Below are 220,000 nucleotides of genomic sequence, written 5' to 3'. Positions count from 1 at the left end.
TCGCGACGCTGTTCTTGCGTTCTGGCCAGTTTGGACATCACAAGAAGGCGGCGTACACGATATGACTCAACGCGATGGCGACAGGAGCCGCTTCGTTACGCTCGCATCCGAGATCGTCTCGGCCTATGTGAGCAACAACCACGTGCAGAGCGCGGATCTGCCGAAACTGCTCAGCGACATCCACGGCGCGATCCAGGGCGTCCACACCGGCGGCGCGGCCGTCGCGGCCCCCACCAAGGCGACCACGCAGGAGATCCGGCGTTCGGTGACGCCCGACTTCCTGATCTCGTTCGAGGACGGGAAGCCCTACAAGACCCTGCGCCGCCATCTCACCCTGCGCGGCCTGACCCCGGAAGCCTATCGCGCCAAGTGGGGCCTCGATGCCGATTACCCGATGACCGCCCAGAGCTATTCCGCGCAGCGCTCGCAGCTCGCCCGCTCGCTCGGCCTCGGCCAGCAGCGCCGGAAATCCGCCGCGCCGCCATCCCAGCCCGAGCCGGTCGCGCAGGCCCCCGAACAGCCGAAGAAGCGCACCGTGCGCCGCAAGGAAGACGCCTGAACGGCCCTGACGGCCGGGGCCGCCCGGCTCTTCCGGCGACGGCGTCGCGGGCCTGCCGCAATCGGCTCCGATAGCGTAAGGCCGCACGGTGCGCCGCCGCCGATCCGGACGGCGCGCCCGACCTGCCGCCGGAGCCCTGCATGCTGATCCGCCCCGTCCTGCCCGCCCTCGTCGCAACCCTGCTGGCCGCCGGCCCCGCCGGGGCGCAGATGGCCCGCACGGAGGCTCCTGCCGCCTCCAAGGAGGGGACGGCCAAGGTGGTGCCCCTCAGCCGGAGCGACGTCCAGCTGTCCTTCGCCCCGGTGGTGAAGCGGGCCGCACCCTCGGTGGTCAACGTCTACGCCTCCCATGTCGAGAAGCGTTCCACCGCGCGCGCCAGCGCCATGGACGAGTTCATGCGCCGCTTCTTCGGCGAGCCGGAGGGCGGCCGCGGCCCCCGGGGCGACCGGGCCCAGCGGTCGCTCGGCTCCGGCGTGCTGGTCGATGCCGACGGCCTCGTGATCACCAACAACCACGTCATCGACAACATGAACGAGGTCCGCATCGCGCTCTCCGACCGCCGGGAGTTCGAGGCGACGATCGTGATGCGCGACACCCGCACCGATCTGGCGGTGCTCAAGCTCAAGGAAGCCCCGAAGGGCCTGGTGCCGATGCCGTTCGGCGATGCCGACGCCCTGGAGGTCGGCGACTTCGTGATGGCGATCGGCAACCCGTTCGGGGTCGGCCAGACCGTGACGCAGGGCATCGTGTCGGCGCTGGCGCGGACCCAGGTCGGCTCGGCGGACTACCAGTACTTCATCCAGACCGACGCCGCGATCAATCCGGGCAATTCGGGCGGCGCCCTGGTCGACCTGCGCGGCCAGCTGGTCGGCATCAACACGGCGATCTACTCGCAATCCGGCGGCAGCCACGGCATCGGCTTCGCGATCCCGGTGGGCATGGTCAAGGCGGTGGTCGACGCGGCCCGCGACGGCGCGAGCGTGGTGCGCCGGCCCTGGCTCGGCGCGCGCATCCAGAGCGTGACCCCCGACATCGCCGACAGCATGGGCCTCGACCATCCGACCGGCGTCCTGGTGGCGAGCCTGCAGCCCAAGAGCCCCGCGGACGAGGCCGGCCTGAAGCGCGGCGACCTGATCCTGACCATCGACGGCCAGGAGGTCGCCGACCCGGAGGCGTTCGGCTATCGCTTCGCCCTCAAGGGTGTCCAGGGCCAGACCCGCTTCGGGATCCTGCGCGGCACGGCCCGCCAGACGGTCGCGGTCAAGCTCGCCCCCGCCCCGGAGACGCGCCCCCGCGACGTGCTCAAGGTGAAGACCCGCTCGCCGTTCCAGGGCGCGAGCCTGGTCAACACCTCGCCGGCGGTGGCCGAGGAGCTGCAGGTCGACTTCCCGGCCGAGGGCGTGGCCGTGCAGGCGGTGGACGAGACCTCCATCGCCAGCCGGCTCGGGCTGCAGAAGGGCGACATCATCGTGGCGGTCAACGGCGTGCCGGTGGCGACCACCAAGGACCTGGACCGGGTCACCCGCAACACCCTCAATTCCTGGGAGGTGGTGATCAACCGCAACGGCGAGATCATGACCTCGGTGTTCGGGGGCTGAGCCGGACGGCGCGCATCCGGCCGATGGCCGTGGGCAAGGCCCGGCTCCCGGGTTGCGCCCCCGCCCGCGCCCGGTGTTGATGCGCGGATGTCCGACCTGTTCGCCTCCGCCGAACCCCCAGCGGCCCCGGATTCCGGCCACGCCCCCGTCGCGGAGGCCAGCCGCCCGCTCGCGGACCGGCTGCGCCCGCAGAGTCTCGCGGAGGTGGTCGGCCAGGAGCACCTGACCGGGGAGGGCGGGGCGCTCACCCGCCTGCTGCGGGGACGCAGCCTCGGATCGCTGATCTTCTGGGGACCGCCCGGCACCGGCAAGACCACGGTGGCACGGCTGCTGGCCCAGGGCACCGACCTGCATTTCGAGCAGATCTCGGCGATCTTCTCGGGCGTGCCCGACCTGCGCAAGGTGTTCGAGGCCGCGCGCAAGCGCCGGGCGACCGGGCAGGCGACCCTGCTGTTCGTCGACGAGATCCACCGGTTCAACCGGGCGCAGCTCGACGCCTTCCTGCCGGTGATGGAGGACGGCACGGTCACGCTGGTCGGCGCCACCACGGAGAACCCGTCGTTCGAGCTGAACGCCGCGCTCCTGTCCCGCGCCCGGGTGCTGCTGTTCCGGGCGCTCGACCCGGGCGCCATCGCACGGCTGCTGGTCCGGGCCGAGGCCCTGACCGGCCAGGCCCTGCCGCTCACCGAGGAGGCCCGCGGCGTGCTGGTCCGGATGGCCGACGGCGACGGCCGCGCGGCGCTGACCCTGGCGGAAGAAGTCTGGCGCTCGGCCAGCCCGGGGGAGACCCTCGACGCGGACGCGTTGCAAGACATCGTGCAGCGGCGGGCGCCGATCTACGACAAGGCCCAGGAGGGCCATTACAACCTGATCTCGGCCCTGCATAAGACCGTGCGCGGCTCCGATCCGGACGCGGCGCTCTACTATCTGTGCCGGATGCTCGATGCCGGCGAGGACCGGCTGTTCATCGCCCGCCGGCTCGTGCGCATGGCGGTGGAGGATATCGGGCTCGCCGACCCGCAGGCCTTGGTCGTGGCCAACGCCGCCAAGGACGCGTTCGACTTCCTCGGCAGCCCCGAGGGCGAGCTGGCCCTGGCGCAGGCCGCGATCTACCTGGCCTGCGCGCCGAAATCGAACGCGGTCTATACCGCCTACAAGGCTGCGACGCGGCTCGCCAAGGAGGCCGGCTCCCTGGCGCCGCCCCGCACCATCCTCAACGCGCCGACCAAGCTGATGAAGCGCATCGGCTACGGCGAGGGCTACCGCTACGACCACGATGAGCCCGACGCCTTCTCGGGCCAGGATTACTGGCCCGACGCGCTCGGCCGCCAGCACCTCTATGCACCCACCGAGCGCGGCTACGAGACCCGCTTGGCCGAGCGCCTCGCCCGCTGGGAGGCCCTGCGCCAGGCACGACGCGGGGAGGAATAGGGCGGACCTGCGCGGGACATGGCCTGCGCGCCGTCCCTTGCCCGGGTGCGTGGAGCGTCAGCGGAATGCGCCTCGCGATCCCGCACAAGACGCAGCGAAGCGTCCGCCTGCGCCGCCGCGATGCCATCCTGTGCCGCTGCGCCGCGCTCTGCGTGCGGGATCCCGGACCCGGTTCCGCTTCGCTCGCCTGTCCGGGAAAGGGGCGCGCATCGTCCATCGTGATATGCCCGGCGGCCATCGACACCGCCTGAAACCGGGTCCGCGTCAGAGGTCCAGCGGCGCGTTGTCGATGACCTCCTTCATCACGAAGAAGGTGCGGGTCTGGCGCACCCCGGGCAGGCCGATCAGCGTGGCGCTGTGGAGCCGGTTGAAGTCGGCCATGTCGGAGACGCGGATCTTCAGGATGTAGTCGAAATCGCCGGCCACGAGGTGACAGTCGAGCAGCACCGGGATCGCCCGTACCGCGGCCTCGAACTCGGAGAAGCTCTCGGGGGTCGAGCGGTCGAGCACGACGCCGACGAAGACCAGGGTGCCGCGGCCGACCCGGGCCGGATCGACCAGCGCCCGGACCGCCCGCACGAATCCGTCCGTGAACAGGCGCTGGATCCGGCGATGGCAGGTCGCCGCGCTGGTGCCGGAGCGCTCGGCGATCTCGGCATTGGCCATGCGCCCGTCCGCCTGCAGCAGGCGCAGGATTTTGAGGTCGATCCGATCGAGCCCTGCGGACATGGCGATTTCTTTCATCTTTTGGCTGCATTTCGGATGATTTCTCATCCGTTGCGGCAATCGATGCAAGCGCGTGGCTATCGGCGGCCCGAGATCGAGAGCACCTTTCAGGCGATCCGGGTTAGTTTTCCGCCGTACCCCGAAGGCGGCCGCGCCGGGTGGACAACGATCCCGGCGGCCGGAAGACCCGGAGAGTCCCGATGCTGCAACAGTTCGAGCGCTACCCCCTGACCTTCGGCCCGACGCCGATCGAGCCGCTCAAGCGGCTCTCGGCCCATCTGGGGGATGCGGTCGAGATCTACGCCAAGCGTGAGGATTGCAATTCGGGCCTGGCCTACGGCGGCAACAAGCTGCGCAAGCTCGAATACATCGTGCCGGACGCGATCAAGAGCGGGGCCGATACCCTGGTCTCGATCGGCGGCGTCCAGTCGAACCACACCCGCATGGTCGCGGCGGTGGCCGCCAAGATCGGCATGAAGTGCCGGCTGATCCAGGAGGCCTGGGTGCCCCACGAGGATGCCGTCTACGACCGCGTCGGCAACATCCTCCTGTCGCGGATCATGGGCGCCCAGACGCAGCTCGTGGATGACGGCTTCGACATCGGCATCCGCGACAGCTGGAAGCGCGCGCTCGCCGAGGTCGAGGCCGAGGGCGGCAAGCCCTACGCGATCCCGGCCGGCGCCTCGGTGCACAAGTACGGCGGGCTCGGCTATGTCGGCTTCGCCGAGGAGGTTCGGGCCCAGGAGGCCGAGATGGGCCTGCGCTTCGACTACGTGGTGGTCTGCACGGTGACCGGCTCGACCCATGCCGGCATGGTGGTGGGCTTCGCGGCCGACGGGCGCGCCCGCAACGTCATCGGCATCGACGCCTCCTGCACCCCGGCCCAGACCAAGGCCCAGGTGCTCGACATCGCCCAGAACACCGCCGCCCTGATCGGCGCGGGCGACATCGTCGCCGACGACGTGGTGCTCAACGAGGATTACGCCTACCCGGTCTACGGCGTGCCCTCGCAGGAGACCGTCGAGGCGATCCGCCTCTCGGCCCGGCTCGAGGGGATGATCACCGACCCGGTCTACGAGGGCAAATCCATGCAGGGCATGGTCGACCTCGTGAAGAAGGGCTTCTTCCCGAAGGGCGCGAAGATCCTCTACGCCCATCTCGGCGGCGCGCCGGCGCTGAACGGCTACAGCTACACGTTCCGCAACGGCTGAGCCCGGCAGCGGCCGAACCGCCTCACCCATCGGCCTCCCGCATCCCAAGGCGCCCGGCGATCGATGGTCGCCGGGCCTCGAAGGAGCCCTCCAGGACGCGCGCGGCTCACTGGACGGTTCCGCTACGCTGCACCACCTCAGGATGAGGTTCGGCTTGGGAGCCGCGACTCCCGCGCCCAGCCCCCTATATGGCAGCGCCGGACCCGCATCGAAGAGAGCCTGGATGATCGCACCGGCACGCGCGCTGCTCCTCGGGCTTCTCGTCGTCCTCGGAGGCCCCGGGGCGCGGGCCGCCTCGGGACCGGCCGTGGAGGCCGAGAACGGCATGGTGGTGTCGTCCCAGCGCCTGGCCTCTCAGGTCGGCGCCGACATCCTGAAGGCCGGCGGCAACGCCGTCGATGCCGCGGTGGCCGTGGCCTATGCCGAGGCGGTGGTGAACCCGTGCTGCGGCAATATCGGCGGCGGCGGCTTCCTGGTCCTGCACCGGGCCGACGGACAGAGCCGCTTCATCAATTTCCGCGAGAAGGCGCCCGCGGCGGCCAGCCGCGACATGTATCTCGACACCCACGGCAGCGTCGTGAAGGGCGCGAGCCTGCGCGGCTGGAAGGCGGCGGGCGTGCCCGGCACCGTGCTCGGCCTGAACACTGCGCTCGCGGAATACGGCACCCTGTCGCTGGCCAAGGTGATGGCCCCGGCGGTGGCGCTGGCCCGGGACGGCTTCGTGCTCACCCGGGGCGACACCGACATCCTGGATTTCGGCGCGAAGCTGTTTGCCGGGCAGGCCAACGTCGCCCGCGTCTTCCTGCGCCCGGACGGCACGTCCTGGCGGCCCGGCGACCGGATGGTCCAGGCCGGCCTCGCCCGCACCCTCCAGGCCATCGCCGAGGGCGGCTCGGACGCGTTCTACACGGGCGAGATCCCCCGCCAGGTCGAGGCGGCGTCCCGGGCCGGGGGCGGCCTGCTGACGGCTTCGGACTTCGCCGCCTACACGGTGACCGAATCCGAGCCGCTGACCTGCCGCTACCGGGGCGCCACCATCCTGTCGGCGCCCCCGCCCTCGTCCGGCGGCACGACGCTGTGCGAGGTCCTGAACGTCCTCGACGGCTACGACCTGCGGGCGGCCGGCTTCAATTCCGCCCGGACCGTGCACCTGATGGTCGAGGCGATGCGGCGCGCCTATGCCGACCGCAACGTCCTGCTGGGCGACCCGGATTTCGGGCCCAACCCGGTGGCGCAGCTGCTGTCGCGGACCTACGCGGACAAACTCCGGGCCACGATCCGGCCGGACCGTGCGACCCCGTCCGCCGAGATCCGCCCGGCCCCCGAAAGCCTCCCGCAGGAGAAGCCCGAGACCACCCACATCTCGGTGATGGACAAGGCCGGCAACGCGGTCTCGCTGACCTACACGATCAACGGCTATTTCGGCGCCGGGGTGATGGCCGGGGAGACCGGGTTCTTCCTCAACGACGAGATGGACGACTTCACGGTCAAGCCCGGGGTGCCGAACCTGTTCGGCCTGGTCCAGGGCGCCCGGAACGCGATCGAGCCCGGCAAGCGCCCGCTCTCGTCGATGGCGCCGACCATCGTGCTGCGGGACGGCAAGGTCGCCCTGGTGGCGGGCTCGCCCGGGGGCTCCCGGATCATCACGATCAACGCCCAGACGCTGATCAACGTGCTCGATTTCGGCATGGAGCCGCAGGAGGCGGTGGACGCCCCGCGCATCCATCACCAATGGCTGCCCGACACGGTCTATGCCGAGCCGTTCGCGCTCTCGGCGGACACGCAAGGCATCCTACGGGGCATGGGCCACACGATCGTCGAGCAGAGACCCTGGGGCGCGCAGGAGCTGATCGCGGTCCGCGCCGCCGTGCCGGAGCCCACCGACGCGGCCTCCTCGGGCAACGACGCGACCCGCACCGAGCGCATGCGCCCAGGCTTGCTCTACGGCGCCAACGACAACCGGAGGCCGGCCGGCGCCGCGATCGGCGAGTAACGGGTTCCCAAGGGCGGGCCCTTCGGCGGCGCTTCGGAGGCGGAGCCCCCGAGGTACCGGGATTTCAGCCCCGGTCCGCGGCTTCCCGGGCCACTTCCCGGAAGCCGATGTCGCGGCGGCAGAACCCTTCCGGCCAGTCGATCCGGGCCACCGCCGCGTAGGCGCGGTCCTGGGCGTCGGTGACGCTGTCGCCGACGGCCGTGACCGCCAGCACCCGGCCACCGTCGGCGAGCAGCTGGCCGCCCTCGTCGCGGGTGCCGGCCTGGAACACGAAGACGCCGTCGCCCTCGGCCCCGTCGACGCCCCGGATCACCGAGCCCCGCACCACGGCCCCCGGATACCCGGCGGCCGCCATCACCACGGTGAGCGCGGCCCGGTGGGCGTCGAATTCCAGCGTGACCCCGGAGAGGTCGCCCTCGCTGGCCGAGAGCAAAGCCGGCACGAGGTCGGAGGCGAGGCGCGGCATCAGCACCTGCGCCTCGGGATCGCCGAAGCGGGTGTTGTACTCGATCAGCTTGGGGCCGTCCGCGGTGAGCATCAGGCCGGCGTAGAGAATGCCCGTGAACGGGCAGCCGCGCGCCCGCATGCCGGCCAACGTCGGCAGGATGATCTCGGCCATGACCCGGGCCTCGATCTCCGGGGTCACGACCCGGGCCGGGGAATAGGCGCCCATGCCGCCGGTGTTGGGGCCGCGGTCGCCGTCGAACACGCGCTTGTGGTCCTGCGCGGTGCCGAGCGGGATCGCCCGGGTGCCGTCGCACAGCGCGAAGAAGCTCGCCTCCTCGCCGAACAGGCATTCCTCGACCACCACCTCGGCGCCGGGATCCTCGAACAGCGACGCCAGCGCGTCCTCGGCCTGGTCCAGCGTCTCGGCGACGGTGACGCCCTTGCCGGCCGCGAGGCCGTCGGCCTTCACGACGATCGGGACGCCCTCCCGGCGGACATAGGCGAGCGCCGGCTCCAGGGCGGTGAAGCGCGCGAAGGCGGCGGTCGGGATCCCGCAGGCGGCGCAGAGGTCCTTGGTGAAGCCCTTGGAGCCCTCGAGCCGCGCCGCGTCGCGGGTCGGCCCGAAGGTGCGAATCCCCGCGATCTTCAGGTCGTCGACCAGACCGGCGACCAGCGGCGCCTCGGGCCCGACCACCACGAGGCCGATCGACTCGGCGGCGCAGAAGGCCGCCACCGCGGCGTGGTCGGTGACCTTGAGGTCGGGCAGGTTGGTGCCGTGGCGGGCGGTGCCGGGATTGCCCGGGGCCGTGAACAGGCGGGTACAGAGCGGGCTCTTGGCCAAGCGCCAGGCCAGCGCGTGCTCGCGTCCCCCCGAGCCGATCAGCAGAATGTTCATGCGCGCGCCACCATGGGCCCTGCTTCTGGGCCAAGCGTGCGGACGGGAAAAGGTTTTTTTCGGGCTGTCCCCGCTATGCCCGGACCCGGGACGGTCAGCAGCCGATGCACACGCTGGTGTTGACCCCGCCCCGGGGCGCCCGCGCGATCCCATGCCGGCCGACCCGGCGCCCGCCGTAGACCCCGTAATACGGCCCGTGGGGCTGGTACTGGACGTTGCGCTGGAACTGCTGGTTCAACGTGTTGTAGTCGGAAACCCGCTGCTGGTTGAGGGTGCGGATCTGGCTCTGCAGGGCGAACGAGGAATTGGCCGCGTTCGGGTCGTTCGGCTGGACCTGCGCCCAGGCGGCGCCCGCCGGGAGGGCGAGTGCCAGGGCGAGGAACGCGCGGGCGAGGGCGCGCATCGGTTTCTCCGTGATCAGGCTTGAATACTGTCCATTCCATCGACGCATCGAGGCTCGATCAAGTTCCAAGCGTTATGGTGACGCGCTCGCGGACGCCGAACCGGCCTCCACTTCGTCAGCGAGCGCTCCGGCAACGTCAACCCGGCACGACCGGCGTCTTGGTCTGCGGCAGGGCGTCGAGCTGCTTGGGATCCAGCCCGGTATGGGCCTGCACCAGGGGATGCGGGGTCAGCGCGAGCCACTGGTTCAGCGAGATGTCGGCGTAGCGCGGGCTCTTGAACATCTCCAGGAAGGTCAGCGTCGTGTCGCCGGTATTCTCGATGTAATGGCCCATGGCGAAGGGCACGTAGCCGACGTCGCCGGCCTGGTAGTCGAAGGTGCGGGCCTTCGATTCCGAGCCGAACACCGTCATCCGGCCCTTGCCCGAGAGGTAGTATTGCCACTCGTCGCTGTTGGGGTGCCAGTGCAGCTCGCGCAGGCCCCCGGGCTCGACCTCGACCAGCGCCGCCGCGATCGTCACCGAGGCCGGGAACACCGTGGAATCGGTGATGCGCACGCGCCCGCTCTTGGTGCGGATCGGCTCCTGCGCCAGCATCCGGTGGCTGAACTTCTTTGGGATCTGGCCGGCCCCCCCCATCAGGTCGGCCGCGAGCGGGCCGGGGGTCGGCCCGGGGAAGATGTAGAGCTCCTTGTCGGGGATTTTGGCCAGTGCGCTCTCGGGCACCCCGAGATTCTTGGCCAGGATGTCCTTGGGGGTGTGGGCCAGCCAGTCGGTCAGCAGGAAGGTCGAATCCTCCGAGAAGCCGCCGTCGTCGAACACCAGCAGGAACTCGCAGCCGTCGACCCCGTCGGCCGCGAGCCCCTGGATCGAGTGCGGGATGCCGCCCGGGAAGTACCAGAGGTCGCCCTCGCCGACATCGTCCGCGAAGGTGCGCCCGTCCTGGTCGATCGCGGTGATCCGGGCCTTGCCCTTGATCATGTAGGACCACTCGGCTTCCTTGTGCCAGTGCATCTCGCGGACCACGCCGGCCTTGAGCCGCATGTTGACCCCGGCCATGGCCTTGGAGACCGGCAGTTCGCGCACAGTGGTCTGGCGCGCCCAGCCGCCTTCCTCCAGCCGCATGTGGCTGTCGGTGAACGACCATTTCAGGTTCGGCATCGTGCCGTGGTCGGTGGCCGGCGGCGCCTGGGTGAACGGCTCCTCGGCGGCGCGGGGCCCGTTGGACGGGCCCAGGATGTCGGCGCCCTTGGTGCCCCGCTGCGGCGGAGGGGCGGCGAGGGGCGCGGCGGCGGGCTGCGCCAGGGCGGGGGACGCCATCATTGCACCGCCCGCGGCGGCAATCATGGAGCGCCGGGAGATCTCGGTCATCGCGTGTCGGCCTGTTGGAGCGCGCCGCCGAAGAGGGGGACCGGTCCGGCGGCGGCGCGTCTGGGAGCAGGGGTCGGAATCCAGCCCCGTCGCGAGGGTAACCGGCCGCGGCATCGGAGGATCCAGCACAGGATCGTGCGCTGCGGCATCTCGCCCGGACCCCGGGCCTGGTCTATGACTTGAATACACTCTTGAACGTGTCCCGGTTGGCGGACGCCGGCCGCAGGCCGGATCGCCCCTGCCAGGCGGACGTTCGGCGCGACCCGAGGACCAGATGGCGGACCGGGACAGTTCAGCCGCGCGCGCATCAGCTGCGCCGGATGCGGCCGGCGGCCCCGCGCGGCGCGGCCGCCTGTGGGTCGGCCTGCTGGCGCTGGCGGCCGTCGGGCTCCTGGGCTACCGCCACTGGCCGGACCCGTCCCGGGCATCGAGCCCGCCGCAGGCGGCCAAGAAGCTCCAGACCGTGCGGGTGGCCATGGCCCGGCAGGCCTCCGACACGCTCAGCCTGACCCAGACCGGCACCACCCAGGCCTTCGACACGGCGAGCCTCTATCCGCGGGCGACCGGCTACATCGTCGAGCGCAAGGTCGATATCGGCTCGCACGTGAAGAAGGGCGACCTGCTGTTCCGGATCAGCGCGCCCGACCTCGACCAGCAGCTCGTCCAGGCGCAATCGCAGGTGCTGCAATTGCAGGCGGCGCTGATCCAGGCGCGCGCCATGGTCGACCAGGCCGAGGCCAACCGCCACCTCGCGGACGTGACCAACCGGCGGACCTCGACGCTGGCCGGCAGCGGCACCGAGACCCGGCAGAACGCCGACACTGCGCAGGCCGGGGTGCTGGCGCAGGGCGCCAACGTCGACGCGGTCAAGGCGGCCGTGAAGGTCGCGGAGGCCAACATCGCCGCCCAGGAGGCCCAGGTCGCCCGGCTCAAGGTCCTGACCGGCTTCGAGCAGATCCGCGCGCCCTTCGACGGGGTCGTGACCACCCGCAACACCGATGTCGGCGACGCGGTCACGGCGGACACCAACACGGGCGCGCCGCTGCTGACGCTGGCCCGGGACGACGTGCTGCGCATGGCGGTGAACGTGCCGCTGTACGCGGCCGACGGAATCCGCGACGGCCTGGAGGCCAAGGCCGAGGTGGCGCAGCGCCCCGGACAGGTCTTCCCCGGCCGGGTCTCGCGCTCGTCCACGACCCTGCTCCACGCCTCGCGCACCCTGGTGACGCAGGTCGACATCCCCAACCCGGACCGGGTCCTGCAGGCCGGCCTCTACATCACCCTCACCCTGGCGATCCCCCGGGTGTCCCCGGCGGTGTCGGTCCCGAACGACGCCCTGATCTTCGATCAGGACGGCACCCGGGTGGCGGTGGTGGAGGCCGGCGCAGAGAGTGGTCATGTGGTGCGGATGCGCCCGGTGACGATCTTCCGTCAGACCGGGACGGTGCTGGAGCTGCGCACCGGCCTGACCGGCGGCGAGCGGGTCGTGGTCGGGCCGCCGGCGTCGCTGCGCGACGGCGACCCGGTCGCCCTGCGGCCGGAGGGCAAGACTGAGACGTGAAGACTGGGACGTGAGGGCTCGGACGTGAGGGCCGCCCCCGGCCCGTCGATCCGCACAGCCTGAAACCAACCAGCTGCATCGGCGCCCGGAGGCCGAGCCGAACAAGCGCCCGTTCTCCACCGACCCGGACTCGAAGCCCGGCAACGAGAAGCTCGGCGGCTCCTACGCAGTGTCGATCGCCCACATGCGCTCGGCGCTCGGCGTGCCCTGCAACGCGCCGCCCTGGGGCGTGCGGGTCGGGGTGAACCTCGCGGACGGCACCACCGCGTGGAGGCACCGCAGCGGTACCGCGGCTGGCCAGAAGATCGCCGGCATCACGTTCCCGATCCGGTTCGAGATGGGCATGCTGGCCCATGGCGGCACCCTGACCACGGCCGGCGGGGTCGCCATCGCGGGCGCCGCCCTGGACGACCTGATCCGCGGCTACGACATGCAGAAAGGAGAGACCCTCTGGTCCATGACGCTGCCGGCGGGCGGGCAGGCGACCCCGATGACCTACCGGGGCAACGGCCGGCAATACGTCGTGATCGCCGCCGGCGGCCACGGCTCCCTCGGCACCACGCCGGGCGACTAGGTCATCGCCTACCGGCTCGACTGAGCGCCCGAACGGGGTTTCCAAAGGGCTCCGCGCTCTGGCGGGTCGCCAGGGCGGAGCCCTGACCGATCACAGACCTTGGGACTCCATAAGCTTCGCCCGCGGATCCGTGCGGGCGAGGCGGGCCAGCAGGTACTCGACCTCGGCCTTGGCCTGCGGGGTGAGCGCCTGGGACGGCTTGCGCTGGGCGTCGGACGAGAAGATCCCCCGGCGCTGGAACACGTATTTGCGCACCGCGAGCCCGAGCGGGCCCTGCTGCTGCTCGTAGCGCAGGTAGGGCAGGTGGGCGTCGAACAGGTCGTGGGCGGCGTCGCGCTCCCCCGCCCGGCCGAGGCGGACCACGTCGACCAGCATCTCCGGGAAGGCGTAGCCCGTGTTGGCGCCGTCGGCGCCGCGCTCGGTCTCGAAATCCAGGAACAGGCCGCCATTGCCGACCAGGATCGCGATGTGGCGCATCGAGCCGTCCGCCTCGAAGCCCCGCAGGGTCGAGATCTTTTCCAGCCCCGGCCAGTCCTCGTGCTTGAGCATCACGCAGGAGGGGCTCTCGGACACGATCCGGCGGATCACGCCGGGCGTCATCTGCACCGAGAAGGTGAGGGGATAGTCTTGAAGCACGAAGGGGACGTCCGAGCCGATCGCCTCGACGGCGTTGCGGTAATAGCCGACCACTTGGTCGTCGGTGCGCAGGGTATTCGGCGGTGCGATCATCACGCCGGCCGCGCCCATCTCCATCACCTCGCGAGCGAGTGCCCGCATGGCCGCGAAGCCCGGCGCCGTCACGCCGACGATCACCGGAAGGCGGGTGCGCCCGAGGACCTGTCTCGCGACGGCGAGCCCTTCGCCATGGTCGAGCTTGCCGGCCTCGCCAAGCTGGCCCAGGATCGTCAGGCCGTCGACACCCGCACCGCCGAAGAAGTCGATCATCCGGTCGAGGGAGACCGCGTCGATCCGGCCATCCGGGTGGAACGGCGTCGGGGCGATCGGCACGACGCCGCGGAGATCGCTGGTGAGGGGCATGCCGGTTCTGTCCTCCGTCGCGCGGCTCGAGGGGCGGCCGTGCGGGGAAGATCATAGAGCATCGTCCCGAAAGGTGGTCCCCGGCTTTGCCAAAAAGATCCGGTCCTGTCAGGGACGGGCCTCCGCCGGCCGGCCTGCTGCCGTTCCGGGCGGGGGCGGGCGGGCCCGGCCGGGGCGCCCAGCCAGGGCCACCGAGCCCTGCCGCTGGGCGATGAAGACGATGAGCAGCAGGCCGATGGCGATCTTGGTCAACCAGCTCGACAGTGTGTCGTCGAAGGTGATGACGGTCTGAACCAGGCCGCCGATCATCACGCCCAGGAACGTGCCCGGGATGCCGCCCTCTCCGCGGGTGAGCAGCGTGCCGCCGATCACCACGGCGGCGATGGCGTCGAGAGCGACGCCCACCGCCGCGAGCGGGGTTTCCGAGGTGCGCATCACCGGGAACCCGATGCGTGAATTGGCAGGCCCCGGGAGAGGTGGCGCCTCCAACCTGTGCGGTCCCTCAGTCGGGGAGCGGCCCGTCAAACACCAAAAAACCCCGCCCGATCGGGCAGGGTTCTCATCGTTCGAGCCGGCGGAAGCGCGAGAGCCGGACGGAACACACCGTCCGGCCCGGACGGATCAGCCCAGGAGCTTGTCCAGGGTGATCGGCATCTCGCGCACCCGCACGCCGGTGGCGTGCCAGACCGCGTTGGCGATGGCGCCGACGGTGCCGGTGATGCCGATCTCGCCGACGCCCTTCACGCCGAGCGCGTTCACGATCGCATCGTCCTCGTGGACCAGGATCGCCTCCATGGCCGGGATGTCGGCGTTCACCGGCAGGTGGTACTCGGCTAGGTTGTCGTTGAGGAAGCGGCCGGTACGCGGGTCCATCTCGGCCCGCTCGTGCAGGGCGAAGGACAGGCCCCAGATCATCCCGCCGTAATACTGGCTTTGGACCAGCCGCGGGTTGATCACCCGGCCGGCCGCGAAGGCGCCGACCAGCCGGCTGACCCGGATCTGGCCGAGATCGGGATCGACCCGCACCTCGGCGAAGACCGCGCCGTGGGCGTGCATCGCGTAGGATTTCTGCGCGGCCGGGTCGGCCCCGGCCTTGCCCTGGCCCTCGATGCTGGCCCGCCCGGCCCGCTTCAGGATGTCGGCGAAGGATTCGCTCCGGCTCGGGTCGTCCTGCCGGGTCAGGCGCCCGCCCGCCGCGGTGACCCCGGCATTGCCGGCGCCGTAGAGCGGGGAGGCAGGGTCGTCGGTGGCGAGCTTGGCCAGCTGGGCGATCACGTCCTGGGATGCGGCGTGGATCGCGTTGCCGGCGGTGGCGGTGTGGCCGGAGCCGCCCGCAATGCCGGCATTCGGGAGGTCGGAAGACCCCATCCGGAAGGTGAGGGCCTCCATGCCGATCCCGAGCCCGTCGGCGGCGATCTGGGCGAGCGCGGTCCAGGCGCCCTGGCCCATGTCGATCGCCCCGAGTTCCACCGTGCCGGTGCCGTCGGCGCGGATCTCGGCCCGGGCCATGCCCTCGAAGATCAGGGCCGGGAAGGTGGCGGTGCCCATGCCGATGCCGACCAGGAAGCCGTCCTTGTCCCGGGTCTGGCGGGGCTGGAGCGGGCGTCCGGCCCAGCCGAACGCCTCGGCGCCGCGCTGGTAACACGCACGCAGGGCCTTGGACGAGAACGGCTTGCCGGTGATCGGCTCGACCTCGGCGTAGTTGGCGAGCCGGAACTCCAGCGGGTCCATGCCGAGTTCGTGGGCCATCTCGTCGAGCGCGCTCTCGAGGGCGACGCTGCCGGTGGCCTCGCCGGGGGCGCGCATGAACAGGGGCGTGCCGGTATCGAGCCGTACCGCCTCGTGCCGGATCGCGATGGCCGGGCTGGCGTAGAGGGTGCTGGTCGCCCGGCCGGCCGGCTCGAAGAAGTCGTCGAAGCTCGAGGAGGCGGTCAGGATGTGGTGGTCGAGCGCCGTGAGCTTGCCGGCCGCGTCGGTGCCGAGCCGGAGCGTCTGCCGGGTCGGGCCGCGATGGCCCATCGGGCCGTACATCTGGGAGCGGGTCGGCACGAGCTTGACCGGCCGCCCGACCATCCGGGCCGCCATGCAGGCCAGCACCTGCGGCCCCGAAGGCACGCCCTTCGAGCCGAAGCCGCCGCCGAGATAGGGACTCTCGATGTGGATGTCGTCGGGCTTGATCCCGAACAGCCCGGCGAGCCGTCCCTGCGAGATCGCCAGCCCCTGGGTCGGCATGTGCAGGGTCAGCCGATCGCCGTCCCACTGGGCCAGGGCCGCGTGCGGCTCCATGGCGTTGTGGTACTGGGCCGGGGTCTCGTAGGTGGCCGCGATGGTGCGCGAGGCGGATGCCAGGCCCGCCTCGACGTCGCCGTCGCTCTCAGACGGAGGCGCGCCGACGCCCACCGAATCCGGGGTGAACACGTCGCCGGAATCGAGGCCGATGCGCGGCGTCTCGGTCGCGTAGGTCGGCGCCAGCAACCGCGCGCCCTCGGTGGCGGCCTCGAGGGTCTCGGCGATCACCACGGCGATCGGCTGGTTGGCGTAGCGGACCCGGTCGTTCTGCAGCAGGTCGAGGCGGAAGATGAACGGTCCGGCCTTGGCGTCCGGGTCCTGGGCGAGGTGTGGGGCGTTCTCCGGGGTCATCACCGCGACGACGCCCGGATGGGCCTCGGCGGCCGCCCGGTTCAGGCCGGTGACCCGGCCCTTGGCGATCCGGGCGACGCAGAGCGCCGCGTGCAGCGTGCCGGGGGGCAGGTTGTCGGCGGAGAACCGGGCCTGGCCGGTCACCTTGAGGGGCCCGTCCCGCCGGGTCAGCGGCTGGCCGATGCTGGAGCCGTGGCGGGTGCCGGCGGCGGAGTTCTGGGGTGTTGCGGTCGCGGTCATGCGGTCTGTCCTCAGACGATGCCGAACGGGGAGGCGGGGAGCGCCGGGATCCGGGCAGGCGTCCCGGCGGCCGCGAGGGTCAGCGCCCGCACCGCGACGCGGCGGGCGAGTTCGATCTTGAAGGCGTTGGCCTCGCCGGTGGGCTTGGCGCCGTCGAGGGCCAGGGCGGCGGCCCTGGCGTAGGCCTCGGGGGAGGGCGCCTGGCCGGCGAGCGCCGCCTCGGCCGCCTCCACCCGCCAGGGCTTGAGCGCCAGCCCGCCGAAGGCGAGCCGGGCCTGGCCGATCTTTTCGCCGTCGAGCGTGAGGGCGGCGGCGGCCGAGACCACCGCGAACGCGTAGGAGGTGCGGTCGCGGACCTTGAGGTAGCGGGCGTGACCCTGGAACGCCGCCGCCTCGGGCGGCAGCCGCACGGCGGTGATCAGCTCGGCCGGGCGGAGCGCCGTCTCGTGCTCCGGATGGTCGCCGGGGAGAGTGTGGAACGCGGTCAGCGGCACCTCCCGGGCGCCGTCCGGCCCGGCGATCTCGACGACCGCATCGAGGGCAGCGAGCGGCACGCAGAAATCGGACGGGTTGGTGGCGATGCACTGCTCGCTCCAGCCCTGGACGGCGTGGATCCGGGTGGCGTGCCCCAGCGCGGCGCAGCCGGAGCCGGGCTCGCGCTTGTTGCAGTTGGAGACCGCGTCGGTGAAGAACGGGCAGCGGGTGCGCTGCATGAGGTTGCCGCCCACCGTGGCGGCGTTGCGCAGCTGTGCCGAGGCGCCGGCCAGTAGGGCCTCGGCCACCATCGGGTAGGTCTTCTCGACCATCGCGTCGTAGGCGAGGTCGCTGTTGCGCACGAGCGCCCCGATACGGGTGCCGCCGTCATTCAGACGCTCGATGCTGGAGAGGCCTGGCAGCCGGGTGATGTCGACGATCCGGGCGGGGGCGGTGACGCCGCCCTTCATCAGGTCGACCAGGTTGGTGCCGGCGGCGAGATAGGCGGTGTCGGGAACCTGCCCGGCCGCGACGGCCTCCGGCAGGCTCGCAGGGCGGATGTAGTCGAAGATCCTCACGCCGCGTCCTCCCGATGCTCGACCTGTCCGGTGAGGCGCGACGCCTCCTGCACCGCGTCGAGGATGCCGGCATAGGCGCCGCAGCGGCAGAGGTTGCCGCTCATGCCCTCGCGGATGCGCTCGGGATCGATGCCGGCCTGGCCCTCGCGGATCAGCCCGACCGCGCTCATGATCTGGCCCGGGGTGCAGAAGCCGCACTGGAACCCGTCATGCGCGATGAAGGCGGCCTGGACCGGGTGCAGCCGGTCGCCCTCGGCCAGACCCTCGATGGTCAGGATCTCGGCGCCGTCGAGGCTCGCGGCGAGGGTGAGGCAGGCATTGATCCGCCGCCCGTCCACCAGCACCGTGCAGGCGCCGCACTGGCCGCGGTCGCAGCCCTTCTTGGCGCCGGTCAGGCCGAGCCGCTCGCGCAGGAGGTCGAGGAGAGTGACGCGCGGATCGTCGAGGGCGATCTCGCGGGCTTGCCCGTTCAGGGTAAGCCGGAGGGGAATATTCATGCTGGGTCCCGGCTGGCAAAGGCTGGAACCGTTACAGATAGCCGGGACCCCGCCACCGGCGAGGCCCGGAGCGGGGATCATGTGCGCCATCTCACACCGCGGGGTGCTGCGCGGATCGGCTTACTTGACCTTAACCTCGGAGACGGACTTCAGAACCGTCTTGCCCTTGGTGGTCTCGATCTCCACGGCGGGCTCGTCCTTCGAGGCCTCGCGCTTGACCGTGTTGCCCTTGATCGTCTTCTCGACGTCCTTGGTGTGGACCTTGGTCACCTCGCCTTCGACGGTGCCCTTGCCCCATTTGTAGGTCACGTCGTCCCCGGCCTTCACGTCCGCCTTGCTCATCCGCGCGCTCCATCGTCTGGTGCGGGAGAAGGCCGCCGGGGGCGGGGGCGTTCCCGGGCTTCCACGGCCGGGATGCCGCAGCCGAGCGATCCGAGGCCGAGGCGCGGCCTCAGCGCCCGACTGCCCCGCGCAAAGCCGCGACCATCGCTTCCACGGTCGCCTGGGCGGTGTCGCCGAGGTCGATGTCGGTCTCGCCGACGGTGACGAGGCCGCGCTCCTCCAGCTCCCTCACGCCCGCCGGGTCGGCCTCGTGGCCGGCGCCGTCCTTGCGGATGACCGAGGTGACCCGCTCGCCGCTGACCAGGCGGTGATAGGCCGCGAAGGCGAAGATCGAGAGCGCCTTGTCGGAGAGTCCGTTCACATCGTCGGCCATCGTGCCATCCTTCGAGACGGGTGGGACTGATGGAACGCCGCCCGGCGCCGGCGGGGTCCGGGGGCGAGCAAGGGTGCGACGATCGGGTGCGACGATCGGGTGCGACGACGGCGCCACCGGCGGAGCGTGGCCGGACCGACAAGCCGGCTTAGCCCCGGGACACGCTTCCTGCTACTCTGCCGCCCTCATGACGACGACAGGCGACCAGACCGAAGTGGAACTCAGCCCCGACGCGCAGGCGGATCCTGCCGCGCCCGGCCTCACGCCCCCCGATCTCGGCTACCGCCTGCGCCAGCAGGTGATCCTGTCCGAGTTCGGGGTCGAGGCCCTGCGCGGCACCGATGTCGACCACCTGCTGCAGCGGGCCGCGGACCTGTGCGCCCAGGGGATGGGCGCGGAGTTCTGCAAGGCGCTGGAATACCGCCGCGGCGAGGACGCGCTCCTGGTGCGCGCCGGCGTCGGCTGGGGGCCGGACGTGATCGGGCAGGCCCGGGTCGGGGCCGACCTCGCCTCCCCGGCGGGCTTCGCCCTCAAGACCGGCCGGCCGGTGATCTCGAACCACCTCGCCGAGGAGACCCGGTTCCGCACGCCCCAGCTGATGGCCGACCACGGCATCCGCCGGGCGATCAACGTGCTGATCGAGAACCGGGACGGGGCCTTCGGGGTGCTGGAGGTAGACGACACCCGCGAGGGCATGTTCGAGGAATCCGACATCGCCTTCATGCAGGGCTTCGCCAACCTGCTCGGCGGCGCGATCGAGCGCCAGCGCACCGAGAGCCTGCTGCGCGCCGCGCTCGCCCGGCAGGACCTGCTCGCCCGCGAGATGAGCCACCGGGTCAAGAACAGCCTCGCCATCGTGGCGAGCCTGCTCGCCCTCCAGGCCCGCGCCGCCGAGGCCGAGCCCGCCGTGCACGCGGCCCTGTCGGACGCGCGCAGCCGCGTCGAGGCCATCGCGGGCGTCCACGACCAGCTCTGGCGGCAAGGAGACAGGACCGGCGACAAGATCGGGGACGGGGACGGGGAGGGCGTGCCCGGCGAGCTCGACCTCGCGCCTTTCCTGGAGAAGCTGGTGGCCAACCTCGACAGCGGCGCCCCGGGCCAGACCCTCACCTGCACGGCGGCGCAGCAGCGGATCTCGGCCGACCGGGCGATCCCGATCGGGCTCCTGGTCAACGAGCTCGTCACCAACGCGCTGAAATACGCCTACCCGCCCCAGACCCATCCGAAGGGCGGCGCGATCCGGGTCCGCACCGAGCGCGCGCTCGACGCCCTCGTGGTCGAGGTCGCCGACGACGGGGTCGGCCTGCCGGCGGATTTCGAGATCGGGCGCAGCTCGAAGAGCCTCGGCATGCGGGTGGTCGGCAGCCTGACCCGGCAGCTCGGCGGCACGCTCACGGTGCCGCAGACGGGGCAGGGCGCCTGCTTCCGGCTCGAAGTGCCCCTGACGGCCTGAACCGCCCGCCCCGGCGGCAGCCCTGAAGTTCAGGTAGATTCGGACGAAGAAACCGGGCAAAAGTGGCAATCACCGCCGGGGCACCCCCAGAGCGGCGTTTGCGGGAGGGGGCGGGATGCGACGGCGGCGCGTGCTGCCGGCAGGGCTGGCCCTGGCGGGAATCCTCGTCCTTGCCGGTGCCCTGGCCGGTATCCTTGCCGCCCTCGCCCTCGCCGGGCCGGACCTGCGCGCCCGGGGCCTGCGCGCGCTCGCTCCGCTGGCCGAACTCTCCAGGAGCATCCTGCCGGACGCGCCCGCCGCCGCGCCGGAGCCGAAGGCTGAGGCTGCGCGGGTCGCCGTGGAGGACGGGCGCACGATCGTGCGGCTCACCCCGGAGGAGCGCGCCCGGATCGGGCTGGAGACCGCCATCCTGCCGGCCAAACCCCACCGCCAGGAGCTCACCGCCTATGGCAGCGTCCTCGACCTCGCCCGGGTGACGGAGCTGACCAACGCGTATGCCGGCGCGATGGCCGCGCTCCAGACCGCCCGGGCCCGGGCCGAGGTCTCGGCCAGCGCCGCGCGGCGGGCCCGCAGCCTCGGCCCCGCCACCATGGCGGCCGCCCAGATCGAGACCGTCGAGGCCACCGTGCTGACCGACCGGGCCGCCGTCACGGCCGCCGAATCGCAGCTGCGCACCCTGGCGGCCACCGCCCAGCAGGAATGGGGGCCGGTGCTCGGCCGGGGCATCGTCGAGCGGGCGCCGCTGGTCACCCGCCTGATCGAGCGCGCCGACTTCCTGATGCAGGTGACCCTGCCGCCGGGCGAGGCCCTGAACCCGGCCCCGGACTCGGCCTTCGCGGAGGTGCCGCCGCAGAGCGTCCGGGTGCCCCTGCGCCTGGTCTCCCCGGCGACCCGCACCGATCCGCGGATCCAGGGCCAGAGCTTCTTCTACCTCGTCTCCGGGGAGGGCGGCCTCTTGCCGGGCATGAGCACGATGGCGTTCCTGCCCGCCGCCCGCTCGGCCACCGGGGTGCTGGTCCCGGAGGACGCGGTGGTGCACGGGGAGGGGGGAACCTGGGTCTACCGGGGCGTGCCACAGGGCGGATTCGTCCGCCACCCGGTCCGGGCCGACGCGCCGCTCTCGGCCGATTCCTTCGTGGTCGAGGACCTGCCGGACGGCAGCGAGATCGTGCTCAGGGGCGGCCAGGCGCTGCTCTCCGAGGAGATGAAGGGCCAGATCCGGGTCTCCGGCGACGACGATGATTGAGCGTCTCACGGGCGGCCCCCAGGCCGGGCTGGTCGGGTTCTCGGTGCGGCGCCCGCGCGTGGTGCTGGCCCTGGCCTGCGCGCTCCTGGCGTTCGGGCTCTACGCCCTGCGCAGCGCCCGCTACGACGTGTTCCCGGAATTCGCGCCGCCCACCGTGACGATCCAGACCGAGGCGCCCGGCCTCGATCCGGAGCAGGTCGAGGTCCTGGTCACCCAGGCGATCGAGGGGGCGGTGGGCGGCCTGCCCGGGCTGGAGACCCTGCGCTCCTCCTCGATCCAGGGCCTGTCGGTGATCAGCGCCGCGTTCCGGGCCGGCAGCGACGTCGACCGGGTGCGCCAGCGGGTCAACGAACGGCTGGCGGCCCTGGCCGGCCGGCTGCCCCAGGGCGTCATGGCGCCCGCCATGACGGCGCTGACCTCCTCCACCTCGACGGTGCTGCTGATCGGGCTGACCTCGGACAGCCGCAGCGCCATGGACCTGCGCACGCTCGCCGACTGGACGGTGCGGCTGCGCCTCCAGGCGGTGCCGGGCATCGCGCAGGTCTCGGTCTATGGCGGCGCCGTGCGTTCGCTCCAGGTGCAGGTCCGCCCCGACGACCTGATCCGCTACCGGGTCGGGCTCAACGACGTGCTGGCGGCCGCCCGAAAGGCCACGGGGGTGCGGGGCGCCGGCTTCGTGGACACGCCCAGCCAGCGGGTGGTCCTGCGCACCGAGGGGCAGTCGCTCACCCCGGAGGCGCTGGGGCGCACCGTGCTGGTCAACGAGGGCGGGGCGAGCGTGGTCCTGGCCGACGTCGCCACCGTCCTGGCGGCCCCCGAGCCGGCGATCGGCGCCGCCCTGGTCGACGGCAAGCCCGGCGTGCTGCTGATGGTCGGCGCCCAGGTCGGCGTCGACACCAGGACGGTCACCGGCCGCCTCGAGGCGGCCCTGGCGGAGCTGCGGCCGGCTCTGGCCCGGGCCGGAATCGGCCTGCATGCGGACCTGTTCCGGCCGGCGAACTTCGTCGACGTCGCCAACGGCAACGTCCTCCAGGCCCTGCTGCTGGGCGGCGCCCTGGTGGTCGTCGTCCTGCTGGTCTTCCTGGCGGACTGGCGCACGGCCCTGATCAGCGCGGCCGCGATCCCACTCTCGCTGATCGCCGCGGCGCTCGCCCTCCAGGCCTGGGGCGAGAGCCTCAACACCATGACGCTCGGCGGGCTGGCGCTCGCCATCGGCGAGGTGGTGGACGACGCGGTGATCGGCGTCGAGAACGTCGCCCGGCGCCTGCGCGAGAGCCGGGCGAAGGGCCGGGCAGAGGGCTGGGAAGCCGGCGCGGCCCGGGTGGTGTTCGACGCCATCCTGGAGGTGCGCGGCGCGGTCGCGTACGCGACCCTGGCGGTGCTGCTGATGTTCCTGCCGGTGCTGGCGCTCACCGGCGTCGCCGGCCGCCTGTTCGGCCCCCTGGCGCTCGCCTACATCGCCGCCGTGCTGGCCTCGCTGCTGGTGGCGCTGACGGTGACCCCCGCCCTCGCCCTGCTTCTGCTCGCCGGGCCCGGGGCGACCGCGGCCGCCGACCCGCCGGTGGTGCGCCTCTGCCGGGGGGCCTACCGGGGGCTGCTCGCCGGGATCGGGCGGGTGCCGCGCACCGCGATCGCCCTGAGCGCGCTCGCGGTGCTGGCCGGTTTGGCCCTGGTGCCCCGCCTCGGCGCCAGCTTCCTGCCCGACCTGAAGGAGGGCCACCTGATCCTGCACATGGCGGCGGCCCCCGGCACCGCCCTGCAGGAATCCCAGCGGCTGGGCGGCCTGATCACCGCGGGCCTCAAGGGCATCCCGGGGGTCCGGACCGTGGCGGCGCAGATCGGCCGGGCCGAGGCCGGGCAGGACACGGCCGGCACCCATTACAGCGAGATCCATATCGACCTCGAGCCCGGCCTCGACGGCGCGGCCCAGCGGGCCACGGAAGCCGGGATCCGCGCCCTCACGGCCGGCTTCCCGGGCGCGGCCTTCTCACTCAAGACCTTCCTGACCGAGCGGATCGAGGAGACGGTCTCGGGCCACACCGCGCCCGTGGTGGTCAACCTCGTCGGCGACGACCTGCCCCGGATCGAGGCCGCCGCCCGGGCGGTGGCGCGCGAACTCGCCGAGGTGCGGGGGGCCCGGGACGTGCAGCTCGCCGCCCCGGCCGGGCTGCCGCAGGTGACCGCCTCCTTGCGTCCCGCGGACTTGCGCCACTGGGGCCTCGACGCGATCGAGGTGCTGGAGGCGGTGCGCACCGCCTACCAGGGCGACACGGTCGGCCAGACCTATGTCGGCAACGCGGTGTTCAACGTGCTGGTGATCCTCGACGCCCGGTCCCGCGGCCGGCTCAGCGCGCTGGGCGACCTGCCCCTGCGCAATCCGGGCGGGCGCTACGTCCGGCTGTCCCAGGTCGCCGACATCTACGAGAGCACCGGCCGCTACCAGGTCCAGCACCAGGGCGCCCAGCGGGTCCAGACCGTGACGGCGGGCGTCGAGGGCCGGGACGTGGCCGGCTTCGTGGCGGCGGCGCGCGCCAAGATCGCCCGGTCGGTGCGCCTGCCGGAGGGCGTCTACGTCGCCTTCGCGGGGGCCGCGGAGGCGCAGGCGCAGGCCCGCACCGACCTCCTCGCCCATGCCGCGCTCGCCGGATTCGGGATCGTGCTGCTGCTCGCCGTGGTGACCGGGTCGGGGGCCAACCTGCTGCTGGTGCTGGTGACCCTGCCCTTCGCGGGTCTCGGTGGGGTGGCCGCGATCGTGCTCACCGGGGGCGTGCTGTCCCTGGGCTCGATCGTCGGCTTCGTCACCCTGTCGGGCATCAGCCTGCGCAACAGCGTGATGATGATCGCCCATTACGAGCAGCTGGTGCAGGCGGGCCGCCCCTGGGACCGGGCCACCGCCGTGGAGGGCGCCGCCGACCGGATGGTGCCGATCCTGATGACCTCCCTGGTCACCGGCCTCGGCCTGCTGCCGCTGGCGCTGGGGGCGGGCGAGCCCGGCCGGGAGATCGAGGGCCCGATGGCGCTGGTGATCCTGGGCGGCCTCGTCACCGCAACGCTGCTCACCCTGGCAATCCTGCCCGAGCTCGCCCTGCGCTTCGCCCGGTTCCGGGCTCCGGGGCCGGGGAGGGGGCTGGACGCGGAGGCCGCCTGAGGCGGGCCCGAGCCTGCGGCGTCGGACCGGTCCGCGGCGGTGCAGCAATCCGGGCGCCGACGCGTTCCCGCTCAGGCGCGGCAGGCGCAGGATCGGCAGGGACGATGGCACAGATGAAACCGCGCGTGGCCCTCGGGCTCCAGGGTGGCGGCTCCTACGGGGCCTACGGCTGGGGCGTGATCGACCGGCTGCTGGAGGAGCATATCGAGATCGTCGCGGTCAGCGGCGCCAGCGCGGGCGCGCTGAACGGCGCCGCCCTGGCGGCGGGCTTGGCCACCGGCGGCGACGAGGGCGGCCGGGAGGCCCTGGAGCGGCTGTGGCGGGCGACCGCCGAGCGCTCGCCCCTGCGCGGCTTCGAAGGGTTCGGCACCACGTTCGAGCCGTACGTGGCCCCCTTCCTGGACCCGTTCGTCGCCCGGTCCCTGGCGCTGTTCCGCGAGGCCTCGGCCTACGTCTCGCCGTTCCTGCCGACGTTACGCGACATGCACCTGTTCCAGGCGGTGGTGCGGGCCAGCATCGACCTCGAGACGGTGGCCCGGCAGGAGCGGGTGCCGCTCTACGTCTCGGCCACCGACATCCTGACCGGGGCGGCGCGTCTGTTCACCGGCCCCGAGGTCACCCTGAAGGCCCTGATGGCGTCCTCGTGCCTGCCGGAACTGTTCGCCCCGGTGGAGATCGACGGCCGGCGCTACTGGGACGGGGGCTACGCCGCCAACCCGGCCCTGGAGCCGCTGGTGTTCAACGGCCACGGCGCCACCGACCTGATCGTCCTGCAGCTGACGCCGTTCGTGACCGACGCGATCGGCCTGCTGCCCTCCGAGGTCGCCGGGCGGGTCAGCGACATCAGCTTCAACGCCTGCCTGATGCGCGACCTGAAGGCGCTGACCGAATTGCAGCGCTACGCCCGGGAGACGGACACCCAGGATGCCCGGATGCGGGCGGTGGCCGACATCAACATCCACCTGCTCCAGGCGCCCTGCGAGCTGGCCGGGGGCGAGATCAGCAAGCTCGACACCCGCTGGTCGACGATCGGCGCCCTGCGCGACCTCGGCCGCGCCACCGCCGAGCGCTGGCTGGCCGAGAGCGGCCACGCGATCGGCACCGATTCGAGCCTGCAGACCCTGGAGGCCGCGATCGCGCCCTGAGGCCGGGGAGGGGACCTCGCGGCCCCGGCGGGCGGGTCCCCCTCCTCCCGGGCCGGCCGTGCCGGTCGCGCCCCGCCCCCATGCGCGGGCGGGGCTGGACAAACCCGGGCGGAGGCCGCGATCTGTCCCGGCAGGGCGCGGCGGGATCAGAGCGGACGACAGTGACCGGGATCAGGAACGCGGTGGCCGCGAGGCTTTCGGAGCGGCTCCACGGGTTTCGCAGCCTGGGCGGCAATTGCGAGTTCGGCTTCGTGCAGCGCTACGGCGGGGTCGAGCCGTCGGGCCTGCTGCGCTTCGCCTACACGCCGATGGAGGACCTGATCCGCGGCCTGCGCTGCGGATTTGCGGATTTCGGCGCGCCGGGGGACCTGCGCATCGCCATCAGCGACGGCGGCACCTATTACTGCCACAGCGTGGCCTACAACATCTGGTCGAACACCGGCCATCCCGCCGGCTCGATCGACCCGGACGTGCTGGTGGAGCGCGAATACGGCCGGCTCGCCCACCTGAAGCGCAAGATGCTGGACGAGCTCGCCGACGGATCGAAGATCCTGGTCCGCAAGGTCGACCGCGACGCCCCGGATTCCGACTTCGAGCGCCTGGCCGAGGCGGTCTGGGCGCACGGCCCCTCGACGCTGCTGCGCGTCGTCGAGGCCGGGCCGGATCGGGTCGGGTCGGACTGGCGCCCGGAGCCGGCCCGGCGGGTCGCCGACCGGGTGATCGCCGGGCAGGTGCGCCGCTTCGCCCCCACCGCGCAAGCCTGGGAGATCGATCTCGAGCCCTGGCTCCACCTGATCGACAGCGCCTACGCGCTCGAGCACGGCGCGCCGCCGACCACGTTCGAGGCGGGCGCCTTCGGGGCGGCCCTGACCCTGCCGGGCGGCCTGCGCCGGCATGCCGGGCGGCACGCCGCGACGGCGCTCAGCGCCTACACGCGGGCGGTCGAACCGTCCGGCCTCGGCACCGACCGGGCCTACGTGTTCTCGACCTGGGTGTGGATCCCGGAGGCGTTCGCCGGCGAACGGGTCTTCGCGGTCGCCGGCCACGGGCGCCTGGGCTGGCGCGACGCCGACCTGTCGCGGCGGGACTGCTGGCAGCGGGTCTGGGCGGGCGGGCGGATGCGCCCGGGCGTCGCCCGCGAGCCCGTGGGGCTCGGCATGATCGGCACGCGGCGGGACCGGTTCTGGTCGTTCGGCGCGCGCTTCCACGAGGGACCGATCCCGGAGGCGGCGGCCGCACCCACGTTCCGGATGCCGCCGCCCCGGTTCCCGGGCCGGACGCTCCTCGGCTGGCTGCGGTCCCGACTGCCGTGACGCCGCGCGGTTTATCTTTTGACGATCCGTCTCAGTCGATCCGCTTCGCGGCCGGATCACCGCTCGACCGTGCCGGACGCCCAGACATTGGATCCGGCGAAGACAAGTCTTCGCTGATTGATGATTAAAATCTGCATTTGTTAATACAAAACAACAGTGTTTACATTCGCGACGGCCGATACTCTTCCGCGCAGATTGACTTTCCCCTCCCGCGCCCGCCTATCCTGAATCCATCACGTCGAGCCGCCGGCCGTGCCGTGGGGGGCCTATGCAGAGAGTTGCGCGCGCGCGTTCGACCGGGCGTTCCGGGCATTCCGGGAACGCCCGGTATCCGGCAGGCGGGCGCCTGTGGGTTCCACGGCGGTGCGGCACGGATGCGCCGGCCTGCCCGGCCCTGCCGCGGACGCGTGGCGCCTCGTGAGCGAGCCCAGAACGAGCCGCACCGCGAGCGTCGGCACGAACGTCGGTACCAGCGTCAGCATCGTGACGCAGACGACGGTCAAGCCGGAGAGCGCCGACGCCTTCGCGCAATGGCAGGGCGACACCAGCGCGGTGATCGCCCGGTTTCCCGGCTTCATCGAGCAGCGGCTGATGCCGCCGCGCCCGCCGCTTCAGGTCGACTGGGTGATCCTGCAGCGGTTCGCCAGCCTGGATCACGCCCGGGCCTGGCTGGTCTCGTCCGAGCGGCAATCCCGCATCTCCGGCGCCGCCGCGATGCTGGTGGGGCGCGACGACGTCCACATCGTCACCGACGACGCCAGCGCCGCCCGGACCGCCCCGGTCTCGGCCGTGATCAGCACGCGCGTGAAGCCCGGGATGGAGGCGCAATACCTCCGGTGGGAGCAGAAGGTCGCCGCCGCCCAGTCCAGGGCGACCGGCCTGCAGGGCTACCGCTTCGAGCCCGCGGTGCCGGGGGTGCAGGAGGATTACGTCGCGATCCTGCGCTTCGACAGCGACGCCAACCTGCAAGCCTGGCTCGGCTCCCCCGAGCGCCAAGCGCTGATCGAGGAAGCCGCGCCGCTGACGGCGGAATTCCACACCCGCATGGTGCATAGCGGCTTCGAGCAATGGTTCCGCGACGTCGCGCCGGAGGGCGCCCCCGCGCCCGCGGCGTGGAAGATGAACATGATCGTCCTGCTGACGCTCTATCCCACGGTCTTCCTGTGGGGCCTGCTGGTCGGCACGCCGCTGCTCACCCAGACCCTGGGCATCGACTTCCCGGTGGCGCTGTTCATCGGGAACGTCTTCAGCGTGCTCCTGACGTCGCGCCTGGTGCCGTGGACCGCCGAGCACCTCCGCTGGTGGCTGGCACCGGCCCCTGAGAAACGCCGGCGCGCGGACCGTCTCGGCGCCGGACTGCTGGTCGCCGCCTACGCGGTCATGATCCTGGTGTTCTGGAAGCTGTTGTGACGGCCCCTCCGGGGCGGCGACCGAGGCGGTTTTTCTTGACCGTGCGTCTCACGCGTCCGGGCGGACCCGACCTCCGCCGCCCGGCCCCGGCCTACAGAAGCAAGTCTTTCCCGTATCGGACAAGGTATCGCGCTGAAGAAGACTACGACGATTCGTAAATGCGCGACCGGTTTCCGCGTGACACACATTCCCGGCGCGGCGGCCGATCCGTGTTGACGCGGATCTGACATCCATGCTTCCTGTTTTCATCTGCCGATTATCGTCAGACCATTCGGCCCGATGGAGATTCGTGACGATCGAGACACGTCTTTCGCCACCGGGATTGATGGACGATGCGTGATGACGGTCCACGACATCGGATCCGCCGATGCGCGCCACGCCATCATCCGCCGCTGTATTCGGAATGTCGCCCTGGCATGGTAGCGACGGCACGGACCATTCAGCGGTTGTTTAGATTATATGATTGTGTGTTTGGTTTAGTCATTGACCGGTAAGGTGTGATTATTACACCGGACACTGATCGATACGTCCAGGAACCTTGAGGAGCGAGACAATGGCTGACAGGCACGAAGAGTTCATGGCCCGCGCGATCGCGCTCTCGGAGAAGACCTCGCTGGTCGACAGCGCCGGCGGCGTGTTCGGCTGCGTGATCGTGCAGGACGGCGAGATCATCGCGGAAGGCGCCAACCGCGTCGTCGCGGAGAACGATCCGACCTGGCACGCCGAGGTCGAGGCGATCCGCAAGGCCTGCACGACGCAGAAGAGCTTCAAGCTCCGCAACGCCACCCTCTACACGAGCGCCGAGCCCTGCCCGATGTGCCTGGCGGCCGCCTACTGGGCCGGCGTCAAGAACATCTACTACGCCGCCCAGGTCGAGGACGCGCTCACGTATGGCGGGTTCGACGACAGCATGATCTACGCCGAGTTCAAGAAGGACGTCGGCGACCGCGCGATCCCGGCCAAGCAGATCATGCGGGCCGAGGCCGTCGAGGTCTGGAAGAAGTACGCCGAGAAGGAAGACCGGGTGCCGTACTGAGCTTGCGACAGGGCTGGGGGGCGTGATCGTGCCCGACCGAAACCATTCCTCGCGCCGGGTGCGGTCATGACCCTCGACAGCCTGAGACGATCCTGCCGCGGTTCCGTGATCGCGGCGGGCGATCCGCAGTTCCGGGAGGCGGCCCACGCGAACCTCTGGAACCGGCTGATCCCGGACCGCGCCCCGGATGTCGTGGTGCGGGTGGCCGACGAGGACGACGTCGTCGCGGCCGTGACCTTCGCGCGGGCGAACGGGCTGAAGGTGGTCGTCCGGGGCGGCGGCCACAATTGGTGCCAGCCGACCCTGCGGTCCGGCGGCCTGCTGATCGATCTCCAGGATCTCACGGGCTTCGTCTCGATCGACGCCGCGCAGCGCAGGGCGGTGATCCGGCCGATCGTCAGCAACCGCGACATCCAGCGGGCGCTCAACCCGCTGGGGCTCGCCTTCCCCACCGGCCATTGCCCGCAGGTCAAGGCGAGCGGCTACTTCCTGGGCGGCGGCATGGCCTGGAACCCCACGGTCTGGGGGCTGGGCGCCGAGAGCCTGGAGGCCATCGAGCTGGTCACCGCGCAGGGCGAACGCATCCGCGCCAGCGAGACCGAGAACCCGGATTTCTTCTGGGCCGCCCGCGGCGCCGGCCCGGGCTTTTTCGGCGTCGTCACGCGGTACCACCTCAAGCTTCACGCGCTGCCGCACGCGATCCACGGCAGCACCCATTACTACCGTCTCGCGGAGGCCCCCGCGGTCGGCCGCTGGCTCGGCGCGATCGCCCGGGACGTGTCGCCCAGCGTCGAGCTCAGCCAGTTCCTCGTCCAGGCGCCGCCGGCGCTGCGCGCGGCGGCCGCCGACGACGACGGCTGGCTGTGCATGGTGACCGGGACGGCGTTCGAGGACACGCCGGAGGCGGCCGGGCGCGCCCTGGAGCCCCTGGACCGCGCGCCGGTGGCGCCGCTCGCGGCGGAGCGCGCCGTGCCGCTCACCTTCGAGCAGCTCTTCGACATGTCCGGCGCGCTGTGGCCGGACGGGCTCCGGTCCCGGGTCGAGGCGACGTATTCGAATCACAGCCCCGGGGACCTGATCGAAGCCGTCCTGCCGCTGTTGCCGGCGGCGCCGTCGAGCACGAGCGTGTTCCTGCTCACGATCTTCTGCGGCCCCGATGTCCCGGCCGCGCAGAAGGACATGGCCTGCTCGATGTCCTCGGCGGTCTATGGCGGCCCGTGGACGATGTGGCACGAGGCGGCCGACGACCGGACCAACACGGACTGGCACCGGGCCATGGTCGGGGCTCTGAGGCCGCTCACGGTCGGCTGCTACCTGGGCGAGAGCAACACGATCGAGAATCCCGATAGCGTCGCGCGCGCCTTCACGCCCGAGAAATGGCAGCGGCTCTGCGCCCTGCGCAGCCGGCACGACCCCGAGCGGGTCTTCTTCGACTATTATGACGGGTTCGACGCGGCGCCAGCCGGTTGACGGTCCGCGCGCCCGCACCGTCATGGGCGGGGCAGGGGGCAGAGAGAAAGAGAGGGGACGGGGCAGGCACCGGGCGAGGCAGGGCAGGGGCGTGAGACCGGCGAACACTGCCCGTCCGCCCTGTGAGGCCGTCCCGCCTCGCCCGCCCCGGCGCAGGTCGTGCCGGCCACCCGGACCGATCGTCCGCCCCTCCATCCGAGGCCCCCATCCCGGGCCTCCATCCCGATGCACCGGCCTCCACCCGTCAGGACGATGCTCGAACCCGAGCGGGGCCCGGCCCTTGTCGGATTGCTGACGCAGCCGCGGGGAGGGGCGTCCGGCCGGAATGCGGGCCGCCCTCGCCCGGACGGGCCGTTCCGCGCTGATGCGGCCGCGCGGGTCTCCGGCACGACGACACGTGCCGGGCCGCTTCATCCAGGCGGCGGCTTCGCCGCGGCGCCGGTGCCACCGGAGCGGCACACGGTCGGCGGCCTCAGAGGCCCGGCGGGGCCCCGCGTGGCGCCCAACCCCGTCGGCTCAGAGACCGCCAGATCGAGGACGCGCGTCCCAGGACGGCCAAGGCCAACGACCAAGACCAAACTGCCAAAACCAACTCGCGAGGCGCGCTCACAAGGCCGGCAGCCGGCACGGTTCAGGGGCCGTCACCGTGATGGTGAGGCCCAGGCTCGGACTGGATCGGCCCCACCCGGAGCAGCCCCGGCAGCCCCATCCAGAGTTCGCATAAGATATATTATGGAACTAACAGCGTCGGTACGGTCGGGTGAGGGGGTCTGGCATGCCAGATGGCCGGGCCAGCGGCCGGCTGAGCACGCCTCGATCGCCGGCTCCGTCCTCTCGGCACCGACGGCGGCCGGCCCAGCGGCCGGGAGCGCGGCTGACCGGCGTCGGATCGGCGAGATCCGGGTGAGGGCGGTCCGGGGAACCTGCATGAAGCGCCCTCCCCGCGCCCGCGCCTTGCCCTTGCCCTTGCCTTGCCCTTGCCCTTGCCGCGGCGTCACGCGGCGCGCCCGGCGAGCCGGCTCTGGTCGGCGAAGATCCGGCCGTCCTGGGCGCGGCACTCGATCTGGTCCGACAGCCGGCCCGGCCGGATCCGGATCGCCGCCGGCCGGGCCAGGGCCTCGGCCCGCTCCAGGAAGCCGGCGGCATCCATCGGCGCGTCGCGACCGCCGCCGAGCCCGCGCCACCACAGCACCGCCTTCTCCCGCTCGTAGCCGCTGCGCCCGGGCCGCAGACGCACCCGCCAGTCGGCCGCGGCACCGCCGTCCCGCCAGCCGAGCACGAGATCGAGCCCGTCCGGGGCCGCCTCCAGGGTCAGGTCCGTCACCGGATGCCACGGCGCATCCGCCTCCGGGGCAGGGCCGGCGGGCTCCGAGGCCGGCACGATCCCGGCCGACAGGATCGGCAATTCGTCCTCGGCCGCGGCGTCGTGCAGGGCGGCCGGGTCGGCCTCGTCCTCCGGCTCGGTCCAGCAGGCCTCGCACGTGGAGGCGTTCAGGGCGATCAGGGCGCCGCAGCCGGGGCAGGGTTTTGCACGCAGCCCCCCTGCCCCGCCGAGCACCTGGGCGGCGCTGAGGGCCGTCACGGAATCCACCGGCCCGTGCATCCGCACCAGTCCGGCATAGTCGAGGATCAGCGCGTCGGCCTTGCCGGGGGCGCGGCGCAGCGCCCGGCCGACCTGCTGCACGTAGAGGCCGGTGCTGCGGGTCGGGCGCAGCAGCGCCACGAGGTCGACCTCCGGGGCGTTGAAGCCGGTGCCGAGCACGCCCACCGAGGTCAGGCAGCGGATCTTGCCCGCCCGGAACGCCGCCACGATCCGGTCGCGCTCCCGGCGGGGGGTCTCCCCCGAGACCGTCTCGCAGGAATACCCCTCGGCCCGCACCGCGTCGCGCACGGCGTCCGCGTGGGCGAGGCCGGCGCAGAAGGCGAGCCAGGCCCGGCGCCCGCTCCCGTATTCCGCCAGCTCCGCCACGGCGGCCCGGGTGATCCAGTCGCGGTTGACCGCCGCCTCCAGCTCGGCCGGGATGTAGTCGCCCCCGCGCCGGCCGACCCCGGAGACGTCGAGCTGGGTGAGCGTCGCCTTGGACACGAGCGGCGCCAGGAAGCCCCGGCGGATCAGGTCGCCGGTATCGGCCTCGTAGGCGATCCCGGAAAACAGGCGGCCCTCCCCTGCGTCGAGGCGGCCGGAATCGAGCCGGTAGGGGGTCGCGGTGAAGCCCGCCACCCGCATCCCGGGGGCGAGCGCCTGCAGCCCGGCCAGGAACCGGCCGTAGCGGGTGTGGGCGGCCCGCGGGATCAGGTGCGCCTCGTCGACGATCACGAGGTCGCGCGGGCCCACCGCGTCGAGCCGGTCCGCCACGGACTGGATGCCGCAGACCAGGACCTGCGCGCCGGCCTCCCGGCGCCCGAGCCCGGCGGAGAAGATGCCGGCCGGCGCCTCCGGCCAGTAGCGGGTCAACTCCAAAAAGTTCTGGGCCACGAGCTCGCGGCTGTGGGTGACGATCGCCACCCGGGCGAGGGGGTTTTGTGTGACCGCCTCCCGGGCGAGGGCGGCGATGACCAGGGCCTTGCCGGCCCCGGTGGGCAGCACGACCAGATGGCCGGGCGCCGCCGCGTCGCCCCCTCCCCGCCCCCAGGCGGCCGCGAGCGCGTCGAGGCTGGCGCGCTGGTAGTCCCGCAAGCGCAGCATGGCGGCGGGTCTAGCCGGGTCGGGCCGTCTTGTCCGTGGCGGCGGGGTCACGCAAGGGGGTCGGCGTTCTCGCGGGGCGTGTTCGACCCGGGTCCTCCCATCCTCCCCCTCATCCTGAGGCGGCGAAGCGAAGCGGAGACCTCGAAGGAGGGCTCCAGCCAGCCGCGCGATCCCTGGAGGGTTCCTTCGAGGCCGCTGCGCGGCACCTCAGGATGACGGACGGAATTGGGATATTCGCGCGCAGCGCAGCACCGGGGCCGGGGCCGGGGCGCGCAGCCTCTCTCGCTCAGAGCCGTCGTAACAAATAAATATCCATGATCCAGCCGTGCCGCGCCCGGGCCTGCGCGCGGACCCGCCGGATCTCGGCGCCGACCGTGCCGAGGCGGCCGGAGACCAGGATCTCGTCCGGGCTGCCGAGATAGGCGCCCCAGTAGATCGTCAACTCCGGGTCGAGGCCGGCGAAGCTCGGATCGCCGTCGAGCATCACCACGACGCTGTCGGCCCCGTCATCCGCCCCTCCGGGCCAGCCCGCCGCGAGGCGGCGCCCGGTGGTGATCAGCACCGGGCCGCCGATGGCGTTGAGCGGCACGCCGTGGCGGGCGGCCAGGACCTGAACGCTCGAGAGACCGGGGATCACGGCGCAGCGCAGGGCGAGGCGCCCGCGCGCCGCGATGCGGTCGAGGATCCGCAGGGTGCTGTCGTAGAGGGCCGGATCGCCCCAGACCAGGATCGCCCCGATCTGCCCGGATTCGAGCTCCGCCGCGAACGCCGCCTCCAGCCGCTCGGCCCGGGCCGCGTGCCAGGCCTCGACCGTGGCGCCGTAATCGGCCGGGCGGCGCTCCCGGGGCGGATCCTCGACGGTGACGACCCGGTGGGGTCTTGAGATGTGGGCGGCGCAGATCCGCTTGCGGATCTCCACCAGGTCGGCGGTCTCGGCGCGCTTGTCGAGCACGAACACTGCATCGACATCGGAGAGTGCCCGCACCGCCTGGAGGGTCAGGTGCTCGGGATCGCCCGTGCCGATGCCGATGACCCGGATCTGCCTGTCCTGCATGCTGCGCTGTCCTCCGCCGGGGCGGGGGAGGGCCGGCGTCGGCGTCCCCTACCCGCGCCCGCCCGCTTTGGCGAGGATCGCCCGGGCGATGGTCAGGTCCTGGAGGGCGATGCCGGAGGAATCGAACACCGTGATCGCCTCGGGGTCGGTCCGGGCCCCCTGCCCGCTCCCCAGCACGGCGCCGATCGCCCGCAGTTCCGCCGCCGCGGGGGCGTGCTGGAACTCGCCGATGATGCGCGACTGCTCGGGCAGGTCGCAATAGAGGGCCGCCCGCTCGAGCAGGGCCGGGGGCAGCTCCTGCTTGCCCTTGGCATCCGCCCCCATGGCGGCGACATGGGTGCCGGGGCGGACCCAATCGGCCTCGAACAGAGGCGCCCGGGCTGGCGTCGCCGTGACGATCACGTCGGCGGCCCGGCAGGCCTCCTGCGCCGAGGCCGCCCGCACCTCGACCGCGGCCCCCTGCCCCCGCAGGCGCTCGGCAAACCCCGCGACCTTGTCGTGATCCCGCGCCACCACCAGCACGGTCCGGATCGGCAGGATCCGGGCCAAGGCCGCGCATTCGAATTCCGCCTGGTTGCCGGCCCCGAACACGGCGAGCACCGCCGAATCCGGCCGGGCCAGGACGCTGGCCGCCACCGCGTCGGCGGCGGCGGTGCGGTAGGCGTTGACGCGGCCGGCCTCGATCACCGTGTCGACCCGGCCGACATCCTGGTCGAACAGCAGGATCACCGAATTGTGCCGCGGCAGGCCTCGGTCCGGGTTGCCCGGCCAGAACGAGCCGACCTTCAGGCCGGCATAGTCGGCGGTCGACCCCGACTTGATCGAGAACCGGTTGGCCGGCTCCGAGCCGTGCCCCAGCACCGCCGGGAACAGGGTGGTGCCGGGCGCGACCGCGGCGATCAGCGCCTCCCGGGCCGCCTCGAACGCCAGGGCGTGATCGACCAGGGCGGCGGATTCCTCTTCCGAGATGAAGCGCATGACGTGAAGACCTCCAAAGTCATGGTTTCAAAAGGTCTGCGACCTTTTGCGGGTGCAGGGCAGCGCCCTGCTGTGATGAATCAGGGCTCCGCCCTGCACCCGCCAAAGGGCTCGCCCTTTGGGAACCCGTTACGGCACAGCCCCCGTCACAACGTCATGCCGCGGGCGGTGACCGGCCAGACCGCCTCGACCCGCCCGTCCCGCACCCCGACATACCAGTCGTAGACGTTGACGGTCGGGTCGCAATGGCCCGGAATCAGCTTCAGGCGGTCGTTGAGCTTGAGCACGTTGCCCGGATCGCTGATCACCCCGTGCTCGTCCGAGCACTTGACGTATTCCACGTCGGTCCGGCCGAACACCAGGGGCAGGCCGCTGTCGATGCTCTGGGCCTTCAGGCCGGCGTCGCAGATCGCGACATCGGCCTTGGCCTTGCTCATGATCGAGGTGACGATGAACAGGCTGTTCTCGAAGTCGCCGATCGGCTGGCCGCTCGCGTCCTTCACCCGCTGGTAGTCGGCGTCCATGAAGACGTAGGAGCCGCATTGCAGCTCGTTGTAGACGCCGCTGCCGCCCTCCAGGGCGAAGCTGCCGGTGCCCGCCCCCGCCACGATGTCGCAGGCGAGCCCCTCGGCCTTCAGCAGGTCGACGGTGCGCTTCGTGTCGTCGATCGCCGTCTGGATCAGGGCCTTGCGCTCGTCGTAGTCGCGCACGTGCTGCGCCCGGCCCTGATAGGCCTGCAGCCCGGCGAAGGTCAGCCCGGGCGCGGCGGCGATTTTCTTCGCGATCGCCACCGCGGGCTCGCCGGGGGCGACGCCGCAGCGGCCGGCGCCGACATCGATCTCCACCAGGGCCTCGAGGGTGACGCCGTATTTCACGGCGGCCGCCGACAGGTCATCGACATTGCCGGGGTCGTCGACGCAGACCAGCACCCGCGCCCGCTTCGCGAGGGCGGCCAGGCGCTCGATCTTCTGGGGCGCCACGACCTGGTTCGACACCAGCACGTCGCGGATGCCGGCGCTCACCAGGGCCTCGGCCTCGCTGACCTTCTGGCAGCAGACCCCGCAGGCCCCGCCCCGCTCGATCTGCACGGTCGCGATGTCGGAGGACTTGTGCGTCTTGGCGTGGGCGCGGTGGCGCAGGCCGTTCTCCTTCATGAAGCGGCCGAGCTTGTCGACGTTGCGCTCGAAGGCGTCGAGATCGACCATCAGGCAGGGGGTGTCGATCGCATCCACCGGCATGCCGACGCGGGCGGGAATATTGTTGCGCATGGGTTTTTCCTCCTGGTCGTCGCGTGTTTATGGCGTCGTGGTCACGTCAGCGGCTCACGGGGCGAGACCCAAAAGCTCGGCGATGCGCGGCGTCGCCTTGATGCCGGTGCCGGTGAGCACCGCCACGACGGTCTCGTCGGGCCCGATCGCGCCGCTGGCGGTCAGGTCGGTCAGCGCCGCCGCCGCCATCGCGCAGGTCGGCTCGACGTAGAGGCCGGACCGGGCGAGCTCCATCAGCGCCGCCTCGATCGCCGGCTCGGACACCGCCACGGTGCCGCCGCCGGACCGGCGGAGCGCCGCCAGCACCGCCCGGCCGCGCACCGGCTGGGCGATGGAGGCGCCCTCGGCCAGAGTCGGGCCCGGGGTCACCGGCACGAAATCCTCGGCCTCGGCCTGGAAGCCGGCATGCAGGGGCGCGCACCGGGCCGGCTGCACCGCGTAGAGGCGGGGCAGCCGGGCGATGGCGCCCCGGCGCAGCAGCTCCGAGAAGCCGATGTCGCAGCCAAGCACGTTGCTGCCCGCCCCGCACGGGATGATCACCGCGTCGGGGGCGGAAAAACCCAGATCCTCCCACAGCTCGTAGGCCAGCGTCTTGGTGCCCTGGAGGAAATGCGCCTGCCAGTTGTGGCTGGCGTAGAAGATCGTGTCGGCCTGCCGGATGGCCGCGTCCGCGGTGTCCTGGCGGGTGCCGGGGATCAGCTCGACCTCGGCGCCGGCGGCGCGCATCTGCACGGTCTTGGCCGGCGAGGTCGAGGCCGGGACCAGGATCTTGGCCCGCATCCCGGCCGCGGCCGCGTAGGTCGCCACCGCGGCGCCGCCGTTGCCGGACGAATCCTCCAGCACCGCGTCGATGCCCTGCTGGCGCAGGATCGACAGCATCACGGAGGCGCCGCGATCCTTGAAGCTGCCCGAGGGGGCGAACCATTCGAGCTTGAAATGGGCGTGCCGCCCCCGCCAGGGCCGGCGCACCAGCGGCGTGCAGCCCTCGCCCAGCGAGACCGGATCCTTGACCGCCACCGGCAGCGCCGCACCGTACCGCCAGAGCGAGCGCTGGCCGGTGTCGATCTGCCCCCGGTCGATCCCGGGCAGCGGCGAGATCATCAGCGGACCGCCCGAATCGCCGCGCCAGCGCGGGACCTCGATCGGATAGGAGGCCCCGGTGGCGGGGTCGATATAGGCAGGCGGCATATCGGGAGCAGGCATGCGCATCACGGCTCGGGGATCCGGGGCGGCTCTGGTAGTGTATACATAATAATCCGGCTTGGCACGTCGGCCGTGGGACGTCCGGGATCCTGACGGGTGCGGCGCGGAGCCCCCACCCCCATCGGGGCTCCGCCCTGATCACCCGCCAGAGGGCTGGCCCTTTGGGAGCCCCGGACCTCGACGCCGCATCAGGCGGCGAGCGGCAGGCCCGCGGCCTCCGGAGCGTGCTCGGCGGCCACGGCCTCGGCGACGAGTTCGGCGGTGGCGCCCGAGAGGGTCCAGCCGAGATGGCCGTGGCCGGTGTTGTAGAACACGCCGGGCCGGCGGCCGCGCCCGACCTTGGGCAGCATGTTCGGCAGCATCGGCCGCAGGCCGCTCCAGGCCACCACCCGGTCGGTGTCGACCAGCGGGAACTGCTCCCGGGTCCAGTCGATCAGCGGCTGCACCCGGTCGTGCCGGATGTCGCGGTTGAAGCCGTTGAACTCGGCGGTGCCGGCGACCCGCAGGCGCTCGTCGCCGAGCCGGCTGGTGACGATCTTGGCCGCCTCGTCGAGGATGCTGACCTCCGGGGCCGCAGCTTGCGCCTCCGGGGTCAGCAGGTTCACGGTGATCGAGTAGCCCTTCACCGGGTAGACGTTGACCCGGTCGCCGAGCATCGCGGCGAAGCGCCGGCTGGCGCAGCCCGCGCAGATCACCACCGCGTCGGCGCGCAGGGCCTGCGGGGCGCCGGCCGGGCGGTCCGCCAGCTGATCGGTTCTGCGCCAGCCGATGGCGTAGCCCCCCGCCCCGGCCGCGATCGTCTCGACGCTGGCGTCGTGGACGAAGCGGACGCCCCTGCGGGCGCAGGCGGCCGCCAGGCCCCGGGTGAACTTGTGGATGTCGCCGGTGGCGTCCGAGGGCGTGAAGAAGCCGCCCGCGTAGGATCCGGCGAGCGTCGGCTCGATCGCCCGGATCTCCTCCGGGGTCACGGCGTCGCGCTCGAGCCCGCCCTCCCGCAGCAGGGCGTTGACGGCGTGCGCCTTCTCGAAGCTCGCCCGGTCCCGGTAGAAATGCAGGATGCCGCGGGTTTTGAGGTCGAAGTCGATGCCCTCGGCCTCGGCCATGGCGAACAGGGCGGTGCGCGCCTTGAGCGCCAGCCGCACGGTCTCCACGGTGTTCTGCCGGTAATGGGCGATCTCGCGCATGAACTCCGCCATCCAGGACAGCTTGTGCCAGGACGGGGCCGGGTTCATCAGCAGCGGCGCGTCGCGGCGCATCATCCACTGGACGCCATGGAGCACGGTGGAGAGCTTGTTCCAGACCTCGGCGTTGCAGGCCGAGAGCTGGCCGCCGTTGGCGAAGGAGGTCTCCATGGCGGCGTAGCGCTGCCGGTCGAGGACGGTGACGTCGTAGCCGCGCCGGGCGAGCGCGTAGGCGGTGGTCACGCCGGTGATGCCGGCGCCGATGATGGCGATGTGGGTCATGATGGGGTCTCCGGGACGTGCGGACGCGATGAGGCCTTCCCTCGCGGGTCGGCCGGTTTTCGCGCCCCATCTGTCCCGGTGCCTGAGAGTTTGATCCGGCCGGCCCTGGCGAGGCTGGCGCGGACGTCCCCTTCGGCGGGTGCCCACGGACCGAAACGATCCGCTGCACCGCTCTCCAGATCGCCCTGACGACACGGTTCCGGTGCCTGAGAGTTTCCGGGGCGGTTGCTCCGTCGGCGCCGGGCCCCCCTCTGGTGGGTGAATCCCGGTCTCTCCCGCATCGTCGCGATGGGCTGAGGATTCGTTACCCCGATTCGCCGGCCCGGGTGAAGGCCGGCGCAATCGCCCGGACGGACAGCGCGGCCGCGCTGTCACCCGGCGGGAGCGAACCCGGCGCTGGCCGGTTGACCGCTCGAAACGTGGGGAGACGCCCGATGCTGACCAGGACCGCGATCTACGAGGGCACGGTGCGCGACGGCCAGGACGATGCGTTCTTCCGCCGGGTCCGGGACGAGCTGGAGCCGTTCTGGCGGCGCTTCCCGGGGGTCACAGCGGTGCGGGTGCAGCGCCTGGTCTCCAAGGATGCCGACGCGCGGCCGATCGCCATGATCCTGGAGATGGATTTTCCCGATCAGGCGGCGCTCGACGCCTGCCTGGCCTCGTCGATCCGGCCGGAATCCCACGCCGCCACCGAGGCGGTGATGCAGATGTTCGACGGCCGGTTCTATCACCTCGTGAGCGAGGCCCGCAGCCTCGACGTGGCGGGATAGGGCGCGCGACGGCCGGGTCCGGGGTGCCCCGCGGCAGCGCGGGGGCACCCCGGTCGCGGGCCGCTCAGCCCGGATCGCGCGTGAAGGCGTCGAAGGCCCGGGCGCTGTAGACCAACGCCGCGCCGGCATTCAGCGCGACGGCGACGCCCAGCGCCTCGACCATCTCCTCCTGGGTCGCGCCGGCCTTCCGGGCGGCGTCGGTGTGGAAGGCGATGCAGCCGTCGCACCGGGTCGTCACCGCCACCGCGAGGGCGATGAGCTCCCGGGTCTTGGCGTCGAGCTGCGGCACCTTCGGCTGGGCCGAGGCCAGCTTATCGTGGGCGTGCAGCAGGTCCGGGCTGATCTGGCCCATCTGACCCAGCGTGGCCATCAGCTCGCCCCGGTAACCGTTCCAATTCTCCATCTCGGCGTTCCTCCGAACGCGGCTCTCTCGGGAGCCGTTGCCGCAGCGGCACCGCCCGTGCCACCTACCAACTAGTAGGTATTCAAGAAACGCCGGGATGGCAATTCGAGTCCCCGCCCTCGGAAAACCCGGAAGCGCGGAAAACCCGGAAGCGCGGAAAACCTGGCAGCGCAGCTTGGATCGGGGGTCCCCGCGTGCATTTTCCTCACGCGACGCGCGCGCTTTTCAGGGATTGTCCGGCCCGGATCCCGGGGCTACCCCCGGCGCGACGGCGAGGGCGGTCGCCGGAGGCAGGCGCCCGGCCGGACCGGGCCCGGCGGCGATCGGAACAGGACAGGCGCCATGACTGACCAAGTCACCGACCAAGCCACCAGCCGGGCCACCATCCGGTCCGGCCAGTGCCATTGCGGCACGGTGCGCTTCCGGGCGACCCTCGGCGACGGATTCGATTCGATCCGCCGCTGCACCTGCTCCTACTGCCGGATGCGCGGCGCCGTCGTCGCCATGGCGGAGGCCGGCGGGGTCGAGATCCTGGCGGGCGCGGAGGCTCTGACCCGCTACCGCTTCCACACCGGGACGGCGGAGCACTTCTTCTGCTCCCGCTGCGGGATCTACACCCACCACCAGCGGCGCTCGAACCAAAACCTCTACGCCGTGAACGTGGCCTGCCTCGACGGGGTCAGCCCGTTCGACTTCCCCGCGGTGCCGGTCATGGACGGGGTCAACCACACCAGCGACACCGGCCAGCCGACCCGCCGGGCCGGCACGCTGCGGTTCATCCCGGCGGCGTAAAGGGCTCCCGCGCGGCCGGCAGCCCGGCCGCGCGGGCGTCGATCGCCAGCCACAGCGGCAATTCCGCGAGGCCGAGCCCGGCCCAGGCGGCGGCCGCGCAGGATCCCGATGCAGTCATGCGCCGCCAGCGCGCCGAAATCCTCCGGAGGCCCCTGCCCTGCCCCTGGCCCTAGCTCTGGCCCTAGCTCTGGCCCTAGCTCTGGCCCTAGCTCTGGCCCTAGCTCTGGCCCTGGCTCTGGCCCTGGCTCTGGCCCCCTGGCCCTGGCGGCACGCTCCAGGGCAGCCCGCGCGCTCCCCGGAAGGCCGGCTCGCGGCCTCGGTTGAGCCGAAACGGCTCGAGACGAGAATGAGATCTGTAATTAAAAAAATAGATCGAATTTAAACCATGCTTTCAAGCATAACGATCGGCAAATAGAGATTAAAACATACATCAATGCCTTTTTTCCGGGCCTCACCCAAGAGGGGAGACCCTTATCGAAGACAGGCGGCACGATGGCACGATGGATCCCCGGGGCGGCGGTGTTCGGCCTGCTGTGCCTGATGATCATCCCGGCCCCCGGGATCTGGGGCGTCGTGATCGGCGCCGTCTGCGTGCTCGCGATCATCGGCAGCCTGTCCCTGCTCCTGCTGGACCGGCTCGCCACCGGCATCCTCGTCTGGCGGGCGCACCGGCAGTCCAAGCGCCAGGGCCGGGTGCGGGGCCGGGTGGTGCATGCCGGCTCCGGGATGTCCCGGAAGGTCTGACGGGGCTGGATTCCGGCGGGCAGCGATGCGAGGTCTGCGTGGCATGACCAGATGCGTCGCCACGAACCGGGACGGTCCGATGAAGCTCCTCTACTCCCCCGCCTCCCCGTATGCCCGCAAGGTGCTGGTGCTGGCCCACGAGACCGGGCTGATCGACAGGATCGCCGTCACCGTCGCCGGAGCCTCCCCGACCGGTCCCTCCCCCGAGGTCGCCGCCCACAACCCGCTCGGCAAGATCCCGGCCCTCGTCCTGGAGGACGGCACCGTCCTCTACGACAGCCGGGTGATCTGCGAGTATCTCGACGGCCTGTCGGCCGGTCCGCGCCTGTTCCCCGAGGGTCCGGCGCGCTGGGACGCGCTCACCCGGCAGGCGCTCGCCGACGGCCTGCTCGATGCCGCCCTGCTCACCCGCTACGAGCGGGTCCTGCGCCCGGAGGCGCAGCGCTGGGCGGCCTGGGACGCCGGGCAGGTGGCCAAGATCACGGCTGCGCTGGACCGGTTCGAGACCCTGGTCGCCGACATGCCGGCGCTCGATATCGGCACGGTCGCACTGGCCTGCGCGGTCGGCTACCTCGACCTGCGCTTCCCCGACCTCGCCTGGCGCGACGGCCGCCCCGCCACCGCCGCCTGGTCCGCGGTGTTCGAGGGCCGGCCCTCGATGGTCGCCACCGTACCGCAGGGCTGACGTCTCGGGGCTGCGCGCCCCAGTACCCCACCAAAGGGCCGTGGGTCCTTTGGGATCCCGGATCTTATGGCCGGGCCTGGACCGCGTAGGGGTGCGACGAGGCGAGCGGGTCGGCGAAGAAATCCTGGACCGTCCCGGCGCCCGTCCCGAAGGTGATCAGCAAAAAACCTCCGGCCAGCGCAAAATTCTTCAAGAAGTCCCAGAACAACGCGCGGCCCTCGCCGCCTGCCCAGAAGTCGCCGGGCGCCCAGAACTGTTTCCACAGCAGCGCGGTGACGCCGCAATAGCCGGCGAGCACGAAGGCCGCCGCCCGGTCGGCGGTGCCGGTCAGGACGCACAGCGACATCCCGATCTCGACGCAGAGCCCGATCAGGATCAGCAGGGTCGCCGGCCCGGTGGCATGCACCGCCTGCCGGGCCTGGCCGACCGCGCCCTTGAAGTTGAGAATCTTGTCGAGGGCGCTGAACGGCAGGAACAGCAGCACCAAGAGCAGGCGGACGCCGAACGCGATCGCGACGCTGAGGCTGGCCATGCGCTTCTCGCCGATTCCCGATCCGGCCTCGCGGCCCGCCGCCCATCCAAACCGCGAGCGGCGCAAAGGTTTCTCGTTCGTGGCGGGCGTTTCTTCGCAGGATGCCACGCGGGGTGGCCGGACCGCCGCAGACGTCGTGGACCCTTCGTAGACGACGCGCGTCGAAGGCCGCGCCAGACGTCGAAGCCTCTCAGACCCGGCAGTCCCGGATCAGCCGCCGGACGAAGTCCGCGCAGGCCGCGAGCTCGTCCCGGGTCACGTATTCGTCGGCCTTGTGGGCCCGGCCGATCGATCCCGGGCCGATCACCACCGCCGGCACGCCGCCCAGCCGCTCGAACAGCCCGCCCTCCGTGCCGTAGGAGACCTTGCCGTGCCCGTTGCGCCCGGCCAGCCGCTTGGCGCGCGTCACGATCTCCGCCTCCGGGTCGGTGTCGAGGCCGGGATAGTCGATCAGCGGCTCGACATCGACGCCGCAGGCCGGGTCCGTCTCCCGCATCAGCGGCGCCAGGGTGTCGGTGGCGTAGGCGATCGCGGCCGCCGCCAGCGCCCCGGCATCGTCGGCCCCGATCGCCCGGTACTCGAACTCCACGCTGCAGCTGTCGGGCACGATGTTGAGCGCCGAGCCACCCCGGACCACGCTCGACAGGCCGGTGGTGTGGGGCACGTCGTAGAGCGGATCGCGGGCGCCGTCCCGGGCGATCGCCTCCGCGGACAGCCGGACATGCTCGATGAAGCGAGCGGCGTATTCCACCGCGTTGACGCCCGCCGGCGCCAGGGCCGAGTGGCTGGCCTTGCCCCGAAAGGTGAGGCGGGAGGCGGACTTGCCCTTGTGCCCGACCACCACGTCCATGCCGGTGGGCTCGCCGACGAAGCAGCCCAGCGGGCGCGGTCCCCGCTCCAGCATCCGGGCGATCAGCGGGCGCACCCCGAGGCAGCCGACCTCCTCGTCGTACGAGATCGCGAGGTGGAGCGGGGTCGCGAGCTCCGCCGCCGCCATCTCGGGCAGCAGCGCGAGGCAGACCGCGAGAAACCCCTTCATGTCGGAGGTACCGCGCCCGTAGAGTCGGCCCGCCTCCTCCCGCAGGACGAACGGGTCCGACGACCAGGGCTGGCCCTCGACCGGCACCACGTCGCTGTGGCCGGAGAGCACGTAGCCCGGTCGCGTCTCGAACGGGCCGACGCTCACGAGCAGGGCCGCCTTCGCCCCGGTGGCGTTGGGCACGCGCGCGACCGCGGCGCCGTGGTGGCGGCAATAGCCTTCCGCCCAGTCGATCAGCGGCAGGTTCGAGCGGGCGCTCACCGTGTCGAAGGCCACGAGGGTCTTGAGCAGCGCGACCGGATCCTGCGCGGGGGCGTTCTGGGCGGGGATCGGCATCGGGCGGCTCGCATCGTCTCGGGTGAGGGCATCCTAAAGGGTTTTCGCGGATTCCGGACCCGCGAAAACCGCCCTGCCCCCGGGATCGTCCCGGAACCGGAGGCCCGGAGCGGCGTAGGCGGCGGAGACAGCGCCGTCGCGCTCCGCACAGCCCGAGCCCACACCATGCGCCCCGCGCCCGCCCCGATCCGCGCGGCCCTGCTGCCGGCGGCGCTGCTTCTGACGATCGCCCCGGCCGAGGCCCGCCCGCGGCCGAGGGAACCGCACCACCGGGCGGCGTCCGATCTGCGGGCGGCGTCCGACATGGACATGACGCTGGCCCGCATGGCCGCGCGCGACCGGCTCCGGGGCTGGCGGGTCTGGCAGCAACCGCGCCCCCCGGGGCGTGCCCTGCCCCCGGCCAGCCGGGAGCGGGTCGCGGCCCCACCGTTCACCGGCTGGGGCTACGGCGGTACGATCCCGGGGGCCGGGCCCGGTTTCTAGAACCAATCCTGGCTTCGACGCGCGCTGACGCCGAACCGCCGCCCCCGCCCCTCCACGGGGTGCCGCCGAGAAGACCGCTTGCGAGGATCCGCGATGCCCGCCATCACCCGCCCCGCCGCCCGGCTCACCCACGCGGCGGCCCTCATCGCGCTCCAGGCGGCCGTCGCCCACGCGGAGGCGATCGGGGTGCCGGAGGTCGTTGCCGTGGTCGATGCCGACGGCAACCTGCTCGCCTTCCTGCGCATGGACGGCGCCAAGCTGCTGTCCCGGGAGAGCGCGCTGGCCAAGGCGGTCACCGCCGCCTCGAACGGTGCGCCCACCGGCGGGCTCGCCGCCGACCTCGCCGTGACGGTCGGCCTCGCCACCGGCGGGCGGCTGACCAACCTGCCCGGCGGCCTGCCGATCGTGATCGACGGCGCCTGCCTGGGCGGCATCGGGGTCGGGTCCGGCGCCAGCGACCAGGACGTGGCGGTGGCCCGCGCCGCCCTGCGGGCGATCGGCGCGCAGGATCACGGCACCGCTCCCGGCACTACTCCCTGAACCCGGCCTCGACCCGGGTCGGGCGGGCTGGCATGGTGTGGCAGGAGGTTGGGAGACAACCCACGATGGCTCTGACGTTCCGCCTGGACGATCCGACCCAAGCCGACCCGCGCCGCCGCTGGGCCGAGCTCGACCGGGACGCGCGCAGCGCCTGCTACGACAACACCCGCGCGGTCGCCGACAGCGCCGCCCAGGTGGCCGCCCGCGACGCCGCCTCGGCCGCCTACCGGGCCAGGCATCCGGCCGGCCTCGACATCCCGTACGGAACCGGCCCCCGCAACGCCCTCGACCTCTACCCGGCCCGCGACGCCTCGGCGCCCGGCCTGGTCTTCCTCCACGGCGGCTACTGGCAGCGGGGTGCCCGCGAGCTGTTCGCCTGCTTCGCCGAGGGGCCGAACGCCGCCGGCTGGTCGGTGGCGATGGTCGGCTATACCCTCGCCCCGGAGGCGAGCCTGACCCGGATCGCGGACGAGATCGGCGCGGCGCTGGACTGGATCGGCGCGCACGGCCCCGCGCATGGGATCGGCGGCCCCCTGGTCCTGGCGGGCTGGTCGGCGGGCGGGCTGCTGACCGCACTCCAGCTCGGTCATCCGGCGATCGCCGCGGGGCTCGCGATCTCGGGGGTCTACGACCTCGCGCCGATCCGCCAGACCACCCTCGACGACAAGCTCAACCTCACGGAGGCGGAAGTCGAGGCGTTGTCGCCCCTGCGCCGTCCGGTGGTGGGCAAGCCGCTCTGCCTCGCCTACGGAAGCCGCGAGCTGCCGGCCCTGATCCACGACGCCCGCAACCTGCACGCCCTGCGGGCCGCGGCCCACGCGCCGGGTCCCCTGCTGCCGGTGCCGGGCGCCGAGCATTTCTCGGTTCTGGGCGAGCTGCGCCGGCCGGACGGGATCCTGGTGCGGGCCGCGCACGCGCTGCTCGGGGGCTGAGGCTCGGCGACGGGGCGTCGCGTGCGGTCGCGTGCGGTCGCGAACGAAAGGCTGCGGTGCACGGATGCATCGCCGCAACATGCAGTTGCACGAACCGCGGCTCAGGTCGCGATACGGTCTTGCTGAGCCCTCCCGCGCGTGCTGAGACGGGCGGGCACGGACGCGACCCGCCTCGACCCGGGGGGACCGACCGGGCCGGGGGAAGCGGATGCGAGCGGTCGCCCGGTCGGGCCCTGCAGCGGCGTCGGGATCGCAAGCCAGTCCCGGAGGCTTGGCCGATTCCGGCCGCCGGACACCCAAGGTGCCGCGGCTGCGTCTCGCGCTGGCCCTGGGCTTCGGGACGCTCGGGTTCCTCGCCGCCCTGGCGCTGGCCATCCTGGTGAGCCGCGAGGCGACGCGCCGGCTGGAGGCCGAGGTCGGCGGCCAGCTCGCCGAGATCGCCGGACAGATGGCGCGCAGCCTCGATCTCGGCATGTTCGAGCGCTGGCGCGACATCCAGATCGCGGCCACCTCAGACAGCCTGCGCGATCCCGGGGCCGGGACCGACGCCAAGCGCGCCGTGATGCGGCGCCTCCAGGAGACCTACCCGGCCTACTCGATCATCGGGCTGATCGACCCGGACGGGCGGGTCGCAGTCACCAGCATCGGCGCGCTGGAGGGGGCGGACGTCTCCGGCCGCACCTATTTCCAGGCGGCCCGCGAGCGGCCGTTCGTGGGGGACGTGCACCCGGCCAAGCTTCTGCAGGCCGTGCTGGCGCCGGCGGTTCACGGGCCGGCCATCCACGAGCCGCCATTCCACGAGCCTCTTCGCCTCCTCGACCTCGCCGCCCCGGTCAGGGACCCGGACGGGCGCCTCCTCGGGGTGCTGGCCGCGCATCTCGACTGGGTCTGGGCGCGCGATATGGCGCGCAGTCTCGAAGGCTCGCTCCGGAGCCATCGCGGCGGCGCCGAGATCCTGATCCTGTCCCACGACGGCACCGTGCTGCTCGGACCGCCGCCCCTCCAGGGCAACCGCCTGCCCGAGACCGTGCTGTCCGGCGGGCGCGCCCTCGACCCGCAGGGCACGAGCCGGGTCGGACCCTGGCCCGACGCCGCCGCCGGGTATCTCAGCGCGAGCGCGCGCACGAACGGCGAGCGCGATTATCCCGGCCTCGGCTGGCGGGTCGTGGTGCGCCAGAGCGCGGACCGGGCCCTGGCCTCGGTGGCGGCCCTGCGCTGGAACATCCTGGCCGCGGGCAGTGCCGTGGCGCTCGCCGCGGCCGTCCTCGCGTGGCTGCTCGCCGGCCTGATCGCCCGGCCGCTGCGGGATCTGGCCGCGGCCGCCGGGGCGCTGGGTCGCGACGGGCCCCTGCCGCCGCTGCCCCGGGCGATCGTGCGCGAGGGCGCGATGATCGCGGACGCCCTCACCGGGGCGGCGGACGAGCTCGCCCGGCGCGGGGAGGCCCAGCGCCTCCTGATCGACGAGTTGAACCACCGGGTGAAGAACACCCTGGCCACCGTGCAGTCGATGGCGGCGCAGAGCCTGAAGGATCTCGGCGACGGGGCGGCGGCGGGGCGCGAGGCCTTCGAGGCCCGGCTGCTCAGCCTGTCCCGCGCCCACGACGTCCTGACCCGCGAGAGCTGGCTGAGCGCCGACCTGCGCGGGATCGCCGGCCAGGCCCTGCGTCCCTTCCAGGGGCCCGAGGCAGGGCGCATCGCCCTGGCCGGACCGGACCTGCGGCTGCCGCCCGAGATGGCGCTCGCGCTCACGATGATCCTGCACGAGGTGTGCACCAACGCGGTCAAGTACGGCGCCCTCTCGGTCCCGGCCGGGCGGGCGTCCTTGGGTTGGACCCTGGAGGCCGGCCCCGGCGGCCGGACCCTGCGGATCGCCTGGCGCGAGCGCGGGGGCCCGCCGGTCGCCGCCCCGTCGCGGCGCGGCTTCGGCACCCGCCTGCTGGAGCGCGGCCTCGCCGGCCGCGACAGCGCCGCCCTGGCGTACGAGCCGGACGGCCTCGTCTACACCGCGACGGCGCCGCTGCCCGCCGGATTCCGGCCGGAATCCGGGTCCCCGCGGGATGACGACGGACCGGCCGTCGATATCCGGCACGGCGCGGGCTGATCCGGTCCCGCCGGGGCGCGCCCGCTCCCCACCTCCGGCCGTCGATCGCGGCCGACCTGCCGGGTTGCCACCGGTCCGATGGAGCGGTCGGTGCCGTTTAATCCATGGCCTCAACGACGCTTTATCGACGCCGTGCGATCCCGCACCAAGTATATCGCTGAAACGGATTAAATTTTACATTGATCGACTGTGTTCAACCGCACATCTACTTTGTTCGACTGCGGCTATGTTCGAGGCATCGGCTCAGGACGCGGTGTCCCGGCCAGCACGACGAGCACAGGCGGAGCCTCCCATGACGCGGAACCGAACACAGCGTTTCCTGGCCCTCGGCCTCCTGGCCGGTGCCCTTGCGCTGCCGATGGCGGCCCAGGCCGGCGAGGGCGGCAGCGGCAGCCGGCAGGTCGCCGGCGGCGGCCACATGAGTTCCTATGTCAGCGATCCGTCCCACGATCCGCGTTCGCTGCATTCGCAGCGCCTGGGCAGCGGCCAGCTCCTCGGCGCCCCGATGATGCATGACCGGGGCACCGCCACGGTCTCGCGTGGCAGCGTGGTCGATCCGCACTGGGCGTCCGGCCATGTGGAACGCCGCACCCGGCGCTGAGCAGGCCCCCGGGCCGCCCGGACCCCGGTCGGGCGGCCACCTTGCGATCTCCCCGTATCCGATCGGACGCCGCGCCGGGACGGTGCAGCGCCCAAGCTCCCGGGCGCCGATCCCTGTCCGAACCTCGTCCCGGCCCGATCTCCCAGACCCGATCTCTTAGACCCGATCTCCCAGCCCGCCCCAGCCGCAGAGTTCCCGCACGTGAACAGCATCATCCAGGGCATCGCCAGCTTCCAGGGCAGCGTCTTCCCCGGCCAGCGCCAGATGTACCAGCAGCTCGTGCGCGACGGTCAGCACCCGAGCGCGCTGATCATCGCCTGCGCGGATTCCCGGGTCTCGCCCGAGCACATCACCCAGGCGGGGCCGGGCGACTTGTTCGTCTGCCGCAACGCCGGCAACATCGTGCCCCCGGCCTCCGACGTGATCGGCGGCGTCTCCTCGGCGATCGAGTACGCCGTGGTCGCCCTGGGGGTGCGCGACATCGTGATCTGCGGCCATTCCGATTGCGGCGCCATGAGCGGCCTGATGAGGCCGGAGCTCCTGAAGAAGATGCCCAGCGTCGCGGCCTGGCTGCGCCACGCCGAAGCGGCCGAGCGCATCGTCTGCGAGGCCTATCCCGAGGGCATGGACCCGCAGGAGCGTCACCGGGCGCTCGCCCTGGAGAACGTGGTGGTGCAGCTCGCCAACCTGCGCACCCATCCGAGCGTCGCCGCCGGCCTGGCCAAGGGCCGCTTGCGCCTGCACGGCTGGTTCTTCGAGATCGAATCCGGCGCGCTGCTGGCCTATGACGGCACCACCGGGCGGTTCCGGCCGATCGCGGAGGCGGACATGCCGGTGGCCCAGGCTCCCGCTTCGGCCTCCGCCCTGGCCGGCGACCGGGTGCAGGCGGCGTGAGCGGCGTGTCGCTCGCCGGCCTGCGCGACCGGCTCGGGCCGGGCAGCGCGGTCCGGACCAGCCTGGCGCGCGACCTGCCCGCCTCGTTCGTGGTGTTCCTGGTGGCGCTGCCCCTGTGCATGGGCATCGCCATCGCGTCCGGGGTGCCGCCCGAGCGCGGCCTGATCACCGGTCTCGTCGGCGGCATCGCAGTCGGGCTGATCGCCGGCTCGCCGCTCCAGGTCAGCGGGCCGGCGGCGGGGCTCGCCGTGATCGTCTACGGGTTCGTGCAGGCGCACGGGCTCGATGCCCTGGGCCCCGTCCTGGTGGTGGCCGGCCTGGTCCAGCTCGCCGCCGGCGCCCTGCGGATCGGCGGCTGGTTCCGGGCGATCTCGCCGGCCGTGGTGCACGGCATGCTGGCCGGCATCGGCATCCTGATCGTGCTCGCCCAGGTCCACGTCCTGACCGACGCCATGCCCCAGGCGAGCGGCCTCGACAACCTCGTGGCGATCCCGGCCGCGTTCTTCGACTTCGTCACCGGGGCCGGCGACCGTCCCGGCGCGGTGCTGGTCGGGAGCGCGACCATCGCGGCGATGATCGCCTGGGAGCGGCTGCGCCCGAAGCGGCTCCGGCTGCTGCCGGGGGCGCTGATCGGGGTGCTGGCGGGCAGCCTGGTGGCCGGGCTCGGCGGCCTCGCGGTCAAGCGCGTCGTGGTGCCGGACGGGATCTTCTCCGGCCTCGCCCTGCCGAATCCGGAGGCCTGGGCGCGGCTTGCCGAGGCCGAGATCGTCATGATGGCACTGGTCATCGCGGTCATCGCCAGCGCCGAAAGCCTGCTCTCGGCCGCCGCCGTCGACCGCATGCATCACGGCCCCGGACCCGGTTCGACCGGGAACTGGGCGCGCAGGGCATCGGCAACCTGATCTGCGGGCTCCTGGGCGCCCTGCCGATGACCGGGGTGATCGTGCGCTCCTCCGCCAACGTGCAGGCCGGGGCGGTCACCCGGGCCGCCACGGTGATGCACGGGCTCTGGATCCTGGCCTTCCTGGTCGCCCTGCCCTGGCTGCTGGCGCTGGTGCCCACCGCGAGCCTCGCCGGCATCCTGGTGGTCACCGGCTGGCGGCTGGCGAGCCCGGTCCACGGCCTGCACCTGCGGGCCCGCTACGGCTGGACCACCGCGGCGATCTGGTTCGCCACGATGGCAACCGTGGTGGCGGTGGACCTGCTGAGCGGGGTGCTCACCGGGCTGGCCCTGAGCCTCGCGCAGACCCTGCCGAGCCTGCGCAAGGGGCGGCTGCGGATCGAGCACGCCGCGGCCCCGGAGGTCCCGGGCGTGCCGGAGCTGCGGCTGTCCGGGGCGGCGACCTTCCTGCAGCTGCCGACCCTGACGGCGGCGCTGGAGCGCACCCCCGTGGGCGGCGAGGTCCACCTCGCCACCGGGGACCTCGCGGCGATCGACCATACCTGCCTGGAGATGATCGGCGACTGGGCGAGCCGGCGCATGGCCGCCGGAACCCGCGTCGCGGTGGTCGGCGGATCGGGCCTCCCGCACGACCGCCTCGCCGCCGCGGTCGCCGCCCCCGCGCAGTGACCGTGCGGTGACCCGCAAAGCGACAAGCAGCCCTCGCCGCACGGCGCGACGGGGGCTGCGTCTCGGCGTATCGGCGAAGGAATGGCGGCCGACCCGTGATCGCCGGCCGGGTCGATGATTGTGCTGGCCCGCACCGGACCTCCGATCCGCAATCTTCGCCTTCGGTTAAGACTGAATCTTCGCGCCCTCTTAAGACGCCATCGCCACACTCGCCCCGCCACCCGCTGTCCGGGATCCGCCGGACGCGCGTCCTCGGCAGGGAGCGTCGCCGATGTTCAGGTTCCTCGCGGTCCCGGTCGCCTGCCTGGCCCTGGCCGGAGCCGCCGCCGCGCAGGACCAGGCCGTCGTGGCCGGAGCGATGCCGATGCCGGCGAGCCCCGCTCCGGAGGTTCGGCTCCCGGACCCCGGGGCCCGCCTCGACAGCCTCGCGCTCCGTCACCCGGAGCCCGAGGCCGCCCAGACCACGGCCTCCCTGAAGAGCCCGGCCGACCTGCCCCGGGAGGCGCTCGGACCCGCTCCCAGGCCCGCCCCCAGGCCCTGGTGCGCGCAGGAGCGGCGCGTCGGCACAGGGGCCGGATTCTGCCTGATCAACTAGAGCCGTTCCCGATGCGACGCGCTCGCCGCCGCCGAACCGGTATCCCCTTCGGCGGCGCGCGCTCGCGGTCCGGGACCCGGCGGCGTGCTCAGGGGGCAGCGGCGGCCGGGAGCGGATCCGGAAGACCCGCGTCCCCCTGCGGGGCGCAGTCGAGGGACGCGACCAGCAGCACCAGGAATGCCGCCACGATCGCCGCGGCGGCGAGTACCCGCGTGAGGATCTCCGCGTGCCCGCGGGCGGCATGGATCACCGCACAGCCCAGCGCGAAGGCACAGGCCTGAGCGGCCGGTGTCACCAGCGCCATCGTCATCGGGCCGCCTCCCGGAGGGCGGAGCGGGATCGCGCGGCGCTGGGCATCCTTCACGACCTCCAAGCCGGCCCGCACCGGAGCCGCCCGTCCGGTAAGCCCGGCCCGCACCGGCTCGGGTGCGGGCCGGGACCCTACGCGCGGACGGTGCGCCGGCGCCTCCCCCATATGGGTCGAATACCGGCTGCAACCGGGTCCGGCGCGCCGCTCCGAAGGGGCGGTGTCACGCCATCGTGACCGGCCGCGGATCGCTCGATCGGTTGGCGATCCGGGACCGCCGCGGCCTCACGCGTCCGGATCGTAGCCCCGGACGGGCCGCGCCATCCCGGCGCCGGCCTCCAGCCCGGCCAGGGCATAGGTGGCCTCGGCGACCCGGAGCAGGGGACCTCCGGGGCCGGACCGCTTCCACAGGCGGGTGTTGAGGGCCGCCACCGGATCGCGCCCCGGCAGGGTGAAGCCGCGGGCCAGGAGGATCTCCAGGATCTCGCCCGCGTGCAGCGGCCGGCCGGCCGCCAGGATCGCCCCGCAGGCCGCCTCCACCAGCGCCCGGCCGTAGCGGCGGGCGCCGGCGGCATCCTCCGTGAAGGCGATCGCAAGCGGGATTCCGTTCGGCCCGGCTTCCGGCTCCAGGCGCTGCGGCTCCAGGCTCTGCAGCTCCCGGCGCTGCGGCACGGCCTGCAGCCCGACCGGACCGGCCTCCGCATCCTCGAGATCGGTCCAGGCCGGGCGGGCAGACGGCTGCGCGATGTCCGAGCGGCCGGTCTCGGCAGCGGCGGCGCGGGCGGCCGGCGCTTGCCGGAGCGGCGGCTGGACGGCGCGATCCGGCCCGTCCCCCCGCCCCGGATCGGCGACGGCCGGGCCACCCTGCGCACCGCTCAGGCGCCGGCCGAGTTCCAGGTAGAGGACGAGGTCGGCGATCTCCCGGTCGATCGCCTCGCGCTGCCGCCGCAATGCGGAGAGCCGGGCCTCGATATCCTGTTCCGACAGACCCATCCGATGTTCCCTTCACCCGAACGGAACGTCTAGCTCATTCCGTTCGCAGAGGGAACATTCTTTCCGAACCGCCGCGCCGCGATGCATTCCCACCAATGGGACAAAGGGAACAAAGGGAACGGATCACATTCCCTTCTGGCGTCCCTTCATTCCCTTCGCGGAGGCGGGGCGCGGCGGCACCAGCAGCGCGCTCGGGTCGGCCGGGTGCAGGGTCAGGCCGCCATCGTCGAGCACGAGCGGCAGGCGCGGAAACACCTCGCGCAGATGTGCCAGATCGGCCTTGAAGGCCTGCCGGAAACTGCGGATCGAGGCGTTCTCGGCGCCGAACTGCGCGTGCAGGTTGTTCCAGGTCAGCCGCAGCGGGCGCTGCAGGGACCGCAGCCGGTAGCCGGTCCAGAACAGCAGGTCGAGCTTGCGCGCCGAGCCCGAGAAGGCCCGCGCCGCTCGCACATCCACGGGCAGCGCGTGCTTGATCAGCGTCTCGTAGAATTCCAGATCGAAGCGGACCGTCCGCCCCGCCTCCTCGTCGCCCTCGCCGGCGCGCGGACGCCACAATTCGAGGCTGCGGAACGGCGGCACGTTGAGGGTTGTGGCGCTGTCGCGCCCATCCCAGAGGCCGATCTGCATGGTGCAGGCGGCCAGCCGATTCAGCTGCTCCTTGAACTGCCGGATGGTGCCGCGCTCGCCGCCCGTGACGGCAAACCCCATCTCGCGCATGAAGCCCGAGAGCGTCTCGGCGACCTTCACGGTCGGGCTGCGCTGGCGCACCGCCTCGGTGCAGAGGTGCAGCAGCACCAGCCTGGCCTTCGGACCGTAGGGCAGCCCCTGCGGCGCGAAGGCGCCGGTCTCCGGATCCTTGATCCGCCCGGCCATCAGGCTGAGCGAGTTGCGCCCGTAGGTGCGGGAGAATTCGCGCACGGGACCGGGGTCGCGATAGGGCAGGCCGCAGAGCGCCAGCACCGAGTGGATGTGCTGCAGGCTCGACGGCAGGGCCGGCTCGTTCTCGATCACCAGGCGGACCGCGTCGCGTCGGCGCTGGTCGCGCGATAGCTGGGCCCGGCGGAGTTCCTGCTCCCCGAGAACGGCGGCCTGCGCGTCGCGCTCGCGCTGGCGATGCAGCACGTGCTCGACGATCTGGGCGAACAGGAAGCCGCCGCGCGCCGCCTCGATCTCGGCCCGCAGATCCGCGTCGTGGATCCCTGCGATTTTCTCCTCGATGCCCATCGTCCCTCAGCCCGAGCCGCACGCCGACACGTCCCTCCCGGAAGGCGGAGGGGCGGCCCGATCCTGCCATGCCACGATTCGACGGCCGGGGCTCCGGTCCGGTCCGGCTTGTCCCGGCAATCCACGGTTCCCCGGGGTTCTCGCGCGGGGTTGCGGCGCAGAGTTGCATACGGACGGATCGGGGACATCGGCCCACGCAGAGTTCGATACGCCCGGGTCCCGGCCGTCTATCCCCGCATTCCACCGTTCCGGGCCGGAATCCGCGCCGAATCCGATACGGAACCGCGCAGAATCCAATGCACCCCCCGGCTGGATCCGCGCAGACTCCGATACGAGGTCGCGCAGAGTCGCATGCGCATCCGCGCAGAGTCGGATACGAAAAGCAGGCTCAACCCTCTGACGAAGATCATGAATTCGGCACCCCATATAGTCTTCCGAACTGACTCTCTGAAAGATTCCATCTTGATAATCTTCCTACTTAACGCGGCGCTCGTTCGGTCTGAAGAACACACTCGGTTCCGTCGACATACACATGGTTTGAAGGGAATATCCCGGATCCATCCACAGATCGGGGCGCCCGGGGAGAAGTTGGCATTCAGGGAATCCGGGTCCGGGGCGCCCCGGACCCGATGTTTCCGACGGCGTCGGGTTGACGTGGGCTGTGCCGCCCGGTTTCTCGGACCGACCCATTCTGGAAAGGCCGTCCCGATGCTCCCCTCCCCGATCGCGTTCCGATGACCGGCCGCCGCAACGACGGCCGCCCGGGCGGCCCGCCCCGGTCCGGGTTTCGGCCCGGCTTCCGGTCCGGCGGGCGTCCCGGCGGATCCGGGCCGCGGCCCGAGTCCAGGGGACCCGATGGCGCCGCGGTGCTGTACGGCTGGCACCCGGTGGTCCAGGCGCTGGGCAACGCGGAACGCGGCCTGCACCGGCTGCTCGCCACCGAGAACGCGGCGGCCCGGCTGACCGAGGAATTCGGCGATGCCCTGCGCATCGCCCCCGAACTGGTCCGACCGAGCGAGATCGGCCGCCTGCTCGGGCCGGACGCGGTCCACCAGGGCCTGTATCTCGAGGCCGAGCCCCTGCCCGCCCCGGGGCTCGACGACCTGCCGGCCGACGCCCTGCTGCTGGCCCTCGACCAGATCACCGACCCGCACAATGTCGGGGCGATCGTCCGCACGGCCGCGGCCTTCGGGGTCGCCGGCATCGTCACGACGGTGCGGCACGCGCCGGGCGCCACCGGGGTCCTGGCGAAATCCGCTTCGGGTGGGCTGGAGCACGTGCCCTTCGTCACCGTCCGCAACCTGGCCGAGGCGCTGATCGAGCTGGGCGAGCGCGGCTACACGCGGATCGGCCTCGATTCCGACGCGCCCGCGAGCCTGGACACCCTCACCGTCGCCCGTCCGCTGGTGATCGTCCTCGGAGCGGAGGGGAAGGGCCTGCGCGAGCGGACCCGGACCTGCTGCGATATCCTGGCCCGGATCCCGTTCTCGGGGGCGATCCGCAGCCTCAACGTCTCGAACGCGGCTGCGATCACGCTCTACGCCCTGGGCCGGCCGCCGGCCTGAAGGACCGCCGGATACGGCGCGGAAACAAAAATTCGCCCGCCCGATTCCGGGGATGACCTAGGCAAGTCCAGCACCCTGCCGTAGACGTCGGCAGTAGAGGGGGGCGTGGGCTGGTAGGCGTGCGCTGAATGCTGGACGATGCTTTGACGTATGGCGGTGGGGCCTTCAGCCTGATCGCCGTCGGCGTGTGGCTGTGGCTCGCCCGGCGGGCCTTCCCGAACTTCGAATCCTTCGTGAAGGGGTTCGACGACGAGCTGCGCCTGGGCGCGAGCCCGGAGGAACGGGCCCGCACCGCCCGCTGGCACCAGGTCCGCCAGGCTGCCGTGGCCCTGACCGCAGTCGGGGCGCTGTGCCTGTGGATCGGACTGGCGATCCCCGACTGAGCGGACACGATCCGGGATTCGCAAGGTCCTCTTGGATTCGCCAAGCCGGTTGGATTTGCAAGGCCGTCGACCTCTCGCGGGTGCGGGCGGGGCCCGCTCTCCTCAGGGGTTGCGCCCCGGAACCCCGCCGAAGGGTTGAGCCCTTCGGAACCCCGACGGGCCGCTTTACGGCTCGGCCCGGAATCCGGCGAGCGGGGCGGTGAGGGTGCAGACCAGCCCGTCGCGGTGATAGTCGAGCGCGGCCCGGCCGCCGACCGCCCCGGCGAGCCCCCGCTCGATCAGCCGCGAGCCGAAGCCCCGGCGCGTCGGCGGCGCCACCGGCGGGCCGCCGCTCTCGCGCCAGACCAGGGTGAAGACCGGGTCCCCGGCCGCGTCGGGGGCCGTGTCCCATCCGACGTCGACCCGGCCCGTCTGCGTCGAGAGCGCGCCGTACTTCGCCGCGTTGGTGGCGAGTTCGTGCAGCATCAGGGCCAGCGACAGGGCGGCCGCCGGCCCGATCAGGAGATCGGGGCCGGCGAAGCCGAACCGGCCGGGATCGTCCTGGTGCAGCGCCAGGCTGCCGGTCACCACCGCGGCGACGCTGGCGGCCTCGGGGCGGCCGGCGAGATGGCCGGCCAGCAGGATGTCGTGGGCCTTGCCCAGGGCGACCAGGCGCGCCGCCAGGGCCTCGCGGGCCGTGTCGATGTCGGGGGCGTTGCGCAGGGTCTGGGCGGCGATCGCCTGCACCAGCGCCAGGGTGTTCTTCAGCCGGTGCGACAGCTCGCTGTTGAGCAGGTTCTGGTCCGCCTCGGCGCGCTTGCGCGCCTCGATGTCGGAGACCGCCACCACGGCGCCCACGACTTTGCCGGCCGGGTCCCGGATCGCCTCGCCCGCGATGGCGATCCAGCGGCGCGTCCCGTCGGGCTGCTGGTAGCGGACCTCCAGCTCGGCCCGGGCCGCCTCGCCCGCGCAGATCCGGGCGAGCGGGAATTCCTCCGGCGCCACCGGTCTGTCGTCGGCGTGGTAGGCGACGTAGGCGCCGTACGCCGCACTGTCCGGCGCATAGACCGTGTCGTGGCCCAGCACCTCCCGGATGCGCCGGTTGCCCATGACGATGCGGCCGGAGGGCGCCTCGGCGAGCAGGATCCCGACCGGGACCGTATCCATCACGGTGGCGAGCCGGGCCTCGGCCGCGCCGACCTCCCGGGTCTCGGTGAGGCTCGCCGCGACCGTGCCGGCGATCAGCTGCACGACCGCCAGGTCATCCGGTGTGAAGGCATCCGGTGTGAAGGCATCCGGTGTGAAGGCATCCTGCGTGAAGGCGTCGGCCCGGGCGGCGCGCAGCTCGAGGATCCCCGACGCCGCGCCGCCGAGCTGCACGGGAACCGTGAGGGCGGCGTGCATGCCGGGTGCCGGCGGCAGGTCCGCCGGCGGCAGCTCCGCCGTCCGCAGGTCTGCCATCCGGTCTGAGCCGGGGGTCGCCGCACGGGCCGGCAGCGCCGGCTCGGCCGACCCGCCGGCGAGCGGCCGGCGCAGGCCGACCTGGTGGGCGAGGCTACCGGCCGCCGAGCGGTAGACCAGATCGGACCCCTCGCGCAGGGCGGCGGCCCCACCCTCGGCCTCCGGCACGGCTGCCAGGGCGGCAGCCACCAGGAGATCCAGGATCGCCCCGCGGTCGCCGGCACCCGGCAAGGCCGCCACCAGATCCGCCACCACGGCCCGCTGGGCCAGCAGGCGGTCGCGTGCCGCCCGGGTCTGGCGCAGCTCCAGCCGGGTCGCGGCCAGCTGCGCCAGGGTGGCCAGGTCCTCGGCCGCCTCGGGATCGAGACCCCCGGGCCGGGGGGCTGTGTCGAGCACGCAGAGGGTGCCGAGGCGCCGGCCCGCCGGGGATTCCAGCGCGGCGCCTGCGAAAAAACCCAGCGCCGGTCCGGCCGCGCGGCGCGGGTCGGCGCGGGCCGGCGCATCCGCCGTCAGGTCGGGAATGACCAGAACGCCCGGGCCGTCGGGGATACGCGCGAGGATACCGGCGAGCGCGTCTGTGGGCGCAAGGATGCCTGTGGGCGCAAGGCTGCCTGGGGGCGAAAGGATGCCGGCCCCGAACCCGTCCGCGGCCTCGGACCGGGGCCGGTCCCCGGTGTCGAGGCTGAGCAGAGCCATCGGGGCCCCGCAGGCCCGGCGGGCCATGCGGAGAAGGTCCTCGAAGCCCGGTTCCGGCGCGGGATCGGGGACGGCGCCGGCCACGGCCGCGCGGCAGTACGGGTCCCGGGTGTCGGACCTGGTGTCGGACATGGCGGCGTGCGCGGCGGCGTTATCGATGGGCGCGGATACTGCCGCCTCCGGGGCAACGATGGCGGCAGCAAGGCTGACCGCAAGAAAATCGTGACCGGGATCGTTATCGCGCACGTCGAGTGCGGGTTTTCGCGCTGAGGCGCGCGCGAAAACCCGATGGCTCGTCTTGAATACCGGGTCCGAGATCGGGCCATCGGCGGGTGCGGGGGTGCGGGTGCGGGTCGTCTCGGCTCCGGTCAGCCGGACACCGCCACGGCGTGCGCTGCGATCGCGCCCGCCGTGGTGATCCAGACCCGGTCCCGATGGGCCGCGATATGGGCGAGCGCCGCCCGCAGCGGTCGCAGCCGGTGGGGCTGGCCGACGATGTAGGGATGGAGCGCGATGCCCATCACCAGCGGCGCCGCGGCGGATTGCTCCAGCATCTCGTCGAAGGCGTCGACGAGCGCGTCGGCGAAGTGGCGGCCCGTCTCCTTGCGGGCGACGATCGCCGGGATGTCGTTCAGCTCCTGGGGATACGGAATGGCCAGGATCCGGCCGCCGCCCCGGGTCGCCATCCAGGTCGGCTGGTCGTCGTGGCACCAGTCGAGCAGGTAGCGGTAGCCGGCCTCGGCGAGCAGGTCCGGCGTCACCCGCGACTGCGAGATCCAGGGGCCGAGCCAGCCGGCCGGCGCCCGGCCCTCCGCCCGGGTCAGGATCGCGGTGGCCTCCGCGATCAGGGCGCCCTCCTCCGCTTCGGACAGGGTGCCCTGCCGCTCGGCATTGGTGCGGCCGTGCCCGACGATCTCGTCGCCGCGCGCCCGGAACGCCTCGATCAGGCCCGGGCAATCCCGGTAGAGCCGGCTGTTGACCAGCACGCTCGCGGGCAGGCCGAGGCCGTCGAGGGTGTCCCGCAGCCGCCAGGCCCCGACCCGGTTGCCCCAGTCGCGCCAGCCGTAATTGAGCACGTCCGGCTGCGGCCCGCCCGGGGCGAGCTCGGCCCCGAGCCCCGCCCCGAAATCGAAGGTCTCGAGGTTGAGCCCGACATAGACCGCGAGCCGCCGGCCCCCGGGCCAATCGTAGACCGGCCGGTCCGGGAGGGCGCTGTAGCGGTAGCGGCCGTGCTGCGCGGCCGAGGGAGCATCATCCATCGCGGGTCCAGTGTCCGGGGGCGCCCGGGCAGATAGGCCGGATCCGATCCGGCGCCATGCCTGTCCGGCGCCATGCCTGTCCGGCGCCATGCCTGTCCGCCGTCATGCCTGTTCCGGCAGGCGGGCCTGCTGTACCGGGGTCGGCACGGGACCGCGCGGCGGTCCGGGTGTCGAGAAAGGATCCACCGTGCCGCTTGCCGCCACAGCTCGGGAGGACGGGCGTCCGGTCGTCTCGGACATCGCCGCGCGCCTCGAACGGCTGCCGATGTCGCGCTACCAGCGAAAGATCTTCGCGATCATCGCCTCCGCGTGGCTGGTCGACCAGATCGACGTGGCGCTCCTGACCTTCCTGCTCGGCTCGATCGTGGTGGCTTTCGGGCTGAGCCCCACGGAGGCCGGCCAGCTCGCCGCCATGACCTTCGCGGGCCAGCTCGTCGGCAACATCGTCGCCGGCACCGCCTCCGACCGGTTCGGCCGCAAGGCGGTGTTCCAGGTGACCATGGTGGTCTGGGGCCTCGCGAGCCTCGCGGCGGCGGCCGCCTGGAGCCTGCCCGTGCTGATGGCCTGCCGGTTCCTGATCGGGGTGGGCGTCGGCGGCGAGGCGCCGGTGGCGCAGGCGATGGTCTCCGAGATCGTCCCGGCCCCCGTGCGCGGCAAGTACATCGCGATCCTGGAGGGGTTCTGGGCGGTGGGCTACGTCCTGTCCGGGGCGATCAGCTTCTTCGTGCTGCCCTATCTCGGCTGGCGCTGGGCCTTCGTGGTGGTCGGCCTGCTGTCGCTGGTGGTGCTCGCGGTGCGCCGCTCCATGCCCGAATCGCCCCGCTGGCTCGCCGAAACGGGCCGGCACGCGGAAGCCGACGCCGTGATGACCACGATGGAGCGCGCGGTCGAGCGCGCCACCGGCCGGCCCCTGCCCCCAATCACCCCGCAGGTCGCCGCCGCGGTGGCGGAGACGGTCGCCGATCGGATTCCCGGGCCCCGGCTGAGCGCGGTGGCGACCCTGTTCGCGCCGGCCTACCGGCTGCGCACCGTGATGGCCTTCGGGTTGTGGTTCTTCGCGCTGATCGGCTTCTTCGGGCTCAATTCCTGGATCGCGGTGCTGCTCAAGGAGCGCGGCTTCTCGATCGTCGGCTCGGTGGGCTTCGTGACCCTGATCACCCTGGGCGGCATCCCGGGCTTCGCCGCGGCGGCCGTGCTGCTCGAGCGGATCGGCCGCAAGCCGACCACGGCCCTGTTCCTGATCTGCGCGGCGGCCGCGGCCTGGCTGTACGGCAATGCCGGCGGCGAGCCCGTGCTGACCGTCGCCGGCGTCACGGTGACCTGGCTGTTCGTCGCGGGCTTCGTGATGCAGTTCTTCATGTTCGGCATGTGGAGCTGCCTCTACGCCTACACGCCGGAGCTGTACCCGACCCGCGCCCGGGCCACCGGGGCCGGCTTCGCCTCGGCCTTCGGGCGGATCGGCGCCATCCTGGGGCCGATGATCGTGCCGGTGCTGGTGCGCGATTACGGCCCGGCCACCGCGTTCCAGGTCGGCGCGGGCGGTTTCCTGATCGCCGCCCTCCTGGTGCTCACCCTCGGGGTCGAGACCCGCGGCAAGGTGCTGGAGGCGGTCTCGCATTGACGAGACCCGCCTGCCAGGGACGAGATCGGGTTTCCAAAGGGCTCAGCCCTTTGGCGGGGTTCAGGGGCGGAGCCCTTGAGCGCACGGCCCGAGGCCCGATAGCAGGGCTCCGCCCTGCACCCGCACAAGGTCTCGACCTTGTGGATCCCGTCACAACCATGGAGTCCCAAAACAATGCCCGTCGTGGACATGCGCAGCCGGCCGACCTTCCTGCACACGTTCTTCGGCGCCGAGCCCGACACGCCGGAATTCGGCGTCGCCCGCTGGCTGAACGCCCGGGTCGGCAGCCGCGAGGTCGAGCACTTCACCCGCGGCGCCACGATCGAGGGCTTCCGCGCCGAGATGGACGGGGCCGGGATCGACGTCGCCGTGATGGTCGCCCGGTCGGTCCCGGGGGTCCGGGTCTCGAACGACGCCCTCGCGCAGGCCGCCGGGCACGATCCGAAGCGGCTGATCGGCATCGCCTCGGTGGATCCGGTCAAGCTCGGCCGCAAGGCCGCGGTGGCGGAGGCCAAGCGCGCCGTGACCGAGCTCGGCTTCAAGGGGATCAACCTCGATGCCGGCTTCTACCGCGAGGGCATGCGGGCCGACGACGAGCGCCTGATGCCGCTCTACGAGCTGTGCGAGACGCTGGCGGTCCCGGCTTTCGTCATGTCCGGCCCGACCACGCCGGACCTGCGCCTCAACGACCCGCTGGCGGTGGACCGGGTCGCCCGGACCTTCCCGAAGCTGCCGATCGTGTGCTGCCACGGGTTCTACCCGCACGTGGCCGAGATGGTGACCGTGGCCTTCCGCAACGAGAACGTCTTCGTCTCCCCGGACATGTACACGTTCGCGCCCGGCGGCGGCCTCTACGTGGAGGCGGCGAACGGCTTCATGAAGGACCAGTTCCTGTTCGGCTCCTCGTTCCCGTTCCGGGCGATGGGCCAGGGCGTCGCGGATTTCCGCGCGCTCGGCCTGTCGGAGGACGCCCTGGACGCCGCCCTCTGGCGCAACGCCAACCGCCTGCTCGGGCTCGGCCTGGCCGAGGCTTAGTCCCGGGTTTCCAAAGGGCTCAGCCCTTTGGCGGGGTTCAGGGGCGGAGCCCTTGAAAACAGCGGGCTCCGCCCGCACCCGCAAAAGGTCTCGGACCTATTGAATCCGGGACTTTGCCGTCAGGCGGCCCGGACGTTGGCCAAAAAATCGCCGACGGCGCCGCGCAGGGCGCTGGCCTGCCGGGCCAGGTCGCTGGCGGCGTCGAGCACCTGGGACGAGCTGTGGCTGGCCGTGCCGGCCGCCTCGCCCACGCCGGCGATGGTGCCCGAGACCGCGCGGGTATCCTGCGAGGTCTGGCCGGTGGTGCGGGCGATCTCGGCGGTGGCCGCGCCCTGCTGCTCGACCATGGCGGCGATCTCGGCCCCGATCCGGGCGAGGGTGCGGATCACCTCGGTGATGCCGCCGATCGAGCGGACGGAGGCCTCGGTGGAGCCGGTGATCTCGGCGACCTTGGCGGCGATCTCCTCGGTCGCCCGGGCGGTCTGGCCGGCGAGGTTCTTGACCTCGGCGGCCACCACCGCGAAGCCCCGGCCCGCCTCGCCGGCTCGGGCCGCCTCGATGGTGGCGTTGAGGGCGAGCAGGTTGGTCTGGCCGGCGATGTCCGAGATCATCGCGACGATCTCCCCGATGCTCCCGGCGGCCTGGGCGAGGCGGCGGACCTCTCCGGCCATGCCGTCCGCGTCCCGGGTCGCCGAGGCCGCGAGGTCGGCCGAGGCTCCGACCTGCACGCCGATCTCCCGGACCGAGGCCGTGAGCTCCTCGGTGGCCGCCGCCACGGTGTCGGCCGAGCGGGCGGCCGAATCCGCGGCGCCGGCCACCGCCCGGCTGAGGTCGGTGGTGTCCTGCGCGGCCCGGGCCATGCCGTGGGCGGAGGCCTCCAGCTGCTCGGCGGCGGCCGAGACCGCCGCGACGATGCCTCCGACCTGCCCCTCGAAGCTGTCGGCGAGGCTCAGGGCGGCGGCGCGCTGCGCGGCAGCATTCTCGGCGGCGAGGCGCTGCTGCGCGGCCCGGGCGAGCCGGCGCTCGGCGACGCTGTCGCGGAACGTCACCGCGGCGTCGGCGATCGCCCGCACCTCGCGCGGGCCCCCCGCCGGGATGGCCAGGTCGGCGCCCGGCCCGTCGTGTCCCTCGCCCCGCCCGATCGCCGTCAGCACCCGGGCCATCCGGACCAGGGGCCGCGCGATGGCCGTGCCGAGCCAGAACGCGAAGCCGACCGAGAGCGCGAACAGGGCGAGCCCGCCCGCGATCCAGACCGTCAGCATCCGGTCGGCCCGGGCCCGCACCGCGCCGGCGGCGGCCACCAGGTCGGCGGTCAGCCGGTCCTCGACGCCTTTGAGGGCGTCGATGCGCTGGGTGGCGAGCCGGAACCAGGCCGGCGCGTCGCGGAAGGCGAGGGTCGTGCCCGGCATCGTCTCCTGCGCGGCGCTGCGCAGGCGTGCCACCTCCCGCGCCGGCTCGGTCGCCTCCGCGGCGTCCAGCAGCGCGGCCTGACCCTCGACGGCCCCGGCCCGGAACAGGGCGCCGTAGGTCGCCTGATCGGCCGAGAGCGTGGTGAGCCGGCGCGCGGCGGGGAGGTCCAGGCTGCCGGAGGCGAACACCGCCGAGGCGGCGGCCCGCTCCTGGCCGGCGGCCTCCTTCAGCGCCAGGAACGCCGCGTAGGCGTTGGCCCGGGCCGCGATGCCGGCCTCGTCGATCACGCCGCCCATCGCCCGGACCACGCCCAGCCCCTCGCCGATCAGGCCGGTGTAGAAGCCCGTCGCCTGCGGCGCGGTGAGGCCCAGGGCATCGACCGCCCGGCGCTGGGCCGCGAGCCCGGTGAGCCCCTGCGCGAAGCCCTCGGCGCGTGCCGCGAAGGCGGGGCCGAAGCCGGTCGCGGCCGCCATCGCGTCGGGGAGCCCGGCCAAAGCCGCGTCGGTGCGGCTGCGCTGGGCCGCGAGTTCCGGCCCGAACTGCGCCCCCCTGGCGCCCAGGAACAGGCTGGAGGCGCCGCGCTCGCGCTGGGCCTCGTGGACGAAGGCGCTGATCCGCGAGGCGAGGCCGACGAGGGTCTCGACCCGGTCCATCTCGGCCCGCCGCGCCCATTGGTCGGACACCGCCCACCCGGCCGCCCCCGCGAAGGCAAGGCAGGGCGCGAGCGCCACCGCGAGGATGCGCGCGCGGAGTGAGGAGAGGACGGCCATCGGAACCCGGAATCCTGCAACGTTCGCCGGAATCATCCGGGACGGTTATAAAAACACCGTTAGGGTGGAGGGGTTTGGCCCGGCCTGCAATGCACAATCAGGCGGCAGTCCCGACGGTCGGTGCCGCCTCGGCAAGCCGTTCGGCCTCAAGCCGTTCGGCCTCAAGCCGTTCGGGATCATGCAAATCGGCCTCATGCAAATCGGCATGCAGGTCGCCCCAGACCTTGAGCGCGTGGATGACCGGCTCCAGGGTCCGCCCCCGCTCGGTCAGACTGTACTCCACCTTCGGGGGCACCTCGGCGTAGACCTTCCGGGCGATCAGGCCGTCCGCCTCCATCTCGCGCAGCTGGTTCGTGAGCATGCGCTGCGTCACGCTCGCCAGCCGCCGGCGGATCTCGTTGAAGCGCAGGGTCCCCTCTAGCAGGTGGTAGAGGATCACGCCCTTCCACTTGCCGTCGATGAGCCGGAGGGTGGCCTCGACGGCGCAGCCGGGGCTGCAGTTGCCGCTATGGTGTCGGGTGCGGGGCATGGCGGGATCCCAAGGCGATCGTCGGGCGGTATCATTCTCGGCACTATCGGCGTTTTATGTGCGTACTTGCGCGCCGTGAAGGCGGACGGCATCTCCGTGCGGGTCAGTCGGAGGAGATTGCGATGCGCGCCGTCGGGTACAGAAAATCCCTGCCGATCACCGAGGCCGAGGCCCTGGTCGATTGCGACCTGCCCCGGCCCGATCCCGGCCCCCGCGACCTGCTGGTGAAGGTCGAGGCGGTCTCGGTGAACCCGGTCGACACCAAGGTCCGGGTGCGGGCCGAGCCCGAGGCCGGCGGGGTCAAGGTCCTGGGCTGGGACGCCGCCGGCACCGTTCTCGCCACGGGTGCCGAGGCCGAGGGCTTCTCGGTCGGAGACGCGGTGTTCTACGCGGGCGACCTCACCCGGCCGGGGACCAACGCCGAATTCCATTGCGTCGACGCGCGCATCGTCGGGCACAAGCCCGCCGGCCTCGACTGGGCGCAGGCCGCCGCCCTGCCGCTCACCGCGATCACCGCCTGGGAGGCCCTGTTCGACCGGCTCGACGCCAAGAAACCGGTGCCGGGCGCCGCCCCGGCGATCCTGATCGTCGGCGGGGCGGGCGGCGTCGGCTCGGTGGCGATCCAGCTCGCCCGGCAGCTCACCGACCTCACCGTGATCGCCACCGCGTCCCGGCCGGAGACGGCGGCCTGGTGCCGGGATCTCGGCGCCCACCACGTGGTCGATCATGCCAAGCCGCTCTCCGCCGAGGTGGCGGCCCTGGGCCTCGGCGCGCCGGGCCTCGTGTTCTCGACCACCAACACCGACGCGCATCTCGCCGAGATCGCGACGCTGATCGCCCCGCAGGGCCGGTTCGCCCTGATCGACGATCCCGCGCAGCTCGACGTGGCGCTGCTCAAGCGCAAGAGCCTGTCGCTGCACTGGGAGTTCATGTTCACCCGCTCGATGTTCGGCACCTCCGATATCGCCGCCCAGGGCGCGCTCCTCGACGAGGTCGCCCGGCTGGTGGATGCGGGGCGCCTGCGCACGACCCTGGGCGAGCATTACGGGCGGATCGACGCCCGGAACCTGCGGCGGGCGCACGCGCTGATCGAGAGCGGGCGCGCCAAGGGCAAGATCGTGCTCGAAGGTTTTGCGTCGTGAGGCGGGCGCCATGACCGGGACGGGCACCGGAATCTTCGACGTGGCGGCGCTCGCGGCGGCGCTGCCCGACAGCGCGCGGACGCTCCTGGTCGACACCTACCTGACCGACCGGGCGGCGGCGAGCGCCCGGGTGTTCCGGGTCTACCGCCCGACCCCGCCGCACTATCACGCCACCTGCGACGAGTACCTGTACTGCCTGTCGGGACGCGGCACAGTCTGGCTGGGTGACCCCGCGAACCTCACACCGTTCGGCCCCGGCCAGCTCTTGTTCTTCGAGACGGGCACGGTGCACGCGATGCCGGAGATCGCCCCGGGCGAGCCGGTGACGTTCCTGTCGATCGACACCCCGCGGCGGGCCCCCACCGACATCATCTTCGTGAACCCCGAGGACGGCACCCCCGCCACCTTCATGGCGCGCAACGCCGACGCGTGAAGTCCCGGATCCAAAAGGTCCCGGACCTTTTGCGGGTGCAGGGCAGCGCCCTGCTGTCGGGGCCTGCCCCGACACCCCGCCAAAGGGCCGCAGGCCCTTTGGAAATCCCGTCTTTTCGGCCGCGAAACGACAGGCTTCCGGCGAGCGGTTGCCGGCGTACGCGTTTCGTTCTAGCAATGGCGTTGCATGTCGGGCCTGCGTCCCGCCGGCCTCACCTTGCCGTCGACCGCTCCGGGCTCGACATGAGCGGGTGCGGCGGCTGACCCGCGCGCAAAGCCAGCCCCGACCGCGTCGACGCCTCGAAAGACCGCCGCCCTCATGGCCAAAGCCCAAGCCGGAACCCGAGTCGGACCCCGCGTCGGCGCCAGCAAAGCCGCCCCCAAACCGTCTCCCGTGAAGGCGTCGTCCGCCAAAGCGCCGGCCGAGGCGGTTCCGGCCGAGCCTGAGCGGACGAACAAGCCCGCGCGTACGAAGAAGGCCGAGGCCCCCGCCCCCGTCCGCCCGGGCAGCAGCCGGAGCGCGGCCGCGGAGGCCGCCGTCGACGCCAAGCTGGAGGCCCTGTTCGACGCCGCGCCGCCGAGCGCCGCCGACCGGCGGGTGATCACGGTCCGGGGCGCCCGGGAGCACAACCTCAAGAACGTCGACCTGACGATCCCCCGGGACAAGCTCGTGGTGTTCACCGGGCTGTCGGGCTCGGGCAAGTCGTCGCTCGCCTTCGACACGATCTACGCCGAGGGGCAGCGCCGCTACGTCGAATCGCTCTCGGCCTATGCCCGCCAGTTCCTGGAGATGATGTCCAAGCCCGATGTCGACCAGATCGACGGGCTGTCGCCGGCGATCTCCATCGAGCAGAAGACCACCTCCAAGAACCCCCGGTCCACCGTCGGGACGGTGACCGAGATCTACGACTACATGCGCCTGCTCTGGGCGCGGGTCGGCATCCCCTACTCCCCGGCCACCGGCCTGCCGATCGAGAGCCAGACCGTCCAGCAGATGGTCGACCGGGTGCTGGAGCTGCCGGAGAAGAGCCGGCTGTACCTGCTCGCCCCGGTGGTCCGCGGCCGGAAGGGCGAGTACCGCAAGGAAATCGCCGAGTACCAAAAGAAAGGGTTTCAGCGGCTGCGGGTCGACGGCGAATATTACGCGATCGACGACGCGCCCAAGCTCGACAAGAAGTTCAAGCACGACATCGACGTGGTCGTCGACCGGATCGTGGTGCGGCCCGACATCGCCGCGCGGCTGGCGGATTCGTTCGAGACCGCGCTGGAACTCGCCGACGGCATCAGCGAGATCGTGTTCGCCGACGCGCCGGAGGGCGAGGAGCCCCGGACGATCACGTTCTCGTCGCGTTTCGCCTGTCCCGTCTCGGGCTTCACCATCGCGGAGATCGAGCCGCGGCTGTTCTCGTTCAACAACCCGTTCGGCGCCTGCCCGACCTGCGGCGGCATCGGCCACGAGATGCGGATCGACCCCGAACTGGTGATCTCGGACCCTGCGCTCAGCTTGAAGCGCGGCGCGGTCGGCCCCTGGGCGAAATCGACCTCGCCCTATTACGGCCAGACGCTGGACGCGCTGGCGGAGCATTACGGCTTCAAGACGAGCGTGGCCTGGCAGAGCCTGCCGGAGGCGGCCCGCGCCGTCGTTCTGTACGGCTCCGGCAAGCAGGCGATCCGCTTCGCCTACGACGACGGCCTGCGCAAGTATGCGGTCAACAAGCCGTTCGAGGGCGTGATCCCGAACCTGGAGCGCCGCTACAAGGAGAGCGAGTCCGACGCGGTGCGGGAGGAAATCGGCCGGTTCATGAGCGAGACGCCCTGCGCGTCCTGCGGCGGCAAGCGGCTGAAGCCCGAGGCGCTGGCCGTGAAGGTCGCCATGGCCGATATCGGCGACGTGACGGCGCTGTCCGTTTCGGAAGCCCATCGCTGGTTCTCCGAATTGCCGGAGAAGCTGACGGCCAAGCAAAACGAGATCGCGGTCAGAATTCTCAAAGAAATCCGCGACCGGCTCAGCTTCCTGGTGGATGTCGGCCTCGAATACCTGACGCTGGCCCGCGGCTCCGGCTCCCTGTCGGGGGGCGAAAGCCAGCGCATCCGGCTGGCCTCGCAGATCGGCTCCGGGCTCACCGGCGTGCTCTACGTGCTGGACGAGCCCTCGATCGGCCTGCACCAGCGCGACAACGAGCGGCTGCTCGGCACGCTCAAGCGCCTGCGCGACCTCGGCAACTCGGTGATCGTGGTCGAGCACGACGAGGACGCGATCCTGCAGGCCGACTACGTGGTCGATGTCGGCCCGGGTGCGGGCATCCATGGCGGCGAGATCATCGCCCAGGGCACCCCCGCCGAGGTGCTGGCCAACCCGGCCTCGCTCACGGCCAAGTACCTCACCGGCGCGATGGCGGTCCGCACCCCGGCCGCGCGGCGCAAGAGCCGGAAGGGCAAGCTCGGGGTGTTCGGCGCCCGGGGCAACAACCTCAAGGACGTGGATATCGAGGTGCCGCTCGGCACCTTCACGTGCATCACCGGCGTCTCGGGCGGCGGCAAGTCCACCCTGGTGATCGACACCCTGTACAAGGCCGTCGCAAAGAAGCTGAACGGGGCGCTGGAGCACCCGGCCCCGTACGACAGACTCGAGGGGCTGGAGCATCTCGACAAGGTCATCGACATCGACCAGTCGCCGATCGGCCGGACGCCGCGCTCGAACCCCGCCACCTATATCGGCGCCTTCACGCCGATCCGCGACTGGTTCGCGGGCCTGCCCGAGGCCAAGGCCCGGGGCTACCAGCCGGGGCGCTTCTCGTTCAACGTGAAGGGCGGGCGCTGCGAGGCCTGCTCGGGCGACGGCGTCATCAAGATCGAGATGCACTTCCTGCCGGACGTCTACGTCACCTGCGACGTGTGCAAGGGCAAGCGCTACGACCGCGAGACCCTGGAGGTGAAGTACCGCGGCAAGTCCATCGCCGACGTGCTCGATTCCACCGTCGAGGAGGCGGCCGAGCTGTTCAAGGCGGTGCCGGCGATCCGCGAGAAGCTCGAGACCCTGAAGCGGGTCGGCCTGCACTACGTCCATGTCGGCCAGCAGGCCACCACCCTGTCGGGGGGCGAGGCGCAACGGGTGAAGCTGTCCAAGGAGCTGTCGAAGCGTGCCACGGGCCGCACGCTCTACATCCTCGACGAGCCGACCACCGGGCTGCACTTCCACGACGTGGCCAAGCTCATGGAGGTGCTCCACGAGCTGGTGGACCAGGGCAACACGGTGGTGGTGATCGAGCACAATCTCGAAGTGATCAAGACCGCCGACTGGGTGATCGACATGGGGCCCGAGGGCGGGGACGGCGGTGGCCGGGTGGTGGCGCTCGGCACCCCGGAGGAGATCGCCCGCTCGAAGGCGAGCCATACCGGCCGGTTCCTGCGCGAGGTGCTGGCCCGTCGCCCGGCCCCGCAATCCGGCCGCCGCACCGCCGCCGAATAGGCGCCGGCCGGGCTCGAGGCGGCAGATTCTGCCCGGTGCGGCCCGAAAATCCGCTCGGGACCGCCTCAGCGCCCCGTGATTCGGTCGGCTCCCGCCCGTCTTCGGCCGGGGATCGGCCGTCCGGAGCGGGGTTTCCGGGTTCGGCGCCCGGCTGGGACGAATGCCCGTTCACCCACCCCTGCTTGCCGGATTCTCCCGCCAAAGTGCCGGGAGGTCCCGGGCAACAGCTTGACCATTCAACGATATTTTGCCGGCCGCCCGCCCGCTATTCAATCCTGGGGACTGTGTTGCATCGCCGCAAAAATGCGTCTTTTGCGCAACGGTTCGGCCGGTTTTGCCGCTTCGACCGGCATTCCACTGTCATTCCGCAGGTCTCTGTAGAATAGTCATTGGCGTTGAGACGGGCGGGCTCCGTGGGGGCGCTCGGCACACCGGAAGTCGGCAGCCGCCAATGGCGAGCAGACCGGCAGGGTAGTGCCGAATGCGGGACGGAAGCCTTGAGACCTTGGGAAGGACAGAAACAATGATGAAGAACTGGCTCGCGGCCGGCGCGGTCGCGCTCACGGTCGGCATGACCTCGACGATCGCTCAGGCGCAGACCACGACGGTTCCGGGCGAGCAGGTCGGCCTCGCCATCGGCGCGCCGCTGCCCGAGGGTATCTACGCGATCAACACCTTCACGTTCCGCCGCACCGATGGCCGGAACGATCCCGATACCGCCGTCAACGTCCCGGTGCTGGTCTGGTCGACCCCGCTTGTGCCGTTCGGCGGCCGCATCGAGCTGCTCGTCGCCCCCCCGACCGTGTTCGCCTTCACCCGCAACCCGGCTGGCGTGCGCAACAAGGACATCTCGATCAACGTCGGCACCTTCGTCGGCGGCATCTGGGCGTTCGACCTCGGCAACAACTTCGGCGTCAGCTTGCTCGGCGGCGCGTACCTGAACGACCTCAACGGTGATCGCGGCTCGATCATCACCGCCAACGGCACGACCGCCACCCCGGTGCTGCCGCAGCTCTCCTCGAACACCTACCGCTTCGGCGTGGCCGGCAGCTACACCGGCGACGGCTGGAACATCACCGGCAACCTGACCGCCAACATCTACGATTCGCCCGGCCGCTTCGGTGGTCCGGTCGGCGCGGCGCTCGGCCCGTTCTACCTGTCCAACGCCCTGAACTTCGACCTCACCGCGACCAAGAAGTTCGGCAACTTCGAGATCGGTCCGGTCGCCTACGGCACCTACAACTTCGACATCGGCCAGTTCAGCGCGGCCGCCAACAACCGCGGCCGGTTCGCCGTCGGCGGCCTGATCGGCTACGACTTCAAGGTCTTCACCGTGCAGGCCTACGTCGCCCGCGACGTGGTCACCGGCGCGCAGATCGCCGCGACGCCGTTCAGCCGCGCCCGCAGCGACTACTCGACGGACGGCTGGCTGCGCCTGATCGTGCCGCTGTACTCGCCGGCCCCGGTCTCGCCGGTCCCGACCGCCCTGGTCCGCAAGTACTGATCGACAAGTACTGATCGACAAGTACTGATCGAACCGAGATCCGGGTTCCCACCGCGCAGGCGGTGGGGAGCCCGGATCTCCGCCATCCCGTCCGCCAGGACGGCGAACCGCCCGGCCACCGCCGGGCGGTTTTTTCATGCCCGGCCGGACCATGCCCCTGGACCCGGGCGGATATTCAGATCCTGCGAAACCTTTCCGCCCGAGGACCCGTAAGCGGCGACGTAATCCCGGTCCTCGCTCGATCCCGGGATACCTCAGGGAAGGAAACACCAGGATGCTCAACGTTATCGGAGGCCGGCGCGCGGCCCGGGCGGTCGCCCTCGCTCTGACCCTCGGCCTCGGTGCGACCGGCGCGGCCTACGCCAAGAACCCGATGGTCGGCGGCGCGCCGATGTATGCCAGCAAGACGATCGTCGAGAACGCGGTCAACTCCAAGGACCACACCACCCTGGTCGCCGCCGTGAAGGCCGCCGGCCTCGTCGAGACGCTGAGCGGCCCCGGCCCGTTCACGGTGTTCGCGCCCACGAACGCCGCCTTCGCCAAGCTGCCGCCGGGCACCGTCGAGAGCCTGGTGCAGCCCCAGAACAAGCCCACGCTGACCAAGATCCTGACCTACCACGTCGTCCCGGGCGTCTACACCGCGCAGGACCTGGTGGCTTTGGTCAAGAAGGGCGGCGGCCAGGGCCAGCTCACCACGGTCGAGGGCGAGCCGCTCGCCGTGGCTGTGCAGGGCAAGAAGGTCCTGATCACCGACGTGAAGGGCAACACCGCCACGGTGACGATCCCGAACGTGATGCAGTCGAACGGCGTGATCCACGTGATCAACGCCGTGCTGACCCCCTGATCCGGATTCCGTGATCCGACCCACCCGCGGCGCCGCTCCGGCGCTGCGGGTTCCTCACTGTTGCTACTCGGCGATCAGCTTGCCGGTATAGACCACCGGTCCCGTGGGCTGGCCGCTCGGCGAGCCGCCCGGAGGCTCCACGGAGACCGCCAGCACCCCGTCCGGCGCGGCGCCCTGCGGCAGGGTCACCCGGGTCGCACCGCCCCCGACGAGGCCGAGCGGCTTCGGGCCCTCGGCGCCGACATACCACAGCTCCAAGCTCCGGCCCGCGGGCGCCTCGGCCCCGACCGGCCGGACCTGGGCGGTGCCGGTGCGGGTGTCGACGCGCACGATCAGCGCCGGGAGCGCGCCGCCGCCCTGCACCACCGCGAGGTAGCGGCCGCCCTCCGGCTCCGGCCGCAGGCCCACCGCCACGAACAGCGCCAGCCCGGCCGCCAGCAGCCCGGCCCCCGCGGTGGCGATGCGCCAGCGCCGGACCTGCCGCCGCAGATGGGCGAGGGGATCGCGCAGACGGGGATCTTGAGTGACGGGATCGCCGGCGAGGGGATTGCCCCCCTGCGGAGCGGTCGATCCGCCGGGCCCAACCGGGAGCGCGCGCAGCAGCGCCGCCCGCACCCGCGGCGACGGCATCACCGGCGGGATGGCACCGAGCAGGGGCGAGAATCGCCGCTCCCAGGCCTGCACCCGGGCGACAGCGGCGGTATCGGTGGCGAGCGCGAGCGCCATCGCGGCCCGCTCTTCGCGGTCGAGGGTGCCGATCACGTACTCGGCCGCGCGCAGGTCCGGATCCGAGCCGGGATCCGCGGTCAGGTCGCCTGGCCCGCCGGTCACGTGACCGCCTCCAGGCAGGTCTTCAGCGATGCGAGCGCCCGGTGCAGCCAGGTCTTGATCGTGTTGACCGGCCGGTCGTAGCGCTCGGCCAGCTCGTCGCGGGAGCGGCCCTCGCAATAGGCCAGCACCACGCAATCCCGGTGCGCCGGCTCCAGCCGGCCGAGGCAGGCCCCGAGCGCGTCCCGGTCCAGGAACGCCGCGGCGTCGTCGTGCGGGTCCATCAACCGCGCCACCCAATCCTCTCCGTCATCCCGCACCGGTCCCTGAACCTCGGCGGCCCCCTTCCGGCGCAGGCCGTCGATCGCCCGGTTCCGGGCGATCGTGCACAGCCATGCGAGCGGGCGTCCGGCCTCGGGGTCGTAGCTCCCGGCCGCCTGCCAGATCCGCAGATACGCGTCTTGCAGGACGTCCTCGGCGAGCGACCGATCGCGTTGGATACGCAGGATCACGCCGAAGAGTTTCGGGCTGGTCAGGTCGTAGAGTTCGGCCAGGGCGGCCGCCTCGCCGCGCCCGATCTCGAACAGCAGCCGGCGCAGCCGCGCATCGTCGGCGCCATGAAGGCCCGGCGGCACCCGGTCCTGAGTCGCCCCCGCGGCAAAGATCGGTCCGGCCAAGATCCGTTCCTGCGTCCGCGCGCCGTTCCCCTGCCGGTCGCGCTCCCGTAAGATAGCTCTAAGCGCCCCCGCGTGTCCTGTCACATCGCCGGCCCGCACCGGATCGCGGACGTGTCGTCGGCTGCCGATCCGCGCGCGGCGCCGCGCCACGGGTGTCGCAGGCCGTGGCGACAGCCTATCTTAGTCTGATTTCGCGCATCCGGCGGTGCCGGAGCAGAGCGAACGAGTCGAAGGAATCTCATGGCGACGCAGGGCGAGTGGAAGATCCCCGCGCAGGCCCAGCCCAGGCCTGCGGATTACGGCTACGATCTCGATCGGGCGCTCTCGTCGGTGCTCGCCCTCTCGGCGCGGGTGCCCGAGAGCGCCTTCACGGCCGAGACCCTCGGCACCGAGCGCGCCGGCAACGGCGTGGTGATCCGGGAAGACGGGCTGGTGCTCACGGTCGGCTACCTCGTCACGGAGGCGGAGAGCGTCTGGCTCACCACCCGGGAGGGCCGCTCCGTGCAGGGCCACGTGCTCGGCTTCGATGCCGCCACCGGCTTCGGCCTGGTCCAGGCCCTGGGCGATCTCGGCGTCCCGGCCCTGCCGCTCGGCCAGTCGGCCGGCCTGAAGACCGGCGACCGGGCCGTGGTGGCGGGGGCGGGCGGGCGCCAGCGCTGCGTCGCCGTCGAGGTCGTCGCCCGGCAGGAATTCGCCGGGTACTGGGAGTATGTCCTCGACGAGGCCCTGTTCACCGCCCCGGCCCACCCCCATTGGGGCGGCACCGCGCTGATCGGCGCGCAGGGCGAGCTGCTCGGCATCGGCTCCCTGCAATTGCAGCAGGGCGGCAGCAGCAATGCCCGCCCGATCAACATGGTGGTGCCGATCGACCTGCTGCCGCCGATCCTCGACGACCTGGCCACGCGCGGGCGCGCCAACCGGCCGCCGCGGCCCTGGCTCGGCCTCTACGCCACCGAGAGCGAGGAGGGCATCGTGGTCATGGGCCTCGCCGACGGCGGCCCGGCCGAGACCGGAGGCCTGCGCGGCGGCGACGTGATCGAGGCGGTGGCCGGCGAGCCGATCCCGGACCTCGCCGCCCTGTTCCGCAGCATCTGGGCGCTGGGCGAGGCCGGCGTCCGCGTCCCGCTCACCGTGCGCCGCGACGGGCGCAGCGTGAAGCTCGCCCTGGTCTCGGCCGACCGGGAGCGGTTCCTGCGCACGCCCTCGCTGCACTGAAGGCGCGGTGCGGGAAACCGTCTCCGCCGGGGCCGCGTTTCCCGGGCGCGGAGCCTGCACCGGATACAACCACAGGCTCAGCATCCGTTCAGGCGGCGCGGCCGAGTCTCCCCCGACCGGCACCGATCCGCCGGACGTTTCGAGGAGATCTGTCATGGCGATTCTGAGCGCATCGCGCGCGAAGGCACTCGTTGTGGCCGCCGCGATCGCCGGCGGCCTCGGGCTCGCGGGCTCCGCCCAGGCGGCGGGCGGCTGCGGCCCGGGCTTCCACCCGAATCCCTGGGGCCTCTGCCGCCCGAACTGGGGTCCCCGCCCCTATTACGGGCGCCGGCCGGTCTATTATGGCGGCTACGTCCGCCCGCGTCCCTTCTACCGCCCCTATGGCCGCCCGTTCTACCGGCCCAACGGCTTCTACGGCCCGCGCCCGTTCTACTGAGCGCCGCCTCCGTTTTGCGCTGCGAAGGGCGCCCCGCCGGCCGGCGGGGCGCCCTTCGCGCGTTCAGACCGGGTCTCCGCATGCGCACAAAGAATGACCAGCCGGGAAGGTTGCCGGTTTCTTAATCCGCGTATGCGGCCCACGCAGACCAGATCCTTGGCCTTTCGACTCCTGCTGCGCCGCGGGAGGTTTATATGTGCGTTGCACCAACAAGAGGCAGCGATGCGCAACGGCGCGCCACTCACTGCCCGAACAGAGGTCAATACACTCCATGTCCGCCGCTCGTAGCGTCCTGGGTCGCGTCCGCGCCTATCTCCGGTACCGCGACACCGTCTCCCAGCTGTCCCGCCTCTCGGATCGCGACCTTGCCGATCTCGGCATCAACCGTAGCGAGATCCACGGCATCGCCCGCGTCTGATCTCCTGAACCATCGCGATTCGATTCAAAGGACCGCCGCCCGTTGATCCGGGCGACGGTCCTTCGCTATTCTGGGATATGACACAGACCCTACACATCGTCGGCGGCGGCCTGGCGGGATCCGAGGCGGCCTGGCAGGTGGCCGAGGCCGGCCATCGCGCCGTGATCCACGAGATGCGGCCGGTCCGCGGCACCGAGGCCCACCAGACCGACGGCCTGGCCGAGCTCGTCTGCTCGAACTCGTTCCGGTCGGACGACCCGGAGAGCAACGCCGTCGGGCTGCTCCATCAGGAGATGCGCTCCTTGAGCTCGCTGATCATGCGGGCGGCCGACGCGAACCAGGTGCCGGCAGGGGGCGCCCTGGCGGTGGATCGCGAAGGCTTCTCCGCCACGGTGACCCGGGCCCTCGAGGAGCATCCCAACGTCACGATCGCGCGCGGCGAGGTCGAGGGCCTGCCGCCGGAGGAGTGGGGGCCCTGCATCGTCGCCACCGGCCCGCTGACCGCCCCGGCGCTGGCCGAGGGCATCCGGGCGCTCACCGGCGCCGAGTCGCTCGCCTTCTTCGACGCCATCGCGCCGATCGTGCACCGCGACTCGATCGACATGGACGTGGCGTGGTTCCAGTCCCGCTACGACAAGCCCGGTCCCGGCGGCACCGGGGCCGACTATCTCAACTGCCCGATGGACCGGGCGCAGTACGACGCCTTCGTGGCCGCCCTGGTGGCGGGGGACAAGATCGGGTTCCAGCAGTGGGAGGGGACGCCGTATTTCGACGGCTGCCTGCCGATCGAGGTGATGGCCGAGCGCGGCCCCGAGACCCTGCGGCACGGCCCGATGAAGCCCGTGGGGCTCACCAACCCGCGCGACCCGCAGGTCAAGGCCTGCGCGATCGTGCAGCTGCGCCAGGACAACGCGCTGGGCACCCTCTACAACATGGTCGGCTTCCAGACGAAGCTGACCTATGCCGAGCAGGTCCGGATCTTCCGCACGATTCCCGGCCTGGAGCGGGCCGAGTTCGCCCGGCTCGGCGGCCTGCACCGCAACACCTATCTCGACAGTCCGCGCCTCTTGGACGCCACCCTCCGGCTGAAGGCCCGGCCGGCCTTGCGCTTCGCCGGCCAGATCACCGGCTGCGAGGGCTATGTCGAGAGTGCCTCGGTCGGGCTGATGGCGGGGCGCTTCGCGGTGGCCGAGGCGGCGGGCCGGCCGCTCAGCCCCCTGCCCCAGACCACGGCGCTCGGCGCCCTCATCGCCCACATCACCGGCGGCCATGTCGGGGCCGACGGCGAGGCCAACGCGCCGCGCTCGTTCCAGCCGATGAACGTCAATTTCGGCCTGTTCCCGCCGCTCGCCCAGGCCCCCCGCAACGAGACCGGCCGCCGCCTGCGCGGCCCGGAGAAAGCCGTGCTGAAGAAGCGGGCGCTCACCGACCGCGCCCGGGCCGACCTCGCCGCCTGGATGGCCGGCGCCCCCGTGGCGGATTGGCGGCTGGCGGCGGCCGAGTAGCGCGGCACGTCATGGTTTCGAAAGGTCTGTGACCTTTCGCGGGTGCAGGGCAGAGCCCTGCTGTCGGGCTCCGCCCCGACACCCCGCCAAAGGGCTTGCCCTTTGGAAACCCACAGGCGCGCATGGCGCTTGCACCGCCCGTGCGTTCAGCCCCGGGGACCGCATGACCGAGATCGATACCGATACTTTCCTGGCCGACCTCTACGCCCTGCGCGCGATCGGCCGGTTCCGCACCGGCGTCCACCGGCCGACCTTCTCGCCCCAGGACATGGACTCGCGCCGCTGGCTGATGGCCCGTCTGGAGGCCTGCGGGCTGGAGGCGTCGATCGACGGGATCGGCAACGTGCTCGGGCGCCATCGCGGGCCCGGACCCCACCTCCTGGTCGGCAGCCACATCGAGACCCAGAACGAGGCCGGTTGGCTCGACGGGGCGCTGGGCGTGGTCGCCGGGTTGGCCCTGGCCCGGGCCGGGCTGCCCGTCGACGTCGTCGCCTTCGCGGACGAGGAGGGGCACTTCTCCGGCGGCTTCCTGGGCAGCCGCTCGGCGATCGGCGACCTCACCGAGGCCGAGATCGACGCCGCCTACAACCGCACCGACGGCACGCCGCTCCGCGCGGCCCTCGAAGCCGCCGGGCTCGCCGGATTGCCGCGGCTGCGGATCGACCCGGCCCGCTACCGGGGCTTCCTGGAACTGCATATCGAGCAGGGGACGCAGCTCGAATCCGCCGGCCTGCATCTCGGCGTGGTCAGCGGCATCGTGGCGATCTGGCAATTCCGGATCGTGTTCGAAGGCAACCAGGACCATGCCGGCGGCACCACCATGGCCGAGCGCCGGGATGCGGGGCTCTCGGCGATACGCCTGCTCGCGGCGATCGACCGGGAATTCCCGAAACTCTGCGGCCCGCGCAGCACCTGGACCACGGGGCGGATCACCCTGGATCCCGGCGGCTACAGCATCATCCCGGGCCGGGCCGAGGTGGCTTTCCAGTTCCGCGACGTATCGATCCCGGTGCTGGAGCGGATGGAAGCCTGCCTCGAGGCACTGGTGCGCGAATCCAACCGGCGCGAGCGCTGCCCCGCCACGCTCACGGTCCTGTCCAAGGCCGTTCCCGCCCCCTGCGACCCGGGCCTGATGCGGGCCCTCTCCGAGGCTGCCGAGCAGGTCTGTCCCGGCCACTGGCAGGTGATGCCCTCGGGCGCCGGCCACGACGCCCAGAACATCGCCCGGATCCTCCCGGCCGCGATGCTGTTCGTCCCATCGATCGGCGGCATCAGCCATCATTGGGCGGAGGATACCAGCGACGCGGACCTGGCCTTTGGCGTGCGCGCGCTCGGCGCGGCGGCGGCGCGGGTGCTGGCGGGGTGAGGCTGCTGTCGCGCAGGACGGCGACAAGCGCCGCGTCCTCGTCGGGCGCTTGTGGCGGAGCGAGGGCCGGCCAGCGTCGGCCCTCCACCATCGAAGCAACGCTCCCCGCGCCCAACCGTTGACCCGCATCGATGCCGGAGGGCGGCCATGCGGATTCGCAAGGAAGCGACCTATGACGGGGTGTGGACCGTGTTCGTCGGCGACGGGCTCTGCTTCAGCGACCTGAGCGAGCCGGCCGCCGACGCGCTGGTGGCGGCGTTCGCGCAGCGGTTCGCCGACGCGGAAGCGTGAGCCTCAGGCGCCCGGGATCAGCGACTGGATCGGGATCAGGTCCGGGCGGTATTCCTGCATCCCGCCGGCGATCCGTTCTTCCACGGCGTCGAGGAATTTCTCGGGGTCGGTGATCGAGCACTGGCGCAGGTCCCAGAAGGCGTAGCGCCACCAGCGCACCGCCAGGTAGCGCTCGATCAGCGCGTCGGGGAAGCGCATCTTCACCACCCGGGCCGGGCTGCCGGCCACGATCGCGTAGGGCGGCACGTCCTTGGTCACCACCGCCATGGCGCCGATGATCGCCCCGTCGCCGATGGTGATGTCGGGCATCAGGAAGGCGCCGTGGCCGATATAGACGTCGTTGCCGATGCGCACGCGCTTGGGCCACAGGTAGGGCCCGCAGATCTCGTAATCCTCGGCGCGCGGATCGTGGTGGTCGAACACCGCCGAATGGTGCGTGTAGAACAGCGGCGAGGTCGAGCCGCAATGCACCGGGTGGCTGCCGCGCCCGACCTGGACGCTCTCGCCGATCGAGCAGTAGCGGGCGATGTCGGCGCCGAAATAGTAGCCGCTCACCGCGTACGAGAACGCCCCCATGGTGAGGCAGTAATCGATCCCCATCCACTTGATGCTGCACGGCGGCTCGAAGGTGCAATCCTCCGGCAGGCCGAACGGAGCCGGATGCAGCACCGAGATGCCGCGCCGCAGCATCTCCTGCTTCATGTCCTCGTTGACGGAGATCATGCGGCGTCCTCGTCGAGTGGGTTTTGCGCCCCGGCCGGATTCAGGTCCAGGACGTAGTAGTCGCGCATCAGGTCGTCGTATTCGGCCGCCTGGATCGGCACCGAGAGCTCTCCGCCGGGGGAGACGTCGATCGCCAGCAGCCGGTCGTTGAAGGCGCCCGGATCGTTGGCCAAGGCGTAGGGCAGGCCATGGCCGTTCGGGTAGGCGCGCAGCCGGTCGCCCTGGGCGCCGAGGTCGAAGGCCGCCACCGGCAGGCCGGTCCGCAGCCCGAGCGTCAGGGCGTACGAGTAGGTCTCCGGCCAGATCGCCGGCAGCAGGATCAGGTCGGCGGAAACCCGCCCGACGAGATCCAGCGCCTCGGCGTCGCCGGCATAGCGGCCGGTCTGGGTCACCCCGGCCCGCTCCAGGCCGCCCGTGAGCGCGGGATCGGTGTAGCCCACGATCGCGAAGCGCAGCGGCAGCTTCCGGTCCTGCGCGTCGGTCGCCAGCGCCTGGAGGAACAGGCCGCCCTTGGTGGCGCTGATCGCGCCGAGCACCGCGACCCGGCGCACGCGGCCCGGCCGGCGCAGGGTGGTGGAGCGCACGCTGCGGTCGTGCTCGACATGCGGCCGCACCGTGATCGCCAGATCCGGATACACCGCCCCGATCCGCCCCGCCGTGTCGGCCGACGGCGCGAACACCCGCGCCGCCCCGGCCAGGAACCGTCCGAACGCGGCCCGGCGCTCCTCAGGATCCGGCTCCTCGTAGCCGTCCGCGTCCGAGGCCAGGCAGTCCCGGCACACGGGCACCGGCGCCAGCCCGCAATAGCGCCCGTCCGGCATCACCAGGTGGTTGCGGTGGCAGACCGGCGAGAAGTCGTGCAGCGTCCAGGCGTAGGGCCGCCCCGAGCCGGCGACCAGATCCATCAGCGCGCGCGCCGCGTTCCAGCGCAGGCCCGCCAGCGAGTGCACGTGGATCAAGAGCGGCGCCAGCTGGTCGATGAACGCGGAGACCGCCTCGGCGTCGCGGGGCAGGTACAGACTATCCAGGCTCGGCAGGTACACGAACTCCCGGCTGCGGTACGAGACGTTGACCTGGATGTTGCGGGCCCGGTCGACCGAGAGCAGCACCACGGCGGTGCCCTCGGCTTTCAGCCGGGCGATCATGTCGTCGATGTGCCGCTGGATGCCGCCACCCCAGCTGTGGGTCACGAACAGCACCGCCCGGCCGCGGAAGTGCCGGGCGAGCCGGTACAGGTCGAGCCGCGCCCGGCCGCGCCGGCCCGGATCGGCCTGGACGAACTGGCCGACCAGCGCCGGGTAGTCCGGGTGCTTGGCGAGCAAGGCCGCCTGGCCCTGGTCGTACTCGCCGCCCGGATCGAGCCCGAACGAGATCTGCCCGGCATGGTAGACGTACACGTCCTCGGCCAGCAGGTTCGAGAACCCCGCCTTGCGGGCGCGCATGCACCAGTCGTTCTCCTCGCCGTAGCCCTTGCCGAAGGCGACCGCATCGAGGGTGCCGACGGCATCGAGCGCGGCGGCGGTCATATACATGCAGAAGCCGACCCCGGTGGGCACCTCGACCGAGCGGCCGCGGTTGAGCGCCTTGGCGGCCTGGTCGAGGTCGGGCCGGGGGATCTCCAGCGCCATGGCGTTGTTGGCGTTGAACTTCGGGTAGCTGCAGATCGTGGCGTTGCTGGACAGGGGCGTGACGCTGCCGACCGGCGGGCGGCCCTCCGTCTCGGCGGCCTCGGCGTGGGCGACGAGCCGGTCGAGCCAGTCGCCGAACACCTCGGCATCGGAGTTGAGCAGGACCGCGGCGCGGCCCTGGCGCAGGGACAGGCCGCGGTTGACCGAGCGGACGAAGCCGAGGTTGTCTGGGTTTTCGACGAGGTGGAACAGGCCGCGGCCGGCGAGGTCCTTCAGGTCTGCGGTCAGCTGCGGGTCGGGGGACCGGTCGTTGACCGCGAGCAGGGTGAAGGGTGTGTTCTGCGGGGCGGACAGGCAGGCGTAGATGGCGCGCAGGGTCTCGCCGCGGCCCTTGTAGACCGGCATGATCACGACGACCCGGGCCTGGGCGAGGGTGAGCGCGCGGGGCAGGCCGTCCCAGTCCCGCGGCTCGGGCGCCTCCATGGCCGGCCAGGTGCCGAGATCCTCCGGGCCGCCCATCAGCCCGGCAGCCCGGCCGGTGCGGACGTAGTGCAGGAACGGCGGTTCGCCCGGCGCGAACAGGTGGCCGTAGGTCTCCGCGTAGAAGGCGATCGAGAAGGCCTTGCTGGGGTCGCGGCCCTCGTGCTGGCCGTAGGCGACGAAATGGGCGAGTGGGCCGCCCGCCGCGCCGGCGACATCGGGATTGCGCTTCGCGTAGAACGCGGCGTCGAAGAAGGGCTCGATCAGCCGGGCCTGTTCCGCCAGGGCGTCCGCCTCGGAGGGCGCCGGGCCGTAATGCGGATCGAATGTCCCGGCCGCGATGTCGACGCCGTGCAGCAGCGCCGTGGCGAGGTGGTGGACGAGGGGCGCGATCCCGGTCTCCCGCACCCAGGGATGCGCGTCGAGATAGGCCTGGCCGTTGAAGTCGGCGCGCGGGTTGCGGCCGTCCCGCCAGCCGGCGTCGCAATAATCGCGGACCGCGTCGGCGTCCTCCGCCAGGCCGTAGCGCTGCCGGTAGAAGGCATGGTCGAAATGGAGCGCCGCCAGCCCGGCCTGCAGGTCCAGGGACGCCCTCCGGTCCAGGGACGCCGGCCGGTCCAGGGGCTTCCGGCTGACCGCGCCGAGCCAGAGCGTGTCCTCCGCGGGCGGACGCGCCGGGCGCAGGCCGCAGACGCGCAGCAGCGCGTCGAGCGTCGACCGGCCCGGGCCGGGATCGCGCAGCTCCCGCCAGCCGCTTGTGGCGAAGTGGAGGTAGGGGCCGGCCTCCCCCACATCCGCGTAGGTCGCCCGGTACCAGGCCTCGTCCACGGCCGGGACGTTCAACCTGTCCGGGCCCGCGAACGGCTTTTTCCCCGCGAGCCGGGTCTCGGCCACGTACCGGAAGAACGGGTCGCCGATCACTGCCCGGCTGCCGGCGCGCGCCTGCACGAAGCCGGCCGGGTCGAAATCCTGGCGCGGGCTGCGCAGCGCACGCCAGCCGCCGGCCACGTAGGCCCGCATCAGCTCCGCGTCGGAGGCCTCCTCCGGCTCGTCCAGCCCTTGGCGAAAAAAGGCGGCGTCGAAGTAGGGCGCGAGCGCCTCGGCCTGAAGCGCGAAAAGATCCTTGGGCTCGGGCCGGGCCGGGCCGCCGTGCAGGACGTAGTGCACCAGCGGGTTCTGGGTCACGTAGGAGATGTTTCGGGTCAGGCAGTAGGCCAGGGTGTCGAAATGCGGCGACGGCTCGCGGCCCTCGCGCCAGCCGGACGCCATGTAGTGGCCGGCCGGATCGACGCCGGCGGCCTGCAGGTCGGGGTTGTTGGCGAGGTAGAACGCGCTGTCCACGAGGCGGCGGGCCAGGCGCTCGGCCTGCCCGGTGTCGGGCCTGGGCAGGGCGCCGCCTTTAGCGCGCTGCGCCGTCACCCAGTGCAGGAACGGGTTGATGCCGGCGGCGGCCAGATACGGCCGCGCGGCGAGGTAGTCGTCGGTCGAGAAGTCGGGCCGCGGATCCCGGCCCGCGCGCCAGCCGACCGTGAAGTAGTCGCGCACGGGATCGACCGTGATGCCGTACCAGCTCGCGTAGAAGCCCGTATCGACATGCGGCTCCAGCGCCGCGACCAGGCGCGTCTCGAGGGTGTCGCCGACTCCGGCCTCGGCGTCGGCCCAGCGGGCCTGCAGCGCGCCGGGCCGGCCCAGCGGGTCGCTGATCTGGCGCCAGCCGAGGCGCAGGACGCGCGCGGACTCCGTGACGCCGCGCGCGACCGGCCGGCCGAGGCGGCGCTTGAACCGCCCGAGGGTCGGGGGCAAACCGAGGCGCATCTCAGGGCTCTGCGGGGGTATGATCGCCGCGCGCCGTCACGAGGCGCGGCATCCGTCGGCCGCCTTCGGGGTCGACGCGGTCGAGGCGCTGGTCTCGGATCGGATCATGGTCGGCAGCGTCGGGGGCGTGCGAGGCGCGGAGGCGGGCCGCGTATTCTTCGCCCGTCGAACTAACGGAACCGGCCGAGTCCGTAAACCATGGGCCGGCCCGTCCTCGGCCTGCGCGGCCGCGTGATCCGGCCTGGCCGCTTGTCGGGGACCGGGGTCCGCGATATCGAAGCGGCCCTTGATCCAACGCGCTCGCTGATGCCGTACCGGTCTCCACGTCGGCGGCGCGCGCTCTCTCGAGACCGGATCGACGCCATGCGCCGCCTCGCCGGCTTTCCAGTCCGGCCCCCCCGCTCGATCGATGCCGACCCGCGGGGCCCTCGACGCCGGGCAGACCTTCGCAGTGGAGTGGGCGTGCGCGGCCGGAGTTCGGCCCGTGCCTGATCCAGGACTGGACCGCCTCGCGCTCGGCATCACCCTGTTCCGGCCGAGCCGGGACCAGGTGGACCGGGTGCTGGCGCACGCCGCGTCGGGATCCACCCGGGTGATCGCCTTCGACGATGGCGGCCTGGCGGATGCGGACGCGGAGCGCCTGGCCCGGGCCGGCGTCGCCGTGCTGTCGGCGGGGCGCAATGTCGGTATCGCCGAGGCGCTCAACCGGATCGCCGCATCGGCCCGGGCGGGCGGCGCCGAGGCCCTGCTGCTGCTCGACCAGGATGCCGAGCCGCCCGCCGGGCTGGCCGCGGCGCTGCTCGCCGCCCGCGACCGGCTCCGGGAGGCCGCGATTCCGGTCGCCGTCGTGGGGCCGGCCCCCGCGCCGGCCGCCGGCCACAAGGCGCCGTCCTACCCGGCCCGCCCCGGCGCGCCGGCCTGCGGCGCCCTCCCTCCAGCCTGCGGCGCCCTCGCTCCGGTGCAGTTCCTGGCGACCTCCGGCTCGCTCATCGACCTCGACGCCCTCGCCCGGGTCGGGCCGTTCCGCGCCGACTTCTTCATCGACGGCGTCGAGCTGGAATGGTGCTTTCGCGCCTGGAGCCTGGGCTGGGGCTGCTACCTCGCCCGGGACGTCGCGATCCCCCACCGGGTCGGCGGCGGGGTGATCCGCGGCCTCGGGATCGCGATGCCGCGCCAGCCCCTGTTCCGGATGGCGACCTACCTGCGCAACGCGGTCTATGCCTGGCGCCTGCCGCACGTGCCCCTGCGCTGGAAGCTCGCGCAGGCCGCCTACCTGCCGCTCCAGGCCGGGCTGTATTGGGCGGATTCGGGCTGGCGGCCCGCCGTGCTGCTGCGGCTGCTCGGAGCCGCCCGCGACGGCGCCCTCGGGCGTCTCGGGCCCCCGCGGGATCGCGTATGACACAGCGCCCGATCCTCGACGTGGTGATCGTCAACTGGAACGGCGGCGCCCTGCTCGGCGCCTGCCTGGCGAGCCTTGCGGCCGTCCAGGAGGCCGCCGCCGTGCAGGTCATCGTGGTGGACAACGCCTCCCGGGACGGCTCGGTGGACGACCTGCCCGCCCTGCCCCGCCCGCTCCGGCTGATCCGCAACGCCGAGAATCGCGGCTTCGGCCGGGCCTGCGACCAGGGCGCCGCCGCCGGGGAGGCCCCCGCGATCCTGTTCCTCAACCCGGACACGCAGGTCGCCCCCGACGCGCTCCGGGTGGCCCTGGACGCCCTGTCGGCCGACCCGCGCACCGGGATCGTCGGCGCCCGGCTGGTCGATCCGGACGGCCGGACCGCGCGCTCCTGCGCCCGGGCGCCCACGGGTCTCGGCCTGCTCGGCCGCGCCCTCGCACTCGACCGGCTGGGACTCGTGCGGCCGCATTTTCTGGTCGAATGGGACCATGCCGACGACCGCGCCGTCGGGCAGGTGATGGGTGCGTTCCTGATGATCCGCCGGGACCTGTTCGCGGCGCTCGGCGGCTTCGACCCCCGCTTCTTCGTCTACTGGGAGGATGCCGACCTCTGCACCCGCGCCCGCGCCGCCGGCTTCGCGGTGCGGCACGTGGCCGGTGCGGTCGCCCACCATGTCGGCCAGGGCACGACCCGGCAGGTGCGGGCCCGCCGGCTGTTCTACGTCCTGCGCAGCCAGATCCTGTATGCGCACAAGCATCACGGCCGTGTCGCGGCCCTCGCCCTCACGCTGGCGAGTTTTGGCGCGCAGGTGCCGCTGCGGCTTCTCCTGGCTCTTGCCCGCCGCTCGCCGCAAGAGGCCGCGGAGGTGCTGCGCGCGGCCGGACTTTTGGCCGCCGCCCTGCCCGGCCTCGCGCCGCAGCTTCTTCGGGGTCGTTGATCAGCGGCCGATATGGGCCACCGAGGCGATCTCCACGAGGGCGTCGGGTTTCACCAGGCCGCACTGGATGCAGTAGCGCGCCGGCTTCTCGCCCGGGAAATACGCCGCGTAGACCGCGTTGATCGCCGCGTAATCGGCCCAGTCCTTGAGGAAGACGTGGTTGAAGGTCACGTCGTCCATCGTGCCGCCCGCGGCCTCGACCACGCCCTTGATCGTTTCCAGCACGTGCCGGGCCTGGGCGCCCGCGTCGCCGACATGGACGACGTTGGCGTCGGCATCGAGCGGCAGCGTGCCCGAGACGTACAGCACCCCGTCGGCCAGGGTGCCGGGCACGTAGGGGGCGAGCGGCTTGCCCGACCCCGGCGGGATGACGACCTGCTTCGGCATTGTTTCGGGACTTTCGCGGTGCGGGTTCGGGGATTGCGGGCGGTCTATTCGGCGGCGGCGCGTGTCTGCGCGCTCAGCGCCGTCTCGAACGAAGCCACGTCCGAGACCCATCCGAAGAAGGTCTCGATGTTGGCGAGCGCCCCCTCGTGCAGGCTCCGCGGGCCTGCCTGGTGGGTGGCGTCGGCGAGCACAATTCCAAAATACTCCCGGTGGTAGCCGTCCCGCAGGGTCGACTCGACGCAGACATTGGTGGCGATGCCGGTGAAGACCAGCGTGTTCACCCCCCGGGCCCGCAGCATGCTGTCGAGCGGCGTGTTGTAGAAGCCGCTGTAGCGCGGCTTGCCCAGCACGATGTCGCCGGGCTCCGGCTTCAGGGCATCGACCAGGGCGTAGTCCCACGAGCCCTTGGCCAGGAGCTGCGCGTTCATCTCGGGCCGCCGCCGCATGGTCTTGAGGGCGTTGGACTTGTGCCAGTTCGGCGAGCCCGGGCCGCCGGCCTCGACATAGTCCGGGTCCCAGCCGTTCTGGAACCACAGGATCCGGATGCCCGCCGCCCGGGCGGCGGCCACCGCCCGGGCGATCCGGGCGATGACCGGGCCGGTGCCCGACACGTCGAAGCCCGCGAGGTCGAGATAGCCGCCCGGGCTCGCGTAGGCGTTCTGCACGTCCACGACGATCAGCGCGGTCGCGGCCGGGTCGAAGGCGATCGGCTCGGGCCGGGCCGGCAGGATCACGCCGCCGTGGCGGCCCTGGGGATCGTGGAATCCGGCTTGCAAATCCATCACGCCACTTCTCTCGTCACGCCACGTCTCGGAGCGGTGCCGGCACCACGTGCCGGCGGGACCGCATCAGCGGCTGGATCCGGGTCCCGAACGCGTCGAGGCCGGTCAGGAAGTCGTCGAACACCAGCAGCACGCCCTCGACGCCGTCGATCGTCATGATCGTGTCCAGCATCGCGGCCACCTGGGCGTAGCTGCCCACCAGGGTGCCCATGTTGAGGTTCACCGCGGAGGTCGGGTCGGCGAGCTGGCGGACGTTCGTGTCGCTGCCGGATTTGGTGTCGGCCGCGCCCTGGAGGCCGAGCCAGGCGATCGCCTCGGTATCGGCGCCGGCCTTGTAATGCGCCCAGGTCGCCATCGCGGCGGCGTCGGTCTCGTCGGCGATGATCATGAACAGCGCGTAGGCGGTCACGCGCCGCCCGGTCCTGGCGCTGGCCTCGGCCAGCCGCTCCACCACGGGGGCGAACGCGGTGGGCGTGTTGAGGCCTTTCCCCAAGCAGAAATTGTAGTCGGCGTAGCGGGCCGTGAAATCCAGGCCGGCCCCGCTCTGGCCGGCGCAGATGATCTTCATCGGCGCCTGCGGGCGGGGGCTCAGGCGGCAATCGTTCATCTGGAAATACGTGCCCTTGAGGTCGCTGGCACCCGTCTCCCACAGCTCGCGCAGAACCTGAGCATACTCTGCCAAGTAGTCGTATCGTTTCGCGAAATACGCCTCGCCGGGCCACAGGCCCATCTGGTCGTATTCCGGCTTCTGCCAGCCGGTGACGAGGTTCAGGCCGAAGCGGCCGTCCGAGATCGAATCGATCGTCGCGGCCATGCGGGCGGTGATCGCCGGCGGCATGCACAGGGTCGCCGCGGTGGCGAACAGCTTGATCCGGGTGGTGATCGCGGCCAGCCCCGCCATCAGGGTGAACGACTCGAGGTTGTGGTCCCAGAACTCGGTCTTGCCGCCGAAGCCGCGCAGCTTGATCATCGACAGGGCGAAATCCAGGCCGTGCGCCTCCGCCTTGAGGGTGACCTGCTTGTTGAGCGCGAAGCTCGGCCGGTATTGCGGGGCGTTCTCCGACAGCAGCCAGCCGTTGTTGCCGATCGGGATGAACACCCCGACGCTCATCGGGGCGACGTCCCCGGCCGGCACGGTGTCGGGAAGGGGCACGGTGTCTGGAAGGGGCACGGGAACGGTCTCGGCGTCCACCTGGCTCTGCACCATCGCCCTCTCCTTCGCTCGGCCGAGCCCCGCAGGGCTTGAGTCGGTCGAGCGGACGCTCGCAAAACCTGGGCACAGAAGCAAACCCGTGCGCCGGGATGAGGCGGAAAATGCCTCTCTTTCCAGCGGCTTGCACAACCAGCGCGCGATATCTGCACATCCTGCGCGCGCGGTGCTTGCCGACCGCCGCGGCCCGTCTAGATGTTCTGTCGGCTCAGGGGTCTCGTGGGAGGCGCCCGATCGGAGTGACCGTCGATGCGCGCGTGGCTCGCCCTCCTGCTGCTCCCCCTCCTGGTGCTCCCCGGCGTCGCGGGGCCGGCGGCGGCCGATGACGGCGCCCGGACGGAGGCGCGGGCGGTGATCACCCGGCAGGTCGAGGCGCTCGGGCGCGACGACGCGCCGACCGCCTACGCCCAGGCGGCCCCGGCGATCCGGGAGATGTTCCCGAACGCCGACCTGTTCATCGGCATGGTGCGCAACCAGTACCGCCCGGTCTACCGCCACCGCAGCTTCGTGTTCGGCGAGGGCCGGGACACCGGGGAGGCGGGCGTGGTGCAGTCGGTGGCGATCCAGGACGAGTACGGCGTCGACTGGACCGCCGAGTACAGCCTCGCCCGGGACGCCGATGGGACGTGGCGCATCACCGGCTGCCGCCTGATCAAGGCGCCGGGCACAAGTGCCTGACGGGCTTCTGGCGGGCGCCCGGACCCGCGCCCGCGCGTCCGCCGACCTTTACGCGGCCAGCGCCACGGCCTTCCGGATCGTCCCGTCGAGCGCGACGTGGACCGTGTGGCGCACGCCGTCCTTTGCGCCCTGCAGCTCGAAATGCCTGGGCTTCCGCGCCGGCGACCGCGTAGCCCGCGGCCTCCGCGGCCCGGACCGCCAGGGCGGGATCGGCCACCGGATGGCCGTGACCCTCCGTCTTGGCGGCGCCCGTCTTGCGGGCGTCCTTCTTGGAGGCGTCCTTTTCGGGCCAGTCGATCGTGCGGGTCGAGCCGTCCGCAAGCGTAAGGCGGGTGACCTTGATCTCGGAGGGCTTGCGCGTGCCCCGCAGCGAGACCCGGTCGCCGGCCGCCAGGACGATCCCGGCGGCGCCCTTCGGGCCGAGATCCGCCAGGATCCGCCCCCCGGCCCCGTCGAGGGCGAAGCGGTGCCCGAACACCGCCCAGACGGTGCCGGCGGCGTCGAACGGTTCGGTCTGCGTATCGGTCATGGCGTTGATCCTGTTCCTGTTTCCGTGTCGGGGTGGGGGCGGGGGTGGTTCTTGCCCCGCCCCCCGGGTGGGGCCTACCGGGCGTCGCCGGGGCGCAGCGTCGCGAGTTTGTCGAGCAGCTGCAGGGTGATGTCGGCGCAGGCCTTCATCGATTCCTCGTCGGCGCATTTCACGTCGATCCGGGCATCGCCGCGCTCGACCTGGAAGTACGCGCCCTTCGGCGGGGGCGGGGGCGGGGGCGGGGGCGGCCCGTCGGGCCCGGGGCCGCGCTGCGGGCCGCCGGGCGGCGGGGGCGCTCCGTCCGGGCCCGGACCGCGCCGGGGACCGCCCGGCGGCGGGGGCGGCGGAGCGCCCGCCTCCGGGCCCGGCCGCGGGCCGCCGGGGGGCGGGGTCTGCGCGATCGCGGCGGTGCCGAGCAGCAGCGCGGCGCCGCCTGCCAGGATGAGGGGGCGAACGACGAGGGGGCGAAGGATGAGGGGGAGAATCATGTCGGCTCTCTCTGAGGAAGCACCCCGCGGGCGGGGTCGGGCCGCCCCGGCGGCGGCGGCCGGTCGAACCGGGGTGCCGCGGGGGTGATCCGGTTCCTAGGAGCGGCCGCGCAACCGGTCCTGAACCGGCCCGTTCAGGCCCGGTTAAACCGCGCCGGCCCGCCGCGACCGCCCGGACTTTCGACAGGTCCGCCCGCATCGTGTAGAGGGGGCGCCTTCCTCCCGGAGGCCCCTGTGCTCCACGTCTCGACCCGCGGCGAGGCCGCGCCGCTCTCGTTCTCGGATGCCCTCCTCGCTGGCCTCGCCCGCGACGGCGGCCTCTACGTGCCGCAGACCTGGCCGCAGATCGGCCGGGCGGAGATCGCCGGCTTCGCCGGCAAGCCCTACGCGGAGGCCGCCAAGCGCGTGCTGCGCCCGCTGATCGATGGCGAGATCGAAGACACCGATCTCGACCGGATGATCGACGAATCCTACGCCACCTTCCGGCACCCGGCGGTCTGCCCGCTGACCCAGCTCGACGACAACCTGTTCCTGCTGGAGCTCTTCCACGGGCCGACGCTGGCCTTCAAGGACGTGGCGATGCAGCTGCTCGGGCGGCTGATGGACCACGTGCTCACCAAGCGCGACACCCGCGCCACCATCGTGGGCGCGACCTCGGGGGATACCGGCTCGGCCGCCGTCGAGGCGTTCGGGGGCCTCGACCGGGTCGACATCTTCATCCTCTACCCGCACGGGCGCGTGTCGGAGGTCCAGCGGCGGCAGATGACCTCGGTGCCGGCCCAGAACGTCCACGCGCTCGCCGTGGACGGCACCTTCGACGATTGCCAGAACCTGGTCAAAGCCCTGTTCCAGCACGCGGATTTCGCCGATTCGGTGCGCCTGTCCGGGGTCAACTCGATCAACTGGGCCCGGGTCGCGGCGCAGGCGGTGTACTACTTCACCAGCGCGGTGGCGCTCGGCGCCCCCCACCGGCCGGTCTCCTTCGCGGTGCCGACCGGCAATTTCGGCGACGTGCTCGCCGGCTGGGTCGCCAAGCGGATGGGGCTGCCGATCGAGCGGCTGATGATCGGCACCAACGCCAACGACATCCTGGTGCGCACCCTGGAGCACGGCGCCTACGCGCTGCGCGGCGTCGTGCCCACGACCTCGCCCTCCATGGACATCCAGATCTCGTCCAACTTCGAGCGGCTGCTGTTCGAGGCGCTCGGCCGCGACGCCTCGGCGCTGTCGCGGCTGATGTCCGGGCTGAAGCAGTCCGGCGGCTTTTCCTTGAGCCCGGAGATCCTGGCCTCAATCCGCTCCGAGTTCGACGCCGTCGCGGTGCCGGAGCCCTACGTGATGGAAGAGATCGCCCTGACCCAGGCCGCCACCGGGATCGTGCTCGATCCCCATAGCGCCATCGGGGTGCGCGCCGGCCGCCGGCTCCTGGAGCGGGATCCCGCGACCCCCGTCGTCGCCCTGGCCACGGCGCACCCCGCGAAATTCCCCGACGCGGTCGCCAAGGCCACCGGCGGCCTGCGCCCGCCCCTGCCGCCGCACCTCGCCGACCTCATGGACCGGCCCGAGCGCATGACCCCGGTGGCCAACGATCAGGCCGCCGTGGAGCGGCTGATCCGCGCGCGCGCCCGCATCACGAAGGGTGCCTGAGCCCGCGATGAACCAGCATTTCTCCACGCACGCCGCCTCCCCGTCCCTGCGCACCACGCGGCTCGCCAACGGCGTCACGGTGGTGACCGAGCCGATGCCCGGGGTGGCGACCGCCAGCGTCGGCGTCTGGGTCGGGGCCGGCTCGCGCAACGAGCGCGCCGACGAGGCCGGGCTGTCGCACCTCATCGAGCACATGGCGTTCAAGGGGACGCGCACGCGCTCGGCCCAGAGGATCGCCGAGGAGATCGAGAATGTCGGCGGCGAGATCAACGCCGCCACCTCCACGGAGGGGACGAGCTACACCGCCCGGGTGCTCGGCGAGGATGCCGGCCTCGCCCTCGACGTGATCGGCGACATCCTCACCGATTCGGTGTTCGATGCCGGCGAGCTCGCCCGCGAGAAGGGCGTGATCCTGCAGGAATACGCCGCCGTCGAGGACACCCCGGACGACGTGGTCTACGACGCCTTCACGGAGGCCGCCTTCCCGGACCAGCCGGTCGGACGGCCGATCCTCGGGCGCCCCGAGACGATCCGGAGCTTCGACGAGGCCGGCATCCGCGCCTACCTCGCCCGGGAATACACGCCGGACCGGATCGTCGTGGCCGGGGCCGGCGCGGTCACCCACGAGGCGATCGTCGAGGCGGCCGAGCGCCATTTCGGCGCCCTGCCGGCCAAGGCGGCGCCCGCGGCGGTGCCGGGGCTCTACGGCGGCGGCGAGCGGCGGATGCCGCGCAAGCTCGAACAGGCCAACGTCGTGATCGGCTTGCCCGGCCTGTCGTTCCGGGACGACGGCTACTACGCGCTGCACATGTTCGCGCAGGTGCTCGGCGGCGGCCTGACCTCGCGGCTGTGGCAGGAGGTGCGCGAGACCCGCGGCCTCGCCTACGAGATCCAGGCCTTCCACTGGCCGTTCTCCGATTGCGGCCTGTTCGGCATCGGCGCCGGGACCGCGGGGGCGGACCTGCCCGAGCTCGTCGACGTGACGCTGGCGGCCACGGCCCGGGCCGCCCGGGACCTCGCCGAGCCCGAGATCGCCCGTGCCAAGGCGCAGCTGAAGGTGTCGCTGCTCTCGGCGCTGGAGACGCCGGGCGGCCGCATCGAGCGCAACGCCCGCCAGATCCTGGCCTGGGGCCGGGTGATCCCGGCCGGCGAGGTGATCGACAAGGTCGACGCCGTCACGGTGGCGGACGTGCGGGCCGCCGCGGCCGCGATGCTTGAGGGCGCCCCGACGCTCGCGGCGATCGGCCCGATCCGCAAGCTGCCCGCCCTCGACCGGATCGCCGCCGCGCTTCGGGGGGCTTGAGCCTCCGTTGGGGCGCCCGACCGCGCGCGCCAGCCACGGTGAGGGTTAAGACACTCCGAGCCGGACAGGCTCTGAGACGCCCTGTTCGGGCCCCGCAACGACGCCCCCTGCCCCGCCCAACTTGATTTGGCCGCAAAGGGGCGCGATCCGCGGAGTCCGGATCCGGACCGGGGCGGCTGCCCCGGGGCCGGGGCCTTCCTTTCGATCGCGGCCGCCCGGGTGGCCGATGCCGAAGCTCGCACGGCCGGAACTCAAGACACCCTTGCGCATCCTCGCCCTCCTCCTGACCCTGGTCGGCGGCCTCGTCGGTGCCCTCTCGCTGTGTGGGCCGGCTCAAGCCGTCGAGGCGGTGCGCGTCACCCTCGACGCGCCGGTGATCGACCTGACCACCGCGATCGAGCGCTACCGCTCGGACGGCGACCTGATCCAGATCTCCACGGCGCCCGGCAAGGACGGCATCGTCCGCCGCATCGTCGTGAAGGCGCGGGACGCCGGCGCCCGGCCGGACTGGATCGTGTTCGCCCTCACCAACGACACCGACGAGCAGATCGACCGCATCCTGGTGGCGCCGCATTTCCGGCTGGTGGATTCCGGGGTGATCTGGCCCGATCTCGGCGGCTCGCGGATCGCCGCCATCACGGCGAGCCAGGGCATCCGCCCGGAGCGCGACGAGAACCCCGAGGCCGACCAGTTCACGATCACGCTGGATCCCGGCACCACGGTCACCTACGTCGCCGAGCTGCGCGGCCCCAACGTGCCCCAGCTGCACCTGTGGGATCAGGACGCCTACCGCCGCAAGACCGCCGGGCTGACCCTGTACAAGGGCATCATCATCGGCATCAGCGGGTTGCTGGCGCTGTTCCTGACCATCGTGTTCGTGGTCAAGGGTGCGATCATCTTCCCGGCCGCCGCGGCCCTGGCCTGGTCGGTGCTGGCCTATGCGTGCATCGATTTCGGCTTCCTGCAGCGGGTGTTCCCCGTCACCGAATTGGCCGAGCGGGTCTACCGGGCCTCCGCCGAGGCGGTGCTCGGGGCGACGCTGCTGGTGTTCCTGTTCGCCTACCTGAACCTCGCCCGCTGGCACGTGCGCTACAGTCACGTGGCGTTCTTCTGGCTGGCCTTCCTGGCGGGCCTCGTCGGGCTGGCGGTGTTCGACCCGCCGGTGGCGGCGGGGGTGGCGCGCATCTCCATCGCCGCGGTGGCGGGGATCGGCCTGCTGCTGATCGTCTACCTCGCCGCCCATAACGGCTACGACCGGGCGATCCTGCTGGTGCCGACCTGGCTGCTGCTGGTGGTCTGGGTGACGGCGGCGGGCTTCGCGGTCACCGGCCAGATCGGCAGCGACCTGGTGCAGCCGGCGCTGATCGGCGGCCTGGTGCTGATCGTGATGCTGATCGGCTTCACGGTGCTGCAGCACGCCTTCGCGGGGGGCGGCCTCAGCCATGCCCTCGTGTCGGACACCGAGCGGCGGGCGCTGGCGCTCACCGGCGCGGGCGACGTGGTGTTCGACTGGGACGTGCCGGCCGACCGGGTCTTCGCCGGCCCCGAGATCGAGGCGCAGCTCGGCCTGCCCCGGGGCACCCTGGAGGGCCCGGCGACGAACTGGCTCGGCACGCTCCACCCGTTCGACGTGGAGCGCTACTCGGCGGCCCTCGACACGGTGATCGAGGAGCGGCGCGGGCGCATCGTCCACGATTTCCGCCTGCGCTCGGCCGCCGGCACCTATTTCTGGTACCGGCTGAAGGCGCGGCCGGTGATCGGCGCCGACGGCGAGGTGATCCGCGTGGTCGGCACCATCGCGGACGTCACCGAGATCAAGACCGCCGAGGAGCGCCTGCTCCACGACGCGGTGCACGACAGCCTGACCGGCCTGCCCAACCGCGAGCTGTTCGGCGACCGCCTGGACGCGGCTCTGGCCTTCGCCGGCCAGGACCAGCGGCTCAAGCCGACCGTGATCGTGCTGGATGTCGACCGGTTCAAGGGCATCAACGACGCGATCGGCCTGTCGGCGGGCGATTCGATCCTGCTGACCCTGTCCCGCCGGCTCGGCCGCCTGCTGCGGCCGCAGGACAGCCTGGCCCGGATCACCAGCGACGAATTCGCCGTGATCCTGCTGTCCGAGCGCGACCCCGACCGGATCCTGGCGTTTGCCGAGATGATCCGCCGGGCGATCGCCACGCCGATCACCTATGCCGACCGGGAGATCTTCCTCACCGTCTCGATCGGGCTCGCGCTCTACGAGGCGGGGGCGAACCTGAAGCGCGACGAGGTGTTCAAGAGCGCCGAGATCGCCATGATCCAGGCCAAGCGCAACGGCGGCGACCGCATCGAGGTGTTCCGCGCCCATATGCGCACCGACCGCTCCGACCGGCTGATGCTGGAGAGCGACCTGCGCAAGGCGATCGAGCGCAACGAGCTGCGGGTGCTGTTCCTGCCGGTGGTCCGCCTCGAGGACCGCACCGTGGCGGGGTTCGAGACCGTGCTGCGCTGGGACCACCCGAAGCTCGGCCGCATCCCGGCCTCGACCTTCATGCCGCTCGCCGAGGAGAGCGGCTTCGTCGTCAACCTCGGCATCTTCGCCCTGGAGCGCACCGCCCTGGAACTCGCCGCCTGGCAGCGTTCCCTCGAGGTCGAGCCGCCGATCTTCGCGGCCTGCAACCTGTCGTCGCGCCAGCTCCTGCGCCACGACCTCCTGCACGACGTAAAAACCGTGCTGGCCCGCTCCGGGGCGCTGCCCGGCTCGCTCAAGCTGGAATTCAGCGAGAGCCTGGTGATGGAGAACCCGGAATACGCCGCCCAGATGCTGGCCCGCATCCACGACCTCGGGGCCGGCCTGTGCCTGTCGGATTTCGGCACCGGCTACTCGGCCCTGTCCTACCTCCAGCGCTTCCCGTTCGACACGATCAAGGTCGACGCGACCTTCGTGCGCCAGATCGGCACCGGCCAGACCGCGATCCTGCGCTCGATCGTCCGGATGGCGAGCGAACTGAACCTCGCCATCGTGGCGGAGGGCTGCGAATCGGAGAGCGACGCGCAGGCGCTGGCCGGGCTCGGCTGCGAATACGCCCTCGGGCCGGCCTTCGGCGAGCCGATGACCATGCTGCAGGCCCGCCAGATCGTCGGAGCCGCCCCCGAGGCGGCCTGATCTTGGTTCTGGCCGACCGAATCAGGTATACTGCCGACCAGCGATGAAGGCGGTGGCAGGGGATGCGATGACGCCCGAACAGGTCAGGCTCGTCCAGGACAGCTTCGCGAAGGTGCGGCCGATCGCCGGGACGGCGGCCGACCTGTTCTACGGGCGCCTGTTCGAGATCGCCCCGGAGGTCCGCCCGCTCTTCCCCGACGACATGGCCGAGCAGAAGAAGAAGCTGATGGCCATGCTGGGCCTGGCGGTGGCCCATCTCGGCCACCCGGAGACCGTGGCCCCGGCGATCCGGGATCTCGGGCGCAAGCACGTGGCCTACGGCACCCAGGCCGCCCACTACGCCCCGGTCGGCGCCGCGCTGCTGTGGACCCTGGAGCAGGGCCTCGGCCCGGACTTCACCCCGGAGGTCCGCGCGGCCTGGACCGAGACCTACACGCTGGTGGCCGGGTTGATGACGGGAGCGGCGGCGGAGGCCGCCTGAACCCCTTCGGAAGTCGACGATCGGTTTAAGTCCCCCTTAACCATGTCCGCGCAAGCTCCTGTTGATGGAATGGCGCTCCGGCGCGCGTGGAGGGGATGGGCGGATGGCCGAGGCGGCGAGGCGTTACCAGCAGGCGGGCAGCTCGGATCTCGTGCGTCGCCTGATCGCCCGGCCGGTCCGGCTGGAGCAGCAGGCCCGCACCCGGCTGCCGGTCCCCGGCCAGGCTCTGCCCGGCCAAGCTGTGCAGGATCCGCGCGTCTCCGGCGCCGCCCTGGACGACCTGTCCGAGGATTTCGACGAGGCCGACGAGATCGCCCGGCTCGAGACCGAGCTGCAGGTGATGAAGGCGGTGCTCCGGGCCCAGCGGCAGGAGGTCGAGGCCCTCCGGGCGCAGCGCCAGCTCCTGACCGAATCGGCGGCCAGCGACGACGTGCGGGCGACCCGCGAGCGCTGGGCGTCCCTGGTGGACACCCTGCTGATCCGCGCCCGGTGATCCCTCTCCAGACCAAGCGGGGTACGGCCATGGGCGCGCGCTGCTCGCTCGTCGTCAACGGCCGGTCGGTGCGCGTCTCGACCGGCGACACGCCGCTGGAGGCGGCGCTCGCCGAGGGCATGATCGCGCCCGTGCAGGCGCAGCTCGCCAGCCAGGTCGCCGGCCAGGGCAGCGCCGCGCCGTCGAGCCGTCGGCCCCCGGCCCGCCGGGCCCGGGCCGAGGCCCTGCGGCCGAGCCTGCCCGGCGCCCCGATCCTGGGCCAGGAGGAGGCCCCGCCCCCGGCCGTCGCCATCCGCAAGGGCACCGTCTCGCAGATCCGGCGGCTCTGCCCCGGCATCGTCGAGGTCGTGGCGACCCTGACCCGGCGCCCGAACCTCGAGCCCGGCCACCAGGCGCTCGTCACCTTCGCGGGCCTGCCTGCCCTGACCCTGTCCCCGACCCTGCGGATCGACGGCTCGGCCGAGATCAACGAGGCGGTGTTCCACATCCCCCGCGACCCCGAGGGCGGCCCGGTCGACGCGATCCGGCTCGACCAGCCCGTGCGCCTGAAGGGCCCCGTCGGCCGCGGCCAGTACCGGCCCGGCGGCGGGCGCCTCGTGCTGGTGGCGGCGGGAGCCGGCTTCGGCCCGATCTGGGCGATCGCCCGGGCGGCCCGCTACGTCGAGCCCGCCCGCGAGATGGCGCTGGCGGTCGGCGCCCGGGACGCCCTCGACCTCTACATGCGCGAGAGCCTGGACTGGCTGCGCTGCACCGGCGTCGGCCGGATCGTGCTCTGCGCCGACCGCGGCGGCCAGCGGCCGCCGGACGTGCGCTCCGGCCCGCTCACCGCCCACCTGCCGAGCCTGCGCGCCACCGACGTCGTCCACGTGGCCGGCGACATCGCCACCGTCGGCGCCGTGCAGGTGCTCGCCGCCGCGGTGGGCGCGCGCTGCTACCCGATCGTGCTCGACTGACCACGGCGCCCGTCCGCGGACCGCGCCCGGACCATCAGGGCTCCGCCCCGATACCCCGCCAAAGGGCCGGGCGCCCTTTGGGATTTCGTCCCTTCCCGTGAGTCGGTCTGCGTCGATGCTCCGCGTGCTCTGCCTCGGCTACAGCGTCACGGAGCTGGCGGGCTATGTCGAGCACGCCAACGCCCTGGCCGCGGCCGAGGGGCGGCCGGTCACCTTCCTGCGCAGCGGCTGGGGCGGCCACTCGCTGCCCTCGATCGCCGCCCTGATCGACGAGATCCTCGACGCCTGTCCCTGCGACCACGTCCTGCTGGAGCTGTTCACCGGCAACGTCCGCTACTTCGACGGCGCGACAATGCGGGCCTACCTGGACGACATCCTGGCGGCGACCGCCCGGCGGGGCCTGCCGGTGGCCTTCCTCAACCTCCACCAGGGCGGGGTCGATTACGCGGCCGAGCCCGTCGCCGCCCTGCTCGCGGAGTACCGCGCCCTCTACGGCATCGTCTACCTCGACATCGCCGCCCCGGTGGCCGCCGCGGGGGCGGGCGACATCACCTACCTGCTGAAGGACGGGACCCATCTCGCCCCGGCCGGGGCCGAACTCTACGGCATCCTGGTCTACGCCTTCATGCGGGCGCCGCCCCCCGGCCGCGCCTATGTCGACCGGCTCCGGCGATTGCCGGTCCGGTTCGAATCCCTGCCGCTGCGCACCCTCCCCGGCCTGGAATGCGGGTTCGAACTGCGCCGCAACGGCATCCCGCTGCACTTCCTGGAGATTCCCGAGGGCGCGAGCGTCGAGATCCCGCTCGGGCGGCCGCGTCGCGTGATCGGCGCCCTGGTGACCTACGGCCCGCGGGCCGGCACGCTGACGGTCCAGGATCCGGCGACCGGGCGGTCACGCGCGATCACCGCCTACGACGAATTCTCCTATTACACGCGCTCCATGTTCCGGAGCTTCGTGTTCCCGGCCGTCCGGACCCTGAGGATCACGCAGGGGGCCGCGCTGCCCGACATCGCCCTGCGCAAGGGCGAGCCGGACCGGGGGCCGCGTCTCGGCCGGGTGTCGCACGTCTTCGTCCGGCGCCGGCTCGGCCTCGCCGAGCGCGTGGCGCTGATCCGTCACCGGCTTCTACGCAACCTGCGCCGGCTCAGGGGTTTCCCAAGGGCCTGAGGCCCTTGGGCGGGGTGTCGGGGCGGAGCCCGACACCAGGGCGCCGCCCTGGACCCGCGAAAGGTCCGAGACCTTTCGAAACCAGGACTTCCTTTCGAAACCAGGACTTCCTTTCGAAACCGGGACGTCCTTCAGCCCAGGCGGACGCGCCAGATCTCGTCCGCGTATTCACGCATCGAGCGGTCCGAGGAGAACCACGCCATCCGGGCGGTGTTGCGGATCGCCTTGGCCCACCAGCCGCGCGGGTCGCGCCAGGCGGCGTCGATGGAGCGCTGCACCCGCCAGTAATCGTCGAAGTCGGCGGTGAGCAGGTACTGGTCGCGCTGGCGCAGGTCGTCGGTGAGCGGCCGGAACCGGCCCGGCTCCTCCGGCGAGAACCGCCCGGAGGCGATCATGTCCAGCGCCGCCGCCAGCCGGGGCGAGGCCTGGATCGCCGTCGCGGCGTAGCCCGGCTCGGCCTCGCGCGCCTGCACCCCGGCGGCGTCGAGGCCGAAGATGAAGATGTTGTCCGCCCCGACATGGTCGCGGATCTCGATGTTGGCGCCGTCCAGCGTGCCCACCGTGAGCGCGCCGTTGAGGGCGAACTTCATGTTGCCGGTGCCCGAGGCCTCCATGCCGGCGGTGGAGATCTGCTCCGACAGGTCGGCGCCCGGGATGATCGTCTCGGCGAGGCTCACCGAGTAGTTCGGCAGGAACACCACCTTCAGCCGGCCCGCGACCTCCGGATCGTCGTTCACCGCCTTGGCCACGTCGCAGGCGAGCTTGATGATCAGCTTGGCCCGGACGTAGCTCGGCGCGGCCTTGCCGGCGAAGATCTTCACCCGGGGCGTCCAGTCCCGGTGCGGGTCGGCCTTGATCGCCTGGTAGAGCGCCACCGTCTCGACGACGTTGAGGAGCTGGCGCTTGTACTCGTGGATGCGCTTGACCTGGATGTCGAACAGCGCGTCCGGATCGATGTCGATGCCGGTGCGCTCGGCCACGACCTTGGCCAGCGCCACCTTGCGCTGCCGGCGCACGGCGGCGTAGCGCGCCACGAAGGCCGGATCCTCGGCATGGGCCTCCAGGCCCCGGAGCAGCTCGGGATCGTCGAGGACGCCCGCGCCCACCGTCTCCACGGCGAGCCGGGTGAGGCCCGGATTGGCGTTGTGGAGCCAGCGCCGGAAGGTGATGCCGTTGGTCTTGTTGACGATCTTGTCCGGATCCAGCGCGTGGAGCGGCGCGAACACCGTGGACCGCATCAGGTCGGTGTGCAGCGCCGAGACGCCGTTGACCCGCCGGGCGCCGTGGAAGGCGAGGTGCCCCATCCGGACCCGCCGGCCATGCGCCTCGTCGATCAGCGAGATCGAGGCCAGGTAGGCGGCGTCCTGGTGGGCGGCGTCCTGGCGGCCGTGCTTGGCCTGCTCTTCGAGATGCATCCAGTTGATCAGGTAGATGATCTGCATGTGGCGCGGCAGCAGCCGCTCCATCAGCTCCACCGGCCAGGTCTCCAGCGCCTCGGGCAGCAGGGTGTGGTTGGTGTAGTTCAGCGTGTGGGTGGTGACGTGCCACGCATCCTCCCAGGAGAGGTCGTGGTCCTCCATCAGGATGCGCATCAGCTCCGGCACCGCGATGGCCGGGTGGGTGTCGTTGAGCTGGATCGCGGCGTGGTCCGACAGGGACCGCACGTCGCCGCGCTCCATGACGTGGCGGGCGATGAGATCCTGGAGCGAGGCCGAGGTGAAGAAGTATTCCTGGCGCAGGCGCAGTTCCTGCCCGTCGGCCGAGGAATCGCTCGGATAGAGCACCCGGGAGATCGCCTCCGCCCGCATGCGGGCCGCGACGGCGCCGACATGGTCGCCATCGTTGAAGCGGCCGAGGTCGACCGGCTCGCCGGCCTCCGCCTTCCACAGGCGCAGCCGGTTGACGTGGCGCCCGCGCCAGCCGACCACCGGGATGTCGTGGGCGACCGCCCGCACGGTCTCGGCCGGCTGCCAGTGGCGGCGGATCACGCCCTCGCCGGGCGAGGACAGCGTGACGGTGCCGCCGAAGCCGATCGTGTAGGTCGCGTCGGGCCGGACGAACTCCCAGGGATTGCCCTCGGCCAGCCAGGTCTCCGGCGCCTCGCGCTGCCAGCCGTCCTCGAAGGACTGGCGGAACAGGCCGTGATCGTACCGGATGCCGTAGCCGATCGCCGGGATGCCGATGCTGGCCATGCTGTCCATGAAGCAGGCGGCCAGCCGCCCGAGGCCGCCATTGCCGAGCGCCGCGTCGGGCTCCGCATCCTGCACGGCGTCGAGATCGACCCCGAGTTCCCGCAGCGCCGCCCGGGTCGTGTCGGTGAGGCCGAGGTTGTTCATGGCGTCCGACATCAGCCGGCCGATCAGGAATTCGAGCGAGAGATAGTAGACCCGCTTGTTCGGCACGGCCTTCTCGGAGGCCATGCAGGCCGCCACGACGCGCTCGCGCAGGGCCATCGCGGTGGCCACGAACCAGTCGCGCGGGCGGGCGGATTCGGGGGTCCGGCCGAGCGCGAAGGTCAGCTTGGCGCGGATCGATTCCCGCAGGTCGACCACGGCGTCACCGGTCTGCGACAGGAGCGGCGCGGTCCAGGCGGCCACCGGCAGCTCGGCCGCGGCGTCGTCGCGCAGGGCGTCCCGCTGGGCGGGCGGAGTGAGAACGTCGTTCAGCACGTGCGGGTCCCCCAAAGTCAGCGCCCCGGATTCTAGCGCCAGGGCTATCGTGGGCGGATTATCTCTTTTGATGGATTGCCGCCGCGTGAACGGGCGGGCGATCCGTGCCCCGAAGCCGCGACTGTGCGACCGGCTTCCAGGCGAAGTCGTGGCGGTGCCGCCCCGAACGGGGCACGCGACGGCGCGGCCGGAGATATGGCGCGACTACGTGACATTCTAGACACAACGGCCGGCACCGCCAACCCGCGACGCGCGCATCTGAGCCGTCGCCAGCGCGCGGCTCAGCGGTTAACCCTGGGCCGGGGATTCGCGAGGCGCAGCATGACCGAGACCGTCTGGTGGAAGCGCGGGACCGTCTACCAGGTCTATCCGCGCTCGTTCCAGGATACGAACGGCGACGGGGTCGGCGACCTGGCGGGGATCACGGCGCGGCTCGACTACCTCGCCTGGCTCGGGGTGGACGCGGTGTGGATCTCGCCGGTCTACCCCTCGCCCATGGCGGATTTCGGCTACGACGTCGCCGATTACTGCGGCATCGACCCGTTGTTCGGCACGCTGGCCGATTTCGACGCGCTCATCGCCGAGGCCCATCGGCGCAAGCTGAAGGTGATCCTGGACTTCGTGCCCAACCACTCGTCGATCGCGCATCCGTGGTTCGCGGAGAGCCGGTCGTCGCGCTCCAGCCCGCAGCGGGACTGGTACATCTGGCGCGACCCGGCCCCGGGGGGCGGTCCGCCGAACAACTGGGTGTCGAATTTCGGAGGCCCGGCCTGGACGCTGGATGCGGCCACCGGCCAGTACTACTACCACGCCTTCCTGGCCGAGCAGCCGGACCTGAACTGGCGCAACCCCGCCGTCCGGGCGGCGATGCACGACGCGCTCCGGTTCTGGCTGGACCGCGGGGTCGACGGGTTCCGGGTCGACGTGATCTGGCACCTGATGAAGGACGCCGGATTCCGCGACAACCCGGCCAATCCCGACTACGCGCCGGGCACGCCCGAGATCAACCGCTTCACCCAGGTCTATTCCGCCGACCGCCCGGAGGTGTTCGACGTCATCGCCGGGATGCGGGCGGTGCTGCGCCGGTACGGCGAGCGGGTGCTGATCGGCGAGATCTACCTGCCGATCGAGCGGCTGGTGGCCTATTACGGCCCCGACCTCACCGGCGCCGACCTGCCCTTCAACTTCCAGCTGATCCAGACCCCGTGGCGGGCCGACGCGGTCGCCGACCTCGTGGCCCAGTACGAGGCGGCTCTGCCCGAGGGCGGCTGGCCGAACTGGGTGCTGGGCAACCACGACCAGCCGCGGATCGCCGCCCGGGTGGGCGAGGCCCAGGCTCGCATCGCCGCGATGCTGCTGCTGACGTTGCGCGGCACCCCGACCCTCTATTACGGCGACGAGATCGGGCTCGGCCGCGTCGCGATCCCGCCGGGGCGCGCCCGGGACCCCTGGGAGCGCAACGAGCCCGGCCACGGCCGCGACCCGGAGCGGACCCCGATGCAATGGGACGAGGCCCCGCAGGCCGGCTTCTCGGTCGGGGAGCCGTGGCTGCCGCTCTCGGAGGATTGGGCCACCCGCAACGTCGAGGCCCAGCGCTCGGATCCCGGCTCGATGCTGACCCTGCACCGGCGGCTCCTGGCGCTGCGGCGCGACCACCCGGCGCTCTGCGTGGGCGACTACCGGGGCCTGCCGGTCGAGGCCGAGGCCGTGTTCGCCTACGAGCGCTGCGCCGACGGCACGTGCCTGCGCGTGATCCTGAACTTCGGCGGCGATCCGCACAGCCTGTCCCTGCCCGAGGGCGACTGGACGGTGCTGCTCTCGACGCTTCCCGGCCGGGCGGGGGCGAGCGTCGGCGCGCCCCTGGCGCTCGGGCCTGCCGAGGGGGTGATCCTGCGCCGCACCTGAGCCCGCCCCTGCCATCTCTTGTCGCAGTGCAGCACGGACATCGCGCCATGGCGAAATCTGTAACCGAAGCTTAAGGCTGACACTGGCCTAAATTGTGCGTCGCAGCGGAACGGGTGCGACGGAGGAGCATTGGACATGGTTGAGGCCGTGACAGCCGCGTCTGCCCGATCCTCTGCCAGGCCGGGGCACCCTGCCCGGCCCGGAGCGATGCCCATGCACGACGCGCGTCGCGGCGGTTTCTGCGCGGATGAAGCCTTCGGCGAAGGCGGCGGTGCCGCAGCGCAGTTCACCAACCCGGCCTGGCCGGCCTCGCTGCGCCGCCGCATCCTGTACGCCACCCCGGAGATGGCCGACTTCGTGAAGACCGGCGGCCTCGGCGAGGTCTCGGCCGCCCTGCCCCGGGCCCTGGTGCCGCATTACGACATCCGCGTCCTGATCCCCGGCTACCGCCAGGTCCGGGCCGCGTTCCCCGACATCCCGGTGGTCGCCCGGCTCGAGGGCTTCGCGGGCGTACCCCCCTGCGACCTCGGCCTGGTCGAGGCCGCCGACGGCCTGCGCATCTACGTCCTGCTGGCCCCCGACCTGTACGAGCGCGACGGCACGCCCTACGGCGACGCGAACGGCGATTTCGGCGACAACGACCTGCGCTTCGCCCGCCTGAGCCTCGCGGCCGCGGAGATCGCCGCCGGCGCCGATTCGGACTGGGCCGCCGACCTGCTGCACCTCAACGACTGGCAGGCGGCCCTCGCCCCGGCCTACCTGGCCTGGCGCGGCCGGCGCATCCCGAGCGTGCTGACGATCCACAACCTCGCCTATCAGGGGCTGTTCCCCCGCGACAGCCTGGGCCGCCTCGGCGTGCCGGATTCGGCGTTCCAGGTCGACGGCGCGGAGTTCTACGGCCAGCTGTCGTTCCTCAAGGCCGGCATCTTCTACGCCTCGCAGGTCACCACGGTGAGCGAGACCTACGCTCGGGAGATCCAGACGCCCGAGATGGGCTGCGGGCTCGACGGGCTGCTGCGCACCCGCGCCGGGCAGGGGCGGCTGGCCGGGATCCTCAACGGCATCGACGAGACCTGGGATCCGAGCACCGACCCGCACCTCGCCACCCGGTTCGAGGTCGACGACTGGAAGGGCAAGCGCGCCAACGCCGAGGCGGTGCGCCAGCAATTCGGCCTCGCGGTCTCCCGCGGGCCACTCTTCGCCATCGTGTCGCGCCTGGTGCACCAGAAGGGCATCGACTTGAGCCTGCAGGCGGCGGAGGCGATCGTGGCCGAGGGCGGACAGCTCGTGGTGATCGGCCAGGGCGAGGGCCGGTTCGAGCAGGCCCTGCGCGGCCTGTCGAAGCGCCACCCGGACGCGGTCGGCGTGCATGTCGGCTTCGAGGAGGCCCAGGCACGGCGGATGTTCGCCGGCAGCGACTTCCTGCTGATGCCCTCGCGGTTCGAGCCGTGCGGGCTGGCCCAGATGTACGCCCAGCGCTTCGGCTCGCTGCCGATCGTGCACCGCACCGGGGGCCTCGCCGACACGGTGGAGGACGGGGTGACCGGCTTCACCTTCGCGGAGGCCTCGGCCCCGGCGTTCGGGTCGGCGGTCCGCCGGGCGTTCGAGGCGTTCGGCCAGAAGAAGCGCCTCAACGCCATGCGCCGGCGCGCCATGGCCGCCCGGTTCGGCTGGGACCAGGCCGCCGACAGCTACGCCGGCCTCTACGCCCGCGCCATGGGCAACAGCCCGGCGCTGCGCTGGCGCGCCGCGTAGGGCTGGCGCTTCGGCAGGCTCTGAATCTGTTCGCGGCGCGGCAGGATATCATCCAGTCCGGATCTGACACGCGTCCTCCCTCCCCCCTTCGCGGGGGAGGGTGGGCCGGCCGTCAGGCCGGGTCGGGAGAGGGGCAGCGCGACGGTTCAGGATCTCACGCCTGTCGCGCGCTTTCCGGAAACGGCGCTCCCCTTTCCCGACCCTTGCTGACGCAGGGGCCACCCTCCCCCGCAGAGGGGGGAGGGATTTACGTCACCGCTCCAGCAAAAAAATCATCGTCGCCAGCGGCGGCAGGGTCAGCGACAGGAACTGCGCCTGGCCGTGGGCCGCCTCCGCGTCGGTGTGGCGGCCGCCGTTGTTGCCGAGGTTCGAGCCGCCGTAGACCCCCGCGTCCGAGTTGAACGCCTCGCGGTAAAAACCCGCCTCCGGCACGCCGACCCGGTAGCCCTCCCGGGGAATCGGAGTGAAGTTCGACACCACGATCGCGACCTCGCCCGGCTTGGCGCCCTTGCGGGCCCAGGCGATGACGCTGTTGTCCTGGTCGTCGGCCACCAGCCACTGGAACCCGGTCGCCTCGACGTCCCGGGTGTGGAGGGCCGGGGTCGAGACGTAGAGCCGGTTGAGGTCCCGCACCACGTCCTTGACGCCCTTGTGCAGGGGATCGTCGAGCAGGTGCCAGTCCAAGCTGATGTCGTGGTTCCACTCCCGCTCCTGGCCGAACTCGCCGCCCATGAACAGCAGCTTCTTGCCGGGATGCCCCCACATGAAGCCGAAATAGGCGCGCAGGTTTGCGAATTTCTGCCAGCGGTCGCCCGGCATCTTGCCGAGCAGCGAGCCCTTCCCGTGCACGACCTCGTCGTGGGAGAGCGGCAGGATGAAGTTCTCCGAGAAGGCGTAGAGCAGCCCGAAGGTCAGGTTGTGGTGGTGGTAGCGGCGGTGGATCGGATCCTCCGACACGTATTTCAACGTGTCGTGCATCCAGCCCATGTTCCACTTGAAGCCGAAGCCGAGGCCGCCCGTGTAGGTCGGGTGCGAGACCCCCGGCCAGGAGGTCGATTCCTCCGCCACCGTGATGGTGCCGGGGGCGTGGCTGTAGGTCGCCTCGTTGGTCTTGCGCAGGAAGTCGATGGCGTCGAGGTTCTCGTTGCCGCCGTAGCGGTTCGGGATCCACTCGCCCTGCCGGCGCGAATAGTCGAGGTAGAGCATCGAGGCCACGGCATCCACCCGCAGGCCGTCGAGGTGGTAGTGCTCCAGCCAGAACCGGGCGTTGGCGGCCAGGAAGGTCGCGACCTCGGTCCGGCCGAAATTGTAGATGTAGGTGCCCCAATCCTGGTGGAAACCCTGGCGCGGGTCGGCGTGCTCGTAGAGGTGCGTGCCGTCGAACAAGCCGAGCCCGTGCGCGTCCAGCGGGAAGTGGCCGGGCACCCAGTCGAGCATCACGCCGATGCCGGCCTCGTGGGCGGTGTCCACGAAGGCCGCGAAATCCTCGGGCGTGCCGAAGCGGCTGGTCGGGGCGAACAGCGAGACCGGCTGGTAGCCCCAGGAACCGTCGAACGGGAACTCGGTGATCGGCAGCATCTCGATATGGGTGAAGCCCATATCCTTGACGTAGGGGATCAGCCGTTCGCCCAGCTCCTTGTAGGTGAGGTAGCGGTTGCCCTCCTCGGGCACCCGCGCCCAGGAGCCGAGATGGACCTCGTAGATCGAGATCGCGGTGTGGCGCGGATCCTTGGCGCCGCGGGTCGTCATCCAGCCGGCATCGCGCCAGTCGAACTCCCCCGTCCCGTGGGTGACCGAGGCCGTCTCCGGCGGGTGCTGTGCCGCGAAGGCGACCGGGTCGGCCTTGAGCGGGATCAGGGCGCCGTCGGGGCCGCGGATCTCGAACTTGTAGCGCTCACCGGCCTTGAGGCCGGGCACGAACACCTCCCAGATCCCGCCTTCCTGCCACAGGCGCATCGGGTGGCGCCGCCCGTCCCACTCGTTGAAGTCGCCGACGACGCTGACCTTGCGGGCGTTGGGCGCCCACACGGCGAAGCGGAAGCCGTCGATGCCGTCGAGCTGCCCCGACTGGGCGCCGAGCATCCGGTAGACCAGGTTGGTGCCGACCTCGCGCAGGGTCGCGACGTCGTAGGGCTCGATCGAGGAGCCGAAGCCGTAGGGGTCGAAGCGGCGCCGCTTGGTCCCGTCCCAGAACTCGACCTCGATCTCGTAGAGCGGCCGGCTCTCGCCCTCGATCCGGGCGACGTAGAACCCGTCCGGATGCCGCTTCTCGAACGGCACGGTGCGCGCGCTCGTCACCAGGGCGGCGGACCGCGCCTCGGGCAGGACGGCGCGGACCTCCCAGGCGTTCGGGCCGACCCGGTGGGGGCCGAGCACCGAGAACGGGTCGCCGTGGTTGGCGGACATCAGCGCGGCGATCGCGTCCGGATGGACGCCCGGATGGGAGCCCGCCGGCGCCGAGGCGGCTCCGGAGTTCGGGACGTCCGCGTTCCGCGCGCCCGCCGCTTCCGGGTCGTTCCGCGGTGCGAAGGTCTCGTCGATCGCCGTCATTCAGTTTCTCCGGGCTCGCGGCCGTCCGTGTCCAGAATGGTGAGAACCCCTCGGGCGGGGATTTCGATCCAGTCCGGCCGGTTGTTGGCCTCGTAATCGACTTCGTAGAGGGCCTTGGTCAGCAGGCAGAGGCGCAGCAGCCGCGTCCGGGTGGCCGGGTCGGTCACGGCCGCCCGCGTCCCCGCCGCGGCCGCGTCGTAGCCGGCCAGGAAGGCCGCCTCGATCATGCCGCGCCACGCCTTGGCCGCGTCCCGCGCCCGCTCCTCGGAATCGCCGAACCGGACGGTGATCTCGCGGATCACGGTCTCGGCCCCGTACGCGAAGGAGCGCATCAGGCCGGCGACGTCGCGCAGCGGCATCGACTTCGCCCGCCGCTCGTCGGCCGGGCGGGAGGGCTCGCCCTCGAAGTCGACGATGATCAGGTCGCTCTCGGAAACCAGCACCTGACCCAGGTGATAGTCGCCGTGGATGCGGATCTTGTGGGCCCCGCGCGGCGCCTCGGTGGACAGCGCCTCGATCAGCGCCTCGACCTCGGCCCGCCGCTGACCCAGCTCCGCGCAGGCGGGCTTGCCGGCATCGAGGCCGCGCTCGACCAGGCCCTTGAGCGCCCGGAAGGCCCGATCGGCCTGGTGGCGCGCGTCCCGGACGAGCACCGCCAGGTCGTCCTCGGCGAACGGCTCGGCCGCGAAGGCCGGGTCGTCGGTCTCGATCGCGAAGGCGGCGTGCATCTCGGCGGTGCGCCGGCCGAGCAGGTCGGCCCAGGGCCGGTGGGCCTGGAACGCCTCCTCGGGGCTGGCGGCCTCGCTCTCGGGGGTGAGCACGACGGTCTCGAAGTCCCGGCGCAGGCCCTCCAGCATCAGCGTCCAGGCGTCGCCCTGGTTCATGACGAACTTCTGCAGGACCGCCAGCGCCGTCCGGGTGCCGTCCTCGGCCACGTGCTCGAGCGTGCCGAGCAGCGCGGGCGTGTTGGAGAAGCCCGCCTGCTCGGTGAGGAAGCGCCCGACCTCGATCTCGGGATGCATCCCCGGCTGCAGGCGGCGCAGCAGCTTGAGCATCATCTTCGAGCCGATGGCGATCGAGGTGTTGCTCTGCTCCGCCGACAGCCGGCGGATGTCGGCCACGTCCACGGTGACGTCCGGATCGAAGGCCGACGTGGTGGAAAAGACCAGCCGCCCGCTCTCGGTCGGGATCTCGGTGCCCTGGCGCATGTCGTCGATCAGGCAGGCCGCGAAGTCGTTGGAGCCGGCCGCCCCGTAGAGCAGCCCGGTCCGCGGCCCGCGGCGCACCCGCGCCACCGCGAAGGGCAGCAGCGTCTCGTCCTCGCGGCCCTCCTCCACGCCGACCGGCATGAAGTATTCGTGGCTCTCGCCGTTGGCGAGCTGCACCTGCAGCCGCGGCAGCAGGAACCGGGCGCTGCCGTCCACGTCCTTGAGGGCGGCGAAGTCGACCACCTTCACGGACCGGATCCGCGAGCCCTTGGCGCCGAACCAGCGCCGGCTCAGCAGGAACGGCGGCACCACGGTGCGCTCGAAGGCGACGCGCTCACGGCCGGACATCAGGCTCTCGATGCCGCCGGTGAGCACCAGGGTGAACAGCTCCGGGGGCTCCTGCTGCGGGCCGATCGCGCCCGAGCGGGCGGCGCTCAACGAGAACCAGTAGAAGCCGTAGGACGGCAGGGTCAGCAGGTAGGGCAGGTCTCCGATCGGCGGGAACTCGGTGCCGCCGGTGAGCTCGATCGGCACCGCGGTACGCAGCTCCGACAGGTCGAGCTGCACCGCCTGCGGGGCCCGCGACAGGTTGGCGACGCACAGGATCCGCTCGTCCTCGTGCTCGCGGATCCAGGCCAGGACCTTGCGGTTCGAGGGATAGAGGAACTGGATCGTGCCGCGGCCCAGCGCGACGCTGTTGTTGCGGATGGCGATCATCCGCCGGGTCCAGTTCAGCAGGCTGGTCTGCGACTGGGTCTGCGCCTCGACGTTGATCGCGTCGAAGCCGTAGATCGGGTCCTGGATCGCCGGCAGGAACAGCCGCTGCGGGTTCGCCTTGGAGAAGCCGCCGTTGCGGTCCGGGGACCATTGCATCGGCGTGCGGACGCCGTCGCGGTCGCCCAGATAGATGTTGTCGCCCATGCCGATCTCGTCGCCGTAGTAGAGCACCGGCGTGCCGGGCATCGACAGGACGAGGGACTTCATCAGTTCGATCTTGCGCCGGTCGTTCTCCAGCAGCGGCGCGAGGCGGCGGCGGATGCCGAGGTTGATCCGGGCGCGCCGCTCGGCGGCGTAGAACGACCAGAGGTAGTCACGCTCCTCGGCGGTCACCATCTCGAGCGTCAGCTCGTCGTGATTCCGCAGGAAGATCGCCCACTGGCACCCCTCGGGGATCTCCGGGGTCTGGCGCATGATGTCGGTGATCGGATGCCGGTCCTCCCGGGCGATCGCCATGTACATCCGCGGCATCAGCGGGAAGTGGAACGCCATGTGGCATTCGTCGCCGTCGCCGAAATACTGGGCGGTCTCCTCGGGCCACTGGTTGGCCTCGGCCAGCAGCATCCGGTCGGGATAGCTGACATCGAGGGCGGCCCGGATCGCCTTGATGACGTCGTGCGTTTCGGACAGGTTTTCGCAGTTCGTGCCGTCGCGCTCGATCAGGTAGGGGATCGCGTCCAGCCGCAGGCCGTCGACGCCCATGTCGAGCCAGTAGCGCATCGTCGCGATGACGGCTTCCAGCACCTTCGGGTTGTCGAAGTTCAGGTCCGGCTGGTGGCTGTAGAACCGGTGCCAGAAATACTGCTTGGCGACCGGGTCCCAGGTCCAGTTCGAGGACTCGGTGTCGAGGAAGATGATCCGCGTGTCCTTGTACGGCGCGTCGGTGTCCGACCAGACGTAGAAGTCGCGCTCGGGCGAGCCGGGGGGCGCCTCGCGGGCCGCCTGGAACCAGGGGTGCTGGTCGCTGGTGTGGTTGATCACGAGCTCGGTGATCACCCGCAGGCCGCGCTCGTGCGCCGCCGCCACGAAGGCCCTGAAGTCCTCCATGGTCCCGTAGGACGGGTTGATGCCCTCGTAATCGGCGATGTCGTAGCCGTCGTCGCGCAGCGGCGAGGGATAGAACGGCATCAGCCAGATCGCCGTGACCCCGAGGTCACGGACATAGTCGAGCCGCCGGGTCAGCCCCTCGAAATCACCGATCCCGTCGTCGTTCGAGTCGAAGAACGACTTGACGTGGATCTGGTAGATGATGGCGTCACGGTACCATTGCGGGTCGCTGCGATCGATCATCGCGTCGCTGCCTCATCGGTCGAAGGTCAAGGGGACCGGCGGTCGGGACCGGCCGGGGCGCGGGCGGTCGGCCGCGCGGCGCAATGGTCGGCGGCGGGCAGGCCCGTCGCCGGTGTCAGACGTGAGGGTGAGGTGCCACGGGTGGCCTCAGCCCGCAACCCGCCGCGGCGCCCGGAGACGCCAGATGACGCAGGATCGCTCGGCCGGATCGAGCGCGATGCGGTGGGTCTTGCCCCGCAACTCGAACCTGTAGCCCTGGATCAGGTCCTCAACCTCCACGGCGCCGTCATCCGGCAGGCCGAACAGCCAGAGCGGCACCTCGTAGGTGCATTCCTGGCGGTTCTTGGGATCGAGGTTGACCATCGTGAACACGCAATTGTCACGCTCCGGCGTCGCCTTGGCGTAGGCGATGATCTGGTCGTTGGAGGCGCCGGTGAAGACCACGTTGCGGAAATCCCAGAGGGCGGGGTTCTCGCGCCGGATCTTGTTCAGCGTGACGATGTGCTCGCGGATGTTGCCGGGCCGGTCGTAGTCCCAGGCCTTCAGCTCGTACTTCTCCGAGTTCAGGTATTCTTCCTTGCCCGGGTAGGGCGCGGCCTCGCACAGCTCGAAGCCGTTGTAGATGCCGTAGACCGACGACAGGGTGGCGGCCAGCGTCCCCCGGATCACGAAGCCCGCCCGGCCGCTGGTCTGGAGGTAGTGCGGGTTGATGTCAGGCGTGTTGGCGAAGAAGTTCGGGCGGTAGTACTCGCCCATCTCGCCGGCCAGCTCCAGGGCGTATGCGGTGAGCTCCTGCTTCGTGTTGCGCCACGTGAAGTAGGTGTAGCTCTGCTGGTAGCCCGCCTTGGCGAGCTTCTTCATCATCTTCGGCCGGGTGAAGGCCTCGGCCAGGAACAGAGCGTCGGGATAGCGGCCGTTGACCTCGGCGATCACCCATTCCCAGAACGGGATCGGCTTGGTGTGCGGGTTGTCGACCCGGAAGATGCGCACGCCCCGGGCGCACCACCCGAGCAGGATGTCGCGCAGCTCGATCCACAGCGAGGGCAGGGCGCCCCCGTAGAAGTGGACGTTCGAGATGTCCTCGTACTTCTTGGGCGGGTTCTCGGCGAATTTCAGCGTCCCGTCGGGGCGCCACTCGAACCATTCGGGATGGTCCTTGATCCAGGGATGGTCGGGCGAGCACTGGATCGCGAAGTCGAGGGCGATCTCCATGCCGAAGGCGTGGCTTTCCGCCACCAGCCGCTCGAAATCCTCCAGCGTGCCGAGGTCGGGGTGCACGGCCTCGTGGCCGCCCTCCTCCGCGCCCACCGCGTAGACCGAGCCGACATCGCCCGGCAGGGCCTTGAGGGTGTTGTTCTTGCCCTTGCGGTTGGTCCGGCCCACCGGGTGGATCGGCGTGAAGTAGAGCACGTCGAAGCCCAGCTCGCGGATCTCGGGCAGCCGCCGGATCACGTCGTCGAAGGTGCCGTGGCGGTTCACGTCCATCGATTGCGAGCGCGGAAAGATCTCGTACCAGGCGGAGAACCGGGCCGCGAGCCGGTCGGCGATCACCGGCAGGACCACCGGATAGCGGCTGAGATTCACCCGCTCGGCGTTCCGGCGGACCAGGCTCGCGGCCTCGGGTTGCAGGATCCGCTCGAGCTGGGCGGCCGAGCCGGTCTCCTCGGCGGCGAGCGCCGCGACCAGGGCGGCGAGCCGCTCCGCGTCGCGCCCGGCGCCGCGGCCGCGGGCCAGGGAGGCGGCGCTCTCGACCAGGGTCACGCCCTCGATCGTCTCCAGGCGGACATCGACGCCGGCGGCGCGCTTCTTCAGGGTGTCGCGCACCCAGGACGAGAACGGGTCGCGCCACGCGATCAGGGTGAATTCGTAGCGGGCGTTGCGCTCCAGGGGGAATTGCCCGGCCCAGCGGTCGTTGTCGACGAAGACCATCGGGTCCTCGCGCCACGCCTCGGTGCCGGCGACCCGCGACAGGATCGCGGCGTCGAGGATCTCGTGGCCGTCGGTGAAGATGTCGGCCTCGACCCGCAGGGATTCGCCGACGACGCGCTTCACCGCCGAACGGCCGCCGTCGAGCTCCGGGCTCACCGCCTCGATCACCACCCGGCCCTCGCCGGTCGGCGTGTCGCGCTCGGGCAGCTGGGCGACCTGGGCGGGCCCGGCGCTGAGGATGCGCAACTCGCCCGGGAGCAGGTCGATGGCGCTGCCGGGATGGAACGCGATCGGCTCGGCCTCGGGGGTCCGGTCGACGAAGGCGCCGAGCATCCCGCCGGTGCGGGCGATGAGGGTGCCGGCATCCACCGGCACCGGCCTGTCCGACGGGTTGTAGAGCACGATCACGGCGTTCTGCGCCGAGGCCGGATGGCCGGTGTCGAAGCGGGCGAGCGCCACGAGGTCGCTGTCGGGGGCCGAGATGCGCATCTGCGCGCCCTCGACGTTGGCGGCCGGCAGTTCAGCCCGCAGGGCGTTGATCGCCCGGATCGAGGCGGAGATGTCGAGGCCGGTGTCGGTCTCGCGGTCGCGCGGGGTGGTCTCGACCACGTGCAGCGCCCGGCGGTAGCCCCACTCGTAGCCGATCGGCATCAGCACGCCGGCCGAGAAGAAAGCAGCCAGCGCGTAGCGGGTGCGCAGGTGCCGCGCCACCGCCTCGGGGCCGCCGCCGGCCTCGGCGGCCAGCCGCTTCATGTCGTGGTTTTCCGGAAAGGCGATCGAGGGCGCCAGCACCCGCAGGCGCTCGTACTGCTCCAGCGCCCAGGGCTTCTGGAGGTCCCACCAGGCGAAGGAGTTGAACAGGTAGTCGAAGCCGGCGCCGGCCGTGGCGCGCGCCTCCTCGAAGGTGCAGCCCAGGGTCTCGGCGGCGAACAGGCAGGCGGGGTCGCGGCCCTTGGCCTCCCCGATCAGGACGCGCCAGGTCTCGGGCGGGACCTTGTAGGCGGCATCGCACCGGAAGCCCGCGACGCCGAGCGCCTGGAGCCGGGCCACGTAGGCGCCCCAGATCCGGGTCAGCTCGTCCCGGGCGGCGGGCGTGTGATAGTCGAGTTCGGCGAGATCGCCCCAGACCGTGCGGATCGTGGGATCGTCCGGGTCGACGGCGCCCGGATGCATGATCGAGCCGTCGGGCTCCTTCATGAACAGGTCGGGCCGCTCCACGGCCAGCCGGGCGTTGTCGGCGGTGTGGTTGATCACGAGGTCGGTCATCACCGACAGGCCCGCGGCCTGCGCGGCGGCGCAGAACCGGCCGATCTGCGCGTCGTCGGGCGTGCCGTCCTGGTCACGGAACCGCTCGTCGAGCCGCTCGGGATCGGCCACCGCGTAGAGGCTCCGCGAGCCGCCGGTCTGGTGGAACGGGTTGAGGTAGATCCAGTCGAAGCCGAGCGCCGCGATCCGGGGCAGCTCGGCCGCCCAGTCGGAGACGCGCCCGACCAGCAGCGGGAACAGGTTGTAGATCCGCGGCCCCGCGGCGCGAGGCGCCGGGGATGCGGGCAGGACGGCCTCGGCCCCGGTCGTCGCGGCGGCGGCTTTGGTCGGTGCGTTCATGCTGGTCTCTGGCTCCTGGTCCATGTCTCGTAACGCCCGAACCGCGCGGGCGTGCCTTGCCCGGGACGGCGCGAATGGTCAGGTCCGCGCGACCCGTCTCTCAGCAGATTCGCATGACAGGTCCGCGAGGGGCCTGCCGATCGTGTTCTTCGTAGCAGCAGCGGACCTGCGCATCCTCCCTCCCCCCTTTGCGGGGGAGGGTGGCCCTCGAAGGGGGTCGGGCCGGGACGAAGTCCCGCAAGAGGGGAGCGACGGTGCAGAAACAAGCTTTGCCCGTCCTGCCGGTCGCGTCATGTCCTGAACCCGGGCTCCCCTCTCCCGACCCGGCCTGACGGCCGGCCCACCCGCCCCCGCAGAGGGGGCGGGAGATCCGCCGATCCGGCCGCGTCCCTCACGGCTCCCGCCGCAGGACCGCGTAGGGCAGGTCGCGCAGGAGCTGGCCGAGATCGGCCCCCTCCCCTCCGGTCTCCACGATCCGCCCCGAGACGAGGTCGCGCCATATCGTGCCCGCCCCGAGATCGACCCGGGTGCCGGCGAACGCCTCGCCCGACCAGACCGCCTCGCCGACGATGCCGGCGAACAGGCGCGGCACCGCCACGAACAGGTCGCCGCCCTCCTCGCCCGGGTCGGTCCGCCGGTAGGCGATCACGTGGGCCGCCCGGTCGCCCCTGGCCTCGACCGGCTCGTAGGCCGCGCTGGCGTAGAAGGCCGGCCGCTCGGCCCGCTCGGCGAGCAGGCGCGCCAGGGTCGCCTGCTTGACCCGCCCGTCCGGCCAGTGCGGCAGCAGGTCGGCCGGTGCGCCGCCCTGCTCGAGCATGCGCTCGAGGGCCGGGTAATCCACCGGGCGGCGGTTGTCGGGATCGACGAACGAAAAGTCCCAGACCTCCGTGCCCTGGTAGGTGTCGGGCAGCCCCGGCAGGGTGCATTTCAGGACCGTCCGGCCGAGGCCGGCCAGCATGCCAAGATGGGCGAGCCGCCGGGCGAAGGGGCGCAGCTCGCGCAGGAAGTCCGAGCCCGGGGCGATCAGCGCCGAGAACAGCTTCTTGACCGCGCCCTCGTAGACCTCGTCGACGTTGACCCAGCTCGACCGGCGCTTGCCCTCCCGCATGGCCTTCTCGCCGTAGGCGATCAGACGGTCGCGGAAGTCCGCGATCGCCGCCGTCTCGTCCCGCTCCAGCAGTTCCAGCGGCCAGGCGCCGAGGATCGCCTGGAAGAACATCCACTGGTCGTTGGCATCCGGGGCCGGCTCGCCGTCGATCCGGGCGAGGTGCGGCCCGGCGGTGCGCTGCCACAGGTCCCAGGCGCCGGCCCAGCCCTCCGGGATCTCGGAGAGCGCGAGCATCCGGGTCCGGGCATCCTCGCCGCGCTTGGTGTCGTGGGTCGCCGTGGTGATCATGGCGTTCGGCCAGTCGCGGGCGCGGGCGATCTGGAGGTCGTGGAAATGCTCGGCGTCGATGCCGTACTCGCCCGGATCGCCGCCGACCTCGTTGAGGCCGAGCAGGCAGGCGTACCGGTAGAACAGCGTGTCCTCCAGGCTCTTGGCCATGACCGGGCCGGTGAGCTGCTGGAACCGCCGGCGGAAGCGCAGCGCCACCCGCGGGTCCGGGCGGCCAGGCCCCGTGGTCTCGATCCGCCCGAGCAGCACGTCGGCGGCGAAATCGTGCACCGAGCGGTCCGGCAGGCTCGACCAGCGCTTGGCCTTGGCGACCGCGCCCTCGATCAGCCGCACGTCCTGGGGCTCGACCTCGCCCTCCTCCAGCTCCGGCGGCAGGTAGCTGCGATAGGTCGGGAAGCGGGCGATGATCTCGATCAGCGCCCGGCGCAGGGCGTTGACGGTGAAGTCGCGGGTGCGCCGGTCGGCATCGGCCACCTCCTTGAGATCGGAGGTCAGCACTTCCAGCTCGCTGGCGAAGCTGATCTCCAGGATCTCGGCCTTGGCGGCGCGGAGCTGGAACCCGTAGGGCTCGTCGAAGCCCGAGGCCCATTCGTACAGGCGCCGGACCTTCCCCTGCCGCTCCTTGTCCACCAGGATGCCGTCGAGCTGGTTGAGCACGTCGTAGCCCGTGGTCCCGGCCACCGGCCAGGGCCGCAGCCGCTCGCCGGGCTCCAGGATCTTCTCCACCACCACGTAGAAGCCCGGGCCGACGGCGGCCTGGAGCGCGCGGGCGTAGCCCAGCGGGTCGGCGAGCCCGTCGATGTGGTCGATGCGCAACCCGTCGATCCGGCCCTCGCGGATGTGCCGGAACACGGTCTCGTGCGAGCGGTGGAAGATGTCGGACAACTCCACCCGCAGGCCCGCCAGCGAGTTCACGTCGAAGAACCGCCGGTAGTTGATGTCGCTCGAGGCCACCCGCCAATGGGCCAGCCGGTAGGCCTGGGCCTCCAGGAGCCGGTGCAGCGGCCCGAAGCTGTCGGGGCGGCCCTTGAAGCCGTTGAGCAGCGCCAGGGTGCTGGCGGTGGCCTCCTGGATCAGGGGCGAGACGCCGTAGATCTCGGCGAGCCGGCGCTTGAGCCCCTCGGCCTCCTCCGGGAAGCCCGTCCGGCGGGTCTCGTCGGTGTCGATCGCCATGGCGCGCAGGCGCTCGGAGATGGCGAGCAGCTCCGCGGTGGTGTCGTCGTCCACCGCGCCGATGGCGGCGATCACCCGGTTGAGGATGGTCGGATAGCTCAAGGGGCGGATCGGCAGCTGGTGCTCGTAGTGCCAGACGCTGAAGGCGCCGGCCTCGGGATCGAACTTCAGCTCCAGCGTGCCCTGCTCCAGGGCCTCGCCGTAGCGCTCGCCCAGGAACGGGATCACCAGGTTGCGGCCGGCGCCGAGGCGCTGCCAGTCGATGTCGAACGCGTCCGCGAAGGGCGACAGGGAGCCCCATTCGAGCACCGAGAGCCACCACGGGTTGTCGGAGCCGCCGACGCCCATGTGGTTCGGGACGATGTCCAGCAGCAGCTTCAGCCCGTGCCCGTGCAGGGTCTCGGAGAGCCGGACGAAATCCGCCTCGCCGCCGAGTTCCGGGTTGATCGCGCCGTGATCGACGATGTCGTAGCCGTGGGTCGAGCCGGGCCGCGCCTTCTGCAGCGGCGAGGCGTAGACGTGGCTGATCCCGAGCTTCTTGAGATACGGGACGATCCGCTCCGCGTCCGCGAAGGTGAAGTCCTTGTGGAACTGCAGCCGGTAGGTCGATTGCGGCGGCGGCACGGCCAGCCGGGCGGAGCCCGAGCGCGGGCCCCGGGACTCGGCCGAGAGCGAGGCCGCCAGCTTGGCGAGCGGTCCCCCGGGGGCGGCGATGTCCACGAGGTCCCGGTCGAGCTTGCGCCGCCAGTTCGGATAGCCCTCGGTGGAGCCCGGCACGTTGGCCTGGGCCAGTTCCGAGACCACGTCCTCGTACTGCACGGCGGTCAGCATCGAGGGGGCGCGGGCGAGGTAGCGGGCGGCGGCCTCGAACGGCGCGGCCTCGGGGGGCTCGGCCGTCGGCAGGAGCTGCTCCCCGGCCAGCGCCTCGGTGAGGCGGCGGCGCTCGACCACCCGCTCGCCGCGCTCGGCCTCGGCGCGATCCTGATCGTACAGGCCCAGAGACTGGCGGGTGTCGGTGTCGACCCCGCGCCACCAGCCGACGAAGGTCGGCAGGTCGTGGGTGGTGATGGCGGTGAGTGCGTCGCGCGGGTAGGCGGACGGGGCCTTGAACCGGCCGTCCCCTTCCCGCTCGAAGGCCAGGATCCGGTAGCTGAGCACGCCGGCCCGCATCAGGGCGTCGGAGAAACCCTCGGGCGCGGTGCCGAGATCCTCGGCGATGACCAGGCACTTGTTGCGGTGGCTCTCCAGCCGCAGCACCGCCAGCATCGGCTCGAACGGCATCGCCACGTAGGCGCCGGCATGGGCGCCGGCCCCCAGCGGGATCAGGAACAGCCGGGCGAGCTGGAAGGCGTGGTCGATCCGGATCGCGCCGGCATGGCGCATGTTGGCCTGGACCAGGGCCCGGAACGCCGCGAGGCCGTCCCGCTCCATCTCCAGCGGGTCGAAGGCGGGCAGGCCCCAGTTCTGGCCCTTGGGGGCGAGCAGGTCCGGGGGCGCGCCGATCGAGACTCGGTCGGCGAAGCGCTCGGGATGGGACCAGATCTCGGAGCCGCCCCGGTCGGCGCCCACCGCGAGGTCGCGATAGAGCCCGACCCGCATGCCGGCCGTGAGCGCCGTCGCGGAGGCCGCCGCGAGCTGGCGGTCGGCGAGGTATTGCAGCCACGCGTGGTAGCCCACCGCCTCGGCCTTCTCGGCCGCGAAGGCCACCACCGCCTCGGTGCCGGCGCGGCGGTACTCCTCCGGCCAGTCGCCCAGCCAATGGGCGCCCTGCTGCCGGAAATGCTCGGACAGGGCCTCGAACACCGCGTGGGCGGCGAGGTCGACGCCGCCCTCCTGGCGGAAGCGCTCGAAGTCCGCGTCGGTGCCGGCCCGGGCCGGGGATTCGAGCCAGAGGGCGCGCAGCACCGGGTCGAGCACGTCGGCCACGCCCTGGTGATCGACGAGCGCGGCCTCGCGCAGGGCCGTGATCGCGTCGGCGCGCTCGGCGAGCAGCGCCTCGGCCCGGGAGCCGGCGAGCCCCGGCAGGCTGCGCGGCGCGATGAACAGCGTCTCGAGGAACAGCCGCGAGGACGGCGAGTAGGGCGAGATCTTGGTCCGGTCGGAGCCGAACAGGGCGTGGACCGGGCTGAGCCCCAAGAACGCCGCCCCGCGCAACGCCGCCTCGCGGGCGGCCTCGCCGGCATCCGCGTAGGTGCCGATGCCGATGTTGGTGGCCGAGCGCAGGCCATAGAGCTGGGCGGCCATGCCCCAGTCGGAGGCGCCCTCCTCCGTGTAGGGCCGCGGGCGCCAGCAGCGCTGGGGCGCGGCGATCACCCAGGATTCGGCCCGGATCCGGCCGGCCTGGACGGTGAGCCGGTGGTAGCCCGGGGTCAGCGGCGGCAGCTCGAAGCCCGCACCCTGGCTCGGCTCCGCCCCCTGCAGGTTGGCCCGGCCCTCGCGGGCGGCGCCGCGCTCGTCCACCAAGCGCCAGACCAGCGTATGCGGGGATCCGTCGGCGACGCGGACCGGCACCCGGGCGGCGCGGCGCGCCTCCACGGGCAGGAGCGGCGGGACCAGGCCGCCGCGCAGGGCCTCGACCTGGGCCAGGCTCTCGCCGATGCCGGCCTCGTCCTCGACCGCGAAGCCGAGCGCCGCCAGCAGGCCGCGCCGGACCTCCAGGGAGGTCTCCACCGGCTTGCCGAAGGCGTCGGTGTATCCGGAGGCGACGCCGACGAGGTCGGCGAGTTTTTCGAGGGGGCTCACGAGCGGGGCTCCGTCAGGAACAGGCCGGTCCAGGCGGGCAGGTCCCGTCCGGTCTTGTCGGGGGCGTTGGTCCAGACCACCCGGGCGCCGCCCGGATCCACCGCGAAGGCCTCTGTGCCGACATTGGCCACGAACCGCAGGGTGCCGGCACCGAACCGCCAGGTGCAGTCGACCACGTCGGCGCGCGGCAGGGTGGCGGCGGCGCCCTGGTAGCCGGATTTCGCCAGCGGCACCACGACCTCCCGCCGCAGGCCCAGCAGGCGCGTGGTCTCGGCCAGCACCTCCCGGTGCGGCGAGCGCGCCCGCTCGGACCAGTCGAGCTTGGAGGCCGCGAAGGTCTCGTGCTCGGTGGGATCCGGGATCTTCGAGGTGTCGTCGGCGAACGCCGCGAAGCTCTTGAACTCCCGGCGGCGGCCCTCGCGCACCGCCGTGTTCAGGTCTTCGTCCGGGGCGAAATCGACGAAGAACAGGAACGGCGTCGAGGCCGACCATTCCTCGCCCATCCAGAGCATCGGGATCTGCGGCGCCAGCAGGAACCCGGCCCGGGCGAGGTCGAGTTTCGCGGGGTCGGCCAGATGCGACAGCCGCTCGCCGAGCGCCCGGTTCCCGACCTGGTCGTGGTTCTGCAGGAAGGTCACGAAGGCCGACGGCGGCAGGTGCGCCGAGGGCTCGCCGCGCGGATGGTTGTCGAGGGTGGCGAACGGCTCGCCCTGATACGCAAACCCCTCCGCCAGGCAGCGGGCCAGGCGCGCGACGGGTTTGTCGGCAAAGCTCTGGTAATAGCCGGCGTCCTCACCGGTGAGCAGCACGTGCCAGCAATGGTGCAGGTCGTCGGCCCATTGCGCGTCGTGCATCTTCGGCCGCCCGGCGCCGTCGCGCTCGAGCCAGCGCGCCTGGTTGGCCTCGTTCTCGAGCATCAGGTGGATGTCGCGGTCCGGGAAGGTCTTGCGGACCGTCTCACCGAGCTCGGCCAAAAAATGGCGCGGCGAATCGTCGAGGATGGCGTGGACGGCGTCGAAGCGCAGGCCGTCGAAATGGTATTCCTCCAGCCAGTACAGGGTGTTCTGGATGAAGAACTGCCGCACCGTGGCGCCGCTCTCCTTGCCGTCGAAGTTGATGCCGGCGCCCCACGGGGTCTGGTGGCGCTCGGTGAAGAAGGTCTTGGCGTAGGCGTGCAGGTAATTCCCGGCCGGCCCGAAATGGTTGTAGACCGCGTCGAGGTAGACCATCAGCCCGAGCCCGTGGGCGGCGTCGATCAGGCCCTTGAGGTCGTCCGGGCGGCCATAGGCGCCGTCGGGGGCGTAGGGCAGGACCCCGTCGTAGCCCCAGTTGCGCGAGCCCTTGAAGTCGGCGAGCGGCAGCAGCTCGATCGCGGTGACGCCGAGCGCCTTGAGATCGGGCAGGCGCGACTGCAGGGCGGCATAGGTGCCCTCCGGGGTCGCGGTGCCGACATGGCACTCGTAGATCACCGCCTCCTCGAACGGACGCCCGGTCCAGGCCTCGTCCGTCCACGCGAAGGCGCGCGGATCGATCACCTCGCTGAGGCCCGAGACGTCGTCCGGCTGGAAGCGCGAGGCCGGGTCCGGCGCCACGAGGTCGCCGTCGACCCGGAATCCGTAACGGGCGCCGGGCTTCACCCCGGGCAGGGCGGTGCGCCGCCAGCCGCCGCCGGATTCCGGCAACGGATGCGCGACGCCGTCGACGACGAGTTCGACGCTCTGGGCGGTCGGGGCCCAGAGCGCGAAGCGCACGCCGCCCCCCACCATCTCGGCTCCGAAATCCATGCTGTGGGCGCGCCGCATCGGGCCACGGTCCTCGTCGTTGGCCGTGCGTCCCGAGGGACAAGCGCGGCAGGGATCATTGTCGTGGGAGAAGGCCCCGCACACGATCCGGTTCCCGCAGCGCAGCTATGGCGACGTGATGAGACGGCCAGCGTGCGAAAAATGGCGCGGGGGACCAAGTGGTAGGCTGTGGGGTCACGTTCGATAGAACAGGACCTGGCTATCCGGGCGGAGTTGCAACAGGGCGTCGAAGTCCCTGAGGTTGCGCGTGAGCACGCAGAAGCCGAGCTTGAGCGCCTGCAGGAACAGGACGCAATCGTGGAGTGCGCCCATGCGGTCGTCCTTTGCATAGCCCTGGATCCGGCAGAGCATGCCCGCATAGACGGCGGCGCTTCCCAGGATCTCGGCGTCGGGCGTGAAGATCCGGTGCGCCGGCATCGCGTCGATCGCGGTTCCGATTGCCGCGACGGCCTGGGCGCTGCGAGGGGCCTTGGGATCGAGGACCCCTACCGTGTGCATCAACTCCTGGATGGCGACAGTGCTGTGGTTCACGATCCGGATGCCGAGGAGATCCTCGACCAGGGGCGGCGCCCGCCCCTGCATCTGGTCGATGTAGACGCAGGTATCGAGCAGGAGGGGACGGCCCGCCTGCGCCTGCCCCTCCAGGAAGGGCAGTGCGGTATCGTCCCGGCGCTGCAACGCCGTCTTCGGTGCCTGCCGACGCAGCCGTTCCGCAGCCTTGAAGGTGAAGGCCACTCGCTAGAAGCTCAGGTCGAGTTCCGGGTCGACCGAGGCCCGCAGCGTGCGGAATACGTCCGCGAAGCCATCCTCGATGGCGATGTTGGCGAGCGCGAACTCGATCAGCGCGGTATCGGAGTGAAGCCCCGTCCGGGCCTTGGCGCGTTCGATCAATTCCGGCGCGACGCGTCCGGAGATCCGGCTGGCCTTGCCCCGGGTCAGGCCGCTTTCCTGCGCGCGGGCCATGACAGCGGTAACGGAAGGGGCAAGGGCTGTCTCAGTCCCTGAGGCCTGCCTCGGCTGCGAACGATCTCCAGCCATGGCGATGCTCCGATGACGTTCAACAAATCGTATGATCAGGCAACGTAACGCGCAGGACCCCCGCGCGCAATCATCTCGCTTCGACCGGCTCGAACTGGGGCCTGCTCTCAACCCCTCGGCACCCAACCGCTCGACACCCCCGCCCCCACGCCCGCCGCGGTGAGCACCAGCACCGAGCGGCCCGGCAGCGGCACCGGCGCGTCCGGCCCGTAGGACGGGGCGCCCGGCGGGACCGTGCCGGCGGCCTCGCCGGTGTCGAAGGCCGGCTGCCAGGGGCCGCCGATCACCGGGGCGAGGCGGAAGTCGAGGGGCTCCACCCCGGCGTTGAACAGCAGCAGCAGGCGGTCGCCGTCCCCGTCGTTGCCGATCTGCATGCCGAACACCTGCAGGCCGTCGTCGGCCCAGTGGTGGTTCTCCATCTCGGTGCCCTCGGGGGCGAGCCAGTGCACGTCCCGGAGGGGCGCCTCGGGGGTGGCCGGGACGCCGGTGAAGAAGGTCCGCCGCCGCAGGGCCGGCTGGGCCCGGCGCAGGGCCAGGAGGTTCGCCACGAAGCCGGTGAGCTGCGGGTCCGGGTCGCTGGTCCAGTCCATCCAGCTGATCGGGTTGTCCTGGGCGTAGGCGTTGTTGTTGCCGCCCTGGCTGCGGGAGCGCTCGTCGCCCATCAGCAGCATCGGCACGCCCTGGGCCAGCATCACGGTGGCCAGCATGTTGCGCTTCTGGCGGGCGCGGGCGCCCAGGATCGCCGGGTCGTCGGTGTCGCCCTCGACGCCGTAATTGCAGCTGACGTTGTGGCCGTGGCCGTCGCGGTTGTCCTCGCCGTTGGCCGCGTTGTGCTTCTGCTCGTAGGCCACCGTGTCGGCCAGGGTGTAGCCGTCGTGGCTGGCGATGAAGTTGACGCTGGCCAGCGGCGAGCGCCGGGACGGGGCGAACACCTCGCGCGAGCCGGTCAGCCCCTGGGTCAATTTCGCCAGGGTGCCGGAATCGCCCTTCCAGAAGCCCCGGGCCGCGTCGCGGAACTTGTCGTTCCACTCGCTCCAGCCGCGCGGGTAGCCGCCGAGCTGGTAGCCGCCCTCCCCGATGTCCCAGGGCTCGGCCACCATCTTGACCCGGGCGAGCACCGGATCCTGCGCCACCGCCTGGAAGAACGCCGCCTGCGGGGTGAAGGCGACCGGCGCGCGCCCGAGGCTGGTGGCGAGGTCGAACCGGAAGCCGGCGATGCCGTAGGCGGTGACCCAGTGGCGCAGGGAATCGAGCACCAGCTGCATCACCCGCGGGTGGCTCGCATCGAGGGTGTTGCCGCAGCCGGTGCAATCGATCGTCCGGCGCCGGTCCGCGGGGTCGAGCTTGTAGTAGCTGGCATTGTCGATGCCGCGGAACGACAGGGTCGGGCCGCTGTGGTCGCCCTCGGCGGTGTGGTTGTAGACGACGTCGAGCCAGGTCTCGATCCCGGCGGCGTTCAGCTCGCGGATCGCCGCCTTGAGGCCGCCGAGCCCGCCCTCCCCGAGGTAGCGCGGATCCGGGGCGAAGTAGCCCAGGGGCTGATAGCCCCAGAAATTGACGAGCCCCTTCTCGACCAGGAAGCGGTCGTCCGCGAAGGCCTGGATCGGCAGCAGCTCCAGGGCGGTGACCCCGAGCTTGACCAGGTGCGCGATGATCGCCGGATGGGCGAGCGCCGCGTAGGTGCCGCGCTCCGCTTCCGGGATGGCGGGATGGGTGCGGGTCAGCGCCTTGACGTGCGCCTCGTACACCACGGTCTCGGTGAGCGGCCGGCGCAGCGGGGCGAGGGCGAGGTCGGGCACCTCCGGGGCCGTGACCACCCCCTTGGGCATGTAGACCGCGCTGTCCCGCCGGTCGATCCGGCTCTCGTTTCCCCGGCGGTGGCCGTAGAGCGCGTCGTGCCAGCGGATCCGGCCCCGGATCTCCCTGGCATAGGGGTCGAGCACCAGCTTCGAGGCGTTGAACCGGTGGCCGTTGGCCGGATCCCAGGGGCCGTGCACCCGGTAGCCGTAGAGCTGGCCCGGCAGCACCCCGCGCAGGTAGCCGTGCCAGACGTCGTCGGTGCGGCAGGGCAGCCGGACCGTGCGGGTCTCGTGCCGCTCCCCCGGCTCGAACAGGCAGATGTCCACCGCGGTGGCGTGCTCGGAGAACAGGGCGAAGTTGACCCCGCGCCCATCGAAATGCGCGCCGAGCGGCGCCGGCACCCCGTCATCGACGGCGATCATGGGCGGGGTCCGGTTTTGTGGGAGGTGGGGGGATGGGAGGGCGCGCGGTCATTCATAGGGTTCTGGATGGCGCTCGGCTCGCAGGGGCGTTCGGTCCAGGTATGACACGCGCCCTTCCTTCCCCGCAAAGGCCGGCGGGTTCGGGGAACGCAGTCCGGATCCTTCCTCCTGGCGGCAGGAGAAGCCGCATCGCAGCGGGCGCGCGCCCTCCCTCCCCCCTTTGCGGGCTGCGGGTCAGACTGGTTGGAAGACCCATCTCCCGAGGAGCGATCCCCCCTATCGGATGACCCGCGTCGTCATTCCTGGGGGCCGAAGGCGAGCCCGGACCCAGAACCGCTGTCGGCGCAAGGGTCGGCGCAAGTGTCGGTTCAAGGGGCGGCGCAAGTGCTGGACACGTCGGCGTCTCTGGATCCCGGGCTCCGCTGCACGGCCCCGGGATGACGGCGCGCGGCCGTATCGGTCAGGTCTTCACGAGGGGAAGACCGAGCCTTCCGCCCTGAGCAGAGATCAAAATTCCGACCAGTCTAACCCGGAGCTCTGCGGCGGAGGGAGGCCCCGGAAGAGGGCGAGAGAGAAGGGCGACGGCTGCAGGACAGGGTTTCACCCGTCATGCCGGTCGCGCCTTGTCGGGAAGCCGGGTTCTCGTCTCCCGATGCGGGCCTCACGGCCGGCCCACCCTCCCCCGCAGAGGGGGAAGGGAGAGGCGCGCCTCGGCTGCCGCCCTGATCCGCCTACTCGGCGGCCGCGGCGGCGGTCGGGGGCTCGCGCTCCATGGTGCGGAAGTTCTCCAGCTCCGACAGGAAGTTGCGGGCCCACCAATCCACGTCCTCGCGGGTCATGCGCTCGACCATCGGCTTCCACCGCGCCAGCCGCTCGGCCTTGGGCATGTACAGGGCGGAGCGGATCGCCTCGGCGACCTCGAACCGGTCGTAGGGGTTGATCAGCAGCGCCTCGGGCATCTGCCGGGCCGCGCCGGCGAATTTCGACAGGACCAGGACGCCCGGATCGTCCTCGCTCTGGGCGACCACGTATTCCTTGGCGACGAGGTTCATGCCGTCGCGCATCGGCGTGACCAGGCCGACCCGGGCCGCCCGGTACAGGCCGGCCAGGACCGGGCGCGGGTAGGCCTTGGTGATATACTGGATCGGCGTCCAGGCCGGGTCGCCGAGCGCGCCGTTGATCTCGCCGACCTTCTCGTTCACGTCTCGGGCGAGCTGCTCGTATTCCGGCACCTCGCTGCGGGATTTCGGGGTGATCTGGATGTAGGTGACGTTGCCGCGCTGGTCGGGATTCGAGGCGAAGAAGCTCTCCACGGCCTCCATTCGCTCGGACACGCCCTTGGAATAGTCGAGCCGGTCGACGCCGATCAGCAGCTTACGGGTGCGCAGGCCCGCGATGGTCTCGCGCACCACCTTGTTGGCGTTGGCCTTCTCGGCCGCCTCCTTGAAGCCGGCGACGTCGATCCCGATCGGGAAGGCGCGGATCCGGGTGCGGCGCCCGTCGACCATCAGCGAGCCGCCGCCCAGCGGGATCGCCCGCTGGGTGTCGACCAGGTTGCGCTGCAGGTTCTGGACGTCGGCCTCGGTCTGCAGGCCGATCAGGTCGTAATCGACGATGGCGCGCAGCAGCTCGGTGCTCGCCGGCAGCGAGTTGAACACGTCGGCGGCGGGCCAGGGGATGTGGTGGAAGTAGCCGATCGGGTTGTCGAGCCCGAGGCCGCGCAGCTCGGCGGCCAGCGGCAGCAGGTGGTAGTCGTGCACCCAGATGATGTCGTCGGGCTCGACCAGCTTGGCGAGCGCCCGGGCGAAGGTGCGGTTGACGCGGCTGTAGCCGGCGTAATCCGAGCGCGAGAACGCGCCGAGCCCCAGCCGGTAATGCATGATCGGCCACAGGGCCCGGTTCGCGAAGCCGGCGTAATATTCCAGGTGGTCCTGCGGGGAGAGGTCGACGACGGCGTACTGGACCCGGCCGCGGTCGATCAGCGTCGGCTCCTCGGAGGGCTCCTCCGAGATGTTGCCGCTCCAGCCGAACCACAACCCCTCGTAGGCGGTGAACGCCTCCTTCACGGCGACCGCGAGGCCGCCCGCCGCAACCGCCTTCCCGCCATCCTCGGGGATGGCGACGCGGTTCGATACGATCACAAGGCGTGCCACGCGGGTCGGCTCCGGATCATGGGCGCGGTCCGCGTCGAGGACCGCGCCGCGCCTGCATCGGGACTTCTCTTATAGCAGAACGCGCGGAGTCCCTGCGCGATCCTTTGTCGAAGCAACCCAAGCGTGAAGCCGGGCGCGGGTCAAGTCGAGCACGCCGCCGCGCCGGACAGGATCGCCGCCCTGTCCGGTGCCGGCCTCCGGGTTCCGAACGCCTCCGACGCCCGTCCGGTCAGCCTTCGAAGGCGATGCGAAGGGAAGCCCGGAGCGTGTTGAAGAGCGGGCGAAGCGTCGCCGTTGTGCAAGCGTGGCGGTTCTGCCAGACCGCGCCTGAACGCCGGCTGAGCGGCGGCCGCGAACCCGCGCGGAGCGGTCCTTCGGGATCGGCCGGAACCGGTGACAGCCCAACCGGTTACTCAGCCATCGCGGGGGCCGCGGTCGCCGCAAGCGGCACCATCCCTGCGCCGCGAGGAGTGTTTTCGAGATGGCCGGCAACGAGTTCCCGCAGGACGCGCCGAAGGACCCGCTCAAGGATCCGCTGCACGATGGCCCCGGCGAGCGCGCCCAGTGGCGCGCGCTGCAGGGCGACGTCGAAGGTCTCGCCGACGAAGCCGCCGAGCGCGGCCGCGGCCTGATCGACGCGGCGCGACTCCAGGCCCAGGACTACGTCGAGCGGCGCAAGGGCGACGCCGCGCAGTCGGTCCACGAGCTGGCGCAGACGATCCGCAATTCCGGCCGCGACCTCGGCGACAAGCCGAACGTGCGCGCCTTCTTCGACAGCGCCGCCGACGGCCTCGAGCAGCTCGGCTCCTCGATCGAGCGGCGCAGCCTCGGCGACTTCTACGGTGAGGCCGAGGCTTTCGCCCGGCGCGCTCCGGTAGCGGTGGCGGTGGGGACCTTCGTGGCCGGCCTGATCGCCGCCCGGTTCATCAAGTCGTCGAGCCTGCCGCCGGAAGCCCCGGACGGCGACGCCCGCGACAGCTTCCGGGCCTGAGACCATGGCCCAGGGTCCTGATCCGCGCCAGACCGGCGCCTCCAGCATTCAGAGCCTGATCGGCGATGCGCTGCGGGAGACCAACGAGCTCGCCCGTAAAGAAATCGCGCTGTTCCGCGCCGAGATGGCGGGCAACGTCCGCCAGCTCATCGTCGGCCTGGCCTGCATGGTCGGCTCCGCGGTGTTCGCCGTGGTCGCCCTGCTGGTCCTGATCGGCGCGTTCGTGAAGTGGCTCGCCACCATCGTGGGCTCCGAGTGGCTGTCGGCGCTCATCGTGGGCGGCGTACTGCTGGTCATCGCCGTCGGCATGGCCCTGTGGGCGCGCAGCGTCCTGTCCCTCTCCACCTTGGCGCCGACGCGTACGACGCGCCAGGTGCGCCAGGATGCCCAGGCCCTGTCGGAGCGCGTGTCCGGATGAGTTCGATGACCGACCTCGAGAAGGAAATCGAGGCGAGCCGGGCTCGGCTCGACGACACGATCGACCAGATCCAGGGCAAGCTCTCGGTCCCGAACATCGTGGACGAGATGCTGGGCAACGCCCGACGCACGCCCGCACTGAGTGGCGTATACGACGGGGCCCTGGAGGCGGTGCGCCGCAACCCGGTGCCGGTCCTTCTGATCGCCGCCGGGGTGGGTCTGCTGTTCAACCGGATGGCACGGGATGCCGAACGCCGCCGGACCCAGGTCTCGGCCGAGCGCGTGGCCACGCTCAACACCGGTACGGCCCGCGGCTACGACCCCGATCTCCCGACGGCGCGTCCGCCCCGCGATCCCCTCGAGACGACCGACATCTGACACCCGAACCGTGACGACCCGAGCCCGGCCGGAGAGCCGGGAGGGGCTCCACCCCCCAGGCGCCGCCGCGACGGACATCCGAGGACACCGCCATGACTGACAAGCCGAATCCGTCCAGCCTCCCCGATCAGCTCGCCGCCGCGGCGGGCATGCCGACCGGCTCGAGCGACAGCAGCCTGCGGCCCGATCCGGCCGGCCACGGCGACACCCGCCCGGCTCCCGGCGAGGCGGCGGGCGACTTCACGCTCCGCCCCGACCCGCGCGGGCTGCACGATCCGCTTCCGCACGGCGCCGCGGCCCGGCCGATCGACGCGGCCGCCACCGCGCGGGAGAACGCCCAGGCGGCCGGCGAGCGCGCCAGCGATCTCGCCGGACAGGCCCGCCAAACCGTATCGGAGTTGGCCGACGACATCGGCGACCGCCTCGGTAGCGCCGCCGACCAGGCCCGCGCGCGGGCCGCTTCGGCCTATGACGATGCCCGGGAGCGTGCCGGGGCGCTGCATAAGCGCAACCTGCGGGCGCTCGACGACATCACCACCCAGGGGATCGACGGTCTCCAGCGCGGCCGCAGCGCGGTCGAGCGCTTCGTGGACGACAATCCGCTGCTGGTGGGCGTCGTCGGCGTCGCCGCCGGCCTGCTGCTCGGCGCGCTGCTGCCGCGCACCCGCCAGGAGGACCGCAACATCGGTCCCTGGGCCGACGAGGTCCGCGACCAGGGTCTGCGCTACGCCCGCGAGGTGACCAGTATGGGCCGCGAGTTCGTTCAGACCGCCCTCGACCCGGACAACCTCAACGCGGCGGTCCGCAAGGCCACGGATCCCGACGGGCATACGCCGCCGGAGAACGAGCGAACCGCACACAACCTCTGATCACGACGAGGAAACCGCCCGCTGGCCCCGAGGCCAGCGGGCGGTTTCTTTTACGCGCGATACAGCCCCGCATGCGTCTCACGGAGCAGGTTCTTCTGGACCTTGCCCATGGTGTTGCGGGGCAGTTCGTCCACGAACAGCACGCGCTTGGGGCATTTGAACCGGGCGAGACGCTCCTCCAGAGCCGCCAGCACGCCGGACTCGTCCGGCGCGTTCGCGCCGCCGACCACCACGGCTGTGACGGCTTCACCGAAATCCGGGTGTGCCAGTCCGATCACCGCGGATTCGACCACGCCCGGCAGGGCGTCGATCTCGGTTTCGACCTCCTTGGGGTAGACGTTGAAGCCCCCTGAGATGATCAGATCCTTGCCGCGCCCGACGATGTGGACGTAGCCCCGGGCATCGACCTTGCCGAGGTCGCCGGAGATGAAGAAGCCGTCCGGCCTGAACTCGGCCGCGGTCTTCTCCGGCATCCGCCAGTAGCCCTTGAACACGTTTGGGCCCTTGACCTCGATCATGCCGACCGCATCCGGGCCCAGCACCGCGCCGGTCTCGGGATCGACCACCCGCAGGGATACACCCGGCAGCGGAAATCCGACCGTGCCGGCGACCCGGTCCCCCGTGTAGGGGTTCGAGGTGCTCATGTTGGTCTCGGTCATGCCGTAGCGCTCGAGGATGGCGTGGCCGGTGCGGGCCTGCCAGTCCCGGTGCGTCTCCGCGAGCAGCGGTGCCGAGCCCGATACAAACAGCCGCATGCCTTTCGCCGCGTCGGGGGTCAGGCCCGGCTCCTTCAGGAGGCGCGTGTAGAAGGTCGGCACGCCCATCAGGGCGGTCGCCCGGCCCATCAGGCTCAGGATCAGCTTCGGATCGAGGCGCGGCAGGAACAGCATGGTGCCGCCGCTCGCCAGCACCGTGTTGGTCGCCACGAACAGCCCGTGGGTGTGGAACACCGGCAGGGCGTGGATCAGCACGTCGTCGGCGGTGAAGCGCCAGATCTCGACCAGCGTGCGGGCGTTCGAGGCGAGGTTGTCGTGGGTCAGCATGGCGCCCTTGGAGCGCCCGGTCGTGCCCGAGGTGTACAGGATCGCGGCGAGATCCTCCGGGCCGCGGGGCACGTCCGTGATATCCGTGTCCTGTCGGTCCGCGGCCTCGGCGGCGCTGCCGGTCCCCGCGGCATCCAGCGTCCAGGTCTCGCGGATGCCGGAGGCGGCTCCGGCGAGGGCGTCGCGCCGGCCCGGGTCGCAGACGAAGATCGTGGGCTCGGCATCGCCGAGGAAATATTCGATCTCCGCCGGGGTGTAGGCCGTGTTGAGCGGCAGGAACACGGCGCCGGCCCGTACGACGCCGAGATAGAGGAAGATCACCTCCGGGCTCTTCTCGACCTGGACCGCCACCCGGTCGCCGGGCTGCACGCCCGCCGCCCGCAGGGCCGCCGCGTAGGCGCCGGAGCGGGCGATCAGGTCCGCGTAACTGTATCGGCGCCCGTCCGGCGTCTCGATCACGGTCTTGGCAGGATCCGGAACGCCGTCCCGGACCAGGGAGAAGAGGTGGTTCGTCATCGTGAGGCTTGAGCTATCACGGGCCATGGGGTTCAGGCAGCCATAGAACCGTTGGCGACCGCCCCGCAATCGCAGGCCGGCTTTCCGCCATGACGTTCACCGGGCGTCGATGCGCGAACCGAGATCCCCTTCAGGGTGAGGAAGCCCCCGGCTCACGCCTCGGCGAGCACCACGGCCCGCGGCGGCGGCAGCTTGGTGCGCAGCTCCCGGGTGACTGCCGGCGAAGCCGCCACGGTGCCGAGATTGGCGTAGGTCTCGTGGTTCTTCTCGATCGCCGCCAGGTCGTAGAGGTAGTTCACCATCAAGCCGTGCGACTGGGCTAGCCCCTTCTTCGCGGTGTCGCCGAGGAAGTTGATCCGGTCCAGCCGGGCGCCGTTGCCGAGGTGGAACCGGGCCACCGGGTCGAGCGGGCGCCCGCGCTCGTTCTTGGCGCGCAGGAAATAGGCGGCCGCGGCCGGGATCAGCGCCTTGCGCACCGCCTCGGCCCGGGCCTTGTCGGCGTGCCAGTCCGGATCGTCCAGGGCCCGCAGGATCTCCACATCCTCGGGCAGCAGCCCCTGCGGACTGTCGGCCCGGCGCTCCCGGGCGAGCCAGGCCGCGAAGCCGGGCACCGGCGAGAGCGTGACGAAGGTCTTCAGCGAGGGCACCTCGCGGGTCAGATCCTCCACCACCTGCTTGATCAGAAAATTGCCGAAGGTGACGCCGGCCAAGCCCTTCTGGCAGTTCGAGATCGAGTAGAAGACCGCCGTGGTGGCCGCCCGCGGCTGCAGCGGCTTGCGTTCCTGCGACAGGATCGGGGCGATCGCCGGGGCGACCTGCTCGGTGAGCGCGACCTCGACGAAGATCAGCGGCTCGTCGGCCAGGGCCGGGTGGAAGAACGCGAAGCAGCGCCGGTCCGGCGGCTCGATCCGGGCGCGCAGGTCGTCCCACCCGGAGATCGCGTGCACCGCCTCGTACCGGATGATCTTCTCGAGGATATGGGCCGGCGTGGTCCAGTCGATGTGCCGCAGCACCAGGAAGCCCCGGTTGAACCAGGATGCGAACAGGTGCTCGAAATCGGAATCGAGGCTGTCGACCGCGTCGAGCACCACCGGGTCCGCCTCGGCCCCGGTGCGCAGCGCCTTGCGCAGGTGGAACAGGTCCTCGCGCATCCGCACCAGGCTCAGCGTGCCGCCGCGGGCGAGGTTGAGGCGGCGAATCAGCTCCTGGCTGCGCGGCTCGGCGGCCTCATGCAGGGTGCCGAGGCGGGCGCGGGTCGGATCGGCCCGGTAGGCGGCGATCGCCTCGTCGACGGCGGCGTGGTCCGCGTCGAAATCCAGCGCGATCGCCCGCAGGAAGACATGACGCTCCGGCTGGCCGAAGCTGGCGTAGCGGTCGAGGATCAGCCGCGCCAGCGCCACCCCGGAGGCCTCGCCGCGCCGGGAGATCAGGTCCTCGCACAGCTTGACCAGCTCGCCCGCGCTGGCACGGCCGCCGATCTCGCCGCGTCCGATGCCGATCAGGTCGCGGCCGCGCTCGCTGATGGTCTGGAGCAGGTCGCCGAAGAAGGAGATCGCCGCCATGACCCTTGCACTGACCCCTGTCGGACCTGACGTCTCTCCGGACCCGTCCGCCGGTCTGCGGAGCGGGACGCCCTCGTCCCGTCACGCAGGGACACGGCGGTTCCCGGCTCCGTCCGCCATTCTATGGTGGCGCAGCCGTCCCGACCAGAGCTTGAGCGGTCGCACGAACCAACGAACGCCCACCCTGCAACTCGAAGACGAACACCGTGTGACGGGTGGAACCAGGGGTTCACCAAGCACCGTCCCGAACGACGGCGTTCGGGGAGGATGCGACGCGGACCCTCAGAGGCGCTCGGCCAGGGTGGCGAGGTCGGCCCGCTCCCGCCAGTCGCCGAGGCCGTGCTGGCGGGCGAAGCGGAGTTCGGCCGCCCGGAGCGCACGTTCCGGATCGCGGGCCCGCGTGATCTCGACGGACCCGATGGTGAAGGGTACCCCGAGGATCTCCCGGGCGAACTCGACGCGGTAGTTCGGCATCCCGTACTCCCTGCTGCAGCGGTTCCGACGTCGCCATGCGGAACGAAACCAGCCCCAGGACCGTATCCGGATGAGGAGCCCCGGTCGGCTTCGGCTGGTCTTCGGCCCTTGGGACGCGACCGGCAGCGCTTCCGCTGCGGACGGCCTGAACCGCGTCGACCGGATATGGTGCGGGGCGCGGGCCCGTGAAGGGGTTCGGGGCGTGGCGGAGGGCTGCAGGCCCGGCGCTTGCCGGACGGCGCGCTCTGCCCGTATCGATCTCGGCCCTGCCCTCCCTCACCCGTACGGACCTCACGATGGCCCCCATCACGGCCCTCCCGCGGCGGCGCGCCCGCCTGCTCCCGATCCTGCCGTGACCACCATCCTCGACGCGAAGGCCCGGCTCGGCCTGACGCTGATCGCCGGCGGGGCGGTCGCCAACATCTATTACAATCAGCCGCTGCTCGGCCTGATCGTATCCGAATTCGGCGACGCCGCCGCCCTCTGGGTGCCGACCACGGCCCTGGTCGGCTACGGGCTCGGCATCATCGGGCTCGTGCCCCTGGGCGACGCCCTGCCCCGCCGCCGCCTGATCGTGGCCCAATGCCTCGGGCTCTCCGTGGCACTGCTCGCCGTCGGCCTCGCGCCGAACCTCGCCTGCCTGGCCCTGGCCCATCTGGTGGTCGGCGTCCTCGCCTGCGCGGCGCAGCAGGCGGTGCCGTTCGCGGCCGAGCTTGCCCCGGATGCGAGCCGCGGGCGGATCGTCGGCCAGGTGATGACCGGACTGCTCACCGGTATCCTGCTCGCCCGCACGGCGAGCGGGTTCCTGGGGGCGCATCTCGGCTGGCGGGCGGTGTTCCTGGCCGCCTCGCTCCTGGCGCTCGTCATGGCGGGCATCGCCCGCGCCACCCTGCCGCACACGCCGCAGACCCATCCGCTGCGCTATCGTGCCCTGATGCTGTCGATCCTGCACCTCGCCCGGTCGCAGCCGGTCCTGCGCACCGCGAGCCTGTCGCAGGCGCTGCTGTTCGCCGCGTTCAACGCCTTCTGGGCGACCCTCGCGCTGCTGGTCGAGGGCCCGCCCTTCGGGCTGTCCGCCGCCGGGGCGGGGCTGTTCGGGGTGATCGGGGTCTGCGGCGCGTTCGTCGCCCCCGTGTCGGGCCGCTTCACCGACCGGAGTGGCGCCCGGCCCGTGGTGCTCGGCGGCAGCCTGATGGTCGCCCTGTCGTTCCTGGTGCTGTGGGCCGGGGGCACGTGGTCGCTCGTCGCCGTCGGGCTCGGCGTCCTGCTGATCGATATCGGCATGAACGGCGCGCTCATCGCCAACCAGACCCGGGCCTACGCCCTGGTGCCGGGGGCCCGGGGCCGCATCAACACCGTGCTGTTCACGACCCTGTTCGTGTTCGGGGCGCTCGGCGCCTTCGCGGGCTCGCAGGCGTTCCTGATGGTCGGCTGGCCGGGGGTCTGCGCTGTGGGGCTGGTCTTCTCGGTGCTGGCCGTGCTGGTGGCGGCCCGCGACCGGCACGGGCTGGCAGCGCCGTCTACCTGAGCACCCGCGACAGGCGACACCACGCCGCCTTCCCGGCCGGCAGGCCGAAGCGCAGGCGCTCGGGCCGCTCGGGGAAGCGCCGCACCGCGATGCCGCCCTCGGCGAGCCGCCGGTACAGGCCCGGGCCGTCCGCGAAGTCTGCGGTGCGGAACAGGCTGGTGCCGCCGATGACGGTTCCGCCGCCGCGGGCGATCAGCCGGTCGAGGCGGCCCGCATCCGCCGCCCGCGACCGGGCCGCCTCCGCGCGCCAGTCCACGTCCGCCAGGGCCGCCCGCCCGATCGCCAGGGCCGGCCCCGACACCGCCCAGGGACCGAGCGCCGTGGCGATCCGGCCCGCCGTCCCGGAATCCGTCACCGCGAAGCCGAGGCGCAGGCCGGCGAGCCCGTAGGTCTTGCCGAAGGAGCGCAGCACCACGAGCCCAGGTCCGACATGCGGGCACAGGCTCGCCACCGGCTCCAGGTCCGCGAAGGCCTCGTCGGCGACCAGCAGGCCGCCGCGGGCGCGCAGCGTTTCCGCCAAGGCGAGCCGATCGGCGAGCGGATGGGTCCGCCCGTCCGGGTTGTTCGGATCCACCAGCACCGCGACGGCCGCATCGCCGACCGTCTGGATCCCGTCGACCTGCGCCACCGCGTGCCCCGCCCGCGCCCAGGCGGCGGCGTGCTCGGCATAGGTCGGGCCGACAACCGCCACCCGGGTCGGGGCCACCATCCGGGGCAGGGTCTCGATCAGGATCTGGGTGCCGGGGGCGGGCACGACCTGGGCGGCGCCCGGAGCCCCGTACGCCGCCGCGGCCGCCTCCCGTAGGGCCTCGACCTCGGCGGCGGCGGGAAGCCGCGTCCAGGCGCTGGCCTCCATCGGCGGCACGCGATACGGGACCGGATTGATCCCCGTCGAGAGGTCGAGCCAGGGTTCCGGCGCGTCTGGAAAGGCGTCCCGAAGCCCGCCGAGATCGCCGCCATGGGGGATGACACCCGGGATCGCCCCCGGCCTCGGAGCGGGATTCCAGAAACGATGGTTCATCCGCCCGACACGCTCGCCATCCTCGCCCTTGCCCTCGGGATCGAGGCGGCGTCCGGCTACCCGGACGCGCTCTACAAGGCCATCGGCCACCCTGTCACCTGGATCGGCCGGCTGATTTCCTGGCTGGAGCGTGGCCTGAATCGCGGTTCCGGGCGCCGCCGCCGGGTCGCGGGCTGCGTCGCGCTGGTGCTTCTTCTGGCGATCACGGGGCTTCCGGCCTGGGCGCTCACCGGCCTCGCCCTGTGGGCGGGTCCCCTCCCCGCCTTCCTGCTGCTCGGCCTGCTCTGCGCGAGCCTGCCGGCGCAGCGCAGTCTCAACGACCACGTCGCGGCCGTGGAGACCGCCCTGCGCGACGGCGGCCTGGCGGCCGGGCGCCGCGCCGTGTCGATGATCGTCGGGCGCGACCCGGACCAGCTCGACACGCCGGCGGTGTGCCGCGCCGCCATCGAGAGCCTGGCGGAGAATTTTTCCGACGGGATCGTGGCGCCGGCCTTCTGGATCGGGTGTCTGGGCCTGCCCGGCGGCGCACTCTACAAGGCGATCAACACCGCCGACAGCATGATCGGCCATCGCAGCCCGCGCTACGCGGCCTTCGGCTGGGCGGCCGCCCGGCTCGACGACCTGGTGAACCTGCCGGCCTCCCGGCTCGCCGGCCTGCTGATCGTCTGTGCGGCGCTCCTGCGCGGCGCCGACGCACGCGGCGGCCTCCGGGCGATGGCCCGCGATGCCGGCCGGCACCGCTCGCCCAATGCCGGCTGGCCCGAAGCCGCCATGGCCGGTGCGCTCGGCCTGAGGCTCGCGGGTCCGCGGGTCTATGACGGCACCCGCGTCCCCGACGCGCATATGGGCGACGGCCGGGCCGAGGCCACGGCCGACGACATCGCCCGGGCCCTGACCCTCTACCGCACGGCCTGCCTGCTTCAGGGCGGCCTCGTCCTCACCCTGCTCGCCCTCTGGTTCGCCGTGCTGGGCTGACCCGACGGCACCGCCTGCGCCAGGGCTCTGGGTTGCATCATTTTTTTCGAAAGCCGGGACCCGCCTTTCGGGAGGATGCGCTACGCTGGGTTGAGCGGTCAGGGAGAAGCCGATGCGCGCGGTGTTCGTCGATGCCAGCGAGACCCTGGCGGCGGTGGCGCACCGCCTGCTGCGGCCGGACGATCCCGCGTTCGCGATCAACCTCCAGCCCGACATCGCCCCGGAGGACCTGCCCGCCCTGCTGGCCGGCGCAGAGATCGCGGTGATCGACCACACCGCCCTCCCGGTCGACGTGGCCCGCGCCTGCACGGGATTGCGGCACGTGGTGTTCCTGGGCACCGGCGCCCGCAGCTACATGGACCCGGAAGCGCTCCGGACCGCATGCGGCGTCACGGTCCACACGATCAAGGGCTACGGCGACACCGCGGTCGCGGAATGCGCCTTCGCGCTGATGTGGGCCGCCGCCCGGGGCCTGCCCGAGATGGACCGGGCCATACGGGCGGGGCGGTGGCTGCGCACCGAGGCGATCCAGCTCACCGGCAAGACCGTCGGACTGATCGGCTTCGGCGGGATCGCGGGCGAGATGGCACGGCTCTGCCACGGCGCAGGCCTGCGGGTGCTGGCCTGGAACCGGACGCCGAAGACGCATCAGGGCGTCGCGTTCGTGTCCTTGGAACAGCTGCTGCAAGAGAGCGACGTGGTCTCGCTCCACCTGCTCCTGACCGACGAGACCCGCGGCTTCCTGTCGGCAGCGCGCATCGCCGCGCAGAAGCCCGGCGCGATCCTGATCAACACCGCCCGGGGGGCGTTGATCGACGAGGATGCCCTCGTCGAGGCGCTTCGCACGGGGCGGATCGCCGCGGCCGGGCTCGACGTGTTCGCGGTCGAGCCGCTTCCCGGCGACCACCCGCTCGCGGGCCTGCCGAACGTCGTCCTGTCGGCGCATTCGGCCTTCCGCACGCCCGAGGCCAGCGACAACCTGATCGGCGCCGCCCTCGACCATTGCCGGCGGATTGCCGTCGGCTGATCCCGTCAGTGCTCGGTGCCGGGCATGTTCGCGCGCGGCGTGCCGCCGTGATCGCGGATCACGCTGGAGCGTTCCGGCGAACCCTTGGCGTCGGCGACCTGCTTCCGTGCTGCGGCGGCCAGGAACCAGACGCCGCCCAGAGTGCCCAGGGCGAGGATCAGAAGCGGAATGCCTTCGCTCATTGCGGTACCCTCATCGATGATGTCCCGCGGGAGCGCGAGGTCACATCATCGTGCCGGATTGAGCGGCACGATGAAGGATAACGCGCGATGACGACCGATGTTCAGGCGGCGCGGGGCCTCGTCGTCGCCGCCCCGCGCTTGGCCGCATCCCGCCGCAGGGCGGAGAGCACCACGAACATCGCCCCGGCGCCGATCGCCAGGCAGGCGGACAGGAACAGCATCGGCACGAGGTCGCTCTTGGTCTGGTCGCGGATGAACGGGACCATGTTCTGCGCGACGAAGCCGCCGAGGTTGCCGACCGAGTTGATCGCCGCGATCCCGGCCGCCGCGGTCGCCCCGCGCAGGAAGGTCGCGGGCATCGACCAGAATACCGGCTGGGCCGAGAACGTCCCAGCCGCCGCCACGCACAGGCACGCGAACTTCACGGCGTTGCCCGGCAGGATGACGCTCAACGCCAGCCCGGTCGCCCCGACCAGCGCCGGCCCGACCACGTGCCAGGTCAGGGCGTTGCCCTGGGCGCTCGTGCGGGCGGCGTGGCGGGGAACCCACCACAGGGCGACGGCCGTGGCGACCCACGGGATGATGTTCAGGAAGCCGTTGGTGAGGTTCGAGACGCCGAAGCCCTTGACCACCGTGGGCAGCCAGTAGCCGAGCCCGTAGGCGGCCAGCGGCAGCGATACGTAGACCCCGGCGAGCATCAGCACGCGCTTGTCGAGGAGCGCCGCGAAGGGGTTGCCGTGATCCACGAGGCCGCCGCCCTCGCGCTCGGCCCGGAGCGTCCGAGCGAGCCAGTCGCGCTGGTCCTGGGACAGCCAGGGCGCCGTCTCGGGGCCGTTCGGTAGGACCAGCAGCACGATCGCGGTCATCACGATCGCCGGCGCCCCGGTGGCCAGGAACACCCATTGCCAGCCCGCCAGCCCCAGGACCCCGTCGAGGCCGAGCAGCGCCCCGCCGATCGCCGCCCCCACCGCGTTGGCCACCGCGCTGGCGATCATGAACCAGCCGATCATCCGAGCCCGGTGCTCCTGCGGGAACCAGAGGGTCAGCGCGAACAGCACGCCGGGGAAGAAGCCGGCCTCCGCGGCGCCGAGCAGGAAGCGCAGCACGTAGAACATCGCGGCGTTCTGGGTGAAGCCGAGGAGGAGCGTGACGATGCCCCAGGTGAACATGATCCGGGCGAACCAGACCCGTGCGCCGACCCGCTCGAGGAACACGTTGGCGGGCACCTCGAACAGGAAGTAGCCCAGGAAGAACAGCGACGCGCCGAGGCCGTAGGCGGTCTCGCTGAGACCCAGGCTGCCGACCATGTCCAGCTTGGCGTAGGACACGTTCTGCCGGTCGATATACGCGATCAGGTAGAGGAGGCCGAGCAGCGGCATCAGCCGCAATGTCACCGTGCGGACGGTGCTCTCGGCGAAATCTTCCCCAGCCGGGGATTGCGTGGGGGGCATCTGGCGTTTCCTCTGGGTCCGTGCGGCCCCTCGTGGCGAGGGCCGGCATTACACAGAGTAATCCCTGGCCCGGCCCTCGCCTACCGGGCAAGCGCCAGCAGCCGGTCGCAGTCGACATGGGCCGCGATGTGTCGCGCCAGGCCGTCGAGCGCCGCCTCGACCCCGGCCTCGTAGCCCGCCCCCTCCGAGACCGTGCCGAGGCGGGCGAGCCAAGCCGCGCGCTGGGCATCGTGTGCGAACAGCCCGTGCACGTAGGTCCCGGCCACAAGCCCGTCCGCCGAGACCGCCCCGTCGGTGCGCCCGTCGGAGAGCCGCAGCAGCGGCCGGGCCGCGTCGGGGCCGTGCGTGGCGCCGATATGCATCTCGTAGCCCGAGAACGGCACCGCATCGGACAGGCTCGTGCCGGTGGCTTCGGCAAGGCGCTTGTGCGGTGTCATCACGGTATCGACGTCGAGGAGCCCGAGCCCCGGCACCGTGCGGGGCGCCCCCTCGATCCCGTGCGGATCGGCGAGGCTGCGCCCCAGCATCTGGTAGCCGCCGCACAGGCCGAGCACCCGCCCGCCCCGCCGGACATGGGCGCGCAGATCGACGTCCCAGCCCTCGGCCCGGAAGAAGTCCAGGTCGTCGATGGTGGTCTTGGAGCCCGGCAGCAGGACCAGGGCGGCGTCCGCCGGGATCGGCGTTCCGGGGCGCACCAGCACCACCGACACCCCGGGCTCGGCCCGGAGCGGGTCGAGGTCGTCGAAATTGGCGATGCGCGGAAGCACCGGCACCGCCACCGTAACGGTCCCGGCCGGGCGCGGCCCGGAACCCGCCAGCCCGAGCACGTCCTCGGCCGGAAGGCGCGCGGCCGCGGGGAAGTGCGGCACGAGGCCGAGCGGCGCCCAGCCGGTCCGCTCGGCGATCAGCCGCATCCCGTCGGCGAACAGGCTCGGGTCGCCCCGGAAGCGGTTGACGATGAAGCCGGCGATCATCGCGGCGTCGGCGGGATCGATCACCGCCCTTGTGCCGACGAGGCTGGCGATCACTCCGCCCCGGTCGATGTCGCCGACCAGCACCACCGGCGTGTCGGTGGCCCGGGCAAAGCCCATATTGGCGATGTCCCCGGCCCGGAGGTTCACCTCGGAGGCCGAGCCCGCGCCCTCGACCAGCACGAGATCGGCCTCCGCGGCCAGGTGCGAAAAGCTCTCCAGGACGGCGGGCATCAGCCGGGGCTTCCAGGCCTGGTAGTCGCGGGCCTTCACGGTGGCGACCATCCGCCCCTGCACCACCACCTGGGAGCCGACCTCGCTCTGGGGCTTGAGCAGGACCGGGTTCATGTGCACGGACGGCGCCACCCGGGCGGCCCGGGCCTGGAGCGCCTGGGCCCGGCCGATCTCGCCGCCATCCGGCGTGACGGCGGCGTTGTTCGACATGTTCTGCGGCTTGAACGGCCGCACCGCCAAGCCCCGGTCGGTGAAGGCGCGCGCCAGCCCCGCCACGAGCAGCGACTTGCCGACATCGGAGCCGGTGCCCTGGATCATCAGGGCCTTCTTGCGCGTGGGCTTCAGAACTCGATCCCCTCCTGAGCCTTCACGCCGGCCGAGAAGTGGTGCTTCACGCTGCCCATCTCGGTGACGAGGTCGGCGGCCTCGATCAGGGCCGGTTTGGCGTTGCGGCCGGTGACGACCACGTGCAGGTCCGGCCGGCGCGCCTGCAGCGCGGCGACCACGGCATCAAGGTCGAGATACTCGTAGCGCAGGGCGATGTTGAGCTCGTCGAGGACGAGCAGGCGGATCGTGGGATCGGCCATCAGGCCCTCGGCCACGTCCCAGGCGTGGCGGCAGGCGGCGATGTCCCGGGCCTTGTCCTGGGTCTCCCAGGTGAACCCCTCCCCCAGCGTGTGCCAGGCGACCTTGTCGCCGAACACCGCGACCGCGTGGCGCTCGCCGGTATCCCAGCCGCCCTTGATGAACTGGACCATGCCAACCCGCCAGCCGCGACCCAGCGCCCGCAGCATCAGCCCGAGCGCCGCCGTGCTCTTGCCCTTGCCGGGGCCGGTATGGACCATGAGCAGGCCCTTCTCGACGGTCTTGGCTGCCACCTCGGCATCCTGCACGGCCTTGCGCTTCTCCATCTTCTCGCGGTGGCGGGTCGCGTCGTCGCTCATGCGGAGGCTCCGGGAATGAGGGCTTGTACGGGGGCTTGCGGCTTCACCACGAGCGGCAGGCCCGCCACGGTGAGCACGACCCGGTCGGCCCGGGCGGCGAGCCGCTGGTGCAGGCGCCCGGCCTCGTCGCGGAAGCGGCGGGCGAGGGCGTTGTCCGGCACGATCCCGAGCCCGACCTCGTTGCCGACCAGCACCAGCGGACCCGGCGCCCGCGCGCAGGCGGCGATGAGCCGCGCCACCGCGTCCTCCAGGTCGGCTTCGGCCAGGATCAGATTGGTGAGCCACAGGGTGAGGCAATCGACCAGGACGGCCCCCTCGGCCTCGGCAACCGCCTCCGGCAGAGCGAGCGGAACGTCGCGGGTCCGCCACGCTCCGGTGCGCCGGGCGCGGTGCTGGGCGATGCGCGCGACCATCTCGCCGTCGAACGCCTGCGCGGTGGCGAGGTAGAGCCACGGGCCGGGGCAGGCCTCGATCAGCCCCTCCGCGTAGGCGCTCTTGCCGGAACGCGCCCCGCCGAGGACGAGGGTCATGCGGGGCGGGATCTGCGGCATGCCCCTCCATCGCCCCAACCCGTCCCGGGGTCAAACCCGAGCCCGCGTGCGGATCGACGGTTGCCGGACGCGCCGCCGCCGACTATAGAACCCCGGCCTAGCCAAAGCGCCCTTCGTCTAGCGGTCCAGGACGTCGCCCTTTCACGGCGAAAACACGGGTTCGATTCCCGTAGGGCGCGCCAGGGTTTTCAGGCGCTTAACTTATACTGTTCTGGCCGGCGTCCAGTTTGTGCCCAGTCGAACGGGATGGACAACCCTGGACGATGGTGGCTTCGGTCGGCCATCAGCATGTCGCCAATTCCGACCGATGGAGCGTCGCGCTTGCCTGAACCGTGGGCGTTGGCTCGGGATGGGTTCAAGCTATGCTCAGCGGCACGGTTCCGATCTTGCGGTTTATCCGGCCTCGTCCCCCCCCCTTTCATCCCTGCTGCCTCGCAGCCGCGCGCCTATGAAGGTGCACACTGTCGGGCGGCCAGCTCCTGTTCCACCTAATCGGCAAGCTCTCCGAGACCACCACGATCGTGGTCACCACCAACCTCGCCTTCGGGGAATGGCCCAGCGTCTTCGCCGGCGACGCCAAAATGACCCCGGCGCTGCTCGACCGGCTCGTCCACCATTGCGGGATCGTCGAGACCGGCAAGGAGAACTGGCGCTTCCAGAACCGCGCCTGAGGCCGGCACACGCATCGCGTCCGCTGGCCCCCGATCTGACCGGCTGTGCCCCCTCGACTCGCTACGCCGGGCTGATCAGGGGCGTCCCGCCATACCCATCCTAGGGGTCAATGTTCAACGCTGTTTGACAGCAGGTAGACCGGGCCATGGGGTAAGCGCAGTCGGAGCCCCTATCTAGGAGTGTGCAGGAGCTTACGGAGGACAACATGGGTAGCGAGAGAGCGGTGCTGGCAGGCGGATGCTTCTGGGGTATGCAAGACCTGATCCGGCGTCAGGAAGGCGTGCTGTCGACCCGGGTCGGCTACACCGGCGGCGACGTGCCGAACGCCACTTACCGCAACCACGGCACCCACGCTGAGGCCATCGAAATCGTCTACGACCCGACACGGACGAGCTTCCGGCGCGTGCTGGAGTTCTTTTTCCAGATCCACGACCCCACCACCCCGAACCGCCAAGGCAACGATCGCGGCCTGAGCTACCGTTCGGCGATCTACTACACCGACGACGACCAGCGTCGGGTGGCGGAGGACACCATCGCCGACGTCGACGCGTCCGGCCTGTGGCCCGGGAAGGTCGTGACCGAGGTGGCGCCCGCCGAAGACTTCTGGGAGGCCGAGCCCGAACACCAGGATTACCTGGAGCGGCGGCCCGATGGGTACACCTGCCACTTCGTCAGACCGAACTGGGCCCTTCCCGTACGGTCCGCGGCCGCGCAGAATTCCTGATCCACCGAAAGGCGTTGGCGCACCTGAGCGTCAACGCCGCAACGAGGGGCCGCGATTATCGTAAAGTCGCAGATTCCCCGTCCTCCAGGCGCCGTTCCTCGCCATCGGGACCGCCCCGTGCGACGTGGTCGCTCAGGCGGCCCAGGTGCTCGAAGACGTGTTCGAACGCCGCCGTGACAGCTTTCTCGAATGACCCGTCGCCCTTGCCGTGGGCGTCCTTGAGGGCGCCAAGCAGGGCGCGGTGCTTCTCAGTATCGGCAGACATGCGTTTCTCCCGGCCGGCGACCGTACCGACTTGGTGAGCCAAGCTCCTTCATCGGTCCCGGTTCCTGTCGGGTGACGCCCGCTCCGATCGCAGGGTGCCGTTCACCACCGGTCACGCGAGGAGCGGGGCCTGGTAAAGAGCCTGCCGCTCTTTGGGATAGAGGACCGAACCGGATGGTTCGTGCCGAATGCGTTTAATTGCGGCATCAAGCACCTGATCGTTGCAATCTCATCGCTGGCGGCATGACTGCTTCCCGCCAACTGGGGAAAAACCCACGCCATGCTTTTGCCGCCCGTCTCACCGTTGACGTGACCTGACCCCTCAAAAGTCGTCCTCCCTGAGGTATGGCTTTGAGCCATGCTGGCGTTGACCCCGTTTGCCAACCAAGGCCTGTGCAAGGTCTCGGGCTGGTGAGGGTCCCCGGGTCTTGGTCCGGCCGAAAGGTGAGCCTCCGGGTCTCACTCGGCGGCCTGTTGCGGGCGCCGAACACTCTGTGCCCCCGGTACCCCAAGACCGATCGCCTTCGCGATCGCCGAGCGTTGCTCGGCGTAGCTGGGGGCCACAGTCGGGTAGTCGTTGGGCAGGCGGTAGCGGGCACGGTACGTCTCAGGCGTAAGGCCGTGGGCGGTGAGATGTCGCTTTAGGGTTCTGTACAAACGTCCGTCGATAAAGCTCATGATGTGGTCATGCTGGACCGACCTGCGGATCTGTGCAGGACTCGGGACTTCAGTGGTTGCGATGGCTGAACGGCGTTCGTCGGATGGCTGCTCCAGGTTGCAAAGTGCCCAGTGAATGGACTCGAACAAACCTGGCAGATCGGTCGCCGCGATGTGATTGTTGGTGACATAGGCGGCCGTGATCTCAGCTGCTAGCTCAAGGCATGAGTGTGGCAGTGATTCTTGAGAAGACATTTTGGGCATTGGATTTTTCCTTACATGGCCTTCTGCTGTCGGCGAAAGCATGAGACTGATTCCTCTTGCTGGATCTTGGCATGGCCAGTAAGTATTCGAAGGAATCAGGGGCCTGCCGCTGGATTTTCGGCCAGTTCCAGCGACAGGAAGATGCTATTGGGCGGCAACATAAGATGTGCGGCGGCGCGGTTTTTAGGTTTCGCTACCTGGAGATGTTGTGCGGGATGATCGTCATTTCAGCTTGGAAAGGCGAAATCCAAGTTCGATCAGTACAACGTCAACAAGTTCGCGTAGCTGCGGATCGACCAGTTCGTTGACGGTCTGTCGCAGATCCAGGGCCTGCTCGGCGGCGCGCCTTATGAGCTCACCCCCGTTGTCGACATGGCTGCCATCGGCCAGCGCGTTGCTCATGAAGGCGGCCTTCTTTAGCTTGCCAACCGGGCGGCGACCCGGCTCTCCGGCGCCAAGACCGAGTCCGTGCTCCCGCGCATCTTCTGGAGTTGTCGGAGGCTGCGGCCGTCGAAGCCGGCATTGACCGCGACGATCTCGACGTCATCGATCGTCTGCGGAAGCCCAAGGGGCAGGGCATGGATGTGCAGCTGAAGCAGCCGTAGAAGCCAACTCGTTGGCATCTCGGAGACGAAGCCTTTCAGGCCACGAGGCAGCCCCCACTCGACGATGCCCGTGAGAATGGCCAGAGCTGTTGGATTGAGCCGACGGCCCGAGGTGCGGGCGGGGCCGGCGACGCCGATCCGACTCCACTCGACGATATGCGGCGAGGCGGGTGGCACGCCTTCGCAAAGCTGCGGCAAATGCGTGGACAGAACGTAGGGGCGTAAAGTTGGGAGGAGCCTGGAGTATCCCACAACCTCATCGTCGTCGACTGCGAGAAGATGGACGGCATGTTCATCGTCGAACTCGTCGATCTCACGCTCGTCATCGCGCGCGATTGCCGCCCAGCCCATCTCCTCCACGAAAATTCTATGCCGCAGGCGCCACGCTTGCTCCATTAGCTCTCGGTTATGATCGATATTCGCGGCAGTGATGACTTTAATCATGAAACACCTCCGTGCTTGGTGTGCCCGCCCGACGAGGCGCGCGACACCACGCGAACGCGTGGTGTCCGCCTGTTTGTTGCGCGGTGCGGGCTATTTCCGGAGATGAGGTCTCGGTGCTATCGTCGGTTGAACCGCGGCTCGAAGCTTTCGAGAGCAGACGATAGGGGCTGTCGTGAGCCGAAAATCACTCGATCACACGCTCAAGTTGCTTAAAGAGCTTGACCGAGCCGGCAGCGTTCCCGAGGTGGTTTCAACGGTACACCGCCAACTCGCGGGTTTTGGGATCGACGCGATCATCGCCGGGCTTCTCCCTACATCGTCCGCCTTAACCAGCTTCAATCGGCAGTTCCTGGTGATGGAAAGCGTTCCCGACGAGTGGCGGCAACGGTACCTGCATCGGCGCTACGCCGCACACGATCCGATCGTCGTGCAAACCCTGCACAGGCAGACGGGATTTGGCTGGCGCGACCCCGCACTTCCGTCGCCGACGTCGGAGACCGCTGTTCAAATCATGAACGAGGCGGCCGAGTTCGGCCTTCGCGACGGCTACACGGTCCCCCTGACGACCGTCGAGGGTGAGATCGGCGGGATGAGCTTTGCCGGCCGCCGGCTCGAGATAGCCCCCGAGCATCGCGGAATGCTGACGCTTGTCGCCAGCTACGCCTTCGGTCACGGCCTACTTGTGCGCGGCCAGCCAATCGAACAATCCGCTGGCCTTTCACCGCGCGAGCGTGAGACCCTTCAGTGGACCGCTGAGGGCAAAACCGACTGGGAAATCGGCGAGATCATGGGCATCTCGGAACATGGGGTCGACTCACACCTGCGCGGGGTGCGCACGAAACTTCGAACACGCAATCGGGCTCAGTCTGTGGCCGAGGGTTTCCGGCTCGGTTTGATCGTCTAGGTAGGAGGCATCCCGCATCGGCCGACAGAGGATTCGGATAGCCCTTGGCGCACGACGAGCGAGACGATCATCTCCTGCGATTGATTGCGGCAGCCCTCAGCGTACCTGCGCAAGTGTTTGCGACTGAAAGTGCTGTCGAACTGGACAAAGCCGGTGATCTGCACGGCACCTACCTGCTCGCCAGGTTGATCCGGGCTTTCCGCGCACTGCCGAACGACGATGAACGGCTTGAGGCGCTCCGCATAATCGAAGCGCGCATAACGCGGACCTCTTGATGCAGGCCGCACATCGCAGGCCGCTGAAGATGGGTCCGGTCACCACCGTCTGAGCGGCCATGAACGACGGGATCTGGCCGAAGAGAAACCGGTTGCGTTCGGTGTTCCGTCGAGACGAAGCAGCCCTCGTTCCGCGATTCGCAAGCCTTGCAGGCTCGTCCGAGTGGGCGATGAACGGCAGTGAATCATAAAATTCGGCACATGAAAGAGCTTTATCTTATTGCTTGGCCATGCTCCGAGCGAGATGTTCGCCGATCATCACGCAGGTGAAGTGCAAGTTGGCCCGGCAATCACTGGGCATGATCGACGCATCGCAGACGCGCAGTCCGCCAATCTCGCGAACCTTGAGATCCGGGTCGACGACGCCGGATGCGTCCTGCCATCCGCTCATGCGGCAGGTGCCGGCCGCGTGCTGGATATCGCCGGCTTCGGCGAGCATCAGGGCGTCGAGTTCGGTATCCGGGAGGCGCGCGGCCTCGCCGATCGCGAGCGGGCTTTCTCCGAACCGGATCGCCGTGGCGAGGTCGGCCAGAGCCGGCTGCGCCATCAGGTGCGCGAGGCGTCGCACCGCATCGCGCATGCGCAGGCGATCGCGCGGATCGTCCAGCATGTTCTCCTCGATGACCGGATTGATCTCGGGATCGGCCGACGTGAGGTGCAGCGAACCGCGCGAGAACGCATCGTACAGCCCGACGCCGACGGCCCCTTGCGGGGTCGGCTCCGGACCCGTCAGGCCCCGGTGATTGTAGGCGACGAGGATCATGTCGCGCTCGCCGCCGCCCGCGAGACCGCTGGAATACGTCACGCAGCAGTTGGTGTGTCGCGCGTCCGGACCGAACGCCCGGTGGTCGGGCCGCAGATCCATCGTCGCCCGCAGGATCGGGTGATCCATGAAATGGCCGCCGACCGCCTCGCGGGCCTGAAGAACGGGGATGCCGAGGGCGTGGAGCTGCGCGGCCGGGCCGATCCCGGAGCGCATCAGGATGGCCGGGCTATGGATGGCGCCGGCGCACAGGACGATCTCGTGGCCGTGAACTTCGGTCCAGGGGCCCGTCCCGAAGCGGACGCGGATCCCGACCGCGCGGCGTCCCTCGAACAGGACGCGATCGACGAGGGCGCCGCCGCGGATCTCGAGATTGGGCCGCCCGCGTGCCGGCTCGAGGTAGGCGTCGTTGGTGGTGACACGGTGCCCATCGCGACTGTTGATCGGATTGCACGAGACGCCTTCGCCCTCTGGAGCGTTGAGGTTCGCCTTCCAGGGATGGCCGACAGCGAGGGCTGCGTCCCGCAGCCCGAGATCCACCGCGCCCCAGGCCTCCGGCGGCGCACGGTAGACCGGGAGCGGACCGCCACGACGGATGCCGGCCTCCGTGCCGAATTCGGCGTCGTCCTCGATCCGGTCGAAGAGCGGCAGCACGTCACGGGCCGACCAGCCGGTGCAGCCCTGTTCCGCCCAGGCATCGAAGGCCGCCGGGACACCGCGGATCGCGATCTGTGCGTTGACCGTCGAGCTGCCGCCGAGCGCACGCCCACGCCAATAAAAGCGGGGCTCCTGCACGCGCGTCCGCCGGCTCATCAGCCCGGGCCATTGCCAATCCGCCTGGTGGTCCGGATCGTACATGAACGGGACGATGTTGGCCGAGCGCAAGGCCGGCGGGGCCTCGCCGGTGCGCCAGTCGCGCCCCGCCTCCAGCAGGAGCACACGTCGCTTCGGATCTTCCGAGAGGCGTGCGGCGAGCGCGGCCCCCGCGGATCCGGCGCCGACGACGACCACATCGTACAGGGCTGCGCTCATTTCTTCTCAACGTTCCAGAACAGCGGGATGGCGGACGGGATCAGGCCGGTGAGCGTGGTCCGGTAGGCTGCGGGCTGCGCGAATTGGCCGAAGGGCACGACCAGGCCTTCGCCGTAGATGACGGATTGAATCTCGCCCGCGATGTCACGCCGCTTGTCCGGATCGGGCTCGCGGGAGAACCGGTCGAACAGCCCGACCATGCGCGGGTCGCACATGAACCCGGAACTCGCTGCATCCTTGCAATTGAAGTTGATCGCCGAGTTCGTGAGCGGGGAGCTGAGGTCGAGGCCGAGGGCGTGAATGCCGAAGACGTTCCACCCGGCCTTCTTGGTGCGACGCGCGAGCAGGGCCGCCCAATCCATGACCTGGAGATCCACGGTGAAGCCGGCCTGTTTCAGCCGGTCGGCCAGGATCGTCGAGGAGACGCGCGCCGCCTCGAGATCGTTGGCCGCCATCACGATCACGGGCTCGCCCTTGTAGGCGGTCGCCTTCAGGGCGGCTCGGGCCGCCGCCACCGACGGATCGCGCAGGAGTTCGGTCCCGGCATGCGTCTCGTAGGGGGAGCCGCAGATGAAGAAGGCGTCGCAGGTCTGCGAGAAGCGTGGATCCAGGCCGAACCCGTCCAGGACCTCGCGCTGATCCACGAGGCTCAGCAGCACGCGCCGGATCGCCGGGTCGTCGAAGGGCGCGGCCGCCGTGTTGATGCGGTAATGCCCCGTGAACCTGTGCGGGCCGGTGAAGTTCAACACCGCCAGGTCCTTGTTGCGCTCGATCTGTTCGATCAGATCGAAGGGCGCGTACTGCATGAGATCGATCTCGCCCACGCCGAGGGCGCCGACGGCCGTCGCCCCGTCCGGAATGACGCGAATGTCGAGGGCGTCGACCTTCACGACCTTGCCGCCGGCCAGGAAGTCCGCCGGCTCGGGACGCGGCCGATAATCGGCGTTCTTGCGCAACAGCATGTGGTCGCCGGTGATGTGCGCGGCGCGGTCGTAGACGAAGGGACCCGATCCCATGACCTCCGAGAGCTGCGTCGTGGCCGGCGTCGCGGCGAGCCGGGCGGGCATGATGAAGGGCGTCGGGCTCGACGTGGTGCCGAGCGTGTCGAGCACGAGGCCGTAGGGCTCCCGCAGCGTCAGCACGAAGGTTTTGTCGTCCACGGGCTCGAGCGCGGCCGCCACGTCGATCAGCCGGCCGCCGAGTGCGCTGCGGGCTGCCCAGCGCTTGAGCGAGGCGACGCAGTCGGCGGCCCGGACGGGCGTGCCGTCATGGAAGCGCAGGCCGTCGCGCAAGGTGAAGCGCCAGGTCAGGCGGTCATCCGACACCGACCACGTGTCGACCATTTGCGGCTGGAACAGGCCCCGCGCGTCCGGCGCGAACAGCGTGTCGTAGACCATGAAGCCGAAGGTTCGGGTGATGTAGGCCGTGGTGAAATAAGGATCGAGGGTGACGATCTCCGCCTCGAGCACGGCCCGCACCGTCGTCTCCGCACCGGCCGGTGCCGGCGCGAGGAGCGCATCCGCGGCTGCAATCAGCCCGGGAAGCCAGAATCGTCTCATGCGTATTCACCCTGTGTCCGGGCCGGCTAAGCAAGCCGGATACCAGCAAAAGATGGCGTGCCGATCCAGGGGCGTTCGGCGCGATCCGCGAGGGCACCGTGCGGGCCTCCTCACCCACGAATTGGAAGGTTGCCGGGTTAGCGCCACCAGAAGTGGCCTGTTCGATGCATTCGGCTGGAGCGGCCCCAGCTCGCCGTGGGGATTGCCGGATCGCCCCGGAGGGCTCCGAGCCGCTTGAAAAGGTCCCGGATGAATCGACGCGATTTCGCCAAGCTCGTGCTCGCCGCAGGTGCGGCGGGGCCGATCCCCTTCGGCATCACGCGCGCCGCAGGCCAGACCCGCGGCGGCGTCCTCACCACCGTGATCCAGCCCGAGCCGCCGATCCTGGTCTCGGCGCTCAACCAGCAGGCCCCGACGCTCACGGTCTGCGGCAAGATCTACGAGAGCCTGCTCACCTACGATTTCGATCTGACGCCGAAGCCCGGCATGGCCCAGAGCTGGGAGCGCAGCCCGGATGGCCTGACCTACACGTTCAAGCTGTTTCCCGGGATCACCTTTCACGACGGGTCGCCGATGACCTCGGAGGATGTGGTGTTCTCCGTCACGAAGGCGCTGATGGAGGCTCATGCGAGGGCGCGCGGCACGTTCTCGCGCCTTGCGTCCGCCGAAGCGCCGGACCCGCTCACCGTGGTGTTCAAGCTGAAGGAGCCGTTCGCGCCGTTCCTGCACGCTTTCGACGCCACCACCGCGCCGATCATCTCCAAAGCGCTCTACGAGAACACCGATCTGCGGCAGAACCCGAACAACGCCCGGGCGATCGGCACCGGCCCGTTCAAGCTCAAGGAATGGGTCAAGGGATCCCACATCCACCTCGTGCGCCACGAAGGCTATTACCGCAACGGTGAACCCTATCTCGACGAGATCTACTACCGCGTCATTCCGGACGCGGCCTCCCGGGCCGTCGCCCTGGAGAGCGGCACGATCCAGCTGACCCAGTGGAACGACGTCGAGGCCTTCGACGTGCCGCGCCTCAAGGCGCTGCCGAACCTCGACATGACCACGAAGGGCTATGAGTTCTACGCCCCCCATCTCTGGCTGGAGATGAACACGCGCATCGCGCCGATGAACGACCGGCGATTCCGGCAGGCGGTGCTCTACGCCATCGACCGGGAGGCCCTGCGCAAGCGCGTCTTCTTCGGCCTCGGCAAGGTCGCCACCGGCCCGGTCTCCTCGAAGACGCGGTTCTACGAGCCGGACGTGAAGACCTACGAGTATGCCCCGGCCAAGGCGGCGGCGCTCCTGGACGAGATGGGGCTGAAGCCCGGCGCGGGCGGCAAGCGGGTAAGCCTGAAATACTTGGTGCCGCCCTACGGCGAGCTGTGGCAGCGGGTGGCCGAGTACGTGCGCCAGTCCCTCGGCAAGGTCGGGATCGACATCGTGCTGGAAGGCATCGACGTCGGCGGCTGGGCGGCGCGATGCGGCAACTGGGAGTTCGAGATCTCCGCGCCCTGGACCTACCAATACGGGGATCCCGCTCTCGGCGTCTCGCGCTCCTACATCTCCACGAACATCCGCAAGGGCATCCTGTTCTCGAACACCTCCGGATACAGCAATCCGGAAGTCGACAGGTTGTTCGAGGAGGCTGCCGTGGCGCGGGACGACGCGACCCGGCAGGCGCTCTACAGCCGGGTCCAGAAGATCCTGGTCGAGGACGCCGCGGTGGCCTGGCTCACCGAACTCGATTTCCCGACCTTCACCGACAAGCGCATCAAGGATCTCGTCGTCACGGGCAGCGGCGTGAACGACACCTTCGCCCGGGCCTATCGCGCATGAGGACGATGGCCGCCCTGGCCGCCTGGATCGCGCGGACGCTGGCGGTGATCCTGGTCATCGCCAGTGTGAACTTCGCCCTCGTCCACGCGGCGCCCGGCGATCCGGCCCAGGTCATCGCGGGCCAGTCCGGCGCCTCGGACGAGACGCTTCTCCGGCAGCTCCGGGCGGAATACGGCCTCGACAAGCCCTACCCGGTGCAACTCGCGACCTATCTCGGCCGGGTCCTGCGGCTCGACCTCGGCTATTCCTACCGGCAGCAGCGGCCGGTGCTCGGCCTCGTGCTGGAGCGCCTGCCCGCGACCCTGCTGCTCACCGGCACGGCCTTCGCCCTGGCGCTCGGGTCCGGGATCCTGCTCGGTACCCTGTCGGGCGTCCGGGCGGGCCGGTGGTCCGACACGCTGATCGGCCTCGTGGCGCTGGTGCTCTACGCCATGCCGGTCTTCTGGCTCGGCCTGATGCTGGTGCTGGTCTTCTCGGTCCAGCTCGAATGGCTGCCGGCCTTCGGCTACCGCAGCGTCGGCGCGACCCTCTCGCCGCTGGGGCAGGTCGGCGACGTGCTGGCCCATCTGATCCTGCCCGTCCTGTCGCTCGCCGCGGTCTATCTGGCGGTCTACGCCCGCCTGATGCGGAGCTCGATCGTCGAGGTGGCCGCCCAGGATTTCGTGAAGACCGCCCGGGCCAAGGGGCTTACCCGCGGACGCGTGATCCGCGACCACATGATCCGCAACGCGATCCTGCCGGTGGTCACCGTCGCCGGCATGCAGGCCGGGGCGCTCGTGGGCGGCTCGGTGGTGGTCGAGACCGTCTTCGCCTGGCCGGGGCTCGGCCGGCTGGTGTTCGAGGCCCTCAGCCAGCGCGACTACCCGGTCCTGCTTGGGATCTTCCTCGTCATGTCCGTGCTCGTGATCGTCATCAACATGCTGACCGACCTGCTCTCGCGGCTCATCGATCCGCGGATCGACGCCTCCGCGAAGGCCGCGTGATGGGGTTCGTCCGGGCGTTCCTGCGCAATCCCGGCGGGGTGATCGGCCTCGTGCTGCTCGTGGCGGTGGTCGTGGTGGCGATCTTCGCGCCGCTCCTCGTCCCGGTCGATCCCTGGGAGATGGTCGGCGCGCCCTTCGAGCCGCCGCTCAGCCCCGATCTGCCCTTGGGCTCCGACACGATGGGCCGGGACATCGCCGCCGGCCTCGCCCATGGCGCCCGGGTCTCGCTGGCGATCGGCCTCGCCTCGACGCTCGCAGCGCTGCTGATCGGCGTGGCGATCGGGGCGACGGCCGGATGGTTCGGCGGCGTCGTCGACGCCGTGCTGATGCGGATCGCCGAGCTGTTCCAGACGATTCCCGGCTTCATCCTGGCGGTACTGCTGGTCGCGACCCTCGGGCCGTCGCTCGCCCACGAGATCCTGGCGATCGCGGCGATCAGCTGGCCGCCGCTGGCACGCCTGACCCGCGGCGAGTTCCTGCGGCTGAAGAACCGGGACTTCGTGCGGGCCGCCGCCTGCCAGGGCGAGCGCCCCGCGGCCCTGGTCCTGCGCCACATCCTGCCGAACGCCCTGGCGCCGATCATCGTCACCGGCTCGCTCACGGTGGCCACCGCGATCCTGATCGAGAGCGCGCTGAGTTTCCTCGGTCTGGGCGATCCGAACCTGATGTCCTGGGGCTACATGGTCGGCGCCGCCCGCACGGTCATCCGGCAGGCCTGGTGGACGAGCGTCTTCCCCGGCGCCGCGATCCTCGTGACGGTGCTCGCCATCAACCTCGTCGGCGAGGCGCTCAACGACGCGCTCAACCCGCGGCTTGCCCGGCGGAGCGGCGCATGAGCCCGCCGGTCCTCACGATCTCGGAACTCTCCGTAAGCCTGCCGCGGGGCGCCGACCGGGCCCAGGCGGTGAGCGACGTCTCGATCACGGTGGGCGCAAACGAGATCGTCTGCCTCGTGGGCGAGTCGGGGTCGGGCAAGTCGATGATCGCCCACGCGATCCTGGGCCTGCTGCCGTCGGGGGTGACGGTGGCCGGCGGCGCGGTCGCGCTGCGCGGGCGCGACATCGCCACCGCCTCCGAGGCGGAGATGCGCACCGTCCGCGGACGCGAGGCCGCGATGATCTTCCAGGAGCCGCTCAGCGCACTGAACCCGCTGAAACGGATCGGCGAGCAGATCGCCGAGGGCATACGGGCCCATGCGCCGGAAACGCCGCGCTCCGCGGTCGGAGCACGGGTCGGCGCGCTGATCCAGGATGTCGGCCTGCCCGACCCGGCGCGGATCCGGGCCAGCTTCCCGTTCGCGCTGTCGGGCGGCCAGCGCCAGCGGGTGATGATCGCCATCGCCATGGCCAACAATCCGGCGCTGCTGGTGGCCGACGAGCCGACCACCGCCCTCGACGTGACCACGCAGGCGCAGATCCTGGCGCTGATCCGCCGCCTCCAGAGCGAGCGGCAGATGGGCGTCCTGCTGATCACGCACGATTTCGGCGTGGTCGCCGAGATGGCCGACCGCGTCGTGGTGATGCGCGACGGCCGGGTCGTCGAGCAGGGCAGCGCCGAGGCGGTCCTGACCGCGCCGCGCGACCCCTACACCCGGGCATTGATCGCCGCGGTGCCGCATGGCGGCGGCCGCACGCCCCGCAGGACGACGGCGGCGTCGCCGCCGCTGCTCGAGATCGAAGCACTCTCCAAGACCTTCATCACCCGGCAGGGCTGGTTCCGTCCGGCCCGGCGCGTGGTCGCCGCGGACGGGATCTCCCTCACGCTGTCGGCCGGCGAGACGGTGGCGGTGGTGGGCGAGTCGGGGTCGGGCAAGTCGACCCTGGGGCAGATGATCCTGCGTCTGGCCGAGCCGGATTCGGGCCGTGTCCGCTTCGAGGGCCAGGATCTCCTGGCCCTGCGGGGCGAAGCCCTCCGGGTCGCACGCCGCCGCCTCCAGATCGTGTTCCAGGACCCGTTCGCGGCGCTGAACCCGCGCCAGAGGGTCGGCGAGGCGATCGCCCGCGGCCCGATGGCCTACGGCGTGCCGAAGGCCGAGGCCGTCGCCGAGGCACGGGCGCTGCTCGACCGGGTCGGCCTGAAGGCAGGCGCGGCCGACCGCTTCCCGCACGAGTTCTCCGGCGGCCAGCGCCAGCGCATCTGCATCGCCCGGGCGCTGGCGCTCAAGCCGCGCGTCCTCGTAGCGGACGAGGCGGTTTCGGCGCTCGACGTTTCCGTACAGGCCCGCGTGCTCGACCTGCTGGCGGAGCTCCGCGCCGAGTACAATCTCGCGATGCTGTTCATCACCCACGACCTGCGCATCGCGGCCCGGATCGCCGACCGGGTCGCGGTGATGCAGCAGGGCCGGATCGTCGAGGCGGGACCGGCCGCTGCGATCTTCGCCGCGCCCGAGCACCCCTACACGCGCGGCCTCGTGGCCGCGATGCCCGGCCGCCGCCTGTTCGGCGGCCTCGACGCGTCGGCGCCCGAGGCGCGGACCGCCTGAGCGCGTCCGCCGGTTCGGCGACGAAGGCCCGCGGCACCGGCACGGATGATGCACCAGGCGTGTGTTTTTCGAGGCGCCTGCAACTCTCGGGGAGATCCATGGCTTCGGCGAGCGGACGAATTCTGACGGGCGCGGAGGTGAAGGCGCTGTCGCAGCGCTCGGACCTGCGCGGTGCGATGCGCCTCGGCGCGCATGTCCTGATGTTGGCCGGCTCCGGCTGGCTGGTCTGGCGCTCCGGGCCGTGGACGCTGCTGCCCGCCATGCTGCTGCTCGGCATCGTGCAATCGGCGTTGTTCGCGCCGATCCACGAGACGATCCACCTGACCGCATTCCGCTCGCGCCGGGCCAACGCCGTCGTCGGCTGGCTGGTGGCCTGCCCGTCGCTCCTGAACTGGCACTTCTACACGGCCTTCCACTTGGCCCATCACCGCCATACCCAGGACCCCGAGCACGATCCGGAACTCGCGTTGCTGCCCCCCTCCACCCTCGACGCCTATGTCTGGCGCGTGATGGCGCTGCCCTACTGGCGCACCCGCCTCCAAGTGGCTGCGGCCGGCCTGCGCGGCGATCTTTCGGCCTACCCTTTCATCACGGAGCGCGCCGCGCCGCGCATCATCCGGTCGCTCCGGCTGATGTGCGCCGTCCTGCTCGGCGTCTCGGTTCTGGCCATGGTGCTGGTCGGATGGTGGGCGCCCCTGGTGTTCTGGATCGGTCCGCAGCTCCTCGGGCAGCCGTTCCTGCGGCTCTACCTGCTCACCGAGCACACGCTCTGCACCATGGACAACAACGGCCTGACCAACACCCGCACGACCTTGACCAACGGCCTGATGCGTCTGCTCATGTGGAACATGCCGTTCCACACCGAGCATCACCTCTACCCGTCGATCCCGTTCCACCGCCTGCCGGACGCCCACGCGGCGATGCGCGAGCGGCTCGTCGTGCTGCAGCGCGGCTACGCCAAGTGGCATGTCGGCTTCGTCCGGACGTTGCGCCCGTGACCGGCTGGGCCAGCGCCGCCGGAACCTTCGCCCTCGGCGATCTGCCCCTCCAATCGGGCGGCGTGCTGGAGGGGGCGCAGCTGCGCTGGAAGACGCACGGAACCCTCGCCCCCGGGCGCGACAACGTCGTGCTCTACCCGACGAGCTACGCGGCCCAGCATCCCGACCTCGAATGGCTGATCGGCCCGGACGGCGTGCTCGATCCGGAGCGGTGGTTCATCGTCATCCCGGACATGTTCGGCAACGGCCTGTCATCGAGCCCATCCAACACGCCGGACTGGCCCGGCCTCGTCACCGCCTGGGACAACGTCCACGCCCAGCGCCGCCTCCTCGCCGAGACCTGGGGGATCGCGCGGCTGCACGCCGTCTACGGCTGGTCGATGGGCGCGCAGCAAGCCTACCATTGGGCGGCCCTGTTCCCCGAGCAGGTCGCCCGGGCGGTGATCATTTGCGGCAGCGCCCGCACCGCCACCCATAACCGCGTGTTCCTGAAGGGCCTCATGGCGGTGCTGGAGGCCGCGCCCGCGTATCGCGGCGCGGGCCGCTTCTCGGCCGAGCCCGCCGCGTCCCTCCGGGCCTTCGGGCGCATCTACGCCGGCTGGGCGCTCAGCCAGGACTTCTACCGGGCGGACCTGCACCGGACTGCGCTCGGCGCGCCGGACCTCGACACCTTCCTGCGCACCGACTGGGAGGAACGCTTCGCCCGGCGCCCGGCGGCCGACCTCTACGCGCAGCTCTGCACCTGGGACGCGGGCGACATCAGCCGCGATCCACGCTTCGACGGCGACCTGACGCGGGCGCTCGGCGCGATCACGGCCAGGCTGCTGCTGATGCCCGCGGAGACCGACCTCTACTTCCGCGTCGCCGACAATGCGGCCGAACTGCCCGCCCTGCGCGACGCCATCCTGCGGCCGATCCCCAGCATTTGGGGCCACCGCGCCGGCAATCCCTCCACCAACCCGGCCGATGCGGCTTTTCTCCGCGACACGGTACGGGCGTTCCTCGGATCATCCGAATACATATAAGCGCCGGACCTTCGCAGGCTTGCGAAGCGGCACGTTCCCATGTCCGTCCCGAGCCGGGAACCAGCGTTCCCGTGATCCGACCCACGACGTTTGTCTCAGCGTCCGCCTTCGCGATGCTGCCTGGCTTGAATGGACGGCGACATCGGGCGCGAAACCGAAGGGCCGGTGTTACGCCGAGTGGCGATCCAGCATCGCGTAGTCTGGCCGGAAGTGGCCTGTCCGCTTCGAAGCAGAAACGCGGACGGCCCATCCTCGCCATGATGCGATCAGGACATGGCGTTGCGTGCGATTTGGAAGGCGGACGATTGCTCAGAGGAACGCCATAGCCGACGCAAGGCAGCGGCGAATGCCCGACCGTCCGACGTTACGCCTGTAACCTTATCGCCGACGGGCGAAACGCTGCGGTCATGCGCAAGGCGCAGACACCCGGTCAGGAGCAGGGACTGTCGTTCACCACCGAGCACGGAACAGTGCAGCGCGTGCGACCGACCAGAACCTGCTTTGTCGCCGTCACAGGTCCTCCATGAAAATCCTCTTTGCCGCTACGCCGGCCGCCGGCCACCTGAATCCGCTGCTGGCCATCGCGCGCATGGCCTTGGCGCGCGGCGACGAGGCGCTGGTGGCCACGGCCGGGTACCTCCGCCCGTCCGTCGAAAAGTCCGGTGCCCGCTTCCTGCCGCTCGCCGCCGGCGCTGACATCGACCTCACGCGGATCGAGGACGTGTTGCCCGAGCGCGCAAATCTACCCCCGGGCCCGGAGCAGCTCCGCTACAATTTCGAGCGTATCTTCCTCGATCCGATGCGGGCTCAGGCCGAGACGCTGCGCAGGATCATCGCGTCCGAACGCCCCGACATCATCGTCGTGGACAATCTGTTCTTCGGCGCGACGGCCCTGTTCCTGGACGAGGGGACACCCCGGCCACCGATCGTCGCCTGCAGCATCACGATCCTGGTGGCCGACAGGCCGGATGGAGCTCCGACCATGATCGGGTTGCCGCCGGCACGCGACGAGGCGGCGCGCGCGGCATACGCGGCCATCGCCATCGAAGCCGAACGTCTATTCGGTGCGCCGGTCCGCGCTTACGCGGATGCCAAACTTGCCGAGATGGGCCTGCCGCCGTTGCCGTGCTCGGTGCTGCATTCGCGCCATCTCATGGCCGACGCCGTCTTTCAGACGACCGTACCGGCGTTCGAGTACGATTTCGGGGGGCTGCCCGACCACGTCCGGTTCGTAGGCGCCCTGCCCCCTCCGCCTCAGCGGGACGCTGCCCTGCCGGACTGGTGGGGCGAACTCGACGGGTCCAAGCAGGTCGTGCTCGTAACCCAGGGGACAGTCGCCAACGCCGATCTCGGCGAGCTGATCGAGCCGACCCTATCGGCGCTCGGCACGCGCGACGACCTGCTGGTGCTCGTCACCACCGGCCTCCGACCGATCGGGAACGTGCGCGGACCGATCCCGAAGAACGCTCGTCTTGCCGAGTTCCTCGATTTCGCGGCGCTCCTGCCGAAGGTCGACGTGCTGGTCACCAATGGCGGTTACGGGACTGTGCAGCTGGCTCTTCAAGCCGGCGTACCGATCGTGGCAGCGGGGCGCACCGAGGACAAGGCCGAGGTCGGCGCCCGGGTGGCGTGGTCGGGCGTAGGCCTCGAGATCCCGTCGCAGCGGCCGGAGGCTCGAGACCTGCGCGTGGCGGTCGAGCGGGTCCTGACCGTGCCCTCCTTCGTCGAGCGCGCGCGGTCGATCGCGGCGGATATGGCGGCGATCGATACGTCGGCAGTGATCCTTGGAACGCTGGACCGCCTCGTCGCCGAATCCAAGGCGACCTGATCCGGTCCGAGATTCCCGGCACCACGAGACATCGTCTCTGCCCTGACGGAGGCACGCCGGCGACGCCGGAGCGGCCATCGAAGGGCCGTGAGCCCGTCAGGGCGGGACGGCCGCCCGTTCGGGACCCGGCGTCCCGGCGCGTGGCCTTCCCCACAAACCGGTGGTGCTGCGCTTGCAGGGTTGGCGACGGGCCGCCCCGTTTCCCCGAATGCTGACCGGAAGCGCCCAGAGGCGATCGCGCGGCATCCGCCGGCATTCCCCCGTCGACCGTCCTCCCGCACGCTCGCAGCGACGGTTTTGACGCCGGCCCTCGATCGGCGCGTCTCTGCCTCAATGCCCGGTCGTATCGACGATCAGCAACCCGCGCGTCTTGCCCGAGGTGCTGTCGCGCGTCGCGACGGCGCGCCACAGGCGCTCGCTGTCGACCAGGAACGGCCGGTAGTCGCCGTTGACATCGCCGACAAAGACGAGGTCCGCGTCCGGCAGATATCCGAGGATCGGCGAGAAATGCCCGGCGCCGCGTCCGAACAAGGGGCCGCGATGGAAGTTGACGACCAGCCGCTTGTCGGGGTCGTTGCCGCCCTTCATCAGATCGCGGAACGCCGGCAACGTGAGATCGCGCACGACATGGACCGGGCGGTCGAGCCGCCTTCGCATCAGGTCGGCCAGCTCGTCCAGCGTCAGCCCATTCACGAGCACGCCGAACCAGGGCTGGAACGCCGTCCCCCGGAGCACGTCGGCTTGCGAGAAGTCGACGCCGAGGGAGCGGAGCAGGTTCGCCACCGTGGCAGGACCGCAGAAGCTCGGATTGCTCTGGTACTCGTAAGGCCGTCTCCGGTAAGCCGCCGCCACCGGTAAGGCCCAGGCCCGCGCCAGCAGCGCAGGATCATGAAAGTCCGGCCGCGTCGCGATCGACGTGACGGACGCGTAGGCGTTCGGCCTGAGGAGACGCGGGCCGACGCTGGCCGCGCCGGCCAGGAGAACGGCCGATCCGAGGAATGCGGCCACACGGCGCTTCCAGACCCGGTCTCGACGAACCTGTTCGGCCACCATGCGGAGGAATCCCGATCCCTTTGAGATTGCGCCCGGCCGCTCTGGGGCCAGGGCGATGGCGAACAGGCGCAGGACGACGCGCGCGCCGCGTACGGGCTGAACCGCGCCGATCCGCGCCGCGCCGGATGTCGCAGACCGGCGCGCCTCGACGATCGCGCGCATGAAATCCTGTTGGTGCAGCCGCCGCCGCTTCGAGGTTCGGGATGTCTTCCGGTCCGAAGGTGAAGCTCGGCAGTCGGGAGCCTTCGTAGGCGAGGTGCGTGAAGCGGGGGATGCCCCCATGCGGCGGACCGAGGATGTCGGCGCGAGGACCCTCGGATGCCGAAGCTACACGATCATGTCGGACGTGGAGCCGATGGTTACCGTTATAACACGCGGTCCGCCGGGGCGTCGGCTGCGTGCCGAAGGACACGTCCGGCGCGCACCGGACGCGCGCGTCAGATGTTCCGGCATCGCGCGGTGAGCCGAGCGGCGGTGCAGCGCGGCCAGCACGTGGTAGTCGGCGAGCGCGGTCACCATCGCTACGCCGATCAACAGCATCGCCAGGTTCAGGACCGCCATGCTCCAGTGGAGCAGGCGAGCCGGCAGGTTGAAGCGGGTGGAGCGGTCATAGGCCAGCTCCTTGGGCCGTCGCTGCAACTGCAGCACTCGGGGTCTTCGCCTCGCCCGCCCGGCGCGTGAAGGATCGGGAATAGACAGCTGGGCGGGCGCGCAACAGCGGGTCGTCGGATGGCCCGATTCCGTCTGGCAGGACGAGCGGATCGAAATTGATGTCCCGGCAGTTGCCCGCCTCCTCGGGCGTGCGCACCGGAAAGACCGGGATGGTGTTCACGCCGGCGCGCTATCCCTCCCCGTGTGGGAGCCGAAAGCGCCGGGCGAGGCTTCGCACAGTCGCTTCGGCGTTGGCCGCGGGGGGCTGCCCGCCGGCGGGAGCCACCCGCCCCCCGACGGGTGTCACGCAGCCTTCCGGGCGGACTGGATCCCCTTGAGGCGAACGAGCCCGAGAAATCGGGCGCCGCGGCATGAGCGAGGACTTCAACGGCGGCGTCCCCATCGCCGCTCGATGCGGGGATTCCGATCTTCGAATTGCGGCACCCTGGCCCCCTTCATACCCGGCGTCTGGCGCTAGCGGCCCCGGAGAACGGCCGACATCTTGGCCGCCGTGCCGAGGACAGCCATGCCGAGCGAGATCACCCTCTTCGAGGCCCGGCGGGTCATCACGATGAACCCATCGCGGCCGTACGCGACGCACGTCGCCGTGCGTGACGGATGCGTGCTGATGGTCGGGACGGAAGACGAGTTCGACGGGCTCGATGCAGTTCCCGATCGGCGTTTTGCCGACAAGGTCATCCTTCCCGGCTTCGTCGAGGGACACGCCCACGTCATGGAGGGCACCCTCTGGCGCCAGACCTATGTCGGGGCCGGCGACCGCCGCAGTCCGGACGGACGCCGCGTGCCGGGCCTGCGCGATATCGGGGCCGTCGTCGCCCGGCTTTCGGACGCGGACCGGTCCATCGCCGACCCGGACCAGCTGCTCTACGGGTGGGGCTTCGATCCGCTGCATCTCGGCGGCGCACGCCTGACCCGGCACGATCTCGATCGGGTCTCCACAACCCGGCCGGTCATGGTCCACCATGCCAGCCTGCACATCACCAACGTCAACAGCCTCCTCTTGGAGATGGCGGGCTTCGACGCCACCACCGCGATCGATGGTGTGCCGAAGCTGGCGGATGGCACCCCGTCGGGCGAGTTGCAGGGCATCGCCGCCCGGCTGCGCCTATTCCGAGCGCTCGGCTACAACCCGATGAGCGGGCATCTCGATGCGGCCGATGTCGCCCGGTTCGGCTCCGCCGCGCAGCTCCAGGGCATCACCACCATCGCGGACCTGCACAACGACCTTACGGAGGCGTCCGTGGCGGTCTATCGGGCCGCCTGCGTCGACGGCCTGCCGGTGCGGATCGTGCCGGCGCTGGCCTCGGTCTCCTGTGCGCCGGAAGAGGGCGTCGCCAAGATCGGCCGCCTCAATGCCGCCAACACCGACCGCCTGCGCTTCGGCATCGTGAAGATCGTCGTCGACGGTTCGATCCAGGGCTTCACCGCACGGCTCCTGCCGCCCGGCTACCATAACGGCGCACCAAATGGCCTCTGGTACGTCGCCCCGGACGACCTCGACCGGATCGTGGGTGTCTACCACGCCGCCGGCATCCAGCTCCACATCCACACCAACGGCAACGAGGCCACCGAGGCGGCCCTCGACGCGGTCGAGAAGGCGCAGATCGCCCATCCGCGTCCCGACCACCGGCACACGCTCCAGCACTGCCAGATGGCGACCGAGGCACAGCTGCGCCGGATCAAGGCGCTGGGTTTGTGCCTCAACCTGTTCTCGAACCATCTCTATTACTGGGGCGATGCCCACCACGATCTGACCATGGGGCCGGAACGCGCGGCCCGGATCGACGCCGCCGGGAGCGCGGCGCGCCTCGGCATCCCGCTCGCGATCCACTCGGACGCGCCTGTGACGCCACTGGGGCCGCTTTTCACGGCCTGGTGCGCCGTCAACCGGACCACGTCGTCGGGGCGTGTGCTCGGCCCCGACGAACGGCTGAGCGTCGCCGAGGCTCTGCACGCTGTGACGCTGGGGGCCGCCTACACCCTCCGGATGGACCATTGCGTCGGCTCCATCGAAGCCGGGAAGTTCGCCGACTTCGCCGTCCTCGACGCGGATCCGTTCGAGACGCCGCCAGAGACCCTGAAGGACATTCCCGTCCACGCCACGGTACTGGGCGGCCGCGTCTTCGCGGTGCCGTCGGTATGAGGCAGGAGCTTCGCGCCCCCGCGACGCGCTGCCCGCTCACGGTGGTCGGCGGCTTCCTCGGCGCCGGCAAGACGACGCTGCTGAACCGGTTGCTCGCCGGCGCGCAGGGCCGCTACGCAGTGCTAGTCAACGATTTCGGCGCGGTGAACGTCGATGCCGGCCTGATCCGCGACCATGACGGGCAGACTTTGCGGCTGACCAATGGCTGCGTCTGCTGCAGTCTGGCCGACGGCTTCCTCGACACGCTGATGCGCGTGCTCGCCGAGCCCGAACCCTTCGATCACATCGTCATCGAGGCCAGCGGTGTCGGCGATCCCGGCGCCATCGCGGAGATCGCCCTGGTGGAGCCTGACCTCGTCCTGCGCGGCGTCGTCGTGCTGGTGGATGCCGAGCGCCTGCCCGCCCTCGCCGCCGATCCGCGGATGGGCGACACGATCGCCCGCCAGATCCGCGCGGCCGACATCCTGGTGCTGAACAAGCGCGACCTCGTGGATGCATTCGGCCTCGCGGCGTCGCACGCCACGCTCGCCGCCCTCGCGCCCGCTGTCCCGGTGGTCGATACCGTGGCGGCCGTGCTGCCGGAGGCGCTCTTCGCCCTCGGCGGCGAGGCTCCGGAACTGGTGGGGCGGGGCTCCTCCCGGCTGCGTGCCGAAGCGGTCACGCACGAGGACACGTTCCAGCGCCTGCTCTACCGGCGCACGGGGACGTTCGACCGCGCCGGTCTCGGACGCGCACTCGCCGGCATGCCGACCCCGCTCTTGCGCCTGAAGGGCCGGGTCCGACTGGGCGACGCCTCCGGGATGCACCTGCTTCAGATGGTCGGGCGCCGGTGGAGCCTCTCGCCGCTGCCGGAGGCTGCACAGGGCGGCATCGAACTCGTCGGCATCGCAGCGGCCGACACGGAGGCCGGTCCGACGCTGAGCGACCTCCTCGACGCCGCGCTGCTCCCGCCGCAGATCCCCCACGGAGACCGACTCGGATGCGACTGACCAAACGCACGCTCCTCGGCGCCGGCCTCGCGGTGTTGACCGCCCCCTTGGCCTCCCCGATCCTCGGTTTGCCCGCGGCTTTGGCCGACGACGCGAACGCGCCGTTGGTGATCGGCACCAACCAGGTGCCCCGCCATTTCAACGGCGCGGTGCAGTCCGGTATCGCCACCGGGATGGTCTCGACGCAGATCTTCGCGAGCCCGCTGCGTTACGACGACGCGTGGAACCCGCTTCCCTATCTGGCGAAGTCCTGGGAGGTCGCCCCCGACAACCTCAGCGTGACGCTCCACCTCGTGAGCGATGCCGTGTTCCACGACGGCCATCCGCTGACCTCGGAGGATGTCGCCTTCTCGATCGGGGTGATCAAGGCGAACCACCCGTTCCAGACCATGCTGGAGCCGGTCTCGACCGTGGAGACCCCCGACGCCCATACCGTCGTGATCCGGCTTTCGCGGCCGCATCCTGCGCTGCTGCTGGCCATGTCACCCGGCCTGATGCCGATCCTGCCCAAGCACGTCTACGGCGACGGGCAGGACATCAAGACCCATCCGGCCAACCTGAAGCCGGTCGGATCGGGCCCGTTCAAGTTCGTCGCGTACAAGCAGGGCGAGTCGATCCAGCTCGAGCGGTTCGACAAGTTCTTCATCGCCGGGCGGCCCAAGCTCGCGCGGCTTGTCTACCGAATCTTGCCGGACCAGAACAGCCTCGTCATCGCCACCGAACGGCGCGAGATCGGGATGCTGCCGTTCCTGTCCTCGGTGCGGGACATCGAGCGCCTGAGCAAGGCGCAGACCCTCACGGTGACCGATCGCGGCTTCGAGGGGATCGGCCCGATCAACTGGCTGGCCTTCAATTGCGGGAAGAAGCCGCTCGACGACGTGCGGGTGCGCCGGGCCATCGCTCTTGCCGCCAACCGCGACTTCATCACGGGCAAGCTGCTCGGCGGCGTGGCGAAGCCCGCCACCGGCCCGATCGTGCCGGGCTCGCCGTTCTACGAGCCGGCCGTCGACCCGTACAAGCTCGACATCGCCAAGGCGGAGAGCCTGCTCGACGAGGCCGGGCTGAAGAAAGGGGCCGACGGCACGCGGCTTCAGCTCACCATCGATTACATCCCCAACGACAACGACCAGCAGCGCAACGTCGCCGAATACCTGCGGGCCGGCCTCAAGCGGATCGGCATCGCCCTTCAGGTCCGGGCTGCGCCGGACTTCCCGACCTGGGCGCAGCGCGTCTCGAACTTCGATTTCGACCTGACCATGGACAACGTCTTCAATTGGGGCGACCCCGTGATCGGCGTGGCGCGAACCTACCTGTCGACCAACATTCGCAAAGGCGTAATCTGGTCGAACACCCAGCAATACCAGAATCCAAAAGTCGACGAATTGCTTAACGCGGCCGCAATCGAGACCGACGTCGCCAAGCGCAAGACGCTCTACGATGACTTCCAGAAGATCGTCGTGTCCGATGCGCCGATCGCCTACCTCAACCTCACGCCCTACAAGGCGGTCTACGACAAGCGCCTGACCAATCTGCCGCTGTCGATCTGGGGCCCGCTCTCACCCCTCGACGAGGTCGCCTGGGCGCAAGGCGCCGCGGGAGCCGAGAGATGACGGCTCTGCGCAGCCTCGGTTCGACCGCGCTGAACGCGGTCGGATTGCTGCTCGCCGTCGTGGTGCTGAACTTCCTGCTGATCCAGGCGGCACCCGGTGACCCGGCGCAGGTGATCGCCGGAGAGATGGGTGGTGCTTCGCCGGAGATCATGGCCGAGATCCGCACGCGCTACGGCCTCGATCGCAGCATCCCCGAACAGCTCGCGACCTATGTCGGCAAGGTGGCGAAGGGCGACCTCGGCTACTCGTTCTACTTCAACGAGCCGGTTTCGCGCCTCATCCTCGGCAGGCTGCCAGCCACCGCCCTGCTCGTTCTGAGTTCCCTCGCCCTCGCGGTGCTGATCGGCGCCGGCCTCGGGATCCTGAGCGCGCGCAAACCGAACGGCCTCCTCAGTCACGTCGTCTCGCTGGTGGCGATCGCCGGCAATGCCGCACCGGTCTTCTGGACCGGCCTGATGCTGCTGGTGGTGTTCGCCTCCCTGTGGCCGGTTCTGCCGGTCGCCGGGATGGAGGATGTGGCGACGCCGCGGCGCGGCCTCGCCCACGCCCTCGACGTGGCCGAACATCTGGTCCTGCCGATGCTCACCCTCGGCATCGTCTACGTCGCCCAATACAGCCGTCTGATGCGGGCCAGCATGATCGATGCGCTCAATGCCGACTACGTCCGCACCGCCCGTGCCAAGGGCCTGCCGGAGTGGATCGTGGTCGGCAAGCACGCCCTGCGCAACGCGCTGATCCCGCTCGTCACCATGGTCGGACTCCAGTTCGGACAGCTCTTCGCGGGCGCCATCCTGGTCGAGACCGTGTTCGCTTGGCCGGGACTCGGCCGCCTGACCTTCGACTCGATCCTGCGGCGCGACTACCCGACGCTGCTCGGCATCCTGTTCTGCTCGGCGCTGTTGGTCGTCGCCGCGAACCTTGTCACCGACCTCCTCTATCGCCTGATCGATCCGCGCATCCGTGCCGGGAGGCCCGCATGAACGTCGCCGCTGCGACCGGCTCGACCTTGCCATCGGAGGCGACGCGCCCCGAGGCGGCCCCGCCGATGCCGCGCCCGGCTGTCACGCCCGGGCTCGCCACGCTTCGCCTGTTCCTGCGCAACCCCAGCGGCCTCCTCGGTCTCGCCATCCTGCTCGGCCTCCTGTTCGCCGCGCTGGTCGGACCGCACCTCTACGGGGTCGATCCGTTCGACATCGTCGGCGCCCCGTTCCAGCCGCCCGGCGGCGATCCGCTGCTCGGCACGGACTACCTCGGCCAGGACATCCTGGCGGCCCTGCTGCAGGGCGGTCGCGCGACCCTGCTGGTCGGTTTCTCCGCGGCCCTGATCACCGTGGTGATCGGCGTGACCTTCGGGGCGCTGGCGGGCTTCTTCGGAGGCCGGACCGACACGCTGCTGATGAAGGTCACCGAATTCTTCCAGGTGCTGCCGACCCTGCTGTTCGCGATGGTTCTGGTCACCCTGTTCGGCCAGAGGATCGCCATCACCACGATCGCGATCGGGATCGTCTCCTGGCCGCCCACGGCGCGGCTGACCCGGGCGGAGTTCCTGCGCCTGTGCGGCCTCGACTTCGTCAAAGCCGCGCGGGCGGCCGGGGCCGGACCGCTCTACCTGATCGGCCGGGTGATCCTGCCGAACGCCGCACCGCCGATCGTGGTCTCGGCGACGCTGGCGATCGGCACCGCCGTGCTGTTCGAGGGGGCTCTGAGCTTCCTCGGGCTGGGCGACCCCAACGTGATGAGCTGGGGGCTGATGATCGGCCAGAACCGCGCCTACGCCCTGGAGGCGTGGTGGACGGTGCTGCTGCCCGGGGCGGCGATCTTCCTCGCGGTCCTCGGCGTCAGCCTCGTGGGCGACGCCGTCAACGACGCGGTCAACCCGCGCCTGCGCAAGCGGAGCTGAGCGATGCCCCCCGTCCTCGCAGTCGAAGACCTCACCGTCACCTTGCGGCAGGCCGGAGCCAGCGTGCCGGTGCTGGAGCACCTGAGCTTCTCCGTCGAGGCCGGCCGCACCATCGCGCTGGTCGGCGAATCCGGCTGCGGCAAGAGCATGACCGCGCTGGCGATCATGGGCCTGCTGCCGGAGGGATTCACCCGTGCCGGCGGTCGCATTCGCCTCGCCGGGGAGGATCTCGCGGCGGCCAAGCCGGCCCGGCTGCGGGCGTTGCGCGGCAGCGCCATGTCGATGATCTTCCAGGAACCGATGACGGCCCTGAACCCGGTCTACACGGTGGGCGACCAGATTGCCGAGGCGCTGCGGCTGCATCAGCGGCTCGGGCGCCGCGACGCCCTGGACCGGGCCCTGGCGATGCTCAGGGCGGTCCAAATCCCGGCCGCCGATCGGCGCCTTCACGCCTACCCGCACGAGCTCTCCGGCGGCATGCGCCAGCGCGTGATGATCGCCATGGCGCTGGCCTGCCGGCCGAAGCTGCTGATCGCCGACGAGCCGACGACGGCGCTGGACGTGACCGTGCAGGCGCAGGTGTTCGATCTGCTGAAGGCCCTCCAGGACGAGATGGGCACCGCCATCGTGCTGATCACCCACGATCTCGGGGCGGTGGCCGACATCGCCGACACGGTGGCGGTACTCTACGCCGGGCGGTGCATCGAGCAGGGCGAGACCCGCGCCGTGATGCGCGCGGCGCAGCATCCCTATACCTACGGGCTGATGGGCTGCACGCCGCACCTGCGCCTCGGCGCAGCGGCGGACGCCGGGACGGGCGCGTTGCGCGAGATCCCAGGCCTCGTCCCTCCGCTCGGCCGTCGACCCGCGATCTGCGCCTTCGCCGACCGCTGCGCGCGGGTCGACGCCACCTGTCTGGACAGTCCCCAGCCGGCCCTGGCCGAAACCGGGTCCGCCCGGGCGGTGGCCTGCTGGCACCCGGAGGCACGAGCGGCATGAGCGGCAAGAGCAGCCAGAGCGGCATGAACGTGAGACCCATCCCGGCCCCGACGGGCGCCGCCATCCTGCAGGTCAACGACCTCAGGGTTCATTTTCCGGTCCCGGGTCGCGGCGGCTCGCGGGTACACGCGGTCGATGGCGTAAGCTTCGTCGTGCGTCGCGGCGCGAGCTTCGGCATCGTCGGAGAGTCCGGATCAGGCAAATCCACCACAGCGCAGGGCATCATGCGCCTCGTTCCGGCGACCGCCGGCCACGTCGTCCTCGACGGCGAGGACATCCTCGGCCTCCGGGGCGCCCGGTTGCGGCAGGCGCGCCGCCACATCCAGATGGTGTTCCAGGACCCGTTCGCGTCGCTCGATCCCCGCCGCTGTGCCGGCGACCTCGTGGCCGAGCCGCTCCGGCTGCTGGAGGGGCTGTCGCGCAAGCAGGCCGCGGCGCGGCTCGACGCGCTGTTCGCCGCGGTGGGCCTGCCACCGGAGGCCAAAAGCCTGTTCCCGCATCAGTTCTCGGGCGGGCAACGCCAGCGCCTGTGCATCGCCCGGGCCCTGGCGACCGAGCCCGACATCATCGTCTGCGACGAGGCGGTCTCGGCCCTCGACGTCGCCATCCAGGCGCAGATCCTCAACCTCCTGGCCAGGCTCCAGGCCGAGCGAGGGCTCGCCTACATCTTCATCTCGCACGATCTCGGCGTGGTGCAGCACCTCTGCGACGAGGTCGCGGTGATGTATCTCGGCCGGATCGTCGAGCAGGCGCCGACGCGGACGTTCTTCTCCGCCCCGCGCCATCCCTATAGCTGGTCGCTGATCTCGGCGGCGGTGCCGGCCGGTCCGGCACGGGAGGCCCTGAAGGCCCGCTACCTCGTGCGCGGCGAGCCGCCGAGCCCGATCGATCCGCCCGCGGGCTGCCGGTTCGCCGGGCGCTGTCCGTTCGCGGTCGAGCGGTGCAGGGCCGAGGATCCGGCCCTGCTCGCGACGGGCCAGGGTCACTACGTCGCCTGTCACCGTGTCGGCGAGATCGAGGCGCCGAACTTCGATCAGGCACAGGCTGCCTGACCATCCGGCGGTACCTCCCGACATGGCAAGGGCCGCCCCGAACCGACCGGGCGGCCCATCCGAAGAGGGCTGGGTTATTCGTTCCCGCAGACAGCCGGGTCAGGCCGCCTCGTCGCGGTGGTGGTACCAGCGATACAACATCCGCTGCCCGATACGCCGGAACGGCGCGAAGGGGTGGCTCGGCAAGGATCCCTCGAAGATCGGCAGACCCGCGAGCTTGCGACCTGCCACCAGCCCGGCGAGCCGGCGGCCAGCCTGAGCGGAGAACGAGACGCCGTTGCCGCCATAGCCCAGGGCGTAGAACAGCGGCTGGTCCGGCTCCGGCCGAACGATCCGGGGCATCATGTCGTGGCTGACATCGACCCAGCCCCACCAGGAATAGTCGATCGCAATGCCTTCGAGCGCCGGGAATTTCTGGTGCAGGCCATCGACCAGGAGGCGGAGGTGGCGCGGGTTGGTCGCGTCCGCCCCGGTGATGGCGCTGCGGCTGCCGATCTGGACCCGGTTGTCGGGTAGCCGGCGGTAGTAGAAGCGCAGGGTGCGGGTGTCCGTGACGAAGGTGGTGGTCCGCAACGTCGCGGCGATCTCGTCCTGCGTCAGCGGGCGGGTGACCAGGGAATTGGACAGGATCGGCATGATCCGGCTGCGCAGGCGCGGGTGCAGTCCCTGGCTGGTGTAGCCCCCCGTGGCGATCGCGACTGCACGGGCCCGAACGGTTCCGTGGGGGGTGCGCACCCGGAATCCGGCGCCGTCGCGGTCGATCCCGAGCACCGGGCTGGCGGGGTGGATCCGCGCGCCAGCCGCCCGCGCGGCCCGGAGATACCCGAAGGCGAACTTCGCCGGGTGGATGCCGATACCCAACGGCTCATGGAGTGCACCGACCGCCCCGGCCTCGTCGAGCCAGTCGCGCCGCAACTCGTCCGGGCCGAGCATCCGAGTGCGATACCCGAACACCGCGTTGGCGACCTCGCATTCGGCTGCCAGCTTGGCGAAGGTGCGCGCCCGATGGGCGACGTAGATGTGGCCGCCAGGCTGCGGATCGGGGTCGAATTCGCGGACGAGGTCGGAGAAGTATGAGAACCCGTCCTGGATCTCGGCGTGGAGCCGGAGCGCGGTCTCCCGACCGTAGCGGGCGATCCATTGCGAGCGGCTGAGCCGGCCCGACGCGTTCTGGCCCTGGCCCCCGTTGCGGGTGCTGCAGCCCCACGCAACCCGGTTGGCCTCCAGCACGGTGGCTTTGATGCCGTGATCGCGGGCGAGGCTGAGGGCGCAGGACAGGCCGGTGAAGCCCGAGCCGACGATCACCACGTCGGCATCGACGTCGCCCGTGATCGGGCCGTCATCCTCCGGCGGAGGGCCGGCGGTGGCCACCCAGTAGGTCGGCGCGTAGGCGCGGTTCGTGCCAGGGGTCGCGCTGGTCAGGGGATCGTAGGTCGGATCGTAGGGCGCGCCGGTCGGGCGTGGCACGGGATCGGGGGTCAGGCTCACGGTCCGCCTCCCTCAGGCCGCCTGGACCGGGCGGTCCTTGCGGAAGGCGCTCTTGCGGGCGATCAGCCTTCCCTCGAACACGAACAGGTCGACCCCCTCCACGGCGACCCGGCCGCCATCGGCCCGGGTGCCGGTGAACAGCCATTCCGACGTGGCGCGCTCCCCCGCCAGGGTGTGGCGGGTGACCGTCCAGGCCACGTCCGGCATGTCGGTCCAGACGGCCACGAAGGCCGCCCGCACCGCGTCCTGGCTGGTCAGCCGGCGCCCGTGCGCCTCCGGGCCGGCGGCGGTATCGAACACCACGTCCGGCGTGAAGCAGGCCATCACCCCGTCCGCATCGTGGCGGTTGAAGGCTTCGAACAGGCTGTCGAGCACCGCGTGGCGCTCCGCTTCGGTCGTCGTTTCATTCATGGAACCGCACTCCCCTGGCTCGCCCGCGGGCGGCTGTCGTCGCCACGACCTAGCGCCGGCGCCGTCAGCCTCGCGAGGTCCAGAGCGGTGTCAACGACGCATCCAGTTGGCCGGCCCTGGGGAGCGACTGGCGCGGGGGAGCCATGCGGGGGGAGATTTAGGCATCGTCTGGCCCCTTGTGCACGGAGCTTGCCTTGTCGGACCCTCCGGTCGGACCGCTCATCGGGAGCGCTTCGGGGTCCCGGAGGGGATGAATGCTCATGGACAGCGTACGATCGCGACCAAAAGCCCGCCCCGCCGCGCGAGCAATCTTAGCCGCTCTGGCGGCTTTGGCACCGCTGTTCCTCGGCATCCTCTCGCCTGACCCCGCCCGGGCCGCCGAGAAATCGGTCACCTTCGCGCACCAGGACATGGTGGTCCCGTTCCGGGCCCTGATGGCCTCGGGCGCCATCGAGAAGGTCACCGGCTACACCGTGACGTGGCGTAAGTTCGGCGGCGGCGGCGACGTGATTCGCGCCATGGCGTCGGGCAACGTCCAGATCGGAGAGGCGGGGTCGAGCCCGATCACTGCGGCGGCCTCGCAGGGACTCGACATCCAGCTCTTCTGGATCCTCGACGAGATCGCCGACGCCGAGCAGCTTGTCGCGCGCAACGGCAGCAGCGTCAAAACCGTGGCCGACCTGCGTGGCAAGACCGTCGCGGTGCCGTTCGTCTCGACATCCCACTATCAGCTGATCGCCGCGCTGGCGGAGGCCGGGTTGAGCCAGAAGGACGTGACGATCCTCAACATGCGGCCGCCCGAGATCGCCGCCGCCTGGGAGCGCGGCGACATCGATGCGACCTTCATCTGGGACCCTGTGCTGGCCCGCGTGAAGAAGTCCGGCACGGTGCTGATTTCGGCGGGCGACATCGCCCGCAAGGGCAAGGCGACCTTCGACGGCCTCGTGGTCGACCGGGCCTGGGCGGCACAGAACCGGGACTTCCTCGTCACGCTGGTGAAGCTGATCGCGGCCGAGGACGCGGCCTACAGGGCTCGGCCTTGGGCTGCCGATTCAAGCGAGGTGAAGGCGGTGGCCAAGATCACCGGTGCGACCCCCGCAGAGGTGCCGGCGAGCCTCGCGAGCTACCGCTTCCCGGCCCTCGACGCGCAGGCCTCCCCGGCCTGGCTTGGCGGCGGGGCCGCCAGGGCCCTGACGGAGACCGCGGAGTTCCTGAAGGCGCAGGGGCGCGTGCAGGCGCTGGCACCCGATTACGGCCGGTTCGTCACCGGCGATTACGTGGCGGCGGCCGGACAATAGCCCGCGGCGAAGCCGGAGAGATCCATGATCGAGATCCGCAACCTCAGCGTCCATTACGGGGAGGGCGAGACCGGCATCGTCGCCCTCTCGCAGGTGAACCTCACGATCCGGCCGGGGGAGTTCGTGGTGGCGCTCGGCGCCTCAGGCTGCGGCAAGACCACCCTGCTCTCGGCGATGGCCGGCTTCCTTGAACCGACCGAGGGTAGCATCCTGCTGGACGGGGTGCCGGTCCGGGGTCCGGGGGCCGACCGGGGGGTGGTGTTCCAGCGCCACGCGCTGATGCCCTGGCTGAGCGTGGCCGAGAACGTGGCCTTCGGTCCCAAGATGCGCGGCGTTGCGCGCCCGGAGCGGCACCGGATCGCCCTCGCCATGCTTGAGCTGGTCGGTCTCGCCGAGTTCGCGGACCGGAAGACCTACGAGCTCTCGGGCGGCATGTAGCAGCGGGTCGGCATCGCCCGGGCGCTGGCCAGTGACCCGCGCGCCCTGCTGATGGACGAGCCGCTGGGCGCCCTGGATGCATTCACGCGCGAGCAGGTCCAGGAGCTGATCCTCCAAGTCTGGCACCGGACCGGCAAGATGGCCTTCTTCATCACGCACGACGTCGAGGAGGCGGTGTTCCTGGCCACCAAGCTCCTGATCATGAGCCCGCGGCCGGGCCGCATCGTCGAGACGATCGACCTGCCCTTTTCGCGCGCGGTCGTGGCCGGGCGGGCGGCGCGGGCGGTCAAGTCGGATCCCGACTTCATCGCCGTGCGCGAGCGCGTGCTCGGGCGCATCCATCACCGGATCGAACCGGCGTTCGGAGGCTCCCGATGAGCGGCCTTCCCCTCGACGCGGCGGTTCCCGAGGCGTCGCGCTCTCGCCCCGGGCGCCGTGGCCGCCGCGACGAGTCGCTGGTGCCGATCATCAGTCTGGCCACCGTGCTGGCCTGCCTCGGTCTCTGGGCGGTCGCGACCCATGTCGGCTGGATCAAACCGCTGTTCCTGCCGCCGCCGGAGGCGGTCCTGACGGCCCTCGGGCAGGCCTGGAACGGCGAACTCGACGGCGCCCCCCTCGGCCTTCACGTGCGCGACAGCCTCTTGCGCGTCCTCGGCGCCTTCGGGCTCGCCACGCTGCTGGGTGTCCCGGCCGGTTTGGCCATGGGCATGAGCCGGATCGCCCGCGGCATCCTCGACCCGCTGATCGAGTTCTACCGGCCGCTGCCGCCGTTGGCCTACCTGCCGCTGATGATCATCTGGTTGGGGATCGGCGAGTTGTCGAAGGTGCTGCTGATCGTCCTGGCCTGCTTCGCCCCGGTGGCCCTGGCGACCCGATCGGGCGTGCTCTCGGCCTCTGTCGACCAGATCAACGCGGCGCGCGCACTCGGGGCGAGCCGCTGGCAAGTGCTCCGCTACGTGGTGTTCCCGGCCGCGATGCCGGAGATCCTGATCGGCCTGCGGATCGGCATGGGCGTCGGCTGGACCACCCTGGTCGCCGCCGAGATGGTGGCGGCCCAGGCCGGGCTCGGCCAGCTCGTCCTCAACGCCTCGAACTTCCTGCGCACCGACGTGGTGGTGATGGGGATCCTGCTGATCGGCCTGTTCGCAGCCCTTTTCGAATTCGGCCTGCGGCGGCTCGAACGCGCGCTGGTGCCCTGGAAGGGCAAGGCCTGACGGCGCCCGGACGGCGCCCTGGTCCGCTCACTCGCCGCCGCCTGGACCTGTCGCGGCGCCCGCACCGGTTTTATCGACGGCGGGACGCCCGAGTCCGATCGCGAGTGACCCGCCCATGTCGAACGAACCCGAGAGCCTGACGCGCGGCCCGGCGCGCCTTCCTGGGAACGCGCGCGACCTCCTGGCCTCGCTTGCGGGACGCCACCTGATCGGGAACGCGCTGGTGGGCCCGGTGGACGGCACATGCCTGACTGTTCTCGATCCGGCGACCGGCGACGCACTGGGGCAGGCGCCGGCGGCCGGCCCGGCGGATGTCCAGGCGGCGGTCGCGGCCGCCCGCGCCGCCGGAAAGGCCTGGGCGCGGGTGCCGGCGCGCGAGCGCGGGCGGCTGGTCGCCGAGGGCGGGCGCCGGATCGCGGCGGCGTCCCCGGACCTCGCCCCGCTCCTCGCCGCCGAGACCGGCAAGGCGATCCGCACCGAATGCCGACCCGAGATCGCCACCGCCGCCGACATCCTCGCGATGTTCGGCGGCCTCGCCACGGAACTCAAAGGCGAGACGCTGCCGTTCAGCCCGGACATGCTGGCGCTGACCACCCGGGAGCCCCTGGGCGTGGTGGCGGCGATCCTGCCCTGGAATGTGCCCCTCGTGCTGATGGCGCTCAAGATCGGCCCGGCCCTGGTGGCGGGCAACACCGTGGTGGTGAAGGCCTCCGAGGAGGCCCCCTTCGCGACGATCGAGGCCGCGCGCCTGCTGGCGGAGCTCCTGCCGCCCGGCGTCCTCAACGTGATCTGTGGCACCGGAGCCGGATGCGGGGCGCCGCTGGTCCGCCACCCCGACGTCGCCAAGGTCACCTTTACGGGCTCGCAGGCGGTGGGTGAGGCGATCTACCGGGAGGCCGCCGACAAGCTGATCCCGGTGAGCTTGGAGCTCGGCGGCAAGAGCCCGATGCTGGTCTTCGCCGACGCCGATCTCGACCGGGCCGTCGCGGGCGCAGTAGCCGGCATGCGCTTTACCCGCCAGGGTCAGAGCTGCACCGCGTCGAGCCGGATCTACGTCGATGCGGACCTGCACGACCCGTTCGTGGAGCGGCTGGCCGCTGCCGTCTCGAACCTCCGGATGGGCGACCCGCTCGACGAGGCGACCGATATCGGCACCGTCATCAACGCCCGGCAGCGTGCCAAGATCATGGACTACATCGCGCAGGGCGAGGCGACCCCGGGCGCGCAGGCCGTGCGTTGCGGAACCCTCCCCGAAGCGGCGGAGCTCGCCGGAGGCCTCTTCGTCGAGCCGGTCCTGTTCACCGGTCTTACCGAGGACAGCCCGCTCATGCGCGACGAGATCTTCGGGCCGGTCGCCTGCATCGTGCCGTTCTCCGACGAGGAGGCCGTTCTGGATGCGGCGAATGCCGGGGATTTCGGCCTCGCCGCGACAGTGTGGACCACCGACCTGCGTCGTGCGCTGCGGGTGTCGCACGCGCTCGATGCCGGCTATGTCCAGGTCAATCAGAACCTGACGATCCAGCCGAACCTGAGTTACGGCGGCTTCAAGAAGTCCGGCCTCGGCAAGGAAGCCTCCCTCGAGGCGATGCTGGAGCATTTCACCCGCAAGAAGACAATCGTGGTCGACATGCGCTGAGGCGATGGAAGCCGTTCCCGCCCTGCTGGCGGCCGCGCCCCAGCCGGGGACCCTGGTCGCCATCGCGGCGGCGGTCTTCGCGGCGGCGTTGATCCGCGGCTTCACGGGCTTCGGATTCGCCCTGGCGGCCGTGCCGCTGCTGGGCTTCTCGCTGCCGCCGAGCCAATGCGTCCCGCTCGCCGTCGCCCTTCAGTTCTGCGCAAGCCTGTCCGACCTGCCGCGGGCGCGCCGGACCTGCCACTGGCCCTCGCTCGGCTGGCTCGTCGCCGGTGCGGTGGTCGGATCGCCGCTGGGCGTGGCCGCGCTCGCAGCGGCGAGCCCCGACGTCGCGCGGCTCGGCATCGCGCTGATCTGCGGTGGGGGAACCGTCGCGCTGGTGCGGGGCTTCCGTTTCGTGGTGCTGCCGCGCGGCGGCGCGACGCTGGTGGTCGGGCTGGCGGCCGGCCTGTGCAACGGGCTCGCGGCGATGCCCGGCCCGCCCGTGGTCGCCTATTATCTCGCGACGCCGCTCTCGCCTCAGCAGGGGCGCGCCTCGTTGCTGGTGTTCTTCCTCGCCACGTCGATCGCCAGCGCCGTCAGCCTCGCGACCGCGGGCCTCCTCGGGGTATCCCTGGCGATCCCGGTGGCGATCGGCATCCCGCTCATCGTCGCCGGAAGCCGGGTCGGCGAGGCGCTCCTCCAGCGCGGCGCCGGCCGCGGCCATCGGGCGTTGTCGATCCTGCTCCTCTGTACCGTGGCGATCACGAGCGTGGTGCAGGCGGTCTCAGACCTGCTCGGCCATCCTCTGTGACAGCGGAGCGCCCGCCGGGCCGATCAGCTCCGACAGGTGGGTGAGCCCCGCCTCGATCCGATCGGTGCGGATCGAGGCGAAGCCCAGCCGGAAACAAGCCCGGCCGGCATCCGGATCGGCGAAGAAGATGTCGCCCGGCTCGATCAGGACGCCGCGGGCGCGGGCGCGCAGACTGAGATCCCGGGCATCGAGGCCTGCCGGTCCCTTCATCCAGAAGCTTGTGGCTCCCGGATCGCGCCGCCAGCTGAACCGGGGCATGAGGCGGGGCAGCAAACCGGCAATGCGCGACGCGCGCTCCTCCAGCACGCTGGCTGTCCGGCGGAGGTGCGTGCGGTAATGCCCGAGCGCCACGAACATCGCGGTGGCGCGCTGATTGTTCGACGGCGGGTGGCGCAGCATCAGCCGCCGCAGCACGCGCAACTCGGCGATCACGGCCCGGGGTGCCACCACGTAGCCAACGCGCAGGCCCGGGGCCAACACCTTCGAGAAGCTGCCGACATAGACAACGCGCCCGTCTGCATCGAGGCTCTTGAGCGCGGGGATCTCGTCCGACAGCGCGAGGTCGGCCTCGTAATCGTCCTCCACCAGGACGACGTCGTGGCGCCGCGCGGCCTCCAGGAGGGCGCGGCGTCGCTCCAGCGGCATGACCGCCGTCGTCGGGCACTGATGGCCCACGGTGACGAAGGCGACGCGCCGGCTGGCGAAGGTCGCATCCGGCACGACCCCCTGCCGGTCGATGGCGAGTGTCGCCAGGTCGTCGGTGGCCAGCGTCAGCATGTTGCGGGTATCGGGATAACAGGGGTCCTCGACGCCCGCCGGGGTGTTGCGGCCGACCAGCAGCTGGATCAGCAGCGAAAGCGCCTGTTGCGAGCCGATCGTGACCATCACCTCGTCCGCGCTCGCGAAGATGCCCCGCCGGGGCAGTACCTGCAGGCGCAGCTGATCGACCAGGTCGGGGTCGTCCTCGTCGATCAAGTCGCCCGCCCAGGCGTTGATCTCGGACACGCCGGAGGCGGCCCGCACGCTCTCGCGCCAATCATTGGCCGGGAACAGGGACGGATCGAACTGGCCGAACAGGAAGGGATAGGGGTAGTCGAGCCAGTCCCGGGGCTTGGTGATCTGTCGTAGCCGCGCAGGCCGAAGCGCGAGGCGCTCCGACCAATCGATGGTCCGGCCGCCGGGGGCCGCGGGCGCCTGGGAGACGGCCAGGTCCGGTGCCAGGAAGATGCCGCTGCGTTCGTGGGCGACCAGAAATCCCTCGTCGATCAATTGCTGGTAGGCGTTCACCACCGTGTTCCGGGCAACCCCGAGCAGCGTCGCCAACTGGCGTGTCGACGGTAGTCGGGCCTGCGCGGTGAACAGGCCCCGTTCGATGGCGGTGACGATTGCCCGGCGGATCTGAAAGTGCAGCGCCAAGCCGCTGCGGTCGAGGTCTCCAAACAGCTGCGTCCAGGCGAGCGCTTGGTCTGTGACAGCCATGATTGGTCAGCTCTCGCGTCTGGGGGCAAGCTGGCCCGACGCAAGGATAGCGCCAGCGTGCTGAGACTGACCATCCTGCCCGCGAGCGTCTGCTTCCAACCGAGCGCTCTGGCTCGTTCGGCGTCCGACAAGGGCGCAAAGCCGTATGACCGGCGACGATAACCGCCTTGATCGCGTGCGCCGTGTCCTCGGCGAGCGTGGCCTCGACGTTGGCCGGGTCCGCACCGTGGCGCCAGTCGCCCGGTACAAACTCAACTGCGATCCCTCATTGGGCGGCCATTTTGCTCCACAGCGTGGCGGGATGCCCGGTCTCGGACATCAACACCCGGGCGCCCGGCGAGAGCATGTTGACGATCGTCGCCTCCCACGCCCCCGTGCCGGAGCCAAAAACGGAACGGCCGGTCCCTCGGTCCGGAAGACCGCCCTGCAACCTTCGCGCATCTCCCGATCCAGCCGGCCGAATTCCGGCCCCGGTGATCGATCGCCTGTCGGTCCATCGCCTGGAGAACACGCTCGGGCACCGGTTTGGGCCGGGGATGTTGAGAAAATGCCGTCCCTGCCGAAGGGGCATGTCGTGTCCTCTTCCAGTGCCGTCGCGGACGAGCCGTGCTGACTGTTGGATGAGAGACCCGACGTCAGGCGCCCGACCAAACCGCTGGCTTCTTGTCGAGGAAGGCTCGAACGCCCTCGGCGAAATCCCGGCTGCCGTAGCAGGTTCGGATCCCGGCGCTGCCGTCAGCGTCAGGATCGAGGGCGAGCGCCGTCAGCATCTCCCGGGTGACGCGCATGGTCACCGGGGCATGACCGAGCAGGCGCTGGCAGAGCTCCACCACACGAGCGTCGAGGGTCTCGGGACTCTCGATCGCGGCGAGGTAGCCGAGCGGCTCCAGGCTCTCGGCCGTCGGCATGTCGGCGAGCAGGAGCATGCGCTTGACGGTGCTCAGACCCAGCGTCGCCGTCAGGCGACGCAAGTTCGCGGGCGACAGACAATTGCCGAGGGTGCGGGCGATCGGAACGCCGAACCGCGCGCCCGGTGTGGCCACGCGCAGGTCGCACGCATTGGCGATCGCGAGGCCACCGCCGACTGCCAGACCCTCAATGACGGCGATTGTCGGGACGCGCACGCGTTCCAGTCCAGTGACATACGCGTCGATCCGCGCCTCGTAGGCCACCCCGTCCTCCCCGGTGAACCCCACGAACTGTTCGATGTCCGTGCCGGCAACAAAAGCTTTGCCGCCCGTCCCGCGCAGGACCGCAATGCGGATCGCCGGGTCAGCCTCGATCCGGGCGAGGCCGTCGGCCAGGTCTTCGTACATCCGCCACGTCATCGCGTTGCGCGCGGCGGGCCGGTCGAAGGTCAGGTGGGCGATGCCGTCCTCGGCGCGATAGCGGACTGCGCCCTCCCGCTCGCACGCGCTCACGGTGCGAACGCGCCTCCCGCGCGCAGCGCCTCGGTTTCGTCTTCGCCGAGACCGAGTTCCCGGAGCAGGCTCTCCGTATGCTCGCCCAGAAGCGGTGCATGCATCCGGGTGCGCGGCGGTGTGCCCGAGAACTTCACAGGGAAACCGATGTTGGGGACGCTACCCTCATTGGGATGCGGGACCTCGATCCGCATCTCACGATGGCGGCCGTGCTCGCTTTCGAACGCTTCCGGATAGGTGTTCATCCGGCCGGCCGGAATGCCGACCGCGAGCAGGTGGGTCACCCATTCCTCGGCGGTCCGTTCGGCAAAGCTCTTCTCCAACTCGCCAATCAGCACGTCGCGGTTGGCGAGTCGGGCCGGGATGTCGACGAAGCGCGGGTCATCGACGAGGTCGGCCCGCGCAAGCACCTCGCATAGCAGCCGCCAGAGCTTCTGGTTGGTCGCGCCCATGACGAAGTAGCCGTCCGAAGCGCGCACGGCCTGATAGGGGGCGCTCATCAGGTTCGCGGTGCCGAGCGGCTTCGGGATGCGGCCGGTACCCCAGTATTCCGAGATGTCCCAGATCGAGAACGCCAGGGCGGAGTCGAACAGCGACGCGTCGATGTACTGGCCTTCGCCGCTCGTCTGCCGGCCGATATACGCGCTCAGGATCCCGTAGACGCAGAACAATGCGCAGCCGATATCGGCTACCGGCACGCCCGCCTTGACCGGCGGCCCGCCGGGATGGCCGGTCACGCTCATCACCCCGGACATCGCCTGAGCCATCAGATCGTAGCCCGGCCGCATCGCCCAGGGACCGGACTGACCGAAGCCCGAGATGCTGGCATAGATCAGACGCGGATTGTGCGCGCGCAGCACGTCGTAACCGAGCCCGAGCTTCTTCATCACGCCCGGACGGTAGTTCTCGACCAGAATATCGGCGGTGGCCACGAAAGTCATGAATAACGCGCGGCCGGCCTCGCTCTTCAGGTTGATCGCGATGCTGCGCTTGTTCCGGTTCATGTTGAGGAAGCCCATGCTGTCGGGCCCCTTCATCTTGAACCCCATCGCGCCGCGGGTCTGGTCGCCCGTGCCGGGTGGTTCGATCTTGATGACGTCGGCGCCGAGATCCGCCAGCAGCATGCTGCAGAACGGACCCGCCATCACCTGCGTGACGTCGAGAACGCGCAGGCCTGCGAGCGGCAGCGGCCGGACGGGTGCGGTAGCAACCTCATCCTCCAGCGCCTGAGCCGAGCGATCGTCGGAACGGCCGATCTCATCCATTCAGGGCTCTCCTCCCGCGACGCATCCAAGGCGTCGCCTTTTGAATTCTGCATGCATAAGGCGATTTTCGGCGCGTGCAACGATATTCCGGGCGTCACGCATAAAATGCATTTTGCGTGCAGAATTCATCTTGCGGGGTTTGACGCCTGCGCGCAGTCTGAGCCGAGACAAGCAGCGACATGCGATGGGTGCGGAGCCAACCGCGCTCACGGGAGGAACAGCCGATGAGCCTAGGATCCGGCGGCGTCACGCACGCCTTGCGCCGCACGTTCACGACGACCCGGGGGCGCGTTTTCGCGCTGCTGTGCCTGGTCTACTTCATCACTTACGTCGATCGGGTGAACCTCTCGACGTTAGCGCCGCTGATGGCGGCCGACCTACACCTGAACAACGTGGAGCTGGGCTTTGCCCTCTCTTCGTTCGGCTACACCTACGCGCTGTTCCAGATCCTGGGCGGAATGACCGCCGACCGGCTCGGCGCGCGTCGGACCCTGGTCCTGTGCGGGATCGTGTGGACCGTCGGAACGCTGCTGACCGGGTTCGTCGGCGGCCTGCTCTCCCTCGTCCTCGCCCGCCTGCTTCTGGGCGTCGGTGAGGGCGCGACCTTCCCCGCCGCGACCACCGCGATGACACGCTGGGTTCCGACGGCTGAGCGCGGCTATGCGCAGGGTGTCGTCCATTCCTGCTCGCGGTTGGCCAACACCGTGACGCCGCCACTGGTCGTCCTGATGGCTGCCTATTTTGGCTGGCGGGGCACCTTCATCGCGCTCGCGGCGGTGAGCCTGTGCTGGATTGTCGTCTGGGCCCTGTACTTCCGAGATGAGCCGAGTGACCATCCGGGCTGCACGCCGGAGGAGCTGGCGGAGTTGCCGGCGCCGCGCAAGTCGGCCGGTGAATCGTCGGAACCCACCCCTTGGGCGGCCCTCCTGCGCCGCATGCTGCCGACGACGCTGGTGTACTTCTGCTATAATTGGACGCTGTGGCTCTACGTGACATGGCTGCCCAGCTACTTCGTCAAGGCGCAGGGCCTTAATATCAAGGAGTCTGCGTTCTTCGCCTTCGGTGTGTTCGGCGCCGGTGTCGTCGGCGACGCCATGGGCGGCATCTGGGCCGACCGCATCTATCGCCGTACCAACGACCTCGCGCGGGCGCGTCGCACGGTGATCGTCGTGAGCCTGCTCGGCTCGATGGTCTGCTTGCTCCCGGTGCTCTTCGTCCACGAACTCGCGGTCGTCGCACTCTGTCTGAGCGGCGCGTTCTTCTTCCTTGAATTGACGGTCGGCCCGATCTGGGCAATCCCGATGGACGTGGCGCCGAAGCATGCCGGCACCGCCAGCGGCATCATGAACACCGGGTCGGCAATCGCCGGCATCGTCTCGCCGCTGGCGTTCGGCGTGATCGCCCAGCTCTCGGGAAGCTATGCCCTGCCGTTCGTCGGCTCGATCGCCTTGCTGCTGGTCGGCGCGGTCCTGGCTTGGCGGGGCCTGCCGCGGGATGAGGTCACAGGGAGCGAGGCGACGTCCAGTCTGTCGCCGACGGTGGCGCCCGGGAACGCAGTTTAGCTCGATGCGGCCACCGAAAAATGTTGCCGGGGGCGCAGGTCCGATATGAAACGGTAGGGCATAGAGACCATCTGACGATCGCGATGATGCAGCCGACGAACCTCATCCGGACCAACCTCCACGACATGCTCGTTGCCGGCATTCGCGAGATGGTGATCGCTGGCGTGCTGCGGCCCGGCGACAAGGTCCCGGAACAAGCGCTCTGCCAGCGGTTCGGGGTCTCGCGTACGCCGTTGCGAGAAGCGCTGAAGGTCCTGGCTTCGGAAGGCATGCTCCAGCTGCTGCCCCGGCGCGGCGCCATCGTGGCGAACGTCAGCCCGGAGGAGATCGACGAGCTGTTCCCCGTGATGGCGGCGCTTGAGGCGCTCGCGGGTGAATTGGTCTGCAAACATGCCAGCGATGAGGACCTGGCGCGCTTGGGCGCCATCCACGATCATATGATGCGCGCTCACGCCGCCGAGGACGAGCCGACATACCTGCAGGCGAACCGCAGCTTCCACGAGACCCTCGTGTCCGCGGCCGGAAACGCCACGCTGACAGCCAGCTACATGCAGATCCTGACGCGGACGCGGGCGTTCCGATTTGTGGCTCGCAAGAGCCCGGAGAACTGGCTCGCCGCGGTGAGCGATCACCACGCGATCATGGACGCTTTGAAGGTTCGCAAAGCCGCTCGCTTGTCCCGTCTTCTGCGACGGCACGTGATGGGTGTGACCGTAAAGATCGCCCGGGATGCCATTTCCGAAGCCGCTCACGAGAACGCCTCCATCGAAGTCGGCGAGCTGCCAAAATCCGCCTGACCGCAGACCGACCTTGGGCGAAAGTCGCTGGCCCGATCCGGCGATCGTCGACCAGACAAGCGGATGCCTCCTTCACCGATGCGTCGGGTCCGGTGCCGGCCTCCGACGGCGTCGCCGCGGTCACAACTTCGCTCGAACTATCCATGGCACGAATGGGAAGTTTGATTGATTTGTAGGCCCTCACATATTCGACATGAGTAAGAAGCTGCTTTTGACGACTCGCACTATACGTCCGCGGATCGATAAAAAGCCGATGGGATCAGCGACCGTCACACGTTTAGGACAGGTCGCCTATTCCGGGGCGCGGTTACACATTGTCGCGGATTAACTTAGATCAGTAGCTGGTCTTGGACTCGATCTGGAATGCTTCGATATATTTCGAAGGGCATAAACCTCGAATTAAAGATTCACTGCTTATATCCGTCCTGATTTTAGACGACCTGTACTTTCAAGGCGTTTCTGACAGGGCCATTGCGTGATGAATGCTGACCTGCACCACCTCGGCGCAGTGCAACCCAAAATACCGGTGCCGGCGACGCGACCGGACTCAGGTGCGGCTTCCCGCATGACGCCCAACCACTACCTCGACGTCATTCGACACGGCCTGCTCATGATCGGCCGGTCCGGATATGTCATCGGCTTCAACGTCCCAGCCAAGCTTCTCCTGACAAGCCTGAGCGTCGAACTGACAATCGAGCTGTCTGCGATTTCGTTGTTCCGCGCTTTATCTCGCGGGACCGCGTTGACGCGCCGCGCAATATTTCAGTCGCTGCGGCATGCGCTGGATCTTCAGACGGCGGTGTCTTTCGAGGTGACGGGCCAGGATCGTACGCTTCAGATCGAACTCTGTCCTATCGCGGATGGAGGCTGGATCGCAACGCTGGAGGATGTCAGCGCACGCAAGGCGAGCGAGGCGCGAGCCGACGAGATGGCGCGCCTCGATCCCCTCACTGGCTTGCCGAACCGCCTCCTCTTGCGTGAACGTCTGGCCGAGGCTCTGGCGCGCTTGCAGCGCAGCGGCGAGGCGTGCGCACTGCTTCTCATCGACCTCGATCGGTTCAAGCCGGTCAACGACACGCTCGGCCACCCGGTCGGCGACGCACTGCTCGCGAAGGTTGCCGATCGCCTGCGCTCCACCGTCAGGCCCACAGACACCGTGGCCCGCATCGGGGGCGACGAGTTCGTCATCCTGCAAACCGACATCCGTGAGGCCGGGAATACACAAGCGCTGGCCCGGCGCATCGTCGATCTGATCGGCCGCACCTACATGGTCGATGGCCACCTCTTGACGATCGGGGCCAGTGTTGGCGTAGCCCTCGCGCCCGCAGACGGGGAAAGTGCCGACAAGCTTTTGAAGAACGCCGACCTCGCTTTGTACAGGGCCAAGCTTGACGGGCGCGGGACATACCGCTTCTTCGAACCTGAAATGGATGCGCGCATGCAAGCGCGCCGTCGGCTCGAACTCGACATGCGTCAGGCGCTGGCCCGCCGCGAGTTTCAGCTGCACTACCAACCACAGTTACAGCTGGACGATGACAGGCTGATCGGCTGCGAAGCTCTGATCCGCTGGAAGCATCCCGAGCGTGGCTCGGTGTCGCCGCTCGATTTCATTCCGCTCGCCGAAGAGATCGGCCTGATCGTACCGATCGGCGAGTGGGTCATTCGTCAGGCCTGCCGCGATGCGACGACTTGGCCCGCCGGGATGTCCGTCGCGGTGAACGTGTCGCCGGCTCAGTTCAAGAGTGACCGGTTGGTCGAGACGATCATCTCGGCCCTTGCCAGTTCAGGTTTGTCAGCGAAGCGGCTGGAGGTGGAGATCACCGAGGGGGTGCTTCTGCAGGAGAGCGAGAAGACCTTGCAAACGCTGCATCGTCTGCGCGAACTCGGGGTCCGTGTCTCCATGGACGATTTCGGCACCGGCTACTCGTCCCTGAGTTACCTGCGCAGTTTCCCGTTCGATAAGATCAAGATCGACAGGTCGTTCGTGAAAGATCTGTCGAGCAAGCCCGACGGTGACGCGATCATTCGCGCGATCGCCGGCCTCGGCAAGAGCCTGGGCATGACCACGGTCGCCGAAGGCGTCGAGACGCCGGAGCAGATGCAGCGCATCCGCGACGAAGGCTGCACCGACGTTCAAGGCTACCTCATCAGCAGGCCGATACCCGCTGACGACCTGCTGCAGTTCCTTGCGAACTACCGTCCACACCGTTGATCCACCCTATCCGTCGGACAATCCCATGAGCGAACTCTACCGCTTGGTCTATGCCAGCAAGAACCTGTTCCAAGGAACCGAGGCCGAGCTGACAGCCACCGTCAGTCAGATCCTGGCCGCGTCGCAGCGAAACAACGATCGATCCGAGGTGACCGGTGCGCTGATGTTCAACGCCGGCGCCTTCGCTCAAGTCCTCGAAGGCCCGCGCCGGGGGGTCGAAGAGACCTTCGAGCGGATCCAGTGCGATGATCGTCATGGGGACGTGACGGTTCTTCAGTGCGGCCCGACGGAGTCCCGCGGCTTTGCCAATTGGTCGATGGCCTTCGTCGGGCAGTCGGCCGGAGGGCAGGCGCAGTTCAACCAACTTGCGGCTGAGAGTGGTTTTGACCTGTCCAGGCTGGACGGCGATGCCGTGTTCGCCATGCTGCACGAGTTGGTCTTGGAGGAGGAGGGGCTGCCGACCTCCCTCGCCACCGCTCCTTTGTTCGGGCCGACCGATGCCGGCTCCCCGGCAGGACTCGATGTCGAGCAACTGAAAGCGGAAATCGCGCAGCTTCGGCCGGATGCCGCAGCGACTCGGATGTCGACGCCGGCGGACGAAAAGCAAAGCGGTGCCTTCACGAACGCGGGGCCGCAATCCCGTCCCGCTGGCGACGTGAGACGCTCGTCGAAGGGAGCAACCGCCGCGGCATTGAATATACTCAAGGCCGCTCTGGCCAGTGAGCGGCAGCGCACGAGCGATCTTCGGACTGAGATCGACGCGTTGCAAGTCGCGTTGGCATCGAGCGAGGATCAGTGCGATGCCCTGCGGATCGAACGGGATCGTTGGGCTGGGCGTGCGCAGCTCCTCGCCACGGCGATGGCCCGAGAAGCGAGCGACGTCCAGAACGTGGCCCCCGGTCTCGGATCGGTGTTAACGCATCCGACGGGACAGCCGAGTTCCGACGACGCGGCAGGTGTCCTTGCCGCTTGAAGACCGTGGCGACGGACGCAGCGGGCGCCGGGTGGGATCGCTACGGGCCACGGTCGAGATCGTGAGTTGGTCCCGCTTACACGCCCCGGGGGTGCTCCGCGGCGTGCACGAGTCGAACGACGCGGATGCCTCTGCCCTCGAGCGTCTCGACTATGTTCCCCGGATTGGCGGCGATTTCGGCATCGCGCACGGTAGCCGCGCGCGCCGTTCCTTGCGTGCCGCGCGCACCAGGCCCACTGGACGTCGGGCGTGCGTGTCGGTCACGCCGCTTTCCGCGCCTTCTCCGAAGCGGTCTTGGCCGGCGCGCGTTTCGGGGCTGAGTTCGAGCGCTCGGAACTCGATGTTTTCCGACGCGACGGTTTCGCCGGCTTGCCGCTCTTCTCGGCGTCGATGCTGCGCTTGAGGGCTTCCATCAGGCTCACGACGTTGCCGGAACTTGCGGCCCCGGCCTTTGCCCGCCCCCTGCCCTTCGGTGCCTTGGGCGCCTTGCCCTTGACCAATGCGATCAGCGCCTCCTCGTAGCGGTCCTCGAACTTCGACGGATCGAACGTCCGCGTCGCGCGCGTGATCAGCTCCTCGGCGAGCGCTCGCATCTCGGCTGTTGGATCACCGTCGGGCATGTCCTCGAAGTAGGCCGTCGGCGATCGAACCTCGTCCTGATAGCGCAGCAGCGTGGCCAGCAGGCCCTTGCCGTACGGTTCGAGCAGGACGATCCGCTCGCGCTTGTAGATGACGATGCGTCCGAGCCCGGCCATGCCCTTCTTCTTCATCGCATCCCGGATCACGGCGAAAGCCTCCCGCGAGACCTTGTCCTCGGCCGCGAGGTAATACGGCTTGTCGAGGTAGCGCTCGTCGACCTCCGCGCGCCGGCAGAAGGTCTCGATGTTGATGGTGTGCGTGCTCTCCAGGGCGATCTCGCTGAGCTCGTCATCCTCGACGGGGACGAGTTCGTCCTTGGCGATCTCGCAGCCCTTCACCTGATCGTCGCGCTCTACGGTGTCGCCGGTCACGGAGTCGACCATGAGCTGCTTGAGGCGGTTTCCGGTCTCGCGGTTGATCGTATGGCACTTCAGCTCTCTCGAAGAGCTGACCGCCGGATACAGTCCGACCGCACAGGAGACGAGTAACAGTCGAAGATGACCTTTCCAGTTGGCGCGGGCTGCCACGTCGCTCTCCTGTGTCCGTCGAAGTATCTCCACCCGTCGATGCATCGGTAATGCGGCGATCGGGAGCTTGGCGGTTCAACGAGAGTCCAACTCGACTCGTTCCTCCACAGGCGCACCTGTGGATAACGGGCCCATTATTGTCGTTCGCTCCGCCGTCCCGGCCCCCCAGGAACCCGATCCGACTGGTCCCGTTTCCTGGAAGCGATGACCGAGCTCCTCAAACCGTATCGGGCCAAGCGGGACTTCGAGGCGTCGCCCGAGCCCCAGGGGAAGCGCGGCCGCAAGGCGGCGCGCGCGCGGTTCGTCGTCCAGAAGCACGACGCGCGGCGCCTGCACTACGACCTGCGTCTGGAGATGGACGGCGTGCTGAAGAGCTGGGCCGTGACGCGCGGACCGAGCCTGTCGCCCGCCGAGAAGCGGCTCGCCGTCATGACCGAGGATCACCCGGTCGATTACCTGGCCTGGGAAGGATCGATCCCGAAGGGCCAGTACGGCGGCGGGACCATGATCGTCTGGGACACCGGTTCCTGGGAGCCGGTCGGCGATCCGGCCGCCGGGCTGGCGAAGGGCCACCTCGAGTTCGCCCTGCACGGCGAGCGGCTCGCTGGCCGCTGGCACCTCGTGCGGATGAAGGGGCGCGGCGGCGAGAAGAAGCAGCCGTGGCTTCTCATGAAGGCCGACGACGAGCACGCCCGGCGTGAGGGCGACATCCTCGTCGCGCACGAAGCCTCCGTCCTGTCGGGGCGGACCAACCGGGATCTCGCCGAGGGCGGGGGCGTCAGGGCCGATCACGCCGCCCGCGCCGAGGTGGCTGCCGCGCGGAGGACGAAGCCGCCCACGAGCCGGTCCAAGAGCGCCCGCAAGGCGATCCTGCCGCCCTTCGTCGAGCCCGCGCTCGCGGCCCTCGTCGACGACGTGCCCACCGGCGACGGGTGGCTGTACGAGATCAAGCACGACGGCTATCGCATGCAGGCCCGCATCGACGGGGGCTCGGTGAAGCTCTTGACGCGCTCGGGCCTCGACTGGACCGCGAAGTTCGAAGCGACGGCGCAGGCCCTGAAGGCCATGAAGCTGCCCTCCGCCCTGATCGACGCCGAGATCGTCGTCGAGACGGCGGGCGGCGTTTCGAGCTTCTCTGCGCTGCAGCGATCGCTCGCCGCGGGCGATGCCGCATCGGCGGTCTTTTACGCCTTCGACCTCCTGTACCTGGACGGGAGGGATATCCGGGACCTGCCCCTGACCGAACGCAAGGATCTGCTGCTGCAGAGTCTCGACGACGCCCAATCGGGCGGCCCAATCCGGTTCAGCGAGCACCTGGCCGCCGACGGCGCGGCCATGGCGCGCCACGCCTGCAGGCTCGGCCTGGAAGGTATCGTCGCCAAACGGGCGGACGCGCCCTACCGGTCGGGCCGGACCGATGCCTGGCGCAAGATCAAATGCACCCGATCCGAGGAGTTCGTCGTCGCGGGCTACATGCCCTCGACCACGGCGGCGCGATCTGTGGGGTCGTTGATCCTCGGGACGCACGCGGACGGCACCCTCGTCCATGTCGGGCGGGTTGGTACCGGCTTCCGCGACGCGGTCGCGCGGGATCTCTGGACCGAACTGGAGCCGCTGCGCATCCCGGCGCCGCCCTTCGAAGCCGAGCTGCCGCCGCTTGCGCGCCGCAACGCCCGCTGGGTCGAACCCCGGCTCGTCTGCGAGGTGACGTTCCGCGGGTGGACGGGCGACGATCAGCTGCGGCATGCCTCCTTCAAGACCCTCCGGAGCGACGTGCGTCCGGACGAGGTCGTACGGGAGAAGACGCCTGCGGCCCCGAAGGCAAGCACGCGGAAGGCGCCAGGAGAGACCGTGACGCTGACGCATCCCGATCGCGTCCTCTGGTCCGACGTCGGCCTGACCAAGGAGGGTCTCGCCGCGTACTATGCGGAGATCGCCGACCGCATGCTGCCGCATGTGATCGACCGCCCGCTGTCGCTCCTCCGGTGCCCCGACGGCCTCGGGTCCTGCTTCTACCAGAAGCACGGCTGGGCCGGGCTCGACGAGCGGTACCTCCGGGTCGTGGGTGACGAGAAGGCCGTGGTGATCCGCGATCGCGAAGGCCTGCGCACGCTGGTCCAGGGGAGCGTCCTTGAAATCCACCCCTGGGGTGCGCCGGCCTCGGACCCGGAACGGCCGGACCGCCTGATCTTCGACCTTGATCCGGGCGACGGCATCGGGTGGTGCGATCTGGTCGCCGGCGCCCTGGAGGTGCGAGAACGGGTGTCGGCGGCGGGCTTCGCCACGTTCGTGAAGACCACCGGCGGCAAGGGACTGCACGTCGTCGTCCCGATCGAGCCGAAGGCCGGGTGGGCCGAGGCGAAAGCCTTCGCGCAGCGCATCGCATCCGAGATGGCGAAGGACGCGCCCGACCTCTACGTCGCAACCGTGTCCAAGAAGGCCAGGGACGCCCGGATCTTCGTGGACTACCTGCGCAACCAACGGGGCGCGACCGCCGTCTCGGCCTTCTCGACCCGTGCCCGCCCCGGCGCGCCGGTTTCCGTCCCCGTCGATTGGGACGAGCTTCCGTCGCTGGGGTCCGGCGCGCGCTTCGACGTCATGAACCTGCCAAGCCGCCTTTCCGCCTTTCAGCGCGATCCCTGGGCCGAGTTCGAACGCGCGGCGCGGCCGTTGGAAGCCGCCGGCCGTCAGCCCCGCCGGCGGATGTAGCCGGCCGGCACCGGCGATCTGCGGGCATGGGATTGCCTACGATGGTGACGGGACTGCGCGGCGGGCGTGGTCTGTTCCGCCCAGACCCCCACATTGCGGGAACCACCGCGGATGGGCGCAGGCCGACTGGATCCCCCACACCGGTCGGCGGGTCTTTCCAGCGGCGCGCGGTCGAAGCATCGGGATCGGGACGGATCGATCCCGCAGGGGACACGACCGTTCAGGCAAACAGCATGGCGGGTCGGTCATCGGCGTCGATTTCCGTCCGGCTTGGCGCCTGCAGGATCAGGACCCGATCGCCCTCGCCGACGTCGTTCTCCTCGTGATCGACCGAGAAGAATTCCAGGCTCCCGTCGGCCTTGATGGCGAGCAGATGGATGGAGTCCGGTTGCTCGACGGCGTCCGGGCCGGCGACCAGGAACCGCCAGCCGGCCTCGTGCCGTCCGGCCAGCGCATCGAAGCTGGCGTCCGCATCCCCGAAGACCTTGCCGCGGGCATCCCGGCTGACACCGGTGTCGGCGTGCAGCAGGTGGTTTTCGGACGGAGCGACCTGATAGACGCGCTCGCGACCGATCTCCGGGGCCAGCCGCGTGCATACGAGGGCGTTGTAGAGCTCATCCCGGGTCGCAGCGAGCAGATGGTCCGGAGGATGGTCGGCCATCCCTTCCTCGGCGGATCGGGACAGGAGTTCCGCCTGCAGCGTCGGCACCCCCGCGTCTCGGGCGGCCAGCATGGCGCCGGGGTAGATGTCGATGATCACGACCGGTACGCCGGCCCGATGCAGCGCGATCACCATGTCGCTCGCCCATGGGGATGCCCCGACCACGGCGAGCCGCTGCGTATCGGCGGCGGTCGACAGGCCGAACCTGCGGGCGAGTGGGCCCAGGGAGAAGCCGTGGGCGAGCACGGTCGCGACGATGACTGAAAACACGGTGGGTTGGATCAGGTCGCCTCCGGCGTACCCCGCCTCGCTGAGGCGGGGACCGGCCAGCCCGGCGACGGCGGCCGCGACGATGCCACGCGGCCCGATCCAGCCGACGAACAGGCGCTCGCGCCGGGACAGGTCGCTGCGCAGCGTGGCCAACCAGATCGCCGCCGGGCGAACCACGAACAGGATCGCGGCCGTTAACCCGAGGATGGGTGCCGACAGCTTTCCAAGGACCGCGAGGTCGAGGTCGGCGGTCAGCACCACGAACAGGCAAGACACCAGCAGGACGACGAGGCTTTCCTTGAATCGACGGAGTTCGGCCAGACCCGGCACGTGCCGGTTCGCAAGCGCGATGCCGAACACGGTCGCACCGATCAGCCCGGCCTCGTTCATGAGCAGGTTCGGCACGACGTAGGCGATGAGCGCGAGTGCCAGCAGCACGGGCGTCTTCAGCGTCTCGGGGATGAGGTCGCGCCGGAACGCCCAGGCGACAAGGAGTGCCGAACCCACGCCGAGCGCACCTGCCACCAGCACCCCCTCGGCGAGGTGAAGCATGAGCGCCGTTGCCGGATCCTCGCCGGCTGCGCGGGGCACGCCCACAAGCATCTCGATGACGACCGCGGTCAGGATGGCTCCGACCGGGTCGTTGACGATGGCCTCCCACTTCAGGAAGGCGGCCGAGCGCCTCTCCAGTCGCGCGTGGCGCAGGAGCGGCAGGATTACGGTCGGCCCGGTGACGACGAGGATGGCGCCGAACACGGATGCCGGCCCCCACAACATCCCCCCGATCAGGTGGGCGGCGAGCGTGCCCAGGACGAAATTGATGGGCAAGGCGAAGGCGGTCAGCCGTAGCACCCCCTCGCCGGACGCCCGTAACTCGCGGAAATCGAGTGCGAGACCACCCTCGAACACCACGATGGCAACCGCCAAGCCGATCAGGGGGCGCAGGTTCGGGCCGAAATCGTGCGTTGGATGAAGCAGCCCGAGCACCGGCCCGACCAGGAAGCCGAGCGCGAGCAGGATGACGATGGCAGGGATGCGCAGTCGGGCCGCGAGAACCTGAGCGGCCATGCCGCCACCGACGACGCAAAGGACCGCCGTCGCCAAACCGTGTTCCATGCACGACGCTCCGGACCGACGTTCCGACCCACCCCCTTTGGCAGCCGAACCGGGATCCTACGATAGGGTGGGGGCGGTCGCGTGGTTCCTCCCGGACAGGCGGAGGATGCAGCGTACGCGCACGGTCAATCGAGCGGTCCCGCTACGGTTCCCGTTCAAGCGGCGCAGCCATGGACGCAGCCGCGGGGCTACTCGCTGACGGTGACTGCTTCGGCCACTCGGAGCGTTCGTTGATCGACGGCCGCGCGATCGACGGACCGTCCCGTTTCGTCTTCGGCGCGGCGGGCTGGGGGATCCGCCGCAAGCCGGGTGCGATCGACCGCATTGGGTGCCGCGGGAGCAGCGAGCGCGATGCAGCGCCATCCCGCTCCCCGCTCTCCGACGCAACCGCACGCCGGGACGACAAGCTTTCGCCTGGGCTGGTGATCCACCCAACGACGCAGGACGATCGCGCACCGCCGGCGCCCCGCGTGCTCGAGCGGCAAATCGACTATCGGCGCCGGCGTCGATAGTCGATTTGCTGCAGCACCTTGGCTCCGTCCAGGCAAAATCTGCTTTCGGGTGTGACGTCCGGTGGCCGCCTCGAGGCTGGCCGTGTCGCCGATCTGAGGATCAGGTCCGCCCCCGACGTCCCCCGGTCGACGATCGCCGCATCCCAGCGCTGTACAGGCTTGGCCATACTCTCGACGTAATAGCCGCGCTTCCAGGCGGGACAGGTGTTGTCAAGCTCAGCTGAGCAGGACGCATGATTGGTATCGGCCGCGGGCGTGACCGTATCGGGCCGCGGCTCATGGGAAGTCCGGGATCATGATCATGGACGGTCGGGGCGCCGAGGGCGGCGACGGGGATGCGGTCGGCCTGCGCGGGCGTCAGACGGGAGTTCTCAGCCGCCGGTCGTTTCTGGCTGGCTCGGCCGTCGGCCTGGGCGCGCTCGGGCTCGGTGGCTGCGCGACATCCGATGGCCTGATCCTGGCCGAGGCGGCGAAGATCTACGGGCCGATGCCCGACGAGAAATTCCCGATCCCGGCCGCCGACGTCAGCAAGGTCAATCCGAAATACTTCCGCCAGACGGTCCGCTACGACACCAAGGAGGCGGCCGGCACGATCGTCGTCGATCCCCGCAACTTCTACGTCTACCGCGTCGAGGGTGACGGATCCGCCACCCGCTACGGGGCCAATGTCGGCCGCGATGGGTTCCTGTGGAGCGGCGACGCCTACGTCGGCCGTAAATCCGAATGGGCGACCTGGACGCCGCCCCGGGAGATGATCAAGCGCCAGCCCGAAGCCGCCAAGTATGCCCGCGGCATGCCGGGCGGCCTCGACAACCCGCTCGGCGCCCGCACGCTCCATCTCTACCAGAACGGCGCCTACACGCTCTACACGATCTACGCGAGCAGCGATCCCGAGACGATCGGCTCCGGCATCACGAGCGGCTGCGTCGGCCTGCTCAGCCAGGACATGATCCACCTCTACGCGCGCACGCCGGTCAAGACGAAGGTGGTGGTCCTGCCGGCCTAAGAGGCTTGTCGGCCCCCCGGGCCGATCCAGCCGGATTCCCCGGCCCTGCCGGCGGCGCTCCTCGCCGCGGCCGGTCGCCCCCGCGTGGCGGCCGTGAAGGGGCGCAAGCCCGTCAGGAGCAGGCCGCCCGGAGGGGCGGGGTCGCGGCGGATCCGTGCCGCGGCGCGGAGAGGCGGATCGGCAGGTCGGTGAGGCGCAGGGACCGGCGCAGGGCCCTGGACAGCGCATCCACCAGCATCGTCAGGACGGCGGTCGCCACGATCAGCAGCACGGCGACGTCGAGGCGCAGCTCCGAGATCGCGGCGTCGACGTAGAAGCCGAGCGTCGCCACGCCGAGGATGCCGAAGATCGCGCTCTCGCGCAGGATCAGCTCCCAGCGGTACAGCAGGTAGGCGAGGAACTGCCCGTAGAGCCGCGGCACCGTCTCGTAGCTGTAGAGGTTCAGGCCCGTCGGGGCGTCGGCACGGTAGGCGAGGTCGTCGGCGTGGCGCCCCATCAGGTAGCCGACGATGCCCGCGTTGTGGATCGTCAGCGCCAGGATCGCCGGCAGCATCGACGGCCCGAGCAGCTGCAGCAGCACGTAGGCCAGCATGTATTCCGGCGTCGAGCGCACGATCACGAGCAGGACGCGCCCGAAGGGCTGGCCGATCGGCCCCGCGAACCGGCGCGAGGCCAAGGGGAACAGCAGCAGCGCGCCGAGGGCGGTGGCCACCAGCGCGATCTGCGCGAGCACCAGGGTCTGGACGGCGCCCGGCAGGATCTGCTGGGTGAGGATCGGCTGGAACCAGAGCCCGAGCCGGCTCCAGGTCGCCGGGTCGAGGAGCGCGCCGGACCGGAGCGGGCTCGGGACGATGTCGTGCGTCACGAAGCGGTCCAGGCTGGAGAGCCAGTGCGTCGTCCCGACGGTGCGCGGAAGGGCGAGCACGCTGACGATGAGAAGGAGGGGCAGGGTCGAGAGCCGCATCCAGAGACGGCGCGAGCCGATCAGGGCGTAGAACACGAGGAGCAGGGCGCCGGCCTCGGCGTAGCGGCCCTGCCGGAAGGCGGATTCGAGGTAGAAGCCCATGGTCGGCAGGCCGATGAAGCCGAGCACCAGGGTCGAGCGCATGGCGCACTCGAACCGATAGAGCGTGTAGTGTCGGAAGGCCGCGGCGACATCCGGAAGACGGCCGTACGCGAAGGCCGAGAGGGCACCGGTCCCCTCGGGCAGCACCCGCAGGGCCGACAGGTCGGCCTCCTCCATGATCTCGGAATAGACCTTGGCGCAGATCCCGGCATAGGGCAGCGCGATGGCGAGGATGCCGGTGAGGGCCGACAAGCCGAACACCTGCATCAGGAGCAGCGCCCAGAACAGCTCGTGCACGGAGCGCAGGCCGGCGCAGACGAGGCGCACGCCCCGGATTCTGGCGAACGGAATGGCGAGGACGAAGCCGGCCCCGGCCCCCGCCGTCACCCCGAGGATCGCGAACGCGACGGTGTACACGACGCTCCAGATGTCCACCGCCAGCAAGTCCGGATGGATCAGGCCGCCGAGCAGGCGCTGGAGGTCGGCCCAGGGATGCAGGCTGCTGACTGCGAGGTCGGCTGCCAGGAGCGCGGCCAGCGCACCCGCTGCAAACCAGCGCGTCACCGCCGCGTAGCCCCAGCCGGGAATCCGGCGCAGGGCGCTCACGAGGCTTGACCGTAGAACGGGACGAGGGCCGCCTCGTCGAGGTCGCGGGCGGGCGCGTCGAGCACGATGCGCCCGGCATCGAGGACCACGATCCGGTCCGTGTGCGCGAGGGCCAGGGCGATGTCGTGGAGCGCCAGCACCAGGGTCCGGTGGCGCCTGGCCAGCCGCTCCAGGACGAGGCCGCCCTGCGTGCGGTCCAGAGCCGAGACCGGCTCGTCCCCGATCAGGATCGGGCGCCCGTTGTAGAGCGCGCGCGCCACCGAGACGCGCTGCTGCTGCCCGCCCGACAGGGCGCCGGCCTTGGCGTGGAGTTCGCCGGCGAGCCCGATCTCCCCGAGGATGTCCCGGATCTCGTCCAGGTCGGCGCGGGCCGGAAACGCCAGCGTGCGCAGGTTGTGCAGGGTCGAGCGCCGGTCGAGCCGGCCCATGTAGACGTTGTGGAAGACCGACAGGGTCCGCACCAGGGCCGCCGCCTGCGGGATCAGCGCGGTGCGGGCGCGCGCTTGGGCGTGGATGAGCCCGAGCAGGGTGGACTTGCCCGCCCCCGAGCGGCCCATCAGGGCGACCCGCTCGCCGGCCCGGATGGTCAGGTCCACCCCGAACAGGACCGGCTTGCCGTCATAGGCCGCCTGGGCGCCCGACAGCACGATCTCCGGCTCGGGTCGGGATCCGGCGTTCACCGCGCTGCGCTCGTCTCAGTCCAGCAAGCCCGTGGATTTCGCCACGCGCTCGATCGGCTCATAGGCGGCATTGGTGACCGGGATGAACTTCGAGCGGGCGAAGGGCGCCAGGATCGCCGGATCGGTGATGCCGACGAGGGCCGCCTTCAGCGTCTCGGTGAAGCCGGCGCCGTAGATCGCGTCGACATCGCCCCGCACGGTCCACTGGTAGTCGGGAAACGGCGGGCTCTCCCAGATGATGCCGACGGTCGTGTGGTCGACCTTGCCGGCCTTGTCGTCCAAGTCCCACACCGAGTAGTCGACCGCCCCGACCTCGAAAGCTCCGGACTGGACGAGCTGGATCGTGCGGGTGTGGTCCCCGGAGAAGCCGACGCGGGAGAACACCTCCTCGGGCGTCTTGCCCGGGAACGCCGCGCGGATGAAATACTCCGGCATCAGGCGACCCGAGGTCGAGGCGCGCGAGCCGAACGTGAACGTCTTGCCGGCGACCGCCTTCGGGAAGTCGGCCGACTTCGCCAGGCCGGTCTTCGTGTTGGCGATGAGGTAGGTCTTGAAGGCCGCGTCCTCGGCGCCTTGCGCGATCGCCTGCGCACCGGGCGAGGCCTTGCGCGCCTGCACCCCGGTGAAGCCTCCGAACCACGCGAGTTGCACCTGGCCGTTGGTGAAGGCCGTCACCGCCGCCGGGTAGTTCTTCACGGGGATGTACGTCACGGGGACGCCGAGCTTGCCCTCGAGATAGCGCGCGACCTTGCCGAAGCGCTCCACGAGACGACTCTCGTCCTGGTCGGGAATGCCGGTGAAGACGAAGGCCGGTTTCGCGCGCTCCTGCGCGCCCGCGGGGCCGGATGCGACGAGGCATCCCAGTCCCGCCAGCAACGCCCCGTTCAACGTCCGTCTCAGCATCGCCGTCCCCACCCGTGTTCCGACACTCTACACCCTCAAGCGCACGCCGATGTCCAATCAATTGACGGCTCATGCGGGCGTTAAAGCGCGCGCCGCCGAAGTGGATACCGGTTCGGCGTCAGCGAGAGCCTTGAATCGAGGACTGGGAGCCGCTCCCGGTCACCGGATCGGGGCCCCTTCTGTCGATGATGGATCCTGCGGGACGATGCCGTGCGCCTACGGGCCGCCCGGAGGCGGTGGCCGCAATGCGGTCCTGCACCGCGCGCTTCGGCCCGGCCGCCGCCTGCGCTGCACCGATCCGGGCACGAGGCGGGCACGAGCCGGGTGGTGGTGCGACGCGCCCGCGCTGTGCCGGCCTGATGGCGGTCTGTACCGGATGCCCGCTTTTGTCTGGTAGGACCCGTTCCGAACCGTCAGTTGTCACAGCTCTCGATGCCACAGGATTCAGCCATGGATACGCCTCCGGTCCGCCTCACCAGCCTCGCCCATGGCGGAGGCTGCGGCTGCAAGCTCGATCCGGCGGTGCTGCGCACGCTCCTCGCCGACCAGCCGGTGGCCGGCCCATTCGAGCGCCTGCTCGTGGGCAACGAGACGGCCGACGACGCGGCGGTCTGGGCCCTGGATGACGGGACCTGCCTCATCGCCACGACGGACTTCTTCACGCCGATGGTGGACGATCCCCACGATTTCGGTCGGATCGCCGCCACCAACGCGATCTCCGACGTCTACGCCATGGGCGGCAAGCCGATCCTCGCGCTCGCCATCCTGGGCATGCCGGTGGGCAAGATCGCCCCCGAGATCGTCGCCCGGATCCTGAAGGGCGGGGCCGCCACCTGCGCCGAGGCGGGCATCCCGATCGCGGGCGGCCACTCGATCGATACCCCGGAGCCGATCTACGGCCTGGCGGTGATCGGATTGTGCGACCGTGCCCGCATCCGGCGCAACGCCGACGCGCGAGCCGGCGACGTGGCCATCCTGACCAAGCCGCTCGGCGTCGGCATCTACTCCGCCGCGATCAAGCGCGAGGCCCTCGACGCCGCGGGCTATGCCGACTTCGTCGCCACCACGACGCGTCTCAACAGGGTCGGGGCAGATCTGGCGGGCGATGCGGAGGTCCATGCCATCACCGACATCACCGGTTTCGGCCTCCTCGGGCATGGGCTCGAACTCGCCCGCGGCGCCGGCCTGACCTTCGTCGTCGCGGCCGGCGCGATCCCGCTCCTGCCCCGGGCCGAAGCGCTGGCGCGGGACGGCTTCGTCACCGGCGCCTCGCACCGCAACTGGGCGAGTTTCGGCGGCCAGGTCACCCTGCCCGAGGATCTGCCGGACTGGCGCCGCCACATCCTCACCGATCCCCAGACCTCGGGCGGCCTCCTCGTGACCTGTTCGCCCGGGCGTGCCGAGGGGATCCTGGCCCAGGTCCGCGCCGCGGGTTTCGCGCAGGCCGCCATCGTGGGGCGGTTCGAGGCCGGCGCCCCCGGGATCCGCGTCGAGGCCTGAGGGGGCACGGGGCGGCCTCGACCTCGTCTGGGCCGCTTGCACCGAACCGGTATCCAGTTCGGCGGCAAGCGCCCTAAAGCGCCACCGTGCGGAAGCCGGCGAACACGTCCCGGCGCTCCGGGCCGAAGAAGTTGCGATAGCCGGTGTCGACCATGCGCGAGCGGGTCGCCCAGGCGCCGCCGCGCAGGACCTTGCGCGTCCCGAAGGCCGGCTCCGAATACTCCTTGTAGGCGTCGGGCGCGAAGCCGGGAAAGGGCAGGAAGGGGCTCGCGGTCCATTCCCAGACGTTGCCGAGCATCTGCCGGCAGCCCCAGGCGCTGTCGCCCGCGGGGTAGGCGGCGACGTCGACGCAGCCGAGATGGCCGCCGTCGAGATTGGCGCGGTCGGCCGTGGGCGGGGCATCGCCCCAGGGATAGCCGCGCTTGGTGCCACCGAGCGTCCCATCGCGCGCCGGCGCTCCGGCGGCGGCGGCCTCCCATTCCGCCTCCGTGGGCAGGCGCCGGCCGGCCCAGCGGCAATAGGCGTTGGCCTCGTGCCAGTTGACGTGGACGACCGGCTCATCGGGCGCCAGCGGCGCGTCCCGGTCGAACCTGCGGACGGTCCAGTCCCGCGCGCCGTGAGGCGTCCAGTAGGCCGGGTGCGCGGCCCCGCAGCCGTCGCGCCAACCCGCCCCGTCCGCGTCCCAGTGGGCGTCCGCGCGGTAGCCGCCATCCGCGACGAAGGCCGCGAACTCTGCATTGGTCACCGGCGCGCGGGCGATGCGGAACGGCGCGACCGGCACCGGATGCGCCCATTTCTCATTGTCGAACACGAAGCCCCCGGGCTCGGATCCGAGCCGCCAGGTTCCGCCGCCCACGGTGGCGTCGCCCGGCCACGGGCCGGTTCCCGCGGACCGGGCGCTGGCCGATGCGGCGAAGGCCGGTGCGGGATAGCCCAGCGTCTGGCGCGTGTACGTGAAGGCCTCGTCGTGCATGTCCTCGTGGAAGGTGACGAGCTGGTAGAGGTCGGCTTCCTCGCCTGTCGGCTCGCGGTCGGCCAGACGCCGGATCAGGGCCTCGTGGACCCGCGCCATGTAGCCCAGGGTCTCCGGCAGCGCCGGCAGCGGGATCGACCAGCGCGTCGCGTGCGGCACCCGGGCGGAATCGTAGAGCGCGTCGGCCTCGGCCATCAGCGGCGGCTGCCCGTCGAGCGCTCTCAGGATGAAATGTTCGTGAAACCAGGCGAGATGCCCGATTTCCCACAGGAGCGGGTTCACGAGATCAGATTTCGGCCCCATGAGGCGGTCACGATCGAGGCCTGCCACCAATTCGAGCGTTCGCGCCCGGGCATCCTGCAGCATGGCCACGAGGTCGGCAGCGGAAACCGGTGTGCGCATCAAACGTCCTGGAAGCCTGTCGAGACCATGAAGATCAGTCTCATCACGCCGGCAGCGCGAATGTCCCGCGCCGGAAATCGGACAACGGCGACCCGCTGGGCGCGCATCCTCGGCGATCTCGGACACCAAGTCGAGGTGACGACGGCCTACGGGGAGGATGCGGACGCCGATCTGATGCTCGCCCTGCACGCCTGGCGCAGCGCCGGGTCCATCGCGCGCTTCAAGGCCCGCCACCCCGACCGGCCGCTGGTGGTCGCCCTGACCGGCACGGACGTCTACCACTATCTCGCGGCGGACCCCGGGCCGACGCTGCACGCGTTGGATCTGGCCGACCGCCTGATCGGCCTCCACGACCTGATCCCCGCCGCGCTTCCGGAGCGCCACCGCGGCAAGCTCGACGTCGTGTTCCAGTCCGCCCTGCCGCGGCGACAGCGCTGGCCGGTATCGGCGGCGGCTTTCGAGGTCCTCGTCGTCGGGCACCTGCGCACCGAGAAGGACCCGTTCTGCGCCGCCCGCGCCGCCCGGCGGCTTCCGGCCCGGTCCCGCACGCGCATCGTCCATCTCGGCGGCGCCTCCTCGGAGGTCTGGGCGGACCGGGCGCGCGCCGAGATGGCCGACAATCCGCGCTACCTGTGGCTCGGTGACCGGCCGGGCTCCCTGGTTCGGCGGTGGCTGACCCGGGGGCGCGTCATGGTCCTCAGTTCTCAGCAGGAGGGCGGTGCCAACGTGGTGTCGGAAGCCCTCGTGTCCGGCCTGCCGGTGATCGCCTCCGACATCCCCGGCACGCGCGGCCTGCTGGGGCCGGCCTATCCCGGCTATTTCCCGGTCTTCGACGAGGCCGCCCTGGCCTCCCTGCTCCTGCGCGCCGAGGAAGAGCCCGGGTTCCTGGACACCCTGGCCGCGTGCGGCGCGGCCCGGGCAGACCTGTTCGCGCCGGCCCGGGAGCGCGAGTCCCTCCGGCGCGTCGTCGCGCGCTGCCGCCCGTAGCGCCCCGCTCCGGCGCCCCCGGCTTCCCCAACGCGGCGCAGAAGCCATCCCGGCCCGGTCAGTCCGCGGCGGCGTGGCGGCGCAGGTCCGCGATCGTCGCCCGGGCGGTGTCGAGGGCGATGGCGACGGCCGACATCGTGGCCGCGTCGGGGGCACGCTCGCGGGCGTAGCGGACGGCGTCGCCGGCCAGGCGGTCGACCTCGCGGGTCAGCCCGGCGGTCGCCGCCGGGTCCTGGGCCGCGCGGGCCTGTTCGGTGATCTCCAGGAGCCGCTCCACGATCTCGTCGATGTGCTCGCGGCGCAGGCCGGCCAGGCGCTGCCGGATCCAGGCCAGGACCGAGACCAGGCCGCCCGCGAGCGCGCCGAGCAGGTAGAGCGTGTCGCCGTAGCGCTCGACGAAGCCGTGCTGCTCGCGCTCGTAATAGTCGATCGCCCCCGGGTGGATCGGGATCCGGGCGCTCGTGGCCGCCACCGTGGTCTCGTAGGACGGGGCCTGGACGTAATCGGCCGCCTCCGTGGCGTTGGCTGCCTGCGTGCGCTTCTCGAACAGCTGCTGGGTCAGGTCGGCCGCCACGGCACGGCTGAGGGATGCGCGGGCCATCAGCCGGTAGGAGGCGCCCACCGTCTTCACGTCGTCGGCCGGAAGCTTGGGCCGGCCGCCGAACAGGCCGCCCGGGATGGCCACCGCCTGGAGCTTGGGGAAGCGCTCAATCACGGCGTCGTCGTCCGCCACGGCGACGAACGCGACCTTGCCGCCGCGCGCCACCGAGCGGACCGCCGCGACCAGATCGAGCGCCTTGGGCGCGGAGGGCGCGATGATGCTGATGAAGGCGTCAATCCGCTTCTCGCGCAGCGCGCCGGCCACGCCATCCTCGGCGACCGGCACGAGCACGACCGCGCGGTCGCCCGGTCCGGTGCCCGCCGCCGGCTCCAGCGTCAGGCCGTAATAGCCGAGGAGGCTCTTGAGCAGTCCGATATCGGCGTCCCGGTGCGTGCCGATGCCGATCCGCTTGCCGGCCAGGTGCGGGAAATCCGTGATGCCGGCCTGCTCGGGCGAGGCGATGATCATCGCCTGGTCGCGCAGGATCGCCAGGGTGAGCCCGTTGGTCGGCAGCAGCACGTCGGGCCGGACCACCGCCAGGTCGGCCCGACCGTCCTGCAGGGCGGCGGCGCTCTCGCGCACGTCCTCGAAAGCGAGGATCTTGAGGCGCAGGCCCGTGCGGCCCGATTCCAGCGCGTCCGCGTAGGCTTTGATCAGGGCGGGCTCGGTGCCGTCCCGGGGCGCCACCGCGACGGTGAGCACGGTCGCCTGCAGGAGATACCAGGCGGCCAGGGCCGCGACACCGAGGAGCAGGACGGCGCCGGCCAGCAGGGTCTCGCGGCGCAGCAGCCAGGACAGATCGCTCGGCATCGGCCTCTCGGTGGGTCGCGTCTGCGCCGCTTGCCGGCGCGGCTCGAAAGCGCGGCTACAGCGCCAGTTCCGGGAGCGGATCGACGTCGCGCAGGCGGGCCGGTGCGGGCTCGGCGTGGTCCGGGGGCTCGACGGAAAAATAGGCCATCGGCTCCCGGCGGCCGCGCAGGGGCTCGCGGCTGACCTCCCGCCAGACCGCGGTGGCCGGGCCTGCGGCCCGCCGGACCGCCTCCGAGGCCAGGATCGGCACGCCGTGGACCTTGGTCGCCTGCTCAAGGCGCGCGGCGACGTTCACGGTGTCGCCCAGCACGGTGAACTCGTAGCGGGCCTCCTCACCGATGATCCCGCTGAACACCTCGCCGCAATGGAGGCCGATCCCGATGCGCACCGTGGCGTCGTGCTCGCCCTTGCGGTTCCAGCGGGCGATGGCCTCGACCAGGTCCCCCGCGAAGGCCACTGCCCGGGCGGCGTCGTCGCCCTGCGCCTCCGGCAGGCCGAACACCACCAGGGCGCCGTCGCCCAGGAACTTGTCGACCACGCCGTTGTGCAGCTTGGCCGTCCACATCACCCGGCGCCGGAACGCGGACAGGAACGCGGAGAGCTGCTGCGGGTCGAGGCGCTCGGCCAGGGCGGTGGAGCCGCGCATGTCGACGAAGGCGATGACCGCCTGCTGTCGCCGGCCTGCCCGCAGGCTGCCGTCGTCGTCGGCCAGGCGCGAGACCAGCTCCTGCGGCAGGAAGCGCGACAGCCGGCGGCGGCGCCCCGCCTCGCGCATGGCCGACACGGCGAACAGGATCAGCACCAGGACGAGCGCGGCCAGGGCCGCCCAGATCAGCAGCGCGATCCGGGAGACCGCCGCCTGGCGCTGCTCCATCAGGGCCGTCTCCTGGGCCTCCATGCGGCGCACGACCGTGCGGATCTCGTCCATCAGGCGGCGCCCGCTCCCCTCCCGGACGAGGGTCCGGCTCGCCTCGGCGTCGCCGCCCCGGTACAGGTCGATGGTGGTGGCAAGTTCGCCGAGCTTCTCGCGGATCAGCAGGATCAGGCCGTCAAGTTCGGCGCGCTGGCCGTCGTCGTCCCGCAGCAGGTCGCCCAGGCGGGCGAGTTCGCCGTTGACCTTGGAGCGGCCGGCCCGGAACGGCGGCAGGAAATCCTCGTCCCCGGTGAGCAGGTAGCCGCGCTGCCCGGTCTCGGCGTCCTGCACCGCCGACAGCACCCGGCCGAGGCGCCCCTCCACCGCCAGGGCGTGGCGCACGGCCTCGCTGCCGCGCTGCTGGTAGACCGAGGCGCCCACGGCGATGCCCAGCATGGTCAGGATCACCGCGAGGCCCGCGATCATCCGGTCGACGGTCTTCGAGCGCCGGGGCAGCTGCTCGATCACGTCCAGGGCGGTCCGGGCGGTCATGCCGTGGTCGCGCGGGCGAGGAATACGCAGGATCTGGCCACGCAGGATCGGACCATGCAGGATCGGGTCGCGCGGAATCGGCCCAGGCAGGTGCGTGTCGCTCGTGCGCCGGCGATCCCGCCGGCCGGAGCGGCCGGCCGGATGGGCTCGCGCATGGTCGCGCTCCGCGCCGCGGGCACAGCGATCTCCTGTCTCGATGGGGTCGGCGGGCGATCCGGACCGGGCCGACGGGTGGGACCGCCAGCACAAAAGGCGGCCCCGGCGATTGTTCCCGCCGCATCGGGCAAACATAACGGACGACGGCGGTTTCCGGCCCCTGCTGCCGCAATCGTGATCCGATCCGGGTCGTCCCCCTCCCCCACCCCGGCCGCTACAGGCCGAACATGCTCTGGGTCGGGGCGTGGAGCGTGAAGGCGTGGCCCTCGTCGATCCAGCCGGTGCCGGCGTGGCCCTGCTCGATATAGGTGATCTCCGCGGCGCTCGACGCGTAGTAGTGGCGGCCGCTCTCGGTGTTGACGAACCGCTCGATGTTCATCGCGGCCGATCCGGGCGCGGACGGATCCGTGTAGGCCTCGAAGGCGACGCCGTCGTAGCGGTAGCCCGAGCCGGACCCGATCAGGCCGTCCCGCTCGGCGGCGCTGGCCGTGTAGAAATGGTCGCCGGTCGCCGCGTTGGTGAAGTGGAACACGTCCGCGGTGCCGGCCGTGTCGGTGGGCGCCGCCCAGCCGACCCCCTGATACGCGTAGGCCGTCTGGGAACCCGTCAGGGTGTCCCGTTCCGCCGTGCTGGCCGTGTAGAGGTGCTGTCCGGTGGACGCGTCGTAGAAGTGGAAGACCGGCTCCAGGCTCGCGCCCGCACTGCTCGGGTTGGCCTGGTAGGCGCGCAGGTAGTCGACGTTCATGTGGGCCGGGAACGGCGTCGTCGCGTCGGCATCGCCCGGCCACGTGCCGCCGACCGCCAGGTTGGCGATCATGTACATCGGCTTGTCCAGGCTGGCCGGCGTCGGCGTGCGGTAGACCTCCTGGCCGTCGAAGTAGAAGGCCAGGCTGTCGGGCCCCCAGTCGACCCCGTAGGTGTGGAAGCCCCCGCTCATGTCGGCGACGTGCGCGGTGCCCTGGCTCAGGGTGTGGTCGCCGGCGGTCTGGCCGGGCGCCAGGCTGTGGACGCTGGTGTAGAGCGTGTCGGGGTCGTGCCCGAGCATCTCCATCACGTCGATCTCGGGGGGCCAGGAGCCGTCCTTCGCCAGCAGCCAGAAGGCCGGCCACATCCCCTGCCCGGCCGGCAGCTCGGCCCGCATCTCGAAGTAGCCGTAGGTCTGGCTGAAGCTGTGGGACGTGTTGATCATCCCGGACGTGTAGGGCTGGCCGCCGAGGTCCGGGAGCAGCGCCGGGTCGGACGGCGCGGCCGTGATGGTCAGGATGCCGTCATGGACGCCGAACGGGTTCGGCAAAGCCGCGCCGCTCCCGCCGACGAGATGGTCGGCGCGGAGGTACCATTCCTGCTCCTGGTTGAACGGACGCGTCCCGGTCGCCGTGACGTAGCTGCCCCATTGCGGCCCGCCCGCCGTGTCGAGGCCCGAGGTCCCGTTCCAGAGCTGCAGCGTGTCGAACTCGGCGCTGTAGGTCAGGGTCGCGGTCTGCGCGAGGTTCTTTGGGTCGATCGGCATGGTGGCTGGCCTGTCGGTTGTGCCGGATCCCGGCGGCCCGGTTCCATTATGCAATCAAGAGTTGCAATATCCTTGCCGGCCCGGCGAACAGGCGCCCGGCCCTACTTCTCGCGAAACGCCCGGCGCGCCTGATCGACCAGGGGCTTGGTCAGGTACGACAGCACCGTCCGGTCGGCGGTCCGGATGAAGGCCTCCACGGGCATGCCGGGCATCAGCTTGGCGCCATCGAGCCGGCCGAGCTCGTCCTTGGTCACGCCCAGGCGCACCAGGTAGTAGAAGCTGCCGGTCCGCTTGTCCTCGCTGACGTCGGCGGCGATCCGGATGACGCGGCCGTTGAGCTCCGGGGTCGTCCGCTGGTCGAAGCTCGGGAAGCGCAGGCCGGCGGCCTGCCCGGTCTGCAGCCGGTCGATGTCCTGGGGCGCGACCCGGACCTCGGCCACCAGGGAATCGGCGTTCGGCACGATCAGCATGATCGGTTCGCCCGGGGAGATCACGCCCCCACGGGTATGGACCGCCAGCTCGTGGACGTAGCCGGTCTGCGGCGAGCGGATCTCGATGCGCTGGAGCTGGTCGAAGGCGGCGATCCGCTGCTCGGTCAGGGTCGCGGCCTTGGCGCGGTTCTCGGCCAGCTCCTTGGCGACGTCGCTGCGCAGGTTCTGCTCGAGCTGGATGATCTGCAGCTCGGTCTCCGAGACCTTGCCCTTGGTTTGGGCGATGTTGGCCACCAGGACCCCGCGCTCGCCCTTGAGGCGGGACATGTCGCGCTGCAGGCTCGTGAGCCGGGTCAGCTGGATCAGGTTCTTCTTCCAGAGATCCTCGACGCCCTCGTATTCCCGGCCGATGATCGTGGTCTCCTGCTCCTTGGCGGCGGCCTGCTCGACCAAGCCCTTGATCTCCTCGCGCAGCTGGCCGATCCGCTCGCGCAGCTGCGCCTTCTGGCCCTGGAGCGCGTCGCGGCGGAAGCGGAACAGCTTGCGCTCGCCGTCGACGATCCGGGCGACGTCGGGTCCGGCTCCGCCGAGTTCGGCCGGGAACGCGACCTCCTCGCGGCCGTCGCGCTCGGCCTCCAGCCGGGCATTGCGGGCGGCGATCTCCCACAGGCTCTTGGTGACGCTGTCGTAGGTCGCCCGGGTGGTGGTGGCGTCGAGGCGGACCAGCAGGTCGCCGGCCAGGACCCGGGCGCCCTCCTGGATCGGCAGTTCGGCGACCACGCCGCCGGTGGGGTGCTGGACCTTCTTGATGTTGCTCTCGACCACCAGGGAGCCCGTGGCGATGATCGCCCCGGACAGTTCCGTGGCGGCCGTCCAGGCGCCGGTCCCGGTGGCCAGCACGATCACCGCGGCGACGCCGACGACGTGCCGCCGCAGCGAGCGCCGGGTCTCGCGGGTCGGGTCGGCGGAGGCCTGGTCCCGCGTCATGCGACCCTCGTGGGTGTCTGCCGGGTCAGGGCGCCCAGCTGCGCCAACACCTCGTCGCGGGGCCCGTGCAGGCGCACGCGGCCCTCGCCCAGGACCAGGATGCGGTCCACCGCCGCCAGCGCGCTCGGCCGGTGGGCGATCACCACGACGATGCCGCCCCGGGCGCGCACGCCCTGCACGGCGGCCGACAGGGCGCGGTCGCCGTCGACGTCGAGGTTGGAGTTCGGCTCGTCCAGCACCACCAGGAACGGGTCGCCGTAGAGCGCCCGCGCCAGCGCGATCCGCTGGCGCTGGCCCCCCGACAGGCCGAGCCCGCCGGCGCCGACCCGGGCGTCGTAGCCGCCCGGAAGCCGCAGCACGACCTCGTGGACGCCCGCCGCCTTCGCGGCCGATTGCAGGGCCTCCGGGTCCGGCGCCGGGTCGAACCGGGTGATGTTCTCCGCGATGGTGCCGTCGAACATCTCGATGTCCTGCGGCAGGTAGCCGACGGCGCGCCCGAGGGCGTCGGGATCCCACTGGTCGATCGCCGCGCCGTCGAGGCGGATCACCCCGCGGACCGGACGGGCCAGGCCGACGAGCGCGCGGGCGAAGGTGGACTTGCCCGAGCCGCTGGCGCCGATCACCCCGAGCGCGCTGCCGGGGGCCAAGGCGACGTTGACGTCGTGCAGGATCAGGCTGTCGGTCCCGGGGGCGGCGATCGACAGGGCGGTCACGCGCACGCTCTCCCGGGGCGCCGGCAGGGGCGTCAGGGCCTCCGGCTCCCGCCGGGGCAGGAACGCCACGAGCCGGCTCCAGGCCTGCCGGGCGGCCGAGAACAACTTCCAGTTGGCGATGGCGAGGTCCACCGGCGCGAGCGCCCGGGCCGACAGGATCGTGGCGGCCAGCATGACGCCGGCGGTGGCCTCTTCGCGCACCACCAGGTAGGCGCCGAGCCCCAGGATCCCGGATTGCAGCACCGTGCGCAGCAGGCGCGCGACCGCACCGAAGCCGATGGCCAGGTCGTTGCCGGAGGTGGCGACGTCGAGGTTCCGGCGGGTCCGGACCTGCCAGAGGTCGGCCACCCGCGACCGCATCCCCAGCGCGCAGAGCAGCGGCGCCGTCCGGTGCGCCATGTCGGTGAAGGACCGGCGCTCGCCGGCGACCCGCACGGTCTCCCGGGTGGTCTCGGCGGAGGCCCAGTCGGTCAGGACCGTCAGCACGCACAGGAACAGGGCGCCGGCCGCGATCGCCGCCCCGAGCCAGGGATGGAACAGGAAGCAGACCGCGATGTAGAGCGGCACCCAGGGCAGGTCGAAGAAGGCGGTGAGCGCCATACTCGACACGAAGCCCCGCACGGTGTCGAGGTCGCGCAGGGCCTGGGGGCCGTCGTCGCCGCGGGGCGTCTCGGAGCCGCGCGCCAGCAGGGTCCGGAAGATCCGCGGACCGAGGCGCTCGTCCACCAGGCGGCCGAACCGCGACAGGATCCGGGCGCGGAAGACCTCGAACACGCTCTGGATCACGAACAGCATCAGGGCGATGCCGGCGAGCCCGACCAGGGTGGCGATGCTGCGGCTCGGCAGCACCCGGTCGTAGACCTGCAGCATGAAGATCGGGGCGGTCAGCATCAGCAGGTTGATCAGGCCGCTGACGATCATCACGGTGATCAGGGCGGTGCGCCCGGCCCCGATCGCGGCCCAGAATTCCCGGCGCTTGGCAGCACGCAACACGCGTTCGTCGGTCAACGGACTGTCCCCCGGAGCCTCGGCTCCACATCCTCCCAAAAAAAGCCCCCGCCGCGTGGGCGGCGGGGGCTCCGGTCGTCAGAGGCCGAGCAGGTGCAGGCCGCCCGCGGCCGAGTGCGGAGTCGGGTCGGTGTGGTGGATGTCGGCATGGCTGCCGAGGTCGATCGTGACGGTCCCGAGATCGAGGCTCGCCCCGTGGGAGCCGCCGGCTTCCCCGGCACCCGCCGGCGCCGTCGAGGCCGGGCTCAGGATCTGCCCGACGAGGGAATCCACGCCGCCGCCGCTGCCTTGCGGCAGCAGGATGCTGTCGCCGGAGAGCAGGCTGGCGGTGGCCAGGCTCGGCTGGTCGGCACCCACCGCGATGGCGCTCGCCTGCACGGTGTGGGACGGATCCGCGGCCGGGGTGAGCACGGCCGCGTTGGCCAGGGGCGTCGCGGTGGTCGGGCCCGCGGCCACGTCGATCAGCGGGTGGGTCCCGGGGCCGGCATCGCCCGAGCCGCCGCCGGTCAGGCCGCCCAGCAGGCCGCCGACCGGGTTGCCGCCCGCGCCGCCCTCCGTGGCGCCCAGGACCGAGGTTACGGTCCCGAGCACGCCATCGAGCGGACCCGCGCCGCCCTGGCCGCCGGCGGCGCCGGAGAGGGCCCCGGTCACCGACCCCAGGACGCCGCCGGCCGCACCGGCGACATGCCCGACATCGCCGGCGACCTGCCCGATCGCGGGGGCCGCGTTGCCGCTCAGAACCGCGCCGGGCAGGTTGACCACGTCGGTCAGGAGGTTGGTCGACTCCCCGAGCTCGCCCAAGCCCACATCGGTGCCGAGGTCGATCACGGCGTGGAGCGGCGCGTTCAGGATCGCCACGTCGTGGCCGGCTTGTTCCAGCACGCCGTGGATGGCGTCGATCGCCCCGTTGGCGAGCCCGGCCACGGGCTGCAGCGGCGCGTTCGGTCCGAGCAGGGTGCCGATCCCATCCGCCTGGCCTCCACCGGCGAGGCCGCCGAGCAACCCGTCGAGGGGCGTTCCGCCGTGCCCGCCGAGCAGGCCATCCACCGCCGAGGTCACGGGGGCGAGCAGGCTGCCGCCTGGCGCTCCGGTATCGCCGCCGAGCCCGCCGAGGAGGCCGGTGACGCCGCCCAGCAGGCCGCCGGCCGCGTGGGTCACGGCGCCGACATCGCCGAGGATCGGCGACAGCGCCCCGAGGCCCTGGCCGCCCAGCAAGTCCCCGGGCAGGGCCGCGACGTCGGTCAGGAGGTTGCCGCCCTGCCCCAGATGGCCGAGGCCGAGGGTCTCGCCGAGATGGGTCAGGCCGTGCAGGGCGTCGTTCAGGAGCGGAACCGCGTGCCCGAGATTCTCGAGGGTCGCGTGGATGTCGAGCACCGCGGTGTTCGCCAGGTTGGTGACGGGGGCCAGCAGCCCGTCCGACGAGAGCAGGCCGCCGGCATTGGCGACCCCGGTCACCGAGCCGACCAGGGTGTCGGCCGAGCCGAGGACGTGGCCGAGATCGGACAGGACCGGGTTGGCCGACGCCAGGCCGCCGCCGGTCAGGAGCGATCCGGGCAGGGCCAGCGTGTCGGTCAGGAGGTTGCCGCTCTGACCCAGATAGCCGAGGCCGAGTGTCTCGCCGAGAGCCGTGACCGCGTGGACCGGCGCGTTCAGCACCGGGATCTGGTGGCCGGCATCCTCCAGCGTGGTGTGCAGATCGAGGACGGCCTGGTTGAGGATGCTGGTCGCCGGGCTGAGGATGCCGTCGGCCCCGACCAGGCCGTTGCCGTTCGCCGGCGCTGCCGTGACCGATCCGAGCAGGGCGCCGGCGGCCGCGGCGACGGCCCCGGCATCGCTCGGCAGCGACGGGATCGCGCCGGGCCCGGCCGGGTCGGCGCCAGCGCTCGTGAGGTCGGTGATCAGGTTGCCGCCCGCGCCGATATGGCCGAGGCCCACGGTCTCGCCGAGATTGGTCAGCCCGTGCAGCGGCCCGTTCAGCGGGGCGACCGCGTGGCCGAGCCCCTCCAGCTGCGCATGGGTGTCGAGCACGATCTGGTTCGCCGTCGCGCTGACCGCGTCGGGCAGCACCGATCCGCGCGCATCCGTGGAGCCGGTATCGACGGTGCCCTCGATGAGCGAGGCGATCGGGCCGAGGCTCGCGAGCTGGCCGGTGGAGAGGGCGGTCGTGGATAGGAGTGCGTCGGGGCCGACGAGCCATGCGAGGGAGCGCGACGCGGGGCTGAGGATTGCGGCGGGAGAGAGCGACATGAACACCTCCTGGTTCATCAAGTAACCAGTTTTGCAACTGTGAGTTGCAAATTGCGGCGTCGGTAGGGAATACCGAGGCCACCTTGATTCGGTGGATCGCGTCTGTTGCGAGAATACGCTTGCGGGGGTGGCCGGTCCGGCCGATCGCGTCGATCCGCTGATCGAGGACCGCGATCGTGTTCGGGTAAAGCCCGGCGGACAGATGAAAGCGGGTCTTCGCCAACCCGACCAGCTCGCCGGTGGCGGCCCGCGCGGTGGGCGGCGGCTCCTTCGCCGCGGGACGGCCTGCGCGCAGCTGCGGTTTGTCGGTGCTGGAACGAGGGCCTAACGCCGCCCCTGCGCCTCGGCCGGACGCCAGCGGTCGAGCTCCCGGTCGATCGCGCCCTCGGTGCCGCGCAGGAACTCCGCGGCCGGCAGGCCGGGCGCGAGGGCGGCGAGGTAGCTCACCACGATCGTGCCGGCTCGCGTGGCCATGCCCCGGGGCCAGAACAATCCGGAATTCACCGCGACCGGCACCACCGGCAGGCGCAGCCGGCCGTACAGCAGCTCCACGCCACGCTTGAACTGCAGCGGGTCGCCGGCCCGGCCCCGCGTGCCCTCCGGAAAGATCAGCACCGAGCGGCCCGCCGCGACGGCAGCCTGGCTGCCCTCGATGATCGCCCGCAGGGCCTGCGTGCCGTTGGCGCGGTCGATCACGATCATCGGCGAGCGCCGCAGGAACCAGCCGACCACCGGGATCGCCAGCAATTCCCGCTTGGCCACGATGGCGACGTCGGGGACCAGCACCAGGAAGGCCAGGGTCTCCCAGGTCGACTGGTGGTTGGCCACGAGCAGGCAGGGCTCGGCCGGGAGGTGTTCGCGCCCCTCCTCGACGTAGCGCAGGCCGACGATGCCGTGCAGGCCCGCCAGGACCCCGCGGGCCCAGAGCCGCGCCGCCGTGCGGACCGGCCGCGCCGGCGCCCCGGCGAGCGCCAGGACGACCAGCGGCGCGACGAACAGGGCCGTCCAGACGGTCCAGTAGGCGACGAACAGAAGGGAACGGGCGTGCTGCGCCAAGGTCGGGCCTCACCTAGGGCCCGGGGCGGGGCTGGGGTGGTTCAGGGGGGAATAGCGCCTCGCGGAACGGGGCGCACGGCAATTCGGACGGGCTCGAAAGCCGCAGGCACCCGCGAGTGCCGGCCAGGGCCAGTATTTCCCCCTCGCCGCGCGCGCAAGTCCGTCGATCCGGATCCGGGTTCCGGATGGAGACTTGGCGGCGCCCTTCGCAGGGGCGACAAGGGCTGGGCCCGGCAGCCTTCCGCGCCGGTGCCGAGAACGGCCGCCGCCGAGCGGCGTTGTTGCTACGGTTCAGACGGGCGCGGGCGCGCGTGTTGAAGGAGACCGGGTTGGCGAGGGTGACGGGGCGTGCGGAGGACGGGGGGGCCGGTTGGGACGGTCCGGCCCTGGTCGCGGGCGGCGGCGCGGCGGGCGCCGTCATGCGCGCGTTCGACTGGTCCTCCTCGCCGCTGGGCCCGCCCGAGCGCTGGCCCCAGTGGCTGTCGGCTGCCGTGAGCTTGATCCATGGGTCGGGATTCCCGATGTTCGTGGCCGTCGGGCCGGCGCTGGGCCTCCTCTACAACGACGCCTACGCGGATGTGCTGGGCAGCAAGCATCCGGCCGCCATGGGCGCGCGCCTCCGGGACGTCTGGGCGGAGATCTGGGCCGACCTTGCGCCCCTCGTCGAGGCGGCGATGGCCGGCGAGGCGACCTGGGTCGAGAACCGGCCGCTGGTCATGAACCGCCACGGCTACGACGAGGAGACCTGGTTCACCCTCTCCTGCGCGCCGCTCCGGGACGCGGCCGGCGCGGTGGCCGGGGTGTTCTGCACCTGCACGGAGACCACCGCCCGGATGCGGGCCGAGACCGCGCTCCGGGAGAGCGAGGCGCGGTTCCGCAACATGGCCGACCATGCCCCGGTGATGATGTGGGTGACCGGCGCCGACGGGGCCTGCACCTACCTCAACCGCCGCTGGTACGCGTATACCGGCCAGACCGAGGCGGAGAGCCTTGGCCTCGGCTGGCTCGACGCGGTCCACCCGGACGACCGGGATGCCTCGGCCCGGGCGTTCCTGGACGCCAACGCCCGGCACGGGCCGTTCCAGGTCGAGTACCGCCTGCGCGGCGCCGACGGCCGCTATCACTGGTTCATCGACGCGGCCCAGCCCCGTCGCGGCGAGGATGGCGGCTTCCGCGGCTATATCGGCTCGGTCACCGACATCCACGACCGCAAGGCCGCCGAGGAGCGCCTGGTCGAGACCACGCGCCGGCTCGACGCCATCCTCAACAACACCTCGCAGGCGATCTTCCTGATGGATGAGCGCCAGCACTGCAGCTACATGAACCGCGCCGCCGAGACGCTCACCGGCTACGCCCTGGAGGAGACCGAGGGCCGCGCCCTGCACGACGTCGTGCACCATACGCGGCCGGACGGATCGCCCTACCCGCTCTGCGAATGCCCGATCGACCAGGCCTTCCCGGAGAACGAGCGCGAGCAGGGCGAGGAGGTCTTCGTCCACAAGGACGGCTCGTTCTATCCCGTAGGCTTCACCGCAAGCCCGATCCGCAACGAGCGCGGCGAGCCGATCGGCACGGTCATCGAGGCCCGCAACATCGAGGGGGAGCTGCGCGCCAAGGCCGCCCTGGAGGCGTTCAACGCCACCCTGGAGCGGCGCGTCGAGGAGGAGGCCGCCCGGCGCGAGAAGGTCGAGGAGGCCCTGCGGCAATCGCAGAAGATGGAGGCGGTCGGTCAACTGACCGGCGGCATCGCCCACGACTTCAACAACCTGCTCACCGGCATCTCGGGCAGCCTGGAGCTGCTGCAGACGCGGATGAGCCAAGGCCGGCTGACCGACCTCGACCGCTACATGACCGCCGCCCAGGGCGCGGCCAAGCGGGCGGCGGCGCTGACCCACCGCCTGCTCGCCTTCTCGCGCCGCCAGACCCTCGACCCCAAGCCCACCGACGTGAACGCCCTGGTCCACGGCATGGAGGAGCTGGTGCGCCGGACCGTCGGCCCGTCGATCCACATCGAGGTGGTGGGCTCGGCCGGCCTGTGGCCCGCCCTGGTCGATCCCGGCCAGCTCGAGAACGGGCTCCTGAACCTGTGCATCAACGCCCGGGACGCCATGCCGGAGGGCGGGCGCATCACCATCGAGACCGCCAACCGCTGGCTCGACGACCGCGCCGCCCGGGAGCGCGACCTGCCGCACGGCCAGTACCTGTCGCTCTGCGTGTCCGATACCGGGACCGGCATGCCCCCGGAGGTGATCGCCAAGGCCTTCGACCCGTTCTTCACCACCAAGCCCATCGGGCAGGGCACCGGGCTCGGCCTGTCGATGATCTACGGCTTCGCCCGGCAATCCGGCGGGCAAGTGCGGATCTACTCCGAGGTCGGTCAGGGCACGACCGTGTGCCTCTACCTGCCGCGCTTCCACGGCGACATCTCCGCCGCGGTGGCCGTGCCGGATGCCGGCGCGGTGCCCCGGGCCGAGCAGGGCGAGACGGTCCTGCTCATCGACGACGAGCCCTCCGTGCGGATGCTGGTGACCGAGGTCCTGGAGGATCTCGGCTACATGGCGATCGAGGCCGCCGACGGCCCGTCCGGGCTGAAGGTCCTGCAATCGGACGTGCGGATCGACCTGCTGATCACCGATGTCGGCCTGCCGGGCGGCATGAACGGCCGGCAGGTGGCCGATGCCGCCCGCGAGACCCGTCCCGGGCTCAAGGTGCTGTTCATTACCGGCTATGCCGAGAACGCCGCGGTGGGCAACGGCTACCTGGACGACGGCATGCAGGTGCTCACCAAGCCCTTCGTGATCGAGGCGCTGGCCGCGCGCATCCGCGATATGATCGAGCCGTGAGGCCCCGCGCTGTCCCGCGGCGCACGGGCGCCTCACGGCTGCGGCGCGGGCGGCACTGACAAGGCATGGCACTGACAAGGCATGGCGCGGCCGCTACCGTGCGCGCGGCACCGGGGGGGCGTGGGACCGTGGGGGAAACGTAGGGCAAGCCGATGATCGATACCGAAACGGCGTTCCCGGCCTGTCCGGCGCCGCGAATCTCGACGGGCGTTCCAGGCCTGGACGACATCCTCTGCGGCGGCCTGACCCCGAGCCGCCTCTACCTGCTCGAGGGCACGCCCGGAACCGGCAAGACCACCCTGGCGCTCCAGTTCCTGCGCGCGGGCGCGGCCCGGGGCGAGCCGACGCTCTACGTCACCCTGTCGGAGACCGGCCAGGAGCTCCGCGCGTCCGCCGCGACCCACGGCTGGTCTCTCGACGGCATCGAGCTCTACGAGCTCGTCAACGAGATGGGGCTCGACCCCGACAGCGAGCAGTCGATCCTCCACCCGTCCGAGATCGAACTCGGCGAGACCGTCCGGGAGGTCATCGCCCGGGTCGAGGCGCTGAAGCCCGAGCGGGTCGTGTTCGACTCGCTGTCGGAGCTGCGCCTGCTGGCCCAGAACCCACTGCGCTACCGCCGCCAGATCCTGGCGCTCAAGCAGTTCTTCGCCAAGCGGGCCTGCACCGTGCTGATGCTCGACGACCGCACGTCGGAGACGGGCGACCTGCAGCTCCACAGCATCGCCCACGGGGTCGTCTCGCTGGAGCAGGTCCCGCGCGAGTTCGGCTCCGAGCGCCGGCGCCTGCGCATCGTCAAGATGCGTGGCATCAAGTACCGGGGCGGCTACCACGACTTCCTGCTGGAGACCGGCGGCATCCTGGCGTTCCCGCGCCTGATCGCGGCCGAGCACCACACGCCGTTCGACGCGATGGCGCGCTCCACGGGCTCGGACGCGCTCGACCTGCTGCTCGGCGGCGGATTGGTGCCCGGCACCAACACCCTGTTGCTCGGCCCGTCCGGGGTGGGCAAGACCACCATGGCCATCCGCTGCATGCTGACCGCCCTGGAGCGCGGCGAGCGGGGCACCTACTACCTGTTCGACGAGGGCCTCGCGACCCTGCTCGCGCGGTCGGCGACCCTTGGCATGGACCTGAGCCCGCATATCGCGGCCGGGCGCCTGACCATCACGCAGATCGACCCGGCCGAACTCTCCCCCGGGGAGTTCTCCAGCATGGTCCGGCAGAGCGTGGAGGAGCACGGCTCCAGCGTCGTCGCGATCGACAGCCTGAACGCCTACCTGCACGCGATGCCGGGCGAGGAGTACCTTATCCTGCAGATGCACGAGATGCTGAGCTACCTGAACCAGCAGGGCGTTACGACGCTGCTGGTCCTGGGGCAGCACGGGGTCATCGGCGAGGTCCGCACCGACATCGATCTCAGCTATCTCAGCGATTCGATCCTGCTGTTCCGGTTCTTCGAAGCCAAGGGCGAGGTCCGCACGGCCCTGTCCGTGGTCAAGAGCCGGGTCAACGCGCACGAGCGCACCATCCGCGAGATGAAGCTGTCGGCGCATGGGATCCAGGTCGGCGAGGCCCTGGCCGATTTCGAGGGCGTGCTCACCGGCCTGCCCTCCTATCGCGGCGCGGTGGCGATGCTGACCGGCGACGCGCCGGCCGACGGCCGCGCCCTATGACGGCATTGGCGCAGGACGAGGAGCGCGTCCTGATCCTGGCGCCGCGCGGGCGCGACGCCGCGGTGGCCGAGCAGGTGATCGCCCGGGCCGGCACGCCGGCCGCGATCTGTCCCGACCTCGCCGGCTGGATCGACGCCCTCTGGGCCGGGGCCGCCGCCGCGCTGGTCACCGAAGAGGCCCTCGGGGAGACCGGGCCGCCGGACCTTTTCGCATGGCTCGAGGCGCAGCCCGCCTGGTCGGACTTCCCGTTCATCGTGCTGGCGACCCGCCAGCTCGGGCACCGCTCCCAGCGCGCGTCCCAGCTCCTCGCCCGGCTCGGCAACGTGGTCCTGCTGGAGCGCCCGATCAACGCCGAGACCCTGGTCAGCGCCACGGCCGCGGCCCTGCGGGCGCGCCGTCGTCAATACCAGGCGCGTGAGCGTCTCCTGGAGCGCGAGCGCGACCGGGAGCAGCTCCGGCTCGCCAACGAGGGGCTGGAACGGCGCGTGGCCGAGCGGACCCGGGAGGTCGAGACCGCCCACGAGACCCTCGCCTTCGCCCTCGACGCCGCCGGGATGGGATCCTGGGACCTCGACCACGTCACCGGCGCGTCCCGGCGCTCGCTTCGCTTCGACACGGTGTTCGGCTACGACGCGCCCCAGGCGTTCTGGAACCGGGATACCTTCCTGGCCCACGTCGTCGAGGAGGATCGTGCGGGCGTCGACCGGGCTTTCTCCACGGTCGGCCTGACCGGCCGGCTCGATCTGGAATGCCGGATCCGCCGGCTTGACGGGGCGGTGCGCTGGATCGCCCTGCGGGGGCAGGTCAAGTACGACGCGGCCGGCACTGCGACCCGGATCGCCGGCATCCTGATGGATCGCACCGACCAGCACGTCACCGAGGAGGCCCTGCGCCAGGCCCAGAAGATGGAGGCGATCGGCCAGCTTACGGGCGGCGTCGCCCATGACTTCAACAACCTGCTCACCGTCATCGTGGGTGGGCTCGACATGGTGCTCCGCCGGCCCGAGCAGGTCGACCGGGTCAAGCGACTCGCGGAGGCCGCCATGGGCGCGGCCCGGCGCGGCGAGCAGCTGACCCAGCAGCTCCTGGCGTTCTCCCGTCGGCAGATGTTGCGGCCGCAGACGCTCAATCCCAACCGCCTGCTCCTGGATTTCCGGCCGCTAGCGGAACGCGCCGCCGGCGGCGCGGTGGAGCTCGCCTTCGACCTCGACCCCGCGCTCGATCCGATCCGCATCGACCCCGCACAGTTCGAGGCCGCGGTGCTCAACCTGATCGTCAACGCCCGCGACGCCATGGAGGGCCGGCCGGGTCACACCCGGATCGCCGTGACGAGCCGCAACGTCCATCTCGGCACCGGCGCTGTGGCCGAGAAGGGCGTGGCGCCCGGCCCCTACGTGCTGGTCTCGGTCACCGATGGCGGTGCGGGAATCCCGCCGGATAAGCTTCAGCGGGTGTTCGAGCCGTTCTTCACCACCAAGGAGGTCGGCAAGGGGACCGGGCTCGGGCTCAGCCAGGTCTACGGCTTCACCCGCAGCGCCAACGGCTTCGTCGACATC

The 220,000-nt window shown here is 71.1% G+C and carries 174 protein-coding genes, 1 tRNA gene, 7 pseudogenes and 2 riboswitches (1 of these 184 only partly in view); of the genes and pseudogenes, 98 read left to right on the top strand and 84 right to left on the bottom strand.

Translation table 11 applies throughout. The features are described from left to right. The first annotated feature begins 61 nt into the window (after nucleotides 1-61). From ACYQPG_RS18665 to ACYQPG_RS18650, 4 genes are all read left to right on the top strand, one after another. Entirely contained in the window at nucleotides 62-559 is a 498-nt protein-coding gene (locus ACYQPG_RS18665) for a Ros/MucR family transcriptional regulator (protein WP_419828424.1), read from the top strand. Nucleotides 560-699: 140 nt separating this feature from the next. Then, on the top strand, nucleotides 700-2,157 hold the full coding sequence (locus ACYQPG_RS18660) for a Do family serine endopeptidase (protein ID WP_147941447.1): 1,458 nt from the start codon (nucleotides 700-702) through the stop codon (nucleotides 2,155-2,157). 87 nt (nucleotides 2,158-2,244) lie between these two features. Then, nucleotides 2,245-3,588: a replication-associated recombination protein A gene (locus ACYQPG_RS18655; RefSeq protein WP_147941448.1), complete on the top strand. Its 1,344-nt coding sequence runs from the start codon at nucleotides 2,245-2,247 to the stop codon at nucleotides 3,586-3,588. A gap of 65 nt (nucleotides 3,589-3,653) precedes the next feature. Then, nucleotides 3,654-3,839, top strand: coding sequence for a hypothetical protein (locus ACYQPG_RS18650; RefSeq protein ID WP_419828425.1), 186 nt, complete (start codon nucleotides 3,654-3,656; stop codon nucleotides 3,837-3,839). A 13-nt stretch (nucleotides 3,840-3,852) separates the two neighbouring features. Here ACYQPG_RS18650 and ACYQPG_RS18645 read toward each other — a convergent pair whose 3' ends face one another. Beyond that, complete coding sequence (locus ACYQPG_RS18645; protein ID WP_147941449.1) at nucleotides 3,853-4,317, bottom strand: Lrp/AsnC family transcriptional regulator; 465 nt, start codon at nucleotides 4,315-4,317, stop codon at nucleotides 3,853-3,855. 197 nt (nucleotides 4,318-4,514) lie between these two features. On the opposite strand from ACYQPG_RS18645, the gene ACYQPG_RS18640 reads away from it, so the two are divergent. After that, a complete protein-coding gene (locus ACYQPG_RS18640) occupies nucleotides 4,515-5,525 on the top strand; it encodes a 1-aminocyclopropane-1-carboxylate deaminase (protein WP_147941450.1) in 1,011 nt (336 codons plus the stop codon). A gap of 223 nt (nucleotides 5,526-5,748) precedes the next feature. Continuing rightward, on the top strand, nucleotides 5,749-7,518 hold the full coding sequence (gene ggt / locus ACYQPG_RS18635; protein ID WP_419828426.1) for a gamma-glutamyltransferase: 1,770 nt from the start codon (nucleotides 5,749-5,751) through the stop codon (nucleotides 7,516-7,518). A gap of 64 nt (nucleotides 7,519-7,582) precedes the next feature. Here ggt and purD read toward each other — a convergent pair whose 3' ends face one another. From purD to ACYQPG_RS18620, 3 genes are all read right to left on the bottom strand, one after another. Next, on the bottom strand, nucleotides 7,583-8,860 hold the full coding sequence (gene purD, locus ACYQPG_RS18630) for a phosphoribosylamine--glycine ligase (protein ID WP_147941452.1): 1,278 nt from the start codon (nucleotides 8,858-8,860) through the stop codon (nucleotides 7,583-7,585). 94 nt (nucleotides 8,861-8,954) lie between these two features. Further along, the gene (locus tag ACYQPG_RS18625; RefSeq protein ID WP_147909108.1) at nucleotides 8,955-9,263 is read right to left on the bottom strand and encodes a hypothetical protein; all 309 of its coding nucleotides are present in this window, start codon (nucleotides 9,261-9,263) and stop codon (nucleotides 8,955-8,957) included. Between the two features lie 136 nt (nucleotides 9,264-9,399). Continuing rightward, entirely contained in the window at nucleotides 9,400-10,632 is a 1,233-nt protein-coding gene (locus ACYQPG_RS18620) for an oxalate decarboxylase family bicupin (protein WP_419828427.1), read from the bottom strand. A 274-nt stretch (nucleotides 10,633-10,906) separates the two neighbouring features. Here ACYQPG_RS18620 and ACYQPG_RS18615 point away from each other — a divergent pair, with 274 nt between their 5' ends. Together ACYQPG_RS18615 and ACYQPG_RS18610 are read left to right on the top strand one after the other, a co-directional pair. Continuing rightward, nucleotides 10,907-12,193 carry an efflux RND transporter periplasmic adaptor subunit gene (locus ACYQPG_RS18615; protein ID WP_147941926.1) on the top strand — a complete coding sequence of 429 codons (1,287 nt, stop codon included), beginning with the start codon at nucleotides 10,907-10,909 and terminating at the stop codon, nucleotides 12,191-12,193. Between the two features lie 70 nt (nucleotides 12,194-12,263). Beyond that, nucleotides 12,264-12,767, top strand: a pseudogene (locus tag ACYQPG_RS18610) (membrane-bound PQQ-dependent dehydrogenase, glucose/quinate/shikimate family); the annotation flags it as partial. Between the two features lie 90 nt (nucleotides 12,768-12,857). Here ACYQPG_RS18610 and ACYQPG_RS18605 read toward each other — a convergent pair. The 7 genes and pseudogenes from ACYQPG_RS18605 to ACYQPG_RS18575 form a co-directional block, all read right to left on the bottom strand. After that, nucleotides 12,858-13,805 (bottom strand): dihydrodipicolinate synthase family protein, encoded by a 948-nt coding sequence (locus ACYQPG_RS18605; protein ID WP_419828428.1) that lies wholly within the window; start codon nucleotides 13,803-13,805, stop codon nucleotides 12,858-12,860. Nucleotides 13,806-13,913: 108 nt separating this feature from the next. Further along, nucleotides 13,914-14,219 (bottom strand): annotated as a pseudogene (locus tag ACYQPG_RS18600) (sugar ABC transporter permease YjfF); the annotation flags it as partial. 207 nt (nucleotides 14,220-14,426) lie between these two features. Beyond that, complete coding sequence (locus tag ACYQPG_RS18595; protein WP_147941335.1) at nucleotides 14,427-16,685, bottom strand: xanthine dehydrogenase family protein molybdopterin-binding subunit; 2,259 nt, start codon at nucleotides 16,683-16,685, stop codon at nucleotides 14,427-14,429. Nucleotides 16,686-16,696: 11 nt separating this feature from the next. Further along, nucleotides 16,697-17,737, bottom strand: a complete 1,041-nt coding sequence (locus tag ACYQPG_RS18590; protein ID WP_147941336.1) for an FAD binding domain-containing protein — start codon at nucleotides 17,735-17,737, stop codon at nucleotides 16,697-16,699. After that, nucleotides 17,734-18,234, bottom strand: coding sequence for a (2Fe-2S)-binding protein (locus tag ACYQPG_RS18585; RefSeq protein WP_461231453.1), 501 nt, complete (start codon nucleotides 18,232-18,234; stop codon nucleotides 17,734-17,736). Before ACYQPG_RS18585 ends, ACYQPG_RS18590 begins: the two co-directional genes overlap by 4 nt. A 120-nt stretch (nucleotides 18,235-18,354) precedes the next feature. Next, nucleotides 18,355-18,576, bottom strand: coding sequence for a hypervirulence associated TUDOR domain-containing protein (locus tag ACYQPG_RS18580; RefSeq protein WP_147941338.1), 222 nt, complete (start codon nucleotides 18,574-18,576; stop codon nucleotides 18,355-18,357). A gap of 109 nt (nucleotides 18,577-18,685) precedes the next feature. Beyond that, complete coding sequence (locus ACYQPG_RS18575) at nucleotides 18,686-18,949, bottom strand: hypothetical protein (protein WP_147909119.1); 264 nt, start codon at nucleotides 18,947-18,949, stop codon at nucleotides 18,686-18,688. 187 nt (nucleotides 18,950-19,136) lie between these two features. Between ACYQPG_RS18575 and ACYQPG_RS18570 the strand changes: the two genes are divergently transcribed. The 8 genes from ACYQPG_RS18570 to ACYQPG_RS18535 all read left to right on the top strand — a co-directional run bounded on the left by ACYQPG_RS18570 (nucleotide 19,137) and on the right by ACYQPG_RS18535 (nucleotide 31,170). Further along, nucleotides 19,137-20,402 carry a sensor histidine kinase gene (locus ACYQPG_RS18570; protein WP_187278607.1) on the top strand — a complete coding sequence of 422 codons (1,266 nt, stop codon included), beginning with the start codon at nucleotides 19,137-19,139 and terminating at the stop codon, nucleotides 20,400-20,402. 115 nt (nucleotides 20,403-20,517) lie between these two features. Next, a complete protein-coding gene (locus ACYQPG_RS18565; protein ID WP_147909120.1) occupies nucleotides 20,518-21,648 on the top strand; it encodes an efflux RND transporter periplasmic adaptor subunit in 1,131 nt (376 codons plus the stop codon). Then, the gene (locus ACYQPG_RS18560; protein ID WP_187278608.1) at nucleotides 21,641-24,796 is read left to right on the top strand and encodes an efflux RND transporter permease subunit; all 3,156 of its coding nucleotides are present in this window, start codon (nucleotides 21,641-21,643) and stop codon (nucleotides 24,794-24,796) included. Before ACYQPG_RS18565 ends, ACYQPG_RS18560 begins: the two co-directional genes overlap by 8 nt. 104 nt (nucleotides 24,797-24,900) lie before the next feature. Then, entirely contained in the window at nucleotides 24,901-25,941 is a 1,041-nt protein-coding gene (locus ACYQPG_RS18555) for a patatin-like phospholipase family protein (protein WP_147909121.1), read from the top strand. 182 nt (nucleotides 25,942-26,123) lie between these two features. Then, nucleotides 26,124-27,254, top strand: coding sequence for a hypothetical protein (locus ACYQPG_RS18550; RefSeq protein WP_419828430.1), 1,131 nt, complete (start codon nucleotides 26,124-26,126; stop codon nucleotides 27,252-27,254). A gap of 417 nt (nucleotides 27,255-27,671) precedes the next feature. After that, a complete protein-coding gene (locus tag ACYQPG_RS18545; RefSeq protein ID WP_461231452.1) occupies nucleotides 27,672-28,664 on the top strand; it encodes an antibiotic biosynthesis monooxygenase in 993 nt (330 codons plus the stop codon). Nucleotides 28,665-29,217: 553 nt separating this feature from the next. Further along, a complete protein-coding gene (locus ACYQPG_RS18540; protein WP_147910913.1) occupies nucleotides 29,218-29,700 on the top strand; it encodes a nucleoside deaminase in 483 nt (160 codons plus the stop codon). A gap of 66 nt (nucleotides 29,701-29,766) precedes the next feature. Continuing rightward, a complete protein-coding gene (locus ACYQPG_RS18535; protein WP_147910912.1) occupies nucleotides 29,767-31,170 on the top strand; it encodes an FAD-binding oxidoreductase in 1,404 nt (467 codons plus the stop codon). 994 nt (nucleotides 31,171-32,164) lie between these two features. On the opposite strand, the gene ACYQPG_RS18530 is transcribed toward ACYQPG_RS18535, so the two are convergent. The 6 genes from ACYQPG_RS18530 to ACYQPG_RS18505 all read right to left on the bottom strand — a co-directional run bounded on the left by ACYQPG_RS18530 (nucleotide 32,165) and on the right by ACYQPG_RS18505 (nucleotide 39,822). After that, nucleotides 32,165-33,856, bottom strand: coding sequence for a DEAD/DEAH box helicase (locus ACYQPG_RS18530; protein WP_461231451.1), 1,692 nt, complete (start codon nucleotides 33,854-33,856; stop codon nucleotides 32,165-32,167). Between the two features lie 286 nt (nucleotides 33,857-34,142). After that, nucleotides 34,143-34,910, bottom strand: a complete 768-nt coding sequence (gene cobF, locus ACYQPG_RS18525; protein ID WP_461231450.1) for a precorrin-6A synthase (deacetylating) — start codon at nucleotides 34,908-34,910, stop codon at nucleotides 34,143-34,145. A gap of 48 nt (nucleotides 34,911-34,958) precedes the next feature. Continuing rightward, a complete protein-coding gene (locus ACYQPG_RS18520) occupies nucleotides 34,959-35,888 on the bottom strand; it encodes an ornithine cyclodeaminase family protein (protein ID WP_461231449.1) in 930 nt (309 codons plus the stop codon). A gap of 146 nt (nucleotides 35,889-36,034) precedes the next feature. After that, nucleotides 36,035-37,156: a DSD1 family PLP-dependent enzyme gene (locus ACYQPG_RS18515; RefSeq protein WP_461231448.1), complete on the bottom strand. Its 1,122-nt coding sequence runs from the start codon at nucleotides 37,154-37,156 to the stop codon at nucleotides 36,035-36,037. A gap of 54 nt (nucleotides 37,157-37,210) precedes the next feature. Then, complete coding sequence (locus tag ACYQPG_RS18510; RefSeq protein ID WP_147910505.1) at nucleotides 37,211-38,344, bottom strand: pyridoxal-phosphate dependent enzyme; 1,134 nt, start codon at nucleotides 38,342-38,344, stop codon at nucleotides 37,211-37,213. A gap of 203 nt (nucleotides 38,345-38,547) precedes the next feature. Further along, on the bottom strand, nucleotides 38,548-39,822 hold the full coding sequence (locus ACYQPG_RS18505) for a D-amino acid dehydrogenase (RefSeq protein ID WP_419828435.1): 1,275 nt from the start codon (nucleotides 39,820-39,822) through the stop codon (nucleotides 38,548-38,550). Between the two features lie 68 nt (nucleotides 39,823-39,890). Continuing rightward, a riboswitch (glycine riboswitch) is annotated at nucleotides 39,891-40,003 on the bottom strand. Between the two features lie 3 nt (nucleotides 40,004-40,006). Beyond that, a riboswitch (glycine riboswitch) is annotated at nucleotides 40,007-40,110 on the bottom strand. 146 nt (nucleotides 40,111-40,256) lie between these two features. Here ACYQPG_RS18505 and ACYQPG_RS18500 point away from each other — a divergent pair. Then, the gene (locus ACYQPG_RS18500; protein WP_147910501.1) at nucleotides 40,257-40,592 is read left to right on the top strand and encodes a hypothetical protein; all 336 of its coding nucleotides are present in this window, start codon (nucleotides 40,257-40,259) and stop codon (nucleotides 40,590-40,592) included. A gap of 64 nt (nucleotides 40,593-40,656) precedes the next feature. Here the strand turns inward: ACYQPG_RS18500 and ACYQPG_RS18495 are convergent, their stop codons facing one another. After that, on the bottom strand, nucleotides 40,657-40,995 hold the full coding sequence (locus ACYQPG_RS18495) for a carboxymuconolactone decarboxylase family protein (RefSeq protein ID WP_147941209.1): 339 nt from the start codon (nucleotides 40,993-40,995) through the stop codon (nucleotides 40,657-40,659). Nucleotides 40,996-41,337: 342 nt separating this feature from the next. Here ACYQPG_RS18495 and ACYQPG_RS18490 point away from each other — a divergent pair, with 342 nt between their 5' ends. Further along, a complete protein-coding gene (locus ACYQPG_RS18490; RefSeq protein WP_461231447.1) occupies nucleotides 41,338-41,787 on the top strand; it encodes a GFA family protein in 450 nt (149 codons plus the stop codon). Here the strand turns inward: ACYQPG_RS18490 and ACYQPG_RS18485 are convergent. After that, complete coding sequence (locus ACYQPG_RS18485) at nucleotides 41,771-41,905, bottom strand: hypothetical protein (protein WP_281407109.1); 135 nt, start codon at nucleotides 41,903-41,905, stop codon at nucleotides 41,771-41,773. The genes ACYQPG_RS18490 and ACYQPG_RS18485 overlap by 17 nt on opposite strands. Nucleotides 41,906-42,279: 374 nt before the next feature. Between ACYQPG_RS18485 and ACYQPG_RS18480 the strand changes: the two genes are divergently transcribed. Together ACYQPG_RS18480 and ACYQPG_RS18475 are read left to right on the top strand one after the other, a co-directional pair. Then, entirely contained in the window at nucleotides 42,280-42,531 is a 252-nt protein-coding gene (locus tag ACYQPG_RS18480) for a hypothetical protein (protein WP_147941208.1), read from the top strand. A 79-nt stretch (nucleotides 42,532-42,610) separates the two neighbouring features. Continuing rightward, entirely contained in the window at nucleotides 42,611-43,216 is a 606-nt protein-coding gene (locus tag ACYQPG_RS18475; RefSeq protein ID WP_419828437.1) for a glutathione S-transferase, read from the top strand. A gap of 64 nt (nucleotides 43,217-43,280) precedes the next feature. Here ACYQPG_RS18475 and ACYQPG_RS18470 read toward each other — a convergent pair whose 3' ends face one another. Both ACYQPG_RS18470 and argE read right to left on the bottom strand, forming a co-directional pair. Beyond that, nucleotides 43,281-43,748 carry a DoxX family membrane protein gene (locus ACYQPG_RS18470; RefSeq protein WP_147910808.1) on the bottom strand — a complete coding sequence of 156 codons (468 nt, stop codon included), beginning with the start codon at nucleotides 43,746-43,748 and terminating at the stop codon, nucleotides 43,281-43,283. Between the two features lie 190 nt (nucleotides 43,749-43,938). Then, entirely contained in the window at nucleotides 43,939-45,123 is a 1,185-nt protein-coding gene (argE, locus tag ACYQPG_RS18465) for an acetylornithine deacetylase (RefSeq protein ID WP_147910809.1), read from the bottom strand. Nucleotides 45,124-45,288: 165 nt separating this feature from the next. Between argE and ACYQPG_RS18460 the strand changes: the two genes are divergently transcribed. The 8 genes and pseudogenes from ACYQPG_RS18460 to ACYQPG_RS18425 all read left to right on the top strand — a co-directional run bounded on the left by ACYQPG_RS18460 (nucleotide 45,289) and on the right by ACYQPG_RS18425 (nucleotide 52,839). Then, entirely contained in the window at nucleotides 45,289-45,606 is a 318-nt protein-coding gene (locus ACYQPG_RS18460) for a hypothetical protein (protein ID WP_147941205.1), read from the top strand. Between the two features lie 93 nt (nucleotides 45,607-45,699). Next, nucleotides 45,700-46,146 (top strand): GlcG/HbpS family heme-binding protein, encoded by a 447-nt coding sequence (locus ACYQPG_RS18455; RefSeq protein WP_147910811.1) that lies wholly within the window; start codon nucleotides 45,700-45,702, stop codon nucleotides 46,144-46,146. Nucleotides 46,147-46,211: 65 nt separating this feature from the next. After that, entirely contained in the window at nucleotides 46,212-47,078 is an 867-nt protein-coding gene (locus tag ACYQPG_RS18450) for an alpha/beta hydrolase (protein WP_461231446.1), read from the top strand. A gap of 301 nt (nucleotides 47,079-47,379) precedes the next feature. Continuing rightward, entirely contained in the window at nucleotides 47,380-49,179 is a 1,800-nt protein-coding gene (locus ACYQPG_RS18445; RefSeq protein ID WP_461231445.1) for a sensor histidine kinase, read from the top strand. A gap of 292 nt (nucleotides 49,180-49,471) precedes the next feature. Beyond that, nucleotides 49,472-49,780: a hypothetical protein gene (locus ACYQPG_RS18440; protein ID WP_147910802.1), complete on the top strand. Its 309-nt coding sequence runs from the start codon at nucleotides 49,472-49,474 to the stop codon at nucleotides 49,778-49,780. 201 nt (nucleotides 49,781-49,981) lie between these two features. Next, nucleotides 49,982-50,674 carry a carbonic anhydrase gene (locus ACYQPG_RS18435; protein WP_147940186.1) on the top strand — a complete coding sequence of 231 codons (693 nt, stop codon included), beginning with the start codon at nucleotides 49,982-49,984 and terminating at the stop codon, nucleotides 50,672-50,674. A 5-nt stretch (nucleotides 50,675-50,679) separates the two neighbouring features. Continuing rightward, nucleotides 50,680-52,244, top strand: a pseudogene (locus ACYQPG_RS18430) (SulP family inorganic anion transporter). 271 nt (nucleotides 52,245-52,515) lie between these two features. Then, nucleotides 52,516-52,839, top strand: a complete 324-nt coding sequence (locus ACYQPG_RS18425; RefSeq protein ID WP_419828440.1) for a hypothetical protein — start codon at nucleotides 52,516-52,518, stop codon at nucleotides 52,837-52,839. Nucleotides 52,840-52,927: 88 nt separating this feature from the next. Here ACYQPG_RS18425 and ACYQPG_RS18420 read toward each other — a convergent pair whose 3' ends face one another. The 3 genes from ACYQPG_RS18420 to ACYQPG_RS18410 all read right to left on the bottom strand — a co-directional run bounded on the left by ACYQPG_RS18420 (nucleotide 52,928) and on the right by ACYQPG_RS18410 (nucleotide 55,363). Next, nucleotides 52,928-53,149, bottom strand: coding sequence for a hypothetical protein (locus tag ACYQPG_RS18420; RefSeq protein ID WP_419828441.1), 222 nt, complete (start codon nucleotides 53,147-53,149; stop codon nucleotides 52,928-52,930). Between the two features lie 282 nt (nucleotides 53,150-53,431). Next, nucleotides 53,432-54,139, bottom strand: a complete 708-nt coding sequence (locus ACYQPG_RS18415; protein ID WP_461231444.1) for a hypothetical protein — start codon at nucleotides 54,137-54,139, stop codon at nucleotides 53,432-53,434. A 123-nt stretch (nucleotides 54,140-54,262) separates the two neighbouring features. Then, the gene (locus tag ACYQPG_RS18410; protein ID WP_419828444.1) at nucleotides 54,263-55,363 is read right to left on the bottom strand and encodes a replication protein RepA; all 1,101 of its coding nucleotides are present in this window, start codon (nucleotides 55,361-55,363) and stop codon (nucleotides 54,263-54,265) included. Nucleotides 55,364-56,097: 734 nt separating this feature from the next. On the opposite strand from ACYQPG_RS18410, the gene ACYQPG_RS18405 reads away from it, so the two are divergent. Further along, the gene (locus ACYQPG_RS18405) at nucleotides 56,098-56,928 is read left to right on the top strand and encodes a TrmH family RNA methyltransferase (protein WP_461231443.1); all 831 of its coding nucleotides are present in this window, start codon (nucleotides 56,098-56,100) and stop codon (nucleotides 56,926-56,928) included. A gap of 128 nt (nucleotides 56,929-57,056) precedes the next feature. Beyond that, the gene (locus tag ACYQPG_RS18400; RefSeq protein WP_461231442.1) at nucleotides 57,057-57,311 is read left to right on the top strand and encodes a hypothetical protein; all 255 of its coding nucleotides are present in this window, start codon (nucleotides 57,057-57,059) and stop codon (nucleotides 57,309-57,311) included. A gap of 165 nt (nucleotides 57,312-57,476) precedes the next feature. On the opposite strand, the gene ACYQPG_RS18395 is transcribed toward ACYQPG_RS18400, so the two are convergent. Together ACYQPG_RS18395 and ACYQPG_RS18390 are read right to left on the bottom strand one after the other, a co-directional pair. After that, nucleotides 57,477-59,579: a sensor histidine kinase gene (locus tag ACYQPG_RS18395; protein WP_461231441.1), complete on the bottom strand. Its 2,103-nt coding sequence runs from the start codon at nucleotides 59,577-59,579 to the stop codon at nucleotides 57,477-57,479. 236 nt (nucleotides 59,580-59,815) lie between these two features. Further along, entirely contained in the window at nucleotides 59,816-60,706 is an 891-nt protein-coding gene (locus ACYQPG_RS18390; RefSeq protein ID WP_419828446.1) for a polysaccharide deacetylase family protein, read from the bottom strand. Nucleotides 60,707-60,893: 187 nt separating this feature from the next. Between ACYQPG_RS18390 and ACYQPG_RS18385 the strand changes: the two genes are divergently transcribed. Together ACYQPG_RS18385 and ACYQPG_RS18380 are read left to right on the top strand one after the other, a co-directional pair. Beyond that, entirely contained in the window at nucleotides 60,894-62,327 is a 1,434-nt protein-coding gene (locus ACYQPG_RS18385; protein WP_461231440.1) for an MFS transporter, read from the top strand. A gap of 174 nt (nucleotides 62,328-62,501) precedes the next feature. After that, the gene (locus ACYQPG_RS18380) at nucleotides 62,502-63,362 is read left to right on the top strand and encodes an amidohydrolase family protein (RefSeq protein ID WP_419828447.1); all 861 of its coding nucleotides are present in this window, start codon (nucleotides 62,502-62,504) and stop codon (nucleotides 63,360-63,362) included. Nucleotides 63,363-63,481: 119 nt separating this feature from the next. Here the strand turns inward: ACYQPG_RS18380 and ACYQPG_RS18375 are convergent, their stop codons facing one another. After that, complete coding sequence (locus ACYQPG_RS18375; RefSeq protein ID WP_461231439.1) at nucleotides 63,482-65,542, bottom strand: methyl-accepting chemotaxis protein; 2,061 nt, start codon at nucleotides 65,540-65,542, stop codon at nucleotides 63,482-63,484. Between the two features lie 97 nt (nucleotides 65,543-65,639). Next, on the bottom strand, nucleotides 65,640-66,071 hold the full coding sequence (locus ACYQPG_RS18370; RefSeq protein ID WP_461231438.1) for a winged helix-turn-helix transcriptional regulator: 432 nt from the start codon (nucleotides 66,069-66,071) through the stop codon (nucleotides 65,640-65,642). A 122-nt stretch (nucleotides 66,072-66,193) separates the two neighbouring features. Between ACYQPG_RS18370 and ACYQPG_RS18365 the strand changes: the two genes are divergently transcribed. From ACYQPG_RS18365 to ACYQPG_RS18345, 5 genes are all read left to right on the top strand, one after another. Then, nucleotides 66,194-67,213: a zinc-binding alcohol dehydrogenase family protein gene (locus ACYQPG_RS18365; protein ID WP_147940176.1), complete on the top strand. Its 1,020-nt coding sequence runs from the start codon at nucleotides 66,194-66,196 to the stop codon at nucleotides 67,211-67,213. A gap of 10 nt (nucleotides 67,214-67,223) precedes the next feature. Next, a complete protein-coding gene (locus ACYQPG_RS18360; protein ID WP_147910578.1) occupies nucleotides 67,224-67,646 on the top strand; it encodes a cupin domain-containing protein in 423 nt (140 codons plus the stop codon). 318 nt (nucleotides 67,647-67,964) lie between these two features. Continuing rightward, nucleotides 67,965-71,114 (top strand): excinuclease ABC subunit UvrA, encoded by a 3,150-nt coding sequence (uvrA, locus tag ACYQPG_RS18355; protein ID WP_461231437.1) that lies wholly within the window; start codon nucleotides 67,965-67,967, stop codon nucleotides 71,112-71,114. Between the two features lie 523 nt (nucleotides 71,115-71,637). Next, nucleotides 71,638-72,618, top strand: a complete 981-nt coding sequence (locus ACYQPG_RS18350) for a transporter (protein WP_147940174.1) — start codon at nucleotides 71,638-71,640, stop codon at nucleotides 72,616-72,618. Nucleotides 72,619-72,892: 274 nt separating this feature from the next. Beyond that, the gene (locus tag ACYQPG_RS18345) at nucleotides 72,893-73,462 is read left to right on the top strand and encodes a fasciclin domain-containing protein (protein ID WP_147857251.1); all 570 of its coding nucleotides are present in this window, start codon (nucleotides 72,893-72,895) and stop codon (nucleotides 73,460-73,462) included. 63 nt (nucleotides 73,463-73,525) lie between these two features. On the opposite strand, the gene ACYQPG_RS18340 is transcribed toward ACYQPG_RS18345, so the two are convergent. Next, nucleotides 73,526-74,293, bottom strand: coding sequence for an anti-sigma factor (locus tag ACYQPG_RS18340; protein ID WP_461231436.1), 768 nt, complete (start codon nucleotides 74,291-74,293; stop codon nucleotides 73,526-73,528). Then, entirely contained in the window at nucleotides 74,290-74,895 is a 606-nt protein-coding gene (locus ACYQPG_RS18335; RefSeq protein ID WP_419828550.1) for a sigma-70 family RNA polymerase sigma factor, read from the bottom strand. Before ACYQPG_RS18335 ends, ACYQPG_RS18340 begins: the two co-directional genes overlap by 4 nt. 252 nt (nucleotides 74,896-75,147) lie before the next feature. Between ACYQPG_RS18335 and ACYQPG_RS18330 the strand changes: the two genes are divergently transcribed. The 6 genes from ACYQPG_RS18330 (at nucleotide 75,148) to ACYQPG_RS18305 (ending at nucleotide 80,138) form a co-directional block, all read left to right on the top strand. Next, the gene (locus ACYQPG_RS18330) at nucleotides 75,148-76,122 is read left to right on the top strand and encodes a S1C family serine protease (protein ID WP_147910470.1); all 975 of its coding nucleotides are present in this window, start codon (nucleotides 75,148-75,150) and stop codon (nucleotides 76,120-76,122) included. Between the two features lie 154 nt (nucleotides 76,123-76,276). Continuing rightward, entirely contained in the window at nucleotides 76,277-76,558 is a 282-nt protein-coding gene (locus ACYQPG_RS18325; protein WP_147910471.1) for a GCG_CRPN prefix-to-repeats domain-containing protein, read from the top strand. Between the two features lie 271 nt (nucleotides 76,559-76,829). Continuing rightward, nucleotides 76,830-76,976 carry a DUF1127 domain-containing protein gene (locus ACYQPG_RS18320; RefSeq protein ID WP_147857367.1) on the top strand — a complete coding sequence of 49 codons (147 nt, stop codon included), beginning with the start codon at nucleotides 76,830-76,832 and terminating at the stop codon, nucleotides 76,974-76,976. Between the two features lie 77 nt (nucleotides 76,977-77,053). After that, nucleotides 77,054-78,481: a methylenetetrahydrofolate--tRNA-(uracil(54)-C(5))-methyltransferase (FADH(2)-oxidizing) TrmFO gene (gene trmFO / locus ACYQPG_RS18315; RefSeq protein ID WP_147910472.1), complete on the top strand. Its 1,428-nt coding sequence runs from the start codon at nucleotides 77,054-77,056 to the stop codon at nucleotides 78,479-78,481. Nucleotides 78,482-78,644: 163 nt separating this feature from the next. Continuing rightward, the gene (locus tag ACYQPG_RS18310) at nucleotides 78,645-79,847 is read left to right on the top strand and encodes a Zn-dependent hydrolase (protein WP_147910473.1); all 1,203 of its coding nucleotides are present in this window, start codon (nucleotides 78,645-78,647) and stop codon (nucleotides 79,845-79,847) included. A 147-nt stretch (nucleotides 79,848-79,994) separates the two neighbouring features. Further along, on the top strand, nucleotides 79,995-80,138 hold the full coding sequence (locus ACYQPG_RS18305) for a hypothetical protein (RefSeq protein ID WP_187193614.1): 144 nt from the start codon (nucleotides 79,995-79,997) through the stop codon (nucleotides 80,136-80,138). 3 nt (nucleotides 80,139-80,141) lie between these two features. On the opposite strand, the gene ACYQPG_RS18300 is transcribed toward ACYQPG_RS18305, so the two are convergent. After that, nucleotides 80,142-80,861, bottom strand: a complete 720-nt coding sequence (locus ACYQPG_RS18300) for a CatB-related O-acetyltransferase (RefSeq protein WP_147910474.1) — start codon at nucleotides 80,859-80,861, stop codon at nucleotides 80,142-80,144. Beyond that, nucleotides 80,858-84,784, bottom strand: coding sequence for a glycosyltransferase (locus ACYQPG_RS18295; RefSeq protein WP_461231435.1), 3,927 nt, complete (start codon nucleotides 84,782-84,784; stop codon nucleotides 80,858-80,860). Before ACYQPG_RS18295 ends, ACYQPG_RS18300 begins: the two co-directional genes overlap by 4 nt. A gap of 484 nt (nucleotides 84,785-85,268) precedes the next feature. Here ACYQPG_RS18295 and ACYQPG_RS18290 point away from each other — a divergent pair, with 484 nt between their 5' ends. Both ACYQPG_RS18290 and ACYQPG_RS18285 read left to right on the top strand, forming a co-directional pair. Next, a complete protein-coding gene (locus ACYQPG_RS18290; protein WP_461231434.1) occupies nucleotides 85,269-86,183 on the top strand; it encodes a glycosyltransferase family protein in 915 nt (304 codons plus the stop codon). Beyond that, on the top strand, nucleotides 86,180-87,118 hold the full coding sequence (locus ACYQPG_RS18285; protein WP_147957803.1) for a glycosyltransferase family 2 protein: 939 nt from the start codon (nucleotides 86,180-86,182) through the stop codon (nucleotides 87,116-87,118). Before ACYQPG_RS18290 ends, ACYQPG_RS18285 begins: the two co-directional genes overlap by 4 nt. Here ACYQPG_RS18285 and rutC read toward each other — a convergent pair whose 3' ends face one another. From rutC to rutA, 3 genes are read right to left on the bottom strand one after another with little or no spacing between them, the layout of a single operon-like run. Then, entirely contained in the window at nucleotides 87,119-87,505 is a 387-nt protein-coding gene (rutC, locus tag ACYQPG_RS18280; RefSeq protein WP_147910883.1) for a pyrimidine utilization protein C, read from the bottom strand. Nucleotides 87,506-87,549: 44 nt separating this feature from the next. After that, nucleotides 87,550-88,287 (bottom strand): pyrimidine utilization protein B, encoded by a 738-nt coding sequence (gene rutB / locus ACYQPG_RS18275; RefSeq protein ID WP_147941817.1) that lies wholly within the window; start codon nucleotides 88,285-88,287, stop codon nucleotides 87,550-87,552. A 16-nt stretch (nucleotides 88,288-88,303) separates the two neighbouring features. Further along, entirely contained in the window at nucleotides 88,304-89,398 is a 1,095-nt protein-coding gene (rutA, locus tag ACYQPG_RS18270; protein ID WP_419828551.1) for a pyrimidine utilization protein A, read from the bottom strand. 348 nt (nucleotides 89,399-89,746) lie between these two features. On the opposite strand from rutA, the gene ACYQPG_RS18265 reads away from it, so the two are divergent. After that, a complete protein-coding gene (locus ACYQPG_RS18265; RefSeq protein WP_147910882.1) occupies nucleotides 89,747-90,175 on the top strand; it encodes a DUF4864 domain-containing protein in 429 nt (142 codons plus the stop codon). On the opposite strand, the gene ACYQPG_RS18260 is transcribed toward ACYQPG_RS18265, so the two are convergent. After that, nucleotides 90,150-90,704: a hypothetical protein gene (locus tag ACYQPG_RS18260; RefSeq protein ID WP_461231433.1), complete on the bottom strand. Its 555-nt coding sequence runs from the start codon at nucleotides 90,702-90,704 to the stop codon at nucleotides 90,150-90,152. The two genes, ACYQPG_RS18265 and ACYQPG_RS18260, sit on opposite strands and share 26 nt — an antisense overlap. Nucleotides 90,705-90,778: 74 nt before the next feature. Beyond that, entirely contained in the window at nucleotides 90,779-91,192 is a 414-nt protein-coding gene (locus ACYQPG_RS18255) for a hypothetical protein (RefSeq protein ID WP_461231432.1), read from the bottom strand. Nucleotides 91,193-91,426: 234 nt separating this feature from the next. Here ACYQPG_RS18255 and thrC point away from each other — a divergent pair, with 234 nt between their 5' ends. The 7 genes from thrC to ACYQPG_RS18220 all read left to right on the top strand — a co-directional run bounded on the left by thrC (nucleotide 91,427) and on the right by ACYQPG_RS18220 (nucleotide 100,382). Then, complete coding sequence (thrC, locus tag ACYQPG_RS18250; RefSeq protein ID WP_461231431.1) at nucleotides 91,427-92,839, top strand: threonine synthase; 1,413 nt, start codon at nucleotides 91,427-91,429, stop codon at nucleotides 92,837-92,839. A gap of 7 nt (nucleotides 92,840-92,846) precedes the next feature. Beyond that, the gene (locus ACYQPG_RS18245) at nucleotides 92,847-94,142 is read left to right on the top strand and encodes a M16 family metallopeptidase (RefSeq protein ID WP_147910310.1); all 1,296 of its coding nucleotides are present in this window, start codon (nucleotides 92,847-92,849) and stop codon (nucleotides 94,140-94,142) included. Nucleotides 94,143-94,368: 226 nt separating this feature from the next. After that, nucleotides 94,369-97,287, top strand: a complete 2,919-nt coding sequence (locus tag ACYQPG_RS18240) for a sensor domain-containing phosphodiesterase (RefSeq protein WP_147910311.1) — start codon at nucleotides 94,369-94,371, stop codon at nucleotides 97,285-97,287. A gap of 67 nt (nucleotides 97,288-97,354) precedes the next feature. Further along, a complete protein-coding gene (locus tag ACYQPG_RS18235) occupies nucleotides 97,355-97,768 on the top strand; it encodes a globin family protein (protein ID WP_147910312.1) in 414 nt (137 codons plus the stop codon). Between the two features lie 103 nt (nucleotides 97,769-97,871). Next, the gene (locus ACYQPG_RS18230; protein WP_147910468.1) at nucleotides 97,872-98,261 is read left to right on the top strand and encodes a hypothetical protein; all 390 of its coding nucleotides are present in this window, start codon (nucleotides 97,872-97,874) and stop codon (nucleotides 98,259-98,261) included. Between the two features lie 29 nt (nucleotides 98,262-98,290). Continuing rightward, nucleotides 98,291-99,214 carry a ferredoxin reductase domain-containing protein gene (locus ACYQPG_RS18225; RefSeq protein WP_419828454.1) on the top strand — a complete coding sequence of 308 codons (924 nt, stop codon included), beginning with the start codon at nucleotides 98,291-98,293 and terminating at the stop codon, nucleotides 99,212-99,214. A gap of 115 nt (nucleotides 99,215-99,329) precedes the next feature. Then, nucleotides 99,330-100,382, top strand: coding sequence for an SGNH/GDSL hydrolase family protein (locus tag ACYQPG_RS18220; protein ID WP_147909456.1), 1,053 nt, complete (start codon nucleotides 99,330-99,332; stop codon nucleotides 100,380-100,382). A 131-nt stretch (nucleotides 100,383-100,513) separates the two neighbouring features. On the opposite strand, the gene ACYQPG_RS18215 is transcribed toward ACYQPG_RS18220, so the two are convergent. Next, complete coding sequence (locus ACYQPG_RS18215) at nucleotides 100,514-103,051, bottom strand: glycogen/starch/alpha-glucan phosphorylase (protein ID WP_419828455.1); 2,538 nt, start codon at nucleotides 103,049-103,051, stop codon at nucleotides 100,514-100,516. Between the two features lie 321 nt (nucleotides 103,052-103,372). Here ACYQPG_RS18215 and ACYQPG_RS18210 point away from each other — a divergent pair, with 321 nt between their 5' ends. Together ACYQPG_RS18210 and glgA are read left to right on the top strand one after the other, a co-directional pair. Next, a complete protein-coding gene (locus tag ACYQPG_RS18210) occupies nucleotides 103,373-104,956 on the top strand; it encodes an alpha-amylase family glycosyl hydrolase (protein WP_461231430.1) in 1,584 nt (527 codons plus the stop codon). 213 nt (nucleotides 104,957-105,169) lie between these two features. After that, entirely contained in the window at nucleotides 105,170-106,711 is a 1,542-nt protein-coding gene (gene glgA / locus ACYQPG_RS18205) for a glycogen synthase GlgA (RefSeq protein ID WP_147909459.1), read from the top strand. 252 nt (nucleotides 106,712-106,963) lie between these two features. Here the strand turns inward: glgA and glgB are convergent, their stop codons facing one another. The 9 genes from glgB to ACYQPG_RS18160 form a co-directional block, all read right to left on the bottom strand. After that, a complete protein-coding gene (glgB, locus tag ACYQPG_RS18200; RefSeq protein WP_419828456.1) occupies nucleotides 106,964-109,261 on the bottom strand; it encodes a 1,4-alpha-glucan branching protein GlgB in 2,298 nt (765 codons plus the stop codon). Beyond that, nucleotides 109,258-112,536 (bottom strand): maltose alpha-D-glucosyltransferase, encoded by a 3,279-nt coding sequence (gene treS, locus ACYQPG_RS18195; protein WP_419828457.1) that lies wholly within the window; start codon nucleotides 112,534-112,536, stop codon nucleotides 109,258-109,260. The genes glgB and treS overlap by 4 nt, the downstream gene beginning before the upstream one ends. A gap of 147 nt (nucleotides 112,537-112,683) precedes the next feature. After that, nucleotides 112,684-116,070, bottom strand: a complete 3,387-nt coding sequence (locus tag ACYQPG_RS18190; protein WP_147909462.1) for a maltotransferase domain-containing protein — start codon at nucleotides 116,068-116,070, stop codon at nucleotides 112,684-112,686. 391 nt (nucleotides 116,071-116,461) lie between these two features. After that, nucleotides 116,462-121,381 carry a malto-oligosyltrehalose synthase gene (locus tag ACYQPG_RS18185; protein ID WP_461231429.1) on the bottom strand — a complete coding sequence of 1,640 codons (4,920 nt, stop codon included), beginning with the start codon at nucleotides 121,379-121,381 and terminating at the stop codon, nucleotides 116,462-116,464. Beyond that, the gene (treZ, locus tag ACYQPG_RS18180) at nucleotides 121,378-123,183 is read right to left on the bottom strand and encodes a malto-oligosyltrehalose trehalohydrolase (RefSeq protein WP_461231428.1); all 1,806 of its coding nucleotides are present in this window, start codon (nucleotides 123,181-123,183) and stop codon (nucleotides 121,378-121,380) included. Before treZ ends, ACYQPG_RS18185 begins: the two co-directional genes overlap by 4 nt. 174 nt (nucleotides 123,184-123,357) lie before the next feature. After that, nucleotides 123,358-123,918 carry a type II toxin-antitoxin system VapC family toxin gene (locus ACYQPG_RS18175; RefSeq protein WP_461231427.1) on the bottom strand — a complete coding sequence of 187 codons (561 nt, stop codon included), beginning with the start codon at nucleotides 123,916-123,918 and terminating at the stop codon, nucleotides 123,358-123,360. A 3-nt stretch (nucleotides 123,919-123,921) separates the two neighbouring features. Then, a complete protein-coding gene (locus tag ACYQPG_RS18170; protein ID WP_047170722.1) occupies nucleotides 123,922-124,146 on the bottom strand; it encodes a hypothetical protein in 225 nt (74 codons plus the stop codon). Nucleotides 124,147-124,328: 182 nt separating this feature from the next. Then, nucleotides 124,329-126,443, bottom strand: a complete 2,115-nt coding sequence (gene glgX, locus ACYQPG_RS18165) for a glycogen debranching protein GlgX (protein WP_461231426.1) — start codon at nucleotides 126,441-126,443, stop codon at nucleotides 124,329-124,331. 731 nt (nucleotides 126,444-127,174) lie between these two features. Continuing rightward, the gene (locus ACYQPG_RS18160) at nucleotides 127,175-128,596 is read right to left on the bottom strand and encodes an alpha,alpha-trehalose-phosphate synthase (UDP-forming) (protein WP_147909463.1); all 1,422 of its coding nucleotides are present in this window, start codon (nucleotides 128,594-128,596) and stop codon (nucleotides 127,175-127,177) included. A gap of 481 nt (nucleotides 128,597-129,077) precedes the next feature. On the opposite strand from ACYQPG_RS18160, the gene ACYQPG_RS18155 reads away from it, so the two are divergent. The 4 genes from ACYQPG_RS18155 to ACYQPG_RS18140 all read left to right on the top strand — a co-directional run bounded on the left by ACYQPG_RS18155 (nucleotide 129,078) and on the right by ACYQPG_RS18140 (nucleotide 131,251). Next, nucleotides 129,078-129,587 (top strand): hypothetical protein, encoded by a 510-nt coding sequence (locus ACYQPG_RS18155; protein WP_147909464.1) that lies wholly within the window; start codon nucleotides 129,078-129,080, stop codon nucleotides 129,585-129,587. A gap of 4 nt (nucleotides 129,588-129,591) precedes the next feature. Next, complete coding sequence (locus ACYQPG_RS18150) at nucleotides 129,592-130,005, top strand: phage holin family protein (protein ID WP_147855974.1); 414 nt, start codon at nucleotides 129,592-129,594, stop codon at nucleotides 130,003-130,005. A gap of 5 nt (nucleotides 130,006-130,010) precedes the next feature. Continuing rightward, entirely contained in the window at nucleotides 130,011-130,382 is a 372-nt protein-coding gene (locus ACYQPG_RS18145) for a DUF3618 domain-containing protein (protein ID WP_187193612.1), read from the top strand. A gap of 92 nt (nucleotides 130,383-130,474) precedes the next feature. Beyond that, entirely contained in the window at nucleotides 130,475-131,251 is a 777-nt protein-coding gene (locus ACYQPG_RS18140; protein ID WP_419828460.1) for a hypothetical protein, read from the top strand. Between the two features lie 50 nt (nucleotides 131,252-131,301). Here ACYQPG_RS18140 and ACYQPG_RS18135 read toward each other — a convergent pair whose 3' ends face one another. From ACYQPG_RS18135 to ACYQPG_RS18125, 3 genes are all read right to left on the bottom strand, one after another. Then, on the bottom strand, nucleotides 131,302-132,810 hold the full coding sequence (locus ACYQPG_RS18135) for a malonate--CoA ligase (RefSeq protein WP_461231425.1): 1,509 nt from the start codon (nucleotides 132,808-132,810) through the stop codon (nucleotides 131,302-131,304). 152 nt (nucleotides 132,811-132,962) lie between these two features. Then, nucleotides 132,963-134,372, bottom strand: a complete 1,410-nt coding sequence (locus tag ACYQPG_RS18130) for a malonyl-CoA decarboxylase (RefSeq protein ID WP_461231424.1) — start codon at nucleotides 134,370-134,372, stop codon at nucleotides 132,963-132,965. A gap of 282 nt (nucleotides 134,373-134,654) precedes the next feature. Next, nucleotides 134,655-134,846 (bottom strand): hypothetical protein, encoded by a 192-nt coding sequence (locus ACYQPG_RS18125; RefSeq protein WP_147856579.1) that lies wholly within the window; start codon nucleotides 134,844-134,846, stop codon nucleotides 134,655-134,657. A 352-nt stretch (nucleotides 134,847-135,198) separates the two neighbouring features. Here ACYQPG_RS18125 and ACYQPG_RS18120 point away from each other — a divergent pair, with 352 nt between their 5' ends. After that, the gene (locus tag ACYQPG_RS18120) at nucleotides 135,199-136,374 is read left to right on the top strand and encodes an MFS transporter (protein ID WP_419828462.1); all 1,176 of its coding nucleotides are present in this window, start codon (nucleotides 135,199-135,201) and stop codon (nucleotides 136,372-136,374) included. On the opposite strand, the gene cobD is transcribed toward ACYQPG_RS18120, so the two are convergent. Next, nucleotides 136,367-137,395 (bottom strand): threonine-phosphate decarboxylase CobD, encoded by a 1,029-nt coding sequence (cobD, locus tag ACYQPG_RS18115; RefSeq protein WP_461231423.1) that lies wholly within the window; start codon nucleotides 137,393-137,395, stop codon nucleotides 136,367-136,369. The genes ACYQPG_RS18120 and cobD overlap by 8 nt on opposite strands. Here cobD and cbiB point away from each other — a divergent pair. Next, nucleotides 137,387-138,370 carry an adenosylcobinamide-phosphate synthase CbiB gene (gene cbiB / locus ACYQPG_RS18110; protein ID WP_187278903.1) on the top strand — a complete coding sequence of 328 codons (984 nt, stop codon included), beginning with the start codon at nucleotides 137,387-137,389 and terminating at the stop codon, nucleotides 138,368-138,370. The two genes, cobD and cbiB, sit on opposite strands and share 9 nt — an antisense overlap. Before the next feature lie 112 nt (nucleotides 138,371-138,482). Continuing rightward, nucleotides 138,483-139,397 (top strand): NAD(P)-dependent oxidoreductase, encoded by a 915-nt coding sequence (locus ACYQPG_RS18105; RefSeq protein ID WP_147907678.1) that lies wholly within the window; start codon nucleotides 138,483-138,485, stop codon nucleotides 139,395-139,397. Nucleotides 139,398-139,402: 5 nt separating this feature from the next. Here the strand turns inward: ACYQPG_RS18105 and ACYQPG_RS18100 are convergent, their stop codons facing one another. The 5 genes from ACYQPG_RS18100 to cobU all read right to left on the bottom strand — a co-directional run bounded on the left by ACYQPG_RS18100 (nucleotide 139,403) and on the right by cobU (nucleotide 143,730). Then, on the bottom strand, nucleotides 139,403-139,579 hold the full coding sequence (locus ACYQPG_RS18100; protein ID WP_187193611.1) for a hypothetical protein: 177 nt from the start codon (nucleotides 139,577-139,579) through the stop codon (nucleotides 139,403-139,405). A gap of 101 nt (nucleotides 139,580-139,680) precedes the next feature. Beyond that, on the bottom strand, nucleotides 139,681-141,030 hold the full coding sequence (locus ACYQPG_RS18095) for an MFS transporter (protein ID WP_147907677.1): 1,350 nt from the start codon (nucleotides 141,028-141,030) through the stop codon (nucleotides 139,681-139,683). Nucleotides 141,031-141,110: 80 nt separating this feature from the next. Next, nucleotides 141,111-142,553 carry a cobyric acid synthase gene (locus ACYQPG_RS18090; RefSeq protein ID WP_461231422.1) on the bottom strand — a complete coding sequence of 481 codons (1,443 nt, stop codon included), beginning with the start codon at nucleotides 142,551-142,553 and terminating at the stop codon, nucleotides 141,111-141,113. Nucleotides 142,554-142,576: 23 nt separating this feature from the next. Next, complete coding sequence (cobO, locus tag ACYQPG_RS18085) at nucleotides 142,577-143,179, bottom strand: cob(I)yrinic acid a,c-diamide adenosyltransferase (protein ID WP_147907675.1); 603 nt, start codon at nucleotides 143,177-143,179, stop codon at nucleotides 142,577-142,579. Beyond that, nucleotides 143,176-143,730, bottom strand: a complete 555-nt coding sequence (cobU, locus tag ACYQPG_RS18080; RefSeq protein WP_187193610.1) for a bifunctional adenosylcobinamide kinase/adenosylcobinamide-phosphate guanylyltransferase — start codon at nucleotides 143,728-143,730, stop codon at nucleotides 143,176-143,178. Before cobU ends, cobO begins: the two co-directional genes overlap by 4 nt. A 106-nt stretch (nucleotides 143,731-143,836) precedes the next feature. On the opposite strand from cobU, the gene ACYQPG_RS18075 reads away from it, so the two are divergent. The 3 genes and pseudogenes from ACYQPG_RS18075 to msrA all read left to right on the top strand — a co-directional run bounded on the left by ACYQPG_RS18075 (nucleotide 143,837) and on the right by msrA (nucleotide 145,126). Next, nucleotides 143,837-143,912 (top strand) — tRNA-Glu (locus tag ACYQPG_RS18075). 282 nt (nucleotides 143,913-144,194) lie between these two features. Beyond that, a pseudogene (locus tag ACYQPG_RS18070) lies at nucleotides 144,195-144,401 on the top strand (ATP-binding protein); the annotation flags it as partial. A 206-nt stretch (nucleotides 144,402-144,607) separates the two neighbouring features. Continuing rightward, complete coding sequence (gene msrA / locus ACYQPG_RS18065; RefSeq protein WP_147908913.1) at nucleotides 144,608-145,126, top strand: peptide-methionine (S)-S-oxide reductase MsrA; 519 nt, start codon at nucleotides 144,608-144,610, stop codon at nucleotides 145,124-145,126. 55 nt (nucleotides 145,127-145,181) lie between these two features. Here msrA and ACYQPG_RS18060 read toward each other — a convergent pair whose 3' ends face one another. The 4 genes from ACYQPG_RS18060 to ACYQPG_RS18045 form a co-directional block, all read right to left on the bottom strand. Continuing rightward, nucleotides 145,182-145,391: a hypothetical protein gene (locus ACYQPG_RS18060; protein WP_461231421.1), complete on the bottom strand. Its 210-nt coding sequence runs from the start codon at nucleotides 145,389-145,391 to the stop codon at nucleotides 145,182-145,184. A gap of 458 nt (nucleotides 145,392-145,849) precedes the next feature. Further along, on the bottom strand, nucleotides 145,850-146,353 hold the full coding sequence (locus ACYQPG_RS18055) for a Ros/MucR family transcriptional regulator (RefSeq protein WP_461231420.1): 504 nt from the start codon (nucleotides 146,351-146,353) through the stop codon (nucleotides 145,850-145,852). 180 nt (nucleotides 146,354-146,533) lie between these two features. Continuing rightward, nucleotides 146,534-146,713, bottom strand: a complete 180-nt coding sequence (locus tag ACYQPG_RS18050) for a hypothetical protein (RefSeq protein WP_147908911.1) — start codon at nucleotides 146,711-146,713, stop codon at nucleotides 146,534-146,536. A gap of 14 nt (nucleotides 146,714-146,727) precedes the next feature. After that, nucleotides 146,728-147,360: an acyl-homoserine-lactone synthase gene (locus ACYQPG_RS18045; protein ID WP_147908910.1), complete on the bottom strand. Its 633-nt coding sequence runs from the start codon at nucleotides 147,358-147,360 to the stop codon at nucleotides 146,728-146,730. Between the two features lie 172 nt (nucleotides 147,361-147,532). Between ACYQPG_RS18045 and ACYQPG_RS18040 the strand changes: the two genes are divergently transcribed. Together ACYQPG_RS18040 and ACYQPG_RS18035 are read left to right on the top strand one after the other, a co-directional pair. After that, nucleotides 147,533-148,264 carry an autoinducer binding domain-containing protein gene (locus ACYQPG_RS18040; protein WP_147908909.1) on the top strand — a complete coding sequence of 244 codons (732 nt, stop codon included), beginning with the start codon at nucleotides 147,533-147,535 and terminating at the stop codon, nucleotides 148,262-148,264. Nucleotides 148,265-148,308: 44 nt separating this feature from the next. Continuing rightward, complete coding sequence (locus ACYQPG_RS18035; protein WP_147908908.1) at nucleotides 148,309-148,539, top strand: hypothetical protein; 231 nt, start codon at nucleotides 148,309-148,311, stop codon at nucleotides 148,537-148,539. A gap of 217 nt (nucleotides 148,540-148,756) precedes the next feature. On the opposite strand, the gene ACYQPG_RS18030 is transcribed toward ACYQPG_RS18035, so the two are convergent. Both ACYQPG_RS18030 and ACYQPG_RS18025 read right to left on the bottom strand, forming a co-directional pair. Next, nucleotides 148,757-150,322 carry a GMC family oxidoreductase gene (locus ACYQPG_RS18030; protein ID WP_187193726.1) on the bottom strand — a complete coding sequence of 522 codons (1,566 nt, stop codon included), beginning with the start codon at nucleotides 150,320-150,322 and terminating at the stop codon, nucleotides 148,757-148,759. A gap of 8 nt (nucleotides 150,323-150,330) precedes the next feature. Beyond that, a complete protein-coding gene (locus tag ACYQPG_RS18025; protein ID WP_461231419.1) occupies nucleotides 150,331-151,893 on the bottom strand; it encodes an ABC transporter substrate-binding protein in 1,563 nt (520 codons plus the stop codon). A 249-nt stretch (nucleotides 151,894-152,142) separates the two neighbouring features. Between ACYQPG_RS18025 and ACYQPG_RS18020 the strand changes: the two genes are divergently transcribed. The 7 genes from ACYQPG_RS18020 (at nucleotide 152,143) to ACYQPG_RS17990 (ending at nucleotide 161,042) form a co-directional block, all read left to right on the top strand. Next, nucleotides 152,143-153,726 (top strand): ABC transporter substrate-binding protein, encoded by a 1,584-nt coding sequence (locus ACYQPG_RS18020; RefSeq protein WP_147939815.1) that lies wholly within the window; start codon nucleotides 152,143-152,145, stop codon nucleotides 153,724-153,726. Then, nucleotides 153,723-154,709: an ABC transporter permease gene (locus tag ACYQPG_RS18015; RefSeq protein WP_147908904.1), complete on the top strand. Its 987-nt coding sequence runs from the start codon at nucleotides 153,723-153,725 to the stop codon at nucleotides 154,707-154,709. The genes ACYQPG_RS18020 and ACYQPG_RS18015 overlap by 4 nt, the downstream gene beginning before the upstream one ends. Next, the gene (locus tag ACYQPG_RS18010; protein ID WP_147908919.1) at nucleotides 154,709-155,545 is read left to right on the top strand and encodes an ABC transporter permease; all 837 of its coding nucleotides are present in this window, start codon (nucleotides 154,709-154,711) and stop codon (nucleotides 155,543-155,545) included. Before ACYQPG_RS18015 ends, ACYQPG_RS18010 begins: the two co-directional genes overlap by 1 nt. Next, nucleotides 155,542-157,191, top strand: coding sequence for an ABC transporter ATP-binding protein (locus ACYQPG_RS18005; RefSeq protein ID WP_461231418.1), 1,650 nt, complete (start codon nucleotides 155,542-155,544; stop codon nucleotides 157,189-157,191). The genes ACYQPG_RS18010 and ACYQPG_RS18005 overlap by 4 nt, the downstream gene beginning before the upstream one ends. A 98-nt stretch (nucleotides 157,192-157,289) precedes the next feature. Further along, complete coding sequence (locus ACYQPG_RS18000) at nucleotides 157,290-158,189, top strand: fatty acid desaturase (protein ID WP_461231417.1); 900 nt, start codon at nucleotides 157,290-157,292, stop codon at nucleotides 158,187-158,189. Then, nucleotides 158,186-159,214 (top strand): alpha/beta fold hydrolase, encoded by a 1,029-nt coding sequence (locus ACYQPG_RS17995; RefSeq protein ID WP_461231416.1) that lies wholly within the window; start codon nucleotides 158,186-158,188, stop codon nucleotides 159,212-159,214. The genes ACYQPG_RS18000 and ACYQPG_RS17995 overlap by 4 nt, the downstream gene beginning before the upstream one ends. Nucleotides 159,215-159,737: 523 nt before the next feature. Then, nucleotides 159,738-161,042 (top strand): glycosyltransferase, encoded by a 1,305-nt coding sequence (locus tag ACYQPG_RS17990; RefSeq protein WP_147941759.1) that lies wholly within the window; start codon nucleotides 159,738-159,740, stop codon nucleotides 161,040-161,042. Between the two features lie 330 nt (nucleotides 161,043-161,372). Here the strand turns inward: ACYQPG_RS17990 and ACYQPG_RS17985 are convergent, their stop codons facing one another. The 3 genes and pseudogenes from ACYQPG_RS17985 to ACYQPG_RS17975 form a co-directional block, all read right to left on the bottom strand. After that, nucleotides 161,373-162,257: a phytochelatin synthase family protein gene (locus tag ACYQPG_RS17985; protein ID WP_461231415.1), complete on the bottom strand. Its 885-nt coding sequence runs from the start codon at nucleotides 162,255-162,257 to the stop codon at nucleotides 161,373-161,375. A gap of 165 nt (nucleotides 162,258-162,422) precedes the next feature. After that, the gene (locus tag ACYQPG_RS17980) at nucleotides 162,423-162,743 is read right to left on the bottom strand and encodes a hypothetical protein (protein WP_461231414.1); all 321 of its coding nucleotides are present in this window, start codon (nucleotides 162,741-162,743) and stop codon (nucleotides 162,423-162,425) included. Then, a pseudogene (locus ACYQPG_RS17975) lies at nucleotides 162,703-162,894 on the bottom strand (catalase); the annotation flags it as partial. The pseudogene ACYQPG_RS17975 and the gene ACYQPG_RS17980, both read right to left, overlap by 41 nt. A 378-nt stretch (nucleotides 162,895-163,272) precedes the next feature. On the opposite strand from ACYQPG_RS17975, the gene ACYQPG_RS17970 reads away from it, so the two are divergent. The 7 genes from ACYQPG_RS17970 to ACYQPG_RS17940 all read left to right on the top strand — a co-directional run bounded on the left by ACYQPG_RS17970 (nucleotide 163,273) and on the right by ACYQPG_RS17940 (nucleotide 171,460). Then, the gene (locus ACYQPG_RS17970) at nucleotides 163,273-164,910 is read left to right on the top strand and encodes an amidohydrolase (protein ID WP_461231413.1); all 1,638 of its coding nucleotides are present in this window, start codon (nucleotides 163,273-163,275) and stop codon (nucleotides 164,908-164,910) included. Next, nucleotides 164,907-165,899, top strand: a complete 993-nt coding sequence (locus tag ACYQPG_RS17965; RefSeq protein WP_461231412.1) for a CobW family GTP-binding protein — start codon at nucleotides 164,907-164,909, stop codon at nucleotides 165,897-165,899. Before ACYQPG_RS17970 ends, ACYQPG_RS17965 begins: the two co-directional genes overlap by 4 nt. Next, on the top strand, nucleotides 165,890-167,509 hold the full coding sequence (locus tag ACYQPG_RS17960) for an ABC transporter substrate-binding protein (protein WP_461231411.1): 1,620 nt from the start codon (nucleotides 165,890-165,892) through the stop codon (nucleotides 167,507-167,509). Before ACYQPG_RS17965 ends, ACYQPG_RS17960 begins: the two co-directional genes overlap by 10 nt. Continuing rightward, entirely contained in the window at nucleotides 167,506-168,489 is a 984-nt protein-coding gene (locus ACYQPG_RS17955; RefSeq protein ID WP_147908896.1) for an ABC transporter permease, read from the top strand. The genes ACYQPG_RS17960 and ACYQPG_RS17955 overlap by 4 nt, the downstream gene beginning before the upstream one ends. Nucleotides 168,490-168,554: 65 nt before the next feature. Continuing rightward, entirely contained in the window at nucleotides 168,555-169,409 is an 855-nt protein-coding gene (locus ACYQPG_RS17950; protein ID WP_461232477.1) for an ABC transporter permease, read from the top strand. Between the two features lie 3 nt (nucleotides 169,410-169,412). Beyond that, nucleotides 169,413-170,408 carry an ABC transporter ATP-binding protein gene (locus ACYQPG_RS17945; protein ID WP_461231410.1) on the top strand — a complete coding sequence of 332 codons (996 nt, stop codon included), beginning with the start codon at nucleotides 169,413-169,415 and terminating at the stop codon, nucleotides 170,406-170,408. A 23-nt stretch (nucleotides 170,409-170,431) separates the two neighbouring features. Continuing rightward, the gene (locus ACYQPG_RS17940) at nucleotides 170,432-171,460 is read left to right on the top strand and encodes an ABC transporter ATP-binding protein (protein ID WP_461232476.1); all 1,029 of its coding nucleotides are present in this window, start codon (nucleotides 170,432-170,434) and stop codon (nucleotides 171,458-171,460) included. A gap of 99 nt (nucleotides 171,461-171,559) precedes the next feature. Here ACYQPG_RS17940 and ACYQPG_RS17935 read toward each other — a convergent pair whose 3' ends face one another. Both ACYQPG_RS17935 and ACYQPG_RS17930 read right to left on the bottom strand, forming a co-directional pair. Further along, complete coding sequence (locus ACYQPG_RS17935) at nucleotides 171,560-172,948, bottom strand: NAD(P)/FAD-dependent oxidoreductase (RefSeq protein ID WP_461231409.1); 1,389 nt, start codon at nucleotides 172,946-172,948, stop codon at nucleotides 171,560-171,562. A 12-nt stretch (nucleotides 172,949-172,960) separates the two neighbouring features. Continuing rightward, a complete protein-coding gene (locus ACYQPG_RS17930) occupies nucleotides 172,961-173,359 on the bottom strand; it encodes a nuclear transport factor 2 family protein (RefSeq protein ID WP_461231408.1) in 399 nt (132 codons plus the stop codon). 260 nt (nucleotides 173,360-173,619) lie between these two features. Here ACYQPG_RS17930 and tauA point away from each other — a divergent pair, with 260 nt between their 5' ends. The 5 genes and pseudogenes from tauA to ACYQPG_RS17905 all read left to right on the top strand — a co-directional run bounded on the left by tauA (nucleotide 173,620) and on the right by ACYQPG_RS17905 (nucleotide 178,735). Then, nucleotides 173,620-174,657, top strand: a complete 1,038-nt coding sequence (gene tauA / locus ACYQPG_RS17925) for a taurine ABC transporter substrate-binding protein (RefSeq protein ID WP_461231407.1) — start codon at nucleotides 173,620-173,622, stop codon at nucleotides 174,655-174,657. Between the two features lie 24 nt (nucleotides 174,658-174,681). Then, nucleotides 174,682-175,473, top strand: a pseudogene (locus tag ACYQPG_RS17920) (taurine ABC transporter ATP-binding protein). Beyond that, nucleotides 175,470-176,309, top strand: a complete 840-nt coding sequence (locus tag ACYQPG_RS17915; RefSeq protein ID WP_147911008.1) for an ABC transporter permease subunit — start codon at nucleotides 175,470-175,472, stop codon at nucleotides 176,307-176,309. Before ACYQPG_RS17920 ends, ACYQPG_RS17915 begins: the two are co-directional and overlap by 4 nt. A gap of 115 nt (nucleotides 176,310-176,424) precedes the next feature. After that, a complete protein-coding gene (locus tag ACYQPG_RS17910) occupies nucleotides 176,425-177,945 on the top strand; it encodes an aldehyde dehydrogenase family protein (RefSeq protein ID WP_461231406.1) in 1,521 nt (506 codons plus the stop codon). Between the two features lie 4 nt (nucleotides 177,946-177,949). Next, nucleotides 177,950-178,735, top strand: coding sequence for a sulfite exporter TauE/SafE family protein (locus tag ACYQPG_RS17905; protein WP_147908155.1), 786 nt, complete (start codon nucleotides 177,950-177,952; stop codon nucleotides 178,733-178,735). Here ACYQPG_RS17905 and ACYQPG_RS17900 read toward each other — a convergent pair. The 4 genes and pseudogenes from ACYQPG_RS17900 to ACYQPG_RS17885 all read right to left on the bottom strand — a co-directional run bounded on the left by ACYQPG_RS17900 (nucleotide 178,709) and on the right by ACYQPG_RS17885 (nucleotide 182,900). Continuing rightward, nucleotides 178,709-180,214 carry an aminotransferase-like domain-containing protein gene (locus tag ACYQPG_RS17900; protein WP_461231405.1) on the bottom strand — a complete coding sequence of 502 codons (1,506 nt, stop codon included), beginning with the start codon at nucleotides 180,212-180,214 and terminating at the stop codon, nucleotides 178,709-178,711. The two genes, ACYQPG_RS17905 and ACYQPG_RS17900, sit on opposite strands and share 27 nt — an antisense overlap. A gap of 154 nt (nucleotides 180,215-180,368) precedes the next feature. Then, nucleotides 180,369-180,785: pseudogene (locus ACYQPG_RS17895) on the bottom strand (aminotransferase class V-fold PLP-dependent enzyme); the annotation flags it as partial. Nucleotides 180,786-180,849: 64 nt separating this feature from the next. After that, complete coding sequence (locus ACYQPG_RS17890; protein WP_461231404.1) at nucleotides 180,850-181,635, bottom strand: enoyl-CoA hydratase; 786 nt, start codon at nucleotides 181,633-181,635, stop codon at nucleotides 180,850-180,852. Continuing rightward, nucleotides 181,632-182,900 (bottom strand): CaiB/BaiF CoA transferase family protein, encoded by a 1,269-nt coding sequence (locus ACYQPG_RS17885; RefSeq protein ID WP_147939877.1) that lies wholly within the window; start codon nucleotides 182,898-182,900, stop codon nucleotides 181,632-181,634. Before ACYQPG_RS17885 ends, ACYQPG_RS17890 begins: the two co-directional genes overlap by 4 nt. A 224-nt stretch (nucleotides 182,901-183,124) precedes the next feature. Between ACYQPG_RS17885 and ACYQPG_RS17880 the strand changes: the two genes are divergently transcribed. From ACYQPG_RS17880 to ACYQPG_RS17865, 4 genes are all read left to right on the top strand, one after another. Further along, complete coding sequence (locus ACYQPG_RS17880; RefSeq protein WP_461231403.1) at nucleotides 183,125-184,462, top strand: MFS transporter; 1,338 nt, start codon at nucleotides 183,125-183,127, stop codon at nucleotides 184,460-184,462. Nucleotides 184,463-184,548: 86 nt separating this feature from the next. Next, nucleotides 184,549-185,259 (top strand): GntR family transcriptional regulator, encoded by a 711-nt coding sequence (locus tag ACYQPG_RS17875; protein WP_461231402.1) that lies wholly within the window; start codon nucleotides 184,549-184,551, stop codon nucleotides 185,257-185,259. 565 nt (nucleotides 185,260-185,824) lie between these two features. Then, nucleotides 185,825-187,471 (top strand): putative bifunctional diguanylate cyclase/phosphodiesterase, encoded by a 1,647-nt coding sequence (locus ACYQPG_RS17870; RefSeq protein ID WP_246692762.1) that lies wholly within the window; start codon nucleotides 185,825-185,827, stop codon nucleotides 187,469-187,471. 25 nt (nucleotides 187,472-187,496) lie between these two features. Further along, nucleotides 187,497-188,444, top strand: coding sequence for a BLUF domain-containing protein (locus tag ACYQPG_RS17865; protein ID WP_461231401.1), 948 nt, complete (start codon nucleotides 187,497-187,499; stop codon nucleotides 188,442-188,444). Between the two features lie 260 nt (nucleotides 188,445-188,704). Here ACYQPG_RS17865 and ku read toward each other — a convergent pair whose 3' ends face one another. Further along, entirely contained in the window at nucleotides 188,705-189,655 is a 951-nt protein-coding gene (gene ku, locus ACYQPG_RS17860) for a non-homologous end joining protein Ku (protein ID WP_461231400.1), read from the bottom strand. Nucleotides 189,656-189,814: 159 nt separating this feature from the next. On the opposite strand from ku, the gene ligD reads away from it, so the two are divergent. Next, nucleotides 189,815-192,319 carry a DNA ligase D gene (gene ligD / locus ACYQPG_RS17855; RefSeq protein WP_461231399.1) on the top strand — a complete coding sequence of 835 codons (2,505 nt, stop codon included), beginning with the start codon at nucleotides 189,815-189,817 and terminating at the stop codon, nucleotides 192,317-192,319. Between the two features lie 220 nt (nucleotides 192,320-192,539). On the opposite strand, the gene ACYQPG_RS17850 is transcribed toward ligD, so the two are convergent. After that, the gene (locus ACYQPG_RS17850; protein ID WP_461231398.1) at nucleotides 192,540-194,366 is read right to left on the bottom strand and encodes a cation:proton antiporter; all 1,827 of its coding nucleotides are present in this window, start codon (nucleotides 194,364-194,366) and stop codon (nucleotides 192,540-192,542) included. Between the two features lie 230 nt (nucleotides 194,367-194,596). Here ACYQPG_RS17850 and ACYQPG_RS17845 point away from each other — a divergent pair, with 230 nt between their 5' ends. Both ACYQPG_RS17845 and ACYQPG_RS17840 read left to right on the top strand, forming a co-directional pair. Beyond that, the gene (locus ACYQPG_RS17845; RefSeq protein ID WP_461231397.1) at nucleotides 194,597-194,878 is read left to right on the top strand and encodes a hypothetical protein; all 282 of its coding nucleotides are present in this window, start codon (nucleotides 194,597-194,599) and stop codon (nucleotides 194,876-194,878) included. Nucleotides 194,879-195,173: 295 nt separating this feature from the next. Then, nucleotides 195,174-195,884, top strand: a complete 711-nt coding sequence (locus ACYQPG_RS17840) for a L,D-transpeptidase (protein ID WP_147907641.1) — start codon at nucleotides 195,174-195,176, stop codon at nucleotides 195,882-195,884. A gap of 112 nt (nucleotides 195,885-195,996) precedes the next feature. Here ACYQPG_RS17840 and ACYQPG_RS17835 read toward each other — a convergent pair whose 3' ends face one another. From ACYQPG_RS17835 to ACYQPG_RS17825, 3 genes are read right to left on the bottom strand one after another with little or no spacing between them, the layout of a single operon-like run. Then, complete coding sequence (locus ACYQPG_RS17835) at nucleotides 195,997-197,556, bottom strand: PhnE/PtxC family ABC transporter permease (RefSeq protein WP_246692299.1); 1,560 nt, start codon at nucleotides 197,554-197,556, stop codon at nucleotides 195,997-195,999. Beyond that, nucleotides 197,553-198,236: an ATP-binding cassette domain-containing protein gene (locus ACYQPG_RS17830; RefSeq protein ID WP_461231396.1), complete on the bottom strand. Its 684-nt coding sequence runs from the start codon at nucleotides 198,234-198,236 to the stop codon at nucleotides 197,553-197,555. The genes ACYQPG_RS17835 and ACYQPG_RS17830 overlap by 4 nt, the downstream gene beginning before the upstream one ends. A 15-nt stretch (nucleotides 198,237-198,251) precedes the next feature. Further along, nucleotides 198,252-199,139: a putative selenate ABC transporter substrate-binding protein gene (locus ACYQPG_RS17825; RefSeq protein WP_147907639.1), complete on the bottom strand. Its 888-nt coding sequence runs from the start codon at nucleotides 199,137-199,139 to the stop codon at nucleotides 198,252-198,254. Nucleotides 199,140-199,589: 450 nt separating this feature from the next. On the opposite strand from ACYQPG_RS17825, the gene selD reads away from it, so the two are divergent. Then, complete coding sequence (gene selD, locus ACYQPG_RS17820) at nucleotides 199,590-200,639, top strand: selenide, water dikinase SelD (protein WP_461231395.1); 1,050 nt, start codon at nucleotides 199,590-199,592, stop codon at nucleotides 200,637-200,639. Between the two features lie 73 nt (nucleotides 200,640-200,712). Here the strand turns inward: selD and senA are convergent, their stop codons facing one another. Beyond that, the gene (gene senA, locus ACYQPG_RS17815; protein ID WP_147939871.1) at nucleotides 200,713-202,014 is read right to left on the bottom strand and encodes a selenoneine synthase SenA; all 1,302 of its coding nucleotides are present in this window, start codon (nucleotides 202,012-202,014) and stop codon (nucleotides 200,713-200,715) included. Between the two features lie 27 nt (nucleotides 202,015-202,041). Here senA and senB point away from each other — a divergent pair, with 27 nt between their 5' ends. Beyond that, complete coding sequence (gene senB / locus ACYQPG_RS17810) at nucleotides 202,042-203,001, top strand: selenoneine biosynthesis selenosugar synthase SenB (protein WP_147907636.1); 960 nt, start codon at nucleotides 202,042-202,044, stop codon at nucleotides 202,999-203,001. Nucleotides 203,002-203,059: 58 nt separating this feature from the next. Here senB and ACYQPG_RS17805 read toward each other — a convergent pair whose 3' ends face one another. The 7 genes from ACYQPG_RS17805 to ACYQPG_RS17775 all read right to left on the bottom strand — a co-directional run bounded on the left by ACYQPG_RS17805 (nucleotide 203,060) and on the right by ACYQPG_RS17775 (nucleotide 213,925). Further along, entirely contained in the window at nucleotides 203,060-204,412 is a 1,353-nt protein-coding gene (locus ACYQPG_RS17805; RefSeq protein ID WP_147907635.1) for a TAXI family TRAP transporter solute-binding subunit, read from the bottom strand. A 55-nt stretch (nucleotides 204,413-204,467) separates the two neighbouring features. Beyond that, a complete protein-coding gene (locus tag ACYQPG_RS17800; protein ID WP_419828538.1) occupies nucleotides 204,468-205,817 on the bottom strand; it encodes an adenylate/guanylate cyclase domain-containing protein in 1,350 nt (449 codons plus the stop codon). Nucleotides 205,818-206,187: 370 nt separating this feature from the next. Continuing rightward, nucleotides 206,188-207,483 carry a family 16 glycosylhydrolase gene (locus ACYQPG_RS17795; protein ID WP_147939869.1) on the bottom strand — a complete coding sequence of 432 codons (1,296 nt, stop codon included), beginning with the start codon at nucleotides 207,481-207,483 and terminating at the stop codon, nucleotides 206,188-206,190. Nucleotides 207,484-207,584: 101 nt separating this feature from the next. After that, complete coding sequence (locus ACYQPG_RS17790; protein WP_147939868.1) at nucleotides 207,585-208,901, bottom strand: HlyD family type I secretion periplasmic adaptor subunit; 1,317 nt, start codon at nucleotides 208,899-208,901, stop codon at nucleotides 207,585-207,587. Beyond that, nucleotides 208,898-210,622, bottom strand: coding sequence for a type I secretion system permease/ATPase (locus tag ACYQPG_RS17785; RefSeq protein ID WP_461231394.1), 1,725 nt, complete (start codon nucleotides 210,620-210,622; stop codon nucleotides 208,898-208,900). The genes ACYQPG_RS17790 and ACYQPG_RS17785 overlap by 4 nt, the downstream gene beginning before the upstream one ends. Before the next feature lie 78 nt (nucleotides 210,623-210,700). After that, nucleotides 210,701-212,869: a hypothetical protein gene (locus ACYQPG_RS17780; protein ID WP_461231393.1), complete on the bottom strand. Its 2,169-nt coding sequence runs from the start codon at nucleotides 212,867-212,869 to the stop codon at nucleotides 210,701-210,703. A 324-nt stretch (nucleotides 212,870-213,193) separates the two neighbouring features. Beyond that, entirely contained in the window at nucleotides 213,194-213,925 is a 732-nt protein-coding gene (locus ACYQPG_RS17775) for a lysophospholipid acyltransferase family protein (protein WP_147907629.1), read from the bottom strand. Between the two features lie 338 nt (nucleotides 213,926-214,263). Here ACYQPG_RS17775 and ACYQPG_RS17770 point away from each other — a divergent pair, with 338 nt between their 5' ends. From ACYQPG_RS17770 to ACYQPG_RS17760, 3 genes are all read left to right on the top strand, one after another. Further along, on the top strand, nucleotides 214,264-216,768 hold the full coding sequence (locus ACYQPG_RS17770; protein WP_461232475.1) for a PAS domain S-box protein: 2,505 nt from the start codon (nucleotides 214,264-214,266) through the stop codon (nucleotides 216,766-216,768). Nucleotides 216,769-216,920: 152 nt separating this feature from the next. Continuing rightward, on the top strand, nucleotides 216,921-218,444 hold the full coding sequence (locus tag ACYQPG_RS17765; RefSeq protein ID WP_461231392.1) for an ATPase domain-containing protein: 1,524 nt from the start codon (nucleotides 216,921-216,923) through the stop codon (nucleotides 218,442-218,444). Continuing rightward, on the top strand, nucleotides 218,441-220,000 hold the 5' portion of the coding sequence (locus tag ACYQPG_RS17760) for an ATP-binding protein (RefSeq protein WP_461231391.1). 495 nt of this gene lie beyond the right edge of the window; 1,560 of the gene's 2,055 nt are visible here — the first part of the coding sequence; its start codon is at nucleotides 218,441-218,443; the stop codon falls past the right edge of the window. Before ACYQPG_RS17765 ends, ACYQPG_RS17760 begins: the two co-directional genes overlap by 4 nt.

The sequence above is a fragment of the Methylobacterium sp. CM6246 genome, from assembly GCF_054818005.1.
Note: the sequence above shows the minus strand (reverse complement) of the source record. Positions and strands in the feature narration are given on the sequence as shown.

What these genes read in the sequence shown, in the direction of transcription:
- ACYQPG_RS18665 (WP_419828424.1), top strand. Translation starts at nt 62, where the DNA reads ATGACTCAACGCGATGGCGACAGGAGCCGCTTCGTTACGCTCGCATCC.
- ACYQPG_RS18660 (WP_147941447.1), top strand. Translation starts at nt 700, where the DNA reads ATGCTGATCCGCCCCGTCCTGCCCGCCCTCGTCGCAACCCTGCTGGCC.
- ACYQPG_RS18655 (WP_147941448.1), top strand. Translation starts at nt 2,245, where the DNA reads ATGTCCGACCTGTTCGCCTCCGCCGAACCCCCAGCGGCCCCGGATTCC.
- ACYQPG_RS18650 (WP_419828425.1), top strand. Translation starts at nt 3,654, where the DNA reads ATGCGCCTCGCGATCCCGCACAAGACGCAGCGAAGCGTCCGCCTGCGC.
- ACYQPG_RS18645 (WP_147941449.1), bottom strand. Translation starts at nt 4,317, where the DNA reads ATGTCCGCAGGGCTCGATCGGATCGACCTCAAAATCCTGCGCCTGCTG.
- ACYQPG_RS18640 (WP_147941450.1), top strand. Translation starts at nt 4,515, where the DNA reads ATGCTGCAACAGTTCGAGCGCTACCCCCTGACCTTCGGCCCGACGCCG.
- ggt (WP_419828426.1), top strand. Translation starts at nt 5,749, where the DNA reads ATGATCGCACCGGCACGCGCGCTGCTCCTCGGGCTTCTCGTCGTCCTC.
- purD (WP_147941452.1), bottom strand. Translation starts at nt 8,860, where the DNA reads ATGAACATTCTGCTGATCGGCTCGGGGGGACGCGAGCACGCGCTGGCC.
- ACYQPG_RS18625 (WP_147909108.1), bottom strand. Translation starts at nt 9,263, where the DNA reads ATGCGCGCCCTCGCCCGCGCGTTCCTCGCCCTGGCACTCGCCCTCCCG.
- ACYQPG_RS18620 (WP_419828427.1), bottom strand. Translation starts at nt 10,632, where the DNA reads ATGACCGAGATCTCCCGGCGCTCCATGATTGCCGCCGCGGGCGGTGCA.
- ACYQPG_RS18615 (WP_147941926.1), top strand. Translation starts at nt 10,907, where the DNA reads ATGGCGGACCGGGACAGTTCAGCCGCGCGCGCATCAGCTGCGCCGGAT.
- ACYQPG_RS18605 (WP_419828428.1), bottom strand. Translation starts at nt 13,805, where the DNA reads ATGCCCCTCACCAGCGATCTCCGCGGCGTCGTGCCGATCGCCCCGACG.
- ACYQPG_RS18595 (WP_147941335.1), bottom strand. Translation starts at nt 16,685, where the DNA reads ATGACCGCGACCGCAACACCCCAGAACTCCGCCGCCGGCACCCGCCAC.
- ACYQPG_RS18585 (WP_461231453.1), bottom strand. Translation starts at nt 18,234, where the DNA reads ATGAATATTCCCCTCCGGCTTACCCTGAACGGGCAAGCCCGCGAGATC.
- ACYQPG_RS18580 (WP_147941338.1), bottom strand. Translation starts at nt 18,576, where the DNA reads ATGAGCAAGGCGGACGTGAAGGCCGGGGACGACGTGACCTACAAATGG.
- ACYQPG_RS18575 (WP_147909119.1), bottom strand. Translation starts at nt 18,949, where the DNA reads ATGGCCGACGATGTGAACGGACTCTCCGACAAGGCGCTCTCGATCTTC.
- ACYQPG_RS18570 (WP_187278607.1), top strand. Translation starts at nt 19,137, where the DNA reads ATGACGACGACAGGCGACCAGACCGAAGTGGAACTCAGCCCCGACGCG.
- ACYQPG_RS18565 (WP_147909120.1), top strand. Translation starts at nt 20,518, where the DNA reads ATGCGACGGCGGCGCGTGCTGCCGGCAGGGCTGGCCCTGGCGGGAATC.
- ACYQPG_RS18560 (WP_187278608.1), top strand. Translation starts at nt 21,641, where the DNA reads ATGATTGAGCGTCTCACGGGCGGCCCCCAGGCCGGGCTGGTCGGGTTC.
- ACYQPG_RS18555 (WP_147909121.1), top strand. Translation starts at nt 24,901, where the DNA reads ATGGCACAGATGAAACCGCGCGTGGCCCTCGGGCTCCAGGGTGGCGGC.
- ACYQPG_RS18540 (WP_147910913.1), top strand. Translation starts at nt 29,218, where the DNA reads ATGGCTGACAGGCACGAAGAGTTCATGGCCCGCGCGATCGCGCTCTCG.
- ACYQPG_RS18535 (WP_147910912.1), top strand. Translation starts at nt 29,767, where the DNA reads ATGACCCTCGACAGCCTGAGACGATCCTGCCGCGGTTCCGTGATCGCG.
- ACYQPG_RS18530 (WP_461231451.1), bottom strand. Translation starts at nt 33,856, where the DNA reads ATGCTGCGCTTGCGGGACTACCAGCGCGCCAGCCTCGACGCGCTCGCG.
- cobF (WP_461231450.1), bottom strand. Translation starts at nt 34,910, where the DNA reads ATGCAGGACAGGCAGATCCGGGTCATCGGCATCGGCACGGGCGATCCC.
- ACYQPG_RS18520 (WP_461231449.1), bottom strand. Translation starts at nt 35,888, where the DNA reads ATGCGCTTCATCTCGGAAGAGGAATCCGCCGCCCTGGTCGATCACGCC.
- ACYQPG_RS18515 (WP_461231448.1), bottom strand. Translation starts at nt 37,156, where the DNA reads ATGCGCAACAATATTCCCGCCCGCGTCGGCATGCCGGTGGATGCGATC.
- ACYQPG_RS18510 (WP_147910505.1), bottom strand. Translation starts at nt 38,344, where the DNA reads ATGCCGCCTGCCTATATCGACCCCGCCACCGGGGCCTCCTATCCGATC.
- ACYQPG_RS18505 (WP_419828435.1), bottom strand. Translation starts at nt 39,822, where the DNA reads ATGACCCACATCGCCATCATCGGCGCCGGCATCACCGGCGTGACCACC.
- ACYQPG_RS18500 (WP_147910501.1), top strand. Translation starts at nt 40,257, where the DNA reads ATGCTGACCAGGACCGCGATCTACGAGGGCACGGTGCGCGACGGCCAG.
- ACYQPG_RS18495 (WP_147941209.1), bottom strand. Translation starts at nt 40,995, where the DNA reads ATGGAGAATTGGAACGGTTACCGGGGCGAGCTGATGGCCACGCTGGGT.
- ACYQPG_RS18490 (WP_461231447.1), top strand. Translation starts at nt 41,338, where the DNA reads ATGACTGACCAAGTCACCGACCAAGCCACCAGCCGGGCCACCATCCGG.
- ACYQPG_RS18485 (WP_281407109.1), bottom strand. Translation starts at nt 41,905, where the DNA reads ATGACTGCATCGGGATCCTGCGCGGCCGCCGCCTGGGCCGGGCTCGGC.
- ACYQPG_RS18480 (WP_147941208.1), top strand. Translation starts at nt 42,280, where the DNA reads ATGGCACGATGGATCCCCGGGGCGGCGGTGTTCGGCCTGCTGTGCCTG.
- ACYQPG_RS18475 (WP_419828437.1), top strand. Translation starts at nt 42,611, where the DNA reads ATGAAGCTCCTCTACTCCCCCGCCTCCCCGTATGCCCGCAAGGTGCTG.
- ACYQPG_RS18470 (WP_147910808.1), bottom strand. Translation starts at nt 43,748, where the DNA reads ATGGCCAGCCTCAGCGTCGCGATCGCGTTCGGCGTCCGCCTGCTCTTG.
- argE (WP_147910809.1), bottom strand. Translation starts at nt 45,123, where the DNA reads ATGCCGATCCCCGCCCAGAACGCCCCCGCGCAGGATCCGGTCGCGCTG.
- ACYQPG_RS18460 (WP_147941205.1), top strand. Translation starts at nt 45,289, where the DNA reads ATGCGCCCCGCGCCCGCCCCGATCCGCGCGGCCCTGCTGCCGGCGGCG.
- ACYQPG_RS18455 (WP_147910811.1), top strand. Translation starts at nt 45,700, where the DNA reads ATGCCCGCCATCACCCGCCCCGCCGCCCGGCTCACCCACGCGGCGGCC.
- ACYQPG_RS18450 (WP_461231446.1), top strand. Translation starts at nt 46,212, where the DNA reads ATGGCTCTGACGTTCCGCCTGGACGATCCGACCCAAGCCGACCCGCGC.
- ACYQPG_RS18440 (WP_147910802.1), top strand. Translation starts at nt 49,472, where the DNA reads ATGACGCGGAACCGAACACAGCGTTTCCTGGCCCTCGGCCTCCTGGCC.
- ACYQPG_RS18425 (WP_419828440.1), top strand. Translation starts at nt 52,516, where the DNA reads ATGTTCAGGTTCCTCGCGGTCCCGGTCGCCTGCCTGGCCCTGGCCGGA.
- ACYQPG_RS18420 (WP_419828441.1), bottom strand. Translation starts at nt 53,149, where the DNA reads ATGACGATGGCGCTGGTGACACCGGCCGCTCAGGCCTGTGCCTTCGCG.
- ACYQPG_RS18415 (WP_461231444.1), bottom strand. Translation starts at nt 54,139, where the DNA reads ATGGGTCTGTCGGAACAGGATATCGAGGCCCGGCTCTCCGCATTGCGG.
- ACYQPG_RS18410 (WP_419828444.1), bottom strand. Translation starts at nt 55,363, where the DNA reads ATGGGCATCGAGGAGAAAATCGCAGGGATCCACGACGCGGATCTGCGG.
- ACYQPG_RS18405 (WP_461231443.1), top strand. Translation starts at nt 56,098, where the DNA reads ATGACCGGCCGCCGCAACGACGGCCGCCCGGGCGGCCCGCCCCGGTCC.
- ACYQPG_RS18400 (WP_461231442.1), top strand. Translation starts at nt 57,057, where the DNA reads ATGCTGGACGATGCTTTGACGTATGGCGGTGGGGCCTTCAGCCTGATC.
- ACYQPG_RS18395 (WP_461231441.1), bottom strand. Translation starts at nt 59,579, where the DNA reads ATGTCCGACACCAGGTCCGACACCCGGGACCCGTACTGCCGCGCGGCC.
- ACYQPG_RS18390 (WP_419828446.1), bottom strand. Translation starts at nt 60,706, where the DNA reads ATGGATGATGCTCCCTCGGCCGCGCAGCACGGCCGCTACCGCTACAGC.
- ACYQPG_RS18380 (WP_419828447.1), top strand. Translation starts at nt 62,502, where the DNA reads ATGCCCGTCGTGGACATGCGCAGCCGGCCGACCTTCCTGCACACGTTC.
- ACYQPG_RS18375 (WP_461231439.1), bottom strand. Translation starts at nt 65,542, where the DNA reads ATGGCCGTCCTCTCCTCACTCCGCGCGCGCATCCTCGCGGTGGCGCTC.
- ACYQPG_RS18370 (WP_461231438.1), bottom strand. Translation starts at nt 66,071, where the DNA reads ATGCCCCGCACCCGACACCATAGCGGCAACTGCAGCCCCGGCTGCGCC.
- ACYQPG_RS18365 (WP_147940176.1), top strand. Translation starts at nt 66,194, where the DNA reads ATGCGCGCCGTCGGGTACAGAAAATCCCTGCCGATCACCGAGGCCGAG.
- ACYQPG_RS18360 (WP_147910578.1), top strand. Translation starts at nt 67,224, where the DNA reads ATGACCGGGACGGGCACCGGAATCTTCGACGTGGCGGCGCTCGCGGCG.
- uvrA (WP_461231437.1), top strand. Translation starts at nt 67,965, where the DNA reads ATGGCCAAAGCCCAAGCCGGAACCCGAGTCGGACCCCGCGTCGGCGCC.
- ACYQPG_RS18350 (WP_147940174.1), top strand. Translation starts at nt 71,638, where the DNA reads ATGATGAAGAACTGGCTCGCGGCCGGCGCGGTCGCGCTCACGGTCGGC.
- ACYQPG_RS18345 (WP_147857251.1), top strand. Translation starts at nt 72,893, where the DNA reads ATGCTCAACGTTATCGGAGGCCGGCGCGCGGCCCGGGCGGTCGCCCTC.
- ACYQPG_RS18330 (WP_147910470.1), top strand. Translation starts at nt 75,148, where the DNA reads ATGGCGACGCAGGGCGAGTGGAAGATCCCCGCGCAGGCCCAGCCCAGG.
- ACYQPG_RS18325 (WP_147910471.1), top strand. Translation starts at nt 76,277, where the DNA reads ATGGCGATTCTGAGCGCATCGCGCGCGAAGGCACTCGTTGTGGCCGCC.
- ACYQPG_RS18320 (WP_147857367.1), top strand. Translation starts at nt 76,830, where the DNA reads ATGTCCGCCGCTCGTAGCGTCCTGGGTCGCGTCCGCGCCTATCTCCGG.
- trmFO (WP_147910472.1), top strand. Translation starts at nt 77,054, where the DNA reads ATGACACAGACCCTACACATCGTCGGCGGCGGCCTGGCGGGATCCGAG.
- ACYQPG_RS18310 (WP_147910473.1), top strand. Translation starts at nt 78,645, where the DNA reads ATGACCGAGATCGATACCGATACTTTCCTGGCCGACCTCTACGCCCTG.
- ACYQPG_RS18305 (WP_187193614.1), top strand. Translation starts at nt 79,995, where the DNA reads ATGCGGATTCGCAAGGAAGCGACCTATGACGGGGTGTGGACCGTGTTC.
- ACYQPG_RS18300 (WP_147910474.1), bottom strand. Translation starts at nt 80,861, where the DNA reads ATGATCTCCGTCAACGAGGACATGAAGCAGGAGATGCTGCGGCGCGGC.
- ACYQPG_RS18295 (WP_461231435.1), bottom strand. Translation starts at nt 84,784, where the DNA reads ATGCGCCTCGGTTTGCCCCCGACCCTCGGGCGGTTCAAGCGCCGCCTC.
- ACYQPG_RS18285 (WP_147957803.1), top strand. Translation starts at nt 86,180, where the DNA reads ATGACACAGCGCCCGATCCTCGACGTGGTGATCGTCAACTGGAACGGC.
- rutC (WP_147910883.1), bottom strand. Translation starts at nt 87,505, where the DNA reads ATGCCGAAGCAGGTCGTCATCCCGCCGGGGTCGGGCAAGCCGCTCGCC.
- rutB (WP_147941817.1), bottom strand. Translation starts at nt 88,287, where the DNA reads ATGGATTTGCAAGCCGGATTCCACGATCCCCAGGGCCGCCACGGCGGC.
- rutA (WP_419828551.1), bottom strand. Translation starts at nt 89,398, where the DNA reads ATGAGCGTCGGGGTGTTCATCCCGATCGGCAACAACGGCTGGCTGCTG.
- ACYQPG_RS18265 (WP_147910882.1), top strand. Translation starts at nt 89,747, where the DNA reads ATGCGCGCGTGGCTCGCCCTCCTGCTGCTCCCCCTCCTGGTGCTCCCC.
- ACYQPG_RS18260 (WP_461231433.1), bottom strand. Translation starts at nt 90,704, where the DNA reads ATGACCGATACGCAGACCGAACCGTTCGACGCCGCCGGCACCGTCTGG.
- ACYQPG_RS18255 (WP_461231432.1), bottom strand. Translation starts at nt 91,192, where the DNA reads ATGATTCTCCCCCTCATCCTTCGCCCCCTCGTCGTTCGCCCCCTCATC.
- ACYQPG_RS18245 (WP_147910310.1), top strand. Translation starts at nt 92,847, where the DNA reads ATGAACCAGCATTTCTCCACGCACGCCGCCTCCCCGTCCCTGCGCACC.
- ACYQPG_RS18240 (WP_147910311.1), top strand. Translation starts at nt 94,369, where the DNA reads ATGCCGAAGCTCGCACGGCCGGAACTCAAGACACCCTTGCGCATCCTC.
- ACYQPG_RS18235 (WP_147910312.1), top strand. Translation starts at nt 97,355, where the DNA reads ATGACGCCCGAACAGGTCAGGCTCGTCCAGGACAGCTTCGCGAAGGTG.
- ACYQPG_RS18230 (WP_147910468.1), top strand. Translation starts at nt 97,872, where the DNA reads ATGGCCGAGGCGGCGAGGCGTTACCAGCAGGCGGGCAGCTCGGATCTC.
- ACYQPG_RS18225 (WP_419828454.1), top strand. Translation starts at nt 98,291, where the DNA reads ATGGGCGCGCGCTGCTCGCTCGTCGTCAACGGCCGGTCGGTGCGCGTC.
- ACYQPG_RS18220 (WP_147909456.1), top strand. Translation starts at nt 99,330, where the DNA reads ATGCTCCGCGTGCTCTGCCTCGGCTACAGCGTCACGGAGCTGGCGGGC.
- ACYQPG_RS18210 (WP_461231430.1), top strand. Translation starts at nt 103,373, where the DNA reads ATGACCGAGACCGTCTGGTGGAAGCGCGGGACCGTCTACCAGGTCTAT.
- glgA (WP_147909459.1), top strand. Translation starts at nt 105,170, where the DNA reads ATGCACGACGCGCGTCGCGGCGGTTTCTGCGCGGATGAAGCCTTCGGC.
- glgB (WP_419828456.1), bottom strand. Translation starts at nt 109,261, where the DNA reads ATGACGGCGATCGACGAGACCTTCGCACCGCGGAACGACCCGGAAGCG.
- treS (WP_419828457.1), bottom strand. Translation starts at nt 112,536, where the DNA reads ATGATCGATCGCAGCGACCCGCAATGGTACCGTGACGCCATCATCTAC.
- ACYQPG_RS18190 (WP_147909462.1), bottom strand. Translation starts at nt 116,070, where the DNA reads ATGAACGCACCGACCAAAGCCGCCGCCGCGACGACCGGGGCCGAGGCC.
- treZ (WP_461231428.1), bottom strand. Translation starts at nt 123,183, where the DNA reads ATGCGGCGCGCCCACAGCATGGATTTCGGAGCCGAGATGGTGGGGGGC.
- ACYQPG_RS18170 (WP_047170722.1), bottom strand. Translation starts at nt 124,146, where the DNA reads ATGGCCCGCGCGCAGGAAAGCGGCCTGACCCGGGGCAAGGCCAGCCGG.
- glgX (WP_461231426.1), bottom strand. Translation starts at nt 126,443, where the DNA reads ATGATCGCCGTCGATGACGGGGTGCCGGCGCCGCTCGGCGCGCATTTC.
- ACYQPG_RS18155 (WP_147909464.1), top strand. Translation starts at nt 129,078, where the DNA reads ATGGCCGGCAACGAGTTCCCGCAGGACGCGCCGAAGGACCCGCTCAAG.
- ACYQPG_RS18150 (WP_147855974.1), top strand. Translation starts at nt 129,592, where the DNA reads ATGGCCCAGGGTCCTGATCCGCGCCAGACCGGCGCCTCCAGCATTCAG.
- ACYQPG_RS18145 (WP_187193612.1), top strand. Translation starts at nt 130,011, where the DNA reads ATGACCGACCTCGAGAAGGAAATCGAGGCGAGCCGGGCTCGGCTCGAC.
- ACYQPG_RS18140 (WP_419828460.1), top strand. Translation starts at nt 130,475, where the DNA reads ATGACTGACAAGCCGAATCCGTCCAGCCTCCCCGATCAGCTCGCCGCC.
- ACYQPG_RS18135 (WP_461231425.1), bottom strand. Translation starts at nt 132,810, where the DNA reads ATGACGAACCACCTCTTCTCCCTGGTCCGGGACGGCGTTCCGGATCCT.
- ACYQPG_RS18130 (WP_461231424.1), bottom strand. Translation starts at nt 134,372, where the DNA reads ATGGCGGCGATCTCCTTCTTCGGCGACCTGCTCCAGACCATCAGCGAG.
- ACYQPG_RS18125 (WP_147856579.1), bottom strand. Translation starts at nt 134,846, where the DNA reads ATGCCGAACTACCGCGTCGAGTTCGCCCGGGAGATCCTCGGGGTACCC.
- cbiB (WP_187278903.1), top strand. Translation starts at nt 137,387, where the DNA reads ATGGTTCATCCGCCCGACACGCTCGCCATCCTCGCCCTTGCCCTCGGG.
- cobD (WP_461231423.1), bottom strand. Translation starts at nt 137,395, where the DNA reads ATGAACCATCGTTTCTGGAATCCCGCTCCGAGGCCGGGGGCGATCCCG.
- ACYQPG_RS18105 (WP_147907678.1), top strand. Translation starts at nt 138,483, where the DNA reads ATGCGCGCGGTGTTCGTCGATGCCAGCGAGACCCTGGCGGCGGTGGCG.
- ACYQPG_RS18100 (WP_187193611.1), bottom strand. Translation starts at nt 139,579, where the DNA reads ATGAGCGAAGGCATTCCGCTTCTGATCCTCGCCCTGGGCACTCTGGGC.
- ACYQPG_RS18095 (WP_147907677.1), bottom strand. Translation starts at nt 141,030, where the DNA reads ATGCCCCCCACGCAATCCCCGGCTGGGGAAGATTTCGCCGAGAGCACC.
- ACYQPG_RS18090 (WP_461231422.1), bottom strand. Translation starts at nt 142,553, where the DNA reads ATGATCCAGGGCACCGGCTCCGATGTCGGCAAGTCGCTGCTCGTGGCG.
- cobO (WP_147907675.1), bottom strand. Translation starts at nt 143,179, where the DNA reads ATGAGCGACGACGCGACCCGCCACCGCGAGAAGATGGAGAAGCGCAAG.
- cobU (WP_187193610.1), bottom strand. Translation starts at nt 143,730, where the DNA reads ATGCCGCAGATCCCGCCCCGCATGACCCTCGTCCTCGGCGGGGCGCGT.
- msrA (WP_147908913.1), top strand. Translation starts at nt 144,608, where the DNA reads ATGGGTAGCGAGAGAGCGGTGCTGGCAGGCGGATGCTTCTGGGGTATG.
- ACYQPG_RS18060 (WP_461231421.1), bottom strand. Translation starts at nt 145,391, where the DNA reads ATGTCTGCCGATACTGAGAAGCACCGCGCCCTGCTTGGCGCCCTCAAG.
- ACYQPG_RS18055 (WP_461231420.1), bottom strand. Translation starts at nt 146,353, where the DNA reads ATGCTTTCGCCGACAGCAGAAGGCCATGTAAGGAAAAATCCAATGCCC.
- ACYQPG_RS18050 (WP_147908911.1), bottom strand. Translation starts at nt 146,713, where the DNA reads ATGAGCAACGCGCTGGCCGATGGCAGCCATGTCGACAACGGGGGTGAG.
- ACYQPG_RS18045 (WP_147908910.1), bottom strand. Translation starts at nt 147,360, where the DNA reads ATGATTAAAGTCATCACTGCCGCGAATATCGATCATAACCGAGAGCTA.
- ACYQPG_RS18025 (WP_461231419.1), bottom strand. Translation starts at nt 151,893, where the DNA reads ATGAGACGATTCTGGCTTCCCGGGCTGATTGCAGCCGCGGATGCGCTC.
- ACYQPG_RS18020 (WP_147939815.1), top strand. Translation starts at nt 152,143, where the DNA reads ATGAATCGACGCGATTTCGCCAAGCTCGTGCTCGCCGCAGGTGCGGCG.
- ACYQPG_RS18015 (WP_147908904.1), top strand. Translation starts at nt 153,723, where the DNA reads ATGAGGACGATGGCCGCCCTGGCCGCCTGGATCGCGCGGACGCTGGCG.
- ACYQPG_RS18010 (WP_147908919.1), top strand. Translation starts at nt 154,709, where the DNA reads ATGGGGTTCGTCCGGGCGTTCCTGCGCAATCCCGGCGGGGTGATCGGC.
- ACYQPG_RS18005 (WP_461231418.1), top strand. Translation starts at nt 155,542, where the DNA reads ATGAGCCCGCCGGTCCTCACGATCTCGGAACTCTCCGTAAGCCTGCCG.
- ACYQPG_RS18000 (WP_461231417.1), top strand. Translation starts at nt 157,290, where the DNA reads ATGGCTTCGGCGAGCGGACGAATTCTGACGGGCGCGGAGGTGAAGGCG.
- ACYQPG_RS17990 (WP_147941759.1), top strand. Translation starts at nt 159,738, where the DNA reads ATGAAAATCCTCTTTGCCGCTACGCCGGCCGCCGGCCACCTGAATCCG.
- ACYQPG_RS17985 (WP_461231415.1), bottom strand. Translation starts at nt 162,257, where the DNA reads ATGCGCGCGATCGTCGAGGCGCGCCGGTCTGCGACATCCGGCGCGGCG.
- ACYQPG_RS17970 (WP_461231413.1), top strand. Translation starts at nt 163,273, where the DNA reads ATGCCGAGCGAGATCACCCTCTTCGAGGCCCGGCGGGTCATCACGATG.
- ACYQPG_RS17965 (WP_461231412.1), top strand. Translation starts at nt 164,907, where the DNA reads ATGAGGCAGGAGCTTCGCGCCCCCGCGACGCGCTGCCCGCTCACGGTG.
- ACYQPG_RS17960 (WP_461231411.1), top strand. Translation starts at nt 165,890, where the DNA reads ATGCGACTGACCAAACGCACGCTCCTCGGCGCCGGCCTCGCGGTGTTG.
- ACYQPG_RS17955 (WP_147908896.1), top strand. Translation starts at nt 167,506, where the DNA reads ATGACGGCTCTGCGCAGCCTCGGTTCGACCGCGCTGAACGCGGTCGGA.
- ACYQPG_RS17950 (WP_461232477.1), top strand. Translation starts at nt 168,555, where the DNA reads ATGCCGCGCCCGGCTGTCACGCCCGGGCTCGCCACGCTTCGCCTGTTC.
- ACYQPG_RS17945 (WP_461231410.1), top strand. Translation starts at nt 169,413, where the DNA reads ATGCCCCCCGTCCTCGCAGTCGAAGACCTCACCGTCACCTTGCGGCAG.
- ACYQPG_RS17940 (WP_461232476.1), top strand. Translation starts at nt 170,432, where the DNA reads ATGAACGTGAGACCCATCCCGGCCCCGACGGGCGCCGCCATCCTGCAG.
- ACYQPG_RS17930 (WP_461231408.1), bottom strand. Translation starts at nt 173,359, where the DNA reads ATGAATGAAACGACGACCGAAGCGGAGCGCCACGCGGTGCTCGACAGC.
- tauA (WP_461231407.1), top strand. Translation starts at nt 173,620, where the DNA reads ATGGACAGCGTACGATCGCGACCAAAAGCCCGCCCCGCCGCGCGAGCA.
- ACYQPG_RS17915 (WP_147911008.1), top strand. Translation starts at nt 175,470, where the DNA reads ATGAGCGGCCTTCCCCTCGACGCGGCGGTTCCCGAGGCGTCGCGCTCT.
- ACYQPG_RS17910 (WP_461231406.1), top strand. Translation starts at nt 176,425, where the DNA reads ATGTCGAACGAACCCGAGAGCCTGACGCGCGGCCCGGCGCGCCTTCCT.
- ACYQPG_RS17905 (WP_147908155.1), top strand. Translation starts at nt 177,950, where the DNA reads ATGGAAGCCGTTCCCGCCCTGCTGGCGGCCGCGCCCCAGCCGGGGACC.
- ACYQPG_RS17900 (WP_461231405.1), bottom strand. Translation starts at nt 180,214, where the DNA reads ATGGCTGTCACAGACCAAGCGCTCGCCTGGACGCAGCTGTTTGGAGAC.
- ACYQPG_RS17885 (WP_147939877.1), bottom strand. Translation starts at nt 182,900, where the DNA reads ATGGATGAGATCGGCCGTTCCGACGATCGCTCGGCTCAGGCGCTGGAG.
- ACYQPG_RS17880 (WP_461231403.1), top strand. Translation starts at nt 183,125, where the DNA reads ATGAGCCTAGGATCCGGCGGCGTCACGCACGCCTTGCGCCGCACGTTC.
- ACYQPG_RS17875 (WP_461231402.1), top strand. Translation starts at nt 184,549, where the DNA reads ATGCAGCCGACGAACCTCATCCGGACCAACCTCCACGACATGCTCGTT.
- ACYQPG_RS17870 (WP_246692762.1), top strand. Translation starts at nt 185,825, where the DNA reads ATGACGCCCAACCACTACCTCGACGTCATTCGACACGGCCTGCTCATG.
- ACYQPG_RS17865 (WP_461231401.1), top strand. Translation starts at nt 187,497, where the DNA reads ATGAGCGAACTCTACCGCTTGGTCTATGCCAGCAAGAACCTGTTCCAA.
- ku (WP_461231400.1), bottom strand. Translation starts at nt 189,655, where the DNA reads ATGCATCGACGGGTGGAGATACTTCGACGGACACAGGAGAGCGACGTG.
- ligD (WP_461231399.1), top strand. Translation starts at nt 189,815, where the DNA reads ATGACCGAGCTCCTCAAACCGTATCGGGCCAAGCGGGACTTCGAGGCG.
- ACYQPG_RS17850 (WP_461231398.1), bottom strand. Translation starts at nt 194,366, where the DNA reads ATGGAACACGGTTTGGCGACGGCGGTCCTTTGCGTCGTCGGTGGCGGC.
- ACYQPG_RS17840 (WP_147907641.1), top strand. Translation starts at nt 195,174, where the DNA reads ATGATCATGGACGGTCGGGGCGCCGAGGGCGGCGACGGGGATGCGGTC.
- ACYQPG_RS17825 (WP_147907639.1), bottom strand. Translation starts at nt 199,139, where the DNA reads ATGCTGAGACGGACGTTGAACGGGGCGTTGCTGGCGGGACTGGGATGC.
- selD (WP_461231395.1), top strand. Translation starts at nt 199,590, where the DNA reads ATGGATACGCCTCCGGTCCGCCTCACCAGCCTCGCCCATGGCGGAGGC.
- senA (WP_147939871.1), bottom strand. Translation starts at nt 202,014, where the DNA reads ATGCGCACACCGGTTTCCGCTGCCGACCTCGTGGCCATGCTGCAGGAT.
- senB (WP_147907636.1), top strand. Translation starts at nt 202,042, where the DNA reads ATGAAGATCAGTCTCATCACGCCGGCAGCGCGAATGTCCCGCGCCGGA.
- ACYQPG_RS17805 (WP_147907635.1), bottom strand. Translation starts at nt 204,412, where the DNA reads ATGCCGAGCGATCTGTCCTGGCTGCTGCGCCGCGAGACCCTGCTGGCC.
- ACYQPG_RS17800 (WP_419828538.1), bottom strand. Translation starts at nt 205,817, where the DNA reads ATGACCGCCCGGACCGCCCTGGACGTGATCGAGCAGCTGCCCCGGCGC.
- ACYQPG_RS17795 (WP_147939869.1), bottom strand. Translation starts at nt 207,483, where the DNA reads ATGCCGATCGACCCAAAGAACCTCGCGCAGACCGCGACCCTGACCTAC.
- ACYQPG_RS17790 (WP_147939868.1), bottom strand. Translation starts at nt 208,901, where the DNA reads ATGACGCGGGACCAGGCCTCCGCCGACCCGACCCGCGAGACCCGGCGC.
- ACYQPG_RS17780 (WP_461231393.1), bottom strand. Translation starts at nt 212,869, where the DNA reads ATGTCGCTCTCTCCCGCCGCAATCCTCAGCCCCGCGTCGCGCTCCCTC.
- ACYQPG_RS17765 (WP_461231392.1), top strand. Translation starts at nt 216,921, where the DNA reads ATGATCGATACCGAAACGGCGTTCCCGGCCTGTCCGGCGCCGCGAATC.